This is a genomic window from Flavobacterium praedii (assembly GCF_026810365.1).
Lineage (GTDB): Bacteria > Bacteroidota > Bacteroidia > Flavobacteriales > Flavobacteriaceae > Flavobacterium > Flavobacterium praedii.
The window spans coordinates 3143376-3374061 of the sequence record NZ_CP113948.1; the positions used below are offsets into that span (position 1 = coordinate 3143376).

197 protein-coding genes and 1 tRNA gene (2 of these 198 only partly in view) are annotated in these 230686 nt (G+C 33.8%); 109 read left to right on the top strand and 89 right to left on the bottom strand.

Features of this window, described 5'->3' with window-relative positions; genetic code table 11:
- The 5 genes from OYT91_RS13315 to OYT91_RS13335 form a co-directional block, all read right to left on the bottom strand.
- Positions 1-672, bottom strand: the 5' portion of a protein-coding gene (locus OYT91_RS13315) for a CoA transferase subunit A (RefSeq protein WP_281238354.1). Its footprint begins 30 nt before the window's first position; only the first 672 of its 702 coding nucleotides appear in the window; it begins with the start codon at positions 670-672; its stop codon lies off the left edge, out of view.
- A 657-nt stretch (positions 673-1329) separates the two neighbouring features.
- Complete coding sequence (locus tag OYT91_RS13320) at positions 1330-3648, bottom strand: penicillin-binding protein 1A (protein ID WP_269224400.1); 2319 nt, start codon at positions 3646-3648, stop codon at positions 1330-1332.
- 9 nt (positions 3649-3657) lie between these two features.
- Positions 3658-4137 carry a gliding motility lipoprotein GldH gene (locus OYT91_RS13325; RefSeq protein ID WP_269224399.1) on the bottom strand — a complete coding sequence of 160 codons (480 nt, stop codon included), beginning with the start codon at positions 4135-4137 and terminating at the stop codon, positions 3658-3660.
- On the bottom strand, positions 4121-5560 hold the full coding sequence (locus tag OYT91_RS13330; RefSeq protein ID WP_269224398.1) for a PSP1 domain-containing protein: 1440 nt from the start codon (positions 5558-5560) through the stop codon (positions 4121-4123). The genes OYT91_RS13325 and OYT91_RS13330 overlap by 17 nt, the downstream gene beginning before the upstream one ends.
- Before the next feature lie 663 nt (positions 5561-6223).
- Entirely contained in the window at positions 6224-6547 is a 324-nt protein-coding gene (locus tag OYT91_RS13335) for a single-stranded DNA-binding protein (RefSeq protein WP_269224397.1), read from the bottom strand.
- 761 nt (positions 6548-7308) lie between these two features.
- Here OYT91_RS13335 and OYT91_RS13340 point away from each other — a divergent pair.
- The 3 genes from OYT91_RS13340 to OYT91_RS13350 all read left to right on the top strand — a co-directional run bounded on the left by OYT91_RS13340 (position 7309) and on the right by OYT91_RS13350 (position 11832).
- Positions 7309-8838 carry a bifunctional GNAT family N-acetyltransferase/carbon-nitrogen hydrolase family protein gene (locus OYT91_RS13340; protein ID WP_269224396.1) on the top strand — a complete coding sequence of 510 codons (1530 nt, stop codon included), beginning with the start codon at positions 7309-7311 and terminating at the stop codon, positions 8836-8838.
- 240 nt (positions 8839-9078) lie between these two features.
- Positions 9079-9426 carry a DUF2116 family Zn-ribbon domain-containing protein gene (locus OYT91_RS13345; RefSeq protein ID WP_281238355.1) on the top strand — a complete coding sequence of 116 codons (348 nt, stop codon included), beginning with the start codon at positions 9079-9081 and terminating at the stop codon, positions 9424-9426.
- A 12-nt stretch (positions 9427-9438) separates the two neighbouring features.
- Positions 9439-11832, top strand: coding sequence for a M20/M25/M40 family metallo-hydrolase (locus OYT91_RS13350; protein ID WP_281238356.1), 2394 nt, complete (start codon positions 9439-9441; stop codon positions 11830-11832).
- Positions 11833-12013: 181 nt separating this feature from the next.
- Here OYT91_RS13350 and OYT91_RS13355 read toward each other — a convergent pair whose 3' ends face one another.
- The 3 genes from OYT91_RS13355 to OYT91_RS13365 all read right to left on the bottom strand — a co-directional run bounded on the left by OYT91_RS13355 (position 12014) and on the right by OYT91_RS13365 (position 13138).
- Positions 12014-12421, bottom strand: coding sequence for a type II toxin-antitoxin system VapC family toxin (locus OYT91_RS13355; RefSeq protein WP_349293204.1), 408 nt, complete (start codon positions 12419-12421; stop codon positions 12014-12016).
- Positions 12415-12654 (bottom strand): hypothetical protein, encoded by a 240-nt coding sequence (locus tag OYT91_RS13360; protein WP_281238357.1) that lies wholly within the window; start codon positions 12652-12654, stop codon positions 12415-12417. The genes OYT91_RS13355 and OYT91_RS13360 overlap by 7 nt, the downstream gene beginning before the upstream one ends.
- Before the next feature lie 88 nt (positions 12655-12742).
- Positions 12743-13138: a rhodanese-like domain-containing protein gene (locus OYT91_RS13365; protein ID WP_281238358.1), complete on the bottom strand. Its 396-nt coding sequence runs from the start codon at positions 13136-13138 to the stop codon at positions 12743-12745.
- Positions 13139-13285: 147 nt separating this feature from the next.
- Here OYT91_RS13365 and OYT91_RS13370 point away from each other — a divergent pair, with 147 nt between their 5' ends.
- From OYT91_RS13370 to OYT91_RS13385, 4 genes are read left to right on the top strand one after another with little or no spacing between them, the layout of a single operon-like run.
- Positions 13286-14176: a LysR family transcriptional regulator gene (locus OYT91_RS13370; protein ID WP_281238359.1), complete on the top strand. Its 891-nt coding sequence runs from the start codon at positions 13286-13288 to the stop codon at positions 14174-14176.
- Positions 14173-14622: a GNAT family N-acetyltransferase gene (locus OYT91_RS13375; protein ID WP_281238360.1), complete on the top strand. Its 450-nt coding sequence runs from the start codon at positions 14173-14175 to the stop codon at positions 14620-14622. Before OYT91_RS13370 ends, OYT91_RS13375 begins: the two co-directional genes overlap by 4 nt.
- A gap of 20 nt (positions 14623-14642) precedes the next feature.
- A complete protein-coding gene (locus tag OYT91_RS13380) occupies positions 14643-15446 on the top strand; it encodes a Rossmann-fold NAD(P)-binding domain-containing protein (protein WP_281238361.1) in 804 nt (267 codons plus the stop codon).
- A 1-nt stretch (position 15447) separates the two neighbouring features.
- Entirely contained in the window at positions 15448-16398 is a 951-nt protein-coding gene (locus OYT91_RS13385) for a DMT family transporter (protein WP_281238362.1), read from the top strand.
- Positions 16399-16835: 437 nt separating this feature from the next.
- Here OYT91_RS13385 and OYT91_RS13390 read toward each other — a convergent pair whose 3' ends face one another.
- The 5 genes from OYT91_RS13390 to OYT91_RS13410 form a co-directional block, all read right to left on the bottom strand.
- The gene (locus OYT91_RS13390; protein WP_143378118.1) at positions 16836-17066 is read right to left on the bottom strand and encodes a ferredoxin; all 231 of its coding nucleotides are present in this window, start codon (positions 17064-17066) and stop codon (positions 16836-16838) included.
- Positions 17066-18307, bottom strand: a complete 1242-nt coding sequence (locus OYT91_RS13395; RefSeq protein WP_281238363.1) for a peptidase U32 family protein — start codon at positions 18305-18307, stop codon at positions 17066-17068. Before OYT91_RS13395 ends, OYT91_RS13390 begins: the two co-directional genes overlap by 1 nt.
- 117 nt (positions 18308-18424) lie before the next feature.
- Complete coding sequence (trhO, locus tag OYT91_RS13400; protein ID WP_281238364.1) at positions 18425-19792, bottom strand: oxygen-dependent tRNA uridine(34) hydroxylase TrhO; 1368 nt, start codon at positions 19790-19792, stop codon at positions 18425-18427.
- A 207-nt stretch (positions 19793-19999) separates the two neighbouring features.
- On the bottom strand, positions 20000-21685 hold the full coding sequence (locus tag OYT91_RS13405) for a SulP family inorganic anion transporter (protein WP_281238365.1): 1686 nt from the start codon (positions 21683-21685) through the stop codon (positions 20000-20002).
- A 22-nt stretch (positions 21686-21707) separates the two neighbouring features.
- Complete coding sequence (locus tag OYT91_RS13410) at positions 21708-22679, bottom strand: polyphosphate kinase 2 family protein (protein ID WP_281238366.1); 972 nt, start codon at positions 22677-22679, stop codon at positions 21708-21710.
- 285 nt (positions 22680-22964) lie between these two features.
- Here OYT91_RS13410 and OYT91_RS13415 point away from each other — a divergent pair, with 285 nt between their 5' ends.
- Genes OYT91_RS13415 through OYT91_RS13425 form a run of 3 tightly spaced genes read left to right on the top strand, consistent with a single transcriptional unit; the run spans position 22965 to position 28619 of the window.
- Positions 22965-24104, top strand: coding sequence for an efflux RND transporter periplasmic adaptor subunit (locus OYT91_RS13415; RefSeq protein WP_281238367.1), 1140 nt, complete (start codon positions 22965-22967; stop codon positions 24102-24104).
- Positions 24105-24106: 2 nt separating this feature from the next.
- Entirely contained in the window at positions 24107-27265 is a 3159-nt protein-coding gene (locus tag OYT91_RS13420; RefSeq protein ID WP_269224377.1) for an efflux RND transporter permease subunit, read from the top strand.
- Positions 27255-28619, top strand: coding sequence for a TolC family protein (locus OYT91_RS13425; RefSeq protein WP_281238368.1), 1365 nt, complete (start codon positions 27255-27257; stop codon positions 28617-28619). The genes OYT91_RS13420 and OYT91_RS13425 overlap by 11 nt, the downstream gene beginning before the upstream one ends.
- A 126-nt stretch (positions 28620-28745) precedes the next feature.
- Here OYT91_RS13425 and OYT91_RS13430 read toward each other — a convergent pair whose 3' ends face one another.
- From OYT91_RS13430 to OYT91_RS13440, 3 genes are all read right to left on the bottom strand, one after another.
- Positions 28746-29156, bottom strand: coding sequence for a BrxA/BrxB family bacilliredoxin (locus OYT91_RS13430; protein ID WP_269224375.1), 411 nt, complete (start codon positions 29154-29156; stop codon positions 28746-28748).
- A 110-nt stretch (positions 29157-29266) separates the two neighbouring features.
- Positions 29267-30427, bottom strand: coding sequence for a lycopene cyclase family protein (locus tag OYT91_RS13435; RefSeq protein WP_281238369.1), 1161 nt, complete (start codon positions 30425-30427; stop codon positions 29267-29269).
- A 29-nt stretch (positions 30428-30456) separates the two neighbouring features.
- Positions 30457-31212, bottom strand: coding sequence for a transporter (locus tag OYT91_RS13440; protein ID WP_281238370.1), 756 nt, complete (start codon positions 31210-31212; stop codon positions 30457-30459).
- Positions 31213-31305: 93 nt separating this feature from the next.
- On the opposite strand from OYT91_RS13440, the gene OYT91_RS13445 reads away from it, so the two are divergent.
- The 3 genes from OYT91_RS13445 (at position 31306) to recA (ending at position 35377) form a co-directional block, all read left to right on the top strand.
- The gene (locus OYT91_RS13445) at positions 31306-33177 is read left to right on the top strand and encodes an Nramp family divalent metal transporter (protein WP_281238371.1); all 1872 of its coding nucleotides are present in this window, start codon (positions 31306-31308) and stop codon (positions 33175-33177) included.
- 52 nt (positions 33178-33229) lie between these two features.
- Positions 33230-33883 carry a metal-dependent transcriptional regulator gene (locus tag OYT91_RS13450; RefSeq protein WP_281238372.1) on the top strand — a complete coding sequence of 218 codons (654 nt, stop codon included), beginning with the start codon at positions 33230-33232 and terminating at the stop codon, positions 33881-33883.
- 474 nt (positions 33884-34357) lie between these two features.
- Positions 34358-35377, top strand: coding sequence for a recombinase RecA (gene recA, locus OYT91_RS13455; protein WP_269224372.1), 1020 nt, complete (start codon positions 34358-34360; stop codon positions 35375-35377).
- 32 nt (positions 35378-35409) lie between these two features.
- On the opposite strand, the gene OYT91_RS13460 is transcribed toward recA, so the two are convergent.
- Positions 35410-36174, bottom strand: a complete 765-nt coding sequence (locus tag OYT91_RS13460; protein ID WP_269224371.1) for a lysophospholipid acyltransferase family protein — start codon at positions 36172-36174, stop codon at positions 35410-35412.
- Between the two features lie 231 nt (positions 36175-36405).
- On the opposite strand from OYT91_RS13460, the gene trpS reads away from it, so the two are divergent.
- On the top strand, positions 36406-37380 hold the full coding sequence (gene trpS, locus OYT91_RS13465) for a tryptophan--tRNA ligase (RefSeq protein ID WP_281238373.1): 975 nt from the start codon (positions 36406-36408) through the stop codon (positions 37378-37380).
- 93 nt (positions 37381-37473) lie between these two features.
- Here the strand turns inward: trpS and OYT91_RS13470 are convergent, their stop codons facing one another.
- Positions 37474-37947 (bottom strand): Lrp/AsnC family transcriptional regulator, encoded by a 474-nt coding sequence (locus OYT91_RS13470; RefSeq protein ID WP_281238374.1) that lies wholly within the window; start codon positions 37945-37947, stop codon positions 37474-37476.
- 189 nt (positions 37948-38136) lie between these two features.
- On the opposite strand from OYT91_RS13470, the gene OYT91_RS13475 reads away from it, so the two are divergent.
- The 5 genes from OYT91_RS13475 (at position 38137) to OYT91_RS13495 (ending at position 46140) form a co-directional block, all read left to right on the top strand.
- Positions 38137-38946: a DUF1338 domain-containing protein gene (locus OYT91_RS13475; protein ID WP_281238375.1), complete on the top strand. Its 810-nt coding sequence runs from the start codon at positions 38137-38139 to the stop codon at positions 38944-38946.
- 327 nt (positions 38947-39273) lie between these two features.
- Positions 39274-41169, top strand: a complete 1896-nt coding sequence (gene serA / locus OYT91_RS13480; RefSeq protein WP_281238376.1) for a phosphoglycerate dehydrogenase — start codon at positions 39274-39276, stop codon at positions 41167-41169.
- A 306-nt stretch (positions 41170-41475) separates the two neighbouring features.
- A complete protein-coding gene (locus OYT91_RS13485; protein ID WP_281238377.1) occupies positions 41476-44394 on the top strand; it encodes an FAD-binding and (Fe-S)-binding domain-containing protein in 2919 nt (972 codons plus the stop codon).
- Between the two features lie 878 nt (positions 44395-45272).
- Positions 45273-45755, top strand: coding sequence for a BON domain-containing protein (locus OYT91_RS13490; protein ID WP_281238378.1), 483 nt, complete (start codon positions 45273-45275; stop codon positions 45753-45755).
- 1 nt (position 45756) lies between these two features.
- The gene (locus OYT91_RS13495; protein WP_281238379.1) at positions 45757-46140 is read left to right on the top strand and encodes a LysM peptidoglycan-binding domain-containing protein; all 384 of its coding nucleotides are present in this window, start codon (positions 45757-45759) and stop codon (positions 46138-46140) included.
- A 71-nt stretch (positions 46141-46211) separates the two neighbouring features.
- On the opposite strand, the gene dprA is transcribed toward OYT91_RS13495, so the two are convergent.
- Entirely contained in the window at positions 46212-47312 is a 1101-nt protein-coding gene (dprA, locus tag OYT91_RS13500; RefSeq protein ID WP_281238380.1) for a DNA-processing protein DprA, read from the bottom strand.
- A 246-nt stretch (positions 47313-47558) separates the two neighbouring features.
- On the opposite strand from dprA, the gene OYT91_RS13505 reads away from it, so the two are divergent.
- The gene (locus OYT91_RS13505; protein ID WP_281238381.1) at positions 47559-48539 is read left to right on the top strand and encodes an HU domain-containing protein; all 981 of its coding nucleotides are present in this window, start codon (positions 47559-47561) and stop codon (positions 48537-48539) included.
- Positions 48540-48842: 303 nt separating this feature from the next.
- Here the strand turns inward: OYT91_RS13505 and OYT91_RS13510 are convergent, their stop codons facing one another.
- The 9 genes from OYT91_RS13510 to OYT91_RS13550 form a co-directional block, all read right to left on the bottom strand.
- Positions 48843-51113: a helix-turn-helix domain-containing protein gene (locus tag OYT91_RS13510; protein ID WP_281238382.1), complete on the bottom strand. Its 2271-nt coding sequence runs from the start codon at positions 51111-51113 to the stop codon at positions 48843-48845.
- Positions 51114-51169: 56 nt separating this feature from the next.
- Positions 51170-51928 carry a COG4705 family protein gene (locus tag OYT91_RS13515; RefSeq protein WP_281238383.1) on the bottom strand — a complete coding sequence of 253 codons (759 nt, stop codon included), beginning with the start codon at positions 51926-51928 and terminating at the stop codon, positions 51170-51172.
- Positions 51929-52015: 87 nt separating this feature from the next.
- Positions 52016-52570 (bottom strand): OmpH/Skp family outer membrane protein, encoded by a 555-nt coding sequence (locus OYT91_RS13520; RefSeq protein WP_269224361.1) that lies wholly within the window; start codon positions 52568-52570, stop codon positions 52016-52018.
- 248 nt (positions 52571-52818) lie between these two features.
- A complete protein-coding gene (locus OYT91_RS13525; protein WP_281238384.1) occupies positions 52819-53667 on the bottom strand; it encodes a class I SAM-dependent methyltransferase in 849 nt (282 codons plus the stop codon).
- 85 nt (positions 53668-53752) lie between these two features.
- On the bottom strand, positions 53753-54067 hold the full coding sequence (locus OYT91_RS13530; RefSeq protein ID WP_281238385.1) for a hypothetical protein: 315 nt from the start codon (positions 54065-54067) through the stop codon (positions 53753-53755).
- Between the two features lie 24 nt (positions 54068-54091).
- Positions 54092-54220 carry a hypothetical protein gene (locus tag OYT91_RS13535; protein WP_281238386.1) on the bottom strand — a complete coding sequence of 43 codons (129 nt, stop codon included), beginning with the start codon at positions 54218-54220 and terminating at the stop codon, positions 54092-54094.
- 267 nt (positions 54221-54487) lie between these two features.
- A complete protein-coding gene (mnmG, locus tag OYT91_RS13540; protein WP_281238387.1) occupies positions 54488-56359 on the bottom strand; it encodes a tRNA uridine-5-carboxymethylaminomethyl(34) synthesis enzyme MnmG in 1872 nt (623 codons plus the stop codon).
- A gap of 368 nt (positions 56360-56727) precedes the next feature.
- Positions 56728-57147: an rRNA maturation RNase YbeY gene (gene ybeY, locus OYT91_RS13545; RefSeq protein WP_269224357.1), complete on the bottom strand. Its 420-nt coding sequence runs from the start codon at positions 57145-57147 to the stop codon at positions 56728-56730.
- Positions 57144-60449 carry a DUF4175 family protein gene (locus tag OYT91_RS13550; RefSeq protein ID WP_281238388.1) on the bottom strand — a complete coding sequence of 1102 codons (3306 nt, stop codon included), beginning with the start codon at positions 60447-60449 and terminating at the stop codon, positions 57144-57146. Before OYT91_RS13550 ends, ybeY begins: the two co-directional genes overlap by 4 nt.
- Positions 60450-60615: 166 nt before the next feature.
- Here OYT91_RS13550 and gltX point away from each other — a divergent pair, with 166 nt between their 5' ends.
- The gene (gltX, locus tag OYT91_RS13555) at positions 60616-62127 is read left to right on the top strand and encodes a glutamate--tRNA ligase (protein ID WP_281238389.1); all 1512 of its coding nucleotides are present in this window, start codon (positions 60616-60618) and stop codon (positions 62125-62127) included.
- A gap of 96 nt (positions 62128-62223) precedes the next feature.
- Positions 62224-63213, top strand: a complete 990-nt coding sequence (locus tag OYT91_RS13560; protein WP_281238390.1) for an SPFH domain-containing protein — start codon at positions 62224-62226, stop codon at positions 63211-63213.
- Between the two features lie 19 nt (positions 63214-63232).
- Here OYT91_RS13560 and OYT91_RS13565 read toward each other — a convergent pair whose 3' ends face one another.
- From OYT91_RS13565 to OYT91_RS13580, 4 genes are all read right to left on the bottom strand, one after another.
- On the bottom strand, positions 63233-63487 hold the full coding sequence (locus tag OYT91_RS13565) for a DUF6327 family protein (RefSeq protein WP_269224355.1): 255 nt from the start codon (positions 63485-63487) through the stop codon (positions 63233-63235).
- A gap of 2 nt (positions 63488-63489) precedes the next feature.
- Positions 63490-63840 (bottom strand): competence protein, encoded by a 351-nt coding sequence (locus OYT91_RS13570; protein ID WP_281238391.1) that lies wholly within the window; start codon positions 63838-63840, stop codon positions 63490-63492.
- A gap of 12 nt (positions 63841-63852) precedes the next feature.
- Positions 63853-64182 carry a YtxH domain-containing protein gene (locus tag OYT91_RS13575; RefSeq protein ID WP_269224353.1) on the bottom strand — a complete coding sequence of 110 codons (330 nt, stop codon included), beginning with the start codon at positions 64180-64182 and terminating at the stop codon, positions 63853-63855.
- 554 nt (positions 64183-64736) lie between these two features.
- Positions 64737-66833, bottom strand: coding sequence for a glutamine--tRNA ligase/YqeY domain fusion protein (locus tag OYT91_RS13580; RefSeq protein WP_281238392.1), 2097 nt, complete (start codon positions 66831-66833; stop codon positions 64737-64739).
- A 239-nt stretch (positions 66834-67072) separates the two neighbouring features.
- On the opposite strand from OYT91_RS13580, the gene folB reads away from it, so the two are divergent.
- Both folB and OYT91_RS13590 read left to right on the top strand, forming a co-directional pair.
- Complete coding sequence (gene folB / locus OYT91_RS13585; RefSeq protein WP_269224351.1) at positions 67073-67441, top strand: dihydroneopterin aldolase; 369 nt, start codon at positions 67073-67075, stop codon at positions 67439-67441.
- 84 nt (positions 67442-67525) lie between these two features.
- Positions 67526-67596 (top strand) — tRNA-Cys (locus tag OYT91_RS13590).
- Positions 67597-68713: 1117 nt separating this feature from the next.
- Here the strand turns inward: OYT91_RS13590 and OYT91_RS13595 are convergent.
- The 3 genes from OYT91_RS13595 to rnr form a co-directional block, all read right to left on the bottom strand.
- The gene (locus tag OYT91_RS13595) at positions 68714-69391 is read right to left on the bottom strand and encodes a LysE family translocator (protein ID WP_281238393.1); all 678 of its coding nucleotides are present in this window, start codon (positions 69389-69391) and stop codon (positions 68714-68716) included.
- Positions 69392-69518: 127 nt separating this feature from the next.
- Positions 69519-70184, bottom strand: coding sequence for a head GIN domain-containing protein (locus OYT91_RS13600; RefSeq protein ID WP_281238394.1), 666 nt, complete (start codon positions 70182-70184; stop codon positions 69519-69521).
- A 38-nt stretch (positions 70185-70222) separates the two neighbouring features.
- Positions 70223-72403, bottom strand: coding sequence for a ribonuclease R (gene rnr, locus OYT91_RS13605; RefSeq protein WP_281238395.1), 2181 nt, complete (start codon positions 72401-72403; stop codon positions 70223-70225).
- A gap of 107 nt (positions 72404-72510) precedes the next feature.
- On the opposite strand from rnr, the gene OYT91_RS13610 reads away from it, so the two are divergent.
- Entirely contained in the window at positions 72511-72744 is a 234-nt protein-coding gene (locus OYT91_RS13610; RefSeq protein ID WP_269224348.1) for a putative signal transducing protein, read from the top strand.
- Positions 72745-73547: 803 nt separating this feature from the next.
- Positions 73548-73979, top strand: coding sequence for a ribose 5-phosphate isomerase B (rpiB, locus tag OYT91_RS13615; protein ID WP_269224347.1), 432 nt, complete (start codon positions 73548-73550; stop codon positions 73977-73979).
- Between the two features lie 69 nt (positions 73980-74048).
- On the opposite strand, the gene OYT91_RS13620 is transcribed toward rpiB, so the two are convergent.
- The gene (locus tag OYT91_RS13620; protein WP_269224346.1) at positions 74049-74327 is read right to left on the bottom strand and encodes a DUF1294 domain-containing protein; all 279 of its coding nucleotides are present in this window, start codon (positions 74325-74327) and stop codon (positions 74049-74051) included.
- An 89-nt stretch (positions 74328-74416) separates the two neighbouring features.
- Here OYT91_RS13620 and OYT91_RS13625 point away from each other — a divergent pair, with 89 nt between their 5' ends.
- From OYT91_RS13625 to OYT91_RS13675, 11 genes are all read left to right on the top strand, one after another.
- Positions 74417-75241, top strand: coding sequence for a BRO family protein (locus tag OYT91_RS13625; RefSeq protein WP_281238396.1), 825 nt, complete (start codon positions 74417-74419; stop codon positions 75239-75241).
- 52 nt (positions 75242-75293) lie between these two features.
- Positions 75294-77417 (top strand): Tex family protein, encoded by a 2124-nt coding sequence (locus OYT91_RS13630; protein ID WP_281238397.1) that lies wholly within the window; start codon positions 75294-75296, stop codon positions 77415-77417.
- A gap of 19 nt (positions 77418-77436) precedes the next feature.
- Positions 77437-77742 (top strand): DUF6922 domain-containing protein, encoded by a 306-nt coding sequence (locus OYT91_RS13635; RefSeq protein WP_281238398.1) that lies wholly within the window; start codon positions 77437-77439, stop codon positions 77740-77742.
- Entirely contained in the window at positions 77697-78059 is a 363-nt protein-coding gene (locus tag OYT91_RS13640; RefSeq protein ID WP_281238399.1) for a nucleotidyl transferase AbiEii/AbiGii toxin family protein, read from the top strand. Before OYT91_RS13635 ends, OYT91_RS13640 begins: the two co-directional genes overlap by 46 nt.
- Before the next feature lie 68 nt (positions 78060-78127).
- The gene (locus OYT91_RS13645) at positions 78128-78307 is read left to right on the top strand and encodes a hypothetical protein (protein WP_281238400.1); all 180 of its coding nucleotides are present in this window, start codon (positions 78128-78130) and stop codon (positions 78305-78307) included.
- Positions 78308-78738: 431 nt separating this feature from the next.
- Complete coding sequence (locus OYT91_RS13650; RefSeq protein ID WP_281238401.1) at positions 78739-79443, top strand: Crp/Fnr family transcriptional regulator; 705 nt, start codon at positions 78739-78741, stop codon at positions 79441-79443.
- A 307-nt stretch (positions 79444-79750) separates the two neighbouring features.
- Entirely contained in the window at positions 79751-81196 is a 1446-nt protein-coding gene (locus tag OYT91_RS13655) for an alginate export family protein (protein WP_281238402.1), read from the top strand.
- A 24-nt stretch (positions 81197-81220) separates the two neighbouring features.
- Complete coding sequence (locus tag OYT91_RS13660) at positions 81221-82456, top strand: CmpA/NrtA family ABC transporter substrate-binding protein (protein ID WP_281238403.1); 1236 nt, start codon at positions 81221-81223, stop codon at positions 82454-82456.
- A 388-nt stretch (positions 82457-82844) separates the two neighbouring features.
- Complete coding sequence (ntrB, locus tag OYT91_RS13665) at positions 82845-83732, top strand: nitrate ABC transporter permease (protein WP_281238404.1); 888 nt, start codon at positions 82845-82847, stop codon at positions 83730-83732.
- Between the two features lie 225 nt (positions 83733-83957).
- Positions 83958-84764 (top strand): ABC transporter ATP-binding protein, encoded by an 807-nt coding sequence (locus OYT91_RS13670; RefSeq protein WP_281238405.1) that lies wholly within the window; start codon positions 83958-83960, stop codon positions 84762-84764.
- A gap of 181 nt (positions 84765-84945) precedes the next feature.
- Entirely contained in the window at positions 84946-85359 is a 414-nt protein-coding gene (locus tag OYT91_RS13675) for a hypothetical protein (protein WP_281238406.1), read from the top strand.
- A 378-nt stretch (positions 85360-85737) separates the two neighbouring features.
- Here the strand turns inward: OYT91_RS13675 and OYT91_RS13680 are convergent, their stop codons facing one another.
- Together OYT91_RS13680 and OYT91_RS13685 are read right to left on the bottom strand one after the other, a co-directional pair.
- Positions 85738-96939, bottom strand: coding sequence for a DUF8202 domain-containing protein (locus OYT91_RS13680; protein WP_281238407.1), 11202 nt, complete (start codon positions 96937-96939; stop codon positions 85738-85740).
- A gap of 548 nt (positions 96940-97487) precedes the next feature.
- On the bottom strand, positions 97488-97661 hold the full coding sequence (locus tag OYT91_RS13685; protein WP_281238408.1) for a Sec-independent protein translocase subunit TatA/TatB: 174 nt from the start codon (positions 97659-97661) through the stop codon (positions 97488-97490).
- 497 nt (positions 97662-98158) lie between these two features.
- On the opposite strand from OYT91_RS13685, the gene OYT91_RS13690 reads away from it, so the two are divergent.
- From OYT91_RS13690 to OYT91_RS13750, 13 genes are all read left to right on the top strand, one after another.
- Positions 98159-98671: a peptidase gene (locus OYT91_RS13690; protein WP_281238409.1), complete on the top strand. Its 513-nt coding sequence runs from the start codon at positions 98159-98161 to the stop codon at positions 98669-98671.
- A 61-nt stretch (positions 98672-98732) separates the two neighbouring features.
- Positions 98733-100217 (top strand): GH3 auxin-responsive promoter family protein, encoded by a 1485-nt coding sequence (locus tag OYT91_RS13695; protein WP_281238410.1) that lies wholly within the window; start codon positions 98733-98735, stop codon positions 100215-100217.
- A gap of 107 nt (positions 100218-100324) precedes the next feature.
- Positions 100325-102004, top strand: coding sequence for a DUF6909 family protein (locus tag OYT91_RS13700; RefSeq protein ID WP_281238411.1), 1680 nt, complete (start codon positions 100325-100327; stop codon positions 102002-102004).
- 8 nt (positions 102005-102012) lie between these two features.
- Positions 102013-103005: a hypothetical protein gene (locus tag OYT91_RS13705; protein ID WP_281238412.1), complete on the top strand. Its 993-nt coding sequence runs from the start codon at positions 102013-102015 to the stop codon at positions 103003-103005.
- A 72-nt stretch (positions 103006-103077) separates the two neighbouring features.
- Entirely contained in the window at positions 103078-104364 is a 1287-nt protein-coding gene (locus OYT91_RS13710) for an oligosaccharide flippase family protein (protein ID WP_281238413.1), read from the top strand.
- Positions 104354-104887 (top strand): class I SAM-dependent methyltransferase, encoded by a 534-nt coding sequence (locus tag OYT91_RS13715; protein ID WP_281238414.1) that lies wholly within the window; start codon positions 104354-104356, stop codon positions 104885-104887. The genes OYT91_RS13710 and OYT91_RS13715 overlap by 11 nt, the downstream gene beginning before the upstream one ends.
- A 214-nt stretch (positions 104888-105101) precedes the next feature.
- Positions 105102-106172: an O-antigen ligase family protein gene (locus OYT91_RS13720; RefSeq protein ID WP_281238415.1), complete on the top strand. Its 1071-nt coding sequence runs from the start codon at positions 105102-105104 to the stop codon at positions 106170-106172.
- Positions 106156-107241 (top strand): glycosyltransferase family 4 protein, encoded by a 1086-nt coding sequence (locus OYT91_RS13725; RefSeq protein ID WP_281238416.1) that lies wholly within the window; start codon positions 106156-106158, stop codon positions 107239-107241. The genes OYT91_RS13720 and OYT91_RS13725 overlap by 17 nt, the downstream gene beginning before the upstream one ends.
- On the top strand, positions 107238-108503 hold the full coding sequence (locus OYT91_RS13730; protein ID WP_281238417.1) for an O-antigen ligase family protein: 1266 nt from the start codon (positions 107238-107240) through the stop codon (positions 108501-108503). The genes OYT91_RS13725 and OYT91_RS13730 overlap by 4 nt, the downstream gene beginning before the upstream one ends.
- Positions 108484-109611 (top strand): glycosyltransferase, encoded by a 1128-nt coding sequence (locus OYT91_RS13735; protein ID WP_281238418.1) that lies wholly within the window; start codon positions 108484-108486, stop codon positions 109609-109611. Before OYT91_RS13730 ends, OYT91_RS13735 begins: the two co-directional genes overlap by 20 nt.
- Before the next feature lie 180 nt (positions 109612-109791).
- Positions 109792-110775 carry a UDP-glucuronic acid decarboxylase family protein gene (locus OYT91_RS13740; RefSeq protein WP_281238419.1) on the top strand — a complete coding sequence of 328 codons (984 nt, stop codon included), beginning with the start codon at positions 109792-109794 and terminating at the stop codon, positions 110773-110775.
- A gap of 83 nt (positions 110776-110858) precedes the next feature.
- Positions 110859-112211, top strand: coding sequence for an exopolysaccharide biosynthesis polyprenyl glycosylphosphotransferase (locus tag OYT91_RS13745; RefSeq protein ID WP_281238420.1), 1353 nt, complete (start codon positions 110859-110861; stop codon positions 112209-112211).
- 1 nt (position 112212) lies between these two features.
- Positions 112213-112983: a glycosyltransferase family 2 protein gene (locus OYT91_RS13750; protein ID WP_281238421.1), complete on the top strand. Its 771-nt coding sequence runs from the start codon at positions 112213-112215 to the stop codon at positions 112981-112983.
- Between the two features lie 4 nt (positions 112984-112987).
- Here the strand turns inward: OYT91_RS13750 and OYT91_RS13755 are convergent, their stop codons facing one another.
- Genes OYT91_RS13755 through OYT91_RS13775 form a run of 5 tightly spaced genes read right to left on the bottom strand, consistent with a single transcriptional unit; the run spans position 112988 to position 115466 of the window.
- A complete protein-coding gene (locus OYT91_RS13755) occupies positions 112988-113371 on the bottom strand; it encodes an ORF6N domain-containing protein (protein ID WP_281238422.1) in 384 nt (127 codons plus the stop codon).
- Positions 113372-113378: 7 nt separating this feature from the next.
- A complete protein-coding gene (locus OYT91_RS13760; protein WP_281238423.1) occupies positions 113379-113516 on the bottom strand; it encodes an ORF6N domain-containing protein in 138 nt (45 codons plus the stop codon).
- A 41-nt stretch (positions 113517-113557) separates the two neighbouring features.
- Positions 113558-114868, bottom strand: a complete 1311-nt coding sequence (locus tag OYT91_RS13765) for a phenylacetate--CoA ligase family protein (protein ID WP_281238424.1) — start codon at positions 114866-114868, stop codon at positions 113558-113560.
- Entirely contained in the window at positions 114869-115171 is a 303-nt protein-coding gene (locus tag OYT91_RS13770; RefSeq protein WP_281238425.1) for a HigA family addiction module antitoxin, read from the bottom strand.
- Positions 115172-115184: 13 nt separating this feature from the next.
- Positions 115185-115466: a type II toxin-antitoxin system RelE/ParE family toxin gene (locus OYT91_RS13775; RefSeq protein ID WP_281238426.1), complete on the bottom strand. Its 282-nt coding sequence runs from the start codon at positions 115464-115466 to the stop codon at positions 115185-115187.
- 114 nt (positions 115467-115580) lie between these two features.
- On the opposite strand from OYT91_RS13775, the gene purD reads away from it, so the two are divergent.
- Positions 115581-116855, top strand: coding sequence for a phosphoribosylamine--glycine ligase (gene purD / locus OYT91_RS13780; protein WP_281238427.1), 1275 nt, complete (start codon positions 115581-115583; stop codon positions 116853-116855).
- A gap of 67 nt (positions 116856-116922) precedes the next feature.
- Here purD and OYT91_RS13785 read toward each other — a convergent pair whose 3' ends face one another.
- A complete protein-coding gene (locus tag OYT91_RS13785) occupies positions 116923-117156 on the bottom strand; it encodes a DUF6341 family protein (protein WP_269224320.1) in 234 nt (77 codons plus the stop codon).
- 144 nt (positions 117157-117300) lie between these two features.
- Between OYT91_RS13785 and OYT91_RS13790 the strand changes: the two genes are divergently transcribed.
- Positions 117301-118230, top strand: coding sequence for a DUF6427 family protein (locus OYT91_RS13790; protein ID WP_281238428.1), 930 nt, complete (start codon positions 117301-117303; stop codon positions 118228-118230).
- Here OYT91_RS13790 and upp read toward each other — a convergent pair.
- Positions 118225-118878 carry a uracil phosphoribosyltransferase gene (gene upp, locus OYT91_RS13795; protein ID WP_269224317.1) on the bottom strand — a complete coding sequence of 218 codons (654 nt, stop codon included), beginning with the start codon at positions 118876-118878 and terminating at the stop codon, positions 118225-118227. The two genes, OYT91_RS13790 and upp, sit on opposite strands and share 6 nt — an antisense overlap.
- An 89-nt stretch (positions 118879-118967) precedes the next feature.
- Here upp and OYT91_RS13800 point away from each other — a divergent pair, with 89 nt between their 5' ends.
- Together OYT91_RS13800 and OYT91_RS13805 are read left to right on the top strand one after the other, a co-directional pair.
- Entirely contained in the window at positions 118968-119573 is a 606-nt protein-coding gene (locus OYT91_RS13800; RefSeq protein WP_281238429.1) for a DUF4254 domain-containing protein, read from the top strand.
- 46 nt (positions 119574-119619) lie between these two features.
- On the top strand, positions 119620-120633 hold the full coding sequence (locus OYT91_RS13805) for a glycosyltransferase family 9 protein (RefSeq protein ID WP_281238430.1): 1014 nt from the start codon (positions 119620-119622) through the stop codon (positions 120631-120633).
- Between the two features lie 81 nt (positions 120634-120714).
- Here the strand turns inward: OYT91_RS13805 and OYT91_RS13810 are convergent, their stop codons facing one another.
- Both OYT91_RS13810 and OYT91_RS13815 read right to left on the bottom strand, forming a co-directional pair.
- Positions 120715-121023, bottom strand: a complete 309-nt coding sequence (locus tag OYT91_RS13810) for a hypothetical protein (RefSeq protein WP_281238431.1) — start codon at positions 121021-121023, stop codon at positions 120715-120717.
- A gap of 101 nt (positions 121024-121124) precedes the next feature.
- Entirely contained in the window at positions 121125-122177 is a 1053-nt protein-coding gene (locus tag OYT91_RS13815; protein ID WP_281238432.1) for a ferredoxin--NADP reductase, read from the bottom strand.
- Positions 122178-122328: 151 nt separating this feature from the next.
- Here OYT91_RS13815 and OYT91_RS13820 point away from each other — a divergent pair, with 151 nt between their 5' ends.
- The 25 genes from OYT91_RS13820 (at position 122329) to hflX (ending at position 147437) form a co-directional block, all read left to right on the top strand.
- A complete protein-coding gene (locus OYT91_RS13820; RefSeq protein ID WP_116796638.1) occupies positions 122329-122664 on the top strand; it encodes a PadR family transcriptional regulator in 336 nt (111 codons plus the stop codon).
- A gap of 10 nt (positions 122665-122674) precedes the next feature.
- Positions 122675-123346: a hypothetical protein gene (locus OYT91_RS13825; protein WP_269224313.1), complete on the top strand. Its 672-nt coding sequence runs from the start codon at positions 122675-122677 to the stop codon at positions 123344-123346.
- A gap of 7 nt (positions 123347-123353) precedes the next feature.
- The gene (locus OYT91_RS13830; protein WP_281238433.1) at positions 123354-124025 is read left to right on the top strand and encodes a hypothetical protein; all 672 of its coding nucleotides are present in this window, start codon (positions 123354-123356) and stop codon (positions 124023-124025) included.
- A gap of 3 nt (positions 124026-124028) precedes the next feature.
- Positions 124029-124718 carry a hypothetical protein gene (locus tag OYT91_RS13835; protein ID WP_281238434.1) on the top strand — a complete coding sequence of 230 codons (690 nt, stop codon included), beginning with the start codon at positions 124029-124031 and terminating at the stop codon, positions 124716-124718.
- A gap of 59 nt (positions 124719-124777) precedes the next feature.
- Positions 124778-126238, top strand: coding sequence for a DUF5687 family protein (locus OYT91_RS13840; RefSeq protein WP_281238435.1), 1461 nt, complete (start codon positions 124778-124780; stop codon positions 126236-126238).
- A 69-nt stretch (positions 126239-126307) separates the two neighbouring features.
- Entirely contained in the window at positions 126308-127003 is a 696-nt protein-coding gene (locus OYT91_RS13845) for an ABC transporter ATP-binding protein (protein ID WP_281238436.1), read from the top strand.
- An 87-nt stretch (positions 127004-127090) separates the two neighbouring features.
- A complete protein-coding gene (gene porW, locus OYT91_RS13850; protein WP_281238437.1) occupies positions 127091-129712 on the top strand; it encodes a type IX secretion system periplasmic lipoprotein PorW/SprE in 2622 nt (873 codons plus the stop codon).
- Between the two features lie 2 nt (positions 129713-129714).
- Positions 129715-130101, top strand: coding sequence for a bactofilin family protein (locus OYT91_RS13855; RefSeq protein ID WP_281238438.1), 387 nt, complete (start codon positions 129715-129717; stop codon positions 130099-130101).
- The gene (locus OYT91_RS13860) at positions 130043-130321 is read left to right on the top strand and encodes an AtpZ/AtpI family protein (RefSeq protein WP_432419412.1); all 279 of its coding nucleotides are present in this window, start codon (positions 130043-130045) and stop codon (positions 130319-130321) included. The genes OYT91_RS13855 and OYT91_RS13860 overlap by 59 nt, the downstream gene beginning before the upstream one ends.
- Before the next feature lie 524 nt (positions 130322-130845).
- Entirely contained in the window at positions 130846-132000 is a 1155-nt protein-coding gene (atpB, locus tag OYT91_RS13865; protein WP_281240382.1) for a F0F1 ATP synthase subunit A, read from the top strand.
- Positions 132001-132099: 99 nt separating this feature from the next.
- Complete coding sequence (gene atpE, locus OYT91_RS13870; protein ID WP_185965906.1) at positions 132100-132291, top strand: ATP synthase F0 subunit C; 192 nt, start codon at positions 132100-132102, stop codon at positions 132289-132291.
- 131 nt (positions 132292-132422) lie between these two features.
- On the top strand, positions 132423-132923 hold the full coding sequence (locus OYT91_RS13875) for a F0F1 ATP synthase subunit B (RefSeq protein ID WP_269224305.1): 501 nt from the start codon (positions 132423-132425) through the stop codon (positions 132921-132923).
- Positions 132924-132925: 2 nt separating this feature from the next.
- A complete protein-coding gene (atpH, locus tag OYT91_RS13880) occupies positions 132926-133459 on the top strand; it encodes an ATP synthase F1 subunit delta (RefSeq protein WP_269224304.1) in 534 nt (177 codons plus the stop codon).
- A gap of 38 nt (positions 133460-133497) precedes the next feature.
- Positions 133498-135075 carry a F0F1 ATP synthase subunit alpha gene (atpA, locus tag OYT91_RS13885; RefSeq protein ID WP_077374826.1) on the top strand — a complete coding sequence of 526 codons (1578 nt, stop codon included), beginning with the start codon at positions 133498-133500 and terminating at the stop codon, positions 135073-135075.
- A 71-nt stretch (positions 135076-135146) separates the two neighbouring features.
- Positions 135147-136007, top strand: a complete 861-nt coding sequence (atpG, locus tag OYT91_RS13890; protein WP_269224303.1) for an ATP synthase F1 subunit gamma — start codon at positions 135147-135149, stop codon at positions 136005-136007.
- A 375-nt stretch (positions 136008-136382) separates the two neighbouring features.
- Positions 136383-136787 (top strand): GNAT family N-acetyltransferase, encoded by a 405-nt coding sequence (locus tag OYT91_RS13895; RefSeq protein ID WP_269224569.1) that lies wholly within the window; start codon positions 136383-136385, stop codon positions 136785-136787.
- A gap of 98 nt (positions 136788-136885) precedes the next feature.
- Entirely contained in the window at positions 136886-138355 is a 1470-nt protein-coding gene (locus tag OYT91_RS13900) for a lipopolysaccharide biosynthesis protein (protein ID WP_281238440.1), read from the top strand.
- Between the two features lie 133 nt (positions 138356-138488).
- On the top strand, positions 138489-138923 hold the full coding sequence (gene dut / locus OYT91_RS13905; RefSeq protein ID WP_281238441.1) for a dUTP diphosphatase: 435 nt from the start codon (positions 138489-138491) through the stop codon (positions 138921-138923).
- Positions 138924-139008: 85 nt separating this feature from the next.
- Complete coding sequence (locus OYT91_RS13910) at positions 139009-140019, top strand: sugar phosphate nucleotidyltransferase (protein WP_281238442.1); 1011 nt, start codon at positions 139009-139011, stop codon at positions 140017-140019.
- A gap of 131 nt (positions 140020-140150) precedes the next feature.
- A complete protein-coding gene (locus OYT91_RS13915) occupies positions 140151-141503 on the top strand; it encodes a tetratricopeptide repeat protein (protein WP_281238443.1) in 1353 nt (450 codons plus the stop codon).
- Entirely contained in the window at positions 141503-142306 is an 804-nt protein-coding gene (gene lolB1, locus OYT91_RS13920; protein ID WP_281238444.1) for a lipoprotein insertase outer membrane protein LolB1, read from the top strand. The genes OYT91_RS13915 and lolB1 overlap by 1 nt, the downstream gene beginning before the upstream one ends.
- 23 nt (positions 142307-142329) lie before the next feature.
- The gene (locus tag OYT91_RS13925; RefSeq protein WP_281238445.1) at positions 142330-143574 is read left to right on the top strand and encodes a murein hydrolase activator EnvC family protein; all 1245 of its coding nucleotides are present in this window, start codon (positions 142330-142332) and stop codon (positions 143572-143574) included.
- Positions 143575-143675: 101 nt separating this feature from the next.
- Positions 143676-145106 (top strand): murein hydrolase activator EnvC family protein, encoded by a 1431-nt coding sequence (locus tag OYT91_RS13930; RefSeq protein WP_281238446.1) that lies wholly within the window; start codon positions 143676-143678, stop codon positions 145104-145106.
- A gap of 160 nt (positions 145107-145266) precedes the next feature.
- Entirely contained in the window at positions 145267-146028 is a 762-nt protein-coding gene (locus tag OYT91_RS13935; RefSeq protein ID WP_269224299.1) for a Bax inhibitor-1/YccA family protein, read from the top strand.
- Between the two features lie 164 nt (positions 146029-146192).
- A complete protein-coding gene (hflX, locus tag OYT91_RS13940) occupies positions 146193-147437 on the top strand; it encodes a GTPase HflX (protein ID WP_281238447.1) in 1245 nt (414 codons plus the stop codon).
- 41 nt (positions 147438-147478) lie between these two features.
- On the opposite strand, the gene OYT91_RS13945 is transcribed toward hflX, so the two are convergent.
- The 7 genes from OYT91_RS13945 to OYT91_RS13975 form a co-directional block, all read right to left on the bottom strand.
- Entirely contained in the window at positions 147479-148408 is a 930-nt protein-coding gene (locus OYT91_RS13945; protein ID WP_281238448.1) for a DUF3078 domain-containing protein, read from the bottom strand.
- A gap of 75 nt (positions 148409-148483) precedes the next feature.
- Complete coding sequence (locus tag OYT91_RS13950; protein WP_281238449.1) at positions 148484-148993, bottom strand: DUF2480 family protein; 510 nt, start codon at positions 148991-148993, stop codon at positions 148484-148486.
- Positions 148994-149078: 85 nt separating this feature from the next.
- Entirely contained in the window at positions 149079-149402 is a 324-nt protein-coding gene (locus tag OYT91_RS13955; protein ID WP_269224297.1) for an SUF system Fe-S cluster assembly protein, read from the bottom strand.
- A 79-nt stretch (positions 149403-149481) separates the two neighbouring features.
- Complete coding sequence (locus OYT91_RS13960; RefSeq protein WP_269224296.1) at positions 149482-149895, bottom strand: GxxExxY protein; 414 nt, start codon at positions 149893-149895, stop codon at positions 149482-149484.
- Positions 149896-149932: 37 nt separating this feature from the next.
- Entirely contained in the window at positions 149933-150355 is a 423-nt protein-coding gene (locus tag OYT91_RS13965; RefSeq protein ID WP_281238450.1) for a SufE family protein, read from the bottom strand.
- Positions 150352-150780 (bottom strand): hypothetical protein, encoded by a 429-nt coding sequence (locus OYT91_RS13970; RefSeq protein WP_269224294.1) that lies wholly within the window; start codon positions 150778-150780, stop codon positions 150352-150354. The genes OYT91_RS13965 and OYT91_RS13970 overlap by 4 nt, the downstream gene beginning before the upstream one ends.
- A 13-nt stretch (positions 150781-150793) precedes the next feature.
- Positions 150794-152008 carry an aminotransferase class V-fold PLP-dependent enzyme gene (locus tag OYT91_RS13975; RefSeq protein ID WP_281238451.1) on the bottom strand — a complete coding sequence of 405 codons (1215 nt, stop codon included), beginning with the start codon at positions 152006-152008 and terminating at the stop codon, positions 150794-150796.
- 185 nt (positions 152009-152193) lie between these two features.
- On the opposite strand from OYT91_RS13975, the gene OYT91_RS13980 reads away from it, so the two are divergent.
- Entirely contained in the window at positions 152194-153543 is a 1350-nt protein-coding gene (locus tag OYT91_RS13980) for a serine hydrolase domain-containing protein (protein WP_281238452.1), read from the top strand.
- A gap of 110 nt (positions 153544-153653) precedes the next feature.
- On the opposite strand, the gene sufD is transcribed toward OYT91_RS13980, so the two are convergent.
- From sufD to OYT91_RS14010, 6 genes are all read right to left on the bottom strand, one after another.
- Positions 153654-155000 carry a Fe-S cluster assembly protein SufD gene (gene sufD, locus OYT91_RS13985; RefSeq protein WP_281238453.1) on the bottom strand — a complete coding sequence of 449 codons (1347 nt, stop codon included), beginning with the start codon at positions 154998-155000 and terminating at the stop codon, positions 153654-153656.
- A gap of 83 nt (positions 155001-155083) precedes the next feature.
- Complete coding sequence (sufC, locus tag OYT91_RS13990) at positions 155084-155836, bottom strand: Fe-S cluster assembly ATPase SufC (RefSeq protein ID WP_219315517.1); 753 nt, start codon at positions 155834-155836, stop codon at positions 155084-155086.
- 12 nt (positions 155837-155848) lie between these two features.
- Positions 155849-156121 (bottom strand): Txe/YoeB family addiction module toxin, encoded by a 273-nt coding sequence (locus OYT91_RS13995; protein ID WP_281238454.1) that lies wholly within the window; start codon positions 156119-156121, stop codon positions 155849-155851.
- Positions 156112-156309, bottom strand: coding sequence for a DUF2683 family protein (locus OYT91_RS14000; protein WP_281238455.1), 198 nt, complete (start codon positions 156307-156309; stop codon positions 156112-156114). The genes OYT91_RS13995 and OYT91_RS14000 overlap by 10 nt, the downstream gene beginning before the upstream one ends.
- A gap of 41 nt (positions 156310-156350) precedes the next feature.
- Positions 156351-157799: a Fe-S cluster assembly protein SufB gene (gene sufB / locus OYT91_RS14005; RefSeq protein ID WP_281238456.1), complete on the bottom strand. Its 1449-nt coding sequence runs from the start codon at positions 157797-157799 to the stop codon at positions 156351-156353.
- A gap of 117 nt (positions 157800-157916) precedes the next feature.
- A complete protein-coding gene (locus OYT91_RS14010) occupies positions 157917-158246 on the bottom strand; it encodes a HesB/IscA family protein (protein ID WP_281240383.1) in 330 nt (109 codons plus the stop codon).
- 207 nt (positions 158247-158453) lie between these two features.
- Here OYT91_RS14010 and OYT91_RS14015 point away from each other — a divergent pair, with 207 nt between their 5' ends.
- Positions 158454-159311, top strand: coding sequence for an MBL fold metallo-hydrolase (locus OYT91_RS14015; protein WP_281238457.1), 858 nt, complete (start codon positions 158454-158456; stop codon positions 159309-159311).
- A 69-nt stretch (positions 159312-159380) separates the two neighbouring features.
- Here OYT91_RS14015 and OYT91_RS14020 read toward each other — a convergent pair whose 3' ends face one another.
- The 3 genes from OYT91_RS14020 to OYT91_RS14030 all read right to left on the bottom strand — a co-directional run bounded on the left by OYT91_RS14020 (position 159381) and on the right by OYT91_RS14030 (position 165942).
- Complete coding sequence (locus OYT91_RS14020) at positions 159381-160688, bottom strand: NCS2 family permease (protein WP_281238458.1); 1308 nt, start codon at positions 160686-160688, stop codon at positions 159381-159383.
- Between the two features lie 129 nt (positions 160689-160817).
- On the bottom strand, positions 160818-161519 hold the full coding sequence (locus tag OYT91_RS14025) for a glycoside hydrolase family 78 protein (protein ID WP_281238459.1): 702 nt from the start codon (positions 161517-161519) through the stop codon (positions 160818-160820).
- Between the two features lie 4 nt (positions 161520-161523).
- The gene (locus OYT91_RS14030; RefSeq protein WP_281238460.1) at positions 161524-165942 is read right to left on the bottom strand and encodes a T9SS type A sorting domain-containing protein; all 4419 of its coding nucleotides are present in this window, start codon (positions 165940-165942) and stop codon (positions 161524-161526) included.
- 248 nt (positions 165943-166190) lie between these two features.
- On the opposite strand from OYT91_RS14030, the gene OYT91_RS14035 reads away from it, so the two are divergent.
- The 3 genes from OYT91_RS14035 to OYT91_RS14045 all read left to right on the top strand — a co-directional run bounded on the left by OYT91_RS14035 (position 166191) and on the right by OYT91_RS14045 (position 171011).
- Positions 166191-167786: a S8 family peptidase gene (locus OYT91_RS14035; protein ID WP_281238461.1), complete on the top strand. Its 1596-nt coding sequence runs from the start codon at positions 166191-166193 to the stop codon at positions 167784-167786.
- A 63-nt stretch (positions 167787-167849) separates the two neighbouring features.
- A complete protein-coding gene (locus OYT91_RS14040) occupies positions 167850-169724 on the top strand; it encodes a M1 family metallopeptidase (RefSeq protein WP_281238462.1) in 1875 nt (624 codons plus the stop codon).
- Positions 169725-170399: 675 nt separating this feature from the next.
- Positions 170400-171011 (top strand): transposase, encoded by a 612-nt coding sequence (locus tag OYT91_RS14045; RefSeq protein ID WP_281238463.1) that lies wholly within the window; start codon positions 170400-170402, stop codon positions 171009-171011.
- A 235-nt stretch (positions 171012-171246) separates the two neighbouring features.
- Here OYT91_RS14045 and OYT91_RS14050 read toward each other — a convergent pair whose 3' ends face one another.
- A complete protein-coding gene (locus OYT91_RS14050; RefSeq protein WP_281238464.1) occupies positions 171247-173919 on the bottom strand; it encodes an MGH1-like glycoside hydrolase domain-containing protein in 2673 nt (890 codons plus the stop codon).
- Between the two features lie 546 nt (positions 173920-174465).
- The gene (locus OYT91_RS14055) at positions 174466-175428 is read right to left on the bottom strand and encodes an L-threonine 3-dehydrogenase (protein WP_281238465.1); all 963 of its coding nucleotides are present in this window, start codon (positions 175426-175428) and stop codon (positions 174466-174468) included.
- A gap of 416 nt (positions 175429-175844) precedes the next feature.
- On the opposite strand from OYT91_RS14055, the gene OYT91_RS14060 reads away from it, so the two are divergent.
- The 4 genes from OYT91_RS14060 (at position 175845) to OYT91_RS14075 (ending at position 181725) form a co-directional block, all read left to right on the top strand.
- Positions 175845-176486, top strand: coding sequence for a hypothetical protein (locus tag OYT91_RS14060; RefSeq protein ID WP_281238466.1), 642 nt, complete (start codon positions 175845-175847; stop codon positions 176484-176486).
- A gap of 82 nt (positions 176487-176568) precedes the next feature.
- Positions 176569-179847 carry a transcription-repair coupling factor gene (mfd, locus tag OYT91_RS14065; RefSeq protein WP_432419426.1) on the top strand — a complete coding sequence of 1093 codons (3279 nt, stop codon included), beginning with the start codon at positions 176569-176571 and terminating at the stop codon, positions 179845-179847.
- 80 nt (positions 179848-179927) lie between these two features.
- Entirely contained in the window at positions 179928-180857 is a 930-nt protein-coding gene (locus OYT91_RS14070; RefSeq protein WP_281238468.1) for a helix-turn-helix domain-containing protein, read from the top strand.
- A 100-nt stretch (positions 180858-180957) separates the two neighbouring features.
- Positions 180958-181725, top strand: coding sequence for an SDR family NAD(P)-dependent oxidoreductase (locus tag OYT91_RS14075; protein WP_269224280.1), 768 nt, complete (start codon positions 180958-180960; stop codon positions 181723-181725).
- An 87-nt stretch (positions 181726-181812) separates the two neighbouring features.
- On the opposite strand, the gene OYT91_RS14080 is transcribed toward OYT91_RS14075, so the two are convergent.
- The 6 genes from OYT91_RS14080 to OYT91_RS14105 all read right to left on the bottom strand — a co-directional run bounded on the left by OYT91_RS14080 (position 181813) and on the right by OYT91_RS14105 (position 187103).
- A complete protein-coding gene (locus tag OYT91_RS14080) occupies positions 181813-182529 on the bottom strand; it encodes a heterodisulfide reductase-related iron-sulfur binding cluster (protein ID WP_281238469.1) in 717 nt (238 codons plus the stop codon).
- Position 182530: 1 nt separating this feature from the next.
- Entirely contained in the window at positions 182531-184642 is a 2112-nt protein-coding gene (locus OYT91_RS14085) for an FAD-binding and (Fe-S)-binding domain-containing protein (RefSeq protein ID WP_281238470.1), read from the bottom strand.
- A gap of 160 nt (positions 184643-184802) precedes the next feature.
- On the bottom strand, positions 184803-185459 hold the full coding sequence (locus OYT91_RS14090) for an aspartate kinase (protein ID WP_269224277.1): 657 nt from the start codon (positions 185457-185459) through the stop codon (positions 184803-184805).
- Between the two features lie 106 nt (positions 185460-185565).
- The gene (locus OYT91_RS14095) at positions 185566-185925 is read right to left on the bottom strand and encodes a YraN family protein (RefSeq protein ID WP_281238471.1); all 360 of its coding nucleotides are present in this window, start codon (positions 185923-185925) and stop codon (positions 185566-185568) included.
- A 79-nt stretch (positions 185926-186004) separates the two neighbouring features.
- Positions 186005-186148: a hypothetical protein gene (locus OYT91_RS14100; protein WP_281238472.1), complete on the bottom strand. Its 144-nt coding sequence runs from the start codon at positions 186146-186148 to the stop codon at positions 186005-186007.
- A 52-nt stretch (positions 186149-186200) separates the two neighbouring features.
- A complete protein-coding gene (locus tag OYT91_RS14105; RefSeq protein ID WP_281240384.1) occupies positions 186201-187103 on the bottom strand; it encodes a S66 peptidase family protein in 903 nt (300 codons plus the stop codon).
- Between the two features lie 236 nt (positions 187104-187339).
- Between OYT91_RS14105 and OYT91_RS14110 the strand changes: the two genes are divergently transcribed.
- A complete protein-coding gene (locus tag OYT91_RS14110; protein ID WP_281238473.1) occupies positions 187340-188452 on the top strand; it encodes an endonuclease/exonuclease/phosphatase family protein in 1113 nt (370 codons plus the stop codon).
- 77 nt (positions 188453-188529) lie between these two features.
- Here OYT91_RS14110 and OYT91_RS14115 read toward each other — a convergent pair whose 3' ends face one another.
- Complete coding sequence (locus tag OYT91_RS14115) at positions 188530-189480, bottom strand: MBL fold metallo-hydrolase (protein WP_281238474.1); 951 nt, start codon at positions 189478-189480, stop codon at positions 188530-188532.
- Positions 189481-189737: 257 nt separating this feature from the next.
- On the opposite strand from OYT91_RS14115, the gene amaB reads away from it, so the two are divergent.
- The 3 genes from amaB (at position 189738) to OYT91_RS14130 (ending at position 193116) form a co-directional block, all read left to right on the top strand.
- Entirely contained in the window at positions 189738-191291 is a 1554-nt protein-coding gene (gene amaB / locus OYT91_RS14120; protein ID WP_269224275.1) for an L-piperidine-6-carboxylate dehydrogenase, read from the top strand.
- A gap of 86 nt (positions 191292-191377) precedes the next feature.
- Positions 191378-192466: a HipA domain-containing protein gene (locus tag OYT91_RS14125; RefSeq protein WP_281238475.1), complete on the top strand. Its 1089-nt coding sequence runs from the start codon at positions 191378-191380 to the stop codon at positions 192464-192466.
- The gene (locus tag OYT91_RS14130) at positions 192463-193116 is read left to right on the top strand and encodes a hypothetical protein (protein ID WP_281238476.1); all 654 of its coding nucleotides are present in this window, start codon (positions 192463-192465) and stop codon (positions 193114-193116) included. Before OYT91_RS14125 ends, OYT91_RS14130 begins: the two co-directional genes overlap by 4 nt.
- Positions 193117-193265: 149 nt before the next feature.
- Here OYT91_RS14130 and OYT91_RS14135 read toward each other — a convergent pair whose 3' ends face one another.
- Positions 193266-195914 carry a TonB-dependent receptor gene (locus OYT91_RS14135; RefSeq protein ID WP_281238477.1) on the bottom strand — a complete coding sequence of 883 codons (2649 nt, stop codon included), beginning with the start codon at positions 195912-195914 and terminating at the stop codon, positions 193266-193268.
- Positions 195915-196265: 351 nt separating this feature from the next.
- Here OYT91_RS14135 and OYT91_RS14140 point away from each other — a divergent pair, with 351 nt between their 5' ends.
- A complete protein-coding gene (locus OYT91_RS14140; RefSeq protein ID WP_269224273.1) occupies positions 196266-197153 on the top strand; it encodes an SAM hydrolase/SAM-dependent halogenase family protein in 888 nt (295 codons plus the stop codon).
- Between the two features lie 95 nt (positions 197154-197248).
- On the opposite strand, the gene OYT91_RS14145 is transcribed toward OYT91_RS14140, so the two are convergent.
- The 4 genes from OYT91_RS14145 to OYT91_RS14160 form a co-directional block, all read right to left on the bottom strand.
- Positions 197249-197746 (bottom strand): DUF6646 family protein, encoded by a 498-nt coding sequence (locus OYT91_RS14145; RefSeq protein ID WP_269224272.1) that lies wholly within the window; start codon positions 197744-197746, stop codon positions 197249-197251.
- A gap of 40 nt (positions 197747-197786) precedes the next feature.
- Positions 197787-198518, bottom strand: a complete 732-nt coding sequence (locus OYT91_RS14150) for a metallophosphoesterase family protein (protein ID WP_281238478.1) — start codon at positions 198516-198518, stop codon at positions 197787-197789.
- Between the two features lie 384 nt (positions 198519-198902).
- Complete coding sequence (locus OYT91_RS14155; protein WP_281238479.1) at positions 198903-200042, bottom strand: ATP-binding protein; 1140 nt, start codon at positions 200040-200042, stop codon at positions 198903-198905.
- A gap of 85 nt (positions 200043-200127) precedes the next feature.
- Entirely contained in the window at positions 200128-201000 is an 873-nt protein-coding gene (locus OYT91_RS14160) for an aldo/keto reductase (protein WP_281238480.1), read from the bottom strand.
- 225 nt (positions 201001-201225) lie between these two features.
- Between OYT91_RS14160 and OYT91_RS14165 the strand changes: the two genes are divergently transcribed.
- The 8 genes from OYT91_RS14165 to OYT91_RS14200 all read left to right on the top strand — a co-directional run bounded on the left by OYT91_RS14165 (position 201226) and on the right by OYT91_RS14200 (position 210697).
- Positions 201226-202230: an AAA family ATPase gene (locus OYT91_RS14165; RefSeq protein ID WP_269224268.1), complete on the top strand. Its 1005-nt coding sequence runs from the start codon at positions 201226-201228 to the stop codon at positions 202228-202230.
- 197 nt (positions 202231-202427) lie between these two features.
- Positions 202428-203291: a DUF58 domain-containing protein gene (locus OYT91_RS14170; protein ID WP_281238481.1), complete on the top strand. Its 864-nt coding sequence runs from the start codon at positions 202428-202430 to the stop codon at positions 203289-203291.
- A 158-nt stretch (positions 203292-203449) separates the two neighbouring features.
- Positions 203450-205078 (top strand): phenylalanine--tRNA ligase subunit alpha, encoded by a 1629-nt coding sequence (locus OYT91_RS14175; RefSeq protein ID WP_281238482.1) that lies wholly within the window; start codon positions 203450-203452, stop codon positions 205076-205078.
- The gene (locus OYT91_RS14180; RefSeq protein ID WP_281238483.1) at positions 205078-206079 is read left to right on the top strand and encodes a vWA domain-containing protein; all 1002 of its coding nucleotides are present in this window, start codon (positions 205078-205080) and stop codon (positions 206077-206079) included. The genes OYT91_RS14175 and OYT91_RS14180 overlap by 1 nt, the downstream gene beginning before the upstream one ends.
- A gap of 150 nt (positions 206080-206229) precedes the next feature.
- Positions 206230-207264: a vWA domain-containing protein gene (locus OYT91_RS14185; RefSeq protein WP_281238484.1), complete on the top strand. Its 1035-nt coding sequence runs from the start codon at positions 206230-206232 to the stop codon at positions 207262-207264.
- 66 nt (positions 207265-207330) lie between these two features.
- Positions 207331-208074, top strand: a complete 744-nt coding sequence (locus OYT91_RS14190; protein WP_281238485.1) for a TPR repeat aerotolerance protein BatC — start codon at positions 207331-207333, stop codon at positions 208072-208074.
- A gap of 71 nt (positions 208075-208145) precedes the next feature.
- Positions 208146-209894 carry an aerotolerance protein BatD gene (locus tag OYT91_RS14195; protein WP_281238486.1) on the top strand — a complete coding sequence of 583 codons (1749 nt, stop codon included), beginning with the start codon at positions 208146-208148 and terminating at the stop codon, positions 209892-209894.
- A gap of 59 nt (positions 209895-209953) precedes the next feature.
- Entirely contained in the window at positions 209954-210697 is a 744-nt protein-coding gene (locus OYT91_RS14200; RefSeq protein WP_281238487.1) for a tetratricopeptide repeat protein, read from the top strand.
- A 319-nt stretch (positions 210698-211016) separates the two neighbouring features.
- On the opposite strand, the gene OYT91_RS14205 is transcribed toward OYT91_RS14200, so the two are convergent.
- Entirely contained in the window at positions 211017-211517 is a 501-nt protein-coding gene (locus OYT91_RS14205) for a CvpA family protein (RefSeq protein ID WP_281238488.1), read from the bottom strand.
- A gap of 162 nt (positions 211518-211679) precedes the next feature.
- Here OYT91_RS14205 and OYT91_RS14210 point away from each other — a divergent pair, with 162 nt between their 5' ends.
- From OYT91_RS14210 to OYT91_RS14225, 4 genes are all read left to right on the top strand, one after another.
- Positions 211680-212036 (top strand): hypothetical protein, encoded by a 357-nt coding sequence (locus tag OYT91_RS14210; protein ID WP_269224262.1) that lies wholly within the window; start codon positions 211680-211682, stop codon positions 212034-212036.
- A gap of 120 nt (positions 212037-212156) precedes the next feature.
- On the top strand, positions 212157-213176 hold the full coding sequence (pheS, locus tag OYT91_RS14215) for a phenylalanine--tRNA ligase subunit alpha (protein WP_281238489.1): 1020 nt from the start codon (positions 212157-212159) through the stop codon (positions 213174-213176).
- A gap of 322 nt (positions 213177-213498) precedes the next feature.
- Positions 213499-213906: a hypothetical protein gene (locus OYT91_RS14220; RefSeq protein WP_281238490.1), complete on the top strand. Its 408-nt coding sequence runs from the start codon at positions 213499-213501 to the stop codon at positions 213904-213906.
- A 148-nt stretch (positions 213907-214054) separates the two neighbouring features.
- Positions 214055-218686 carry an FG-GAP-like repeat-containing protein gene (locus OYT91_RS14225; RefSeq protein WP_281238491.1) on the top strand — a complete coding sequence of 1544 codons (4632 nt, stop codon included), beginning with the start codon at positions 214055-214057 and terminating at the stop codon, positions 218684-218686.
- A gap of 73 nt (positions 218687-218759) precedes the next feature.
- On the opposite strand, the gene OYT91_RS14230 is transcribed toward OYT91_RS14225, so the two are convergent.
- From OYT91_RS14230 to OYT91_RS14240, 3 genes are all read right to left on the bottom strand, one after another.
- Positions 218760-219755 (bottom strand): NAD(P)H-dependent glycerol-3-phosphate dehydrogenase, encoded by a 996-nt coding sequence (locus tag OYT91_RS14230; RefSeq protein ID WP_281238492.1) that lies wholly within the window; start codon positions 219753-219755, stop codon positions 218760-218762.
- A 301-nt stretch (positions 219756-220056) separates the two neighbouring features.
- Positions 220057-221220, bottom strand: coding sequence for an iron-containing alcohol dehydrogenase (locus OYT91_RS14235; RefSeq protein WP_281238493.1), 1164 nt, complete (start codon positions 221218-221220; stop codon positions 220057-220059).
- Positions 221221-221317: 97 nt separating this feature from the next.
- The gene (locus tag OYT91_RS14240) at positions 221318-222088 is read right to left on the bottom strand and encodes a type 1 glutamine amidotransferase domain-containing protein (RefSeq protein WP_281238494.1); all 771 of its coding nucleotides are present in this window, start codon (positions 222086-222088) and stop codon (positions 221318-221320) included.
- A gap of 88 nt (positions 222089-222176) precedes the next feature.
- Between OYT91_RS14240 and OYT91_RS14245 the strand changes: the two genes are divergently transcribed.
- Positions 222177-223073 (top strand): LysR family transcriptional regulator, encoded by an 897-nt coding sequence (locus tag OYT91_RS14245; protein WP_349293205.1) that lies wholly within the window; start codon positions 222177-222179, stop codon positions 223071-223073.
- On the opposite strand, the gene nadD is transcribed toward OYT91_RS14245, so the two are convergent.
- The 7 genes from nadD to OYT91_RS14280 all read right to left on the bottom strand — a co-directional run bounded on the left by nadD (position 223074) and on the right by OYT91_RS14280 (position 227358).
- Entirely contained in the window at positions 223074-223685 is a 612-nt protein-coding gene (gene nadD, locus OYT91_RS14250) for a nicotinate (nicotinamide) nucleotide adenylyltransferase (RefSeq protein ID WP_281238496.1), read from the bottom strand.
- Between the two features lie 84 nt (positions 223686-223769).
- Positions 223770-224342 (bottom strand): guanylate kinase, encoded by a 573-nt coding sequence (gmk, locus tag OYT91_RS14255; protein ID WP_281238497.1) that lies wholly within the window; start codon positions 224340-224342, stop codon positions 223770-223772.
- A 98-nt stretch (positions 224343-224440) separates the two neighbouring features.
- Positions 224441-225301 carry a YicC/YloC family endoribonuclease gene (locus OYT91_RS14260; RefSeq protein ID WP_281238498.1) on the bottom strand — a complete coding sequence of 287 codons (861 nt, stop codon included), beginning with the start codon at positions 225299-225301 and terminating at the stop codon, positions 224441-224443.
- A 60-nt stretch (positions 225302-225361) separates the two neighbouring features.
- Positions 225362-226273, bottom strand: a complete 912-nt coding sequence (locus OYT91_RS14265) for a DMT family transporter (protein WP_281238499.1) — start codon at positions 226271-226273, stop codon at positions 225362-225364.
- Between the two features lie 68 nt (positions 226274-226341).
- Positions 226342-226674, bottom strand: a complete 333-nt coding sequence (locus OYT91_RS14270; protein ID WP_269224252.1) for a type II toxin-antitoxin system RelE family toxin — start codon at positions 226672-226674, stop codon at positions 226342-226344.
- Entirely contained in the window at positions 226664-226897 is a 234-nt protein-coding gene (locus OYT91_RS14275; protein ID WP_269224251.1) for a hypothetical protein, read from the bottom strand. Before OYT91_RS14275 ends, OYT91_RS14270 begins: the two co-directional genes overlap by 11 nt.
- 110 nt (positions 226898-227007) lie before the next feature.
- A complete protein-coding gene (locus tag OYT91_RS14280; protein WP_269224250.1) occupies positions 227008-227358 on the bottom strand; it encodes an arsenate reductase family protein in 351 nt (116 codons plus the stop codon).
- A 74-nt stretch (positions 227359-227432) separates the two neighbouring features.
- Here OYT91_RS14280 and OYT91_RS14285 point away from each other — a divergent pair, with 74 nt between their 5' ends.
- Positions 227433-227888, top strand: a complete 456-nt coding sequence (locus tag OYT91_RS14285; protein WP_269224249.1) for a DinB family protein — start codon at positions 227433-227435, stop codon at positions 227886-227888.
- 62 nt (positions 227889-227950) lie between these two features.
- Entirely contained in the window at positions 227951-229096 is a 1146-nt protein-coding gene (locus tag OYT91_RS14290; protein ID WP_269224248.1) for a cystathionine gamma-synthase, read from the top strand.
- A gap of 65 nt (positions 229097-229161) precedes the next feature.
- Here OYT91_RS14290 and OYT91_RS14295 read toward each other — a convergent pair whose 3' ends face one another.
- Positions 229162-229947 carry a THC0290_0291 family protein gene (locus OYT91_RS14295; RefSeq protein WP_281238500.1) on the bottom strand — a complete coding sequence of 262 codons (786 nt, stop codon included), beginning with the start codon at positions 229945-229947 and terminating at the stop codon, positions 229162-229164.
- A gap of 278 nt (positions 229948-230225) precedes the next feature.
- Here OYT91_RS14295 and gdhA point away from each other — a divergent pair, with 278 nt between their 5' ends.
- Positions 230226-230686, top strand: the beginning of a protein-coding gene (gene gdhA, locus OYT91_RS14300) for an NADP-specific glutamate dehydrogenase (RefSeq protein ID WP_281238501.1). 883 nt of this gene lie beyond the right edge of the window; 461 of the gene's 1344 nt are visible here — the first part of the coding sequence; its start codon is at positions 230226-230228; its stop codon lies beyond the right edge, outside the window.

A 230686-nucleotide genomic window follows, 5' to 3' on the forward strand; every position in this document is an offset into this window, starting at 1 on the left:
AATACGCTTTTCATACTTTTCACCTTTAAAAATACGTTGCACAAAAATTCCAGGAATGTGAATTTGATTGGGATCCAAAGTTCCTGCTTCGACCAATTCTTCTACTTCAGCCACCGTGATTTTGGCAGCGCCACACATGCAAGGATTAAAATTTCTGGCCGTTCCTTTGAAAATAAGATTTCCCGCAGTATCCCCTTTCCAAGCTTTCACAATTGCAAAATCAGCTTTGAAAGCGTGTTCCATAATATGCATTTTACCATTAAATTCACGAACTTCCTTGCCTTCGGCCACTTCGGTTCCGTAACCTGCGGGAGTGAAAAAGGCGGGAATACCTGCTTGAGCCGCACGACATCTTTCGGCCAAAGTTCCTTGTGGGATAAGGTCTACTTCGAGTTCACCAGAAAGCATTTGACGTTCGAATTCGGCATTTTCTCCAACATAGGAAGAAATCATTTTTTTGATTTGTTTTTTTTGTAAAAGCAAACCAAGTCCAAAATCATCTACTCCTGCATTGTTAGAAATACAAGTAAGGTTTGTCGTTTCCTGTTGAACTAATTCGGCTATGGAATTTTCGGGAATGCCACACAATCCAAAACCACCAAGCATAAGGGTCATTCCATTTTCTATTCCTTGAAGGGCTTCTTGAACGGTATTTACTTTTTTGTTAATCATATTGTTTTGTTTAGAACTATATCGATTTCTTAATTGATTGTAAAGTTAGGTATTTTTTGATTTTCTATGAAAGATTATTATTTAAAGCATTAAAAAAACTACTTCAATTGTATATAATGAATCTATAAAGTGAATTTAGTAAAAGATTCGTATTGATTTGGAATTCGAAATTTTGTTAGTTTCCAGCATTTGCGTGAGGTATAGACGGCAATGTCATTAAGTTAAGAAAATAGTGCTGATTTTACTAGGATTGCCGAGTAACTTGTGTGATCTCTCCTTCGTCGAGATGACAAACTAACGCGATATTGGATATCTAAATTATCGCTTTTTGTCATTCCGAGGCACGAGGAATCACATAATAAGAGAACTCTAGTAGCTCTCAAGTACTAAAAAAACTCATTAAGTTAAGCTTTTATTTCTCGCCAAGACGCAAAGGCGCAAAGTTTAGAGCCTATTTCTTTGCGTCTTCACTTCTTTGCGAGAGTTGTATTATGAAAAAGCGTAGTGAGAAATCCTTAACTTAATAACATTGTGCGTGAGGGATAGACGGAAGCTACCGAAGTAGCCCAGATAGCCCGACCGCAATAAAAAAAGGGACAACTAGCACGTTATGCTGAGTTAGTCCCTTTTTTTATTGCTGTCACGCCCTACTATTTTTTACAAAGCAAATTCCTCTGTGTCTTGTTCTGGTGTAGCAGTTGTGTCTATTACTGTTGAAGCTCTACGCGTGTAACAATCTACTTTTATAGAAAGATTGGCTGGTCTTTCAAATGGTTCTTTGGATATATTTAAAGTTTTGTCTTCATAACATTTTTTCATATAGTAACCCCATATAGGTAATGCTTCTGCAGCACCTTGTCCGTAAGTAAGACTTTTGAAATGTGCTGAACGGTCTTCACAACCTACCCAAACACCTGTAACTAGATTGGGAACCATTCCCATAAACCATCCATCAGATTGATTTTGTGAAGTTCCTGTTTTTCCGGCAATTGGGTTGGTAAACATGTATGGATAACCGGTCCAGCGATTGTCACCACTACCGCCACCTTGAGTTCTAAGTCTTGCCCCAGAACCTGTTTCGGTAACTCCTTCTAAAAGTTTTATAACCGCAAAAGCAATATCTTTATTCAAAACATCATGAGATTCTGGAATTGGTTCGTAGATAACCTCACCACTTTTGTTTTCTATTTTCGATAAAAATTGAGGTTTGGTGTACACGCCTTGATTGGCGAAAGTACTAAAGGCTGCAACCATATCTTCTACCGTAATTTCAACTGCTCCCAAAGCAATAGAAGGCTGATTGATTATTTCGGATTTTACACCTAATTTATGTGTAAGTTCGATTACCGCTTCTGGACTAACTTTGTCGATTAATTTCGCAGATATGGTATTTATGGATTGTGCCAAAGCTTGTTTTAGCGTTACCATTCCACGGTATTTGTTATCTGAGTTTCTAGGTTCCCAATCTTCGGTAACATGATGACGCCCTTTTCGTATCATAAATGGTCCGTCAAGAATAGAGTCACAAGGAGACATGTTTAATTGTTCGATTGCCGTAGCATATACAAAGGGTTTAAAAGTAGAACCTACTTGTCTGGCTCCTTGGCCTACGTGATCGTATTGAAAATATTTGTAATTAATTCCACCGACCCAAACTTTTATATTTCCAGTTTGTGGCTCCATTGACATTACTCCCGATTGCAAAAAGTGTTTGTAATAGCGAATGGAATCCAGTGGAGTCATAATTGTATCCCTTTCCCCTTTCCAAGTAAAAACGGTCATTTTTGTTTTTTCACTAAAGGTTTTGATAATTTCATCATCACTTTTGTCTTGCTCCTTCAATGCACTCCATCTATGGGAAGATTTCATGGCTTGATTGATAATACGTTGCGTTTCTGCTTCCGAAATGTTTACAAAAGGAGCGTTTTTATTGTCTTTATTTTGAATGAAAAATTCCTCTTGCATATTAGCCATGTGAGCAGCAACAGCTTCTTCGGCATACGCTTGCATTCTTGAATCAATAGTGGTATAGATTTTAAGACCATCTTTGTAAATATCGTAATCTGATCCGTCAGGTTTCTTGTTGTCTTCCACCCATTTTTTCATATAATCACGAAGGTATTCTCTAAAATAAGTTGCGGTTCCTTCTCTATGGCTTTCCAATTTAAATTTCAAAGTAATAGGCAAACTTTGCAATTGATGTTTTTGATCTTCGGTAATAATATTTGCTTTTTCCATTTGCGAAAGCACCACATTTCTACGGTTTTTTACGCCAACAGGATTTTTTACAGGATTATAAAGTCCAGAGTTTTTAAACATTCCCACTAAAATAGCAGATTCGTCTATGGTTAAATCTTTGGGTTCTTTGGAGAAATACGTTTTTGCTGCTGAGCTAACTCCTACTGAGTAATTACCAAAATCATATACATTACAGTACATGGCGATGATTTCATTTTTGGTATATTGTCTTTCCAATCGAATGGCAATGATCCATTCTTTTATTTTTTGTACAATTCTAAAAGGCAAAAATTTAGAACCTTCACCATGAAATAATTGTTTGGCAAGTTGTTGAGATAAAGTACTGGCTCCACCGCTGGTTCCTAAACTGGCAATGGCTCTTAAAGTTCCTCTGCCATCAATACCCGAATGTTCATAAAAACGAGCGTCTTCTGTTGCAACTAGTGCTTGAACCAAGTTTTTGGGTAGATCAGAATATTTTAATGCCGAACGATTTTGCTTAAAATATTTACCCAATACCACTCCATCAGAAGAAATAATTTCGGTAGCCAAATTAGAATCTGGATTTTCTAAATCCTCAAAAGAGGGCATGGAACCAAAAAGCCCCCATGATGCAAAAAGGAAAAACAAGGCAATACTACCTAATCCATAAAAGAAAATTTTCCAAAATTTCTTGGAATAATATTTAACATCTTTTTCGATGCCTTTTGACTGTCCGTTATTTTTTTTAATAGCCATAATCGTGATCTATTCTTTGTTTTCTATTCTAAAACCTACTTCGGTAATTCCGTCTAAAAAAGCAACACCAGGTACTTTTCCGTTTTCTCGTACTGCTTGTTTGATGTGCACTTTATATTTTCCTCTAAAACGCACATTTTCTTTGTAATACAATTTACTTTCTTTAATATCAGTAAATCCATTGCCTAACAAAGTTCCGTCTGGATTGGCCATTTGATATTCTAAAGTATCCACTTTGGTGTATCCGTTTGGACTTTCTAAGGAAACAATTAAAAACAAATTGTTGTATTTGTAATTGCTGTTGTCTCTTAAATTCACAAATAAATCATATCGTTTTGTAGCATCTAAAACTGGCAAATCAAACGTAACAATACTGTCTTTATTCCAGGCACTTCCTACCGATTTATATTCATCAAAAACTCTTTTTTTGTCACATGAAAAAAGGAGTATTGTTACAAAAACCAGTAAAATACTATTCTTTATTCTCATTTTTTTTAATAATTATGGGTTTTCTAGGTTCGTCTGATTTGTTCTCAGTGTTTGCGGGCCGATTGTTGTTCGACTTTTTGCGATTGTTGTTTTTGTTGCGATTATTGTTCCTATTTGGGTTATTACCATTAGGATTTTCTTTTGCAGGATTTTCTTTTGCAGGATTTTCTTTAATAATAGAATTTACCTTTGACACAGGATTAATCTTTGTCCCAGGATTTGATTTTATCGGAGGGTTTGATTTTTGAATAGTCGGTTTGCTAGCATTGTTAGAAAGAATTACATTTTCACCAGCTACTCTAGGTTTTTTGTTTGGTTTTTTCTTTCTTTTGGGTTGGTCAAAACGTGTCAAACTTTCCTGACCCATCGCATTATTAAAGTTTTGCTCTGGTTCTGCAACTACTTCAATTGCATAATCTTCTAGCGATGAAACTTTGTTTTTTAACTTGTTTTCAGCTATAATTTCTTTGACCTGATCAATTTTTAAAATGTGCCAATTTGCAAAATTATTAGTATACGCAAACCACATTAAACCTTTGAAAATATCTTGCTTCTGACAAATGGCATCTCCTTTTTCGGTAACCAATTTGGTGTCAAATTCAGGAAAATCTTTTAAAGCATCCATATAAGTGTCCAATTCGTAATTCAAACAACACTTCAATTTGCCACACTGACCAGCCAGTTTTTGAGGGTTTAAAGACAATTGTTGATAGCGAGCTGCAGAGGTGTTAACACTTCTAAAATCCGTTAGCCAAGTCGAGCAACACAATTCTCTACCACACGAACCTATTCCGCCTAAACGAGCTGCCTCTTGACGAAAACCCACTTGTTTCATTTCGACTCTGGTACTGAATTCTTTTGCAAAATCTTTGATTAAAAGTCTAAAATCGACTCTGTCATTGGCAGTATAGTAGAAAGTAGCTTTGGAACCATCGCCTTGAAATTCAATGTCTGAAATTTTCATTTCCAGTTTTTGGGCAATCGCCAATTCTCGTGCACGCACTTTCATTGGTTCTTCCTTATTTCTGGCTACGGTCCAAATATCGATGTCTTTTTGAGTAGCTTTTCGGTACACTTTAGGTACTTCGTTGCTTAAATGATTGACTCCTTTTTTCTTCATTTGAATTTTTACCAATTCGCCTGTAAGTGTCACAATTCCAATATCGTGTCCTGGAGAAGCAACAGTTGCTACTATATCTCCCATACTCAAAGTCAATTTATCAGTGTTGCGATAAAACTCTTTTCTTCCGTTTTTGAATCGTACTTCAACACAATCAAATGGAGCTTCTCCGTTGGGTAAACTCATGTTCGAAAGCCAATCAAAAACCGTTAATTTATTGCAGCTATCGGTGCCGCAAGTCCCATTATTTTTACAACCCTTTGGTGCGCCACCATCTGAAGTTGAACAACTTGTACATGCCATAATGATATATGTAGTATTGCTATTGAAGCAATTTAAGTTCGTATTACGTTTAATGGGTAAAGATAGTATTTTTTTGGTTTATGTTACAAGGGGTAAAAAAGGCTAAAAATCATAAATTTATATTAAACTCTGATTTGGGATTAGAAATCTACAAAAACTGGATTCTATTTCAAATCCAGGTATTTATTGCTATTTTAAAATCGAAAGACAGAAGTAATAGTACATTGGTTATTATTTATTTTGGCATTCACTGAACTTCGTTTTCTTCATTAAAATAGTCCTTCAGCACTTGTTTTTATTGGTTAATCCAACTTCATAACAAAATCTGATGCAGAATCGGGGTAAAAGAATATGATTGATTGACAAGCTTAAACGTAATTTTAAATGTTTTTTAAAGATGTCATTTTCATAGATAAGAAAAGATTAAATCTCATAAAACTATTTTGAACTAAAAAAAGAGTCTCTTTCTAAACTGCAGCCAAAAAGTATAATCCTTTTAGCGCAGTCCATTGGAGACTCTTTTTGGAAAATGAATGTTTCTTTTTGAAGGATTGTCAAACTGTTTTTAAATGCCTACTGTTGAATAAAAGTAAATTTTAAAACAGAATTCTTTTTTTATAAACAATCCTCAAAGATTTATTTCTAGAACTTATTTTTTGGGTTTTATTTCCCTAGTAACATAATTTCGTTTACAACCACTTCGGTGATATAACGTTTTTCACCGTTTTTGTCGTCGTAGCTTCTGTGGGTTAGTTTGCCTTCAACGGCAATTTGTTTTCCTTTGGTCACAAATTTTTCGATAATCTCGGCCGTTTTTCCCCAAGCGACTACCGTGTGCCATTCCGTTTGTTCAACGCGTTCTCCTTTGTCGTTTTTGTAACTGTCATTGGTAGCGATAGTCAAACTGGCTAATTTTTTTCCTCCTTCAAAAGATTTGATGATTGGGTCGTTTCCTACGTTTCCGATTAATTGCACTCTGTTTTTCATGGCGTGTAAAATTTAAATATTAGTGTGTATATGATAGTTTTTTGAAATTGACATTGCTATTGTTATTGCTCTGTATCATTTCGACAGGGCAAAGATGCGACAGCCTCAAAATATTATTCGGTTGCTAACTGCTTACTTTCGGTTGTAAATATTTGTAACCGTTTGTAAATGGAAAATTTTGAGTATATTTGGGAGTTGGCAAAAAATAAAAATTTACAAATCTTGAATTGCCTCCTGATTTAGCAACTGAGATTAGGCCACAGAACCCGATAGCTCAATGTCATTAAGTTAAGGGTTTCTCACTACGCTTTTTCAAAATATAACTCTCGCAAAGACGCGAAGACGCCAAGAAATCGACTCTTAACTTTGCGCCTTTGCGTCTTGGCGAGAAAAAAAGCTTAACTTAATGACATTGCCCGATAGCTATCGGGACAGATTAAACGGATTCTACACGGATAAAAAATCGAGCGTATACCATGATTAGTGTTTGGAAAGTTTGAAATTAAAAATCTATGCTAATCCGTTTCATCCGTATTATCTCTGGCTAATTTTAAAAGTGTTAGGATGGAAAACAAAAACAAAACCATAAATCCTGACTAGCCCTGATTGCAGTGAAAATCCTTTTTTGTCTCGTCTTTTTCGAGACAAAAAAGATTGAAACAAAAAGCAGGAACCCATGCCTACAAATAAAGCCTATTGATTGGCTCCAAAAAATAAAATGATGTTGCTTTTAACTAATTATTCACCTAAAATTCTCCATTATGCAGGCCAAAATAAAAAAAGTAGAATTGCGGAATTTAGCTTTTGAGGATTACAAACAACTCAAAAACTCAATGGTGGAATCGTATCCAGAAATGGCCGATTCCTATTGGCGCGCCAATGATATTGAAAAGTTATTGAGTGTTTTTCCCGAAGGACAATTGGTTATTTTGGTCGACGGAAAAGTGGTGGGTTCTGCTCTATCACTGATTGTCGACGAAAAACGAGTTGATAAAAACCATAATTATTTGCAAATAATTGGCGATTATACGTTTTCGACTCACAACCCGAATGGGGAAATATTGTACGGAATCGATGTTTTTATCCATCCCAGTTATCGTGGTTTGCGTTTGGGCAGGCGTTTGTATGATGCCCGCAAAGAATTGTGCGAACAGTTGAACCTCAAAGCGATTGTTTTTGCCGGCCGGATTCCGAGTTATGGTCAACATGCCGATAAAATGACGCCCAAAAAATACATTGAGAAAGTAAAAAGCAAACAATTGCACGATCCGGTGCTTTCGTTTCAGTTGAGTAATGATTTTCATGTGCTTCGAATCATAAAAAATTATTTAGAGGGTGATGAAGACTCCAAAGAATTTGCTGTTTTGCTGGAATGGAACAACATCTATTTTGACGAAAGTCCAAGACTGATAAATACGGAGAAAAATGTGATTCGGCTAGGGCTAATTCAATGGCAAATGCGTTTACTGGGTAATCTCGAAGCGTTATTTGAACAATCGGAGTTCTTTATTGATGTGGTTTCGGGCTATACTTGTGATTTTGCGGTGTTTCCCGAATTATTCATTGCACCTTTAATGGCCGATTACAACCATTTGACCGAAGCGGAAGCGATTCGAGAATTGGCCAAACACTCAGAACCCATTCGGAAACGGTTTCAGGAACTGGCTATTTCGTATAATATCAATATTATTTCGGGAAGTATGCCGTATCTGGAAAATGGGGATTTGTATAATGTTGGGTTTCTATGTAAAAGAGATGGAACCTTTGAAATGTATACCAAAATTCACATTACTCCAAACGAAGCGCAACATTGGGGAATGAAAGGCGGATCCGAAATTAAGACTTTTGACACCGATTGTGGCAAAATTGGAATTATGATTTGTTATGATGTCGAGTTTCCCGAAGTGGCGAGAATTATGGCCGATGAAGGCATGAATATTCTATTTGTGCCTTTCTTGACCGATACCCAAAACGCCTACATCCGGGTAAAACATTGCGCGCAAGCACGAGCAATAGAAAACGAATGTTATGTTGCTATTGCAGGTTGTGTGGGAAATTTGCCTAAAGTAAATAATATGGATATACAATATGCACAAGCGGCGGTTTTTACGCCTTCGGATTTTGCGTTTCCAAGCAATGGAATCAAAGCCGAAGCTACTCCGAATACCGAAATGACTTTGATTGTTGATGTCGATTTGAGATTGCTGAAAGAATTGCACGAACATGGAAGCGTGAGAATCCTAAAAGACAGAAGAACCGACTTGTATGAAATAAAAAAGATTAAAAATTGAGATTATATTCGAAATTAATTTTAAACATATAAGTCATATAATTTCTTAATTTAAATACAAATAGAGTGAAATTAAAAGTTCATTTAAGGATAAGAACGAAACTTAACAAAGATGGTTTCCAGCTTATATTCTCTTTTCCCAATCTATTAACGAGCTTATTTTTTATTTAAACTTATATGACTTATATGGTAAGCATTTTTCCGGATTGATTTAAAAATAATAGCCTTAAAAAATAAAATTATGAAAACCTGCCTCGAATGTGGAGATCCCATTGTAGGTCGTGAAGACAAAAAATTCTGCAGCGATGGTTGCCGGAATGCCTACAATAACAAAATAAATAAGGATAGTACGAATTATATGCGCAATATCAACAACAAATTGCGCAAAAATTACCGAATTTTGTCGGAACTGAATGTGGAGGGAAAATCGAAAACGACTCGTGCCAAGTTGATGAGCAAGGGTTTTGATTTTGAGTTTTTTACCAATGTTTTGAATACCAAAACGGGTAATACCTACTATTTCCTGTATGACCAAGGCTATATGGTTTTGGACAATGATTTTTATATGCTCGTTAAAAAAGATATTTAATACCTACAAATAATGAAAAAGAATTATTCCTCTATTATAACTGTTGTCATCATCCTTGGGATTTTGGGGTTTTTATTTGCAACCCTTATGCCTTCGTGGTCACCAAATGAGGACAAAAAAGTTACGGAGTTTTCAACTAGCAGAGCCTTGGAACACATCAATGCGATTGCGAAACAACCGCATTATGTAGGTACCAAAAACCATGAAGTTGTGGCCAACTACATCATCAAAGAATTGCAAAAACTGGGGCTGGAAACAACGGTTCAAGAAGGCTTTACGCTGAGCGATTGGGGGAATTTAGTAAAATCCAAAAACATAATGTGCCGCATCGAAGGCACTAAAAATACCAAAGCATTGCTCCTGCTCTCACATTATGACAGTGCACCACATTCGGTTTCGCACGGAGCGAGTGACGATGCGTCGGGCGTAGCGACTATTCTGGAAGGCGTTCGTGCCTTTTTGAATGCCAAAACCAAACACCAAAACGACATCATAATTCTTTTTACCGATGCAGAAGAATTGGGATTGAATGGTGCCGCGCTTTTCGTGACCCAACACCAATGGGCTAAGGAAGTTGGATTGGTATTAAACTTTGAAGCCCGAGGTTCTTCGGGACCGAGTTATATGCTGATGGAAACCAACAAAGGAAATGCAGGTTTGGTCAAAGAATTTGCCAAAGCAGGCGCTACCTATCCCGTTTCGAATTCATTGATGTACAGCATTTACAAAATGTTACCGAATGATACCGACTTAACGGTTTTTAGAGAGCAAGGTGACATACAAGGATTTAATTTTGCTTTTATCGACGACCATTTTAATTATCATACTGCTCAAGATGATGTGGCACATTTGGACAAAAGCACCTTGAAACACCAAGGTTCTTATTTGATGCCATTGTTGAATTATTTCTCGAATGCCGACTTGAATGCGACAACTTCGACAACCGATGATGTGTATTTCACGATTCCGTTTACGTTTATCAGTTATCCTTTTGACTGGGTGCTACCAATGACACTGATCGCTGCTGGTTTACTACTGATTTTAGTATTTCTGGGCAAAGCCAAAAGAATGCTAAAGTTGAATGATATTATGAAAGGCTTCTTTCCGTTTTTGGGTGCTTTGCTTTTTACCGGATTGATCACGTATTATGGATGGCAAGGATTATTGTTGTTGAATCCACAATACAATGATTTACTCAATGGCTTTACATACAATGGTCACGATTACATTGCTGCTTTTGTATTATTGAGCCTTTCCATTTGCTTTTTCTTTTATCAAATTGCTTCCAAACCAAAAGTAACGATGAACCATTATGTGATTCCACTAGTGTTTTGGATTGTGCTGAATGGTTTTCTGGCCAATAGTTTACGCGGTGCAGGGTTTTTGATTATTCCAGTATATTTTGGGTTGGTTGCTTTTGCAGTTTTTGTCTTTAGCCAAAGATCCAATTGGATTGTAAACCTCATCTGTGGAATTCCAGCGTTGCTCATTATTGCTCCATTTATTCAAATGTTTCCAGTAGGTTTGGGATTGAAAGTGTTATTCGGAAGTGCAATTTTGACCGTTTTGGCATTTGCCTTGTTGTTGCCAATTTTTGGTGCTTTTACCAAAAAAGGAAGCTGGTCTTTATTGTTCTTTTTACTAGCAATTGCCTTTTTGGGCAAAGCACAATACCATTCGGGTTACGAATTGGGGGAGGCCAAATCCAATAGTTTGGTGTATTTGTATAATGGAGACACGAATAAAGCCTATTGGGTAACTTATGATACTAATCTCGATTCTTGGACAAAAGGTTATTTGGGTGAAAACCCGAAAAGTGCGAAGACCTTGAATAATTTGAAGTTGTTTAGCAAATACAATTCGGAGTTCACCTATGCTGCTGAAGCGCCAAACAAAGGAATTGCCAAACCAACGATTACTTTTTTACAAGATAGCATAGTGGGTTTCAAAAGGTATTTAAAAATTCAAATCACTCCAAACCGAAAGGTAAATCGCTATGATATTTTTGCTGATGAAATTATGACATTTTTCAATTTCAAAGCCAATGGAGTAAGTACTTTGGGGCAAAAAGGAACCGAATTGGAACGAAAAGGCAAAAAATTATTGAGCTATTATGTAGTCAACAATGAACCACTTGTTTTGCAATTTACCATAAACAGAGCAACGATTCTCAATATGGATGTTATGGAAAGTTCTTTTGATTTGATGGTCAATCCAATTTTTTCAATGACTCCAAGAGAAGATTGGATGATGCCAACTCCTTTTGTATTGAATAATGCGGTAGTTATTACGCAAAAAATTAAGCGAACTCTGAAATACATTGCGCCTATTGCGAATCCAGTTTTAATAAAACCAGAAGTGGCAGATAGTTTGAAAGTGGTCAAGGATAGTTTAAGGGTGAGATAAAAGGGATGATGTCACAAATTGTGATTACATACTAATAGACTTTTCTCAAAGGTTACAAATTGTGACCTTTGAGAAATTTAAAAATTTAAAAAATATGCGGTCACAAATTCTGATTGCTATCAAGCCTAACAAAAAAAGGAATGCATCGAAAACAATTTACTCAAGTTTATAGCAGTTCTATTTATTTTCGAAACCAATTTTCCATTTTAATTCCGTCTATATTCTCAAAATCTTTTGTGTTGTCTGTAACTAATGTCAATTTATTTACTACTGAAGTTACTCCAATTAACAAGTCAAATTCATCATTAATAGGTTTTCCTAATTTTCTTAAACGGACTTTTTCCTTAGCATATTTTTTAACGGAACTGTAGATTGGAATTATGGATATTCCGCTTACAAATAAGTCTACAGCTTTATGTGATTTTGTTGAATTTTCACTGTTTTCAGCTCCGAACCGAAGCTCAAAAACTGTTATTTCAGAGATGAAGCAGTTCTCTTTTCCTTTTTGTTTGATAATTTCATCTAAATTAAATTTTCCTCTTAAAAAGAAAACACAAATGTTTGTGTCTAATAAATATTGTATTAGAATTTAATTTCTTTGGTTCTAAATTTTCTACTGGATTTAATTTCTTTTATAATTTCTTCTGCTGGTTTTTCGGAGCCGAAAGCTCCAAAAGATTCAAAAAAGCTATCTTTCTTGGAAGTTTTTTCTCTTTTTAAAGATCTAGTCAAACTTTCAATTAATTCAATTTTTGTTAATGAATTTAATCCTTCAAATAACATTGAATAGTTTTCTATAATATTTTTGTCAGTATAACTCATAAATATAATCTTTTTGTAAAGTTATGAATTCTTTTTTGTTTACAGAATTTTTCGGTAATATAACAACTAACTGTTAATTTCATTCCAATCAACAAGCACACTCAAATTTCTCTCCGTCTTTTTTCCCGCTCGTTCCCTCAGTTGCGTAACCGTCAAATTTCCACCATTCGATTCCGCCTATTAATTCTTTTACTTTAAATCCCAACTTGGTCATATTCAAGGCGCCTTTTGTAGATGCATTACAACCAATTCCATCACAATAAGTCACATACAAAACTTCTCTATCTAAATCAGCAGTGGTTTCAGGACTCATTTCGCGATGCGGAATGTTAATCGCATTTGGAATATGTTCCGCTTCAAATCCAAATGCTTTTCGGGCATCGAGAGCGATAACTTTTTCTCCATTGTTCAACGCATCAAATAAATCCGATGGATCCATTTCGAAGGCTAGTTTGTTTTCATAATGTTTTACCTGTGCATCCATAATATTTTGTTTTTTAGTGTTATTGACAATCCAAAATTAAGCCAACTAAATTTATCATAAAAACGAAAAGAATTCATGAGATAGATGAATTCTTTTCATGCAAATCCAAGTAGAAATTTTGTTCCTTTGTGAAAACAATTCTCAAAAATGGAAATCAGACATTTAAGATTGATAAAAGCAATTGTCGAAGAAGGGAGCATCACCAAAGCGATTGACAAACTGCATTTGACACAATCGGCCTTGAGCCACCAACTCAAAGAAGCCGAATATCAGCTGGGTACGAAGATTTTTTTGAGAACCAATAAAAAACTAATTCTGACCAAAGCTGGCGAGAAATTGTACGAAGTTGCCAATGAGATTCTCGATAAACTTTCGGAAACAGAATTACAAATTAAGCAAATGGTTTTCGGTGAATTTGGCGAAATACGAATCAGCACCGAATGCTTTTCGAGTTACCATTGGTTGCCCTCGGTTTTGAAGCAATTTCATCATTTGTATCCAAATGTCGAATTAAAAATTGTTACCGAAGCCACCCATTATCCGTTGCAAAAACTGCTGGATAATATAATCGACATTGGAATAGTCAGCGACCAGATCAAAGATGACAGAATAAAATACTTAGAACTTTTTCAGGATGAAGTCATGATGGTTGTATCTGAAAATCATCCTTGGACCAATAAGAAATATGTAGTTCCCGAAGATTTTGCCAATGAACATTTAATCATTCATTCGCTACCGATGGAAACAGTTACGATTCATCAAATGGTTTTGGCTCCGGCAAAAATAACGCCGAAAAAAATAACCGCATTGCCTCTTACCGAAGCCTCCATCGAAATGGTTAAGGCTGACATGGGTATAATGTCTATGGCAAAATGGGCGTTGCAGCCTTATTTAAAAAACAGTTCCATAAAAGCCATCAAAATCGGTAAAAACGGACTGAAAAGAAAACATTTCATCGCTATTAGAACTGAAAAGGAATATCCGGACTATTTCAACCATTTTATTGGCTTTTTACAAACCGAAATCAATCTGCAATGAACTATTTAATTCGAGATTGCCAACCAAAAGATTTGAATGCAGTAGTCCAACTATGTCAAAAACATGCTGAATATGAAAGAGCCACTTTTAATCCGATTGGAAAAGAAGATGGACTTAAAAATGCCTTGTTTGCTGAGCAACCCAAATTATTTTGTTTGGTTGTCCAAGTCGATGAAACAATCGTTGGCTATGCCACTTATACTTTTGATTTCTCCACTTGGGATGCCACCACTTTTATGTACATGGATTGTTTGTTTCTTGAAGAAGAAGCCCGCGGTTTTGGGATTGGTGAGGCCTTAATCGAAAAATTAAAACAGATTGCAATAGCAGAAAATTGCATTAACATACAGTGGCAAACGCCAAAATTCAATGAGCGCGCGATTAAATTCTACCATCGCATTGGCGGGACGGGAAAAGAAAAAGTGCGTTTTTTTCTTGATTTATAATGGGTAACAAAAAAAACAAAATGACACAAATAAGCATATTAGGTTGCGGTTGGTTGGGTTTGCCTTTGGCGGAAGACTTACTAGCAAATGAATTTTTAGTGAAAGGTTCCACTACATCCGAAAGTAAACTCGCAATATTAGAAAAATTAGAAATTAAACCCTTTTTGATTGCTCTTTCAGAAGACAAACCAATTGGAGACTTTACTGATTTTCTAAAAGATTCATCAATTTTAATTATTGATATTCCGCCAAAACTCCGCGGTATAGAGAAAGAAAACTTTGTTTCCAAGATTAAAAACACAATTCCGTTTATCGAAAAATCGACGATTACCAACGTACTTTTTGTAAGTTCTACTTCAGTTTACGGTGAGGCCAAACAAACCATTTCAGAAAATACCACTCCAAAACCCGATACCGAAAGTGGCAAACAATTGCTAGAGGTAGAATCGCTTTTGCAAAGTAATCCCCATTTCAAAACCACCATTCTCCGTTTTGGCGGGCTCATAGGAGAAGACCGAAATCCAACCAAGTTTATGGCAGGAAAAGTAAATATTGAAAACCCAGAAACCCCAATCAACTTTATTCATCAAGAAGATTGTATTGGGATCATCTTAAAAATAATAGCTACCGATTCTTGGAACGAAATCTTCAACGGTGTTAGTCCATTTCATCCCTCAAGAGAAAAATATTATACTCAAAAAGCATCCGAATTAGGTTTACCTTTGCCTCAATTTGATCACTCCAAACCATCAGTTGGCAAACTGATTCTAAGTGATAAAGTAGAAACAATTTTAGGTTATTCCTTTATTAAAACCAATTTATAAATTGAGAACAAAAATACAAAACGCTTTTAAATCAAGAGTTAACGCTATCGGATTGCCCTTTTTGGCTTTGTGTTGGGTAAGTTTCTTTTGGGGAACGACTTGGCTGGCTTCCAAAGAAGGGGTCAAACACATGCCCGCATTACAACTCGCAGGAATAAGACAATTTATTGGTGGTTCCTTATATCTTACTTTTTTCCTCTTGAAGAAAACACCTTGGCCTAAAGGAAAACAATGGAAAAGCATTATTATTCTTAGTTTGCTCAATTTTGTTTTAAGCAACGGACTCAGCACTTGGGGCGTGAAATACATCAGTAGCGGACTGGGCGCTATCATTGGCGCTATGGTTCCTTTGTGGATTGTGTTCATCAGCTTTTTTAAAGGCGAAAGAATCACTAGATTAGCCGTTTTAGGAATTATAATCTGTTTTGGTGGCGTTTGTGTTATTTTTTATGAACACCTACTCGATTTTTTAAAATCTGATTTTCAATTTGGAATCGTACTTTCGATAGCGGCAACCATAACTTGGGCTTTTGGAACCTTGTACACAAAGAAAAAAGCAGCTAGTTTCAATCCCTATTTCAGCTTAGGACTGCAAATGTTTATCTCCAGTATTTTCCTGTTTGCTTTTGTTGGAGCAACGGGTTCAAGCATTCCGCTTTCTGAAATTCCATTAAATTCATGGTTATCCATTGCCTATTTGGTAATCATTGGTTCCGTTTTAACCTTTATTGCATTTATCTATGCTTTGCAAAACCTACCTACAGAATTGAGTAGTTTGTATGCCTATGTCAATCCGATAGTAGCGGTTATTTTGGGTTCTTTTATCTTTGGTGAACCATTAACGACTGCCATCGTCTTTGGCGGAAGCGTAACATTATTTGGCTTATATCTAATAAATTATGCCATGCGAAAAAAGAAAAACAGCAGTGAACCCATTACTGAGATTAGCTAAATTAGTGCTAAAAATAAGCGATAAAAAATATTAGGAGCGAATGATTGGGCATTTTTAACATACATCGTTCCTGCCATTATTCCTAAACTTGCGAGCCGAACCCCGGCTCACAAGGTTTATCCCTTATGTCAGGGCTAAAAGAAAACAATAGGCATTTTTGGGAATAATTAATTGTGATCAGTTGATAGTTAAACCCACGTAATTTATTGATTAATTGGCTACAGGCCAATGTCATTAAGTTAAGCTTTGTTTTTTCTCGCAAAGACGCAAAGTTAAGAGCCATTTCTTTGCGTCTTCGCGTCTTTGCGAGAGTTATATTTTGAAAAAGCGTAGTGAGAAACCCTTAACTTAATGACATTGAGCTATAGGCCTAAAAAAACAAACCTATTCCATTTCAAAACGGAATAGGTTTTTTTAGATTTACAGCAAAGAAAATTTTACGTTTCCTTCACCGAAATAATTTTCACAGGACAGGCTTTAGCAGCCAATTCACAACTTTCGACTATAGTGTGGTCAGGTGATTTCAAGGTATAAAACCCTTTGGCATTTACACTCTTAATCAACACCGATTTTCCGTCTTTTTTAGACATCTGGAATTGAACGGGTGCCATTTCTACACAATAATTGCACCCAATACATTTGTCTCTTTGCAGTGTTACAATAACCATTAGGCTTCCACTATTTTATATAATTTGTCGGACATACGAATTCTGAAAGGCAGTTTGAAAGTACAATCGTCTCCTTTTGTGGCTTTCTCGGCCGTAACGTCATTCACATACATTTCTTCGATGATCATTTCCTGCGCTCCCGTGCTTGGACCCGTCACCAATATTTTGTCGCCAACTTTGATATCGTAGGCTTCAATTTTGAATTGACCAATGGCTGCTTTTGGAAAAAAATGAGTTCCTTTCCCCACATACACTTTCTTCTGCGTCGCTACCGATCCCGAAACATCGCTCCACTCTCCCAATTCTTGACCAAGGTAATATCCTGCCCAAAAACCACGATTGTAAACGGTGTTCAATGCTTCCATCCAAACCGTTACTTTTTCTTTCGAGAAAGTACCTTCGTAATAACTATCAATCGCTTCACGATACGTTTTGATAACCGTTGCCACATATTCTGGAGCACGTCCGCGGCCTTCAATTTTAAGGACTTGAATACCGGAATCAATTACTTGATCCAGAAAATCCAGTGTACATAAATCTTTTGGCGACATTAGATATTCGTTGTCCACTTCGATTTCAAAACCAGTTTCCTGATCGATAACCGTGTATTTCTTGCGGCAATTTTGTTTACAAGCGCCTCGGTTTGCAGAGGAATTGTTGGAATGTAAACTCAAATAACATTTCCCGGAAACTGCCATACACAAAGCACCGTGACCAAAGATTTCAATTTCTACCAAATTCCCGTTAGGCCCTTTGATTTGTTCTTTTTCGATTTGAGCAGTAATGCTTTTTACTTGTCGTAAACTCAATTCTCGACTCAAAACCATTGTATCGGCAAATAGACTGTAGAACCGAATGGTTTCAATATTCGTAACGTTCAATTGGGTCGAAATATGTACCTCCATTCCGATTCCCCTTGCCATAGCAATCACAGCTTGATCCGAAGCGATTACAGCCGTTATATTCGCCTCTTTGGCTTTTGCCAACAATGTCTTTACTACCGATAAATCGTGATCGTAAATGATGGTGTTTAGCGTTAAATAACTTCTAACATTTTTGGCTTCGCAACGACGGGCGATTTCTGGTAAATCTTCCATCGTGAAATTTACAGTGGCACGAGCGCGCATGTTCAATTGTTCTACACCAAAGTAAACGGAGTCCGCTCCGTTGTCTAATCCTGCTTGTAACGACTCGAAGTTTCCTGCAGGAGCCATTAATTCTATTTTGTTGTTTGTTGTCATTTTGTGTGAAATAAACCTTTGTCAAAGTTTTAAACTTTGACAAAGGTGATGGGTGAATGTAAACCTTTGTCAAAGTTCCAAACTTTGACAAAGGTGAAAGGTGAATGTTTGGAAGAACTATCCAATTATTTTATACAATTTGTCAGACAGCCTAATTCTAAACGGCACTTTGAAAGTACAAGTGTCTCCTGCAACAGCTTTTGCGGAAGCAATTTCATTGACAAACATTTCTTCAATAACCAATTGTTGCTCACCAGTTGTTGACCCTTTAATTAGGATTTTGTCGCCAATATTGATTTCGTTTTCTTCAATCAAAAACTGGGCAATACTCGGTTTTGGGAAAAAGTGCGTTCCTTTTCCAATGTATTGTTTTTTGATCTTTGGTTCTTTTTTAACAACCGTTTTTGATTTTACTAAATCGCTAAGGTTAGGAACATTTGCCAAAAGATCTTGATTGTTCTTGAACGTCAAGACCTCTGATTTTCCTTTTTTGAAGATTTTATTTCCGTTTTTAATCCCTCTTCGAATGGCTTTTTGTTCTTCTTCCGGAAGATGAATAACCGTTACACATTCGGTTGAGCAGCAGCCTTCCATTTTTTCTTTGCAAGAATCGCACTGGATGAAAAGCAAATGACAACCTTCGTTGGCGCAATTGGTATGTACGTCACAAGGTTCGCCACATTGATGGCATTGCGAAACGATATCGTCTGTAATTCTTTCGCCCAAGCGATGGTCAAATACAAAGTTTTTACCAATGAATTTACTTTCCAGTCCTTCGGCTTTAACCTGACGGGTGTATTCAATAATTCCACCTTCGAGTTGATACACATTTTCAAAACCTTTGTGTTTGAAGTAAGCGCTGGCTTTTTCGCAACGAATTCCGCCCGTGCAATACATCAACAGTTTTTTGTCTTGTTTGTGTTCGGCTAATTGCTCTTCGATAATTGGTAAGCTTTCGCGAAAGGTATCCACATCAGGTCTGATGGCTTTGGTAAAATGACCAATTTCCGATTCGTAATGGTTGCGCATATCAACCAAAATCGTGTTCGGATCTTCGAGTAATTCATTGAATTCCTTTGCTTTTAGGTGAATTCCGATATTGGTGACGTCGAAAGTATCATCTTCTAGTCCATCGGCAACAATTTTGTCGCGGACTTTTACGGTGAGTTTCAAAAAGGAATGGTCGTCATGCTCAACGGCAATGTTCAAACGGATTCCCTTCATGAAATCATATTGTTCAATAGTATTTTTGAATTCGTAAAAATGATCTGCCGGAAGTGATAATTGGGCATTGATTCCTTCATGGGCAACATAAATTCTTCCTAAAACCTCAAGCGGGTTCCAAGCCAGAAATAATTCGTTACGAAATTGTGTTGGATTTTGAATTTGCGCGTAGGCATAAAAAGACAATGTGAGACGTTGCTTTCCGGCATCGTCAATCATAGTGGCTCTTTCCTCTGCGCTTAAAGTGTTGTACAGTTGCATGCTATAAACTAATTTAAGTTGAGAAAATATAAGATGATTTTAATTTACGGTTCCAATTATTTGGGAAATGCGTATTTGAAATCGGGCGCAAAATTAGTGAACTTTTGGGATTTTAGGATGCTAATTAGCGGAATATTGTGATTTGGCTAGTATCGAATGAGAATGTGTTTCAAAAATTACCCAACGGACATTACGGATCAAACAGATTTAGGACGATTTTTTATCATTGATTCTAATTGCCTCAACCACTAAATCATCTACCGAAACCGAACGACTAATATGCCCCAGTAGCACTTCAAGTCCTTCGGCCCGACAGGTATCGCGAACTTCGGAACGGGCTTCGGCAATTTTTAAGTATATGTTTTTGGCTTTCAAATCGATAAAAAGCTGTTTCAAAAAACGAGCTCCCGCAATATCTATGCGAGGTGATGAATTAAGATCTAAGATTATCGTTTTTAAGGTGTCTGATTCGCTATTAATTTTCAGCCATAACTGTTCTTTTATAAATTCGCAATTAAAATACAAAATCGCCGATTCAATTCGAACAATTAATACGCCTTCAATTTGTTCATTATCAGGATGTCTGGAAATATCAGTATAGCGTTTAGTACCAGGAATTCTACCCAAGAAAGCGACTGTTGGTTTTGAGGTTGCCTTTATCATTAACAGCAAGGTCACGATGGCTGCCAATAAAACACCAGTAAGAATTCCCCAAATAAGAACTCCAACAAATGCAATCATGGCAACATAAAATTCCTGTTTGTTGATTTTATAAAGATGTTTTATTTCTACAACGTCAAAAAGTCCTCTAATGGCTACTAAGACAATAGCGGCCAAAACTACTGTGGGCAAATTTTGAAGAAATCCGGTAAAAAAGAGTAGGCAAATCGCTATGGTTGCTGACGCAAATATTAAAGACAAAGGTGTTTTGGCTCCAGCTGTATCGTTTACAGCAGATTGGGACAAACCTCCTGCCACTGGATATCCTTGACCGAACGCTACAGCAGCATTGGCGATTCCGAGTGCGAGTAATTCTTGACGCGGGTCAATGGTGTATTTGTTTTTTTGTGCCAATGTTCTACCGGCCGAAACGCTTTCGATATACGATAATAAAAAACAAGCCAATGCTAAGGGAAGAACGCCGTCTACGTCTCGAATTTGTAATGAAGGTATATGAAATTCTGGCAAACCAGATGGTATAACTCCAACAGTTTTGAAACCTAGCATACCAAGCGTTGTTGTCGATAGGAGTATAATCGAAAAGACTACAATAATAATGGCTATGGGTCGACCAGGTGCTTTTTTTTCGCCAAAAATTAAAATGAAAATAGTGAGTATACCAAATATAAATACGGCAGTTTTGGTGTCTGGTAACTGTTGAATAAGAGAACTAATGCGATCCAAAAAATTTTCACCTCCACCTTTAATACCAAATAATTTGGGCAATTGAGTTAAACCAATAGTCAACGCAGCTCCAGCTTTAAAACCAACCAAAACGGTTTCACTGATAAAATTGATAATACCGCTCAGCCGCAAGATATAGGCCACTATCGCCATTCCTGCAAAAACAAGAGCAGTTAGAGAAGCTATATCGGCCCACCGCTGAATATCTCCGTGCGCCATATCTGCAATTGTTGTTCCAATTAATAATGAAATTGCTGATGTTGGGCCAATGGCTAATTGCTTACTGCTGCCCAATAAAGCATAAAACAAACCACCAATAAGATATCCATAGATTCCGTATTGAGGCGGTAAACCTGCAAGAGTTGCATATGCGAGCGAAACTGGAATTCCATACGCCGCTAAGGTGATTCCTGCTACAAAATCACTTTTTAAAGTTTTGGTATTGTATTCTTTTAGCCAGAGTACTGGAGGAAAAAAATTAGAGAGCATGGTTTGATTTAAATAAAATGCATTAGTCTTTCTCGTCCAGTAATGTTTGTTTGATTGCTTTTAATTCGGCTCTTTTGGCATCATCCACTTTAGGATATTCCAATTCCATTTCATCCAATGCGTGAATAATTGCAGAAGCTATAGCGATTCGGGCATAGGATTTGTTATCAGCGGGAATAACATACCAAGGCGATTTTTTGGTCGAAGTATTTTTGATTAGTTCCTCATAAGCAAACATATAATCATCCCAATAACCTCTCTCTTTGGCGTCTGCAGCACTAAATTTCCAGTTTTTATCCGGATCGTCTACACGTTCTATAAAACGTTCTTTTTGTTCATTTTTAGAGACATTGAGAAAAAATTTGAGAACAATAGTGCCGTTTCTGGATAAGTATTTTTCGAAGTTGCGAATGTCCTGAAAACGTTCTTCCCAGATGTCTTCGGTAACTAATTTTTCAGGAAGTTTTTGGCCTTTCAAAATTTGTTCGTGAACTCGTACTACCAATACTTCTTCATAATAAGAGCGATTAAAAATTCCGATTCGACCTCTTTCTGGCAAATGCTTTTGACAGCGCCACAAAAAATCATGATCTAATTCCTCTGAACTCGGTGCTTTGAACGAGGAAACTTGACATCCTTGTGGGTTTACTCCAGACATAACATGTTTGATAGCACCATCTTTACCAGCGGCATCCATTGCTTGAAAAATGAGTAATAATGACCATTTGTCTTGAGCATATAATACATCCTGCATAGCAGCCAAAGCTTCAACACCCATTTGCAAAGTTTGATTCACCAATGGTTTTCCTTCTTCGCCCAAATTAAAACTCGCTTTTGTTTCGTAATCATTGAGTTTGAAATTCTCACCATCACCAACCCAATATTGCTTAGAGAATGTTTTTGCTCTTTGAACTAGCTCTTTTTTGCTTAGATTATTTAAGTTTATTAGTTTATCCTCAAAGTTATTAGATTCTTTTTTGCTTGATTTTGACATATTTACAAATTTAATTTTTATTAAAATCTGATTTCATTTAAAAAATTAGAGCAATACGATGTTGAAAATTGAATAATCGAATCCACTAATTTAATAAAAAAAAAGTAACAAGAATTGAACTTAACGAGAATAATTAAAGTATTCGTAACTTTTACGTAATCTGACGGTTAATTATATTTTATTTTAATAATATTGATGTTTTATTGAGTATTTTTTTTGTAATTTGATTAGTAGTCTTAATAAAAATCAATATTTTTGTTAGTATTAATTTTAATAAAACAATGTATGAATGCGCTAAAAAATAGTAAACTATTGTTTTTTGTTATAGCTTTTTCGGCTTTTTGTTCTTCGTGTAAAAAAGAAGAAAAGCAAGCACCCCCACCAATTCCGGCACCTTTTATTACCGTAGTAGCTAGAGATGTTCCCATTTATAAGGAATTTGCGGCTCAAACTTTTGGAGATTTAGACATTGTTTTAACAGCAAGAGTGGATGGGATTTTGACAGGCATTCATTTCAAAGAAGGACAACGCGTTCGAAAAGGACAATTGCTTTACACCATTGATCCATTAGAATATGAAACAAAAGTGGAGCAAGTAAAAGGGCAAGTGGCTACATCGCAAAGCAATCTTGTCAATGCTGAGGAAGAACTCAAAAGAATTCGCCCTTTGGCAGATATGAATGCGGTTAGTAAAAGAGAATTAGATGCCGCTGTTGCAAAAGCCAAAGCTGCACGATCTAATTATGAAAGTACTCAAGCAGCCTTACGAAATCAAGAATTAGAAAGAAGCTATTGCAATATAGTTTCTCCAATCGATGGTATAATTGGAATAAGCCATGCCCGAGTAGGAGATTATATTTCGAGAATGGGAAGTTCATCTAAGCTAAATACCGTTTCAAAATTAGAAAAAGTGAGAGTTCGCTTTACAATTAGCGAAGCGGAGTTTTTAGAGTATCGAAAAAAGAAAAGCCTTACATCTGACAATCAATCTAATGATATTGAGCTTTTATTATCAGACGGAAGCGTTCATCCTTACAAAGGAGTTTTAAACTTTGCTGACGCCAAAATAGATCCTACAACGGGAACCATGACTATTGAAACGACTTTCCCCAATCCAGAAAACAATTTGCGCTCAGGACAATTTTCGAAAGTGAGAGCTTTGATTCAAAATCAAAAAGGAGCTATCGCTATTCCTCAAAAAGCGGTTACCGAATTGCAAGGGATTTTTCAAGTATTAATCATTGATAACGAGAATAAAATTCAAGTTCGTATTGTTGAAGTGGGATCCAAAGTTGGACAAGATTGGGTAATTACAAAAGGACTAAACGTTGGAGATAAAGTAGCCATTGTAGGCAGTTTATTTATTCAACCCGGATCAGTTGTTATGCCAGTTCCATATGCATCAGAAGATAAAAAAACAAAATAGTTATGGATAATTTTTTTGTAAGAAGACCCATCGTTGCAATTGTATTATCCATTTTTATGGTTATAATTGGAGGATTATCCATACTCTCCACACCAATTGCTCAGTATCCAGAAATTGCGCCTCCAGTAGTACAAATTCAGACCAGTTATAGAGGTGCAAATGCTTTAAATGTAGAACAAGCAGTTGCTACTCCCATCGAACAAAAAGTAAATGGAGTAGAGAACATGTTGTATATGCAATCCACCAATACGGGAGACGGAAGCATGTCATTATCGGTTACTTTTGATATGGGAACCGATTTGGACAATGCGACAATGCTAACCCAAAACCGCGTGGCATCAGCAACCTCAACACTACCCGTTGATGTGAAAAACACAGGGGTTACGACCAAGAAGTCTTTGTCGATGCCGCTACTTTTGTTCTCTGTATATTCCCCAAACAACACTTATGATTCTGATTTTTTAACCAACTACGCCAACATCAATATGGTTGACGCCCTATCAAGAATCAAAGGAGTTGGTGAAGTAGTGATTTTTGGTGGAAGTAATTATGCCATGCGAATTTGGGTAAAACCCGACATTTTGGCCAAATATAAGTTGACCATTCCTGACATTATGAATGCAATCAAGGAGCAAAACTCGATTGCTCCCGGAGGAAAATTTGGTGCGCCTCCAGCCAATGAGGGCAACGAATTTACTTATAATGTTACCTTAAAAGACCGATTAATTGATATAGCCGATTTTGAAAACATCATTTTGAAATCAAATATTGACAATCAACAAGTACGATTAAAAGACGTAGCCACAGTAGCATTAGGAACAGAAAGTTATGCTTCAAAAGGAGGTTTAAATGGAAAACCAGCAGGAACTATCGGTGTAAAACAAATGCCCGGATCCAATGCATTAGAAGTAGCTGCCGAGTCTAAACGTGTAATGGAAGAATTGAGTAAAAAGTTTCCACAAGACCTAAAATACGCTACCTCTTTAGACACCACTTTGGCAATCACCGAAGGGATAAATGAAATTATGCATACCCTTTTAGAAGCTATTATTTTAGTAATCATAGTGGTTTTTATCTTCTTACAAAATTGGAGAGCTACAATTATTCCTTTGCTTACCGTACCTGTTTCCTTAATTGGAGTTTTTATGCTGTTCCCGCTTTTAGGTTTTTCGGTCAACGTATTGTCATTGTTAGGATTGGTATTAGCAATCGGGATTGTGGTCGATGATGCTATTGTCGTGGTCGAAGCTGTAATGCATCATATTGAACACGGATTATCGCCACGAGAAGCTACCAATCGTGCCATGAAAGAAGTTTCTGGACCAGTTGTCGCTATTGCTGTAGTTTTAACAGCTGTTTTTATTCCAGTTGCTATGACACCAGGAATTACAGGCCGTTTGTACCAACAATTTGCAATCACGATAGCCATATCTGTAGTGTTTTCAGCCATAAGTGCACTAACGCTAAGTCCAGCTTTGTGTTCAATTTTATTAAAACCCAATCAAGAAGCGAAAGGCTGGTTAGGACGTTTTTTTAAGTCATTCAATAAAAAATTTGATGCTTTTACAGGCAAATACACTGGTTTTACAGGTTTTTTAATTAAGAAAACCGTTCGAAGTTTTATTTTCATAGGCATAATTGTGGGAGCCATTATAGTACTTGGCAGCAAAATTCCTGGAGGATTTGTGCCTGAAGAAGATCAAGGATACATGTTTGTCAATGTAGAATTACCTGGAGCTTCTTCATTGCATCGTACAGAGTTGGTTTGTAAAAAAATTGAAGCCATTTTGGGAAAAACAGAAGGAATTGAATATTACACAACAGTATCAGGATATAGTTTGTTGAAAAACTCAATGGCTACCAATAATGGTTTTTTCTTTATTTCACTAAAAGAATGGAAAGAACGTAAGCAAGATGTATTTCAAATTATAAAAGAACTAAACGGAAAATTGGTTTATGCCGTTCCAGAAGCAACGGTTTTTGCTTTTGGACCACCGCCAATTTCTGGAATTGGAAATGCTGCAGGGTTCACTATAATGCTACAAGATAAAGGAGGGAAATCACCTCAATATTTATTTGAAAATGCCCAACGATTTATGGCTGAAGCCAGGAAACATCCCGAAATTGGAAGTGTCCGAACGACTTTTAACCCCAATGTTCCCCAAATTAGTTTGGATATTGATCGCGAAAAAGTAACCGAGCTGAATCTGTCCCTCTCCGATGTAAATTTAGCCATTGGAGCCAGTTTGGGAGGACAGTATGTAAACGAGTTCAATAGATTTGGGCGGCAATATATAGTTTTGATTCAGGCCGCTCCTAGTTTTACTTTAAATCCTGAAGACATCAATAAAATTTTTGTTCGAAATAGAGACAATATCATGATTCCTATTTCAAGTATTGCCACTATAAAAAAAGAAAGCGGTCCTGAGTTTACTACTCGGTTCAATTTGTATCGTGCCGCCGAAATTGGTGGTACACCCGCCGAAGGATACACTTCTGCCGAAGCACGTCAAGCGTTGCAAGAAACTGCCGAAAAAGTGCTACCTGCGGATATGGGATACGAATGGTCTGCCATGAGTTATCAAGAAAAACAAGCCGAAGGGAAAGGAGCAACTGTTTTTATCATGGCTATTTTGTTTGTTTTCTTGATATTGGCTGCCCAATACGAAAGTTGGAAACTACCTTTTAGTGTACTTTTAGGAACACCTTTTGCTGTTTTTGGAGCTTTTTTAGGACTGTATTTATGTAAATTGTTTAGTCCCGATTATGTAAATAATGTTTTTGCCCAAATTGGGTTAGTAATGCTCATCGGATTGGCGGCAAAAAATGCCATTCTTATCGTCGAATTTGCTAAGGCTGAATACGAAAAAGGAGTGCCGCTGGTTGAGGCAGCACTAACAGCTGCAAAGTTGAGATTCCGACCTATTTTGATGACTGCATTTGCATTCATTCTTGGTGTTGTTCCTTTATTAACCGCTTCTGGAGCAGGAGCTCAAGCTCGAAAGGTAATGGGAATGACTGTTTTTAGCGGAATGCTCGTAGCTACTATCCTAGGGGTTTGTTTTATTCCCGTTCTATTTGTGTTCATTGAAGGTATTGGAAAAAAGAAAACTACCGAACAAAGTGTCGAATCTACTAAATCTATTAGCCATGAGGAATAAATTTAAAATTGGATTACTTCTGGTAACACTATCCTTTATACCAGTTAGTTGTTTGGTAGGACCAAAATATAAAGGACCCGAATTGCAGGAAGCCCGTCAATATCGATTTACTCAAAATGCAGATACTACGGCATCCATTTTGAATGTAAAATGGTTTGATATCTTTAATGATGAAACCCTTAAAAACCTTATAAACAAAGGTATTCAGAACAATTATGATTTGAAAATTGCTATTTCGCGTTTGGATCAAGCCAAAGCTAATTTAGGATTTACCAAAGCCAATGTTTTGCCAAGTTTTCAATATTCAGGAGGAGTAAATACAGCAGAAACATTTTTTCAGCCTTCATCTTTGGTTGCTAATATGTCTTGGGAAATTGATTTTTGGGGTAAATTAAGACATGAGAACAAAGCCGTTCAAAATGAACTTCTAGCAACTGATGAGGCTAGGAAAACCGTTTTGGCAGGATTAGTAAGTGATATTGCAACTGCATATTTTCAGTTGCGCGATTTAGATAATCAATTAGAAATCACCAAACAAACACTAAAAACACGTCAGGATTCTTATGTGATCATAACTGATCGTTTCAAAAGCGGATATACTTCGGAATTGGACAAAGTTCAAATTGAACAACAAGTAGCTATTGCAGAGGCAGCCATTCCTAATATCAAAAGACAAATCACTGTTTTAGAAAATACCATTTCGATTTTGATAGGAGAAGTTCCCGGCCCGATAGAACGAGGAAAAGCCAACAAAGACCAGTTAATGGTAACCGATTTGCCAACCGCTATTCCGTCTTCATTGTTACAAAACAGACCCGATGTAAAAAGGGCTGAATTGCAATATATTGCGGCACATGAGCGCATAGGAGTGGCTCAAGCGATGCGTTTGCCTTCGTTTAACATAGCTGCTGTTGCAGGATTTGCAAGTGCAAAAGTGAGTGATTTATTTTTAGATGGTTCTTATAACCAAAATGCTTCAGCTGGAGTGGTTGGACCAATTTTTCAATTTGGTAAAAATACAAGAAGAGTAGAAATCAACAGACAAATTGCGGAGCAATCTAAACTAAATTATCAAAAAACGTATTTGGTAGCCATTGCAGAAGTTGAAAATGCCATTCAAAATGTTGCAACCTACAAAGAAGAATACGAAGCAAGAAGCCGACAAGTAGCAGCTGCAAAAAAGAATTACGAATTATCGTATGCCAGATATTATAATGGCTATGTTTCTTACTTAGAGGTATTAGATGTTCAACGTTCTTTATTTGATGCTGAAATAAATTTATCACAATTATCACAACGTCAGTTAGCGGCAATGGTACAATTGTATAAAGCACTTGGTGGGGGTTGGAACTAATACGGATTAGAAAAATGAAAATGCCGCAAATTCTATTATGAAATTTGCGGCATTTTGTATTAGTATAAAAATAAGAATACTGTTTTTGGAACAAAACGGTTTCTTAAACTACTGCATTCATGCTAATTAGCAATACTCGTTGAAAGCATCTTTTAAGTTTTCTGCAATTGTTTCTGCTGGACGCCCTTCTATATGATGACGCTCTAGCATATGAACCAATTCACCATCTTTAAACAAAGCTATACTTGGAGATGAAGGAGGAAATGGGAACATAAATCCTCTTGCTGTTTCTACAGCTTCACGATCTACTCCTGCAAAAACAGTTACAAGTTTTGAAGGTTTTTTATCATTATCCAAGCTCATAACAACTCCTGGACGTGCATTTCTTGCAGCACAACCACAAACAGAGTTGACTACTACAAATGTTGTGCCTTCTGACTTAATAGCGCTTTCTACTGCGTCTGAAGTATGTAATTCTTGAAAACCAGCAACAGTTAATTCTGCTTTCATCGGTTTTACCATTTCTTCTGGATACATATTATTTTTGTTTTAAGATTGTAGTTTTAATATTTTAGTACAAATATAAAGAGATTTATAATTTCAGGAATGTTTCTTGTATAAAGTTTTGTTATAGTTTGATTGTTATTTTATGTGTTAAAAATAACTCGAAATAATGCATTTATAAAAATGCGTTTTGGGCAACTCAATATGACATGTAAGTCTTCTAAAAACGAGGTTTCCTCATCCAAAAATTTAAAAATTAATTTGGAATCCCCTTTTTGAAATAAAGAAGAAAAAATAGTAGAACCCAATTCATTGTGTTTGTCTAAAATATCCAGCAATAACAAATCATAATACCAGAATTTTGTTTTATTATAAAAAGCTTTCAATTCTTTTCCTGATTGAAGAAATGCTACTAATTCCGTTGTTTTTTTATCTGAATTTTTAAAAGTATATCCCGTGCTTGCTTTTGTCCAACCACCAGCAGTTCCAATATTCAGAACCCTTTTGGTGTTTTTTTTCCAAAAAGGAAAACTAGTCATTGGAATACTGCCTTGTTCTTTTTCGATAATTATATAATTTTCAATACCTAATTTATCGAGATAATTCTGAATTTCATTTTCATATTCTTCCTTTGAAAGTAAATCTTTTGAAAACAAAGTATATTCCACCAAAGCTTCGGTTTTTGTATTTGGCAACACATACATAAATCGAGTATTCCCTTTTTGCGCTACCGAAAAATCCATGAAAGTTGCTTGTTTTGGATTGAAAATTTCTTTTTCTGTTTTAATAAACCACCCTATAAAATGTTGTTGCAAAACAGGATATCTATTTTGTGCTTCAACAAGGTTTTTTGTATAAATACTGTTGAATAAGGAATCAGAAGTGAAATTATTGAATTCTGTTCGTACAAAAACGTGAGTTTCCAACTCATTAATATCAATAACTTTCTCATTCAAAAAAGTTATATTATTTTGTTTTAGAAGCAAATCCAAAACGAAATTATAAAAATCCAATCCTAGAATTTGATTGTATTGATAAGGTTTTAATATCAAATTACGCTTAAAATTTTCATCTGCAAACAATGCCGAATCCCACTTTTTAGCTATTATTGAATTCCAATAACTATCTTTTTTATCCCAAAAACACCAAGTTCTATCATTGTTTTTTTTTGAATCAGAATCTAAAAGTAAGATGGTTTTGTTTTCGAATTTCTGGGATAAAACCATTTTATAAACTGTCATCAAAGCGGCCAAACCAGCACCGGCAAAAATGTAATCGAAATGTTTGATTTGAGGTGAATTCATCTTCAAAAATAATCAATTTAGAATATAATTTAGATTTTGAATCGAAAAGAGTATCCGAGTGCAATATAAAAGTCCGGCGAATCTTTAGAAAAACCAATCCCCCCTGATACGTCAAATTGGTGATTTGGAGTTATCAAATAGGTTAAACCAGCATCAAAACGATGGTCTGGTTTTTCAAATTGAACTAAAAATCCATAGAGTTCAAGATACGCTCCCATTTTATCTGTAAAAGAATAACCAGTTGTTAAGGTGTAAATATAAGTTGGATTATTGGACAGACCGTTCCATTCGGCTCCAAGATTATAACTGAGTGATTGTTTCTCGTTAATAGTATGCTGCATGGTAAAACGGAATTCAGGATAGTAATTGTTTACCTTATAATCAGATGAAGCTGCTTTTGGAATCCCTAAATGACCAATTAAAGAAGTGTTTGGAATAATTCCATTCTCCTTCAAAAGTCTTGTTTTGAAACCAATCAAAATGGGATTTATTCCTGAATATTTGTTTGAATATTCATTAGTATTGACAAATTCTGTTATTAATCGCAACTCAAAAAAATCATTTACCCCAAATCTCGTTAAAAAAGATTGTGCAATTATTTCACTGGTATCATCATGTCCTTTTTCATAAGAAAAACCACTTTCAATCTGAAAATAATGTTTTGGCGTTATAAATGGACATTCTGTTTGATCCGGTCGGTCAGTTTGAATTGAAGTCATATCCTGAGTGTATGAAGGATTGACAAACAGTATAAAAAACGCGAAAAATAGAATATTAGTTTTCATTTAGTCGGATATTACATTTATTTTTAGACAAAACTAAAAATAAATTAATTAATATAAAACAAATGTATACATTTGCTTTTTAAACTATTAAAAATGAGCAAATCTCTAGAAGAAGTAAACCAATCGGTGTCAACTCAAAATAAAAAAACTGTTTTCAAAAAAATACTGGCCTTTTTCGGGCCTGCTTATCTGGTAAGTGTGGGGTATATGGATCCAGGAAATTGGGCTACAGATATAGCAGGTGGAAGTCAGTTTGGGTATGCCTTATTGTGGGTTTTGTTAATGAGTAATTTAATGGCGTTGCTTTTACAAAGTTTAAGTGCTCGTTTAGGAATCGTTACCCAGCGTGATTTGGCGCAAGCCTCCCGAGAAACGTATTCTAAATTTATTAATTACATTCTTTATATTCTTGCAGAAATAGCTATTGCCGCTTGTGATCTAGCAGAAGTTTTAGGAATGGCCATCGGGATCAATTTACTATTTAATATTCCGTTAATAGATGCTGTTATTATAACGGTACTGGATACTTTTTTATTGCTTTTTTTAATTAATAAAGGTATTCGAAAAATGGAAGCCTTTATCATTGTTTTGGTGTTAATAATTGGACTTTCATTCGTATTCGAAATGTTTTTTGCCCAACCAGAGATGGGGAAAGTTCTTTATGGTTTAATTCCTTCGATACCAAATGAACAAGCGCTTTACATCGCTATTGGAATTATTGGTGCTACGGTAATGCCCCACAATTTGTACCTACATTCCTCATTAGTACAAACTCGAAAATTTAGCCGAAGCGATGTTGGTATCAAACAAGCCTTAAAATACAATTTTATCGATTCGGCAATTGCTTTAAATTTAGCTTTTTTTGTAAATGCTGCGATTTTGATATTGGCTGCTGCCACATTTTACAAAAACGGAATGCATGAAGTAGCCGAAATTCAAGATGCGTACCGTTTTCTACAACCTTTACTGGGTACCAAATGGGCTTCAATATTGTTTGCAGTAGCTTTGATTGCAGCAGGACAAAGTTCAACCGTAACAGGCACACTAGCGGGACAAATTGTTATGGAAGGGTATTTAAATCTTAGAATACAGCCTTGGGTAAGACGCATTATAACACGCTTGATTGCGATCGTTCCAGCTGTAGTTATTATTTTAATTTATGGAGAAAGTGTTACTGGAAAATTATTGGTTCTTAGTCAAGTTGTATTGAGTTTACAATTGGGTTTTGCCATTATTCCATTGATTCATTTTGTCAGTGATAAATCCAAAATGAAAGGATATCACATTGGTAAAGTAACCCAAGTTGCTGCTTGGCTAATTGCGATTATCATCGTTTCGCTGAATGCTAAACTGGTATATTCAGAAATTCAAGGATGGTTGGAAACCTCTGAAAACCCAATAATTCTGTGGTTAACAGTTGTTCCTTTGGCACTTGGTTTTTTATTTTTGTTGCTTTATATTGTAATAAAACCATTCATTTCGAAAGCTAAGTTGAATATTGAGAACCATTCGCCACATGATATGAATTTAAAATTTACAGAAACTTCTGTTCATGATAACAAAAACATAGCAATTACAGTTGATTTTTCGTTTGCAGATGAAAATGCGATTAACTATGCTTTCAAAATGGGAGGAAAAGAGGCAAAATACACCTTAATTCACGTGGTAGAATCAGTTGGTGCTCTGATGTATGGCAAACAAATTGATGATCATGAAACAACAATTGACGAAACCTTATTACTCGAATATAAATTGATGTTCCGAGAAAAAGGATTTCATGTCAAAACTTTATTAGGGTTCGGAAAGCCCAATAAAGTAATTCCGAAATTAGTAAACAAAGGCGATTTTGATATTTTAATTATGGGAACTCACGGGCATACAGGCATGAAAGATTTACTTTTTGGCACAACCGTTGACCGCTTGAGACACAAGATAACCATACCTTTGTTGATTGTCAAAAATTAATTTCAATTGCCAATCTGAAATTTAAATTCTAAAATTTTCAATTACAATTCAAATGACTTTCTCAGAAGAAAACTATTTAAAATCCATATACCATCTTACCACTAGCGCCAATAGTGAGGTGAGTACCAATGCCATTGCGGAAATGATGGAAACCAAAGCTTCCTCAGTAACCGATATGTTGAAGAAATTGGCCGAAAAAGATTTAGTTCATTACAAAAAATACCAAGGCGTATCTCTCACAGTTAAGGGAAAACTTGCCGCCAAAATGATTGTTAGAAAACACCGATTATGGGAAGTATTCTTGGTAGATAAACTGGATTTCTCGTGGGATGAAGTACATGACATAGCAGAACAATTGGAACATATTAAATCTGAAAAGCTGATCAATAAACTGGATGATTTTTTAGGAAATCCAACCGAAGATCCACACGGCGATCCCATTCCAGATGCACATGGACGCATTGTAGCGATCGAAAAACAATTGTTATCGGAACTGCATATTAATCAAACTGGAATTTGTGTAGGAGTCAAAGACAATTCTTCCGATTTCTTGAAATACCTGGACAAACAACAAATTGGTTTGGGAACAAAAATTGAAATTCTAGCAAAGGAAACTTTTGATTTGTCTTTGAAAATAAAAATAAATGAAGCAGAAATGACCATTTCGAATAAAATTGCGAGTAATTTGTATGTAAAAGTACTTTAAGTTAAATTTTGAATACAACGAATTATTCAGATATTCAAAAAAATAACATACCCAATATTGTATAAAGTTCACTATCCTAAAAAGCGATATTTTTAAATTTTGAGTTATCGAAGATTAAAAAGTGTTAAAAAAGTTTCATTTTTATAAAAAAACGGGTTAGAATAGTAAAGAAAATACTTCTTTTTTATTTGTAACAAAACATTTTCAAAACCCTAATTGCAAAGACATCCTTTAGACAATTAAAAATGCAACAAACCTAAAATATTTTTTAGAAGAGACAACCAACTACTACGAAAATAAATGATATTCAGACAAAATGGGGACTCCCGATGAATGAAAAAAATACTTATTGATAATAAAAAAAACAACTTTTGCTACTTCAAAAAAAAGAAGTATTTTTACGAAAATTAAATTAAACCGATCCAATATTTTGAATAAAATAAAGGAAAACCAGAATAAACAAAAGAAATAGAGATGAAAGAAAAAAGCGGTTCAGAAAAAGAAGCTAAGTTAAAAGCATTACAACTTACACTTGACAAGTTAGATAAAACCTACGGAAAAGGAACTGTAATGAAAATGGGAGATAAAGCCATTGAAGAAGTAGAAACTATCTCTTCAGGGTCTTTAGGAATCGATTTGGCTTTGGGAGTTGGTGGTTATCCAAAAGGAAGAATTATAGAAATCTATGGACCAGAATCATCTGGTAAAACAACATTAACACTTCACGCAATTGCTGAAGCTCAAAAAGCAGGCGGAATAGCTGCTTTTATCGATGCGGAACATGCATTTGATAGAAATTATGCTGAAAAATTAGGCGTTGATATCGAAAACCTAATCATTTCACAACCGGATAATGGGGAACAAGCACTTGAAATTGCCGAAAACTTAATTCGCTCAGGAGCTATTGATATTGTGGTAATTGACTCGGTTGCTGCATTGACTCCAAAAAGTGAAATTGAAGGTGAAATGGGAGATTCCAAAATGGGATTACATGCTCGTTTGATGTCACAAGCCTTAAGAAAATTGACTGGAACAATTAGCAAAACAAACTGTACGGTTTTCTTCATTAACCAATTAAGAGAGAAAATTGGAGTAATGTTTGGAAATCCAGAAACAACTACTGGTGGTAATGCCTTGAAGTTTTATGCTTCAGTACGTTTAGATATTCGCCGTTCTACTCAAATTAAAGATGGTGAGAATGTATTGGGTAACCGAACTAAAGTAAAAGTGGTTAAAAACAAAGTAGCTCCACCGTTTAAAGTGGCCGAATTTGACATCATGTATGGTGAAGGAATTTCTAAAACAGGAGAAATACTAGATCTTGCAGTAGAATTTGAAATTATCAAAAAAGCGGGTTCTTGGTTCAGTTACGGTGAAACCAAACTGGGACAAGGTCGTGATGCTGTAAAATCATTGATCAAAGACAATCCAGAATTAGCAGATGAACTGGAAGTGAAAATTAAAAATCACATTAAAGAATTGGCTAACGCATAAAAACAGAAAAGACCGCAAATTGCGGTCTTTTTTTATTTATCTCGATTATCTAGTTTTTCAAATTCTACTAACTCATTGTAGATTATATTTCGAACTTTTTCTCGCACTTCTTTCCTTTCCAATGGTTCACCAGTTTCAGAAACGGTAGCTACAGTGGGTAAAATTTTAACCCGCATAATCCCTGGGCTACCACTATAAAACGTATACGACAACCTTTTTTTATTGTCTGGAAAAACAAGCGGAACTATTGGCAAATGATGTTCTACCGCCAAACGAAACGCTCCATCTTTGAAGGTGTCTAACAAAATAGACTCATCATGAGGCACTCCTCCTTCGGGAAAAATACAAATACTCAATCCACGGTCGATTCTTTTTTGAGCTTCATTGAATACTTCCATTCTACTCTTAGAACAACTTCTATCAACCAATATGCTAGTTCTCTTGTAGAAAAAACCAAATAACGGAATTTTAGCAAGCGACATTTTTCCAACAAAAACAAAAGGATTATCAACTACTGCAAGCATCAACATAATGTCTGACATAGAAGTATGATTGGCCACAAACATATAACTTTTGTTACGATCCAATTTTTGAATCTTCTCTACTTTATAATAAAAACCCATTCCAAACAAAACACATTTTGCCCAAATACGAGACATTTTAAAAAAATAAGGATAGCCGCTTTCCGTTAATATAGAAGCCACCAAAAAAGGCAACATAATTAGGATTGGTATGAGCATGACTACATAAAACCAAATCCGCCAAACGGCCCAAAATATCTTTTTTATACTTTTCATGTGTTGTTTGTAATAGTTATTTATTGGTCACATACAATTGCTTACTTGTTCCTACTGAAAATTATCAAGTATCTAGTTGCAAAATATAGATAATTGTAATCACCCATTTAAAAATATGCACATTTGATGGAGCCAAAAGTAAGGAAACTTGCGGAAAATTTAGCAAAAGAATTAACTTTGCAATAAAATATTATATTACCTTACAATCATACGAGATTTAAAAAACTAAAAATGGCAAAAATACTTACTGGCGTTCAAAGTACTGGAACACCGCATTTGGGAAACCTATTGGGCGCAATTATACCTGCAATCGCACTGTCGAATAAACCAGAAAACGAATCTTTCCTTTTTATAGCCGATTTACATTCAATTACACAAATAAAAAATGGTGAAACACTAAGAGCCAATACCTATAGTACTGCTGCTGCTTGGTTGGCCTGCGGTTTGGATATCGAAAAAGTAGTTTTCTACCGCCAATCAGATGTGGCACAAACTGCTGAGTTGTCTTGGTATTTGAGTTGTTTTTTCCCTTTTCAACGTTTGACGTTGGCACACTCGTTCAAAGACAAAGCGGATCGGTTGGAAGATGTTAATGCCGGTTTGTTTTCGTATCCAATGTTAATGGCAGCCGATATTTTGTTATACGATGCCGAATATGTTCCAGTTGGAAAAGATCAGTTGCAGCATTTGGAAATCACTCGCGATGTAGCTTCCCGTTTCAACCACCAAATGGGAGAAACTTTTGTGATTCCAGAAGCCAAAATCCAAGAAGACAGTATGCTGATTCCTGGAACTAATGGCGGAAAAATGAGTAAATCTGCTAATAATTTCATCAATATATTTTTGGATGATAAAGCTTTGCGCAAACAAATCATGAGCATTGAAACGGACAGCACACCCCTCGAAGCTCCTAAAAATCCGGATACTTGTAATTGTTTTGCTTTGTATAAATTATTGGCAGACGAAAGTCAAATCGAAGCGATGAGAGCCAATTATTTAGGCGGTAATTACGGATACGGTCACGCAAAACAAGCGTTGTTTGAATTGATCGTTGAAAAATTTAAAACCGAAAGAGAAAAATACAACTATTATATCAACAATCTTCCTGAAGTAGATGCTTTATTGAAAAAAGGAGCTGCAAAAGCAAGTACTGTTGCCACGGGTGTTTTGAATAGAGTTAGAGAGAAATTGGGATTTGAGGTATAATTGATCACTCACAAAAAGGTTTTTACTGCAAAGACACAAAGGCGAAAAGAGAAGTTTCTGACTATTTTTTGCGCCTTTGTGTCTTTTCGGTTTTTACTGTATCGGCAAGTTTTTCTCAAAAGCTGACCCAAAAGAAATAAAAGAATCCGTTCCTCCCACTCCTTCAATAATATGAATTTGTTCGTAGATTATTTTGCGTAGCTCTTCGTTATTTGCCGCTACAATTTTTATAAACAAAGCATATTTACCCGAAACCCAATGGCATTCCACAATCTCCGGAATCAGTTTTAATTGCTCGGCTATTGAATAGGCAAAACGCGCTTCTTTGGTAGCAATTCCAGTATAGGTAATGGTTTCAAAACCGTTGGCTTTGGCATTCAATTTTACTGAGAATCCAGCTATCACGCCCGATTCCTGCAATTTTTTTACCCGTAAATGCACCAACGAATTGGATACTTTTAATTCTTTGGCCAATTCAGAAAACGGAATTCTACCGTTCTCACTCAACTTTTTGATGATTTCTTGGTCTAAATAATCCGTATTTTCGTTGTTTTTGGTGTTTACCATGATTTAAATAATGGGTTGAAAACTATAACATTGACAATTCTAAAGCCGAAAACGCTTTTTAAAATGTCAAAATTACATAATTATTAATCAAAAATGTCTATTTATAAATAATCGAATTATAAATATGTTAGTTTAACATATTTACATCTAGTTTTGTGTCATTATTACAATATAAAAATACAGACAGAAATGGACAAAAATCAACTACTTTCGAAACTATGGGAGCAATATGCTGAAATAACCCCATCTGCAAAAAAAATACATGCTTTACTGGAAGAAAAAGGCGAAACGATTCAAAATGATCATATTGCAATCCGTACTTTTAATGACCCACGCGTTGATATTTCGGTTTTAGAAAAACCGTTTTTGGAAGTTGGTTACGAAGCGCGTGGAGAATATGTTTTCGAATCCAAAAAACTATATGCCAAACATTACGAACATACTTCAGATACCAATGCACCAAGAATTTTTATCTCCGAATTGGAGTTGGAAAAATGTTCTCCAGAACTACAGAAAACCGTAAAAACAATTTTGGACGATTGCGACCAAAAAGATTTTACTAATCCCGAACTAGTATTGAATGGTGTGATTTGGAAATCGAATTCACAAGCGATTTACAAAACGTTATTAGAAGAATCTGAATATGCGGCTTGGATGTACGTGTATGGATTCCGTGCCAATCACTTTACCATCAATGTCAACGCCTTAAAGCATTTTGAAAAACTGGAAGAATTAAACACTTTCTTGGAAGAAAAAGGGTGGAAATTAAATGCTTCTGGTGGGAAAATCAAAGGAACTCCTGAGCAATTATTAGAACAATCCAGCACTTTGGCTGATTTATGTACCATAAACTTCGAAGAAGGTTCATTTGAAATTCCATCTTGCTATTATGAATTTGCTTTGCGCTATGCATTGCCTGACGGGAATTTATACCAAGGTTTTGTCGCTTCCTCTGCCGATAAAATTTTTGAAAGTACCGATGTAAAATTGCAAAATTAAACATCCAAAAACAGCTCAATAACTTGTCAAATTCTTTGTTTTGCATGAAGAATAATGACAAGTTATTGTTTTTTTAAGAAATATCGCTCTATTAATAAGAAAACGCACAAAGCTTTATCAATTTTAAAATAAATAAAACAAAATTTAAAATTGATTTTTGGGGTTTAAATTTAAAATTACCCAACTAAAGAGATAATTTATAACAATAATCTCAATTCTCGTTAAACTGGCCAGTATTATACCAATATATTTTCACAAAACCAATAGAGAGGCTATCTTTGAAAAAAAATTGACAAATAATTTCTATTTGTGAAAAACAGTAAAAAAATGACAGAAAATCAGGAAACATTTATATTCGATTTTGACAGTACTTTTATGAAAGTCGAAGCGCTAGATGTATTATGTGAAGTAATTTATAAAGATAGTGCAGCAGGAGTTCAAATATTAAGTGAAATTCAACGATTAACCGACCTTGGGATGGAAGGTAAATTGTCCTTGAAAGAATCTTTGACTCAAAGAATCCAATTATTGCAGGCTAATAGAGATCACATAGGTGCAGTAATTGAAGAATTGAAAAAGAAAGTAACCGCATCGGTGATTCGAAATAGAACTTTTTTCAAACAACACTCCGATCATATTTATATCATTTCAAACGGTTTTAAGGAAATTATTATCCCAATTGTTCAAGAATATGGAATCAAACCAGAACATGTTTTGGCCAATACTTTCAAATTTGATCACGATGGAAATATTATTGGATTTGATGAAAAGGATGAATTGTGCGAAAACCAAGGAAAAGTAAAGAAGATAAAATCCTTAAACCTTAAGGGAGAAGCCATAATGATTGGTGATGGCTATACCGATTATGAAACTTTGGAAGGTGGCGCCGTTTCTCAATTTTTTGCTTTTACCGAAAATGTAAGTAGAAAAATTGTAATAGAAAAAGCCAGCCAAATAGCTCCGTCATTGGATGAAATTCTTTATGAACTTTCGTATAAAGCTTCAGTTTCCTATCCAAAAAACAGAATTAATGTTTTGTTATTGGAAAACATACACGAAGATGCAGTTAAAATTTTCGAACACGAAGGATACAATGTAGAAACACTTAAAGGCGCTTTGAATGAAGAAGAATTAATTGAAAAAATAAAAGGAGTTTCTATTCTTGGAATTCGTTCCAAAACCAATGTAACGGCCAAAGTTTTAGAACATGCTAAAAAATTACATGCTATTGGAACTTTTTGTATTGGTACCAATCAAGTAGATCTTAATGCTTGTAGCATGAAAGGGATTTCTGTTTTTAATGCACCTTATAGCAATACGCGCTCTGTTGTAGAATTAGCTTTGGGACAAATTATTATGTTAGTTCGTAATACTTTTGAAAAAAGCAAATTGATGCACGCTGGTGTTTGGGACAAATCGGCCACCAATAGTGTCGAAATTCGAGGCAAAAAGTTAGGATTAGTTGGGTACGGAAGTATTGGATCCCAACTTTCAATTATTGCAGAAGCGTTAGGAATGAAAGTCTATTTTTATGACGCTGTAGACAGATTGGCGCTTGGAAATGCTAAAAAATGTTCTTCTTTGAAAGAATTATTAGCACTTTCGGATGTGGTTTCTCTACACGTAGACGGACGTGCCAGCAATAAGAATCTAATTAATGCAGAAGCATTTGAATACATGAAACCTGGTGTTATCTTTTTGAACCTTTCTCGAGGTCATGTTGTAGATATTGAAGCTCTTAGTGCGAACCTAAAAAGTTGCAAAATTCATGGTGCAGCTGTAGATGTATTCCCTTATGAACCTAAAGACAATACGGAACCTTTTGTGTCTGAATTACAAGGAATGCCAAACGTAATTTTAACACCCCACATTGGAGGAAGCACGGAAGAAGCGCAAGAAGATATTGGACATTATGTGGCCAACAAAATTATTAATTACATCAATACTGGTACAACTTACGGAAGTGTCAATCTTCCCGAAATACAGCTTCCTGAACTTCAAAGTGCCCACAGAATCATGCACATTCATGAAAATGTGAAAGGTATATTGGCTCAAATCAACAATATTCTTTTAGAGTATGACAACAATATTTTGGGTCAATATCTTAAAACCAATGAAACTTTGGGTTATGTAATTACCGACATTGATAATTTCCATAACAAAGAATTGGAGAAAAAATTAAAAAAGATTCCTAATACGATTCGATATAGAATTCTTTATTAATGATTGTTGATTAATTCATTAGATAACAGCACTTTATTAAATAAAATTATAAACCATATAAGTCATATAAGTTTTTATTTAAATTTAAATTAAGTCGAATCAAAGTTCATTTAAGAAAAAATGTTTAATAACATTTTTAAATTATATGAACTTTTTTAACCACTAATTTTAGCAAAGTATCAAAAAGCTTATATGGCTTAAATTGTAAAATTAATTGCTGCTTATTTTTATAATAAAGATATTCGTCACAAGAAATCAAAAATCAACCTCGATAACTGTCAGGGTTAATCTAAAATAAAAAATAAAATGAACCTTGAAAATCTTGAAAAGCAATTAGAAGGGAAGTTATTGTACGACCATACGATGCGTACACTTTACGCAACTGATGCAAGCGCTTATAAAGAAATGCCATTGGCAGTAGCTATTCCGAAAACAAAGGAAGATATTCAAAAAATTATCGCTTTTGCCAGAGAAAACAAAAGCAGTGTTATTCCACGTGCTGCAGGAACTTCTCTTGCGGGACAGGTGGTAGGAAATGGAATCGTGGTAGATATTTCACAAGAATTCACCAAAATACTTTCGGTTGATTCCGTAGAAAAATCATGTTGGGTAGAACCTGGAGTGATTCGAGATGAACTGAATTTACACTTAAAATCATACAAACTATTTTTTGGCCCCGAAACTTCTACCAGTAATCGCTGCATGATTGGCGGAATGGTCGGAAATAACGCTTGTGGTGCGAGATCCGTTATTTATGGTTCTACTCGGGAACATTTGCTTGAAATTAAAGGTTTTTTGGCTGATGGAAACGAAGTCACTTTTGGCGCTTTGACCAATGCCGAATTTGAAGACAAATGCAACGGAATAAATGTAGTGAGTCCATTAGAGCAAGCCATTTATGTTCAAACTAAAGAAATATTAGGCTCACAAGCAAACAGAGCATTATTCGACGAAAATTATCCTAAAAAGTCAATTCCAAGAAGAAATACGGGTTATGCCTTGGATTTATTGGCAGATAGCCAGCCTTTTGGCGATCCAACCGAAAAATTTAATTTTTGCAAATTAATCGCAGGTTCCGAGGGGACATTGTTCTTTTCGACAGCGATAAAACTGAATTTAGTTGATGCTTTAAAACCTTTCGCTGGTTTGGTCTGTGTACACCACAATAGCATCAACGAATCGCTAAAAGCCAACTTGGAAGCTTTGAAATTCAAGCCTGACAGTGTTGAGTTAATTGACCATTATATCCTTGAATGTACTAAAGAAAATATCGAGCAAAGCAAAAATAGATTCTTTGTGGAAGGCGATCCTCAGGCGATTTTGGTTGTTGAATTTTTAAGGGACTCAAAAGAAGAAATTATTCAGGCCGCCCAAGAAATGGAAGAACTGATGCGTTCCAAAAACCTTGGTTACCACTTCCCGATTGTTTGGGGAGAAGACACCAATAAAGTTTGGAATCTGAGAAAAGCAGGATTGGGATTATTGTCTAATATTCCTGGTGATGCCAAAGCCGTTGCCGTTATTGAGGATACTGCTGTTGATGTTAATGATTTACCTGATTTTATCGAAGATTTTAATGCCATTTTAAAAGAACGAAATCTAAGTTGTGTGCATTATGCGCATGCTGCCACAGGAGAATTACACCTTCGTCCAATTATTGACTTAAAAACCAAAGAAGGCGCAGCTTTATTCAGAACTATTGCGACTGATATCGCCCATTTGGTCAAAAAATACAAAGGTTCTCTAAGTGGGGAACACGGCGACGGAAGACTTCGAGGTGAATTTATTCCGCTAATGTTGGGAGAAGAAATCTACCAAATGTTCATACAAGTAAAAAATACTTGGGATCCTTGGGGTATTTTTAATCCTGGGAAAGTGGTAAATACGCCACCTATGGACACCAACCTGAGATACAATCCAGGACAGGATACTCCAATGCCAGTCACCTATTTTGATTTCTCCGAGCATAATGGAATCGTACGTGCAGCAGAAATGTGCAACGGATCCGGTGATTGTAGAAAAACTGAAAAAAGTGGTGGAACCATGTGTCCAAGTTATATGGCAACACGCGATGAGAAACATACTACTCGCGCCAGAGCTAACATTCTGAGGGAAACCATCAACAATTCCACTAAAGAGAACAGATTTGACGATGAAGGTTTACTTGAAGTATTGGATTTGTGTTTGAGCTGTAAAGGATGTAAATCCGAATGTCCTTCAAATGTGGATATGGCAAAGCTAAAAGCCGAAACCTTACAACAATACCATGATAAAAATGGAGTGAAATTCCGTTCCAAATTAATTGGTAACACCCCAAAAATTAATCAATTATTTGCATCGGTACCTTGGTTGTATAATTTTGGTTCGAAAGGAATTATAGGAAACTTAATGAAACGTTCGACGGGTTTTGCTACAGAAAGATCCTTGCCTTTAATGCATAAAATTACCTTTCAGAAATGGATCAAAAGTTACAGACAAACGGGGAATTTTATTCAGGGGAAAGTCTATTTGTACAACGATGAATTCCTTAATTTCTATGATGTCGAAATAGGTCAAACTGCAGTAAAGCTCTTTAATCGTTTGGGTTATGAAGTGGTGGTTCCAGCAATTGGCTTCAGCGGGAGAACCTATCTTTCGAAAGGAATGTTGAAAGAAGCCCGAGAATTGGCCGAAAAAAATGTTCAGGCTTTCGCCAAAGAAATGCCCGAAAATAGCATTTTGATTGGAATTGAACCTTCGGCTATATTGTCTTTCCGAGATGAATACCCCGATTTGTGTCGTGGCGAATGGAAAGAAAAAGCCAAAGCATTCTCCAGCAGAGCCATGCTTATCGAAGAATTTTTAGCCAAAGAATTGGATGAAGGACGCATCACTTCGGATTCATTTACGGAAACTCAAGAAAGAGTTCGTATGCACGGTCACTGTTTCCAAAAAGCCTTGTCTTCATTGGTACCATTAAAGAAAATCCTGATGTTGCCCAAAAATTATACTGTTCTCAATATCCCAAGTGGCTGTTGCGGAATGGCAGGATCTTTTGGATATGAAAAAGAGCATTACGACATTTCGATGAAAATTGGAGAATTGGTTTTATTCCCAACCATCCGCTCCGAAAAAGAAGCTACGTTAATATCTGCCTCTGGAACCAGCTGTAGACACCAAATAAGCGACGGAACAAGCCGAAAAGCATTTCACCCTGTCGAGATCCTTTTTAAGGCTTTAAAATAACGATTTTTGATAAACGATTTAAGATTGCAGATGTTGTCTAAAACATCTGCAATTTTTTTTTGGCTCTTGAAAGCTGTTTTTATTTAAAGCCAAAGCATTTTAATTGATATACAAACGGGCTCTTTGAAGTCTCCCGACTTCGAACTTTTTTTAATGTTCTTGTAAAAAAACGCAAAGTCATGAGATTTCGCTCAGCGAGAGGGGCAGCTATACTTTGCCTTTACTTTGGATTAGATAAAAACCTTAAATTTATTTAAAGGAAAGCAGAGGTGAACTTTAGACTTTGCTAGTATAGGAAACCTTTGCATTCACATTGTCTTTTAATTTCACAATGATCTTTCCGGAAGTAAAGCTCGTCAAATCGTGACGTGGATCGCGTTGCTGAGACCAAATAAACCGTTAAATTAATAAGACAGAAGTAAAGTTTTTTTTATAATTAACGATTATTTAAAAGTAGTGATAGGTCTTGGAAATTTATGGTTCGAATGAGCCCTATATTTTAAATAAATAATTTAAATTTCTTATTAAAATACACACAATTACACAAACATAATCTATTAAAATGCCATTAGCTTACGAGTTACAGAAAAAACTAATAAACTATAACTGTATCGTGATTTTTTAATAAATCTAAATGCTTTAGTATAGCAAAAACAATATAAAACAGCTAGACTTAAAACAACAAAAAACTTTGTACCTCTCAAGAGTGGGATTTGCAAATGATAAAATTTAATCTTTAGTTGTTTATTAAATCAATAAATTTTCAATCAGCTTTCTTTTTGCAAACTAAAATAATTAAATAAAAAATTATCAAGAATATATATTTGCATTATTTTTATAACTAATTTAGTATTAATCAATTATAAAATAATATAAATATGAAAGCAACTAAAATTATGACCATCTTATCGATGGTAACTGTATGTTTATTTTTATTTTCCTGTGCTCCTAAAGATACAGACATCCAAAAATCAATTTCGGAAAAAATGGCTACCATGCCTGCTATGTCTGGACTTACTACAACGGTTAAAGAAGGCATTGTTACAATATCGGGGGAATGCAAAGACAATACTTGCAAGACCAGTTGCGAAACTATGGTCAAAGGCATTAAAGGTGTAAAATCTGTTGTAAATAATTGTACCATTCCGCCTCCACCTGCTCCTGTTGTAATTAATCCAGATGCGACTTTAATAACTGCCGTTCAAGGTGTTTTGAACAATTACCCTGGTGTTACAGCTAATGTATCTCTTGGTGTAGTTACCTTAACCGGTGAAATTAAAAAAAACAATTTAATGCCATTAATGCAAAGCATTCAAACATTAAAACCTAAAAAAGTTGAAAATAAACTAATAATTAAATAGTATGGCTTTACAAGAAAAATATAGTGAACTTATAAATACCGCAAAAAGTCAAGGCGTAACAAATTTACAAGTAAGAGAACAAAATAATGTTTTGTATATTGATGGTGCTGTAAGCAGTAGCGCAGCTAAAGATACAATTTGGGCTGTTTATGAAAAAATAGATCCTGAATTTAGATCTGCAGATGTAGTAATGAACTTAACGGTTCCGGAAGGAGCGGGTACTCCAAAATTTGAAGTATACACTGTAGTTGGTGGAGATTCATTGTCAAAAATTGCAGGACATTACGGCACTACTTGGCAAAAAATCTTTGAAATTAACAAAGATGTAATTTCAAATCCTGACATGATAAAAGTAGGATGGAAAATTAAAATCCCTAAAGGTTAAAACAAAATTCTCGTACAACATAAAAGCTATAATTATTGCAATGATAATTATAGCTTTTTTTATAGCGTATTCTAAATCGCCTCAAACATTTTACCTGGCAATGGTCGTATCACTCCTTTCAACTCCATATTGAGTAGTAATCCAGAAATCCTGTAAATAGGAAAATCACAATGCAGGGCAATGATATCCATCAGTTCTTTGCCTGATTTCATAAGATAATCATATACTTTTTGTTCATCATCATCCAGTGTGACAAACAATTGTTTTTGTATGGTTTTGGTTTCTTGCTCAATATCCCAATTCAGCATATAAATTAAGTCAGCAGCACTAGTTAATACATTTGCTTTTTGGGTTTTAATTAAATTATTACAACCTTGACTGTATTTATCAGTTGTACGACCGGGAACTGCAAAAACATCTCGATTGTAATCATTGGCCATATTGGCGGTAATGAGCGAACCGCCTCTGTCAGCAGATTCGATGACGATAGTTGCTTCGGTCATTCCCGCTACAATACGGTTTCTACGAACAAAATTCTCTTTATCTGGATTAGAGGAACTCCAAAACTCAGTCATAAAACCTCCATTTTGTTCCATCTTGGCAACATACTTTTTGTGTGGTTTTGGATAAATTTGGTTCAAACCATGAGCCACAACACCAATGGTTTGTAAATTATGATCCATTGCCAGTTGATGTGCCACAATGTCAACTCCATAAGCAAAACCACTTACAATAATTGGATCCAAAGGTGCCAAATCTTCTATCAATTTACGACAAAACTCGGTACCATAAGAGGTAATTTGACGTGTTCCGACAATACTTATTATTTTTCGGTTTTTTAAATTAATATTTCCTGTGGTGAATAACAAAACAGGACTATCAATACAATGTTTCAATCGATCTGGATATTTTTCCTCTAGATAAGAATGCACTTCAATGTTATTATTTTGAATAAAATAAAGTTCCTGTTTCGCTTTTTCAAAAATAGTTTTGTCTTTAAAATTTTTTAGCAAAACTGTTCCTACACCGTCAATAGCGGCGAGTTGATCCGACTTGGCATTCAAAACTTTTTCGGCAGTACCAAAATGGGCAAGCAGTTTTTTGGCCATAATATCCCCTACTCCTTCAATTCGGAGTAAAGCCAATAAATAAAATATATTTTCTTCTGACATATCTTACAATTATACTACTTATTTTTGATTCCATAAATTTTTTTTAATCTCTATTAAATAGATATTCAGATAAATTCAATTCAAAAACAATATAAAGTAAGAATAAAAATGAAAATAGTAGACTTTAATTTATAGGATAAAGGAGTAATGAAATTGCAATTAATTGATTTGTAAAACAATGCAAATTGTTAATAAAAATTGTGAATAAAATTTTGATAACTATTTTGGTTGTATAACTTTGTTACTATGAAAATCGAACTATACATCGCGCAACTTTTATACCGTTACCAATGTGTAACCGTTCCAGGTTTTGGAGCTTTTTTGACCGAAATCCAATCGGCTCAATTGATAGAAAATTCAAATTCCTTTTTTCCGCCAAAAAAGATGATTTCGTTTAATAGTTATTTAAAAAACAATGACGGATTATTGGCCAATCATATAGCACAAGCTGAAAAAACATCTTACGATTATGCTGTAAGTGCTATAGAATATGAAGTTTTAAATTGGAAAAAAGCATTACAAGAAAATAATTCTATTTCGATAAAAAATATTGGAGTTATAAGTCTTACTAGTGAAAATAACTTGCATTTTACTCTAAATGAGCAAACTAACTATTTGTCAGAATCATTTGGATTAACTTCTTTTGTTTCACCAAAAGTTAAAAGAGAATTAGAAGTGATAAAAAACACAACAATTTCAGAGATAACTACTGCAATTGTCGAAGAAGAAAAATCACTTTTCAATTTTATTCCAGATACCGAAACTAAAAAATCAAATCCATATATCAAGTATGCAGCCATTTTGGTTTTGGGATTAAGTGTTGCTGGAACTATTGCTTATCCTATGTATCAAAACAGAATCGCTTCCGAAACCATTTTGGTAGAAACTGCGGTTCAAAAACAAGTACAGAACAAGATTCAAGAAGCAACTTTCTTTATCAAAACTCCAATACCAGCAGTAACACTTTCTTTAAAATCGAATAAAGAAGTAACAAAATTACCGTATCACATTATGGCGGGAGCTTTTAGAAGTGAAGCAAACGCACAAAAAAGATACAATCAATTAATAGCAAAAGGTTTTAAAGCGCGAGTTTTGGGTATTAATAAAAATGGATTATATCCTGTTTTATATGGCAGTTATTCTACTTTTGCAGAAGCAGAAAAAGAAAAAAATACAATTACAACATCAGATAATCCAGAAGCTTGGATATTAATTCAATCTTTATAGAAAATTAAATAAAGTCAACATAATCAAATCACAAATAGAACCATTATAGAATGGGGATATTTGTGATTTTTTTGCATCAATATTTGACACAATGCCTATTTTGAATTAAAATAATTAGTGTAATTTAAACAATCCATACTTAATTTTGACCTAAATTCGGTTTTAGAAATACGATATATAAATTATACTGTTATATATTTTGAACTGTATTTATAATACTTTAGTTTACTTTAGTTAAATTTATAAAAGAAGTTTACCATAACCTGTCTCCCCGTTTTATAATAAAAAAAATATTTATAAAATTTATACATTCAAACTCGCTTTAAACATTCTAAGTTCTTCCCAAGAAAATTGGTCCCCGTATTTTTCTTTTAAGGGAGAAACTGATTCCTCTTTGTAACCTGCAAAAGCCTCAGACAGAGCCGTTATTTTTTCTTCAGAAAATACTTCATTAATCCTAATGGTTTTAGATTGAATCAATTTGGTGAGATGTGACAAAATGGTTTCCTGGGTAAACTTGCGGATAGTGGCAATTTCTTGAACTGTTTTCTTTTCCAACCAAAGCTCGTAAGTTTCTTGTACAGTAGATTTTTTGGGTTCCTTTTTGGCTGATTTCTTGGGAGCGTAACGTTCAGCATCTTTTTCGTCCTCAATCAAAGTAATATTCGCCTTTATAAAATCTTCAATGACGCGTTCTATCTTTATGGCTTTGTACTTTTTTATTTCTTCGGAGGTCAATTTTTCTTTAGAGATCGTTTCACCTTTTACCAATGTGGCCATCATTAATTTGGCTTTCATCAGTTGAAGTACCGCTTTGGTTTGCAAATCGTCAAGTAGGGTTAATTCATCATAAAAAGCTTTGGCCTTTTTGATTCGTTTTACCTCTTCAATTTTCCAAAGGATTTCGTAAACCAACTTGTCCATCGGATCCATAAAATAATTAAAGGCAGCATTTATCCGATCTGAAATATGACTGAACTCCAACTGTTCACTGTGGAACAATCGATCCAATTGCATTAAAAACTTAGAAGAAGGTTCTAACAATTGCCAAATAACTCCAGCTTGGTTGTGAACCCATGCTTTATGTTTATATTTTACAGAGTTTTCGGCATCTTCGTTGTAACTGAACTGGTGATTGCGCCATTCTTGTGCCAACTCGTTCCAATCAAAGCTGTTTTTGAGATAGTTCAGAATAAAATTCTTGGTTTCTCGTTTTAAGGCATTCGCAAGCGCTTCTTCAGTGGCTTTGTTCTCTGCGTAATCCATCACATCCTGATCGTTTGAAATGCCATTCATTCGTAATGGAGAAAGCAAAACAAGCCCATTTAAGGATCGCAAACGCGATAATGCTACATAAGCCTGCCCAGGCAGGAAAACTTGCGATACATCGAGCGCAGCTTTGTCAAAAGTTAATCCCTGACTTTTGTGAACAGTAATCGCCCATGCCAACTTGATCGGGTAATGCACAAATGTACCCAATACCTCCTCCTCTATTTCCTTGGTCATCTCATTGACAGTGTACCGAATATTTTGCCATTCGTACTTGTCGACTTCAATGGTTTTATCTTCATCTGGAAAATGAACCCAAATTTCTTTGCTGGTCATTGTTTTGACAATACCCATTTTTCCGTTGAAATAATTTTTATCAAGCGACAAATCATTTTTGACAAACATAATCTGAGCGCCTACTTTTAACTGCAAATTGGGATCTACTGGATATATTTTTTCGGGGAAATCACCAGTAATCTCAGGAAAAAAGGTAGTTAACTTCCCTTCCAAGTCTTCAAGTGATTGCGCATTCATCACATCGGCTTTGGCATTGTGGGTCGTCAAGGTAATGTAACCTTTATTGGATTTCAAATCAAAATTAGGTTTAACAAATTCGTTCAGCATCTGAATATCAATCGGCGTGATTTCATTATTCCGCAGATTATTCAAAACAGAAATGAATCGATCATCGGTTTGTCTGTAAATTTTAGACAATTCGATGTACAATGGTGGAAATTGCTGAATCACATGTGCATGAAAAAAGAATTTTCCTCTGTAATAATTTCGAAGTGTACGCCATTCATCATCTCGAATGATAGGCGGAAGCTGTAATAAATCCCCAATAAATAATACTTGGACACCACCAAAAGGAGCCGATTTCCTTCTAACGGTTTGCATCATATAATCCATTGCATCTAACAAATCAGCTCGTAACATACTGACTTCATCTATGATAAGCAATTCCATATTCCGAATGACTGCGCGTTTTTGTCCACTCATTTTAAAATGCCTACGCAAAGTAGCTTTGGTTTCAAACTTAGTCGTATCAGAAAACTGGGGAGCAGAATTGTCTGGAATAAATCCACCAAAAGGCAATTGAAACATAGAATGAATTGTAACCCCACCAGCATTCAGCGCTGCAATACCCGTTGGAGCCACAACCACTGTATTCTTATGTGTTGTTGCGATGATTTCCTTTAAAAGTGTAGTTTTACCTGTTCCTGCTTTTCCGGTAAGAAAAACAGATTGATGCGTTTGATTGATAAAACGGAGAGCATAAGAAGCGGCTTCAGATAAAGATTGCATTCGGCGTATAAATTAAAAAAGTGTTACTATTGTAAAAAACTAAAAATGATAATTAATTATTTGGATACGATGTTTTTAGCAATTTTATTTTTTGAAATAAGTATTAAAATAAAAAGAATAAAAAACAAAACTAATGATGATCCAATTGTTCCGAGGTTAAAACCTCCTTTTAAGTTTGATTTAGTTAATAAATCACCAAAAGTAGCGCCAAAAGGACGTGTTAAAATAAAGGCGATCCAAAACAAAAGGATGCGAGATATTGTTGTAAAATAATAAGCCAAACTTATTAATAATAATAAAATTCCTATAAAGATAGCGCCACCAGAAAAACCTAATCCAGAATTGTCAGCTAAATAATCTCCAAATGCAGTTCCTAAGGTATTAGAAAAAAGTATGGCCGTCCAATAAAACAATTCACTATTCAAGTTGGTAATAGTAGTAACGGACAACGATTTTTCTTTATAATGCCATATTGCTAAAGTTAAAAGTAATAAACAAATTAAAAGTAAAGAACCTTTTGCATAACCCAATTCTAATGTTCGATCCATAAAATCAGAAATTGTAGTTCCTGCAGTGCTAGTTGCAAGAATTACAGCCCAGTATTTTATAGGATCATACTTTTGGGACTTTAATTGAATAATTAAAGAAACAAGAAAAAATCCAAGTAGAAGTAAAGAACTAATAGCATACCCAAAATCTAAAGTCATAGAAAACAAATCACCAGCAGTTTCTCCTAGTGTAGTAGCACAAATTTTCATTATCCAAAAAGAGAATGTAACTTCTGCTAAAGTACTTCTATGTTGTACGTGTGTCATTTTAGGTCCTTTAAAATTCAGTAAATAAACAAAAAAACCTTCAATCTTATTCAAGATGAAGGTTTTATAAATATTTTATAAAAGAAATTACTTTTTAGTTTCTTCTGTTTTAGCAGCAGATTTGTATTTTTCATTTAATAATTTTACAATATCTTTTGTAATATCATATTTTTCTTCAGCATACAAAACAGAAGCAGCATCACCAGTTCCGTAGATATAATCATATCCTTTTTCTTTACCGTAATCCTTAATAAATTTTTTAACTCCTTTTACAAGAGAATCCATTTCTTTTCCACTTTCTTGTTGTAATTGCATTTGCAAACCTTGCTGTGCCTGAGCTAATTGTTGCTCTCTACGTTGCAATTCAGCGCCATTTTTTTGAGCCCATTCTTGTCCATTTGCTTGAGCATTACGTTGAAAATTTGCAGCATCTTGTTTGAATCTGCTAATTTCGGCTTCTAGTTGTCTTCCCTTTTCAGCAGCTTGCCCTTTATATTTTGCTTCTAAATCTTTAGTCTCGGTATATTCTTTCATCAATTCAGCTGTATCTACATACGCTGTTTTAAATTCTTTTACTTCTGATTTTTTATCACAAGAAACAAGTGATATTGAAATTGCGATAAATAATAATGCTTTCTTCATTTTGGTGTATTTCAAGTTTTTTTAGTATGATGACAAAAATATAAAAAAATAGATAGTATTGATAAAAAGTTTTATAAATGCTACTATAAAATTAGCAATAAATTAATATTATTAAAATATATAAAAATAATCAGGAAAAGCTATTAAAACCAAACTCGTCAGCTTAATTCTTATCGATAAAAAAAATAATTTCAATAAAAGTTATAAAAAGAACATAAATAAGGCTTTAAAATAACTTAAAATGCTTTTTAGTTGTTTTTAAGGATGTAAATATGCGATGAATATTCCATTTTTTGTTTTGCTTTCCAATTCGATTGCAAACCAATGATAAAAGCTTTAATATAATTCATTTTTCCTGTTTTGTATTTTTCAGAAAGTAGACTTACATAAAAAGAATCAAATTTCATTGGAAGCACTTTTTCTAATTTCATATTCTCAATTGCAAATAATTTTTGAATAGCCATTTTTGAGAAATGCCAAAAATGAATTGGCACATCATAAGCAGCCCAAAAATTTTCGTAATATTTTGCATCAAAAGATTTGAAATTAGGAACTGCAATAATTAAAGTTCCATTTGGTTTAAGCAATCTTTTCAACTCTTTGATTTGTTCTTCTAAATTAGGAACGTGTTCTAAAACATGCCACATCGAAATTACATCAAAAATATGGCTTTCCAATTCAACAGTATTTTCAACAAAAGTAACACCTTTTCCTTTGGCAATAGACTTAGCTTTTTCACTAGGCTCTACTCCTATTGTTTTCCAACCATCCTTTTGTGCAACAGTTAAAAAATCTCCAGTACCAGCACCAATATCCAAAATCAAACCTTTTGAAGGTTGATGAGAATTAATTAAATCGAGTTTATTTTTTAAAGCTATATTTTTAACAAAATGATAAGCCTTCTCAAACAAGGATCTTTTGGAGTCCGTATGTGAAATATAGTCAACACTTTCATAGTATTTTCCTAAAACATCCAAACTAGGTTGTGGATGTGTGATAAGCATATCTAAATCTTCATCATGAAAAAGCTCGAAAACTTCTTGAGAAACTGAAAAATCTTTAACCGTAAGAAAATGTTTTTTGTTTGTAATGTCCATTTGTTTTTTTAAATAAATAAATCCAACTCTATACAAAGAGTTGAAAAGAAATTCTTTTTTATTCTATCATGCAATGAGAATCTTTCTATTCTCTTATCCAACTGATTTTAACAGCTGATATATAATTATTTTCCAATCTTATGTTTTGGTTAACTTTAAAACCATTTTTGATATAAAAATTTAAAGGTGAAAAATAAGTATCCTTATTTTGTTTTTTATCATTTTGATGATCGACTACCCAACCATTCAAATTTGATTTAGATATTTTCAATTCATTTAATAAAAGAGTTCCAAAACCGTTTCCGTGTATATTTGAATTTAAAATAATTGCAAACCAATCTTCTTCTTCTCTAAAAAAAGTAAATGCCCAACCTTTCAATTGATTTTGATCATTTATCAATAAAAAATGATTTGTTTTAGAAAGTCAGTCAAGATAAGATTCAAAATCGGACAATACCTTATAACAAATACTTTCTGGATACTCCAAATTCCAAAGTTCAAACAACGATTGTTTCTGATCTAAAGTTAAACTCGTTACTTCGACAATTTTCATTTTCAATAGAAATATAAACCATTTATTCAACAAATATAGGCATTACAGCCGTAGTTTCACGTGGAACAAATCATTTTAAATCAAAGAAATTAGATTATATGTTCCATTTCAAAAACAAAACAAAAGAGTAAAAATTGCCATTGAAATACAAATTACGAAATTAATTTAAATCCAAAAAAAATCACTTAAAGTAAAACTTGAAATGATTTAAAAATATCGAAAATTTATACAACAATAAAGCAACTCTAAAATCAATAAAAAAATCCTCTACCTGCCCATATAAATCAAAAGCACCGAAACATCACTAGGAGAAACTCCACTAATTCTAGAAGCTTGAGAAATGGTAACAGGACGTATTTTAGCTAATTTTTGTTTAGCTTCAATTGACATCGATTTGATTTTATTATAATCGAAATTTTCTGGAATTTTCACATCTTCCAATCGTGTAAGCTTATCAGCATTATTTCTTTCTTTTTCGATATAACCAGAATACTTAACTTGAATTTCAGCTTGCTCTAAAATTTCTTGATCTAAATTATTTTCAGCTACATACTCCTTAACCTTTTCAAACTTCATAATATCTTCCAAATCGATTTGAGGCCTAGAAAAAACTTTAAACATTTTATCTCCTTGAGAAATAAGAGCCGTTTCTTTAGATTCTAAAATAGGATTAGTCTCAGCTACAGAAACACTTGTTTCCTTAAAGAAAGAAACCATTTTTTCAGACTCATTCAGTTTATGTTCCATTCTACGCAAACGTGCTTCCGATGCTAAACCAATTTCATACGAAAGTGGTGTTAATCTAAAATCAGCATTATCCTGACGCAACAATGTTCTATATTCCGCACGAGACGTAAACATACGATAAGGTTCTTCAGTTCCTTTCGTAATTAAGTCATCAATCAAAACACCGATATAAGCTTCATCCCTTTTTAGAATTAATGGAGCTTGTTCATGTACTTTCAAATGCGCATTGATACCAGCCATCAAACCTTGAGAAGCTGCTTCTTCATAACCTGTAGTTCCATTAATTTGTCCAGCAAAATACAAACCTTCTACCAATTTAGTTTCAAGAGTATGTTTCAACTGTGTTGGCGGAAAATAATCATATTCGATAGCATAACCTGGACGAAAGAATTTTACATTCTCAAAACCAACAACAGAACGCAAAGCTTTAAATTGTATATCCTCCGGCAAAGAAGTTGAAAAACCATTCACATAAACCTCACAAGTATTCCACCCCTCAGGTTCGACAAATAATTGGTGACGCTCTTTATCAGCAAAACGATTAATTTTATCTTCAATAGACGGACAGTATCTCGGACCAATACTTTTTATTCTTCCGTTAAACATTGGAGAGCGATCAAAACCTTCTCTCAAAATATTATGCACCTCATTTGAGGTATAAGTCATATGACACGATTTTTGAATAACTAAAGGTTTGGTCAAATCAGAATATGAAAACTTATCAGGTATTGCATCTCCTTTTTCTTCATTCATTTTTGAATAATCCAAAGATCGCCCATCAACTCTAGGTGGCGTACCCGTTTTCATTCTCCCTGCTTCAAAACCAGCTTTAATCAAATCTTCGGTAATTCCATACGCAGCACTCTCCCCTGCACGACCTCCGCCAAATTGTTTTTCACCAATATGAATTAAACCATTTAAAAAAGTTCCATTAGTAAGGACAACCGATTTGGAACGAATCTCAACTCCAAGCGAAGTTTTAATACCTTTAATTTTTCCGTTTTCAATAATCAACCCCTTTACCATTTCTTGATAAAAATCAAGATTTGGTGTTCCTTCTAACATCATTCTCCATTCTTCGGCAAAACGCATACGATCACTCTGAACTCTTGGCGACCACATTGCTGGACCTTTTGATTTATTCAACATCTTGAATTGAATTGCCGTTCGATCCGAAACAATTCCTGAGTAACCACCAAGTGCATCAATCTCACGAACAATTTGTCCTTTTGCGATTCCACCCATTGCAGGATTACAAGACATTTGCGCAATGTTTTGCAAACTCATTGTTACCAATAAAGTTTTAGATCCCAAATTAGCAGCAGCTGCTGCAGCTTCAGAACCAGCATGACCCGCTCCCACCACAATTACATCGTATTCTTCTAAAAACATTCTCTTTTATATTAATCCTACTAATAGGAATTATGGAAATCAAAATTTCGTTCCACGTGAAACATTCTAAACATTCTAAACATTCTAAACATTCTAAACATTCTAAACATTCTAAACATTCTAAACATTCTAAACATTCTAAACATTCTAAACATTCTAAACATTCTAAACATTCTAAACATTCTAAACATTCTAAACATTCTAAACATTCTAAACATTCTAAATATTCTAAATATTCTAAATATTCTAAATATTCTAAATATTCTAAATATGTGTTCCACGTGAAACACATATAATAAAAAATAAAAAATTAACAATGTTCCACGTGGAACGTATTGCTTTTTTATATAATTTTATTAGATTTTTAACTACTGTTTCACGTGGAACATAGCAATTTTTTCATCTTCTTTGTTGCGCATAAGTTTTTCATCGGATGAAGATTTATCTTTATATCCACAGTAATGTAAAACACCGTGAACTAATACGCGTTTCAATTCGTCTTCAAATAAAGTATTATAATCTTTTGCATTATCAATAACTCTTTCGATAGATACAAAAATATCACCACTAATTTCATTACCCATAGTGTAATCGAAACTTATAATATCAGTAAGTGTATCATGATTAAGATACTCTAAGTTAATCTTGTGAAGGTATTCATCATCACAAAAGATATAATTAATTTCACCTTCTGTTTTCTTTTCAGAAAGAATAACAGCGCTTAACCAAGTAGCAATTGCATCTTCGTTATCTAAATTAAAATCGGATTCGTAGTTAAAATTGATCATTTATGTTTGAAATATACTTGAACTTTTTGATTAAAATTCGAGCGCAAAGGTAACGATTGTCTATTTAATATTTCGATGCTATTTAAATAATCTGAAAGAACCTTAGGTAAAGGATTAGATTGATTCGAAAAGTTTTTAAAATTGGTCTCCGATTGTCGTTTTGGATCTTCACCCTGCAATCGAATAGCAGTTTCTAATTTTAAAAGTTCTTGTTTAATATTATTCATTTTTTGAATGGATTCATTACTAAATCCTTTGTTTAATAACAGCTTTTCTAATTGCTTCATTTGTTCTAAAGTATTTTGACCATTATTATCTAAGCCTTTTTTATTTAATTCATCTTGTAAAGCTTCACGTAATTGCTGCTGCTGTTTATAGATATCCATCGTGGCTTTAGCGTCACCTTCACCATCACTATTTATATCACCATTTTGTCCTTGACTTTTACCAGATTGAGAGCCTTTAGTATTACTGTCTCCGGGTTTGTTTCCTTCACCAGGTTTGCTACTTGGTTTCATTCCTTGTTTAATTTTATCTGACAATTCTCCTTGTTTTTTTATAATATCAGGTAATTGCATTCCTGAACCTTGACCTGGTTTTGGCTTACCGCTACTACTTCCTGACATTTGCATTTGCATACTATTTAAAGAATTACTCAATAAATCAGCCAATTTATTAGCAGATGAAATTGCATATTGTTGTTGTGAAAAACCTTTAGAAAATTGGGATTCTGTTAGACTTTCAATTGATTTATCAATATTGTATTGTACATTGGCGACTTCCTTAGTTACGGATTCAGCAATTTTTGGTTGACGTAAAGACAATGTAAAAAGACTATCGTCTATGTGTTTGAATTGTGTTTTTAAATTCTGTTGTGTTTTTATATATTTATTAAAAGAAGGTGAACCTATTTTAGTTGCTTTAAATTGATTCATTACGTCCTCTTGAGAAAAAGAATAAGCCAATAAATTATCTAATATTTGACGAAGCATTTTTACATCTTCTTCAATTTGATCTTTAGCTGAATCTTCCATAGACTTCTCAATTGATTTAGACATCTCTTGCATTTTTTTGGCAGCACTTTTTTGACTTGGTTTAGCCTTAGTTTTATTGTTGTTTTGCAAATCTGAACTTGCTTTGTTAAGATCTTCTTTTATACTTTTCTCCATATCTAAATCAGAAGGAATATCCATAGGAGATTTTAAATCATCATTATCTTTGTTTAAATTTTTCAACTCTTCTTGAATAGCATCAAATTCTTCAGATAATTTCTTTTGTTCCTCAAGCGTATTTTCTTTATCACTCTCAGATAATTTATCTTCTTTTTGAGATAATTTATGTAATTTATCAGCTAATTGTTCAGCCTTTTTTTCTACATAATAACGTTTGGTCAACTCTACTAATTGAGCTAGATTTCGATTTTGACTTTTACTGTTTTCTTTATATTTTTCTAATTTTTGTACAAAGTCTTCATCCTTTATTTTTTTGTTTAATTCATTAAGCTCGTCCAATAACTTTTTATTTTTATCAAATTCTTTAGTTGTATTATCTAACCGTTTTTGAAGTAATTCTTTTTTATCATCAAATTGATTAACATTCGATTTATCCAAATTGTTCTTCATTTTATTAGCAAACTCTTTCATTAAATTATTTTGTAATTGCTGTTGATTTACAAAATCATTAATTTTTTGGCGATCTTTAAAATTCAAATCATTCTTTTCTTTATTCATTTGTTGCAATTTCTCTAAGTCCGAAAATTGCTTATCTTGTTTAGAAAGTGTTTTTTGCAAACTGTTGATAGTACTATTTTGTTCATTTAGCAAAGAATTTTGTTTCTCTTCATCAGATAAAATTCGATTTGAAAACACACTGGAACGAGAACTTTTAAAATGATGAATGGCATCATTATCAAAAACCTCAAAATAAAAATCATAATTAGTGCCTTTTACTAAATCAAGATTACTAGGAAATTCAAAAACAAATTGATCAAAAGTAGCCTGTTTGATAGCAATTGTTCCACGTTTGACATTTACAGGTTTTCCAGATTCGTAATATACAATTTGCAATTTTGACAAACCATAATCATCTGATAGTTGACCAATAAAATAAGCATTACTAATAGCCAAGCTGTCTGATGCTTTGGTAATATTAATGGTTGGAAACTGATCTTTGATAACATTTATTTGATAATTTAATTTTTCAAAGTTTTTTATAGCATTATTTGATGTAATTATTTGATATTCTGTATTTTGAACTATGTTTTTAGTCAATTGAAAAGAATTAGAACTCTTTGAGAATGGAAAGGTTTTAAAATCATTAGACCACATCATATTCTGTGTAGCATTAGTACTTATTATCCAAGTAACTTGAGTTCCTTCAGGAATAATGGCGTTTCCAGTACCTTTAATAATAGTGCTTTTTAAATTTAGATAAGCAGGATAAACTAAATTCATTTGGAAATTAGAAATTGTCGGAACAGCTATAACTTTTAATTCATAATCAGAAGATACTACATCATTGGCTTTAATATAAAATGAAATAGTATTTACAGGCTTTGTGATTTTGAATTGAAACTCACCAGGTTTAATAGTTTCTAAAAAATAGCTTTCTTCACCAATAAATATCATAGCACTTTCAGGTACAATTTTACCTTGAGTTTTAATATGTAAAATAAAATCTTTGTCTTGTTCAGTAACTAAAGTTGAATTTAATATTCTAAAAACAAACGGTGCTGGAGGTGAAAAAGCAGCATTAAAATGCACTACCCTATTTAAACTTTGGGATATAATTAAACTATTTCCAGAAACAAAAAAATAGATTAAAAGAAGAATTGGAAAAATAGCTAGCGGTAAAAACTTTTTATTAGCACGAAAATTAATAGCATTTCCAAAAGGTATTGGTCGCAAAGCATTTGCTTTTTGATCAATAGAAGCTAATAATAATTCGGAATTTTCAACTGAAAAATTCGATTTTGACAGTTGTAAATAGTTTATTAAAGTATCGTTTACTTCAGAAAAATGATTTCCAATAATCAATGAAGCCTGTGTATAATCGATTCCTTCTTGAAATTTAAAAATTTTAAAAATTGGAAAAAAAATAAAACGAACTAATAAAAAACCTTCAACAATGATAAAAATCCAAAATAACAAAGTTCTTCCTTGTGGCTTTAACCAAAGGAAATACTCAATAAAAAGAGTAAAAAGAAAATAAATTAATCCTAAACCAATAAAAAAAATGATTCCCCGGATTAATTCATTAGTATAATACTTCTTTATAAAAGCTTCAAGTTTTTGTTGTATCAAATTAGAATGTTCCAAAATTATAGTACTGAATTAATAACCAATAAAAGTAATAATTTTAATGCGTAATAAAATGTAAATAAAACATAATATTAGCCTATTGAATAAACAATTAGTACATCTATTAAAACGAAAATTGAAATTGTATATTTGCAAAAAATTTATAATAATGTCTAAACCAGTTCGTGTGCGTTTTGCACCTAGTCCAACAGGACCTTTACATATTGGCGGAGTACGTACCGCTTTATTTAATTATTTGTTTGCAAAAAAAAATGGAGGAACTTTTTATTTACGAATAGAAGATACCGATCAGAACAGATTTGTACCAGGAGCAGAAGAATACATACTAGAAGCCTTAGAATGGTTAGGAATTTCTCCTGATGAAACGATTGGAAAGAATGAAAAATTTGGTCCATACAGACAAAGCGAAAGAAAACATTTGTACAGACAATACGCAGATCAATTGATTGAATCAGGAAATGCCTATTATGCGTTTGATACAGCAGAATCATTAGATAACCATAGAAAAAAACATGAAGCCGAGGGTAAAACATTTATTTACAACCATCACAATCGTGAAAAACTAGATACTTCATTAGTACTTTCAAAAGAAGAGACTGTGAAAAGAATTGCAAATAATGAAGATTATGTAATTCGTTTTAAAACACCTGTAAATGAAATTTTGCACTTACAAGATAGTATCCGTGGTGAAGTAAAATTTGATACCAATCTTTTAGATGACAAAGTATTATTCAAAAGTGATGGAATGCCTACCTATCACTTGGCTAATATTGTAGATGATCATTTAATGAAAACTACACATGTAATACGTGGTGAAGAATGGTTGCCTTCAATGCCTTTGCATGTAATGTTGTATCGTGCTTTTGGTTGGGAAGCACCAGAATTCGCCCATTTACCTTTAATACTTAAACCTATAGGTAACGGAAAATTATCCAAACGTGATGGAGATAAAATGGGATTTCCTGTTTTTCCTCTAGAATGGACAACTACAGAAGGAGTTTCATCTGGTTATAGAGAAAAAGGATTTTTCCCAGAAGCTGTGATAAACTTTTTAGCCTTGTTGGGTTGGAATGACGGTACAGATAAAGAACTGTTTTCTTTAGAGGAATTATCACAAGCTTTTGATTTAAAAAGAGTGCATAAATCTGGAGCTAAATTTGATCCAGAAAAAAACAAATGGTTCAATCACCAGTATTTAATGAAACAAGAGGATCTGGTATTGGCAGAACAGTTTTCTAAAATTATTGAATCGAAAGATTTGAATCGATATTTCTCATTAGTTGACTTAGCTAAAATTGTATCTCTTATAAAAGAAAGAGCTGACTTCGTTTCTGAATTTTATGAAATGAGTAATTTCTTTTTTATAGCACCAACAAGTTATGATGAAAAAGCAAGTAAAAATTGGAAAGTCGAAACGCCAGCATTAATGCAAGAATTGATATCCGTACTTGAAGAAATAAGTGATTTTACATCAATAAATATTGAAACTATCGTCAAAGATTGGATGACCAAAAATGAAATTGGAATGGGAAAAGTAATGCAACCCTTCCGATTGAGTTTAGTAGGAGCACTCAAAGGGCCTCACCTATTTGACATTGTTGAAGTCATTGGTAAACAAGAAACGATTTCAAGACTCCAAAATGCCATAACCGCATTCTAAAAAAAATAAAAGCTTCCAAATAATTGGGAGCTTTTTTTATTTGTAACTTTAAAGTTATTCTTACGTATAACATGTACAAACTAAAAAACAGAAACTATGAACATTGCTCTAATTTTTTTAATCATTTTTGGATTTATTATTTTCCTCTCTTCCTTTTTTACAGTAAAACAACAAACCAGTATTATCGTGGAACGTTTTGGTAAATTTCATAGTATAAGACAATCTGGTTTACAATTGAAAATACCATTAATAGATCGAATAGCCGGAAGAGTAAATTTAAAAATTCAACAATTGGATGTTATTATTGAAACAAAAACTAAAGATAACGTATTTGTAAAACTAAAAGTTTCAGTACAATTTATGGTAGTTAAAGAAACCGTATATGATGCATTTTATAAATTAGAATATCCACATGATCAAATTACCTCTTACGTGTTTGATGTTGTACGTGCCGAAGTTCCTAAGTTAATTTTGGATGATGTGTTTGAAAGAAAAGATGATATTGCTATAGCTGTTAAAAGGGAATTGAATGAAGCAATGACAACGTATGGATATACAATAATAAATACGTTAGTAACAGATATTGATCCAGATATTCAAGTAAAAAATGCCATGAACAGAATAAATGCTGCTGATAGAGAGAAAACGGTTGCTGAATATGAAGCAGAAGCATCAAGAATAAGAATTGTTGCAAAAGCAAAAGCAGAAGCAGAAAGTAAGCGTTTGCAAGGTCAAGGTATTGCAGATCAAAGAAGAGAAATTGCAAAAGGACTTGTGGAAAGTGTAGATGTTTTAAATAAAGTAGGGATAAATTCACAAGAAGCTTCAGCATTAATAGTGGTAACACAACATTATGATACTTTACAGGCTATTGGAGCAGATGCAAATTCAAACTTAATTCTGTTACCTAATTCACCGCAAGCTGGAAGTGAAATGTTAAATAATATGGTGGCCTCCTTTTCTGCATCTAACCAAGTAGGTGAAATGATGAAAAAAAACAAACCTAAGGTAAAAATAAAAAAAGAAGATAAGTATACAAATCCAGATTTAACAATTCAACCAGAAACAGATACAAATGAAATATAATAAAAATAGAAAAAGAGGCTTAATCGCCTCTTTTTCTATTTAGAAAATAACTGATAATAAATGGAACAATAGTTTTAATAATTACAAGTAGTTTATTAGGAATTGCTTCTTTGTAGGGAGCTAGAAAACCACTAACGATATTTTGAGGAGTAATAGCATCTCTAGTTTGTTGTACACTTAAAACTAATTTTTGATAACTAATTTCTTTTTCTAATTTTAAAATTTCTAATTCACGATCAATTTCTGCGTAGGATGAATACTTTTTAGTTTCCATAATTAATCATTAAAAAAGATTTCCGAAAATTTTTCTAAGATTGGACCTTCAATTATTTTATCTTTAACTAAAAATAAAAGAAAAGTAGCAACAAGATAAAAACCACCAATAAGAAGAAAACCAAAAGCATAACTATTGTAATAAGTACCAATTGCCAAAGCTGCAGCAACAGAACCAAATAGTAAAACCATACTAAAACATAACAAAATTAAAGTAAACTTTAAAATCATAGTAGTAGATTTCATAGCTACCTTAAAACCCCATAACTTATAATATGAGGCTGAAGTTTCAAAATAAGCATGAGCTTGATCTTGAATATTCTCTGTTTTTTCTTTTATTTCATCAAAAACCATAGATGCTAAAATTTATTTTTGAAATTTAGCATTTTTCAATTTAAGTTCCGCAAGTTTATTTTCTAAAAAAGAAATAACATCTTCAGTTTTATGACTAAGAGTGGAAACAATATTTTCATAATTTCCATCGATATCATCTTTGGCAATTAAAACTTTTCCAATTATTTTATCTGATACATCATATAATTTGTCTTGAAGATTGTGTTTGGCATCATCAAAACCATCTTTTAACTTTTCTCTAGTTTTAGAACCTTTATCTGGTGCAAACAAAATTCCTATTCCTGCACCAATTGCTGCACCTGCTAAAATTGCAACTATTGTATTTCCAGTATTATTTGACATGATAATTACTTTTTTAAAATTATACATATAAATTTACAACTTTATTAACAAGAGTATGTTAACAAGCCGTTAAAGTGTAAAACAAGACTACAAAAGTTAAAATAAAGATCCGTAATGATTAAAATACACAAAAACGTATAAGAACATTCCAATAAATAAATAGTTCTTTAAAAAAGATATATAGAGCTTGATTTTAATCAGTTAATACTATTGAATTAGTTATAATTATAGAATATATTAATAATAATAAATAATTATAACATCTATATTATTAATAAAAAATTACAATATAATTATAAAAGGAAAAAAAACAATAAATAAAAGAGATAAAAAGGCTTTTTTAAAATAAAAAACGAAAAATAACACTTTTAAGATACTAATTTTAAAAATACATATTTATGTATAAAATAAACAAATAAAGGTCTTAAAATTAAAATATAAAAGTTGTTTTTAATATATAATATCTATTACTAAAAAATAATTAATAAAAAAATATAATAATAAAAAAAGCGCTTTTAAAAAAGCGCTTTCAATAGATGAATACTATAATTAGTTTATATAGAATTTAATACTTCCAAGACTTTCTCATTCTTTTCTGTATTTCTTAAATCTGTGATTTGTGATTCAAAAAAGGAATCATTAACAGCATCTTTTTTAATATTCAATAAAACGAAAATACGAACATTAGCTAATTGACTTTTCAAAGACATAGAATATAATTTATGAAGTATATCTTGATCAATATCTTTGGGAGTCACTTTATCAGAAAAATGTAAAAGTAGATTAGCAAATAATAAAGAATTATTATCATTCTTTACATTCTTTGTAACTGTTTGACAAAGCAAACTAAAATTATCTATAGATTTAATGTTATCAACAATATTGTTTAAAAGTATAGAAGCATTTTTTTCTTCTTTTTCTTTTACATATTTATTGATATCTTTTTGGGTATTCATTAATAAATTGGCTTCTTTTTTATCCTTCTCTTCCCAGGTATCTTTAAGACCAACCGTTTTATTAAATACTAAATTTGAATCAATTGTATCTTTATCAACAACAAAATAACCCAAACGTTGAAATTGAAAATGAGTACCAATATTTGCATGTAATAAACTTGGTTCCACAAAACCTTTAACGATTTGTAATGAAGAAGGATTCATAAATTCAAGAAAACTCTTTTCCTTATGACTGTCAGGAGCCTCATCGATAAACAAACGATCATACAAACGAACTTCTACTTCAACAGCTGTACTTACAGCTACCCAATGCAAAGTTCCGGCAACTTTTCTTTGACTCGCTTCACTCCCACTCCCACTTCTGGAATCCTCATCATAAGTTACATGAATCTCCGTTATTAGACCTTTAGAATCTTTTATAACATGTTCACCTTTAATAATATAACCATTTTTAAGACGAACTTCATTACCTATACTCAAACGGAAAAATTTAGCAGGAGCTACTTCAAGAAAATCATCTCGTTCTATGTATAATTCACGAGAAAAAGGGACTTTTCTAAAACCAGCAGATTCATCTTCTTGATTATTTTCAGCTTCAAGCCACTCCTCTACTCCAACTGGATAATTGGTAATTATGACTTTTACAGGATCTAAAACTGCCATAACTCTTGGCGCTGTTTTATTTAAATCTTCACGTAAACAGAAATCCAAAAGAGAAACATCTATTATATTTTCACGTTTAGCAACACCAATTACCTCACAAAACTTACGAATAGAGGCAGCAGTATAACCACGTCTTCTTAAACCTGAAATAGTAGGCATTCGAGGATCATCCCAACCATTAACTATATTTTCCTGAACCAATTGCAAGAGCTTTCGCTTACTCATTACAGTATAATTCAAATTTAATCGAGCGAACTCATATTGGTGCGGACGAACTTTATTTTGATCATAAATTTGATCCAAAAACCAATCGTATAATTCACGGTGCATTACAAATTCTAAAGTACAAATAGAATGCGAAATTTGTTCAATGTAATCACTTTCACCATGAGCATAATCGTACATAGGATAAATATTCCATTCATTTCCTGTACGATGATGATGACGATGCAATATTCTGTACATCAATGGATCACGCATTAACATATTAGTAGAAGCCATATCAATTTTAGCTCTTAAAACATGACTACCTTCTGGATAATCGCCATTTTTCATTCCTTCAAACAGCGTTAAATTTTCTTCGATTGAACGATTTCTAAAAGGACCATCAACACCTGGTTGAGTTGGAGTACCTTTCTGAATTGCCATATCTTCAGAAGACTGACTGTCAACATAAGCTTTACCATTTTTTATCATAGTAACAGCCCAATCATATAATTGTTGAAAATAATCTGAAGAATACAATTCTTCAGTCCAATTGAAACCCAACCATTTTAAATCTTCTTTAATGGCATCAACATATTCTTGCTCTTCTTTAGCTGGATTTGTATCATCAAAACGTAAATTAACAGGCGCATTATATTTTAAACCTAATCCAAAATTAAGACATATCGATTTTGCATGGCCTATGTGTAAATATCCATTAGGTTCTGGTGGAAAACGAAAGCGTAATTTGTCTTGAGGAAAGCCGTTAGTTAAACTGTCTTCTATAATTTGTTCAATAAAATGAAGTGATTTCTCTTCTGATGCCATTTTTAAATAATTTTAGCAAAGATAAAAAATAGATGATAGATAATGGCCAATAAGATAATAGACTTTAAAGAAAAAACAGTTCCTTATTTTTAATACATTTGTATAAAAACTTTGTTTAATTAACAAAAAAAGAAAATATTAAAGATGTAAAAATCATTGAAAAAATGATGTCGTTGATAAAATAAATATTTAAAATCAAAATGATTTTAAAAAATTACTTAAATCCTAAAAGATAAAAAATGGGAACAATAAAATTAAAAAACATACGTACATATTCATATCACGGATGTTTAATAGAAGAAGGTAAAATAGGATCAGATTACAGTGTAGATTTAGAAATAAGAACTAATTTAAAACTATCATCTGAATCGGATAATTTGAATGATACGGTAGATTATGTTCATTTAAATACAATTGTAATAGAAGAAATGGCTATTCGATCTAATTTATTAGAACATGTAGCCAAAAGAATTATCGATAGAGCATTAGCAGAACTTGAAATGATTTCAAAAATAAAAGTAGGTGTTTCTAAAATAAATCCTCCTATTGGTGGTGATGTAGAAGCGGTTACCATAGAAATGGAAGAAGAGCGTTTTTATAATTTATAAGAATTGAGATAAAAAAAGAAAAAAACTAACTTTAAACTTTTAAACTTTAAAATTTTAAGTTACTTTTGCCATCCGTTCAACAATGGCGTCGTGGCCGAGCGGCTAGGCTGGGCTCTGCAAAAGCTCCTACTCCGGTTCGAATCCGGACGATGCCTCTAAAACCTCTAAAGTAATTTAGAGGTTTTTTTTATGTCTCATTTTTAGAAAAAATGAAGTAAACTTAAGGTTCGAATCCGGACGATGCCTCTAAAACCTCTAAAGTAATTTTAGCCGTATTTTTTATGTCTCATTTTTAGAAAAAATGAATTAAAGTTAAGGTTCGAATCCGGACGATGCCGCTAAAACCTCTAAAGTAATTTTAGCCGTTTTTTTTTATGTCTCATTTTTATAAAAAATGAAGTAAAGTTAAGGTTCGAATCCAAACGATAACACTAAACCTCATAAGCAATTCAGTAGTTTTTTTTATGTCAAATTTTTATAAAAAATGAAGTAAAGTTAAGGTTCGAATCCGGACGATGCCGCTAAAACCTCTAAAGTAATTTTAGCCGTATTTTTTATGTCTCATTTTTAGAAAAAATGATATAAAATTTATGTTCGAATCCAAACGATAACGCTAAAACCTCTAAAGCAATTCAGCCGTATTTTTTATGTCAAATTTTTAGAAAAAATGAAGTAAAGTTAAGGTTCGAATCCGGATGATGCCGCTAAAAACTCTAAAGTAATTCAGCCGTATTTTTTATGTCTCATTTTTAGAAAAAATGATATAAAATTTACGTTCGAATCCGGATGATGCCGCTAAAAACTCTAAAGTAATTCAGCCGTATTTTTTATGTCAAATTTTTATAAAAAATGAAGTAAAGTTAAGGTTCGAATCCGGACGATGCCGCTAAAACCTCTAAAGTAATTCAGCCGTATTTTTTATGTCTCATTTTTATAAAAAATGAAGTAAAATTAAGGTTCGAATCCGGACGATGCCGCTAAAAACTCTAAAGTAATTCAGCCGTATTTTTTATGTCAAATTTTTAGAAAAAATGAAGTAAAGTTAAGGTTCGAATCCGGACAATGACTCAAAATCACTAAAGCAATTAAGCCGTATTTTTGTGATATTTATATAAAAAATGATGTAAAATTTATGTTCAAATCCAGACGAAGTATCAAAACCACTAAAGTAATTTTAGCTATTTTTATTTAATTATTTATAATAATTACAAATTATTAGCAAAAAAAAAGAGACTTATTAAAGCCTCTTCTATATATTTTTTTATTCAAAAATTATTTCTCTATTTTCTCAAAAGCATTTTTTACCATTTGCTTTTCTTTGGGAAACCAGCCCTGAAAAATTAAAACCAGTCCGAAAATCATTAAAACTATACTTATTCCCCTTTTAATTTTATAGATATTAGTAGGCGTCATTTTGTGTTTTAATTGTTTTGCCAAAACTATTTTTATACAATCAATTCCTAAATATGTTAATATTACAGAAATAAAAAAAGTAAAAACTCTTGAAGTTTCCATTTCTAATTTTGGACCTACAGAAATAATAACCGCCAACCAAAAACCTAGCACACCAATATTAATAATATTAAGAAAAAAACCTTTTAGAAAAAGTCCCAAATAATTCTTTTTTATAATCTCATTATCAATGGTTTTAGTATTTACTTTCTTTTCTTTTTTGGTTCCTATAAAAGAAATGAAACCATATGCCATCATAATAAATCCTCCAAAAATAAATAAGGAAGAATTATCATTTAAACTTTGAATCAATCTGTAACTACCCAAATAAGCAATTGTTATAAAAAAAACATCTCCTAAAACAACCCCTAAATCAAAAACCAAAGCAGCTCTAAATCCTTTAATAATACTGGTTTCCAGTAAAATAAAAAATACAGGGCCAATCATAAAACTCAATAGAACTCCCCAAGGAATACCCGTTAAAATATCGTTTATCATTAAAAAATGACTTTAAAAAATTAAAAATTAGTAATTACTAGTAATTATTAAGAGTTACTAAGATACTAAGTCTATATTAAAATTAAATACAAAATTGAGAAAATATGAATTTAGGTATCTCAGAAACTTATTTCTGAATAACAGTTCCACCCATTAGAGTTTCCTGTCTAATTTCTTTTGGTTTACCATAAATCATAACAGTTCCTCCAGCTTTAACTTTTGCATCAACGAGCGTACTGGCTTTTATTTCAGCACTACCACCTGCAGCAATACTCACGTTAGTTTGGGATGTTTCAAACTCACTTGCTTTTAAAATTCCTCCAGAATTGATTAAAACAGTTTGAGAGACTGCTTTACCTGTTACAATTATTATTCCGCCTGAATACGCTTTAATTGTTGTTTTATCCACATCTAAAACCACTGTAATACTAGCACCTTCTTGAGTACTTAAATCAAAAGTAGTCTGTTTGATAGTATCGGTACAAGATACAGTACTTCCTTCATTTGCATCAATAGATTGAATTTTTTTGTAATACAAAACTACTTTTGCTTCATCTCCTGTCATCATCTTTGTTAAAGGCATCCGTATTTTTAAAAGTCCATTCTTATTAACAACTTCGACTTTATTATGACTTATTCCTGTGATAACAGCTTTATTTTCGTTTGAAGCAATTAAAGAAACACTTAATTTATCAAATACTTTTACATCATCAAAATCCTTAAGTTCAATGGTTGTTTGAGCAAAAGCGAACTGAATAAAAAACATAAAACTTACTACAATTATCTTTTTCATTTTATAAAAATTTAATTATTTAAATCATTTATATATTTTTATTCATTCCTTTTAATAAAATTGAAATCCAATTGTTTTTTAACTAAATCAGCATTTTTAACCTTAACATAAATCTCATCACCCAACTGCAATAATCGATTAGAATTCGCACCCACTAAGGCATATTGCTTCTCGTCAAATGTATAATAATCTTCTTTTATGTCACGGGTTCTAACCATTCCTTCACATTTATTTTCTATAATTTCTACATAAATACCCCATTCTGTAACCCCAGAAATAACACCTAAGAATTCTTGATCCTGATGGTTCTGCATGTATTTAACTTGCATATATTTGATAGAGTCCCTTTCAGCATTCGTTGCTAAACCTTCCATAGTTGAAGAATGTAAACATTTTGCTTCATAAGTTTCTTCATCTACTGATTTACCTCCATCCAAATAATACTGTAATAATCGGTGTACCATAACATCTGGATAACGACGGATAGGCGATGTAAAATGCGAATAATAATCAAAAGCCAAACCGTAATGACCAATGTTATCCGTAGAATATTTAGCTTTACTCATGGATCGAATAGCAAGAGTATCAATTAAATTTTGCTCTTTTTTACCGTTTACTTCTTCCATCAAAGCATTCAATGATTTGGAAATATCACCCTTATTTCTAAAATCAATTTTATAACCAAACTTAGCAATTAAATTTTGCATGGCTATTAATTTGTCTTCATTGGGCTCATCGTGAATTCTATAGATGAAAGTTTTCTTTTGTTTACCAATGTATTCAGCGACTTTTCTATTAGCCAAAAGCATGAATTCTTCAATCAAATGATTGGCATCTTTTGAAACTTTAAAATAAACACCTTCTGGTTCACCTTCTGGATCTAAATTGAATTTTACTTCTACTTTATCAAACGAAATAGCACCTTCGTTCATTCTATTTCTTCTGAATATTTTGGCTAATTGATCCATTTTTAGGGTAGCAGCCACGATTTCATCTGAAACTACATAGGAAGTTCCAGTAATCGAAATATCAACAGGAATTGTATTGTCCTTGGTTTCTATGATGTATTGCGCTTCTTCATAAGCAAAACGCTGATCGGAGAAGATTACAGTACGACCAAACCATTGGTTCACCACTTGACATTTCTCGCTGATTTCAAAAATAGCAGAGAACGTATATTTTTCTTCTTGAGGACGCAACGAGCAGGCAAAATTAGACAGCACTTCGGGTAACATTGGCACTACCCTATCCACCAAATAAACGGATGTTGCTCTTTGATAGGCTTCATCATCCAATATGGTACCTTCTTCCAAATAATAAGAAACATCGGCTATGTGAACTCCAATTTCATAATTTCCATTTTCTAATTGTTTGAAAGACAAAGCATCATCAAAATCCTTGGCATCTTTTGGGTCAATCGTAAAAGTCAACGTATCGCGCATATCACGACGTTTGGCAATTTCACTGGCTTCAATTGATGTATCAATTTTTTGGGCAAAGGTTTCTACTTCAATAGGAAACTCGGCTGGCAATCCATATTCGGCCAAAATAGCATGAATTTCGGTATCGTGTTCTCCTGGTTTTCCAAGCACTTTTACCACTTTTCCAAAAGGGCTATCGGCTCTGGATGGCCAATCCTCAATGTGGACTAAAACAACATCTCCTTGCTCCGCCTCCCCTATTTTATCTTTTGGAATAAAAATATCGGTGTACATTTTAGGATTGGCAGTCGAAACAAAAGAGAAATTCTTTTGAATGTCAATCACTCCAACAAAGTCAGTTTTATATCTTTCGATCACTTCAATTACTTCACCTTCAGCTCTTCGACCACTTCTTTTGTTATAAACATACACTTTTACGGTATCTTTATCCAGAGCGTGATTTAGATTATTGGATGGAATAAAAACATCTTCTTCAAATTCAGGACAAATGAAATAGGCCGTTTTACGACCCGTCATATCAATTGTACCTTCGTAATACTCTTTACTGGCAGCTTTTATTAAATATTTTCCAGGTTCAGATTCTATAATTTTCTTGGAAGCGGCCAAAATCTTTAAATCCTTTATGATTTGATTCCGACTTTGAGTGTCATCAAGTTCTAACTTTGCTCCTATTTGCTTATAATTAAATGCTTTATTGGCATTTTGCGATAATATTTTTATAATTTTATCTGAGAAATCTTTCTCTTTCTTTATCGGCTTTCTTATTCTTTTACTCATGTATCTTTTCTTAAAAGTCTAAAATTACAAAATTGTATTCACTATTCCCTATTCTACCTAGAGTTTTAAACTATTAATAACTTTATTACTTTTATAAAAAAAATAAAATGAAAGACTTTAAAACGATTGCCATATTTAATTATCCACATGAAATTGTGGTACTTAGACATATTTTGGATCAGGAAGGAATTCATTATTTTTTCGAAAATGAACACATTGTTTCCATTGACCCGTTGGCAAGCTTTGCTTTTGGCGGAATCCAACTCAAAGTGCATCCAAACGATTTTGAACAAGTTCAAGAAATACTAGACAATTTGAATTCAAAACTTTCAATTGTTTGAAAAATTTAAACTTTCAATTTAATTTTTTTGTTTTCAAATTTCAACTTTCAATTTAATTTTTTTGTTTTCAAATTTCAACTTTCAATTTAATTTTTTTGTTTTCAAATTTCAAAGTTGTCAACATATATTAAATACAACAAAAAGAAAATTTAAATTAAATTAATTTTTTAATGGTTATTATAGTGTGTTAATAGTTACTATAAATTTCTATAAAAATGTACTGAAATGAAGTTTTAGGTTTTTATATTGAGTTATTAACATCGTTATTGATACTTAAATATTTAGTTTTTAGGGAGTTTTTTAAAATAATTAACAACTGTTAACAAATCAAAAATTATATAAATTGTAAATAAGTGACTTTGTGTTTTTTGTTTACAACCCAATTTTAAGTATTGATAACTTTTCTAAAAATTCATTAAACTTTATTTGGATTTCTGATATAGGTTTTGGATTACTTATTTTTTGTTTACAAACTCAAAAAACTTCTAAAATTCTATCCAAAGTTATAAACATTTTATGTTAACTTAAGGTTAATTGAATATCAAGTAGTTAGCTTTTACTATTAACAATGCAAAATATTAACATTATAATTATATTCTGTGTACTGATTTGCAGACTATTGTATATTTATGAAAATGTTAATAAACTCCAAAATTTCTAAGAATCAAATAGTTGCGTTTTTATTTAAAAAAATAGAATTTTGAAGTTTAATCTTTATCTATTATTACAACTGAAAAATACTTTTTGTATTGTATCTAAAATACTTTGGTTAAATTTGCAATTCAAAAACTAATTCAGAAAAAATGAAAATTTCGATAGGGAATGACCACGCCGGACCAGATTATAAAAAAGCAATTGTTCAATTTTTAGAGTCAAAAGGGCATCAAGTGACCAATTATGGTACAGATACAGAAGCTTCTGTTGATTATCCTGATTTTGGGCATCCTGTTGCAACGGATGTTGAAGAAGGTAAAGCTGATTTTGGTATTGTGATTTGCGGAAGTGGAAACGGAATTGCAATGACTGTTAATAAGCATGCAGGTGTTCGCGCCGGTTTGTGTTGGACTAAAGAGATTGCTTATTTAACGCGTTTGCATAATGATGCTAATATTGTGAGCATTCCAGCGCGTTTTACGTCTATTCCGCAAGCTGTAGAAATTGTTGAAACGTTCTTAGCTACCGAATTTGAAGGAGGAAGACATCAAAATAGAGTGAATAAAATTGCTTGTCAATAAAAAAATCCGCGGGGTGCTTTGCACCAAAATTTAGTAAAAGCTCAGTCTAAAACTGGGCTTTTATTGTTTTTAAAGTTGAATAATGTAGTTTGATATCAATAAATAAACAGTCAAAATTTGAATTAGTGTAATACTGAAAAATTTTAGCAAGTAACTTGTTTTAGCCGTTTTGTGTCGAAAAATCGACATCGCAAGCAATGAACCAATGGTACCACCAAGCGCCACCCAGAACAGAAGTGTTTGTTCGGATATTCTTCTTTTATTATTTTTTGCTAATTTTTTGTCATAGCCTATTAACACAAAAGCAATTAAATTAACAAGAAAAAAAGTAAATATTAATAATACCATTTAAATAGAAATAAAAGTCAAAGATAGCAGAAGTTTATTATTTTTCTTATATTTAAAGTCTTTATTTAAGCCTTAAAAATGTATGTAGTATGAGCCCAATTAAATTATTTGAACAAAAAAAAGTACGTAGCCATTATGATGCTGAAAAAGAAATTTGGTATTTCTCGGTTATTGATGTAATCGAAATTTTGACCGACAGCGTTAATCCAAGAGATTATTGGTATAAAATGAAAATTAGGGTCAATACTGAAGACGGGCTTCAACTGTCGACACTTTGTCGACAGTTTAAAATGCTTGCGGAAGACGGCAAAAACCGACTGACAGATACTGCAGATACAGAAACTTTGTTACGTTTAATCCAATCCATTCCCTCTCCAAAAGCGGAACCTTTCAAACAATGGTTAGCCAAAGTTGGATATGAACGCATGCAAGAATTAGCAGATCCAGCGCAAAGTTTAGATCGTGCCCGCGAAAATTGGCAAAAATTAGGTCGAAGCGAAAAATGGATTCAGCAACGAATGACGGGACAGGAAACTAGAAACAAACTTACCGACTATTGGAAAGAAAGCGGAGTTGAAAAGCAGGACGAGTTTGCAATGCTTACCAATATTATTCATCAAGAGTGGACAGGATTATCTGTAAAAAAACACAAAGAGGTCAAGGGTCTGGAAGCCCAAAACCTTAGGGATCACATGAGTGAGGCAGAATTGATTTTTACCGCATTGGCTGAACTTTCTACCAGACAAATTGCAGAAAGCGATAAAGCCAAAGGGCTTATCGAAAATGCAAAAGCAAGCAAAAAAGGAGGTGCTATTGCCAAAAATGCTCGTATTGCTTTGGAAGATAAAACTGGGAAAAGCGTAGTAACTGGCGAGAATTTTTTGCCTCCCGCAAAAAAAGAATTAAATGAATAGAAATACATTCCTTTTTCTATTTTTACAGGATAATAAAATTACAGCATAATCAATGACCAATTTACAATTCATTTCAAAATACGTTGCCACGGCAACAATCAACATTCAAAATACGGTTCAATTATTACAAGAAGATTGCACGATTCCGTTTATTTCGAGATATCGAAAAGACAAAACGGGAAATCTGGACGAAGTTTTTATCGAGAACATTGCAAAATTCCAAAAAGAGTACGAAGTCATTGTAAAGCGTAAAGAAGCGATTTTAAAATCGATTCAGGAGCAAAATGCATTGACATCGGAATTGGATAAAAAAATCCAACAGAGTTTCGATTTACAGGAATTGGAAGATTTTTATCTACCGTATAAAAAGAAAAAAAGAACCAAAGCCGATGTAGCGAGAGAGAATGGATTGGAACCTTTGGCGAAAATTATAATGGCGCAAAGTAAGGATGATGTTGATTTCTTGGCAACACAATACTTGAATGAGAACGTGATTAATGAGGAATCGGCTTTGCAAGGCGCGAGAGATATTATTGCCGAATGGATTAATGAAAACATTTACGTTAGAAAACAGTTGAGAAGATTGTTTGAGCGTAAAGCGACGATTACAACTAAGGTGGTTAAATCCAAGAAAGAGGAGGAAGGTGCCCAAAAATTCAATCAATATTTTGAATGGGCAGAACCATTGACCAAAGCGCCATCACATCGTTTATTGGCTATTATGCGAGCCGAAAACGAAGGTTTTATCAAGTTCAAAGTGGATGTGGAGTTAGACGACGCTTACGACATTATTGATGAATTAATTATTAAAGGAGACAACAGTACCACGCCACATATTCAATTAGCGATAGAGGATAGTTACAAACGCTTGCTGAATCCGGCAATTTCGAATGAAGCGTTGCAGGAAGCAAAGGCGAAAGCGGACATTAATTCGATTCAGGTATTTGCTAATAATTTAGGGCAATTGTTATTGGCACCGCCTTTGGGCGAAAAAAGAATTTTGGCAATAGATCCTGGATTTCGTTCGGGTTGTAAAATTGTTTGTTTGGACGAAAAAGGGGATTTGTTGTATAACGAAACCATTTATCCGCATGCTCCGCAAAAGGAAGAAGCAATGGCGATGAAAAAGATTAAATCAATGGTCAATGCGTACCAAATTGATGCGATATCGATAGGTAATGGAACAGCTTCTAGAGAAACCGAATTCTTTATCAAGAAAATCGCTTTTGACAAACCAGTTCAGGTTTTTATTGTCTCGGAGGCGGGCGCTTCCGTATATTCGGCTTCAAAGATTGCTAGAGACGAATTTCCTAATTATGATGTAACGGTGCGAGGATCGGTTTCTATAGGGAGAAGATTATCGGATCCATTGGCCGAATTGGTAAAAATTGACCCAAAAGCAATTGGCGTTGGACAATACCAACACGACGTAGATCAAAACAAATTAAAGGAAGAATTAGACAATACCGTGATTCGTTGCGTGAACTCGGTGGGAATCAATATCAATACGGCGAGTAAACATTTGTTGAGTTATGTGAGTGGAATAGGAGAGAAGCTTGCTGAAAATATTGTGACTTATAGATCTGAAAATGGTCCTTTTACCGACAGAAAACAGCTAAAAAAAGTACCTCGTTTGGGTGATAAAGCCTATCAACAAGGAGTGGCATTTATCCGTATTTCGAATGCCAAAAATCCTTTAGACAATTCGGCAGTGCATCCAGAAGCGTATGCTATTGTGGAGAAGATGGCCAAAGATTTGAAATTGACCGTAAACGATTTGATTGCCAATGCAGCAAAAACAGCTTTGATAAAACCTGAAAACTACATTACGGCGGATATTGGAGTTTTGACTTTGAAAGACATTATAAAAGAGCTTGAAAAACCGGGATTAGACCCTAGAAAAGCAGCTACGGTTTTTGAATTCGACCCGAATGTAAAAACAATTAAAGATGTAAGAACGGGAATGATTTTGCCAGGAATTGTGAATAATATTACCAATTTTGGTTGTTTTGTTGATATTGGGGTGAAAGAAAGTGGATTGGTTCATATTTCGCAACTCAAAGCTGGTTTTGTGAGCGATGTGAATGAAGTGGTCAAATTACACCAACATGTTACCGTAAAAGTTGTGGAGGTTGACGAGGATAGAAAGAGGATTCAATTGACAATGGTGATTTAAAAATAATTATCTTTGTTATATGAAGAAGGAAATAAGCATAGAAGATTTTTCTCCACATCTTTTTTGGGATGTGGATTTTTCTGATTTTGACTTTCAAAAACATAAAATTCATTTAGTTCAAAAAGTATTAGAACATGGCTTAATAAAAGATTGGAATTTATTAAAAGACGTCTATGGTTTAAATACAATTAAGGAAATTTCACTTAATATAAGAAGTTTGGATGCTGTTACACTTTCTTATTTAGCGGCACTTTTCAATATTGATAAAAAGGAATTCAGATGCTACAAACACAGACAGTTGTTCCCGAATTACTGGAACTCCTAAAAAAAATAATGTGCGAAGAATTGTTTCTTGATTATCATTTAGTTGGCGGCACTTCATTGTCATTGCAAATGGGTCACAGAAATTCGATAGATATAGATTTGTTTGGCAATTGTGAAATAAACCAAAACCTATTTATTGATAAACTAAAAGATTACGGTCAAGTTATTGTTACTCAAAGCACCAAAAATATTTTGATTGCTGAAGTGAACGGAATAAAAGTTGATTTTGTAAATTATAAATACCCTTTGTTATCAAATCCTATTCTAATTGGACATATAAGAATGTTGTCTACAATGGATATTGCAGCAATGAATTAAACGCAATTGCAGGACGTGGCTCAAAAAAGGATTTTATTGACTTATATTTTTTGTTGAAAAAATTTTCAATGCGAGAAATGCTTGATTTTTATAATCTTAAATATTCAAATGGTTCGGAGTTTATGGTTTTGAAAAGTTTGTCCTATTATGATGATGCCGATGAACAATTAAATCCTAAAATGCTTCACAAAGATTTTAACTGGGAAATTTGCAAACAAAAAATAATTGAGGAAGCTTTAAAACTATAAGTATTTGTCGCGATTATTGATGCTAAAAAGTGTATTTAGTTGGTGGTGGCGATTAAAATTTCTAATAATATTCAAAAAAATCCCAATCCAAACATTTTGGATTGGGATTTTTGTTTCAGTAAAAAACTACAAAACACATAAAACTACGTATTTTTACTTATGTGTAAAGAATTACGAATTTCTAAAAATGTACCGATTCTAAGTAGATGAAATGATAGTTGATGTTATTTTTTCGTGCTCATTTATAAAGAATGCACAAAAAGCAAGCTGTTTTTCGAGCTGATTGGGCGGCCTGTTGGGTAGTGCCAACTATTGTGTATTGCGAAAAACTCATATATTTACTTCAAAAGAAGACAGTTACAGTATTTTTTTTACTGATTTTGTCAATTAACCAAGATTTGTTCATTGGATTAAAAAATAAACAACTACAGATGAAAGAAAATCAAGCCATTTGCAACAATTGTAGTAATGAAAATTGTTTTATCAAAAAGCATATTCATTTGCCCAACATGCAAAGTTATATAGAGAAGAAACACAGTTTTAGCTGCAAGAAATCGCAACAGTTTATTATTGAGGGGGCACCTATTCAGGGACTCTATTTTGTGCAAAAAGGAAAGGTAAAAACGGTAAAAACAGGAATCAACGGCAGGGAACAAATTGTAAGGTTTACGACCGATGGGGATACGGTTGGTTTTAGGGGTTTTGGAACGAGCAATCGGTATTTGATTGGAGCTTATGCCTTGGAGGATACCATTTTGTGTAATTTTAATAATGAGGTGATGATGGACATTCTTCAAAATATTCCCGAATTCACTTATGATATGATGCTTTTTTATGCCGAGGAATTAAACAAGAGCGAGAACAACATTCGGAAAATCGCCCACATGAACGTGAGAGAGCGCGTGATTGATACCTTATTATACATTCACCGAAAATTTGGTCAAAAGAATGAGCTGATTAATCTTGATTTGTCCCGTAAAGAGATTGCCGATTTTGCTGGTACGACCGAAGAGCAAGTGACTAGGGTGATTTCGAGTTTGAAAAGAGAGGAATTAATTAAAACGGTTGGTAAGAAAATAGGTTTGCAACAAATTAACAAAATGAAATCGGAAATTATGGAACATAAGTATGTCTAAGTAGTTTTGGATTTACACTTTGAATTTAATAAGCCCTTTTGGGGCTTTTTTTGTGGAAATATATTTCCTTTTTTTGGCAAAATATTTTTTAGGCTTTACAAAATACGTGCTTCTGTTTAAAAGATAAGTATTGGTTGATGCCATTAATCAAAGGACTTCGCGAAAAATTATTGCGTAAACGCAGTTAATGAATTGTTTTCTGGATATTTTTTGTTGTGTAAAAAAGAGGTTTTATACTGTAAAAAGCAAATACGTAAGTATTAATACGTATGTATATTTGCTTCATACTAATCAAAACCAATTTATTATGCAAAAGAGTACTACCACAATACAAAAAATAAAAGCACTAAAAGAAGGCCGAAATTTAAAATCTTTGGTATTAGGTTTGACTATAACATTAGTGGGTTGCAATACCGTCAATGCACAGTTAACCGCTACTGGACAGTTAAGAACACGATCAGAATTTAGAGACGGATACAGTACTTTGCAAGCGAAAGACGCGGAGACTGCCATATTTACTTCACAAAGAACGCGATTGAATGTTGGTTTTACGGGATACAGATTCAAGTTTTTTGTAGCCATTCAGGATGTACGTGTTTGGGGGCAAGATGCTTCAACAATTAACAAAACTACAACAGCAGAAAATAACGGTGTACAACTGCACGAAGCTTGGGGAGAAATTATGTTGAACGACACTATAAGCAACATTCAAAATTTATCTTTAAAAATAGGACGTCAAGAGATTTCGTATGATGATCAAAAAGTAATAGGAGGACTAGACTGGTTGCAACAAGCGCGTTACCACGACGCGATTGTCTTGAAATATTTCAATAAAGGATGGACAGCCGATTTTGGAGTCGCTTTCAACCAAAACAAAGAGCAATTGGTAGGAACAATTTATAATGGTGTTCCAGCGGCAACTTCAGGATATACAGCAGGTACAAACGGTTTGGGCACCAATTACAAATCATTGGAGTATGCTTATATCGCTAAGAAATTTTTCTTTGGAGACATTTCTTTTTTATTCCTAAGCGATAATTTTAATAAATATACCAATGTAACTACGGGAACTCCGGCAGTGACAACCAAAGTAAACGAACAAGGAATCTGGACCCGTAACACTACCGGTTTCTACTATAATGTGAATGCGACCCGAAAACTTAAACTAGAAGGTAGCGTGTACCACCAATTTGGACATGACAAAAACGGTCGTAGTTTGAGCAGTAATTTGGCTTCGATTACTACGACTTTGCAAGTGGGCAGAAAATTATTTGTAGGTCCTGGCGTTGATTATTTATCAGGAAACGATGGAACAGAAGCAGTTACAGCAACCTCCACCAATAATCAATTTGACCCGCTTTATGGTACACCTCACAAGTTTTGGGGAACTATGGATTACTTCTACGCACCAAGCGGTTTTGGCGCACAAGGTTTGTTAAACTACTTCTTGAAAGCCAAATACAACTTGAAAGACAACCTAACTCTTTTTGCTGACTTGCACGGTTTTGAATCGGCTAACTCTTTGTCAAATGGAGCAGGAGGAAAACAAACCAGTTATTTAGGAACTGAATTGGATTTGAAAATGAATTACAGCTTGACCAAAATGGTCAATATTGAAGCAGGTTATTCTGTAATGAAAGCTACCAATTCTATGGCATCGGCTCAAGTCAAAAATGTAGCCAATGCAAATCTTACTCCGCAATGGGCATATATAATGGTAAATATTAAACCTAACTTTTTGAATAAAAAGTAATTAATAAACTAAAAACAAAAAAAAATGATACAATCAATTAATAATAGAAGTACACTTTTTACCACCTTGATGTTGGTAGCGTGCGTGGTTTTGTTCTCTTCTTTCAAAACAAATCCAAAACCACCAGTTAGCGAACCTATCAAGCTCGGTTTTATTCCCTTAACCGATTGTTCGCCAATTGTCATGGCCAAAGAATTGGGTTTATTTAAAAAATACGGAGTTGAAGTGGTGGTAACCAAAGAAACGTCTTGGGCCAATATCCGTGACAAAATCTTAACAGGCGAATTGGACGGCGCTCATTGTCTTTATACGATGCCTTTTTCAGTGTACACTGGAGTAGGAGGAAAGGCTGGCTCCGAAATGAGAATTGCCATGATGCTAAATGTAAACGGTCAAGCGATCACATTATCGAATGACTTTTGCGGAAAAGTAGGTTTCAAACAAATGAATAAAGTGACTCCCGTTGTGGCCGCCAAATTGAAAGCCGAAAAAGAAGTGACTTTTGCGATGACTTTCCCTGGAGGAACCCACGATTTGTGGTTGAGAAACTGGATGTCATTGGCAGGATTAAATCAAAAAGCAGTAAAAATCATCACCATTCCGCCTCCACAAATGGTAGCCAACATGAAAGTAGGGAATATGGACGGATATTGCGTGGGGGAACCTTGGGGCGGAGTTGCCGTAAAACAAGGAATTGGATTTACACAAATTGCTTCACAGGATATTTGGAAAGACCATCCTGAAAAAGCATTGGTTGTCAACAAAGAATTTAGCGAAACCCGTCGTGAGGATCTTAAAAAAGTAATGAAAGCCATTCTCGAAGCTTGCATCTGGCTGGATAATCCTGCCAACCGCAAGAAAGCCGCTGCCATCATTGGGAAAGCGCCTTATGTAAATGCCGCTGCCGATGTTATCGAATCGAGATTGATGGGCGATTACAACTTAGGTTGCAACCAAGGAACCGAAGTTTATACCGATGATTATATGTTGTTTTACAAAGGAGGAACCGTAAATTATCCTCGTAAATCTTACGCAATTTGGGCTATGGCACAATATGTTCGATTTGGATATTTGAAAGAAGAACCCAATTACAAAGCCATTGCCGATAAACTAATCTTGCAGGATTTATACGAAGAAGTAGCCAAAAGCATGAAGATCAAAATCCCTACGGATGATATGAAACCTTTCTCCCTCACGATGGACAAAACAGTTTTCAATCCAGCAAACCCATCCGCTTATTTAAAAGTGGTGAAACGTTAAAAATAGTTGGGCGTGACCCAGTTGAGCAAAGGGGCTTACTTATAGCACCGCTCATTCAGCCCCTTTGCTCAACTTGGTCGGGCTATCCGCGCTACTTCGGTAGCTAGCTTTTATCCCTCACGCAGCTTCACGGATTTCAAGAGCAATTGATCTAATAGGTTTTCAAAACGGGTTAACCTGAGTTCGATCATTACTCTAAAACCTATTTATAAATAATGTACTTAATACTCCTACAAGGTTTTTTAAGAACCTTGTAGGTATCTTTTCTTCGGTATTTATACTTACAAGGTTAAAAAAAACCTTGCTGGATATACAATGAAAAACAAATTATTAAATAATCGAAATCAGGTTGTTTGGTAAAATCAAAAAAAAATTAAAATTCACAATTATGTCACATTCAACTTCAGCAACAATCGAAACCCAGGGGCAAGATATAGCCCACACTAAGAAGAAAATTATAGGTGGATTAATCAAGAAAAAAACACTTAAAAAAGCGTCACGCTATATTTTAGAAAAAGCAAAATCGATCCTATTTGCTTGTATTGGATTGACCATTTTTTGCGGATTTTGGAGTCTATTGAGTTATTATACCAAAGAGGCGCTTCCTGGGCCAACAGCAACCTTAACCGTATTATTCGAAATGTTAAGCGATCCATTTTATGATTATGGTCCGAATGACAAAGGAATTGGCTTGCAATTGTTTGTCTCCATCAAAACCGTTTTATCGGGTTTTTTATTGGGTTCTTTGTTTGCAATTCCTTTTGGAATTTTGATTGGTGCCAGTTCAATTTTCAAAAAAATATTTTACCCTATCGTTCAGTTCTTAAAACCGGTTTCGCCTTTGGCGTGGTTTCCTATTGGTTTGGTGGTTTTTAAAGACACCGGAATGGCGACTATTTTCATCGTGTTTATCACCTCTTTGTGGTCTACATTAATCAACACTTCTTTTGGGGTGAGTACCATTCCGCAAGATCATAAAAATGTAGCCAAGGCTTTTGGTTTCTCAAAATGGAGGTATTTGACCAAAGTTGTTTTTCCATACACCTTGCCACACATTATCACGGGATTGCGATTGAGTATCAGTGTGGCTTGGTTGGTTATTGTTGCCGGCGAAATGTTATCGGGTGGAGCAGGAATTGGATTTTTTGTTTGGGACAGCTGGAATGCATTGAGTTTGGAAAAAGTGATTTCGGCCATCATCATCATCGGCTTTGTCGGAATTATTTTTGACGGATTTTTTACAATGATTGAAAATAAAGTGTCTTATAAAGCGTAAAAAAGACTCTAAGATACTGAGACGCTATGTTTCTAAGATTTAGCAACTTCAGTAACTCAACATCTTAAAAAAACAGAATGCTGATTTTTAGCCCCGATAGCAGTGAAAATCCTTTTTATTTTTTCTTTAAAAATAAAAAGATTGCAACGAATAGCGGGAGGACACATGTTAAAAAAACAAATGCTTCTGCTCCCAAAAAACGTAGAAACTTAAAAACAAAAAAAAATGAGCTATTTAGAAATAAAAGATTTGGAAATTTCTTTTCCAACTCCAAAAGGGAAATACATTGCAGTAAAAGATATTAACCTTTCTATCAAAAAAGGTGAAATCATATCCATCATTGGACATTCGGGTTGTGGAAAATCAACGATTATGAACGCGATAGGAGGGATGCTTACCCCAACGGGCGGATCGGTAGTATTGGACAATAAGAATATCAAAGGACCAGGACCGGATCGCGGAATTGTTTTCCAAAACTATTCGTTATTGCCTTGGTTGACGGTGGAAAACAATATTTTTCAAGCGGTGGATTCGGTTATGGATTGTTCCAAAGCCGAGAAACACGAGATTGTGATTCAGAACCTCAAAATGGTGAATCTGTTCCAACACAAAGACAAATTACCGGGACAGCTTTCGGGCGGGATGAAACAAAGAGTGGCTATTGCGAGAGCGTTTGCCATCAATCCAGGAGTATTATTGATGGACGAACCTTTTGGTGCATTGGATGCTTTAACCAAAGGCTCGATGCAACTCGAAGTTTTGAAATTGTGGAATCTAAATAACAGAGAGAAAACCATCGTGATGATTACGCATGATATCGAAGAAGCGCTGTTCTTATCAGACCGAATTGTGGTTTTGCACAATGGCCCAGCTTCTACAATTAGAGAAATTGTTGAGGTTCATTTACCAAGACCTAGAAATAAAATTGAAATTGTAAAAACTCCTGAATATATTGAGTTGCGAGATCATTTATTGCATTTATTGACGGACCATTTTTCTATTGAAGATATGGGAGTTACTTACAAAAGTTAATAATTGGTAAAAAAAATCCCAAACTCCTTATATAAATATTGGAGATTTTAGTTTCTATAATAAAGGTTTTTCAAGAAATTAAGAAAATCATTTTTTGAGTACAATTATATTTTACTAAAAAAAAATTTTTTAATGCTTTTTTTGTAGATTTATATTGTAAATCAATTAAAATCAAATTCTTATGAAAACAAATTTAAAACAATTCTTAGTGTTGGTATTATTTGTAGTGTTGATGCCAGTAGTTTCTTTCGCACAAAAAAAAGTAGATGTTACCTTGTCGCCAGATAGCCCAAACAAAGTAATCAAAGGGACTTTTAAGGGAGATGCATATATTGACTACGCAGTTTATGTAGAAGAAGGACAAATGTTTAAAGTTTCGTATAAAGGCAGCACCAATTCATCTTCTTTTAATTTGATGCCACCGGATGAAAGTGCAATGGCATTGCATCGAGGAGATGTAGATGGTAATAATTTTTCAGGTAAAATTGCTAAAAGCGGAATTTACACCATCAGAGTTTCACAGATGAGGAGCGCTGCTAGAAAAGGAACAAGTGTATCTTTTACTTTAACTTTAAGTAATATTAGTCCAAAATAAAAAGATTAAATAAAAAAGGACTGTAATTTGTTTTACTATTTATAGTCATTTTTCATTTAAAAATTGAATAGAAGTTTGTAATTTTTTTTAATAAAGAATATTTTATAAATCATTAATAATAGATTTAAGATGATTATGAATTTTTGGTATTGTAAATCAGATTTCTAATATTGAATTTTTTCTAATTGTTCTTTACTGAGAATCTTGCTATTTCAAACTGTCAATATTCATAAAATAGACTTTTTCTTGGTTAAAGTTAAAAGGCTTTTCAATTTTTTGAAAAGCCTTTTAAATTAAGTAGTTATAATCTAAATTTTAAGGAATTAATATTATCTAATATCAGTTAAATCAATTATACTCCTGAATTTGTTGAATACTTTATCTTGATATAAATAAGTAGCCTGCTTTTTGTTTTATAATTCCACTTATTGGTTTTTTGTATTTTATTACATAAAAATAGGTTCCTTCAGGAAGTTCACCATTTTTAGTTGATGTCCCTTTACCTTGAGAAATACCGTTAAAGGCATTCGAAGTATTATTATAGACAATCGTTTTATAGACCAATTGTCCCCAACGGTTAAATATTTCTACACTATTATCTGGATAGTTTTCAATTTTTTCTATAAATAATACATCATTTAAACCATCATTATTTGGAGAAACAGCATTTTTAACATCAATATCACAGTCTGTTGAACTATCATTGAAATCACAAGGATCTTTGATAATAATGGTAATTGTTGCAACGGAACAATTATTTGAATTGCCAACATAACAGATAGAGTAGGTTAAGACGTAACTTCCGATTTCGGATCCTATAGGAATCATGATTTTTCCTAGATTATCTGTTGTAACACCAAGTAAACCATTGGCGTCTATAATTGAAACGGTTACATCTGTGTTATTAATTGGACCATTATTTTGTTTATCATTAGTCAATACATCCAAAATTGCACCTTTAGAGGAATCAATGGGCGTTGTTCTAAAATCGTCATTTACAGCGAGAAGATCAAGAGATAGAATAGCAATTGATTTTGTTACAGTTGTAGAACATCCTTGACTATTTGTAACAGTATAACTAATAACGACATTTCCAAGGGCAAGACCCGTAACTAAACCAGAGGCCGAAATTGTAGCAATTGAAATGGCACTACTTTGCCAAGTTCCTCCCGGTGTTGTATTGCTTAATTGAGATGTACTTCCCAAATCAATAGCGCTATCACCAATGATTGGATTTACAATAGGAGTAGTGGCCGTTATTACAACAGGATCACTGAACCCACTCATACAGTTATTTTTGGAAGTCGAAACAGTATAGGAGCCACTAGTTGTAGCATTATAAACACTCGCAATTGCACCAGTTATAAGCACACCATCTTTGTACCATTGGTTTGATTTAGGAGCACTGCTTCTTAAAACTACAGACCCAGTTGTACAAAAGTTGGATAATCCTGTCGTGGTAATCGTTGGTTGAACTGGTTGTGCTGTTACCGTTACTGTTTGAGTCACACTTGTTGTACAACCACTTGTATTGCTAGCACTATAGGAAATGGTGACTGTACCAGCGCTCACTCCTGTTACTACTCCCGAACCATCAATAGAAGCAATACCTGTATTGCTGCTGCTCCAAACCCCTGCTGTGGTTGCACTTGCAAGCGTGATGTTGGAATTGGCACAAACCGTATCTGCTCCTGTAATAGGGGCTACAATTCGGTTAGGATTTACTGTTACTAGTATCGCAGTGCTTGTTCCACTCACACAACCCGATGGATTGATACTCTCTACGGTATAAGAGCCACTGGTTGTGGCGATATAATCACTTGCGGTTTCCCCTGGAATTTCAACTCCGTTATTGAACCACTTATTGCCTGTAAGGGAAGACGTGTGTAAACGCACACTTGCTCCTTCACAAATAATAGTGTTGCCTGTAGCATTCAAGGTTGGAGCACTTGGGCTTGAATTGGCAGTTACCGATACTTGATCACTCTCTACACTAATACAACTGTTTTGAGTAACAATTACCGTGTAAACTCCTGTCACTGTAGCGGTATAACTTGAACTAGTAGCACCAGCTATCACCAGGCCGTCTTTGTACCACTGGTTGCCTGTAGTAGCACTACTTCTTAATACTACCGATCCTGGAGCACAGAAACTAGTGGATCCTGAAGTGGTAATACTTGGCTTGAAGGGCAAAGCTGTTACTGTGATGGTTTTACTCACACTGTTCACACAGCCAAATTTAGTGGTTACGGTAAAAGTAATAGTGGCTGTACCTCTACTTATGCCTATTACCAATCCTGAGCCATCAACACTTGCAATACCTGTATTGCTGCTACTCCAAACCCCTTTGAGAATGGTATTGCTGAGTTGAATACTAGAACCTGCACAAACCACCGCTGCACCTGCTATTGGATCTACCACAGGTGCAACACTCACTTTGACTCCCACAGCATCACTCTCTAGACTCCCGCAGCCATTTTGGGTGACTTGCACCATATAACTTCCTGAATCGGTGGCCGTAAACACCTTGGCTGTAGCCCCCACTATTGCAGCGCCGTCTTTGAACCACTGGTTACCCGTTGTGGAACTGCTGGTTAAAACTACAGAATCTGGAGCACAGAAACTCGTCGCCCCTGAAGCGCTAATAGTAGGTTGTATCGGTTGGGCTGTTACCGTGATGGTTTTACTCACACTTGTCACACAACCACTACTATTGGCCTCGCTGTAGGTAATGGTTACTGTACCGGCGCTCACTCCTGTTACTACACCAGATCCATCAATAGAAGCAATACCAGTATTGCTGCTGCTCCAAACTCCTGTTTTACTGTTACTAGAAAGTGTGATGCTAGAATTGGCACAAACCGTGTCTGCTCCTGTAATAGGAGCTACTATTCGGTTCGGGTTTATCGTTACTAATATAGGTACACTCAAACCGCTCACACAACCCGATGGATTGATACTCTCTACCGTATAAGAGCCACTAGTTGTGGCAATATAATCACTTCCGGTTTCCCCTGGAATCTCAACTCCATTTTTAAACCATTTATTACCTGTTAAAGAGGAGGTGTGTAAACGAACACTTGCGCCTTCACAAATAATCGTTTTGCCTGTAGCATTCAAGGTTGGTGCACTTGGGGAGGCATTGGCCGTTACCGATATTTGATCACTCTCTACACTAATACAGCTGTATTGAGTACTGATTACTGTGTAAACTCCTGTGACCGTAGCGGTATAACTTGAACTAGTAGCACCAGCTATCGTCACGCCGTCTTTGTACCACTGGTTGCCTGTAGTAGCACTACTTCTTAATACTACCGATCCAGGAGTACAGAAACTAGTGGATCCTGAAGTGGTAATACTTGGCTTGAAGGGCAAAGCTGTTACTGTGATGGTTTTACTCACACTGGTCACACAGCCAAATTTAGTGGTTACGGTAAAGGTAATAGTGGCTGTACCTCTACTTATGCCTATTACCAATCCTGAGCCATCAACACTTGCAATACCTGTATTGCTGCTACTCCAAACCCCTTTGAGAATGGTATTGCTGAGTTGAATACTAGAACCTGCACAAACCACCGCTGCACCTGCTATTGGATCTACCACAGGTGCAACACTCACTTTGACTCCCACAGCATCACTCTCTAGACTCCCACAGCCATTTTGGGTGACTTGCACCATATAACTTCCTGAATCGGTAGCCGTAAACACCTTGGCTGTAGCCCCCACTATTGCAGCGCCGTCTTTGAACCACTGGTTACCCGTTGTGGCACTGCTGGTTAAAACTACAGAATCTGGAGCACAGAAACTCGTCGCCCCAGAAGCGCTAATGGTAGGTTGTATCGGTTGGTCTGTTACGGTAATGGTTTTACTCACACTTGTCACACAACCACTACTATTGGCCTCGCTGTAGGTAATGGTTACTGTACCGGCGCTCACTCCTGTTACTACACCAGATCCATCAATAGAAGCAATACCGGTATTGCTGCTGCTCCAAACTCCTGTTTTACTGTTACTAGAAAGCGTGATGCTAGAATTGGCACAAACCGTGTCTGCTCCTGTAATAGGTGCCACAATTCGGTTAGGATTTACCGTTACTAATATAGGTACACTCAAACCGCTCACACAACCCGATGGATTGATACTCTCTACCGTATAAGAGCCACTGGTTGTAGCGATATAATCACTTTCGGTTTCCCCTAGAATCTCAACTCCATTTTTGAACCATTTATTGCCTGTTGGTGATGACGTGTGTAATCTCACACTAGCTCCTTCACAAATAATAGTGTTGCCTGTAGCGATTAGGCTAGGAGGGGTAGGGGTACTATTGGCAGTTACAGAAACTTGATTACTTATACTACTATTACACCCGTTTTGCGTAGCCATCACGGTATATGTTCCTGTAGCGTTAGCGGTATAACTTGTACTAGTAGCACTAGCTATCGCAACCTCATCTTTGTACCATTGGATACCCGTAGTTTCGCTACTGTTTAATACCACTGATCCCGGAGCACAAAAACTTGTACTGCTTGATGCAGTGATAGTCGGTTTTATAGGTTGAGCAATGATAGTGACGGATTTGTTAACGCTTGTTGAACAGCCAAACTTAGTGGTAACCGTAAAGGTAATGGTGACACTACCAGCACTTACGCCTGTTACCAATCCTGAGCCATCAACACTGGCGATACCCGAATTGCTGCTACTCCAAACCCCTTTGAGTATGGTATTGCTGAGTTGTATACTAGAACCTGCACAAACCACTGCTGCACCTGTAATTGGATCTACCACAGGAGCAATGCTGACTTTTACTACTACTGGATTGCTCTCAGGACTGCTACAGCCATTTATCGTATTAATTACCGTATAAGATCCAGAATCTGTAGCTGTATAGACATTGGTGTTAGCTCCTGTTATAAGTATAGTGTCTTTATACCACTGGTTGTCTGTGTTTGCACTACTGGTTAAAACAACAGTGTCTGGAGAACAGAAGCTTGTAGCTCCTGAGGCACTCACTGTAGGTTGTATAGGCTGTGCCTTAACACTACTATTTTTAGTCACTATTGAAACACATCCACTACTATTCGTTACGCTATAGGTAATAGTCACTGTTCCAGCACTTACACCAGTTAACAATCCAGAACCATCAATAGTAGCGATTCCGGTGTTGCTGCTACTCCAAACCCCACCCGATGTCAAACTAGAGATCACAATGGTTGAATTGGCACAAACAATGTCAGCTCCTGTAATTGGAGCGACTACTGGATTAGGATTTACAGTTATTCGTATGGGAACACTCAATCCGCTTACACATCCTGTAGCATTAGTAGTTTCTACAAAGTATAATCCACTCTCTGTAGCAAAATAATCAATACTAGTTTCTCCTAGTATTTCATTGCCATTTCTGTACCATTTATTACCGATACTCGACGAGGTATGTAATCGTACACTAGCTCCTTCACATACGATAGTACTTCCTGTAGCAATCAAAGTAGGCCTACTGGGTATGCTATTAGCGGTTACCACCACCTGATTGCTCTCTTGGCTGATACAGTCATTTTGAGTAGTATTTACCGTGTAAGAACCAGAATCTGTTGCGGTATAATTATTGGCTGTAGCTCCTACAATTGCTACAGCATCTTTATACCATTGGTTTCCTGTAGGAGTACTACTGTTTAGGACCACCGATCCTGGTGCACAAAAGCTAGTTGAACTAGAGGCAGTAATTGATGGTTTTGTGGGTTGTTCGGTTACTGTGATGGTTCCCGTCACATTCGCTACTGTTGTGCATTGTGAACTATTCGTTTGAATCGTATAATTGAAAACACCCGCTGCTGAAGGCGTACCGCTAATGGTTAATGTATTAGAAGAAAAATTAGCACTCACTCCAGCAGGTAGGCCAGTAACTACAGCATTGGTAACCTTAGTAGTAGTATAGACAATGTTGGTCATTGCAGTATTGGCACATACCGTTTGGGCATCAGTACCCACGTCAGACGTCAATTGAATAGTAGGTGGTGTAGTCAAGAAGGTGAATACAGCATTGTTAGGCAAATCAAGATTTGAAAAATAAACAACACCATTACTATAAGATGCTGCATCAATAGTAGTTGCAGTGCTAAAAACACCGTCTCCATCAGTATCTACCACCATTTTTACATCATTGGCACCAGCAATTGACAAACACAGCCCTTTTGTATCAAAAGTTAAATTATAGTTACCTGGTGTATTGGTTTTAGCTACTTTCCATTCTCGACCCAAGCGTTTTTTACCACTCAAATTGATGGGTAAATCAGTAGTTTGTTCTGTTAAAGCACCATTATCGTTACCTATCATTACAAAATCACCATCATCTAATGAAGTTGGATCACTAATGACTATATTCCCCATGCCATCTTGCCCAGTTCCATTACCGCTTCCTGTATTGCTACTGTTAGATTGGGTTTGATTCAACGCACTTTTACTGTCTTTTCCAATACCAAAAACATCGTGCCAATATGATGTGTTGCTCCAAATGGATGTTCCAGATGAACTTACATAATTCGTGACAGATGCATCTAAGGTAATCCCATATTTTATAGCTAAGTAGCTTTCTACTTTTTTTCGATCAATCTCAGTTAATGTATAAGGATAGGTGATTATTTCGGCCACTTCTCCATTGAAATTATAACCATCTAAAATCTTTAAACCTCCAATCAAAGGAGTAACGGAGGGAAGGATTGAATAATCAACTTGAGGACCACCTGCTTGGTTCAAAAATGTATTTTTCCCATTAGTCCATGCATCTGCAAACCCTGGGGATACAGTAGAAGAAAAATCCAAATCCTGAATAGCAAATTGATCGTAGCCAATATTATTCGGAAATGCTTGATAAGCAGAATACATTCCAACATTCTCAAAGTAAATAAAGTCTGAAGATCTAAAATTATTCAAGAAAACGCCCTTAGATCCAGTAGAATTTGAATTACCAAACAGAGAAGTGTTTCGCTTATTTGAAGACGTTGCATTTCTATAAACTGCAAATGCCTGTGCAATATCAATCGGTGAATTTCCATCCAGTCTATTGATTGGTTCCGTATTTATACTTGCATCATGAGAAAAACTTGCAGCCGGATTAAAATTAATCGCATTCGTTTTGTAGCCAATGGTTCCTTGTTTGGTAAACGTATTGATTCCTGTCTGATCAATCCATTCTGTTAAGCTAATGCCAGAGCTAGTTACTCCTTCATTTGCTTTAAGCCACAAATTATGGCCAAAAGCACCCGGTCCTGGAGCTACCTTTTTTACCCTCAAAGTGAAAACAGAGTTATCAGAGAGTGAAATTGAATTAAAAATTACCAAATTGTTGGTATACGAAGTCGCAGGAATTTCTGTTATTGTACCATCAGTAAAATTCCCATTACCATCTATATCAACAAGCAATGCAAAGTCTTCAACTGTTGCACCACCTGGAAAGTTTAGTCCGAGTGTGCTAAACTGAAGCGAAACAGTACCTGGATCAGCGGTTCGTTTCACTTTCCATTCTCTAACCAATCTTTGGGCACCCAACTGGCTTGCAGGTAAATCGAGGATTTGTTGGGTTAAACTTCCATTATTATGCCCGAGCATCAAAAAGTCGCCATCATCAAAAGAAGACGGATTACTCAGCACGATATTTCCTTTTCCATTCTGCCCAGTTCCATCACCACTTCCTGTATTGCTACTATTCGATTGGGGTTGATTCAAGCCAAGAGTAGCGTCTTTCCCAATACCGAATACATCGTGCCAATAGGTGGCATTATCCCAAATGGAGACTTCTGATGAATTCACATAATTCCCTACCGAATTATCCAATGTAATTCCATATTTTACCGCAAAGTAGCTTTCTACTTTTTTTCGATCAATCTCAGTTAATGTATAAGGATAGGTGATGATTTCGGCTACTTCCCCATTGAAATTATAACCATCTAAAATCTTTAAACCTCCAATCAAAGGAGTAACGGAGGGAAGAATTGAATAATCAACTTGAGGACCACCTGCTTGGTTCAAAAATGTATTTTTCCCATTAGTCCATGCATCTGCAAACCCTGGGGATACAGTAGAAGAAAAATCCAAATCCTGAATAGCAAATTGATCGTAGCCAATATTATTCGGAAATGCTTGATAAGCAGAATACATTCCAACATTCTCAAAGTAAATAAAGTCTGAAGATCTAAAATTATTCAAGAAAATGCCCTTAGATCCAGTAGAATTTGAATTACCAAACAGAGAAGTGTTTCGCTTATTTGAAGACGTTGCATTTCTATAAACTGCAAATGCCTGTGCAATATCAATCGGTGAATTTCCATCCAGTCTATTGATTGGTTCCGTATTTATACTTGCATCATGAGAAAAACTTGCAGCCGGATTAAAATTAATCGCATTCGTTTTGTAGCCAATGGTTCCTTGTTTGGTAAACGTGTTGATTCCTGTTTGATCAATCCATCCTGTCAAATTGCTACCCGAACTAGTTACACCTTCATTGGCTTTGAGCCATAAGTTTGACCCAGTAATTCCATTATAAACAATAGGCACTCTTGGTTTTACCCATAATCCAAAACTCACATCATTAGCTACACTACCTCCTGAAAAGGTAATTTTTCGCTCTCCTGTACGCGGTATCCAAGTCGTTCCATTTGCATTACCGCAAGTGTGAATTAAATTAGCTTTTAAAGCAGTTGAATAAGTAGTTACGCAAGTCGCATCTCCTGTCAAAGCATTGGCAGATCCCCCCACCCAAGTATCGTTGATGCCGTTATCATTTACCCCTTGATGAAGGGTAGCCCCTTGTTTTACTCTTAATTTGAGATTTGGATCCACACTTGTAACATTTAATGTACCATTACTCGACTTGATTTTTACCCCATCTAGATTACCCAAATTGGATAATATCGTAGTATTCAATATTCCTCTTGTAGTAACATCTAATGTTTGAACTTCATTCAAGTCTTGGCTTACGGGTGCCCCTACATCATTAGCAATTAATACCCAGCCTCCTTCTATTTTGGTTTCAAACTGATTACCGTTCAGATTGAAGATATAACTACCGTCAGTTGTTGATGTCGTAATTTGATCCAAACTAGTGAAAGGATTACATCCAGTACCTAAAGGCTGGTTGGTATCAAAAACAATAGTGAAATTATCTGTAGCCGTTGCTACACCATCCGGAGTGGTAAGTTGAACAGCTCCCGAGGCTCCTATTCCAATTTTTACATTCACACTAGTTTCGGTTGCACTAACCACAGTTACAGGAATACCTCCAATAGTAACCGATTGCGTTGTGGATAAATTAGTTCCGTTTATGGTTAAATTAGAGCCAATACATCCTGTTAAACTAGATAAAGAAGTAATCGTTGGGGGTATTGATATTTGAGCCCATAAACCGAAACTAACCGTATTGGCTACATTTCCACTACCATCACTAATTCTTCGGACACCTTGACTTGGAATCCACGTAGTTCCAATTGAACTGCCGCAGGTGTGAATGATATTTTCCTTCAAAGTTGTCCCGTTTGAAGTAGTACAAAAGGCATCATCTTTTACATTTGCTGCAGACGCCCCTGTCCAAGTATCATTTATGGCATTGTCATTTACTCCTTGATGCAGCGTTTGACCTAGCCTTACCCTTGATTTTAGGGTTGGATCATTACTCGTAACATCCAAAAGTCCATCACTGGATTTGATTTTAATGGAATTAAGAAAACGCAATTCGGACAATATGGAAGGAATGAGAATACCTCGTACAGTGATATCCAGTGTTTGAACTTCAGCTAAATTCTGACTCACTGGTTCGCCTACATCATTAGCTATTAACAAATAACCTCCTTCTGCCTTTGTTTCAAACTGAGTTCCGTTTATATTGAAGGTATATAATCCATCTGATGTTATCGCGCTAGCTTGGCTTATTGCAGTGAAAGGATTACAGCCTGTACCTAAAGGCTCATTTGCATCAAACGTGATTGTGAAATTATCCGTAGCGGTAGTGACACCGCCTAATGTGGTAACTTGAACAATTCCAGAAGCTCCAGCAGCAATCCTAACCGTGACAGCAGTGTCTGTTGTACTGACTACAGTAACAGGTGTGCCTCCAATAGTAACGGATTGAACAGTAGATAAATTATTTCCGTTTATGGTTAAAATAGAGCCGATACAACCTGTTAAATTAGACAAAGTATTGATAACTGGAGGAGGAATTAGCTTCACCCATAATCCAAAACTTATCGTATTGGCTACATTACCACTTCCTTCACTAATTCTACGAAAACCTATACTTGGTATCCAATTGGTTCCAATAAAATTTCCACAGGTATGAATAATATTTTCTTTTAGCGTTGTTCCACTTGAGGTGGTACAAGAGGCATCCCTTTTTATACTTGAAGAAGAAGCTCCGACCCAAGAATCATTAATAGCATTATCATTTACGCCTTGATGTAGGGTTTGCGATTGTTTAATTCTTGAAATAAGTGTTGAATTATTACTGAAGACATCCAATACTCCATCACTGGATCTAAGGTTTAGGGTATTAAAGTTACCTAAATTAGATAATATAGTTGGCTTTAAAACACCCCTAATCGTAGCTTCTAAAGTAGTTACTTCTTGTAAATTTTGAGAAATGGGTGCTCCTACATCATTGGCTACTAATACCCAACCGTTGGCATCTACGTAAGTAGTAAATATAGTTCCATTGATATTAAATGGATATAATCCTGCTGTAGTCACAGTACTTGCCTCTTCTATCGAAGTAAAGTATTGAATTGGAGTAGTAAATGTTTTATCAGCTCCAAAAGTATCCCCAGATGAATTGGTAGCTTTGAGACGGTAGTGATACGTAGTATTAGGTTGTAATCCAGTCAAATTAGCTAAAATTGGAATGGTTGTGTTCCCATTATCGCTAGCTGGACTTCCCGATATAGTTTGACCATAAGCTGTGGTGTTCCCATATTCAAAGACAAATGTAGCATTGGTCCCATTTGGATTCGCTTCTCCATTTAAGGTTGCTCCACTTGACGATATTGCCGTGGCATCATTGGTATTTAGTGTTAAAGGTAAAGGTACATTGCTGTACACACATACTTCTCCTGGAAAAGCGCCACCATTGCCATATAATTGTATTCTAAAATGATATATCTGACCCGGAACAGTAGTATAGGTAATTTGCTCCAAGCCTGCCCCTTGGGTATTATCCGAACAAGCTATGGAGTTCATATTTGGATCACAATGATCGAACAAATGCAACACCACGTCAATGCCAGTTTGTGTAGATTGATAATTAATAGTGGTTTGGGTTGAAATAGCCGTAAACCAACCCCAGGTATCTTCCACAGTTGAAGACCCACAATTATTTAGGTTCGTGTTTTGCCAATAAGCTGTTCCATTATTTTCACCAAAAGATTTATTAAAAGTAACATAAGTACAAGAGGTGCCATTGACCACTACTTCTCCAGAAGGATCTGTAGAACAGATATCGGTTTGAGCAAAGGTCTCCATAAAAGAGAACATGAAAACAAGAAGAAATAATCGTGTATAGTAAGAAGCAATAATACACTTATTGTAAATAGTAGCAATCATAAACAATTAAGTTTTTAAATTAAATTGTCAAGCAAAAACTAGGAACCTATTCAAATAAACAATCAAATACTTAGTCTATACAAGTAGTAAAGTATTTCATGTTTGAATTATATCTTATGAAATATTAAAATCAGTACTATTCTTGTAAAATTACAAATTAAACTATAATCAATCAACGATTTAGATTTATGATTAACAAATATATATATTTATCGCTAAAACAGGAGTAAATGTCTATATAAGTTAATTTATAGATAGTACGATTCCGTATTCTTGTATAATTATTTAAATAAAATAGGAATGAGAATTTCGTATCTCTGTTTTGTTAAGATTATAGAGGCACGAGGGTCTTAAATAATTTTGTATTTAAAGAATAAAACAATTGTGGAATATAATGCTTTTCAAGGACAGAAAAGTTAAAATTTATTTGAATCAGTATACTTTCTCGGTCTGTTTGCGGTAACAATAAACCATAAAAAAATCCCAAATTCCTTATATAAATAGTGGAATTTGGAATTTAAGATTTAGGAATTTTTTATAAAAAATTCTTATTTCGTTTCTTCTTCTTTTTTGTCAGCTGTCTGATCGTCTTTGGCTGCGTTTTTAAATTCTTTAATTCCGCTTCCTAAACCTTTCATTAATTCTGGAATTTTTTTACCTCCAAAAAGTAATAAAATCATTGCAACAATTACAAGGATTTCTGTAAGACCTAATCTTCCCATGATTGAATATTTAATGCCGTAGCAAATTTGTAATTAATCTAATATGCAAATGTATATAGAATAACTTAATAGGCATTCGTTTTGTCTCATTTATTTACTTTTTAATGCGTTAAATATTTTATAAAAGAATGCAGCTTATAAATTATTGCAAAAAATAAGAGGCATTAAAAGATAAACCGACATTCCGCAATAGGAAAGATTTCACGAAGATGCGCAAAGGATTCACAAAGACACGCAAAGGGAAATCGAATTCTCTGAATGGAGCTTAAAAAACTTTGTGATTCTTCGCTAATTCTTCGTGTGACTCTGCGTAATAATGTCTAATGCTGAATCCGGGATAAAGAAGACTAGCCTTTTTTAGGTTCGGAATTTAACTTCGGTATTTTAAGATGTCTTCAAACAGCACTACTGAATACTGGGACTGAGACTGAAAACTGTTCAAGAGACTAGTATTCGCAACGTTTTTAATTATTATATTTGTGACTTAAAAGCAAACCATGTCTAACAATCGATTAAAAAGAAAGAAATTTTTTGACAGATTATTAATCAAAAACCGATTAATAATTTTGAATGAGGATACTTTTGAAGAAATTTTTTCGTTCAAGTTGAACATTATGAGTGTTTTTGTTTCGCTTTCATTGGGAGCTATTTTCTTAATTTCAATTACAACCGTATTGATTGCTTTTACACCATTAAGAGAATTTATACCAGGATATTCTTCTTCTAAATTAAAAAGAGACGCGACCGTTTTAGCATTAAAATCAGACTCCCTTTCTTCAGCGCTAAAAAAAAACGAGCTCTATATCAAATCGATTCAAAAAGTATTGAATGGAGATTTAGAATATGCCAAATTCAATAAAGACTCCATACTTTCTAGCAATGACAATACATCAGAACCAGTAGATTTGTCTCCTTCTACAAAAGAAAAAGAATTGAGAGAAAGAGTGAATAAGGAAGAAAAATTAGATGCTAAATCTCAAAAAGGAGATTCTAAAAAGAAAGCGAGATAACATCAAAAGCGATTTCAAACATAAAAAGCACAAATAAAATTTAAAAATAAAGCCCAATAGAATGTCACTAAAATCGGTTGCAGCAAAATTATTTGCACAAAAAATATATAAAAAGACACAGGTTTGGGCCAATTCTCCTGTTGAAACCCAAAAGGCAGTTTTCTTAAACTTGATAAAAGAAGCAAAGCAAACTCAATTTGGAAAAGACCATCATTTTGATGAAATTAAGAATTTTGAAGATTTTACAAAGCAAGTTCCTGTTCGCGATTACGAAGCCTTAAAACCGTATGTGGATCGAGTGGTAAAGGGAGAGGAGAACGTACTTTGGAAAGGAAAACCACTCTATTTTGCCAAAACTTCTGGAACAACTTCGGGAGCCAAATACATTCCGCTAACCAAAGAATCGATGCCGTATCATATTGAAGCGGCTCGAAATGCGATTTTACTTTATATACACGAAACCAAAAATGCCGATTTTGTAAATGGCAAAATGATATTCCTGCAGGGAAGCCCAATTCTTGAAGAAAAATACGGAATAAAACTAGGTCGTTTGTCTGGAATTGTAGCGCATTTTGTTCCAAAATATTTGCAAAAAAATCGGCTGCCATCTTGGGAAACCAATTGTATTGAAGATTGGGAAACCAAAGTCAATGCGATTGTCGGCGAAACAATTGACCAAGACATGACCGTGATTTCAGGAATTCCATCTTGGGTGCAAATGTATTTTGAAAAACTGCAACAAAGAGGTAAAAAACCAGTCGGGGAAATTTTCAAAAACTTCAATTTGTTTATTTATGGAGGGGTTAATTATGAACCGTACAGAGCCAAATTCGAAAATTTAATTGGTAGAAAAGTAGACAGTATTGAATTATTTCCAGCTTCCGAAGGATTTTTTGCCTATCAAGATTCCCAAAAAGAAAAAGGAATGTTACTGTTATTGAATGCCGGAATTTTTTATGAATTTATAAAAAGCGAAGACTTTTATGCCGAAAACCCAAAACGTTATACCATAGGAGAAGTAGATTTGGGGGTTAATTATGTTTTAATTATTTCTACCAATGCAGGACTTTGGGGATACAATATTGGTGATACCGTTCAGTTTACATCATTGAAACCCTATCGTGTTATTGTTTCTGGACGCATCAAACATTATATTTCTGCCTTTGGCGAACATGTCATTGGGAAAGAAGTCGAATCTGCGTTGCAGGAAGCTATGTTGGGAACAACAATTAGAGTGAATGAATTTACCGTTGCACCACAAATTACGCCTACCGAAGGATTGCCGTATCACGAATGGTTTGTCGAATTTGAGAATGAACCCGATGAAAGCGACACTTTTGCGGAAGCACTAGACAAAGCCATGCGCAAACAAAACATTTATTATGATGATTTGATTGTGGGACATGTTTTAAAAAAATTAGTAGTAACCAAAGTTGCCAAAAACGGTTTTCAAAACTACATGAAATCGATTGGAAAATTGGGCGGTCAGAATAAAATACCAAGATTATCGAATGATAGGAATATTGTTGATTTATTGGCGTTATAAAGCTTAAAATATTTTGATTTTATAAAGGGAATAAAAGAGTTACAATACTATAACATTAACTAAAAGAACAAAATCCCTACATTTGAGAATTATAAAGTTATAAAAAAATGAAAGAGACTAAAAATATATCCAGATCCAGAGCACAAGAATCATCGGCGGCTATTGAAAAAATGTACATCACGATGCGCCATCTTTTCAATAGAGGATTTTACAAACCCATGGGAATTTCTGGTGATACTTTAAGAGAAGCATTATTGGCTTTAAGACCCGAAATTTATGGAAATATTGCTGAAGAGAAAGTCGAATTAAACGGACTTTTATATGTTATAGAACGCCTTCCGGTAGGAATAGAGGAATGTCGTTTTATCAATTTAACGTCGGATGAAGGCTATTCGAAATCGCACTTCAAAGCAATTGTTCCTCCAAAAAGACGTCGCAATTGTTACCGAATTGACGAAGAACAAATGAATGTGGAAATCACTCGAGGACGATCAGACATTTATGATATTTTGACGCATTTGACCTTTATTTTTATCGAATCACATAAAATAAGAAATAGAGTTTTATTAGACGATGCAGGGGAAGTTTCCCGTGATTGGACAAAATTGGAAGCAGCGGTATTTCAACAAAAAAAACTGACTTTGGTCGAAAAAGAAAAAGCCATTTCGCATGCGGCTAATATTCTGGGAAGAACTTTTGAGGAAGTTTTGGATATTTATGATTCTTTTGGAAATGAAGTGGCACCAGATCGGTTTTTGCATGTTATTTATTGGTTGGGGAAACTAGCCATAGAAGAAGTTATTGACAGTAATAAAAGAACGATTACGTTCAGTCCAATTCTACGGGAGCGTTTGGGACACCATATTCACGGTGAAGTTTGGGCGACCAACATTAAGGAAGTCTTGAAAGAAAACCAACTCTTGGATAGACCCATTCACGTGATTAGTGCCAACATGCACTCGGTGATGAATTCTATTTTTGCCACTCCTATTTTGAAAACAAAATTCAAGGACAAGTCTGATTTTTTTATTTACGAAGAATTGAGTAAATCGGGAGCCAATGAGCTTCGCAATCAAGTAGAAGCTGTAGCACTGAAACAAGGAATGATTTTCTTGCCAGATACTTCAGGAACCAATATAGACGTTCAAATTTTTGACACATCCAAAATAGATTGGCCCAAAACTTCTTTTCCAAAGGCCGATTTAGGAGAGCAAAAACCAGTGCTTATTGTGATGGATTATGCTTTTGGTGAACAAGCTTATGAAACAATAGACGAGTTGTTAAAACCTTATAAAAAAGAAATCTTACTCAATGTAAAATCGGTTTCGATTATGGGGAAAGCAGGAATCCTTGAAGGGGGAAAAGGAGATATTATGATTCCGAATGCCCATATTAATGAAGGAACCGCGGATAATTATTTCTTTGAAAACGAATTAACCGCTGACATGTTTGATGGCAATGACATTGCTGTTTTTGCAGGACCAATGGTTACCGTTCTAGGAACGTCTTTGCAAAACCGTGATTTATTAAAGTTTTTTCATGAATCGACTTGGGGCGTTATTGGTCTAGAAATGGAAGGTTCCTATTATCAAAAAGCCATTCAATCGGCTTCAAAAATTAGAAAAAGTGTTCCTCAAGATATAAAGGTACGATATGCCTATTACGCTTCGGATAACCCATTAGAAACAGGAAGTACCTTGGCTTCAGGTGGCTTGGGAACTACTGGAGTGAAACCTACCTATCTGATTACCATTAAAATTTTGGAACAAATTTTCAATATAAAATAAATTAAGAAATGATTACAAAAGTACCCCAAAATAAAGAGGACCAAGAAATTGATTTGCTTCAAATTCCTCAAAAAATAAGCGATTTTTTTGGATCGGTAAGTACATCGATTTTTAAAGGGATCCAATTTTTTGTTCGAAACAAGGTTTTAGTTTTGGCTTTGATTCTTGTTGGTTTTGGAATGGGTTGGTATTTGGATTCGAATAAGAAGATATTTGATAATCAAATCATTGTAACACCAAATTTTGAAAGTGTTGATTATTTGTACTCAAAAATTGATTTATTACAATCAAAAATTGCTTATGGAGACACTCTTTTTCTTAAAAATGTTGTTGGAATCAAGAAGCCAAAAGCAATTAAAAAAATTGCAATTAAACCAATTGCAGATGTTTATGGATTTGTAGAAAACAAAGAACAAAATTTCGAATTATTAAAACTAATTGCAGAAGACGGAGATATAAACAAAGTTTTGATAGACAATGTAACGAGTAAAAATTACACCTATCACACCATTTCATTCACAACAAATGAATTAACAGATGAAGAAAATGTCGTTCAGCCAATATTAAATTACTTGAATAATTCGAAGTATTTTAGTACTGTTCAAAAAATTGGACTAAAGAATTTAGACCAAGAAATTGCTCAAAATGACACCATTATAAAGCAAATAAATGATGTTTTAGCTAGTTTTACAAGCAATAAGAAAAGTGTTCAAAAAGAAGGAAAATTGGTTTATTATAATGAAAATACTCAGTTAAACGACCTTATTAAAACTAAACAATATTTAATAGGTGAACAAGGCAAAAACAGGGTTAAATTAGTTAGATATGATAAAACTATAAAACAAATAAACACTGTATTAAACCTAACAAAAACCAATTTTATCAGTGGTAATTTAAGTCTGATTCTGCCCCTTTTATTTGTATTATTGTTTGTTGCATCGCATTCTTTTTTAGCATTTTACAAAAAGCAATCATTAATAACGGAGTCAAAGAAAGAATAGAATGTATGCTTGAAAACAGTACTGATATTGTATGGTTTATTTGCGTGAAATCGTTTTTAAATTTAGTAACCAATGTTTAAAAACAGACTCATAGAGACACTAGTTTCAAATAAAAGGCATATCAATTCTTCCTTTTTTTTGTTTTTTATCAATCTTTTAAATTTTGTATTTCCACTTTTAATTTCTCCAAGAATCATTCAAAAATGTGGGCTTGAAGGTTTTGGTATTGTTATATTATTTCAGTCTATTGCAATTTTTGTCTCTTCAATAACTGAATATGGTTTTAATATCAATGCCACAAGGGACGTAACTTTAAATCAAGACCATCCAGATTTTATAAACAAACACTTTTTTACAGTTACATACTGCAAAACTATTTTGTTAGGGATTGCTATTTTACTCTCTATTCTTATTTATTTCTTTTTTCCAAAAGCAAATGATTATAGTTTTATATATTTTACATCTTTGTTTATTTTAATCGGTAGGACTTTCAATCCGCTTTGGGTTTTGAGATCGTTACATAAATTGAAATACATTTTTTATTTTTTCATTTTCTTCAAAATAATAAGTCTTTTGGTGATTTATCTTTTTCTTGAAAGTGGAGCTAATCTATATCTTGTTAATTTAACCATAGGATCAATGGATTTATTAACTTGTATATTTTCTATTTTGGTATTGATGAATAGAATGAAATGGAAGTATTATAAACCAGATTTTAAAGCCATAAAAAAAGAAATAGTAACTGGTTTTGGGATTTTTGTTCAAGTAATTTCGATTAATGCCAATGCTTATCTTAACCCAATGATTTTGGGATTGTTTGTAAATGAATATGCACTGGGAATCTATTGTGTTGTCGAAAAAGTAATATTAGTAGTACGGTTTTGCGGGTCATTTATAATTCAGAGTCTTTTCCCTAAAGCTTGCGAAATGGCTGGAAAAAATCATCAGGATTATAAGGTTTTTGCTCGAAAATTATTTGTTTTTTTAGTAATAAGCATGCTAATAGCAGCAATGTTGTTAGTAGTTTTCTCAAATTTAATAGTTTCCTATTTCGTAAAAATGAATATAGCTGAATGTAGTGCCTTTTTGGTTTATAACTCACTGATTCCTTTTGTAGTTGCTTTTAATATGGTTCCTTATCTTACATTTATGGTGTATAGCAAACAAAAAGCCGTTACAAAAATCATTATTTTATCGGTTTTTATTAATGTTATATTGAATACAATTTTGTCTAAACAATTTGGAATATTTGGAATTTCTGCGGGAATTTATATTACAGAATTGTTTGTTTCGATATCTTTATGGGCTGTTTTAATTTTTAAATTCCCAAATCTTAATTTTTTAAAGAATGAAAAATAAGCTTAACATTGGCTGCGGAAATGATATAAAAGAAGGATTTGTTAATTTAGATATTACTCAATTACCTGGTGTAGATGTCGTTTGCGATATTGAAAATAGTTTGCTTCCTTTTGAAAATGAAACATTTGAATATATAATGTGTATAGACGTTTTGGAGCATGTGGATTATCCTAAGGTTTTAAAAGAAATTCACCGGGTTTTAAAACCAGAAGGTATTGTTGAAATCAGAGTTCCACATTTTACATCAAGTAATAATTATATAGATCCTACGCACAAAAGAATGTTTTCGTTTCGGACTTTTGATTTTTTTGTAAATAATACAAGGTATAACAGAAATTATTATTTTGATTTTCAGTTTAGCGAATTACTGTTTTCCAAAATTACATTCATGAACAAGAATCCATTAAATTGGCCTTTTCTTATTTGGGTAAATGCAAATAAAACAACCCAAAAAATATATGAGGAAACCTTTTTGAGAAGTATTGCACCTGCCTATAATGTTGAGGTAAAACTCAAAAAATAGATCAAATAATATGATTAGGAATTTATAAATCAATTTCAAAAAAGTGAAAATAAAGACACAGCATCTTACAATGATATTGATTGTTTGTTTGATTACATTTTGTATTCAAACAGCAGATATTAAATTCGGCTTTATCAAAGTTTCAGAACTTATTTTATTGCTCTTTTTGCCTTTTTTGATAAAAAAATCCATTAATAAATTCATTTTTTATTTTTTGATATTCTTTACTCTAGAAGCGGTATTAGGGTTAATACTAACAGCAACACATGAATTCGACATTCTTGGATCCTCAAGGTTTAAAGCTCCTTATGTGATAACCATTGGGCGTTATTTTGAATTAGTATCTTGTTTGATTTTAGGTATAATTACTTTTAGATTATTTCAAAAGCAGTATGCAAATTCTAGAATTATTGTTGATTATCTAGTTAATTGGAATATTGCAATCACAATTGTTTTTGCTGTAATTTATGTTTTGGTTTTTTCGCGGATATTACCTCTTCATAGTTCAATAGTAGTATATGAAAACTATCGGTTAAGGGGGTTTTATAATGAGGGAGGTCCATACGGATTAATGCTTTCATTTATTTTTATGTTAACTTTTTTCCAGCCAAAAAGCAGCAAAAGAATTCTAAAACAAATTTTTCTGTTTTTTATAATTGCATTCTGTGCAAGGTCTAAGGCTGGTGTTTTATTAATTGTTGTGTGGATTGGAATGTTGAATTTTGATTACCTGAAAAATAAATTCAAAGTTCTGGCTTTTCCGGTAATTGTTTTGTTTTTGATAGGGTTTTACTATTTATTTATCAATATTAGTTCAATGTACATTACAGAATTAAATCGAGTAAAACTTTCAGTTGTTGAGCGTCCTACAGATATTAATTTAATTTTGGGTCGTGTTTCGGGTACATACATTGTGCCTAATATGGTCAAAGAAAACCCGGTATTTGGGATTGGTCTTGGGAATTATCCTTTATTGAGAAATAATGCAGAGTACCGTGCTTTTTTTCCAAAGCCACCAAAAGAAGTTCTTAATATAGACGCACACGGTTTTGGAGGATTGGTAGATATTATTGTAGAAATGGGGATTATTGGGTTTATATTATTTGCTTCAATTATTTATCAATTACACAAAGAATTAAAAAAATTAAATAGAGGATATATTTTATTGACAGGTTTTCTATTGCTATTTTGTTTTGGAGTACAAATTTATTTTTTATACCCTTGGGCATTTTTAGGAATCATTTTGGCATACCAAAACAACTATATAGATGAAATTAGTAATTGATATCCGTTTAATAAATGCCTCGGGAATCGGTACCTATTTAAAGAATATAGTACCGAGTATTTTAGACATTTTTGACCAAGTTATAGTGCTAGGTAATACAAAAGAAATAAGCAGATTTCATTGGAATAATCGAGTTGAAATCATTGAATTCAACGCCAAAATTTATTCTTTGAAAGAGCAAATACTTTATCCAATTGTAGTTCCTAAATGCGACATTTTTTGGGCACCACATTTTAATGTACCATTATTACCAATCAAAGCACAAAAAATTGTGACAACAATTCATGATCTAAATCATTTGGCAGGTGTATCTCCTATTTCTATGGTGAAGAAAAAATATGCCGAACTTTTATTTCAAAATGCAGTAAAAAAAGCCAATTTAATTTTTACAGTTTCTGAATTTTCAAAAAAGGAACTCCTAAAATACACGTCGGTATTTCCAAACAAAATAAAGGTAGTCTATTGTGGAGTTAATAAGTATTTTTTTCAAAACACAATAAATGATACCGATTTAAAATTGCCTTCAAACTATATTTTGTATGTTGGAAACGTAAAACCACATAAAAATTTAATGATCCTATTAAAAGCCTATTGCTTATTATCGAAAGAATTAAAATCTAAATACCAACTGGTGATTATTGGCAAAAAAGAAGGTTTTATCACACGAGATAAACAGATTGATAATTACATAAAGAGTCATAATTTACAACACCAAATTACTTTTACAGGATATATAGATGATTTAGATTTGCCAAAGATTTATCAAGAGGCTTCATTATTTGTTTTTCCTTCTTTGTATGAAGGTTTTGGGCTTCCTATTTTAGAGGCATTGGCTGCAGGAACCATGGTAATAAGTTCAAATGCATCCAGTTTGCCAGAAATAGGAGGAGAAGCGGTTATTTATTTTGACCCAAATGATCATACAGAATTGATTCAAAAAATAACGAAATATCTTGAAAAAGGAACTGATAATTCATTTTTAAGAAGTCAGAGCGAAATCCAATTGGAAAAATTTACTTGGGAAAAAGCGATCGAAAATCATATACAAGGATTCAAAATAATAGAATGAAACAGTACATTATAAATCAAAACCGTAAGATTACTTACTTTTTCTTGATTGCATTATCTTTTTTCCCAGTTTTGCCAACAGGAGTAGAAAGTGTATTGATGATTGCTGCATTTTTGTTTTCACTTTCCTATTTTAGCATTGAAGGAAAGAAATTTTGGAATAGAAAGAAGACTTTATATAGTTTACTTTTTTCAAGTTTATTTCTTATTTATGCATTTTCATTACTTTATACCCAAAATATAGGTAATGGTATAAAGTACATAATTAGACTTTTGCCAACCATTTTATTTCCTGCCATTTTTTTGTTTAATGACAAAGAGATAATTAACAATAAGCAGTTGGAGTTTATAAAATCGATGTATATCATGGCTTTAATTTTGGCTTTGGTTTATTTGAATTTCACTTTATATGATTGCCTTTATAAGAGCGAAATTCAGTTTTGGGACTTTAGGCAGCTGATTGAAAAAAAGATAAAAGTTCACGGAACTTATTTGTCGATGTGGATTGGTTTTGGAGTTATTCTTCTTTTTTTTAAATTTAAAAAAGAGGTCTTTAATAGAAAAACTCTTTTGGCTTATATTGCCATGCTAGCCATTATTAGTTATTTCATATATTGGCAATATCTCATAGGATCCAGAATGCCTTTTGGTGCAACACTTTTGATATCTTCTATTTTGATGTTTAAAAATAGAAAGCAAATGTTTGTTTTTAGTATGTTTTTTATCGTTTTAGGATTCGTTATAATTTTAAAAACAGATAGACTAGGAGATCGTTTTCAAAAATTGTCTCAATATAATTTTTCTTTTCCAGAAGGCAAATACGAAGATAATTATCCTAATATAAGTACAGAACAAATTAGAAATGGAATCTATTATTGCAGTTTCGAAAAAATAAAACAGCAACCAATTTTAGGGTATGGAGTTGGCGATGTTGATGCAGAGTTGCAGTCCTGTTATGACAATACATTTACAAATACGGATACTTATAAAGTGACAAGATACAATTCGCACAATCAGTTTTTAAAAATTATTTTATCTGCAGGTTTTGTTGGATTGGTTTTGTTTTTAATTTCAATTTTATGCTTGGTTAAAAATGCTATTGAACATAAATTAGTACTTTATATCAGTTTTATTTCCTTTGTTTTTCTTAATTTTTCCTTTGAAAACATATTAAGCAGACACGATGGTGTACTTTTTTTTGCTTTTTTTAGCGCCCTATTTTTTTTTACAAATACACAACAAAATGAAAAAAGCATTAATTAACGATTGGTATTATGTAAATGGAGGAGCCGAGAAAGTGATTCATTCGTTGAATCATATTTGGGATGATTTTGATCATTATGCTTTAATTGATTTCCTGAACGAAACCGATAGGGATTTTATTTTAAAAGGGAAAAAAGCTAAAACCAGTTTTATTCAAAATTTACCCACCGCCAAGTCCAATCACCGAAAGTTTTTGCAACTTTTCCCGTGCGCCATTGAACAATTTGACTTAAGTGAGTATGATTTAATACTGAGTTCTTCTTCATCAATTGCAAAGGGAGTGGTAACACGTAAAAATCAATTGCATATTTGTTACTGTCATTCCCCTATGCGGTACGCTTGGGATCTACAAGAACAATATCTACAGGATTCAGGTCTAAATAAAGGATTAAAAGGAATTTATGCCAAATATGTTTTAAATAATATTAGAAAATGGGATGTAACAAATTCAGAGAATGTCACTTATTTTATTGCCAATTCAAAAAACATTGCCCAAAAAATAAAAAAAATATACAACCGTGAATCAACTGTAATTTATCCTCCTGTTGATGTTGATTTTTTTACATTAGAAGAAAACAAAAAGGAGTATTATTTTACAGCGTCCAGAATGGTTTCGTACAAAAAAACGTTCTTAATTGTTGAAGCTTTTAATGAATTACCACATCTGAAATTGGTAGTTGCAGGTTCTGGTCCTGATTATGATGCAATAAAAAAAATAGCCAAAAGCAATATTATACTTATTGGTCATATTGATAAATTAGAATTAAAAAAACAGATGCAAGAAGCAAAAGCATTTGTTTTTGCAGCCGAAGAAGATTTTGGAATTGTACCAGTCGAAGCCCAAGCTTGTGGAACTCCCGTTATTGCTTTTGGAAAAGGAGGAGCACTTGAAACTGTAATTGAAGGTAAAACAGGCGTTTTTTTTAAAGAACAAACAGCCCAAAGTTTAAAAGAAGCCATACTGAATTTTGAAACCTTAAAATTCAATCCAAAAGAAATACGGGAACACGCTTTGCAATTTTCTAAAGAACGTTTTGAAATTGAAATTAAAGCTTTCGTAACAAAAAAACACAAAGAACATCAAAGTTTATATGCAGATAGTTTATAATAAAATTTTTCTTTTAAGATGAATTGCATATCTCATTCTCACTATATTTGCTGTCAATAATTATTTTTATGAAATCGCCATGACTGTATTTGTAGCAAACACAAATGAAGATCTGATGACCCGAGCGGTAGCGAACTGGCGAAGCATACCATATTCCAACTAAAACAATATTATCTTCTTATGAAAAGAATACTCATCACCGGAGCAGCAGGATTTTTAGGATCTCATTTATGTGATCGTTTTATCAAAGAAGGTTATCATGTTATAGGAATGGATAATCTAATTACAGGTGATTTAAAAAATATAGAACATTTGTTCAAACTAGAACATTTTGAATTTTATCATCACGATATCACAAAGTTTGTACATGTTCCAGGCGAGTTAGATTATATCCTGCATTTTGCTTCGCCGGCAAGTCCAATTGATTATCTCAAAATTCCAATTCAAACCTTGAAAGTAGGCTCATTGGGTACACATAATTTATTAGGTTTGGCAAGAGTCAAAAAAGCAAGAATTCTTATAGCTTCTACTTCTGAGGTATATGGTGATCCATTAGTTCATCCTCAAACCGAAGACTATTACGGAAACGTAAATACCATTGGACCAAGAGGAGTGTATGATGAAGCCAAACGCTTTCAAGAATCTATCACTATGGCTTATCATACTTTTCATGGAGTAGAAACTAGAATTGTTCGAATTTTCAATACTTACGGACCTCGTATGCGACTCAATGACGGTCGAGTTATTCCCGCTTTTATAGGACAAGCCATTCGTGGAGAAGATTTAACAATTTTTGGAGATGGCATGCAAACGCGATCTTTTTGTTATGTCGATGATCAAGTTGAAGGGATCTTCAGATTGTTACATTCGGATTATGTTTATCCTGTAAATATTGGTAATCCTGATGAAATTACGATCAAAGATTTTGCAGAGGAAATCATAAAACTAACAGGAACCAATCAAAAAGTAGTTTATTATCCGTTGCCTATAAATGACCCTTTGCAACGTCAACCTGATATTACCAAAGCAAAAGAATTATTGGGATGGGAAGCCACAGTAAATCGTGCCGAAGGAATGAAAATCACCTACGATTATTTCAAGTCATTATCCAAAGAAGAATTATCCAAAGAAGAACATAAAGATTTTTCTAAGTATATCAATTAGTGATTTGACTATGATTCAAATAGTTCAAATTAGATTGGAGAATGACGATACCATATTCCACACAAAGTAAATAGTATCTTCAAATGAAAACTAAAACAGGAAGATATTCCGGTTACATTAGGCCTTTTTCACGCTTATTAGATTTGGTTATAATCAATTTCTTCGCAGCGTATTTTTCGGGTATTCCTGTTTTTCAAGATTTTTATGCTCTTTTTATCAGTACTGCTTGGTTTATTATTGCTGCCAATTTAGGGTTTTATGAAGTGTACCGTTATACCAAAGTTATTGCTATCTTGAATTGCACTTTGAAGCAAGCCATTGTTTTTTTAGTTTGGTGTTTTGCTCTAGCTTATTTTTATCCCGATAGATATAGTTTGTATTCAATTTTAGAATTCACATTTCTTTCGGTAATTATGATTCTTGTTTTTAAACTGTTTATCTACTTTTTTCTTAAAAAATACCGAATAATTTTTGGTGGTAATTTTAGAAGAGTTGTACTTATCGGTAAAAATAAAAGCATTTTACCATTAAAACATTTTTTCGAAGAAAATCCAGATTATGGCTATAAATTGATAAAGGTGTTTGACTTGGATTTAAACAAATCCGAACTACTTCAAGAGTGTTTTTCTTTTGTTTTGGAGCATAAAATAGATGAACTTTATTGCTCACAGGTTGATTTATCATTTAAGCAAATAGAAGAATTTGTGTTTTTTGCCGATAATAATTTAAAAACACTAAAGTTTATTCCAGATCAAAAGCAATTATTAGCATTAAACACCACTTTTGAATATTATGATTATATTCCTGTAATATCACAAAGAACAATTTCCCTAGATGAGTCCTTACATTATAATATCAAACGTGCTTTTGATATTGTTTTTTCAACTGTAATAATTGTATGTATATTATCATGGTTGATTCCTGTTTTGGCAATTATTATTCGAATGGATTCAAAAGGCCCTCTTTTTTTTATGCAAAAGAGGAACGGTTTAAATAATAAAGAATTCAATTGTTTCAAGTTTCGTTCTATGGAAATAAATGAATTGGCAGATATTGAACAAGTTTCCAAAAACGATTCAAGAATAACGAAGGTGGGTAAATTTATACGTAAAACAAGTATCGATGAATTGCCTCAATTTTTCAATGTTTTGTTGGGAGACATGTCAGTAGTAGGTCCTAGACCCCACATGGTTAGTCACACGAATATGTATGCAGAACGGATTGATAAATTCATGGTGCGTCATTTTATAAAACCAGGAATAACGGGTTTAGCCCAAACCAAAGGATTTCGTGGAGAAATCGAAACGGACAAAGACATTATAAATAGAGTACGATATGATATTTTTTATATCGAAAAATGGTCTTTATTATTGGATTTAAAAATCATCTTCAATACCATTTATAATACTTTAAAAGGTGATAAAAAAGCATATTAGTATGGAAACAGCTTTAGTATCCATTATTACTCCTTCGTTCAACTCAGAGAAATTCATAGCTGAAACGATTCAATCCGTGCAAAATCAAACCTACCAAAACTGGGAAATGATCATAGTTGATGATTCTTCAACAGACCAGACTATTTCTGTTATTGAACAATTTGTTAAAAATGATATTAGAATTCGTTTTTTTCAATTGGATAAAAATTCAGGTGCTGGAATTGCTAGAGAAAAAGCATTGTCTATTGCAAATGGGGATTATATTTCATTTTTGGATGCAGATGACCTTTGGAAACCACAAAAACTTCAAAAACAACTTCAGTTTTTAAAAGAAAACAAAGTACCTTTTACATTTTCTTTCTACGAATGTATTGATGAAAAAGGAAATGCATTAAATAGAATAGTTGAAGCTCCAAGAAATCTGACCTATCATCAATTGTTTTTTTGTAATTATGTTGGTAATCTTACGGGAATTTATGAAGTTAATTTTTTTGGAAAAATTGCTATTTCTGCAACCCGAAAACGACAGGATTGGATGGTCTGGCTTACGATTCTAAAAAAAATTAGAATAGCTAAACCAGTTCCCGAAAGTCTGGCTTTTTATCGCATTAGAGATAATTCACTCTCCGCTTCAAAGGTCGATTTATTGAAACATAATTTTGCAGTTTACCGAAACTTTCATGGGTTTAGTTATATTTCTTCTTTATTTATTATGATTGGATTTTTAATCACTCAATTACTAATAAAACCGCGTTATATAAAGAAGATTTAGGAGATTATTTTTTATATCCAATTTTAATTCTTTCGCCTTCATTTTCTTTTTTCTCAGTCAATTCATCCAAATAGGAGAAAACCAACTCGATATTTTTATCATGATTTTCTAGTTTTTTTTGAATTTGAAGGATGTCAATTTTAATCTCAGTGGTATCCAATAACATTTGCCTCACTTTAGTAAAAATGCGCATGATTTGGATATTAGTCTGAATCGCTTTATCGCTTTTCAATACACTAGATAACATCAAAACTCCGTGTTCGGTGAATGCCATTGGAGCATAACGCAAACCCATCTTATCTGAATTGGAGGTCACAAATTGTGACCTCCAATTTTCGAACTCTGATTTAGTAAGCTCAAACATAAAATCTTCAGGGAATCTTGACAAATTTCTTTTAACGGCTTGTTTTAAAAACCTTATTTTCAATGCCATAGAGTACTGCTAAATCACGATCAAGCATGACTTTTTGATTGCGTATAAAGTATATTTTGTTAGAAATCGTTTCTTCTGAAAGCAAAGACAGTTCACTCATCGTTTGTCAATTTAAACGACCAATATACGATTTTATTTACATTACAAAAAAGAAGAAAATTGCTTTAATTTTCCGCGGTTACTTCTTTCCAAGGTTTTTTTACGAGTAAAAGTAAAGTGAAGATTCGGTTGCAAGTACAAAGCAACGGCCTGATTTATTTTTTCGATTTGTTCTGTATTCAATTCAAAATCACTGACATATTCTATTTCAAATAGGTCAATCTTAGTTTGTTTGATGATGAACTCTTTCACATTTCCATCGTCTTCAATGATACTTTTGGTTACATAATAAAACGTTAATCCAGGCGATTTTTTACCACTGGGTAAAATAGCCACATCATTGGTTCTTCCAATTAATTGTTTAAGAATAGGTTTTTTTAAAGTGCTTTTTTCATCCAATATGCCAATATCACCAATATCATATCGAATAAAAGGATGCGCTTTGTTAAAGAGGGAAGTAATCACAATTCGACCCGAAGTTCCGTTTGGAACCGCCTGATTATTTTCATCCAAAATTTCCACAAACAAAGTTTCCGAGTTGACTTGCCATTCATCCTCTAGATTTTGAAAAGCAATTAAATCCAATTCTGAAGCGCCATATTCATTGACAATAGGAATGCCAAATTGTTTTTCCAAAAGCAGTTTGTCTTCTTTAAAAAGCATTTCGGAGGTGACCATACATACTTTTAAAGTGGGACAAATTGCTGCTAAAACGATATCTTTTTTCTGTAAAAATTTAGCAAACAAAACAATCGATGAGGTGTAACCATTGATGTAATCGAATTTCTTAGTTTTAAAATGTTCCAAAAAACCCTCCAAAACCTCGTCAGATAAATCGAATATGGAAAACCGATACCGATGACTCAAATAATCCTTGAATCTTTCTTTTCTGTTTCCAATAAAATCCATCGGAATACCATAAAATCGCGCTTGATAAGAAGTGTTAAAATCAATTCCATACCAGCCAAAACGATACATATTGGATGCCCAAGTTAGTGCATGACAATATTTGTCTTTGGCAAAAACAAAAGGATGTCCGCTGGACCCAGATGTTTTATTGAGATACACTGATTTTTCGGTATAACCCAAAGAAAGTCTTTCTTTCAAAGGCTTCTGTAAGTTTTTCTTATTTAAAATGGGTAAATCAGACCAATTTGCAAAAGAGTTAGAACCGACCAATTCTCTGTAAAATGGATTATTGCTAAGGTGAAAATGGACAATTTCTGTTTTTTTTTGTTCGATAAAACGACTATAGTTTTCCTCAGGAATGGCAAGAATGTTTTGCAATTCAGCTTTGGCTTCCTGCATAGGAAAACCGTTTATTAGGAGTGTTAGGTCGAATAGTTTGAACATCTACGCCACTTTTTGATTATCAAAAGGCTTGATACCTTGAATTTCTTCCCCTTTGTTTTCTTGTTCTTCCTCTATATCATAATCGTCTTGTAGTCCAAGCCAAAATTTAGGGGAGTTTCCAAAATATTGACTCAAGCGTATTGCTGTATCTGCTGTAATTCTCCGGTTTCCTTTAGCAATTTCTGAAATTCTAGTTTGCGGAATTTTCAATTCTTTAGACAGCCGATATGGAGTTATGTCTAAAGGAACAAGAAATTCTTCAAGTAAAATTTCTCCCGGATGTATATTTTTTAATTTTTCCATTTCAAATCTAATTTTAATGATAATCTACAATTTCTACATTTGAAGCATTTCCATTTTCCCAATTAAAAATGATGCGCCATTGATTGTTAATCAGAATGCTATAAAATTCCTTTAAATTACCGCTTAATTTTTCTAAACGATTCGATGGAGGAATTCTTAAATCTATTAAATCTTGAGAGTTGTTTAACATTCTCAGCTTTCTTCTCGAAATTTGTTGAATTTCTATTGAAGGTTTTTTTACAACAATTCCATTCCAAATTTTTTCGGTTTCTTTTGATCCAAATGAAATTATCATATCTTTCACGTTACTAACGTCAAAAGTAAGTAAAAAAAATTATTATTTCACGGCAAAACAAACTATTTTTGCACCGTCTGTCAAAAGACAGCAATGCAACTAAATAACTACATCATGAATATTTTATTACTAGGATCGGGAGGAAGAGAACATGCTTTTGCTTGGAAAATGATTCAAAGTCCTCTTTGTGACACCCTTTTTGTAGCTCCAGGAAATGCGGGAACTGCTCAAATTGCAAAAAATGTTGACATCAGTGCCACCGACTTTGATGCCATAAAAACATTGGTTCTCAAAGAAAATATAGAGATGGTAGTGGTTGGTCCAGAAGATCCTTTGGTTAAAGGGATTTATGATTTTTTCTTAAATGATCAAGATTTGGCAGCTATTCCTGTTATAGGGCCTTCAAAAATTGGAGCAACATTAGAAGGAAGTAAAGAGTTTGCCAAAGAATTTTTGATGAAACACAACATTCCAACGGCAGCATACGATAGTTTTACGGCTGAAACAGTTGAAAAAGGATGTAAGTTTCTAGAAACATTGCAACCACCGTATGTTTTGAAAGCAGATGGTCTAGCTGCCGGAAAAGGAGTTTTGATCATTCAGGATCTGGCCGAAGCACAAGATGAATTAAGAAACATGCTAGTTCATCAAAAATTTGGTGCTGCAAGTTCCAAAGTGGTTATTGAAGAATTTCTGGACGGTATAGAGTTAAGCTGTTTTGTATTGACGGATGGTAAAAGTTACAAAATTTTGCCAACTGCCAAAGATTACAAACGTATAGGTGAAGGTGACACAGGTTTGAACACCGGTGGAATGGGAGCAGTTTCTCCAGTTCCTTATGTGGATGCTGTTTTGATGGAGAAAATCGAAACCCGCATTGTAAAACCAACAATCGAAGGTTTTCAAAAAGACGGAATTGCATATAAAGGATTCGTTTTTATTGGACTAATCAATGTCAACAACGAACCAATCGTTATTGAATACAACGTGAGAATGGGAGATCCAGAAACCGAAGTAGTGGTTCCTAGATTAAAATCAGATTTGGTTGAATTGTTTTTGGCTGTAGCCAATGAAAAACTGGACGAATTCAACTTAGAAATTGATGAAAGAAGCGCCACAACTGTAATGATTGTTTCAGGAGGATACCCAGAAGATTTTGAAAAAGGAAAAGTAATTACCGGTTTAGAAAAAGTGACGGATTCTATTGTTTTTCATGCGGGAACCAAATTAGAGAATGGTAATGTGGTAAGCAATGGCGGAAGAGTAATGGCCATTACTTCTTATGGAGACAACTTTCAAGAAGCTTTGGATAAATCATACAAAAATGTAAATCAGTTGCATTTTGACAAAATGAATTTCAGAAAAGACATTGGGTTTGATTTGATCTAGAAAATAAAAAACGGTTTAAACTTAATAGAAAGTTTAAACCGTTTTTATAATCTATTCGACAAAGAATTTATTTAGTCAAGAAAGAATGAGCAGTTGTATCCTGAAACTCTTCTCCATTTTCTTTATGTAATTTCAATTGTTTGATCCAATAAACGATAGCAACTGAACAAATAATCATAAAGATCCAGTTGATAGTGTTGGCACCAAACCAAGTTTTTAGTTCAAGTGAACGTAAAAAGTCTAAAGGAGCGAATAAAATGTTTACAAATAAATATTGTATTCCTTCAAAAAATGATGTCATAATGTATCTCTTTTATTTTGTTATTTTGTGTTTTGGAATTCAGAACATCAAAAAATAAATTTTCTAATGAATCTTTTTTAATCTTGTCCCGTTCCTTTTTAAACAAGTATTATATTTACAGTCACAAAAGTATAAAATATCCTTATGATAACAAGTGTTTTTAAAAAATCTACACCATTAAATTTTTCATTGGTCGTTATTTTAATGCTGGTTTTCTTTTTTCTATATCAAATTCAAGATGTAACTTGGACAAATTCTGTTATTTCGATACTTCAAAAAATAGGCACATTGGTACTATTATTGGGTGCAATTTTCTTAACTAGTTTTATTTCAAAACGCAATGGTTTGAGTAAAGACAGTACATACACTGCCTATTTCTATTTTTCATTTCTGATTTTTTTTCCTAATTTATTCAACAATCCCAATTTAATTTTAGCTAATTTATTTATACTTTTAGCCATTAGACGATTGATTTCTTTGCAAACCTTAAAACAAACAAAAGAGAAACTTTTTGATGCCTCTCTGTGGATTTTTATAGCGGCATTGTTTCAATTTTGGAGTATTTTATATATTATTTTGGTTTTTACCTCGGTTATTTTTCACGTATCTAGAGATTATAGAAATTGGGTTATTCCATTTATTGCTCTTTTTGCAGTATCGATACTATTTGTTTTAACCTCCTTAATTTTTGATATCAACAGTATAGCCTTTTTGCAGGAGAGTAGTAAAATCAATTTAAATATTGATTATTTTACTAATAATTATCAAAATGCTGCTTTCTCCATTTATAGTACTATTGCATTATTTTTTGTTGTTTCAATGTTTGTATCATTATCGAGCCGACCTTTAGTGCTGCTATCTTCTTACAAAAAGGTGATAGTATCGTTCTTTATTGGAATTATTATATTTGTACTTTCAACAAATAAAAGCAATGAGTTATTAGTTTTTACTTTTGCACCGATGGCAATAATGGCGACAGCTCATATCGAAATCTCTCAGCCCAAGTTGAAAGAGGAAATCGTAATGTTTGTGCTTTTAGCTTGTAGTTTTTTTACGTTTTTTTCCCAATTATAACTTATTTCCGTAAGCCAGATCACCTGCATCTCCAAGCCCAGGAACTATATAACTTTTTTCATTAAGTTTTTCGTCTAAGGAAGCAATCCAAAGGTGACAACTATCTGGTAAATGTTGCTTTAGATGTTCGATTCCTTCTGGCGCAGCAATAATCACGGCAATATGAATTTCTTTTGGAGTACCTCTTTCCATTAGTTTATTAAAAACAGCAACTATAGATTGTCCTGTGGCCAACATTGGATCTAATAATAACACATTTTTATCATTAATATCAGCTATAGCTTGGTATTCTACTAGTATATCAAAATAGTCATCATGATTGGGATGGTGTCTATAGGCCGAAATAAAACCATTTTCAGCATGGTCAAAATAGTTTAAAAAACCTTGGTGTAAGGTTAAACCAGCTCTTAAAATAGAACAGAGCACCAATTGTTCAGCAATTTCGGTGGTTTTTTTGATGCCAAGAGGTGTTTGTATATCAACTGCTTTGTAATGCAATGATTTACTCATTTCATAAGCCATAATTTCACCAATTCGCTCAATGTTTCTTCGAAAACGCATACTATCATTTTGAACGCTGATATTTCTAATTTGGCTTAAAAAGTGATTTAAGACACTGTTATTTTCTGATAAATAATGAATTTCCATGGATTTGTTATTAGAAATTTAATTTGTGGAGTTTTTTTTACACTATAAAAGTATAAAAAGTATCTTTGTATTTCTAAAATCATAAAGATATGTTTTCAAAATTAGCTTATTCAGTATTTGAGCAAAGTATAAAAGATTATCATCAATTTGATAATGTTGACCAACCCATAAATAATCCTTTTCCAAAAGAAAAATTCGAGCATTTGTTGTATCTAAAAAACTGGATCGACACCGTACAATGGCATTTTGAAGATATCATTCGTGATCCGAATATTGATCCAGTTGCGGCTTTGACTTTGAAAAGAAGAATCGATGCATCGAATCAAGAACGTACCGATATGGTAGAATATATCGATGGTTATTTTCTTCAAAAATACAGCCATGTTGCCGTTAAAGACAATGCAAAAATCAATTCAGAAAGTCCAGCATGGGCTTTTGACAGATTGTCTATCTTGGCATTAAAAATTTATCACATGAACGAAGAAGCTACTCGCGCCGAAGCTTCACAAGATCATAGGGACAAGTGTCAAGCTAAATTGAATATTCTTTTAGAACAAAGAACTGATTTGTCTTTGGCAATCGATGATTTATTGACAGATATCGAAAACGGAGACAAATTCATGAAAGTGTACAAACAAATGAAAATGTACAACGACGATGATTTGAATCCTGTTTTGTATCAAAATAAAAAATAATTTTTTGGCAACAAATTTGTCCCCAAAAATTAAGCATATAGCCGTCATGAGACTTTCCGCAATGGGAGATGTCGCCATGACGGTTCCTGTTTTACGTGCTTTTGTAAATCAGTATCCCGAAGTAAAAATCACGGTCGTTTCTAGACCTTTTTTCAAACCTTTCTTTGATGGGATTCCCAATCTTTCCTTTTTTGCTTTCGATGAAAAAGAAAGACACAAAGGATTCCTTGGTTTAATCAAATTGTTTCAGGATTTAAGAGCGTTGGATATCGACGCTTTTGCTGATTTGCACAATGTTTTGCGTTCCAAAATCGTGAAAACACTTTTCGCCTTGAGCGGAAAAAAAACAGCTTCGGTTGATAAAGGAAGAGCCGAGAAAAAAGCCTTGACCCAATCTGAAAATAAAGTTTTCAAACCATTGACTACTATGTTCGAAAGACACACAAAAGTGTTTGAACAACTCGGTTTTTCTGTAAATTTAGATAATCCAATATTTCCTCAAAAAGCCATTTTAGATTCTGATATTCTTAATATAATTGGTACTTCATATCAAAATTTAATTGGAATTGCTCCTTTTGCACAATACGAGTCTAAAGTTTATCCTTTGGATTTAATACAAGAAGTAATAAACACTTTGTCATTAGATTCAAATAATACTATTTTGCTTTTTGGTGGAGGGGAAAAAGAAATTGAAACTTTGAATTCACTAAGTTCAGGCAAACAGAATGTTATCAATATGGCTGGCAAAATCAAGTTTACCCAAGAGTTACAACTCATCAGTAATCTGGATGTAATGCTTTCTATGGATTCTGGAAATGCACATATTGCCGCAATGTTGGGTGTAAAAGTCATCACACTGTGGGGTGCAACTCATCCGTATGCTGGTTTTTCACCATTCAATCAGCTTTTAGAAAATGCTTTGGTATCGGATAGAAATTTATATCCAAAATTACCAACATCGGTTTATGGTAATAAAAAAGTGGAGGGGTATGAAGATGCAATGCGGACGATTAAGGTTGAGGATATTGTTTCAAGTATTCAAACAAAGCTTTCAGAGTAAGAGTTCTAAAATTTCAATAAAAAAATTCCAAATTCCAATTTGACACAATTGGAATTTGGAATTTTATTTTTAGACTTTTTTTTACAAATAAATCTTTTCATCCTTACATCTACCATAAATGTAGCGTTTCAAATTTGAAATAGTTTCTTGGTAATTGGGCGCTTCATATCCAAAACGTTCGTGTTCTGCTTGTTCTTTTTCGATAGCATTGCAACCTTTTATGACTTCTTTAAGCATATCGAGCATGGCTAGCTCTTTGTTATTGGTTTTTTCAAATTTGAATTCAACGATCTCATCCTGTAATTGCTCACAATATTCCAATAGATTTGCCACTTCGGGCTCATCAAGTAGGGAAGGGTTACTTTTAAAAATTTCTCGAGTTGATTTCATAAGTAATGGCAATATCAAAAATCAATTTCAATAACAATAGTTGAATTTCAAATTCACAAACAGCAACTGATTACTAAAAAATGGAACACTGAATACTTTTTTTAAACATCATCATAATCTACACGAATAGTGGCAGAGGTAGGATGCGCTTGACAAGTTAGTATTAAACCTTCGGCAATTTCGCTGTCGGTAAGTATAGAATTTTTCTTCATCTCGGCTGTACCTTCGGTAACTCGGGCCAAACAGCTGCTGCATATTCCGCCTTGGCAAGAATAAGGAGCATCAATTCCTTGTTTTAGAGCCGCATCTAGGATACTTTGTTTTTGGGACATTTCAAAAGTCGTTTCTTCATCATCTACCATTATAGTGATTTTAGAATGACCGCTTAACGATTCTTTGATGGTATTTTCTTGTGTTGAAGTTGTAAATAATTCAAATTTTATTGCTGATTCTTTTACGTTTTTTTCTTTCAAAACACTAGAAACCGTATTGATCATTTCTTCTGGACCACACAAATAGAATTTGTCAAACTCCAATGTAGAATGCTTGGTATTCAAGGCATAATTTACTGTTGATTTATCAATTCGACCAAACAATGCATTTTCAACGTTGGCTTGACTGTAGACATAATGCACAAAAAGGCGACCGACATATTGCAATTGCAAATCATGTAATTCTTGGTGAAAAATAGTTTCTTCTGGAGATTTGTTTCCATAAACCAACACAAAAGAACTTTTAGGTTCGCTTTTCAAAACCGATTTCAAAATCGATAAAACAGGTGTAATTCCACTCCCTGCAACAAAAGCAATATAGTTTTTTTGACGATCGTTTTCGGGTTCAAAAGTAAATTTCCCTTCTGGTTTTCCTACTTCAAGAACATCACCTGCTTTTAGTTTTGAATTAGCAAATTGAGAGAAAGCACCGTCTTTTACCGCTTTTACTGCAATTCGTAATTCCCCACTTCCAGGAGTCGAACAAATAGAATACGCACGACGAATTTCTTGATTGTCTAGTGTCAAACGTAAATTTATGTATTGACCAGCAATAAAAGTATAATTGGATTTCAATTCTTCGGGTACATTAAAAAGTATCGAAACGGCGTCTTTGGTTTCGCGTTTTACTTCTTTTACTATTAATTTTAGAAAGGATGGCATAGGAATATTTTTTTACAAAGATACTAAACGTATTACTTTCCTTAAATGATACAGTTTGAAATTTTTTATACCTAATTTAATTATGTATAAGAATCTTATGTATATTTGTAGGAGAATAGAAGAACATTAGGTACTTCGTAACGACCGAAAAATGAAAAATTCACAGTTGTATAAAGGCAGTCTCAATACCATTATTATGAAATTGCTGGAAGAAAATGGCAAGATGTATGGCTATGAAATTACCCAAAAAGTAAAAGCAATTACTCAAGGTGAATTGCAGATTACCGAAGGGGCATTGTATCCTGCTCTGCACAAATTGGAAGCCGAAGGTATATTGGATGTTGAAATTGAAAAAGTAGACAATAGACTACGAAAATATTATAAACTAACAGAAAAAGGCACTACCGAAACCGTAAACCGACTATCCGAATTGGAAGATTTTATCCGAAACATGCAGAGTTTAGTGAACCCAAAACTTGAATTTTAATTTTATAGATATGAAATTAACAGCAGAACAAATAGACTATATCTCTAATTACATTCAATCATTTGACATAAAATGGTATGAACTCCAAGTAGAACTGACGGATCATTTTGTTTCCATTATGGAAGAAATTTGGGAGGAAGATGAGGAGCTTACTTTTCATCAAGTAAAATATAGAGCAGAACAACGTTTTGGAAAAGACTATTTTAAGGAAGTGGAAGAAGAGCGCACAACCATTTTAAGAAAAGAATATAAAAAGCAACAATGGTTTATGGTTGCGGAATATTTGAAATTCCCTAAAATCATTATGAGTTTTTTGTCAGTCATTTTAGTGTATCGAGTATCGTTTTATTTTGAGAATATTTTATTGTACATAAAAATTTTATTTGGAATATTACTTGGGGCTTCTGTAGTTTTATTACTTAATTGGCTTCGGTATAGAAAGATAAATGGAGAAAGATTTTTATCAATTGAAATGACAAAAATAATCAATAATAGTTCCATAATTATTACTCAATTCGTTCTTTTGTTTGTTAATAATTTTAAAGAAACTTTTCAAGAAAATCATTTGTATTTGCTCCCTTTATGTTTTCTATGGGTATTGGGAGTATTACTACTAGTTACAGGTAAGCATTTAACAAATAAAGTTGTTTCGGACATCAAAAAACAATATCAACATACATAATTTAGTTATGAAATTAACTTCCCAACAAATCGCTCAAATAGAAGAAACTTTAGTTTTAAACGGAATTCAATATGATGATATTAAATTGGAACTAACAGATCATATTGCTTCTGCGGTAGAAGAAAAAATAACTTTTCATGGAGTTTCTTTTGAAGTGGCTTGTCGTGAAGTTTTTGAAAACTGGACAGAACAATTAAGACCTACTTCCTCCCATTGGGTTGGGCTAATTAATTCTTCTCCCAAAATTGTTTTGGACAAATGGGTCAGGACGACTAAACAGTTACAATTAAAGGCACTATTAATTGCACTTTTTCCAACAGTTTTTTTTGCTTATTTTTTTAATGGGAAACAAAATAAATTTGATTATACCCTTTTAGTTCAGATTTTTAAAACAATGTGTTTGGCTATTTCACTTTCAATAATCATTTTTAAATTTTTAATTTTCAAATCAAACATAAAGACTTCTTTCAGCCTTTATTTCAATAAAAACTCTACTGTTTTCTTTATTTATTTATTTTTTTATGGATTAGGGTTTATTCCTATAAAATTAAGTATTTGGGATTTCGGGACTAGTCTGTTCTTTATTTTATTGTTATCTTTTTTATTTGTGTATTCCCTTTTTTGTATAGGGTTAGCCTACCAACATTTACAATTTGTAAAAAAATTAAAATTGTCCTAATCTATGAAACTCAAAACCCAACAAATCCAACAATTATATACTTTCACTCGTCAGCATTATGTAGAATGGTATGATTTGCAATCTGAATTAGTGGATCATTTGGCAAATGCGATAGAACAGGAATTGGAAAGAAATCCAAAATGCACCTTTGATGAAATCCTGAACAAAGAATTCAAGAAATTTGGGGTTTTTGGTTTTATGGATGTGGTCGAGGAAAGACAAAAGTTTTTGAATAAAAAATACACTCGCCTTATCTGGAGTTACTACAAAGAATTTTTCAGCTTGCCCAAAATTATATTAACCATGGCATTATTTATTGGATTACATACTATAATACATTTGGTTGCCAACCCAAATATTTTTCCAACTGTTGTTGTTTCTTTTTTATTAGTTTCTGGATTTTTTACATTTAAAAAACGATACGATTTTAAGCAGAAAGGAAAGGAAACTGGAAAGAAATGGCTTTTTGAAGAAATTATGCTCAACAGGGTTAGTCTTTTGTTGTTTTTATTGCCTTCAGCGATTATTAATATTTTCAATACTTTTAGGGATAAAATTGAATTTTATGATTGGAGTTTAATTCTTGGAGAAATTGCATTTGTTTTAGTGGGACTGCTTATTTTTATTCAGATAAATATAATTCCAAAGAGAGTTGCTGAAGATTTAGCCAAAACGTATCCAGAATATTCTTAGCATCAATCGTAACATTTTCCTACCCCAAACTACTAATTACAAAACCAAACCAAAAAACCATGTTTGCAAAATTTATTTATCTCGAATGGAAATCCTTTACGAGATCTGCTTCCTTCGCTTCAAATTTGGCCTTAAAAATCCTTATGGGTTTTCTGGTTCTTTATTTTACGGTACTTTTTTTAGCTTTAGGAGTGGGATCTTTTTACATTCTAAAGGAAATGAAATTAGATCCTTTGGTAACTATAAACAAGTTTTTAATCTATTATTTTGTAATGGATTTGATAGTTCGGCTTATGCTTCAAGCGATTCCTGTAATGAACATTCGCCCATTGTTAACTATGCCGTTCAAACGACCAACTATTGTACATTTTGCTTTAGGAAAAACGACATTGTCTTTTTTTAATTTAATTCACGCTTTTTTCTTTCTCCCTTTTTCTGCAGTTTTAATTTACGAAGGATATGATGTAATCAGCGTTTTACTTTGGTTGATTGGACTCTATTCTATTGTCTATGCCAATAATTTTCTGAATATTTTATTGAACAACAAAGACAATTTATTAGGAATTTTCCTTTCGATAGCATTGATTTTGGCAGGTTGCCAATATTACAAATTATTTGATATTACAATATATACCTATCCATTTTTTGAAGCATTATTTCACACCAAATGGGTTTTTGCGCTTCCTGTTTTAGTAATGATAGGATTGTATTATTGGACGTATAATTTTCTGAAAGGTGATTTGTATCTAGACGCTGGATTAACAGTTAAAAATGATATTGCCAAAACAGAACAGTTAACTTGGTTGAATCAATTTGGAACTCTAGGGACCTTTTTGAAAAACGACATTAAATTAATCAAAAGAAACAAACGCTCTAAAACTACTATTGGTTTGAGTATTATGTTTTTATTTTATGGTTTAATCTTTTTCAATAGTAATTCTCATCAACCCGAGGTGATGCGAATTTTTGCCGGAATATTTGTTTCAGGTGGATTTTTGATCACATTTGGTCAGTTTGTACCGAGTTGGGATAGTGCGTATTATCAATTAATGATGACGCAAAATATACCGTATCGAGGCTATTTGAATTCTAAATGGTGGTTGATGATTATTGGCACCGTCATTTCAACAATTCTAGCTTCTTTTTATTTATACTTTGGTTGGCAAATATATTTAACGATTGTGGTTGGTGCCATTTATAATATTGGAGTCAATTCCTTATTAGTTTTATTAGGAGGCGCTTTTACCAAAACTCCAATTGATTTAAGTTCAGGCAAAGGTGCTTTTGGAGACAAAAAAGCATTTAATGTAAAAACAATGCTTATTACTATTCCGCAGTTAATTTTGCCGGTTTTATTGTATTGGTGGGGATCTTATTTAATGAATGCAAATTTAGGATTAGCTTTTGTTGCTATTGTAGGCATTTTGGGTTTAGCCCTTAAAAACAAAGTTTTTGTATTTATTGAAAAAACATATAAAAAAGAAAAATACGCTACCATTGCGGCTTATAAACAAAAATAAACTCCAATCAAAAATAGGTATAATTGCAGGTTTTCAAACTAAAATCTTAATTCTAAAATATTACAGTTCATGATACAAGTAAATACTCTTTCCAAAAAATACAACGATACTTCGGTATTACATATAGAATCATTAGCCATTCCAAAAGGGCAAAGTTTTGGACTGGTGGGAAATAACGGAGCAGGAAAAACCACTTTTTTTAGTTTGCTATTGGATTTGATCCAGCCAACAACTGGAAATATTATAAACAATGGAATTCAGGTGAATACTAGTGAAGATTGGAAACCTTTTACGGCATCTTTTCTAGATGAAAGTTTCCTGATTGGTTATTTAACTCCTGAGGAATATTTCTATTTCATTGGAGATTTAAGAGGACAAAACAAAGCTGATGTAGATGCTTTATTGGCGCAACACGAAGAGTTTTTCAATGGTGAGATTCTAAAAAACAAAAAATATTTGCGTGATTTATCCAAAGGTAACCAAAAGAAAGTAGGTATAATTGCCACTTTGATAGGGAATCCTGAAGTTATTATTTTAGACGAACCATTTGCAAATTTAGATCCAACTACAGTAAACAGACTTAAAAAAATCATTAAAGATTTGGCCGAGAATCCTAACGTAACAGTACTCGTTTCAAGTCACGATTTAATGCATACTGTTGATGTTTGTAATCGAATTGTGGCACTCAATAAAGGAGAAGTGGTCAAAGACATTCAGACTTCAAAAGAAACACTTCAGGAATTGGAATTGTTTTTTGCGGTTTAAATTTATATATTTCAAAAAGAAACGTATTTTTACCAGTCATTATACTAAAATACTTTTTTAAAAGTTTAATGAACTAAACGTTTACCTTTGAATAGTAACACATCAAAATATTTTTTTTCAGTACTATTTTTGTCTTTCTTGATAGCTTGTTCTACCAAGAAAGATACTTTTGTGTCCAGAAATTCCCATGCCCTTAGTACTAAACTCAATATATTGTATAATGGTCAAATTGCCTTAGACAAAGGTGTAAAGGGCATAAACGATAATACTACCGAAAATTTTTGGAAGCGTTTGCCTGTAGAAAAAATGCAAATTAATGATGATGTGCCAGTAGAAGGAAAGCCCAAAAATGTTGATTTTGAACTTGCCGAAACCAAAGCAACCAAAGCCATTCAGAAACACTCCATGAATATTGATGGTCGCGAAAAGAATTATCAAATAGACGAGGCATATTTGCTACTTGGAAAAGCCAGATATTATGATCAAAGATTTATCCCTGCATTAGACGCATTCAATTATATTTTATATAAATACCCTAATAGCAGCAATATATATGATGCTAAAATTTGGCGTGAAAAAACCAATGTTCGGCTTGGAAATGATGCGATCGCCATCAAAAATACTTCAAAACTCATCAAAGACAATGAACTTGGTAAACAAGATTTCGCAAATGCAAATGCAATTTTAACAGCAGCTTTTTTAAATATTGAAGAAAAAGATAGTGCTGTCGTAAAACTAAAATTGGCCAATGCATACACTAAAGTTCATGAGGAAAGAGAGCGTTATTCTTTTTTATTAGGACAGTTATATGAAGAAGCAGGTCAAAAAGATAGCGCCATTTATTTTTATCAAACCGTTATTGATATGAATAGAAAGGCTGAAAGAAAGTTTGTAATTCAGGCTTATGCCAAAAAAGCAAAACTCAATAATTACAAAGGTTTAGAATATGATGAATTTGTAAAAAAATCTAAAAAGATAATAGAGGATAGAGAAAATCGTCCCTATTTGGATGTAATCAATCACAGCATTGGAATTTTTTATGACAATAACGAACAGAAAAAATTGGCATTAGACTTTTACAAAGCTTCTTTGGATACCAAATCGACTGATCCTTATTTGAATGCATCCAATTATCGAAATATTGGAAATTTATATTTCAAACACACAGAATATGTAAATGCAGCCAAAAATTATGATAAATGTTTAGAACTGATGGATCCTAAATCTAGAGAATATCTTCAGATTTCAAAAACCAGAAAAAATTTAGATGAAGTTATACTTGATGAAGCTATTGCAAAACGAAATGATAGTATTATTTATGTTGCCCAATTAAAAGAGCCTGAGCAAATAGTTTATTATGAGAATTACATCCAAAAGCTTAAAAGCAGTGATGAGCTTAAAAAAATAGTGGATGAAAAACAAAAGAAAATTGACAATAATATTGCCTTAAATGCTGGTGGTAATATGTCAAAAGAGGCAATTGTGGATTCAAATGGACAAAAAGAAAATGTTCCAGTTTTTACACCAGCTGCAAATTCTAATACATCTGCTACGAATGTTGTATTCTATTTTTACAATCCAAATACAGTTGCTTTTGGAAAATTAGAATTTAAAAAAATGTGGGGCAACAGAGCTCAAAATGGCTATTGGAGGTTTGCATCAGGAACAGCACAAAATCAAAATACAACAGAAACAGGAACTTTAACAGAGACTAAAGACAAACCAGTAGTTGTTGAAGAGGTGAATGAAAAATACACCACCGATTATTATTTAAAACAATTACCAAAGACAGCAGCAGCAATTGATAGCATTAGTAAAGAAAGAAATGAAATCTATTTTCAATTAGGTGTTGCATATAAAGAAAAATTCAAAGAATACAATTTAGCAGCCACAAGATTAGAACAATTATTGGTGTATCAACCTGATGAAAAATTTATTCTTCCAACAAAATATAATCTATATAAAATTTATCAAATCACAAACCCATCTCAAGCAGAATCTTTAAAATCTGAAATCATAAGTCAATATCCAAACTCAAGATATGTACAGATTATTACCAATACTGCTCCTTTAGATGGAAGTGCAAATGATACTCCAGTTGGTGAATATGAAAATTTATATCGATTGTTTCAACAGGAATATTTCACTTCAGTTTTAGAAAAAGTAGACGGTTTGATTAATCATTTTGCAGGTGAACCAATAATTCCAAAATTCGAATTGCTAAAAGCAAATGCTATTGGTAAACTTTATGGACTTGAAGCTTACAAAAAAGCAATTCAATATGTTGCAGATAATTACGCCACAAGCAATGAGGGAAAAGAGGCCTTAGAAATTATTAAAACCCAAATTCCGCTTTTGGAACAGTTGAATTTCACTAAGACTGATTCTAAAAATTGGAGGGTACTATTTAAAATAGACAAAAATGATGAAAAAAGCAGTGCAGCTATAGAAAGTAAGTTGGCCTTGTTTTTTGCAAATGAAAATGTAGAAAAGTTAAATTACACCTGTGATTTATATACTGAAAAAGATAGTTTTATATCTATTCATGGAATACATTCAGAATCGTATGCCTTATTTGTAGCAGCCCTTTTTGCTGAAAACGGAAAATTTAAAATTGCCCAACCTGGAATAGTTATTTCAAATGAGAATTATAAAATAGTACAAATCAAGAAAAATCTTGAAGCCTATCTTTCACTAAATAAATCATAATTATGTTTGATAAAAAACCAAAAATGTTAACAGACGTTTTAGGAAAAACCAATAGAATTGTCGAAGGAACTACATTACATGGAGATATTATTTCCCCTGCCGATTTTAGATTGGATGGAGAACTAATAGGAAATTTTACATCCAATGGTAAACTTGTAATTGGACCAGCAGGAAGTGTAAAAGGAGATATCATTTGTAATAATGCAGATATAGAAGGTACGTTTGAAGGCAAAATTCAAGTAGAAGACACTTTAAACATAAAAGAAACGGCTACTATAATCGGAGAAGTGGTTATTGGTAAATTATCAGTAGAGCCTGGAGCTATTTTTAATGCATCCTGTGTTATGTTTTCTAAAAAAAGTAAAGAAACAACAAGTGCCGTCGAATAATAATCCAAAAAAAAACAACTACAATAAATGGTTGTCATTGATTAACATACCTATTCAAATGGGGGTGATTATTTTCTTGTTTGCCTATTTGGGAAATTGGATAGATGAAAATCATCCTAGCACCAAAGTATATTATGTAAAAATAATGGTGATGGTCGGTGTTTTTTTGGCGCTGTACAATGTGATAAGACAAGTTAACGAAATCAATAAAAATCAATAAAACCAAAAGTATAATGAACCTTAAAAAGTTGTTCCCATTTCTAACATTAATGGGTATTTCGCTCCTATTTTATACTATTCATAAAATTGTTTTCTTCTGTTTTGATCTCAACCAAGTAACATTTCACTATTCTTTAGAAACGCTTTATTTGTTTTTTTTTATATTATCGGCGATTATTTTTAAGATTTTATTACTAATTAAAGAAAGAAGTTTTGACAATGTTGGAATGTCATTTCTTCTAGTAACCAGTATTAAGATGGTTTTTTGTTATCTGATTTTAAGACCCTTATTGCAATTGCCAAAGTCGGATAATTCAATAGAAAGAATAAATTTTTTCATACTGTTTATTGTCTTTTTAGCAATTGAGACCCTTTTCACCATACGCTTAGTAAACGAAAAGCAATAATCAACACTTCAGTAAATCAAATTCTCAAAAAAATACTTTTATATGCTTTTGAGTATTAATAAAAAATGTACCTTTGCACCAAATTTTAGAATCGTTAAAAAAAAGATATTTAAGAGATATGGTGATTTCCAACAAAGCACTTAGATTTATTATAGCGACTTTCGTTATATGTCTTCCTTTTACTAGTATGGCAAATCCTGAAAAGGATACTACAACTGTTCAAACTGAAGTTACACACGGAGCCACAGCAGAAAGCCATGAAGCTCATGCCGAACCTACAGATGTTAAATCTAAAGTAAAAGCATTTATTAAACATCACGTTTTAGATTCTCACGAATTTTCTTTTGCACAAGACGATGAAACAGGAGTGCATTATGGTTTTGCATTACCTATTATTCTTTGGGATAATGGATTTCAAATTTTCTCTTCTTCAAAATTCGAACACGGAGAAGCGGTTGCAGAATCAAATGGTAATTTCTATAAGTTAAACCACCATGACGGAAAAATTTACAAAACGGATGCTGCTGGAACTATAACTGAAGATGAAAAAACAAGTTTTCCAACAAATGTTCGTCCTTTGGATTTATCAATCACAAAAACAGTTTTCTCCATTTTTCTTGCAGCAATTTTGATGTTTGTGATTTTCACAAGTTTGGCAAAATCATATGCTAAAAATAATGGAATTGCTTCTGGTATTGGTCGTATTTTTGAACCAATTGTATTATACGTTCGTGACGAAATTGCAATCCCAAATATTGGAGAGAAACATTATAAGAAATACATGAGTTATTTATTGACTATCTTTTTCTTTATATTGTTCTTGAATATTTTTGGTTTGATGCCTTTTGGTATCAATGTAACTGGAAATCTTACCATTACTTTTTCATTAGCTATCCTTACTTTTTTAATTACCAATTTTACGGCTAATAAAAACTATTGGGGTCACATTTTCTGGATGCCAGGTGTGCCAAAAGTGATGCGTCTTGTTTTGGCTCCAATTGAATTGTTAGGTGTTTTTATTAAACCATTCTCATTAATGATACGTTTGTATGCAAACATTTTTGCAGGACATATTGTATTGATGAGTATTATTGGTTTAATGTTCATTTTCAAAAGTTGGTTAGGAAGTAGTTTGTCTTTTGGTTTATCATTTGCACTTTCTATTCTTGAGATATTAGTTGCTTTTTTACAAGCGTATATTTTCACGATGTTATCTGCTTTGTACTTTGGTAGTGCAGTAGAAGAACATCACCATGAGGAAGCTCATCATTAAAAGTTAGAAATTAGAATTCAGAAATTAGAAATCACTTCTAATCTTTAAATTCTAATCTCTAAATTCAAAAAGAATGTTTAATTTTTAATTATATATATTATGGAAATTCCACAAATCGTAGGAGCAGGATTGATCGTTATCGGAGCAGGTTTAGGTATTGGTAGAATTGGTGGTTCAGCAATGGACGCTATTGCTCGTCAACCAGAAGCTTCTGGAAAAATCCAAACTGCAATGCTTATTGCAGCTGCACTTATTGAAGGTATTGGTTTTGCTGCGTTATTCGCATCTTAATTAAAACTAAAAAAACAATAGTTGCAACGGTTGGTTGTAACTATTGTTTTAATTAAATGTTGAAAATTATATTAAACAGATTAAATTTTATTTTTTAAAATACAATTTACATTATATACAATTTATAAAAAATGGAAAAGTTAATAAATCAGTTTGAGTTGGGTTTGTTCTTCTGGCAAGTATTAATATTTATCGGATTAATAATCTTATTGAAAAAATTTGCTTGGAAACCTATTCTTGATGCAGTTAATGATAGAGAAGAAGGAATTAAAAACGCTTTGCTTTCTGCTGAAAATGCTAGAAAAGAAATGCAAAATTTGCAAGCAGACAACCAACGTATTTTACAAGAAGCAAGATTAGAGCGTGACAACATGCTTAAAGATGCTCGTGAAATGAAAGACAAAATGGTTGACGATGCTAAAACTGAAGCTCAAGCTCAAGGTCAAAAAATGATCGAGCAAGCTAAAGCGGCTATTGAAAGTGAAAAAAATGCAGCTATGGCTGAATTAAAATTACATGTTTCTACATTATCTCTTAGCATTGCTGAAAAATTATTAAAAGATGAACTATCTAACAAAGAAGCTCAAACTAAATTGGTTGAGAAATTGTTAGGTGACGTAAAATTGAATTAATCATGGCAAGTACTAGAGCAGCAATTCGTTATGCAACCGCAATTTTAGATTTATCCAATTCAAAAGGAACATCTGAAGCTGTGAATAATGACATGAAATCTATTGCTTCAACGATTAAAGGAAATGAGGAGTTGAGTACTTTTATTCAAAACCCAACCATTAAAGTAGAAGTGAAAGAGAAGGCACTTTTAGAGGTTTTTGCTACTGTTGATAATGTTACTAAAGGATTACTTCATTTGTTGTTTGAAAACAAAAGGTTCGAAATCCTAGATATTATCGCTGCAGAGTATAGCAAATTATTTGATATCATGAATAATGTTGAAGTAGCAAAAGTAACTACAGCAATTGCTATGGATGCAGCACTTGAAGCTAAAGTTTTGGCTAAAATAGCAACATTATCCGATAAGAAAATCACAATTGAAAATACCGTAGATCCTTCTATTATTGGTGGATTTATTTTAAGAATAGGCGATCAGCAGTATAATGCTTCTGTTGCCAACAGATTACAAATATTAAAGAGAGAGTTAAGTAATTAGTTTTATTACACATAAAAGTGTCTAAATTATAAATTAAGATGGCGGAAATTAAACCTGCTGAAATATCAGCAATATTAAGAAAGCAAGTAGAAGGTTTTGAATCTGGTGCTACGCTGGAGGAAGTAGGAACGGTACTTCAAGTTGGAGATGGTATTGCTCTTATTTATGGGCTTTCAAATGTTCAATATGGTGAATTAGTTGAATTCGAAAACGGATTAGAAGCTATCGTTTTGAATCTTGAACAAGACAATGTTGGGGTGGTACTTTTAGGACCTTCAACAGGAATCAAAGAAGGATCTACTGCAAAAAGAACACAACGTATTGCTTCCCTTAAAACAGGTGAAGGAATGGTAGGACGTGTAGTGAACACGCTTGGTTTTCCAATTGATGGAAAAGGACCGATCGGTGGTGAATTATTCGAAATGCCATTAGAAAGAAAAGCTCCTGGAGTTATCTTCCGTCAACCCGTTACTGAACCATTACAAACAGGAGTAAAAGCAGTTGATGCGATGATCCCAGTTGGTCGTGGACAACGTGAGTTGGTTATTGGTGACCGTCAAACAGGTAAATCTACTGTTTGTATCGATACCATCTTAAATCAAAAAGAATTTTATGATGCTGGGAAACCAGTATTTTGTATATATGTTGCGATTGGTCAAAAAGCTTCTACTGTTGCAGGAATTGCAAAAATGTTAGAAGAAAAAGGAGCAATGGCTTATACTGTGATCGTAGCTGCAAATGCTTCTGATCCAGCTCCGATGCAAGTTTACGCTCCTTTCGCAGGTGCGGCTATTGGAGAATATTTTAGAGATTCAGGTCGTCCAGCTTTAATTGTTTATGATGATTTATCTAAACAAGCTGTTGCTTACCGTGAGGTTTCTCTTTTATTAAGAAGACCACCGGGACGTGAAGCATATCCTGGAGACGTTTTCTACTTACACAGTCGTTTATTAGAGCGTGCTTGTAAAGTGATTGCTGATGATGGAATTGCAAAAGACATGAATGATTTACCAGATTCTTTAAAAGGAATCGTAAAAGGTGGAGGTTCATTGACTGCATTGCCAATTATCGAAACACAAGCTGGTGACGTTTCTGCATATATCCCAACAAACGTAATTTCGATTACAGATGGTCAAATTTTCTTGGATGGAGATTTGTTTAATTCTGGGGTTCGTCCAGCTATTAACGTAGGTATTTCTGTATCTCGTGTTGGAGGTAATGCTCAAATTAAATCAATGAAAAAAGTAGCAGGTACTTTGAAACTGGATCAAGCACAATTCCGTGAATTGGAAGCGTTTGCAAAATTTGGTTCTGATCTTGATGCGGTTACATTGAACGTAATTGAAAAAGGAAAAAGAAACGTTGAAATCTTGAAACAAGGTTTAAATGACCCTTATACAGTTGAAGACCAAGTTGCAATTATTTATGCTGGATCTAAAAACTTATTAAGAAATGTTCCTGTGAATAAAGTGAAAGAATTCGAGAAAGATTTCTTGGAATTCTTAAACAACAAACACAGAGCCACTCTTGATGCTTTGAAAGCAGGAAAATTAACAGATGAAATTACAGATGTATTGGAAACTGTTGCAAAAGAAATTTCAGCGAAATATAACTAATCTAGTGAATAGTGAAAAGTGAATGGTTTTGACTATTTACTTTTCACAACTCACTTTTCACTATAAATAAAATGGCAAATTTAAAGGAAATCCGTAATAGAATTACTTCCATTTCATCTACGATGCAAATTACATCGGCAATGAAAATGGTTTCTGCAGCAAAGCTAAAGAAAGCACAAGATGCGATCACAGCAATGCGCCCTTATGCCGAAAAATTAACGGAATTATTACAAAATCTTTCTGCTTCGCTAGATGGTGATGTTGGTGGAGAATTTACAACACAGCGTGAAGTAAAAAAAGTTTTAATTGTTGCCATTACTTCTAATAGAGGTTTATGTGGTGCGTTTAATACCAATGTAATTAAGGAAGCTAAAAACCGTTCTGAATATTATGCTGGTAAGCAAGTTGATATTTTTGCAATCGGTAAAAAAGGAAACGATATTTTGTCTAAAACATTGAGTGTTATTGACAATCAAAGTTCAATTTTTGATCATCTTACTTTTGATAATGTGGCTGCTATTGCAGAAACATTAACACAAAAATTTGTTACAGGTGAATATGATAGAATTGAATTGGTTTACAATCAGTTTAAAAATGCAGCTACTCAAATTGTACAAACGGAGCAGTTTTTACCATTAGCACCTATTCAATCTGATAAACCAGTTTCAACAGGAGATTACATTTTCGAGCCTGCAAAGGACGAAATTGTTTTGACTTTGATTCCAAAAGCGTTGAAAACACAATTGTATAAAGGGATTCGTGATTCATTTGCTTCTGAGCATGGAGCACGTATGACTGCAATGCACAAAGCAACAGACAATGCAACTGACTTAAGAGATCAATTAAAATTGACTTATAATAAAGCTCGTCAAGCTGCGATTACCAATGAGATTCTTGAAATTGTTGGTGGAGCAGAGGCTTTGAAAGGATAATTTTAAAATGCATAAAAAAGAAAAAAGAGCCATTTGGCTCTTTTTTTATGCTTTGTTTTATAGGAACAAATAGCTTTATAGTCCTTAGCTCTGTATTTAAGGGAGATTCTTAGCTTTACCCTGGCTCTGTTTTTTATTGGCGAAACTTAGCTTTGACCATGCTCTGTTTTGTGGGGACCGATTAGCTTTATTAACCCCTTATCTAAATTTTATTTTACAAATATCTGCAATAAAACGGGTTTGTGCAATACCCACTTTTAGTGATATTTCAATTAAATTTCTTTATTCTTTGAATTATTTCTTTTTCAGTATTTTTGTATTTTATTTCTAAACATTGTTCAATTGAATATAGTCGAATTTTCCACCGTTCCTGAAATGCTTGCTCAAATTGAGACAATGCAACATTTGTACCCTAATCTCACTTTGGAAAAATATGAATCCTATCTACAACAAATGGTACCTCATAATTATAAACAAGTAGCTGTTTTTGATGGCGATATTTGTGTTGGATTATCCGGTTTTTGGACAGCCGTTAAGTTGTGGACTGGTAAATATATTGAAATAGACAATTTTATTGTTCATTCGGAACACCGTTCTAAAGGGATTGGCAAAATGATGACGGATTATATTGACACTAAAGCCCGTGCAGAAGGTTGTACAGCAATTGTTTTGGATGCTTTTACCGGAAATTTCACAGCACACCGTTTTTATTACAATCAAGGATATGTGCCAAAAGGTTTCCATTTTCTAAAAATGATTAATGAGGAGGGATTAACTTAGGAATTATTTTTTTTGAAACTTTATTCAACCACAAAACACAAAAAATAACCAAAGAATTGGTTATTTTTGTTTTTATAATAATTAACATAAAAATAATTTTGGGATTATATAAAAAGCTTTTTCAACAAACTGCCATATACGGACTTGCCACAGTAATACCTAGAATGTTCAGCTTTTTGCTGGTACCACTTTACACGGGATTATTGCCTCAAGCAGAGTATGGAAAGGTATCCATAATTTTTGCTTGGATGATTTTTTTCAATGTGATTCTGGCTTACGGGATGGAAACCGCTTTCTTTAGATTTTATAATTCTGAAAAAAACAAAGATAGTGTAGTAGAAACGACAATTGTTTCTATTTTTTGGTCCACTATTCTTTTTGTCTTTATAGCTTTGTTATTTCGCAATTCATTAGCGCATTGGTCTGGAGTTGATACACAATACATAACCTTTTCTATTTGGATTTTAGCATTGGATGCTTTAGTGATCGTACCTTTTTCTAAATTGCGTGCCAATCAAAGACCAAAGTTTTATGCTTTAATCAAAATAGGAAATGTTTTGGTTAATCTATCTTTCAATCTTTTTTTTCTGTTGTATTTGCCAAGCATTTCGGTTTCGCAACCCGATAGTTTTTTAAGTTCCGTTTATATTGATAATTTTCAGATAGGATATATTTTTCTGGCCAATATTATTGCTAGTTTCCTAACTTTTGTGGTGCTATTTCCTGATTACTTTACAATCAAATGGAAATTTGATTACGAGCTCTGGAAACGGATGATGCAATACGGTTTGCCTATTATGGTTGCCGGCATTGCTTTTGCCATAAACGAACAGTTTGACAAAATCCTTTTAGGAAAACTGCTGCCTGCCAATATCGCCGCAGAACAAGTTGGAGTGTACTCCGCTTGTTATAAGTTAGGACTATTCATGGTTTTGTTTAGAACCGCTTACACTTTAGGAATCGAACCTTTCTTTTTTAGTCATGCTTCGAATGATAATGCACCACAAACGTATGCAACGGTGACCAAATATTTTGTCATTTTCGGTTCTTTTATTTTATTGTCAGTAATTGTATTTGCTGATCTTTTGAAACAAATTATGATCCCAAATGCTGCTTATTGGGAAGCAATGAAAGTCGTTCCGTTGATTATTTTAGCTAATTTTTTTCTCGGAATTTACACGAACCTTTCAGTTTGGTATAAACTTATCGACAAAACATATGTAGGTGCTTATATTTCAATAGTTGGAGCATTAGTAACCTTAATTTTGAATTATTTATTGATTCCAAAATACAGTTATTATGGTTCTGCGATTGCTACCATTTCGGCTTATGGGAGTATGATGTTTATATCGTATTATCTCGGAAATAAATACTATCCCATACCGTATGACAAGAAGAAAATAGGAGGTTATTTAGGATTATCTATTGGTTTTTCATGTATTTCCTTCTACATTTTTAGAGAGAATTATTATATCGGAATTGCACTTTTGGCAGTATTTTTGGGCTTTATATATTACAATGAAAAAGAAACACTTTTACGAATTTTAAAACGTCCAACTAAAAATTAGGAGCTTAATCCTGCTATCCGCTGTATTCCCACTTTAGAAAAACTACGGCAAAAAAGCCTTGTTTTTCTAAAGCGGGAGATGCCGCTTCTATCAGGGCTAGGGCTTTTTACAATCAATAATATTTAGAGTAAACATGACAATCAATATCATAAACAAATCGCAACACGCATTACCAAATTATGAAACTATTGCTTCGGCTGGAATGGACCTAAGAGCCAATTTGACCGAATCTATAACCTTGAATCCACTGGAAAGAACCATTGTAAAAACAGGACTTTTTATAGAATTACCTATTGGTTATGAAGCTCAAGTGCGGCCAAGAAGTGGTTTGGCTGCCAAAAACGGTATAACAGTCCTAAATGCTCCAGGAACAGTCGACGCCGATTATAGAGGCGAAATTGGAGTAATTTTAGTAAATTTATCTAACGATCCATTTGTTATCCAAAATGGAGAGCGCATTGCCCAACTCATTATCGCCAAACACGAACGAGCGGAGTGGATTGAAGTACAAGAATTAACCGAAACATTCCGTGGAGAAGGCGGTTTTGGAAGTACAGGAGTAAAATAAATTAATTTAATAATTTAAAGATTAAATAATTGAATGATTCTAATCTTTCAATCTTTTAATTTTTCAATCTTTTAATAAAAAGAATATGAAAATAATTGTACCAATGGCAGGACGCGGATCTCGCCTTCGCCCACATACATTAACCATTCCTAAACCTTTAATCCCAGTTGCTGGAAAACCAATTGTTCATCGATTAGTCGAGGATATTGCTGGGGTTTTAAATCAAGATATAGAAGAAATAGCCTTCGTTATTCACGAAAGTTTTGGAAAAAAAGTAGAAGAAGATTTAGTTGCAATTGCTCAAAAACTCGGTGCCAAAGGAACTATTTATTATCAAAATGAAGCACTTGGAACAGGACATGCCATTATGTGCGCCAAAGATTCGTTAAGCGGGCCGGCAGTAATTGCTTATGCCGATACTTTAATCCGTGCCAATTTTGATTTGGATGCAAATGCGGATAGTGTTATTTGGGTAAAACAAGTGGATCATCCAGAAGCTTTTGGTGTGGTAAATTTAAACGATGCCAATGAAATAATAGAATTGGTTGAAAAACCAAAGGAATTTGTTTCGGATCTTGCAGTTATCGGAATTTACTATTTTAAAGATGTGGCCGTCCTAAAAAACGAACTTCAATTAGTGATAGAAAACAACATTATTCATGGAGGTGAATATCAAATTAATGATGGAATAAAACAAATGATGGCCAAAGGCATGATTTTTGTTCCAGGAGAAGTAGATGAGTGGATGGATTGTGGTAACAAAGATGTAACGGTTGAAACTAATTCTAGAATGCTCGGCTTTCTTCAAAACGACGGAGTGAATTTAGTGGATCCATCAGTTAAATTAGAACATTCCACCATTATTCCTCCTTGTTATATTGGGGAAAATGTTGTTTTAATAAATTCTACTGTTGGTCCTAATGTCTCTTTAGGGGATGCTTGTCATGTTCAAAATAGCACAATACAAAACAGTTTGATACAAACACATTCGCATATTAAAAATGCCAATTTAGACAATGCGATGATTGGTAATCATGCCAGTTTTGACGGAAATTTTAAAAACATAAGTATTGGAGATTATTCGGTTTTAGAATAATTTGAAATGAGTATAGTACAAAAAATTAAGCAGCATTTTTAAGTTTTTATTATGCTGCTTTGTTGTTTTTTTAATTTATTTTGCACAATAAGAAATCATAACGATTTTATTTTCAAAGACTTCTTTTCTCAATGATAAGTAAATGGACATACATATTCACTTTTTGGGTATTGCTAAGCAATACTTTAAGTGTATTGGCTCAAACCGAACCAGAGGAAATAATAGTGGAAAATGATAAATTCCAAGATTTTTTCTATGAGTCTATTTTTCAAAAAAGTATTGAAAATTATGATAAATCATTAGCAGCATTGGACCAATGTTTAAAAATGAAGCCCAATGAAGCTAGCATTTATTTTGAAATGGGAAAAAATTATTTAGCTTCCAAAGATTATAAAAACGCCTATTCCTCCTTTGAACATGCTACACAAATAGATCCTACAAATAAATGGTTTTGGGTAGGAATGTATGATGTATGTTATGAAACCAAAGATTTCAATCAAGCCATTATCATTGTTAATAAAATCATTCCTTTTGATGCAGAATACAAGGAAGATTTAGTTTCACTTTACATGGCAACCAAACAATATGACAAAGCATTAGTTGGAATTAATGAATTGAATGAAAAAGTTGGAAAAACCGAGAGAAGAGAAATGTATAAATTGGAAATCCTCTCGGAAGGAAAATTTCAAAATTCTGAAATTGATAATTTAAATGCACTGATTGATAAAAACCCAAAAGAAGAATCCAATTACATTGCATTGATTTTTTTATATTCTAATAATAATGAAGAAACTAAAGCACAGGAAGTTGCTAAACAATTGGAAAAAGCAATTCCGGAATCGGTTTGGGCACAAGTAAGTTTATTTAAAAATTATCTCGAAAATAATGACGGTACCAATGCAGTAAAATCGATGAATATAGTTTTGGCAAGTCCTAAAATTGATTCGAAGATTAAACATAGAATTCTGAATGAATTTTTACTTTTCACCAATACAAATCCTCAATTTATTCCAGATTTGGATGCCGCAATTGGGTATTTTGAAAACGACAAAGAGATAAATGTAGCTAAAGAAATAGGCAAGTTTTTTCACAATAAAAAACAATGGGAAAAGGCGATTAAATATTATGATTTATCAGCAAAAAATAATTCAGAAATTGATTTAGAAACCAACTTGCTTTGGCTTCAAGCCAATACAGAACTTAAACAGTTTGAACCCGTAGTCAAAAAAGCAATGGCAATGATAGATAGCTATCCATCCGAACCGCAGTTTTATTATTATGCTGGAATGGCCAACAATCAGTTGAAATTGTTCAAGAAAGCCAAGGAAATACTTGAAATGGGAATGGATTATGTAGTAGATAATCAAAGTTTAGAAATCAATTTTAATATACAACTTGGTGAAGCCTACAGTGGTTTAGGAGATACTACCAAAAAAGAATTATATTTTAATAATGCCAATCAATTAATAAAAGGAAAAAAATAATGAATCGATTTTTAGTAAGAGTACTTTTTGTTTTTATGATTTGTTTGAGTAGTTCACTAACATTAGTGTCCTGTAAAGCAAAAGCAAAAGTGGTAAAAGAAAACAAAAGTGAAGACACAAATCGCATGACAGCGGAGCGAATTATTAAGAAACATTATAACAATAGCAATGAGTTTTCTACCTTATACATTAAATCAAATGTAAAATACAGTGACGAAAAACAGTCACAAAATGTTACTGCCGAAATCAAGATAAAGAAAAACGAACAAATTTTGGTAAGCATCCGTTTCCTAGGAATTACCATGGCCAAAGCTTTAATAACCCCAACGATGGTTAGTTATTACGAAAAAATCGGAGGCACTTATTTTGAAGGTGATTTTAGTTCCTTGAGTCAATGGTTAGGAACCGATTTGGATTTTTATAAAGTTCAAAATATGTTAATTGGCCAAGCTATGGACGATTTAACCAAAGGAAATTACCAAGACTCTTTAGTCGAACAGTCTTATCGATTAGAAGAGATTTCTAAAAATGATGTAAAAAAATATTTCTTTTTTGACACCGGAAAATTTTTATTAAACAAGCAAGAAATAGCACAAATTACTCAAAATAGAAAGATGGATGTTTCCTATTCCGATTTCAAAATGTATAATGATTCTTCATTTCCTTCCTCTATTTTTATAACGGCAGAACAAGACAAAGGGAAAACAGAAATTAATATGACTTACAATGCAATTACCTTAAATGAAGAACTTTCTTTCCCTTATAATGTGCCAAATGGTTATAAACGAATTTTAATTAAGTAAATTTGAACAAACATATTTGTACGATGCAAAAATTTCTCTTAAGTCTGTTTTTTATAAGTCTGACCTCCGTAATATGGGGACAAGAAACGCAACAAGAAAAACTGGAAAAACGCAAAGCCGAAATTCAACAAGAAATTTTGGCCAATGAAAAACTATTACAATCGGTAAAGAAAAAAGAAAAATCGGCAGTTAATGTGATAATTTTACAAAGCAATAAAATAAAATTAAAAGAAAAATTGATTCATACTACAGAGAAACAAACTAAGATTCTTAGTAATGACATGTATGTTAATCAAATTAAAATCAACAAGTTGAATCGAGAATTGGTAATTCTAAAGGAAGATTACGCCAAGATGATTGTCAAGTCCTATAAAAGCAGATCGGAACAAAGTCGTGCTATGTTTTTATTGTCTTCAGAAAATTTTTTACAAGCCTACAAAAGAGCGCAGTATATGAAACAATATACAAGTTTTAGAAAGATACAAGGCGAAGAAATTAAATCCAAAACCAACGAACTTTTAGGATATAATGATAGACTTAACATTCAAAAAATAGCCAAAAAGAAATTATTAGCCGAAAACACTAAAGAGAAATTGTCTCTTGAAATTGAAAAGAAAAAACAATTAAAGTTGGTTAATGCCATCAAAAAAGACAAGAAAAAAATTACTGCCGAAATTAAAAGAAAGCAGCAAGAATCGCGAGCTATTGACCGACAAATTGATCGATTAATACGAGAGGCCATTGCCGAAGCCAATAGAAAAGCGGCAACCGAAAATGCCAAAGCAAATCCAAATGCTCCAGTTGTAGCTTATACATCTTCAAGGATTATATTAACGGCTGAGTCTAAAATATTGGCAGATAATTTTAGAGCGAACAGAGGTAAATTGCCTTGGCCAGTTGAGAAAGGTTTTGTTTCACTTGGATTTGGTGATCAGCCACATCCCGTTTATCCAAGTCTAGTTATTCACAATAGTGGCGTGGAAATCACTACAGATCAAGGTTCAAATGCCAGAGCAGTTTTTGGTGGCGAAGTAACTAGCGTAATTGTTTTGTCTCCTGTGAATAAAGCAGTAATGATTCAACATGGGGATTGCTTCACAGTATATCAAAATCTATCTTCTGTTTTTGTGAGCAAAGGTGATAAAGTAAGTATCAAACAAAGTTTAGGGAAGATAAGAACCAACGGAGAAGGAAAAACAATTTTAAAGTTCACAATTTCACAAAACACAACCTATAACAACCCTGCTTCTTGGTTGTATAATATGTAATTTCATGTAAACTAAATAAGAGCACTATTTTTTTGAAATGAGAAAATAGTGCAGTTTTATTATTAAATCATTCATTAAGTTTGCACCATATATAATCTAATATGTTAAAATATTTTCTAAGTTTTGTTTTTCTAATTTCAACATCTGCAATTTTTTCTCAGGTCAATCAACAAAAAAAATTAGAAGAAAGAAAAGCTAAAATTCAACAAGAAATTCGTGAAAACGAAACCAAACTTCAATCCGTTAAGAAGAAAGAAAAAACAGCTACCAAAGCGATTGTTTTACAAAGCAATAAAATTAAACTTAAAGAAGAATTAATTGCCACTACAGAAAAACAAACCAAATTATTAGGAAACTCAATAGTTGTCAATCAATCTCAAATTGATAAATTAGAACAAGAGCTTAAGTCACTCAAAGAGGATTATGCCAAAATGATAGTTCAATCTTATAAAAGCCGTTCTGAAGAAAGTCGAGCTATGTTTTTATTGTCTTCCGAAAGTTTTTTGCAGGCATACAAAAGAGCTCAGTATATGAAACAATATACGAATTACAGACGCATTCAAGGCGAAGAAATTTTTTCTAAAACAAACGTATTATATACTTTTAATGCCAAATTGGATGTTCAAAAAAGTGCCAAAGAGCAACTTATTACTGAAAACGAAAAAGAAAAATTGTCTTTGGAAAAAGAGAAACAAGAACAACAAAAATTAGTTGAAACATTAAAAAAAGACAAAAATAAAATTCTAGCCGAAATCAAAAAAAGGCAAAAAGAGGCCAAATCGATTGATAATAAAATTGATAAATTAATTAGAGAAGCTATTGCAGAAGCCAATAGAAAGGCCGCTAGAGAAAAAGCCGCTAAGGAAAAAGCGAAAGCGGATGCGATAGTCAAAGCCAACGCAATTGCCAAAGCCAAAGCAATAGAAAAAGCAAAAGCTATAGCCGCTGCCAATGCTGCTGCTGCTGCCAAAGCCAAAGCCAATTCCAAACCAATTCCAAAACCAATTCCAATACCGAAGGATGTCGCCATTGCCATCGCCAAAGTGGATCCTGTAGTTGTAGCAAAAGCCGCAGTTTCATCTACCAAAATGGAATTAACATCAGATGGTAAAATTGATTCAGACAGCTTTAAAGCCAACAAAGGAAAACTCCCTTGGCCTGTTGAAAGTGGTTTTGTCTCCATGGGATATGGAGATCAAGCACACCCAGTGTATAAATCATTAGTAATTCACAATAGCGGACTGGAATTTTCCACCAGTTCTGGTGCAAATGCAAGGGCTGTTTTTTTAGGAATAGTAAATAGTGTCATCGTAATTTCTCCGGTAAATAAAGTAGTTATGTTACAGCATGGAGACTTTTTTACAATATATCAAAACTTGATATCAGTTAATGTAAGTAAAGGGGATAAAGTAACAGCGAGACAAAGTTTAGGAAGAATAAAAACAAATGGAGATGGAAGAACAATATTAAAATTTGCAATCACTCAAAACACGACATACACCAATCCAAGAACTTGGCTGTCGCCTAAATAGAAGGAATAATTTAATAAAATTTAAAGAGTCTTCTAAAAAATTAAAATTATATTTGATAAAATTTAAAATTATGAAATGAGCATGACCGTGTATTGGTAACAAACACCAATGACGATATGCGAATTACATATGACCAATAAAAAACAATAAATATCTACATATGAATTCGAATAACCCTTTTTTAAATAACAAAACATTTTCAACTGCTGTTTCTAGAAAAGACGAAGTACATCAAGCAACAATTATAGATGTCAATCAAGACATGACAGTTGCTGGAACCATCAACAGAAGTTTAATCCTTTTTTTATTACTTATTGCTTCTGCAACTGTAATTTGGTGGGCTACTTTTAATGGAATGAACCCGATTGTTCCTGCATTTGGAGGCGCCATTGTTGGGTTGATTTTAGTAGTAATCGCCGCTTTTAAACCACAATATTCCGCCTATTTAGCTCCAGGTTACGCCTTGTTCGAAGGGTTGTTTATCGGGGGTGTTTCGGCTATTTTTGAAGTTCAATATCCTGGCATAGTAACACAAGCTGTTGGGGCTACATTTGTTACTTTTGCGGTTTGTTTGGGATTGTATAAATATAAAATAGTAAAAGTAACAGAGCAATTCAAATCAGTTGTAATGGCGGCCACTCTTGCTATTGCCACTTATTATTTAATTTCTTGGATATTTTCTATGTTTACAAGTTTTACTCCTGTACATTATGGAAATTCTATGATGAGTATTGGGATTAGTGTTTTTGTAATTGTAATTGCTGCTTTAAACTTGTTTTTGGATTTTGATAGAATCGAAAAAGGAGCAGAGCAAAAAATGCCAAAATACATGGAATGGTATGGAGCAATGGGATTAATGATCACATTAGTTTGGTTGTATATTGAATTTTTAAGATTGCTTTCAAAATTATCGAAAAAATAAAATGTAGCAATTGTTTTTATATAATGATGCCCTTCCAAAAGAAGGGTATTTTTTTTTGATACTAAAGCATTTTATATACTGTATAGTTTCAATGTATCATTTTATATTAGGATAAAAGGGATTGTAGCTATCAAATCATTAAATTTGTATTCTTATTTAAAGACATGTTAGAAAAAGAAACAATAAATTTCGAGAAAACGGCTATTGTTGGTATAGTTACACAAAACCAAAGCGAAGAGAAACTCAATGAATATCTTGATGAATTGGAGTTTTTGACGTTTACCGCAGGTGGAGAAGTGGTCAAGCGCTTTTCACAGAAGATGGAACGTCCGAATCCTAAAACTTTTGTTGGAACCGGAAAACTGGAAGAAATTTGTCTTTTTGTAAAAGAGAATGACATTTCAACTTTAGTATTTGATGACGAATTGTCTCCGTCTCAACAAAAGAATATTTCTAAGATTATCGATTGCAAAATTTTAGATCGTACACATCTAATACTTGATATTTTTGCTCAAAGGGCCGAAACTTCTTATGCTAGAACTCAAGTAGAGCTAGCACAATGTCAATATTTGTTACCCCGACTTTCTGGAATGTGGACGCACTTGGAGCGTCAAAAAGGGGGTATCGGGATGCGTGGACCTGGAGAAACAGAGATTGAAACGGATAGACGTATTGTGCGTGATCGTATAGCGTTATTGAAAGAAAAGATTAAAACTATCGACAAACAAATGGGTGTGCAACGAAGTAATCGTGGCGCAATGGTTCGTGTTGCTTTGGTAGGATATACCAATGTTGGAAAATCAACATTGATGAATGCCGTTGGGAAAAGTGATGTTTTTGTAGAGAACAAACTTTTTGCAACTTTGGACACGACCGTTCGAAAAGTGGTTATTAAAAACTTACCTTTCTTGCTTTCGGATACCGTTGGTTTTATTCGAAAATTACCTACACAATTGGTAGATTCTTTTAAGAGTACATTGGATGAAGTTCGGGAAGCCGATTTGTTATTGCACGTTGTTGATATTTCACATCCTGAATTTGAAGATCATATAGAATCTGTAAACCAAACCTTGATGGATATTAAAGCCAATGATAAACCGGTTATTATGGTTTTCAATAAAATAGATGCCTACAAACATTTGACCATTGACGAAGATGATTTAATGACAGAAAAAACACCGAGACATTTTACATTGGAGGAATGGAAACAAACATGGATGCACCGATTGGGTGGAGAAAAAGCTTTGTTTATTTCGGCAACAAATAAAGAAAATTTCGAAGAATTCAGAGAACGTGTTTATGAAGCTGTTCGACAAATACACATTACCCGTTTTCCATACAATAAGTTTTTATATCCTGATTATAAAGATGCAGTAGAGAAAGAAGAGAATGTTGATCAAGATGAATAAAAAAAGACCTTTTAGTAATTGCTAAAAGGTCTTTTTTTTGTTTAAAAATTGTAGTTTAAAGCCACGCCAAACACTTCTTTGGTTTGAAAACCAGCAAAAGCATCGTCATCATAAATCGCTTGGAAATTAAAATTTGCTGATAATACTTTGTTGATTTTCATCAAAATTATCAAGCTGTAATTGATGTCAATATTTTGAGGTTTTTCTAAATAATTGGAATATAAATTCAAAAGATTTTCCGCACTTACGTTTTCCATTATATTAAATTTATAGTAAGCTGTAGCATTGAATCCCAATTGATACAACATGCTTTTGTTGGCATCTACTCCAAAATAGGAGCCATCTACATAACCCGGAATTGAAGTATAGCGGCTATTTACAAAAGTGAATTTGGAGGTTAGAGGAGCCAGATTAATTTTAAAATTCTCATTCTTTTTCCAATACATTCCAGGACCAACAAGCAAATACCCTGGAGACATAAATTTGGTGTTTTCTTCTCTTATTTCTGCACCATTTACATCTTTGTCATACAAAAAACCTCTCGTAAATTGGGACCTGAAATTGACTAAAAACGAATAATACCAATAGCTTTTGGTTTTTTTGGCTACAATTGAATTGATTTCGAGTTGATCATCGGTTTTCTTTTCAAAACTGGAATTTTGTGTTTGTAATAAACCATAGGAAGCCAGAATTCTGTTTTCCCAGGTATAATCATCTTTTTTGTAATCAATTTTATAATCGAGACCAAGATTACCTGAGAAGCTATTCTCTCCACCGGCAATCCAGTTATTGAAGCTGGCTTGATTAAATAGAAATGTAACTTTTCCTTTTGACTTCCAGCCATTTTTAATGGTATCGTCTATGGTTTTTGCTGCATCTTCTGTTTTTTTTATTAGATCTTTTTCAGCAGATTGAGCAGTAATCAAAGTTGAAAGGGGAAACAGACATATTAATAGAATTAGTTTTTTCATTGTAAGAGTATTAGTTGTAATACAAATATAATAAAAAGAATAAAACGTTAAATGTCAGGTGGTTAAAAAATAAAATTATTTTTTAGGCGATTTGTATAAAGGCACAGCTGAACATGCTTCGCCGAACATGATACTTTTGGCATGCCGTTGCAAATATTGTGCTGCCAAAACATAAGCCAGCATTGGAACAGGTTTTCTAGAACAACCTTTTATAATTACTGGTTTGTCTTGATAAACAGTATAATCGATTCTAGAAAGTATTTCGACGTATAAAGCAGCATCTAAATCTTCCAGATAACCATTTATAATTTTTTTGGCAAAGGGAGCCAAATGCATCGTTACCAAAATAATGGCCCATTTGGGAATAATGGCATCAGTGCCACAAGTAACTGCAACATATTGATCTTGGTATTGGGACCAATCTTGTTTGTTAAGTTGTTCTCTAAAGTCTTTTTCTTTCAATAAAAAGCCTTCATAAAGCCATTGTGAAATATCGATTTGCACACGAATTCCAGCTGGATAATAGTCTTCAAGATCGAAAACTTCCAGTGTACTATTTGCTACTTTATTGATTATTTCTTCCATTCTAAATATTTAGTGGTCAGTGGTCAGTATTTAGTAGTCAGTTTCTAACTGAACACTAAAATACTGAACACTGCCTACTTTTTTGTTACAACATTCCCAATTCTAATTTTGCTTCTTCGCTCATCAAATCTTTGCTCCATGGTGGATCAAATGTGATTTCAACTTCGGCATCTTTTACATGCTCTATTGATTTTATTTTTTCCTCCACTTCTCTTGGTAAACTCTCGGCTACCGGACAGTTTGGCGAAGTAAGTGTCATGAGAATTTTTACTTCATAATCGGTGTTGACCATTACATCATAGATCAATCCCAATTCGTAGATATCTACAGGAATTTCTGGATCGTAAATGGTTTTCAATTTTGCTACAATCGATTCTCCTAATGCTTCTGTGTTTATTTCTTCTATCATAATTTATATTTTTTAAACCATATAAGTCATATAAGGTTATTTTTTGTTAATGTTTTAGCTAAATATAAGTTCAAAAAAGTTAATCTTCTAACATTCGATAATATTCATTGACCATTGTTTTTTGACCTTCATAGTAAATGTTTTTTACATTAAAATTAATTAATAAACCAATCGGAGCTTTTAATAAGTTCATATAAGTCAGCAATTGCGCTTCAAAAATGGGACTTATTTCATTTACCGATTTTAGTTCTACAACAAGTGAATTCTCTATAAATAAATCACATCTAAGTTTCGATTCTAACTGATATCCTTTATAATTTAAAGGAATCTCAAGTTCGGAGGAAAAATTTATTTTTCTTAATTCTAATTCTTTTTTAAGACATTGATGATAAACATTTTCCAAAAGACCTGCGCCTATACTTTTATGAACTTCAATTGCCGCTCCATTTACCTGATAGACTAAATCTTTGAGAGTACTTCTGTTTATAATCATATTTTTTATAGAATTAGCTTATATGACTTATATGTTTTTAATTTTTTTTAGCATCAAATGCCAAAGCGTACATTTTAATATTTTTAATCATTGATACCAAACCATTGGCTCTTGTTGGTGATAGATGTTCTTTTAATCCTATTTCGTCAATAAAATCCATATCGGCGTTTAAGATATCCGTAGCTTTTTGGTTCGAGAAAGCACGGATTAAAATAGCGATTATACCTTTGGTCAAAATGGCGTCACTATCTGCTGTAAAGACAATTTTATCATCGTTTTGTTCTCCTTGCAACCAAACTTTGGATTGACATCCTTTGATCAGATTGTCGTCTGTTTTGAATTCTTCTTTGATTAATGGAAGATTTTTGCCTAAATCAATTATGTATTCATATCGTTGCATCCAGTCATCGAACATGGAAAATTCGTCTATAATTTCGTTTTGTATTTCTTTTATTGTCATTCTTCTTTAATTGAAAAGGATAGTACTGTATTTACTAAATTTTTAATTTTTTCATTCGGAAATCCATTGTCGAAAGTTTGGCTTTCATAGGTTTTCCCTTTATAAGTTATTTTCAAATTGGCCATTGCAGCTCCATCATGAAAGCGCTTTTGAGTCGGTGCTTTTAAACTTGGAATTTCCTCCAAATTCACTTTTTGAAATTCCTTAATCAAGGTATTCCATTGTGAATCTGTTAACGTATTTGAATCAGGTTTTTCATCTCTGGCATTAGTGACCGAAATTGTTTTATTTTGAATCACAATATTTTTATGCAATCCTCTTGAGTTTGCTGTGTATTCTATTTTAGCAGTTTCCATATCTAGATTTTGACTTTGGCAACTTTTTCCAAGAAACAGTGTTAAAAACAAAAGGGATAAAATTTTCATAGCGTTTTATGTTTTAGGACAACATCATTTTTGCTTTTTTGACCGCATCAACCATTATGTCTATTTCTTCTTTGGTGTTGTAAAAAGAAAACGACGCTCTTATTGTCCCTGGAATTCCGAAGAAATTCATAATAGGTTGTGCGCAATGATGGCCTGTTCTTACAGCAATTCCTAATTTGTCTATTATGGTTCCAATGTCATAAGGATGAATGCCTTCTATATTAAAAGAGATTACCGAAGTTTTTGCTTCAGCAGTACCATGAATTTTCAAACCGTCAATTTCTAGTAATCGTTTTGTACCGTATTCTAATAATTCTAATTCTTGTTTCTGAATATTTTCAAAACCAATTTCATTCATATAATCAATGGCAGTTCCCAAAACAATTCCACCCGCAATATTGGGCGTTCCGGCTTCAAATTTATGAGGTAAATCGGCGTAAGTGGTTTTTTCGAAAGTTACTTCTTTGATCATTTCACCGCCACCTTGATACGGAGGTAATTTATTCAACCAGGCCTCTTTTCCGTATAAAATTCCAGTTCCTGTTGGGCCACACATTTTATGTCCCGAAAACACATAAAAATCACAATCCAAAGCTTGAACATCTGGTTTTAAATGCGGTACTGCTTGTGCGCCGTCAATCAGAATCGCCGCGCCAACTTCATGCGCTTTGTCAATCATATATTTAATAGGATTGATGGTTCCCAGTGCATTCGAAATATGATTTACCGTTACAATCTTAGTTTTTGGAGAAAGCAACTTATCGTATTCGCCCATTATCAATTCCCCGTTTTCATTCATCGGAATGACTTTGAGAGAGGCGCCTGTTTTTTCACAAAGCATTTGCCAAGGCACAATATTACTGTGATGTTCTAGAGCAGAAACCAGCACTTCATCACCCGGTTTTAAAATCGAAGCAAATCCATTGGCCACAAGGTTGATACCAAAAGTAGTTCCCGAAGTAAAAAGCACTTCGTGAAGGAATTTAGCATTAATATGATTCTGCACTTTTGCTCGGGAAACTTCATAAGCGTCTGTTGCCAATTGGCTTAATGTATGAACACCCCTATGAATGTTGGCATTTATTTCCTGATAATAGGTTGCAATTGCATCAATAACCACTTGCGGTTTTTGTGAAGTGGCACCGTTATCGAAATATACTAAAGGCTTTCCGTTTACTTTTTGTGATAGAATTGGAAAGTCGGCTCTTATTTTTTGAATGTCTAACATTTCTTTATTTAGAATTTTTCTAAATACAAAAGTAATACAATTGATTTAGTTTTCTAAGAAACAATAGTTAATAATTGTAAAAATTGTAACAAAGAATGGAGCGATAGTATTGAAAATGGAATAGGATTAAATTGTTTGTGGTTGGCATCCCTTTTTTTATTAATTTGGTGTAATAATCTTTCAATATGAAAAAATATTTTAAAATAGGAGCTCTTCTTTTTTTGTTGATCTTAGGTTATTTTGGTTTTACCAGTTATCCTAAATTAGAATTGATATCTGGATTTTCAGCCAAAAGCATGGCTAGCGGGCATTTCATTGATAATCGCTCCCAAGAAATTATCGAAAAAAACGATAATGATTTTGATGTAATTGGTTGGGCTACCAATCAAATCAATGAATCGGGAAAATTTTCGACAGCGACTGTTTTGGGCTTAAAAGAGCGAAAAGCAATTTATCGTAAAGGTTTGGGAGCGACTTTAATCAATGATGGTTTTGACGTAAACAAACCATATGATGTTCCAAAAAGAGCAAAATCAAACAGTAATTTACCTTTTCCTTATGGAGATGTTGAACCCAAAGACACAGTTTTTAAAAACGTGAATTATACCAAATTGAATCAGGTTGTTGCCAATGCATTTGATGCCAAAGGGAATGATTATAAAAGAACACGCTCCGTTTTGGTTATTTATAAAGATAAAATCATTGCCGAGAAATATGCGGATGGTTTTACGAAAAACAGTGTTATTTTGGGTTGGTCGATGACCAAGAGTATTACGGGGACGCTTTTTGGAATTCTTCAAAAGCAAGGGCGATTTGACATCTACAAACCCGCTCCGATTTCCGAATGGCAAAACGACGATCGAAAATACATTACGACCAATGATTTATTGCATATGAATTCAGGTTTGGAATGGGAGGAGAAATATGACAGAATTTGTGATGCGACAAAAATGCTTTTCCAGTCGGAGGATATGTCAAAAGGGCAATTGCTAAAACCAGCGATTTTCAAACCCAACACGCATTGGAATTACTCTTCGGGAACAACAAATTTATTGTCGGGAATTTTGCGGAAGCAGTTCAAAACCCATCAAGAATACTTGGATTTTTGGTATTCGGCATTGATTGATAAAATTGGAATGCATTCCATGCTTGTGGAAACGGATATGGCGGGGAATTATGTTGGATCGTCTTATGGTTGGGCAACCACAAGAGATTGGTCCAAATTGGGATTGTTGTATTTGCACCAAGGCAATTGGAACGGTCAGCAATTATTTGATCCCAGTTGGGCAAAGTATGTTGCGACTCCCACAGATACTTCACACGGAAGATATGGAGCACAATTTTGGCTTAATGAAGGATACTATTTTCCAGATGTTCCAAGAGATATGTATTATTGTAGTGGTTTCCAAGGGCAAATGGTAGCTATAATTCCGTCTGTGGATTTGGTAATTGTGAGAATGGGTTTGACAGAAGAATCTCAATTTGATTTTAATGGATTGTTGAGTGGAATTGTGTGGAGTGTGAGAAATAATTAACCGCAAAGACACAAAGTAAAAACCGCAAAGAGCGCAGAGTATAAAATCAATACTTTGCGCTCTTTGCGTAAATCTTTGCTCCCGATAGTTATCGGGATTGCGGTTAAAAGCTACAAATCAAATCCAATTTTAACGCCCAATTTGTTAGCGATAATAGTAGTAATTCGTTGTTTCAATTCCGGTATTTTGATGTTTTCGATAACGGCATTCGAGAACGCGTACATCAATAATGCTTTGGCTTCTTTTTTCGGGATTCCGCGTTGTTGCATGTAGAACATAGCGGTTTCATCCAATTGTCCGATGGTACATCCATGGGAACATTTTACGTCATCGGCAAAAATCTCCAATTGCGGTTTGGCGTTAATGGTTGCTTTGTCGCTCAAAAGAATATTATTGCTTTTTTGGAAAGCGTTTGTTTTTTGAGCTTCTCTTTCTACATATACTTTTCCGTTGAAAACTCCTGTTGAACGGTCGGTAAAAATTCCTTTATAATCTTGAAAGCTTTCACAGTTAGGCGTTGCGTGGTTCACTAAAGTATAATGATCAACGTGTTGATTGCCTCCAATGATTGTAATTCCGTTCAAGGTACTTGTTAGTCTTTCACCAAAATGATAGAAATTCAAATTGTTTCGGGTTAGGTTTCCGCCAAAAGAGAAAGTATGCACCGAAACGTGACTTTCCTGTTTTTGGGAAACATACGTATTGTCAATTAAATTGGCTTCCAGGTTGTCATTTTGAATTTTGTAATAATCAACAATCGCTCTTTTTTGAGCAAAAATCTCGGTAACCGAATTGGTTAAAACTGGATTAGCTTCGCTTCGTTCGCCGTAGGCTCGGGTTTCGTTCAAACTTTGATGGCGTTCTATGATTTGAACATGTGAGTTTTCACCAACAATAACCAAGTTTCTTGGTTGTACCAAAAGAGCCGATTCGCTTCCTGTAGAGAAATACATGATCTCAATAGGTTTGTCTGCCACTTTGCTTTTTGGGATATTGATGTAAGCTCCTTCATTGGCGAAAGCCGTATTCAAAGATGTCAAACTTTCGTCTTTACTAGCCACTTTATTGAAATAATTATCAATAATCATTTTGTATTTTGGCTTGTTTAATGCCGATGACATTAAGCAAACATCGATACCGTCGTGAGTAGTTGAAGATAAATGTGAACTAAAGACACCATCTACGAAAACTACTTTGTAGGTGTCTATTTCGTGTAAAAAGTATTTTTTTACATCACTATATTGAATGGTATTTTCTGTTTTTGGAAAAACGCTAAAGTCATTTTTTAAGATAGCATTTAGCGAAGTGTATTTCCAACTTTCTTCTTTTTTGGTTGGGAAGCCCTTATTTTCGAAGTTTTTTATAGCTGCTGTTCGCACATCGTGAAGTTCGGAATGAACATCAATACGCTCTTCAAAAGCCATAAAAGACGATAGTAATTTTTCTTTTAATTCCATATTCTTTAATTGTTTAAAGTTTAAGGTTTAAAAGTTTAAAGTTAGCTTGAGTCTACTTTAAACTTTAGACTTTAAACAAATATTTAAGCTTCTTGTTCTTGTTTAATCCAATCGTATCCTTTTTCTTCCAGTTCATGCGCTAATTCTGCACCACCAGATTTTACAATTTTTCCGTTGTAAAGCACGTGTACAAAATCGGGAACGATATAATCCAATAATCTTTGGTAATGCGTAATTACAATGACAGCATTTTTATCACTTTTTAATTTGTTGACACCATTGGCAACAATTCTCAAAGCATCGATGTCTAGACCAGAATCGGTTTCGTCAAGGATGGCTAGTTTTGGTTCTAGCATTGCCATCTGGAAAATTTCATTTCTTTTTTTCTCTCCACCAGAGAAACCTTCATTAAGAGAACGCGAAAGAAACTTTCTGTCGATTTCTAATAGTTCCGATTTTTCACGAATCAATTTCAGCATTTCGTTGGCTGGCATTTCTTCTTGACCTTTAGCTTTACGAGTTTCGTTGATTGCCGATCTCATGAAATTGGTTACCGAAACTCCAGGAATTTCCACTGGATATTGGAACGAAAGGAAAACACCTTTATGTGCTCTTTCTTCTGGAGCTAATTCGGCAAGATCTTCTCCGTCCAAAATCACTTCTCCATCCGTTACTTCATAATTTTCGTTTCCTGCAATTACAGCTGAAAGTGTACTTTTACCAGCACCATTTGGCCCCATTATAGCATGAACTTCTCCTGCTTTCACTTCAAGGTTTATTCCTTTTAATATTTCTTTGTCACCTATAGAGGCGTGTAAATTTTTTATTGATAACATCGTTTATTTGGTTTATTCATAATGTCCTTTTAAAGACAATATATCTAATATTTCTACTTTATTTTCTTCTGTAACTCTGTATATAATGCGGTGTTCTTTATTAATTCTTCTTGACCATCTTCCAGAAAGTTGATGTTTCAATTGTTCTGGTTTTCCAATTCCTTCAAAAGGATGCAAAATAATATCGTGGATTAAAGCAGATATTTTATTCATTATTGCTTTGTTACCAGATTTCTTCCAAAATTCTCTGTCTTTCTGAGCTTTTTCAGAATAAATTACTTCCACAAATCCTCTAGCTTTATTTTCATTCCTTTTCCGTCCTTAATGCTTTTTTCAGCTTCCAAAATTTCTTTTACAAATTCTGGATTATAAGGCTTTTCGATTTCTTGAACGATTTCGAAACCCAATGATTTTGCCAATGATTTCAAGACTGGAAAATCTTTTTTCTTAACGTTTTTTAAAATGAGTTCCATAACAATCTGGATATAATAATGTTTATACAAATTTATAAAAATTAACCCACAGAACCTTCTAAACTTATTTCCAATAATTTCTGTGCCTCAACAGCAAATTCCATCGGTAATTTATTCAACACATCTTTACTGAATCCGTTTACGATAAGCGCAATTGCTTTTTCGGTTGGGATTCCACGTTGGTTGCAATAGAAAACCTGGTCTTCACCAATTTTACTGGTTGTAGCTTCGTGTTCAATTTTTGCTGTTGGATTTTTGCTTTCGATATACGGAAAGGTATGAGCTCCACAATGGTTCCCCATTAATAAAGAATCACATTGTGAAAAGTTTCTCGCGTTTTCTGCTCTTGCTCCAATTTGAACCAAACCTCTATAACTGTTTTGTGATTTTCCTGCAGAAATACCTTTAGAAATAATGGTTGATTTGGTGTTTTTACCCAAATGAATCATTTTGGTTCCCGTATCGGCTTGTTGGTAATTATTGGTAACGGCAATCGAATAAAATTCTCCAATTGAGTTGTCTCCTTTTAAAATCACTGAAGGATATTTCCAAGTAATGGCAGATCCAGTTTCTACTTGTGTCCAAGAGATTTTTGCATTTTTCTCGCAGAATCCTCTTTTGGTTACAAAATTGTAAACTCCACCTTTACCTTCTTTATTACCAGGATACCAGTTTTGAACGGTAGAATATTTTATTTCAGCATCGTCTAGTGCAATCAATTCAACCACAGCGGCATGCAATTGATTTTCGTCACGAGTTGGCGCTGTACAGCCTTCTAAGTACGAAACATAACTGCCTTCATCTGCAACTAACAATGTTCTTTCGAATTGACCCGTTCCAGCTTGATTAATTCTAAAATAAGTTGATAATTCCATTGGACAACGAACGCCTTTTGGAATATAACAGAACGATCCATCTGAGAAAACAGCCGAATTCAATGCTGCATAAAAGTTGTCTTTTTGAGGAACAACGGTCCCCAAATATTTACGAACTAATTCAGGATGTTCTCTGATGGCTTCAGAAATACTCATGAAGATTATACCTTTTTCGCCTAATGTTTTTTTGAATGTTGTAGCGACTGAAACTGAGTCAACCACGATATCCATGGCAACATTATTCATCATTTTTTGCTCATCAACAGAGATTCCTAACTTTTTATACATTTCTAAAAGTTCAGGATCTACATCATCAAGAGTTTTATTTGGATCTGCTTTCTTTGGGGCTGAATAATAAGAGATGGCTTGAAAATCCGGTTTTTGATAACGAACATTTGCCCATTCTGGTTCTATCATTTCTTCCCAAGCACGGAAAGCCTCAATACGCCAGTCGGTCATCCATTGCGGTTCGTCTTTCTTTTTTGAAATAGCGCGAACAATATCTTCATTTAGACCAATCGGAAACGTTTCCGAGTCTAATTCGGTGTAGAATCCGTACTCATATTCTTTAGTCTCTAATTCGATTTTTAAATCGTCTTCGGTGTATTTTGACATATTAGCCCCCTAGCCCCCAAAGGGGGAACTCCTATTAGGGGTAAATAGGAATTTATAGTTATTATTAAATAATTTCTAAGTCTTTATAGCCTTTTATTTCCTTTTGGGAGTTGAGTACTATAATGAGAAACTCTCTCCGCAACCGCAAGTTCTATTTGCATTTGGATTATTAAATACAAAACCTTTACCGTTTAAGCCTCCTGAAAATTCCAATATGGTCCCTGCTAAATATAAAAAAGATTTTTTTTCGACAGCGATGGTGATTTCGTTATCCACAAAAATTTTATCGTCTTCACCTTTATTTTTGTCAAATTTCAAATCATAGGACAATCCAGAGCATCCGCCACTTTTCACGCCTACTCTCACGTAGTCTACAGCAGCATCAAAACCATCGTCTTTCATCAAATCGATGATTTTCTTTTTGGCAGTATCAGAAACTTGTATCATTGTTATTTTGATTTTGTCTAAATTAACGACAAAGATATTACTTTTAATGCTTTTTGCCATGATTCATAACATTTTTATAACTAATGATACTATAGAAAAAGTCTATTTGATACCTTTGACGTTATAATTTATATTCAACTGGAAAGATATCAAATAGATTTTCTCCATATAAACATTTAATTATTTAAGTATTTAATTCAAATTACAATGAAATTATATCCTATAGAAACAGGAAATTTTAAACTTGATGGTGGAGCTATGTTTGGTGTGGTACCTAAAACCATATGGAACAAAACTAATCCTGCTGACGAAAATAACTTGATCGATATTGCCGCTCGCTGTTTGTTGATTGAAGATGGAAACCGATTAATTTTGATTGATACTGGAATGGGGAATAAACAATCGGATAAGTTTTTTGGGTATTATTCGCTTTGGGGGACACATTCTATGGATAAATCGTTGGCTCAATTCGGTTTTCATCGCGATGATATTACAGATGTTTTCATGACGCATTTGCATTTTGACCATTGTGGAGGAAGTGTTCAATGGAACAAAGACCGAACAGGCTATGAACCAGCTTTTAAAAATGCGAAATTCTGGAGTAACGAAAATCATTGGGAATGGGCTACAAAACCAAACGCTAGAGAAAAAGCTTCTTTTTTGTCTGAGAACATTTTACCAATGCAGGAAAGTGGGCAGTTGCATTTTATTGCTAAACCTGAAAGTGATTTTGGCATTTCAGAGGAGTTGGGATTCGGTATTTTTTATGCCGATGGTCATACCGAAAAACAAATGATTCCGCACATTCAGTACCAAGGCAAAACCATTGTTTTTTGTGCTGATTTATTAGCTACAGCTGGACACTTGCCTTTGCCATATGTGATGGGATATGACACCAGACCGTTATTGACGATGCCCGAGAAATCAAAATTCTTGAACGCCGCTGCCGATAATAACCATTATTTGTTTTTGGAACACGATGCGCATAATGAAATTATAACAGTACAACATACCGAAAAAGGAGTACGATTGAAAGAAGTATTCTCTTGTGGTGATATTTTTTAAGAGTAGATTATAATAATTCTAATAGAAAAGTCCCCATTTTCATCGATTTGAAATGGGGATTATTCTTTATTATTTCATCTGAGCAATTACGATGCTTAGAATTGAAAAAACACCTACACCCCACATCATTGGTGTCACTTCTTTAGTATTTTTGGTGAATAACGCCAAGATTATAAAGGAGGAAAAACCATAGGCAATTCCGTTGCTGATACTATAGGTTAGGGGCATCATTATCATGGTTAAAAATGCAGGTACGGCAATATATAAATCCGTAAAATTGATTCTGGATAGATGTTTGGACATATAGATTCCAACAAGGACTAGTGCTGGCGCTGTTGCATATGCTGGAACGATTGTTATTATAGGAGAGAAAAACAATGCTAAAAAGAAAAACAGTGCTACAAATACCGAACTTAATCCTGTTTTGGCTCCATTGGCAATTCCTGTGGCCGATTCAATAAAAACAACGGTATTACTTGTTCCCAAAATACCGCTGAACATTGTTGCAATACCATCGGCTTCCAATACTTTTTTGAGGTGTGGCATTTTGCCCTTTTTACCAACGAGATTTGCTTCATAAGAACAGGCAATCGCCGTTCCAATAGAATCAAATAAACTTACAAAAAGAAAAGAAAAAATAGCGGAAGCAAAACTTAGTTTTAAAACCCCCAAGATATTTAGTTGTCCAAAAATGGGCGTAATAGATGGCGGTAATGAAAATAGGTGAGTTGGTAAGTGAACAGAGGGATCAAATGCAATTCCTAAACAAGTTCCGAAAATGATTCCAATTAAGATGGCACCTTTTACTTTGTATATTTCTAAAATTATGGTTATAAATAAAGTGATCAAACCAATTACAACAGCAGGCGTAAATTTACCCAATGTGACCAAAGTGTCAGGGTGAGCAACAATAAGACCTAGTTGTTTGAATCCGATAAAAGCAATAAAAAAACCAACACCACATCCCATGGCCACCTGCAAGGAGGGAGGAATAGCTTCTACAATTTTATGCCGAATTCCAAAAAATGAGATAATTGTAAAAAATACTCCCGAAAGAAAAACAACACCCAATGCATCTTGCCAAGAAACGCCTTGTCCCAAAACTAGGGTAAAGGCAAACATAGCGTTTAATCCCATTCCTGGTGCCATGGCGAAAGGGACTTTGGCCCAAATCCCAACCAATAAAGTACCAAAAATAGCTGCAATACAAGTAACCGAAATAAGCGCTTCTTTTGGCATCCCTGTCATTGATAGTATGTTTGGGTTTACAAAAATGATATACGCCATTGACAAAAAAGTAACCAAACCACCTAGAGCTTCTTGCTTTACAGAAGTTTCTCGTTCTTTTATTTTGAAATATTGAAGTATTTTATTCATTTGGTTTTTTATTTATTACTATTGAACCAGCGTTCTGTTTTTTTCGAAGAACTCAAATTTACGATAAAAAACAAAACCCCCATTTTCAAAATGAATGAAAATGGGGGTTTTCTATAGTATGGATGAGAATTAATTCGTTTTAAACTTCCAAACTTGTCCAACAGTTTCTCCTCCTTTATTGTCTTTGACAACTACTTTCCAAAAATATTCTTTGGCAGGTTCTAGAGTTACATCTTTAGTTTTTACGGATTCATTATCTACTATTTTTACAGTAGGGGGATTGGTAGTACCAAAATACACATCATAAGTCAAAACATCAGTTGCATCTACATCGGAAGCATTCCATTTTAAAGCAGCTGTTGTTGTGCTCAAAACGGTGTTTAAAGCTGGTTCTACTAATTCTGGAGAAAACGGCAAGTGGTTCACTACCGCATCACCCGCAGTATAAAATTTGTATTTAGCCGAATAATCACTTGACAATCCTTTGCTGTCGGTAGCTTTAATTCTCCAATAATACGCTGTGTTCTTTTCTAATGCAATCGTTTGGTTTGCAGTTGATGCCTCAGTCGTTTTTATAATTTGTGCAAATGTATTGTCTTTAGCGACTTGAATTTGATAGACTATAGCGTCTTTGTTTGCATCCGTAGCAGCATTCCATTGAAAAGCAACCGTATTATCTACGCATAATTTGTTGTCTGTTGGAGTAACCAATGTTGGTATTGTTGGAGCAACATTTTTAACTTCTGGAGTGGGTGCAGGATCATCTCCACCTCCACCTCCACAAGAAATAAATAGTAATCCAACGATTGATAGGTATATAAGATTCTTCATTTTTTTAGTTTTTTATAATTTTTAGATATTCTGGGGTGTCTAATTCAATTTTGGCAACATAAACGCCTGCAGGTTGATTTTCAAGGGTTAGTTGTGCTTTCCCGTTTTCTACAGTATAGGTTTTCGTTGAAACCATTTGACCATCCAAAGTGTATAAGGTTATAACCACTTCTTTCTTAGTACTTGGCAATTCAATTTCAAAACTTCCTGAAGTTGGATTTGGGTATGCAGAAATCACTCCATTTAAACGAGCCATATCTTTAGCATAAATTCCTTCACAGGCTTTGGCGGTTTTTACTTGTAATAAACCTCCTTTTTTGGCATCTACAGTAAAGTTAGAATCAGTGGTTTCAAATTGCTCGACACCATCTACAAAAACGGTATAAGGAGCTGTTCCTTCAGTAATTTCTATAGAAACTTTATTAGCTGCAACACTCGATTTTCCGGTTATGGTTGCTCCTTTAGGGATGGTTATTGAGAAGCTTTGTTCAAAAGTTTCTCCTGGGATTGTAATGATTACTGTATAAGTTCCTGGAGCTAAATTAGGGACTTTTAAACTGTTATTGGTAAAAGTATAAGAGCCTGCATTGATTTTAGCTTTATATCCAAAAGTTGCAGTGGCAGTTATGTTAATTTCTCCATTATTTGAGTTAAGGCAGGTCTCTCCTTTTGATTCAACGTTGAAATTGTTTGTCGGTAAAGTTAATCCGTTACATTCCGTATTGAATTTTGCCCAAGTGTCCTTGCTGTCTCCCCAGTTTTTATTAGAATATGTTACATCATCAACTAGTATGCAGTAAAGGTTTTGATTTCCATAAAGCTTTATATTCGAATATATTAGCAAGGTGTTTTTTCCATTTTTCAGATTCAACGTTTGGAATCTGTTATCACTACAATCTAAATACGTCAGAGCTGTATTTTTGGACACATCCAAAGAGGTTAATTGATTATAATAACATCCGAATGCAGTCAAAGCTATATTTTTGGAAATATCTAGTGAGGTTAATTGATTTTTAGCACAACCAAAAGAAGTCAAAGCTACATTTTTAGAAACATCTATAGTCTTTAATTGATTGCCAGAACAAGCCAAATTAGTCAAAGATGTATTTTTAGAAACATCTAGAGTTGTTAATTGATTGCCATAACAACCCAAATAAGTTAAAGTTACATTTTTAGATACATCTAGTGTCTTTAATTGATTACTACCACAATCTAAAGAAGTTAATGTTATAAAATCTTGTATTCCTGTTAAGTCTTTAATGGAACTTGAGCTTACATCCAAAGAGGTTAGTGGAGCTATTCTAACGGTTTCTACTTTGCCATTTTTTCCATCGGTATCAATTCCTAAAGCGATTAACTTGTCTTCAAACTTTGAGTCTGGAATTAGAGTGTAAATCGTACAATCTAAGCTCAAACTTGCAGTTGCATCTTTAGTGATAGCCCAATTAGAAGCAGCAGCAACATCAGCTACCTGAATACAAATCAAGGAAGGAGAATTGGAGCAGTTTAGCGTTGTGATTGAAGCGTTTTTAGAAAGATCAATCTTAGTAAATAAATTACCTGAACAATTTAGAGTGGTCAAGGCTGTAAATCCTTCTATCCCTTTTAAGTTGGTAATAGCAGCATTAGAAACATCTAATGAAGTTAAAGTAGCAATACTAGTATTTAATACAACACCGTTTTTACCATCAGTATCAACACCTAATGCAATTAGTTTGTCTTCAAATTTGACATCTGGAATTTGAGTAACTGTCGAGCAGTCATAAGGAGAATAAAATGCGAAAGTATCTTTATTCTCCCAATTGCTGTTTGAGTAGGCAACATCATCAACAACAATGCAATTTAAATTTGGATTTTCATAAAAGCTTATGTGAGAATTTTTCAACAAAATGTTTTTACCGTTTTTTAGATTCAAAGTTGTCAATTTATTTGAAGAGCAAATAAAATTAATCAAAGAAACATTTTTAGAAACATCCAGTGTAGTTAATTGATTGGAGTAACAACCGAAACCAGTCAAAGCTACATTTTTGGAAACATCCAGAGTGGTTAATTGATTTTTGGAACAATAGAAATAATTCAAGGCGACATTTTTGGAAACATCCAGAGTGGTTAATTGATTGTTGTCACAATAGAAACTACTTAAAGCCAAATTTTTGGAAACATCTAGAGTGGTTAATTGATTGTAGTAACAATCTAAATATTTCAAAGCCAAATTTTTAGAAATATCCAGAGCAGTTAATTGATTGGAATAACATTTTAAAGCAGTCAAAGACACAAAATCCTGTATTCCTGTCAAATCAGTAATCGAACTTGAAGAAACATCTAATGAAGTCAAAGAGGCAATACTCTCTGTTGCTACTTTTCCATTTTTACCGTCTCTATCTATATTTAAAGCAATTAACTTGTCTTCAAACTTGGAGTCTGGAATTAGAGCGTAAATCGTACAATCTAAGCTCAAACTTGCAGTTGCATCTTTAGTGATAGCCCAATTAGAAGCAGCAGCAACATCAGCTACCTGAATACAAATCAAGGAAGGAGAATTGGAGCAGTTTAGCGTTGTGATTGAAGCGTTTTTAGAAAGATCAATCTTAGTAAATAAATTACCTGAACAATTTAGAGTGGTCAAGGCTGTAAATCCTTCTATCCCTTTTAAGTTGGTAATAGCAGCATTAGAAACATCTAATGAAGTTAAAGTAGCAATACTAGTATTTAATACAACACCGTTTTTACCATCAGTATCAACACCTAATGCAATTAGTTTTTCTTCAAAATTTGCATCTGGAATTTGAGTTATTGAGCTACAATCATAAGGAGCGTAAAAAGCGGTTGCATCTTTTTTATTCCCCCAATTGGTGTTAGCATAAGCAACATCATCAACAACAATACATTTTAAGTCAGGATTTGACGAAAGTTCTATATTTGCATTGGTTAACAAAGTGTTTTTCCCGTTTTTAAGATTTAAACTAGTGAATTTATTATTGTAGCAATAGAATGTTTTCAAAGCTACATTTTTGGACACGTCCAAAGTGGTTAATTGATTGCTAAAACAATACAAAGTAATCAAAACTACATTTTTGGACACGTCCAAAGTCTTTAATTGATTGCTATAACAAGACAAAGAAGTCAAAGCTACATTTTTGGACACGTCCAAAGTGGTTAATTGATTGTTGTAACTTTCCAAAGTAGTCAAAGCTATATTTTTGGAAACATCCAAAGTAGTTAATTTATTATAACCAATGTATAATGTTTTCAAAGCGACATTTTGAGAAACATTTAATGTAGTCAATTGATTATTGTAACTATTCAAATAAGTTAAAGCTGTATTTTGGGAAACATCCAAAGTAGTTAATTGATTGTTGTTACATTGCAAAGTAGTCAAAGCTTTGAAATCCTGAATACCAGTTAAGTTAGTAATTGAGCTTGAAGAAACATCTAATGATGTCAATTTGTTAACATTGTTTGTTAACACTTTCCCATCCGCAACACCAGAGTCAATCCCCAAAGTAATCAATTTATTTTCAAAATTCACATCCGGAATTAGTGTGTATTGTTGTACCGCACAAGAAGTATTGTAACTGGCAGTTGCATCTTTTATACTTGCCCAATTGCTGGTTGAGAAAGTAGCATTGTCAACCTGAATACAAGTTAAACCTGAATTAAATTTAAAGGTAGAAAATGTGCTGAAATTTGTATTATTACCGTTTTTCAAATTAAGACTTGTTAGTTGGTTTGAAGAACAGTCTAAAAAAGTTAAAGCAGTATTTGCAGAAATATCTAAGGTTTTCAAACTGTTTCCCTGACAATTTAAACTTTCCAAAAGGTTGTTTGAAGAAACATCAAGTGTCGTTAAGGTGCTAAAATTACAGTTCAAAAAAGTTAAAGCTTTATTATTAGTAACATTTATACCATTTGCAAAAGGGTTTGCACTACAATTGATCCCAGTTAGTGCAGTATTATTTGAGACATTAAGACTGGTTAGTTTATTATCATAACAATTTAAAGTGGTTAAGGATAAATTCGAAGTAAGATTTAAATTTGTTATTGCATTGATTGCACAATTTAAACTGGTTAAAGCGGTGTTGTTGGCAACATTAAGGCTAGTCAATTTATTGGTAAAACAATTTAAATTGGTAAGAGCAATATTGCTTGACACGTTAAGACTTGTTAAATTGTTGTAAGAACAATTTAAAGAAGTCAAGGCAACAAAATCTTCAATTCCTGTTAAATCATTAATATTGAGTCCACTCATATTAATTGTTTTAAGAGATGAAATTGCAGAAGTCAACACTTTTCCATCTGCTACACCTGAGTCAATTCCTTCATTTATTAGGAATTTCTCAAAATTCACATCGGGAATAGTAGTGTATTGAGCATAAGTATTTAATGATGCTAAAAATAGCAAAATAAGTAATTTTGTTTTCATAGGTTATAACGCTTTGAGGTTGGCGCGAATGTACGGTAATTCCTTTTAATTTATAAGAACTTTTTTAAAAAATAGACAAAAGTCTAATATGACTGTCGAATAGCCAAATTATTACATTTTAACAAATATATTCTAATAAAATTAAGACTGTTTCAGGGTGCTTCCTAAAATTAAGTTAACAATTGCATAATATCTAATTCACTTCCACTATTTTTGAAGTGTATTACAAAAACAAGAAACTACAATCCATGAAAAAAATAAATCTTACAGCTTTAACTCTTCTAGCCGCATTGACTTTAAGCCTTTCTGCCAATGCACAAACAGCCACAAACTATACTGCCAAAAAAGGAAAACTTAGTGAACCTGAATTGCAAAGATGGTCGCATTTGGATTTGGCCAAAGACAGTATTCCAGGGATGAGTGTAGACAAAGCCTATGCCGAATTGCTAAAAGGAAAGAAAAATGTAAAAGTAATTGTAGCTGTTGTAGATTCGGGTGTAGACATTGATCACGAAGATCTAAAAGACGTAATTTGGACCAATAAAAAAGAGATTGCCGGAAACGGAATTGATGATGATAAAAACGGTTTTATAGATGACATTCATGGTTGGAATTTTCTAGGTGATGCGCTACACGAAAGCCTCGAAATGACGAGAATCGTAAAAAAAGCAGATGATGGATCTGCTACTTATAAAAATGCTTTGGTAGCATATAATTTGAAATATGACAAAGCAATGAAGGATAAACAACAAATTGATTTCTTACTTAGTGTGGATAAATCCATTCAGGAAAATCTAAAAAAAGAAGTTTATACTATTGAAGATTTGAACGGAATTGACACTACTGATCCTGAATTGGGAAGGAACAAAATGATAATGACTCAAATCATGACTGATGCTGGCCCAACTTTTAGAACCGAATTAAACGAATATGGAAAATACGTTTACAATCAACTGAATTACAATTTAAACAAAGAGTATGACGGCCGCAAAGTGGTTGGAGATAATCCGGAAGATATAAAAAACACAAAATACGGTAACAATATAGTTTATGGCCCAGACAAAGAAGAGGCCGATCACGGAACTCACGTTGCGGGTATTATTGCGCAAGTGAGAGGCAATAATCTTGGAGGGGACGGAATTGCCAATAATGTTGCTATTATGGCGGTGAGAGCTGTGCCAGATGGTGATGAATACGACAAAGATATTGCTCTAGCAATCCGTTATGCTGTAGATAATGGAGCAAAAGTAATCAATGGTAGTTTTGGAAAAAGTTATTCTCCACACAAACAATGGGTATACGATGCTATAAAGTATGCTGAAAAGAAAGATGTACTTTTTGTTCATGCTGCAGGAAATGATGGAGAAAATATTGATTTGGATCAAAATGCCAATTTCCCAAATGACTCTGATGATAATAAAATAGAATTTGTTTCGAATGTGTTAACAATAGGAGCTTTAAACAATCAATATGGAGAAGGTGTAATTGCTGATTTTTCAAATTATGGCACTTTTAATGTAGATGTTTTTGCACCGGGAAACCAAATATATGCTACAATTCCAAACAACAAATATAAATATTTGCAAGGAACTTCAATGGCTTCGCCAAATGCAGCTGGAGTAGCCGCCTTGATTCGTTCGTATTATCCGAAATTATCAGCCAAACAAGTAAAACAAATCTTGATGGAATCTGGAACACCACTTCCTGCTAAAGTAATTTTGGGCGAAAACCCTAATCCTGCTCAAGAGCCTATTGCTGTTGCATCATCCCAATCATCAAAATCGGCAAGAATGGTTAATGCATACAATGCCTTATTGATGGCAGAAAAAATGACTAAGAAGTAATTTTCACTTTTAATTATACAATGGAAGAGACTATTACTCTTCCATTTTTTATTTTTATATACTATGCGCAAACTTTTTTTATTCCTACTCTTTTCGGTTAGTATCGGAAATTTATTCGCCCAAAACACTGGGTATTGGCAACAACATGTCGATTATAAAATGGACGTCACTATGGATGTCAAAACATATCAATACAAAGGGAAACAAGAATTGGTTTATACCAATAACTCTTCAGATACGTTGAGAAGCGTGTATTACCATTTGTACAATAATGCTTTTCAACCCGGAAGCGAAATGGATGCTCGATTGCAAACCATCAAAGATCCTGATGGACGTATGGTCACCAAAATAAAAGTCGATGGCAAAGATGTAAAAGAAAGCCGAATCAAAAACCTAAAACCCAACGAAATTGGATATTTGAAGATTTCTAATTTCAAACAAGATGGCGTTACCGCTGTTGCAAAAGAAGTGGGAACAATTCTTGAAGTGACTTTGGCCAAGCCCATTTTACCTAATTCAAAATCTACTTTTACACTTGATTTTGATGGTCAGGTTCCCGTGCAAATTCGTCGTTCAGGACGAAATAATACTGAGGGAGTTGAATTGTCGATGGCGCAGTGGTACCCAAAAATGGCAGAGTTTGATTTTGAAGGATGGCATGCCGATCCCTACATCGCTCGAGAATTTCATGGTGTTTGGGGGAATTTTGATGTAAAAATCACCATCGACAAGGATTATCTTTTGGGAGGTTCTGGTTATTTGCAAAACCCAAATGAAATAGGGTATGGGTATCAAGATGCTGGAGTTACAGTAGTTTATCCAAAAAAAACAAAAACGTTGACTTGGCATTTTATTGCACCAATGGTACATGATTTCACTTGGGCGGCCGATAAAAATTACCAACACGATATTGTCAAAGGGCCTAATAATGTAGATCTGCATTTTATCTATAAAAATACTCCCGCAGTTGTAGAAAACTGGAAAAAACTAGAGCCTTTGATGTCTCGAGTTATGGATTTTTACAATAAGAATGTGGGTAATTATCCATACAAACAATATTCATTCATACAAGGTGGTGATGGCGGAATGGAGTATGCTATGTGTACTTTAATGCTGGGAAATGGTACAACCGAAGGAATGTTAGGAACTGCCACTCATGAAATGGGACATTCTTGGTTTCAACATATTTTGGCGTCCAATGAATCCAAACACCCTTGGATGGATGAAGGCTTTACAACCTATATCGAAGATTTGGCTCTAAATGATTTAAAAGACAAAAAAGAAGAAAACCCATTCAAAGGCAATTATGCGGCCTATTATAAATTAGTAGAATCTGGAAAAGAACAACCACTTTCTACACACGGAGATCGTTATGATGAAAACCGTCCGTATAGTATTGCTTCCTATGTAAAAGGGAGTATATTTTTGTCTCAACTCGAGTACGTAATTGGTCAAGAAAATTTAAGAAATACTCTCAAAAAATATTTTCAAGATTTCAAATTCAAACACCCATCTCCAAACGATATCAAGAGAACGGCTGAACGTGTTTCGGGAGCCAACCTCGATTGGTATTTGGTCGATTGGACGCAAACCTTAAACACAATCGACTACGGTATCAAAGACGTAAAAGAAAATGCAGATAAAACAACTGTAACTCTGGAACGAATTGGTCGTATGCCAATGCCTATCGATGTATTGGTCGAATATGCGGATGGCACCAAAGAAAGTTTCTACATTCCGTTACGCATGATGAGTTTTGAAAAAGCAAACCCAATGCCAGCCATCACTAGAACGGTACTCAACGATTGGGCTTGGGCATATCCAACATTTGAATTTAATATTGCAAAACCAAAAGCAAGTATTAAGAAAATTACCATTGACCCAAGTGGTTTAATGGCAGATATCAAACAAACCAATAATAGTTACGATCTAAAGTAATTTTTAGGTTTACATACCAAAGGCTCTTTTAAAAGGTAACGTTTTTAAAAGAGCCTTTTTTTATCTAGAATTAGTAGGGGGTGCCCCCGTTGCGTAAAGGGGCGTACTTAGGGTGCCGCTTATACCGCCCCTTTGCGCAACGGCGTCGGGCTCTCCACGCTACTTTGGTAGCTAGTTTCTATCCCTCACCCAATTCTAACACCATTAGAGAAAACATAGAAACCTAGGTTTTTTTAAACGTTTCAATCTTTATAATTATAAATTTTATTAGTAAATTTACGATATAAAGTAATTTTAATTACTGTAAAATAAAGAGTCCTAGACTTTTTTTATTAGTAAACATAAGAAAAAAAAGGGAATAATTTAACAGGCATACCTTTGTCAAAGTCTGAAACTTTGACAAAGGTTCAAACTAAAACAATTTGAGAACAATTAGAAATAGAGTTGTCGCGAACCCACTTTTGTCAAAGTTCTAAACTTTGACAAAGGTTCACAAAATAGCAATATGATAGCTGTTGGAATTTCAGATGTCGCTTTCACCTTTGTCAAAGTCTGAAACTTTGACAAAGGTTCAAAGTAAAACAAATTGAGAACAATTAGAAATACAGTTGTCGCGAACCCACCTTTGTCAAAGTTCAAAACTTTGACAAAGGTTCACAAAAAAAATGAAATAGAATGGATATAAGAATTCAAAAGTTAGAACCTGATTGCTTCTATCATATTTATAATCGAGGGATTAATGGCTGTACCATTTTTGAAAATCTAGACAATTATCTTTTTTTTCTAAAACAATTTTCAAAATATGTAATTCCTCTTTGCGATATTTATGCCTATTGTTTGATGCCAAATCATTTTCATTTCGTATTAAAAATAAAATCCAATGAAGAATTATTGATTTTCGCAGAAAACGAGTTGAAATTGACTAATGTAAAAAAAGAGGGTTTGCATGCCATACAGAATGTGGTTAGTAAACAAATAAGTAAATTTATAAGTTCGTATAGTCAATCTTATAATAGTGCACATAGTAGACATGGGGCATTATTAGAATCTCCTTTTAAACGAAAAAAAATTCATTCAGAAGAATATTTAAGAAATTTAATTCTTTATGTCCATCAGAATCCCACCGATTTAAATGAAGATTTTAAAATGTACAAATTCTCTTCTTATGTAGCAATGTTATCCAATGCTAAAACGAATTTAAAAAGAACTGAAGTTATAGAATTATTTAATGATTTAGATAATTTTATTTTCTGTCATAACAATCCATTTGTAAGTTTTGAGTTTTAAATGGATGTTACATTCAGGAAGCTACCTTTGTCAAAGTCTGAAACTTTGACAAAGGTTGACAGTAAAACAATTTGAGAACAACTAGAACTTCAGTTGTTGTGGCCCCACCTTTGTCAAAGTTCAAAACTTTGACAAAGGTTCACCTTAAATAACATGATAGCATTAAGTATTTCAGATGTCAATTTCACATTTGTCAAAGTCTGAAACTTTGACAAAGGTTCACAAAGGTCTTTATCTATTCCTCTTTTTCATGTAAATGCCTAATAATTTCAGCAATAAGTCCTGTCCATCCTGTTTGATGATTGGCACCTAAACCTTTGCCGGTATCACCATCAAAATATTCAAAAAACAAATGATTTTTATTAAAAAGGGTATCCTTTTGAAATTTTTCATATTCGCCATACATCGGAATCTTTTTGTTCGTATCTGGGATAAATAGCGCTAATAAACGTTTGGCTACACCCTCTGCGGCTTCTCTCAAATTTACCGAATTTCCGGATTCACTTGGGAATTCTACCTTGAAGTCTTTTCCATAATAACCATGAAATTTATCTAAAGAGTCAAGTATTAAATAATTCATAGGGAACCAAATAGGACCTCTCCAATTCGAATTTCCACCAAACATATCTCCAGTGGCTTCTGCTGGGGTATAATCTACTTGAATGATTCCACCATCATGTTTGAATACATAGGGGTGGTCTTTATGGTATTTGGATAAAGAACGTACCCCAAAATCAGATAAAAATTCCTTTTCGTCAAACATACGTTTAAGGATCATCTTCATTCTATGTCCTCTAAGGGTTGATAGTAAACGAGTTTCACCTTTACCAGGATTGTACCAACTTGATACGAGACCAGCCAAGTCTGGACGATTTTTCAAAACCCATTCTACACGACGTTTAAAAACCGGTAATTTTTCTAATAAATCGGCGTTTAAAACCTCTACAGCAAATAGAGGAATCAACCCAACCATTGATCGAATTTTCAGCGATTCTGCATCTCCATTTGGTTTGTGTAGCATATCGTAATAAAACTCATCTTCTTCATCCCAAAGACTTACTTTATTTTCTCCCAAAGATTGCATCGCCCCAGAAATATGAAGGAAATGCTCAAAAAACTTGGAAGCCATATCTTGATAAACGGGGTTTTTCAAAGAAATTTCACAGGCAATTCGCAACATATTCAGGCAGTACATGGCCATCCAACCAGTACCATCGGCTTGTTCTAAGTGACCTCCTGTTGGCAAATCGGCGGAGCGGTCAAACACACCAATATTATCCATTCCAAGGAATCCACCACCAAAAATATTATTGCCATTTTCATCTTTAAGATTCACCCACCAAGTAAAGTTGAGCAGCAATTTATGAAAAACACGTTCCAAGAAAACGGTATCACCAACACCTCCATTGGCTTCTTTGTCAATTTCGTATACCTTCCAAGTGGCCCATGCGTGAACAGGAGGATTCACATCCGAAAACGACCATTCATAAGCTGGGATTTGCCCGTTGGGATGCATATAATATTCCCGAAGGATAACCATCAATTGTCGTTTAGCAAAGTCAGGATCTAATCGTGCCAGTGGCAAGGTATGAAAAGCCAAATCCCAAGCTGCAAACCATGGATATTCCCATTTGTCGGGCATGGAAAGTATGTTTGAAGTGTACAAATGTTTCCAAGAACTGTTTCGTCCTTCTTTTCTATTGGCATCTGGCCTAGGAGTAGATGGATCTCCTTTTAGCCATTCGTGTACATTATAATAATACCATTGTTTGGTCCACAGCATTCCAGCATAAGCTTGACGTTGTATAGATTTTAATTTTTCGTCGGCAATATCTTTTTGTAATGGGGCGTAAAATTCATCTGCTTCTAGAAGTCTTTTTTCAAATAGAACATCAAAATCTTCGAATGGTTTTTCTGGTGATGTATTTGTAAAACGAAGGCGGTATTCTTTTTTACCATTAGCAGGTATAACATCATCATAATGAACAGATGCTTTTGTGCCAACGGCTTCTGGATTTACACTTGTACGTTTTTGATTGACTATATAATCATTGATCCCGTCTTTGGCATAAGGAGATTGTTTAGGAGACTTATATAATTTCTCAAAATTAGTTTCATTGTCACAAAACAAAATTTCTTTAGCATCTTCTGCATACAAGTTAAAGTGTCCTACCAAGCGATGGTTGACTTCTATAACTGATTTTCCAATTCCGGTTAAAGTAGGTTTGTGTTTGTAATTATCATAGCCCCAACTCCACGTATTTCGGAACCAAATGGTTGGCAATACAGTTAGGGGTGCAGGCGTTTTGGAGCGATTCTCTACAGTTATTTTGATGAGTATGTCTTGCTCATCGGCTTTGGCATAGGCAATTGTGATATCAAAATAATCATTGTTGTCAAAAATTCCAGTGTCTAACAATTCATATTCAGGTTCTAATCTGGATCTCTTTTTGCTCTCTTTGATTAATTTTTCATAGGGAAATGAAGAATGAGGATACTTATAAAGCATCTTTTGATAGGAATGCGTAGGAGTAGAATCTTGATAGAAATAAATTTCTTTTACATCTTCACCGTGATTTGACTCGGCTGGTGTTAAACCAAAAAAGCGTTCTTTTAAAATACGATCATTATGATTCCAGAAGGCCAAAGCAAAACAAATGTGTTGTTTATTGTCTGAAATTCCTCCAATACCCTCTTCTCCCCATCTGTATGCTTTGGAGCGTGCCATATCATGTGTTACACTTCCCCAGGCATACCCACTTTGTGAGTAATCCTCGCGAACTGTTCCCCATTGTCTTTCAGTTAGGTACGGCCCCCATTTTTTCCAACCTTTATTGTCAATTCTGGATTGTAAACGAATTTTTTCTGCGTTTTTTTCTATTTCTTTTTCTTCAACTCTTTCTGACATTCCCTTTCTGTATTGATTCTAGTGTGCAATTTATATAAATCGCATTTAAAAAGTGGTATATAATTATTAAAAATAGAGAGATAAAATTAACGAAATGGCATTAATGGTTTGTTTTATTATTTTATTTACAGAATTGCCTTAGGTATTGAATTTACTGTAGTTTTTTTAATATAATTTTTTACAATTCTCTTCGTTTCCAGATAGAAGATATTTTTGTCTTTGCTCTTTTTTCTAAAAAATTTAAGCTTCAAATGGTTTGTTTCTGAGTAGTAATTTTTTTGAGTTTAATCAGTTCTTGGCTAACAGTTTAGAATAGGTTACAATAGCGTATTGTAATATAAATGGAAAATTGTTTTTTCTAACGAAAAATAGTTTGATAGCACTGATGCCGAGTGAGGGATAGAGCAAGGCGCCAAAGCGCTCGTGATAGTCCGACCGCGATTTGTAAAGGGGGCGAATAAGCGTTGTCTAAAGTTGGCCCCCTTTGCAAATCGGGGGCACTCCCAAATGGGTTTTGACAAACTGATGAAGTAAGTGTTGGGTGTTTTATTGTATATCGGTATTGTATTGAGGACTTAGATTTTTTAACATATCTACGGTCATCATTTCGAGATCAAATTCGTGATTCCAACCCCAATCTTCTCGGGCACGACTGTCATCGATGCTCGCAGGCCAGCTGTCGGCGATTTTTTGACGAAAGTCGGGTGCATAAGTAACTTCAAGTTCTGGAATGTGTTTTTTGATTTCGGCAGCGATTTCGGTTGGGGTGAAACTGATAGCAGCCAAATTATACGAAGAACGGATCTTGATTTGTTCAGCAGGTGCTTTCATAATGTTGATGGTGGCGGCAATGGCATCATCCATGTACATCATAGGCATTTTGGTTTCAGAGGTCAAGAAACACTCGTATTTGCCTTCGCTTAAGGCTTTGTGGTAAATGTCAACGGCGTAATCGGTAGTTCCTCCGCCAGGTAAAGTAGTCCAACTGATAAGACCTGGGTAGCGAACACTTCTCACATCGACACCAAAAATGTTATGGTAGTATTCGCACCATCTTTCACCCGCTTGTTTGCTGATTCCATAAACTGTGGAAGGTTCCATGATGGTGTATTGTGGTGTATTTTCTTTGGGTGTTGTTGGTCCAAAAACGGCGATACTCGAAGGCCAGAATATCTTTTTGATTTTTCCGGCTTTGGCCAAATTCAAAACGTGAAACAACGAATTCATATTCAAATCCCAAGCAAAAGCAGGATTTTTTTCGGCAGTTGCAGAGAGCAGTGCAGCCATCAAATAGACATCGGTGATTTGGTGGATTTCGACTAAATGTTCGATTTGGTTAAAATCTAATGCATTGACTACTTCAAAAGGACCTGAATTGACCACGTCATTATTCAGTTTTCGTATATCCGAAGCTATAACATTATCGACACCATAAAGGGCCCTAAGTTGATGAGTCAGTTCGGTACCAATTTGCCCGCAAGCGCCTATTATTAATATTTTTGGATTCATGGTGTGTAGTTTTGAAATGCAAATATAGCGATTTCGCAAATTATCAAGAATAAAGATAATAAATTTTATGAATGTTGTAAAAATAAAGGCTGAATTACCGAAAGGTCATAATTCTGGTTGTTGTCATTTTGTGACTGAGGCTGTAATTGTATGGGTTAATAAATGATCAAAGATTGCTTCGCCTATCCGTTATCACTCGGGTCGCTGATTTTTTTCGAAAAAGCTGATTTTTGAAACTTTAATAGATACTAATTGACGCTAATTCCGCTGAAAGTAGTTAAGTCACAATATAAAGTCACATTAAAATTTGCGAATCAGTTGTAAAAATGACCCGTGTATTTGCCCATATTGCCCTTTATTTTAAGATTGCCATTGTACAATTTACTTTGTAACTTTGTGCTTCAAACAATGAAGAAATGAAGAATAAATTAACGCTACTTTTTTTGGTGCTTATGATGCAGTTTTCGTGTAAAAATGACAACGAAGAGCGACTTGCCGATAACCTGAGGGACGCAAAAAAGAAAGAATTAATTTTTACAACTATTAACAAAGGGTGGAATTTTTTTGACAAACCTATCAATACTGTCTCTGAAACCAATATGGCTACTTGGCCAGCTTGGAGGGATTTTATGAATGAATTGGCTATTAAACCCAAGAAAACCATTACTGCTTTTCAAAGAAAGTCAAAAACTTTATCTACCAAAGTGATGGCTCTGAATATCAATATCCCCACACAATTTGACACGCCACAAATAAGAAGCAGAATTGCGACATTGACAACTCAAGTTCGAATGTTGGATTTGTACATTAATCTTGATAAAGTTTCGGACAAAAAAGTAACAAAGCTTGTTGCAGAAATAAATATTGAGCTAGTTTCATTGCAAAGACAAATGGATAAGGTAATTGAGAAGAGCAAAATTCCATTAGAAGTTGGAGAATCAGAGATGCTAATGATGTTGGATACCGCAAGAGCTATTCCGTCTGGAAGGCCAATGATTCCAGGTAATCCTGGAGGAGCAACTAGTCCAAAAAACCCTAACGAAGCACACGTTGAGTAAAGCAACTATATATTCGGTTTATGATTCTTCTCCCAAAACGGCTCAAATTGTAGCGCACTTACAGGAAAATAATTCTGTAAAAATGCAATTGGATGGTTTGATTGGGTCGGCAGTTTCTTTTGTCATACAGTCTATTTTTAAGAATGCAGAACTTCCTTTTTTAATCGTTTTTAATAATAAAGAAGAAGCAGCCTATTATTTGAACGATTTGGAACAAATGATTGGTGAACAGGATGTGTTGTTTTATCCCGGATCTTTTCGTCGTCCGTATCAAATTGAAGAAACGGACAATGCTAATGTTCTGCTTCGCTCCGAAGTACTTAACAGAATCAATTCTCGTAAAAAACCTGCTGTAATTGTAACGTATCCAGAAGCACTTTTTGAAAAAGTTGTTACGAGACAAAATTTGGATAAAAATACTTTGAAAGTTACTGTTGGCGATAAAATTTCGATTGATTTCCTAAATGAGGTTTTGTTTGAATATGAATTCAAACGAGTTGATTTTATTACAGAACCAGGTGAGTTCTCTGTTCGTGGTGGAATAGTCGATGTGTTTTCATTTTCGAATGACAATCCATACCGGATAGAATTTTTTGGAAATGAAGTCGAAAGCATCCGAAGTTTTGATGTGGGTACTCAGTTATCATTAGAAAAAAAGAAAAAAATTACCATTATCCCAAATGTTGAGAATAAAGTTTTTCAGGAAAATAGAGAGAGTTTTCTAGACTACATAAACGAAAAAACCGTTTTGTTTTTTCAAAATACAGAGAATCTTTTATACGAATTGGACAAGCAATTTGGCAGAGCCGAAGAAGCATTTGAAAAATTGTCCAAGGATATCAAACATGCCACACCAGAACAATTGTTTCTGAACCAAAAAACATTTCTAAAACGAGCATTGGATTTTTCAGTTGTTGAATTCAATTCCAAGCCTGTTTTTAAAATTCAGAAGAAATTCGAATTTCACATTCAGCCGCAACCATCTTTCAACAAACAATTTGATTTGTTGTTGAATAACTTGAGTGAAAATCAATTTAATGGGTTCAAAAATTATTTGTTATGTTCGAATGAGGCGCAGGCCAAACGCTTCCATGATATATTTGAGACGTTAGACGAAACCAATTCGGAGAATATACGTAAACAATATAAAACCATCGTATTGCCTTTGTATCAAGGTTTCATCGATCCCGAAAACCAGATTTGCTGTTATACCGATCATCAAATTTTTGAACGTTATCATAAATTTAGCATTAAAAATGGCTATTCTAAAAAGCAAAATTTAACTTTAAAAGAACTGACAACTTTGTCCGTAGGCGATTATGTGACGCATATTGACCACGGAATCGGTAAGTTTGGTGGACTGCAAAAAATACAAGTCGAAGGCAAAACACAAGAAGCGATTAAGCTCGTGTATGCCGATAATGATATCGTGTATGTGAGCATTCACTCGCTACATAAAATCTCAAAATACAACGGAAAAGACGGAACGCCTCCCAAAATATACAAACTAGGTTCGAATGCTTGGAAGACTTTAAAGCAAAAAACCAAAGCTAGAGTCAAGAACATTGCATTCAATTTGATTCAATTGTATGCCAAACGAAGATTGGAAAAAGGATATCAATTTGCTCCCGATAGTTACTTGCAAAACGAATTGGAAAGTTCTTTTATCTATGAAGATACCCCAGATCAGATCAAATCGACACAGGAAGTCAAAGCCGATATGGAGAGCGAGCGCCCTATGGATCGCTTGGTTTGTGGAGACGTAGGATTTGGCAAAACGGAAGTCGCTATTCGTGCCGCTTTCAAGGCAGTGGATAATTCGAAACAAGTGGCGGTTTTGGTTCCAACCACTATTTTGGCATACCAACACTACCGCACTTTTAGCGAAAGATTGAAAGATATGCCGGTTTCTATTGGTTACTTAAACCGTTTTAGAACTGCCAAACAAAAAGCAGAAACCCTTAAACAATTGGCCGAAGGCAAACTCGACATTGTGATCGGAACACACCAATTGGTCAACAAAAATGTAGTTTTCAAAGACCTCGGATTATTGATTGTCGATGAGGAACAAAAGTTTGGTGTTAATGTAAAAGACAAACTCAAAACCATAGCGGCCAATGTTGATACCTTGACTTTGACCGCGACTCCTATTCCGAGAACTTTACAGTTTTCGTTGATGGCAGCACGAGATTTATCGGTTATTACAACACCGCCACCAAACAGATATCCTATAGAAACCAATGTGGTGAGTTTTAATGAAGAATTGATTCGAGATGCGATTTCGTATGAAATTCAGCGAAACGGACAGGTTTTCTTTATCAATAATAGAATCGAAAATATTAAGGAATTTGCCGGAATGATTCAGCGCTTGGTGCCCAACGCCCGAGTAGGGATTGGTCACGGGCAAATGGAAGGCGCGAAGCTAGAAGAATTAATGCTGGCGTTTATGAACGGAGAATTTGATGTTTTGGTAGCCACGACTATTATCGAAAGTGGATTGGACGTTCCGAATGCAAATACCATTTTTATCAATAACGCTAATAATTTTGGTCTGTCGGATTTACATCAAATGCGAGGTCGAGTAGGGCGTAGCAATAAAAAAGCGTTTTGTTATTTTATCTGTCCGCCGTATTCGCACATGACTGAAGATGCTAGAAAACGAATTCAGGCTTTGGAACAATTCAGCGAGTTGGGAAGCGGTTTGAACATTGCCATGAAAGATCTTGAAATTCGTGGAGCAGGAGATTTGTTGGGAGGAGAACAAAGTGGTTTTATCAACGACATAGGTTTTGATACCTACCAAAAAATCATGAACGAGGCCATCGAAGAATTAAAGGAAAATGAATTCAAGGATTTATATCCCGAAGAAAGCAATATAGAAACCAAGGAATATGTAAAAGACCTGCAAATCGACACTGATTTTGAGTTGTTGTTTTCAGACGAATACATCAATAATGTCACAGAGCGTTTGAGTTTGTACAACGAATTGGGAGCCGTCAAAAACGAAGAAGAATTGATTGTTTTTCAAAATAAACTAATTGACCGTTTTGGTCCAATGCCACCAAGAGCGCTTGCCTTAATGAACAGTATCCGCATCAAATGGATTGCAACTCGCGTGGGTATCGAAAAGCTGGTAATGAAAAAAGGCAAGATGATTGGTTATTTTGTTTCGGATCAGCAATCGGATTATTACCATTCGGCACGTTTCCATAAAGTGATTCAGTTTGTGCAAAAAAACAGCAGTATTTGTGTCATGAAAGAAAAACAAACGCCAGCAGGTTTACGATTGTTACTGACTTTTGATAATGCCAAAACAACCCGAAGATGTTTGGAGTTGATGGAGTTGTTAGGGGGGGAGTAAAGTAAAAAAACTTCTGGTTTTTTAAAGAAGATGAGGCACTATTTTATTTTGTATATTTGATTTTTACAAATTCATTTCCAATGAAATCAAAATCAATCGAAGAGTTTTACCAAGATATTGTTAGAGATTCCGATATTAAACCAAGCTCGTTATTACCCAGTGGCATCCAAAAAGAAATTGGACATTTTAATGTTTTTAATATTCAAGAACTTTTTGAAAAGATGAAGCAAAAACCGGTTATGCCTTATGACCGAAGAGCTTATTTTAAAATAAGTTTGATACAGGGCAAAAACAGAGTGGAGTATGCCGATCGTGTAATTGATATTGAAGAAAACGCACTTCTATTCGCCACTCCCAAAATCCCATATCATTATGTGCCACAGGATACAAAGCAGGCGGGTCATTTTTGTGTTTTTACCACTGAGTTCTTGACCAAAGACAAGAGTGGAATTGATTTGGATAAATTACCAATTTTTCAAACGGACGGCTATCCTGTTTTTCAGCTTACGAAAGAGGAAACAATTGCAATAGATCTTATTTTTAAAAAGATACACAGCGAAATCAATTCGGATTATGTGTATAAATACGATTTGATTCGGAACTATGTAGCGGAACTAATTCACTTTGGACAAAAGTTACAACCTGTAACGGCGCTATATTCCAAGCACAATTCGGCAGCCAGAGTTTCTTCTTTATTTGCCGAATTACTCGAAAGGCAATTTCCAATTGAATCGCCTCACCAGCGGTTGGAATTGAAATCGGCCAAAGATTTTGCTACGCGTTTGTCCATTCATGTCAATCATCTCAATAAAGTTTTAAAAGAAAACACAGGTAAAACCACCACCGAATTGATCAGCGACAGATTGATTCATGAAGCCAAAATTCTATTGAAACAAACCGACTGGAATATCTCGGAAATTGCCTATTCTCTCGGATTTGAAGAGTTGGCTCATTTTTCTAATTTTTTCAAGAAACAAACGGCACTGACTCCCTTATCTTTTCGAGATTAAATAGCCTGATTTGAATTTTGCAAATTATCGATTGATTTTTGCAATTCTGGAGCTTACCCTCTGTTCTAATTTTGTCCCATCAATTTAAAACAAAATAAAGATGGAAATTAAAAAAAGTAAAATAGCATTTGTTACAGGAGGAAGCCGCGGTCTAGGAAAAGACATGGCTTTGAATCTAGCTCAAAAAGGGATGGACGTCATTTTAACTTTCAATAGCCAAAAAGAAGAAGCTGAAGAAGTAGTATCCGAAATCGAAAAATTAGGACAAAAAGCAGCCGCCATTCAATTGAATGTTGCTGAGGTGAATAGTTTTGATCTTTTTTTTCAAAAAGTTTCAGCAACTTTAAAAAACACTTTCAATACCGATAAAATCGATTTTTTAATCAACAATGCGGGAGTTGGTCTTCACGAAAGTTTTTCGACAACCACTGCAGCACAATTTGATGATTTGGTTAATATTCAATTCAAAGGCCCCTTTTTTCTAACCCAAAAAGCATTGGAAATATTGAACGATGGCGGCGGAATTGTAAATATTTCATCGGGATTGACTCGTTTTTCATTTCCGGGATATTCAACGTATGCGAGTATGAAAGGTGCAATGGAGACATTGACGAAATACCAAGCAATAGAATTGGGAGCTAGAAAAATTAGAGTGAATGTTGTGGCACCTGGAGCGATAGAAACCGATTTTGGTGGTGGGGTGGTTCGAGACAATGAACAACTAAATCAGTTAGTTGCTTCATTGACCGCTTTAGGTCGTGCTGGTTTGCCAGATGATATTGGAAGCGTTGTTGCCTTTTTGTGTACTGATGATGCCAAATGGGTAAATGGACAGCGCATTGAAGTTTCGGGAGGGATGAATTTGTAATTATCTAAGAAGTAAATTTCAGGTACAGATTTCACTAATTTTCACAAATTACTTAGTGGAAATTAATGAAATCTGTACTTGCTTTTTTTACCTAGTCACTTCCTCAATTAAATAAAAAATAGATTTAAAATCAATTCCACTCATTTTTTCAAAACCAATTTCACAGGTTCTACTGGTAGAATATCCTTCTTTGCAATTGGTAGGAATTTGAGTTTTTAAATCTCGCAAACCATGTTCGTTCAATTCTGGAACTAGAAAACCTCTATCTCCAGCAAAACCACAACAATTGCTGTCAATAATGGTTACATTATTGGCACACAAATTGGATAAGGCAAGGAGTTGGTCCATCTTCCCGATTTTTTTAACAGAGCAAACTGGAAAAACAACTACAGCATCTTTTTTGTTTTTTATAGTCAAAAGGGGCATTACATAATCCAACATAAATTCAATAGGATCTACTATTTTTAAGTCGCTTTTAAACTCTTCTTTCGAATGGTAAAAACAAGGACTCATGTCATACAAAATGGGATGTTTTCCGTTTTCTGAAACTTTGAGTAGGTCTTTTTCTAAAGCTTCTGATTGGGCATGATTGGCTTCGTCAAAACCTTTGCTGGAAAATGGCATTCCACAACAATGCGTGTCTAAAGCTTCAGGATAAATTATAGTAAAACCTGCACGGACCAATAATTGATGAGTAAGGGAAGTCAATTGAAGATCATCCGAATCCTGGAAACTGTTTTTACCCATGCTTCTGTTGATGCAGGAAGGAAAGTAAACGACTTTTAAATCAGTAGTTGTATTCATTTTAATGCTTTTGATTTAAGTTTATTTTATGGGCTCCTTTTGGCATTTCGGGAATCCATTTCGGAAGTTTTCCAAAGGTAATAAAGTGAGCTGCGTTCGATAATGCAGTCATAATAGTGGTTCCAAGAATGGTATGAAAAACCGAAATTATCTTCAATCCAATTCTCAAAATCGCCGTAGTTCCCGCCATGTGAGAACCAATATAAGCAGCCACTTTTTTATCGTTTGAATCCAACTCGGAGGCACGCCATTCTTTTACAAATTTACCGGTATCGATATGAACGGGACATGCCAATGCACAAAGCCCATCGGTTGCACAAGTCTCATCCAGTTGGTATGTGACATCTTTTCGAATGTCGGCCAATCGCTGTGGATTATCCTTTGTACTTTCCAATCTGCTGATTTCTCTGGCAATCACAATGCGTTGTCGTGGGGATAAAGTCAGTCCTTCGGATACACAATGCGGCTCACAAAATCCGCACTCCATACACTTGTCAATAATAGTATTGGATTCGGGGAGTGGTTTTAAATTTTTGAGATGCGCTTTAGGATCGGGATTGATTAATACGTCGGGATTTATTTTATTGTGAGGGTCAAAGATAGTCTTGATGCGTTTCATGATTTCGTAAGCCGCAGTACCCCATTCTTTTTCTACAAAAGGAGCCATGTTTCGTCCTGTTCCATGTTCTGCTTTTAAGGAACCATTAAAACGATCGACTACCAAAACGGCTAATTCGGACATTAGTTTTTCATAACGATCGACTTCGGTTTGGTTCGAAAAGTCCTGAGAAAAAACAAAATGAAGATTTCCTTCCAAGGCATGACCAAATAAAACCGCATCGTGGTATTCGTATTTTTTAAACAAATCTTTCAGTGCTAAGCAGGCATCAGCTAGTTGAGGTAGTGGGAAAGCTACGTCTTCAATAATAACTGACGTTCCATTTTTTCTGAGTCCGCCAACTGTTGGCAACAATCCTTTTCGGGCTTTCCAATTGAAATAATATTGCTTGGGATTTGAAGTAAATTCATATTCCGAAAAAGTGGGAATAGATTCAATTTCTGAACGAACTTTTAGTTGTTTTATCAACATGTTATCCAGATCGTTATCCCGGCATTCGACTAATAAAGCACATGCCGATTCTGGTAATGTTTTAAAATAGTCAGGCGCATCATCGTCATTTTCTACAGAACGAATGGATTCCCTATCCAGTAATTCAACCGCAGCAACGGGAGCAGATTTTAATAAAATAGTAGCATTACAAGCATCCTGTATTGTATTAAAAATGAGTAAGGAACAGGATTTGTGTTTTTCGTCTATAACCGTTTTGAAAGTTACATTCGAAATAAAAGCCAGCGTACCTTCAGACCCTACCATTAAATGCTTTATAATCTCAATCGGGTCTTGATAATCGACCAAGGCATTGATGCTATAACCGGTAGTATTTTTTATTTTGAATTTATTTTTGATGAGGTGATACAGCGTTTCGTTACTTTTGATTGTATCTCTGAGATTTTCAATTTCTTGAATTAAAACGATTTTATTTTTTGTAAAAGCATTTACACTCTCCTCATTTGCAGTGTCTAGAATGGTTCCGTCATTCAATACAATTCGGATATCAGCTATGGTTTGATAGGAATTTTGGGCTGTCCCACAACACATTCCACTGGCATTATTGGCAACAATTCCGCCTATCATTGCAGCCCCGATTGAGGCAGGATCAGGACCAATTTTCAACCCATGAGGCGCTAAATAATTATTGGCTTTGGCTCCAATAATTCCGGGCTCCAATTTTATTTTAGTATTACTATCCAAAAGTTCAAAACTTTTCCAACCGTGCGTGGCTACAACCAAAACAGAATCCGTAATGGCCTGTCCGGATAAACTAGTTCCTGCCGCACGAAAAGTTAATGCGATATCAAGTGATTTGGCTTGTTTTATAATCTCGATTACTTCGGACTCAGTGTGGGCCAGAATTACAATTTTTGGGATCAGTCTGTAAAAACTAGCATCGGTTCCATAGGCAAGTGTTTGCAACGGATTGGTTAAAATACGTTTGGGATCAATAGTGGCTGATAGTAGGTCTTTTAACTTTTGATAAGAAGGAGCTAACATGGTGATTGTGTTTATAAATAGACTGATTTTATTGCACAGAGGCGTACTCCACACTTTTTGTGATAAAAATGTAAATTTAGGAATTAGCGAATGTTATATCAGGATTTGAACAAAAAAAAACGAAGCAATAAGCTTCGTTTTCAATTATAAGAACTAATTTTTAATTTTTCAAGTCTTTAATCACTTTAAAAGCAACATCTACTTCATTTTCACTAACCAAAATAGTAAACTCATTCGAAGTCGAAATTACCTCATTGATAATAATTCCTTCCCATGCCAAACGTTGAAATATGAAATAATAAATTCCAGGAACAACAATGTTTTCTTTTGGTAATTTTACGGTTATAGAAGCTAAATTATCCAGTTTTTGGATCATTTTTTCAGCAGTAAAATGTTTTTCAACCAAATGATTTACACTATTACTAACCACAATATTAGTCTCGTTTACTCCTTTGGACGAAGTGTAAAAAATATCAGGTAACGAATTGATATCCGTAATTAAGTCAGCTTGTTTGTTCAAAACAGTATCCGAAACGGCAAAGGTATAATCGGTCAAAGCCGAACGAACGGTAATTTCACCAATGTTTTTTATTACTTTATTAATTTTATGATTCAATCGAAAGTCCAACTCTTCAGTCAATCGTTTCAATGCCATTACAACGGCTCCTTGTTTTACCTCTTTTCCAAATTCACTTTCCAATTCGGTCATGATATTTCGGGACAAAGAGGTCAAATTAATAATGCCAAGTGACAATGCGTTCAACAAAAAAGGCTTTGTTTTGATGTAATTTTCAACAATAGATGAAACTGTTTTCATAATGTATAGTGGTTTTTACGTAGTTAGTACTTAGTTTTTGTATCTAATTTTATTGCAAATATACATAAAAAACAATTTGTTACAAATATAACATTGTTAAATTTCTTTAAAAGTGATAAAAAGCATCTATAAGGTGTTCAATTGCAAAGGATTTCCCTTCTTTATTGATGGCAATAATATCAAAACGGACATCAATATCCAAATCTCTTTCAATTACGTAGGCATCTACGGCTTTTACTAAGAGTTGAATTTTTTTTGGCTTTACAAAATCTTGAGGCAAACCAAAATCCAATGACGAACGGGTTTTTACTTCTACAATGGCAAGTGTATTTTCGATTTGGGCAATAATATCAATTTCGGCTTTCTGAAACGTCCAATTGGTTTCCAAAATAGTATATCCATTTTTCCGAAGATATTCTACTGCAAGATCTTCTCCCAGCTTTCCCAGTTCATTGTGTTCTGCCATTTTTAAAGTTAGAAATTATTGATATGAAGTTATAAAATAAAAAAAAGAGTAAAATTATTTATTTTTTGAAGCAGAAAGATTAGGCATTTTTGTTAGCATCGTCCCGCTTTTCGTTACAATCTCCCGAAGAAAAATCGGGAGGATTTTCACTGCAATCGGGGCTAGAAGCAAGCATTTTGTCTTTTTTGCCATCATTTAAAAAAAAGAAAATAGTAGTATTCAATTTCAGGCAATTATAAAATTGCTTTATTCACTACAATTCCCCCTTTCGAGGGTTATGGAGCTTCAAAAATCACCGTATTGCAATTTTCATTCACATTCATAGTCACAATGTTGCCCATAATCAAGGCTCTATTGTCGTGAACATGTCCTGCCGGAAAATTGTAGAGTATTGGAATATTATATTTTTGGGTCACATCTTGAACAATTTCCATCGCATTTTTTCCCCACGGAATATCATTGTCTTTCATTTTGGTCATTCCACCCACAATGATTCCTTTGATACTTTCGAGGCAGCCATTGCGTTTCAAGTTCATCATCATTCGGTCAATATGATAGAGATATTCGTCCAAATCTTCAATAAACAAAATTTTATCAGTACAATCAATAGCCGATTTAGAACCTAACAAACTGTATAAAATCGATAAATTACCACCTACCAATTCTCCGGTTGCTTTACCAAAACGATTCATCGGGAACGGGTCAATTTTATATCCCAAAGGATCACCAAACAAAGCTGTTCTCAAACTAGAGATCGATTCGGGAGCTGTTCTTTCAACACTTACCGGCATCGTGCCGTGAATGGATTTGTAGCCCATGGTATTGAGATGATTGTGCAAAACCGTTACATCACTAAAACCAATAACCCATTTTGGGTGCTGTTTGAATTTGGTAAAATCCAGTAAATCAATCATTCGAACCGTACCATAACCGCCACGTGCGCACCAAATTGCTTTGATATTTGGGTTGTCCAATTGCTGTTGAAAATCGGCAGCACGTTGTTCATCTGTTCCTGCCAATTGATTTAAATCCAAGCCAATAGTACTCCCGATAACGACTTCCAAACCCCAAGAATGCAGTAAGTCAATTGTAGGTTTCAAATTGTCATCGACGTTTTTTCGGGCTGTTGCCACAATAGCAATGGTGTCTCCTTTTTGCAAATAGGGTGGTGTAATCATGATAGTTTGAGCTTGACTGTTTGTAGATTGTAAAATAAAAATAAGCAATAGAAATTGATACAAAACACATTTGTTTGTCATAAATAGAAATGGATTAGTACGCATGCTTAATTTTTTGGGATAAAATATTTTTTATAAAAGACAAAAACAAATATAGACAATTCTAAAACAAACTCAATAATTGTAATCAATTTACTATTTTTACAATAGTCAATCTAAATTTTATACCTTAACTAATGATAAGAGCAACCGTTTCATTCTTATTTGTATTTCTTTTTTTATACAAAGGTAATGCACAGAACAAAACATTTGTGATTCATACCGTTGCCTTTTATAATTTTGAAAACTGTTTTGACACCATAAATGATCCCATTACCAATGACGAGGATTGGACTCCAACAGGAAATCAACATTGGAATACCAAAAAATACCATCAAAAATTAGAAAACTTAGCTCGCGTTTTATCCGAAATTGGAACCTCCGAAAATCCAAATTCCCCAACATTCATAGGCGGTGCCGAAATAGAAAATCAAGATGTTTTGGAAGATTTAATCAAGCAACCCAAACTGATCGACAAGGATTATGGAATCATTCATTTTGATTCTCCCGATAAAAGAGGGATTGATGTTGCGTTACTGTATCAAAAAAAACAGTTTCAGCCCACCAGTTATTTGAACATTCCATTGTATGTATATAAAGGAGAACAACCGATTAAAGAAGAAGCAAAAACAGATTCATCTGAGAATGTAGAAACCGAAGACGTTATCCAAGTCAGTGCTAAAAACCATCGGGTTTACACTAGAGATCAATTGCTGGTAACTGGTTTTCTAAATGGAGAAGAAATTCACATTATTGTCAATCACTGGCCGTCGCGATCTGGAGGTGAAAAGAAATCGAGTCCATTTCGAGAAGCTGCAGGAGCTTTGAACCGAAAAATTATTGATTCTCTGCAACGCATCAATCCAAATGCGAAGATAATTACCATGGGCGATTTAAACGACAGTCCTTTTAATAATAGTGTAAAAAAAGCATTGGGCGCCAAAGGCAAAGTCCAAGATGTTGATTCATTTGGAATTTACAACCCTTTTGAAGAAATGGCCAACAAAGGACTCGGAACAATTGCTTTTCGGGATTCTTGGGATATTTTTGACCAAGTCATGGTTTCGGGTTCGCTGTTGCAAAAGGATTACAGTTCTTTTCAATATTGGAAAGCGGGAATTTACAATAAACCTTTTTTAATCCAGAAAAGCGGTAAATACAAAGGGTATCCGTTACGGCATTCCCTTACCGAAATTGGTTTCAGCGACCACTTTCCAGTTTATATTTATTTGATAAAAGAGAAAAAATGAAGTTTTTTAAAGTAAGAGACCTAACAGGTTTTAAAAACCTGTTAGGTCTAGCGGAAGTAAATTTTATAAATTCAAAACTATAATTCAAAACGTTCTCCTTGTTCGGGAAACACTAATTGCACTCCTAAATCATTTTGTTTTTGCAATTGTTCTTTGATTTTTACCCTGTTTTTGGTTGGCGGTTTCAAATGAGTAATGATAATTTTAAAATTCTTCAAAGAACCTTTTCCGCTAAAATCTTCCAGTTTGTGCAATTCTGCCATTAAATAATTGGGCGTTAAATGTCCAAATAGAGAAGAGTCTGGTTGTTCATTTGGAAATGAAACTTCAATGAAAATAGCTCTCAACTGTTTGCTTTGAATCAGCGAAGAAATTGTTTTCCATAATTCACTTAAAGTATTGTTTTTTTCAACCAAATCTGGACCTGTATCCCCCAAATACAAAACAGCATCTTTTCCGTTTTGAATCAAAAAGGCAGTGCTCTCAAAAGGATTTCCGTGACTTAATGGAAAAGCTTTTACAGTCATTTTGGTATTGGTAATTTTGGTTTCCTCCCCGAGATTAAGCGTTTGAAAATGGTATTTTTTCAATTGAAAACCGGGACCTTCGTCTCCAAAATTGGCCCAAGTCTCTCCATTAAAATAATGGTTTTCCATCATTTCCATGCATTTCTTTGTGGCGTAAACCGTTTTGGAAGAATCGGCTGGAGAGTTGATAATCAAACCCGATACATGATCCAAGTGGGCATGAGAAATACAATATCCTTTAATGTATTTTCGCAAAACTTCACTTGCCGAAACTTTGAAAACTTTGTTCGAAATGGCTTTTTCAATACCAGCATTTATAGTTCCGGCATCGAGACAAATGTAATCATGGGTATTTATGGGAGCAACCAAATAGGCCGAAAGATTTGTTTCGTCTATTCCGCCTTTTACGCCTAAAGGAACGATATCAAATGCTGCTTTTTGAGCAAACAATTGAATGGATATCAAAAATAAACCAATAAAGTATCGATTAATAGAAGTCATGTTTGAAGCTGTTTTAAATTTAATTTCAGTTTATAAAATTACTTCCTTCTTTTTTAATGAATGTGTTTTTTTTGTCAAATATGACAACAACCGATTAAAAATGCTATAATTTTACTATTCGTGAATCTAAAGGTTGGATGTTTATAAAGAGGTAGGTTTTGTGCCAATTTTGATTTTAACATCAAAAGAGTATCAATATTGACCTTAAAATAATATCTTTACGCAAAAATATAACAATTTTAACTAAAAAAGTTACAATGACAACAATAGCAGATCAATTTGGGATGAAAGAGGCATTAGCGCAATTGGGAGTTAAAGCCATAAACGAAGGAACTTCAACAGGGATTAATCATTTTTCAAACGGAGCAATTCTTGAAAGTTTTTCGCCCGTAGATGGTCAATTAATTGCTTCTGTAAAAATGAGTACACCAGCAGATTACGAAAAAGTAATGCAAACGGCTACCGAAGCTTTCAAAACATTTCGATTGATGCCAGCACCGCAACGTGGCGAAATTGTACGTCAGTTTGGAGATAAATTGCGTCAAAATAAAGAAGCTTTAGGGAAATTGGTTTCTTACGAGATGGGAAAATCATTGCAAGAAGGATATGGTGAAGTACAGGAAATGATTGACATCTGCGATTTTGCAGTTGGATTGTCACGTCAATTGCACGGATTGACAATGCACTCCGAACGTCCAGGTCACCGAATGTATGAGCAATACCATTCTTTGGGGGTTGTGGGAATCATTTCAGCTTTCAATTTTCCAGTAGCGGTTTGGGCTTGGAATACAGCATTAGCTTGGATTTGTGGTGATGTTTGCGTTTGGAAACCATCAGAGAAAACACCATTGTGTGGAATTGCATGTCAAAATATTATTGCTGAAGTCATCAAAGAAAATAACCTTCCAGAAGGGATTTCTTGTTTGATCAACGGAGATTATACGATTGGTCAATTAATGACTGCCGACAAACGTGTGCCTTTAATTTCGGCTACCGGTTCTACTCGTATGGGTAAAATTGTAGCACAAACTGTTGCAGGTCGTTTAGGAAGATCATTATTAGAATTAGGTGGTAACAATGCAATCATTGTAACGCCAGATGCCGATATCAAAATGACCGTTATCGGTGCTGTTTTTGGAGCCGTTGGAACTGCAGGGCAAAGATGTACATCTACTCGTCGTTTAATCATTCACGAAAGTATTTATGATAAAGTAAAAGATGCCGTAGTATCTGCTTACGGACAATTGAGAATTGGAAATCCATTGGACGAGAAAAATCACGTAGGTCCGTTAATTGACAAACAAGCTGTTGAAATGTACAATTCTGCATTAACAAAAGTGGTTGCCGAAGGAGGAAAAATCCTTGTTGAAGGAGGCGTTCTTGCTGGCGAAGGCTACGAAAGCGGTTGTTATGTAAAACCTGCAATAGCCGAAGCGCAAAATTCATTCGAAATTGTACAGCACGAAACGTTTGCTCCCGTTTTATACTTAATTAAATATTCTGGAACTATAGAGAATGCAATTGATGTTCAAAACGGAGTGGCTCAAGGATTATCTTCTGCAATTATGACCAACAATTTGCGTGAAGCAGAACATTTTTTATCTGTAGTAGGATCGGATTGTGGAATTGCCAATGTAAATATAGGAACTTCAGGAGCCGAAATTGGTGGTGCTTTTGGTGGAGAAAAAGAAACAGGTGGCGGTAGAGAATCTGGGTCTGATGCTTGGAAAGTGTATATGCGTCGTCAAACCAATACCATCAACTACACTACAAGTTTGCCTTTGGCACAAGGAATCAAATTTGATTTGTAATCTTTTGTTTAAAAAATAAGTTATCAAAACCGCTTTTTCTGATTTAGATAAAGCGGTTTTTTTATATTTTAGACAAAAAATAACAGATGACCAATTTAGAAGCAACATTTACAGATATTTCGGATTGGCAAAAGAATATTTATTATAGTACGGGAGGAACAAGAAGTAAAAAAATAGTAATTCACCCCTTTACAAATGATGAATATTTTTTTAAAGGATCTAAAATTAATAAAATTAATGAAGAAACTTTGTATCCGACAGAATTTTGGTCAGAAATTGTTTCATCTAAAATTGGACAATTTCTAGGTTTTCCTATGTTAGATTATAATGTAGCTTATGATAAAAATGACCGACAAAAAATAGGATGCATATCAAAATCTATGGTTTTAAATTCGGAAAATAATCTCACGGAAGGCATAACATATTTGACAGGATATGATTCGAAATATAATCCTGAGAAGGATCAAAATAAATATACATTTCAATTTATTCAAAATGCTTTAATCGATTTTAATTTTACGGACTACATTAAAAACATAATTGAAATTATCATTTTAGATTCAATTATTGGTAACTCTGATAGACACCAAGAGAATTGGGGGATAATAATGTACTATAGAAGTTCAATAGACAAAATTAATGAAGAGTTATTAAATCCAAAAGTGAAATTTTGGAGTAAAATAGATATGAAATTTAAGCGTTTTGTAAATGAATTTTTTATTTTATTGCATAAAGAAGAAAGGCAGATTAGTAAAACGAATTTAAAGCTTCATTCTAATACTACTCTTCATAAATTTGCACCAATTTATGATAGCGGTTGTTGCTTAGGTAGAGAACATACCGATGAAAAAGTTTTAAAAATGATCAATGATCAACAAATGATTCAAGCATATATTCGAAAAGGGGAATCAGAGATTCATTGGGAAGGTTATCTAAAAAAGAGAAAGCATTTTGAACTTATACAATTGTTGATAGAAAACTATCCAACTGAAACTAAAAAGCTTATAGTTAGAGTCGAAAAAAAATATAAATCTGATTCAATTAAAGAGATAATTGATAATATTGATATAAATGTTCCAACGGATTTAATTAACTTTAAATTATCGGAAACAAGAAAAAAATTGATGTTTAAATTGGTAACTTTGCGCATCGAAAAACTAATCCAATATTTATGAAAGCAATAGGAAACATACACCTTATCTGGAGACCAGGTAAAGGCAGTAGAAGAATTTCTGTTGGTACTATTAAAAAAAGTACCTTAGAGGGAATCCGCTTTCAATATAATCAAGAAGGCGTTGCAGAAGCAAAGAAGTTAGGATTTGTTCATTATGAAGGTTTTCCGGACACTGATAAGGTTTATACAGAAAAGGTGATTGAAATTTTTGGTCAAAGATTAATGCGTAGTGAAAGACCAGATTTACAGGATTTTTATAATTTTTGGAATGTTGATTTAAGCAAGAAAGAAGATAAATTTTATATGTTGGCTTTTACCCAAGGTTTATTGCCAACCGATAATTTTGAGTTTTTGGCTAATTTTAACCCTATTGATGATTTATCTTTTGTGACTGAGATAACTAATTTGGCAGAGGCTCAAATACCTTCGGATAAAATTCATATAGGAGATGTTTTAAGATATGAATTAGAGCCAAATAATTTGTATGATAAAAAAGCTGTAAAAGTTTTTAAAGGAGAATCATATCTCGGCCATATCAAATTAATCCATTGTAAAGTTTTTCATAAAACAACAAAACAATTTAATTTAATTGTACAAGGAATTGAAAAAAATGGTGTTATAAAAAGAATTTTTGTAAAAGCAAGTTTGTAAAAATCAACTACACTACAAGTTTACCTTTGGCACAAGGAATCAAATTTGATTTGTAGTACCTATAATTTTTTGAATCTCATTAGGGGTTTATAAAAAAAGAGCCGTCTAAATTTTTACTTTTAGACGGCTCTTTTATTGGTTTTACTTTTTTATAATTTAAAACTTAATCTTCCAAAATAGTAAGCACCTGTTGTACCCATTTGTACTGGAGCATATTTAAATACTCCAAAATAACTGTTTTCATAAACTTGTCTGTCTGGGAAAACATCAAATAAATTATTAGCACCTAAAACAAATTGGATTTTAGGAGTTATTTTATAGGCCACTGATAGGTCGGTTACTGTTTTTCCTTTGTGGGTTTGAGAAATTCCAAAAGGAAATCCGTTTCGAATAACTTCTCCAAAATAAGTATTTCTTACTAAAAAGTTGAATTTATTTATGGCGTAATTTAAAGATAGTGTTCCTTTGTTTTTTGGGGTGTTGGTTTCTATCAAACTTCTTTCCTGAGGACCATAATACACATCTTCTTGACCAATGAAGATAGAAGGAATATTATTTAATTTATCATCTACTTTATTTTCGTTGAAGTTGTATAATAACGAAACGGTAAGGTTTCCATTTCCTATATTCATGTCATAATCTGCCACAAAATCGATACCTTTAGTTGTAGTATTAATGGCATTGGTAAAGAAACGACCCGTTTGTGCACCATACGTTTCAAATAATGCTTGTAGTTCTGGAACTGGATCGCCATAAGGATCATTCCCTAAATTTCCAGTTAGGATAATTCTATTGTCGATTTTAATTTGATAGGCATCAACTGTAAAATGTAAATTTTTTAGTGGAGAATATACAATTCCAAAACTGTAATTTTTAGAAGTTTCTTCTTTTAATTCAGGAATTCCAAGTTGTTTGGCAATATCACTATCGTTTCTAAAAATACCCGAATTTAAATTTTTTCCATCTACAATATCAGTTGCAATATTATTGAAATATTGTTGTTGTAATGATGGAGCTCTAAATCCTGTACTTATAGACGCACGGACAAAAAAGGTATCCGTAATTTTATATCTAGAAGATAGTTTTCCATTAAACGTATTTCCAAAATCAGAATAATTTTCAAAACGTCCTGCAACGCCTACCAAAAATTTATCTGAAAAATCTACTTCAACATCAGTGTAGATACTCAAGTTATTTCTCTTTTGGTTTACCTCATTCAAAGGAGAAAATCCTGGGAAAGATTGTGCACCACCATTAATATAAGAAGCCTCTTCGCCTTTATTAATTTGGAATTTTTCTGTACGGTATTCTGTTCCAAAAGCAAATCTCAATTCGTTAAAAATAGTTTTAAACGTACGAGAAATATCGGCATTCAAAGTGTTTTGTAAAAAAGAGTGATTTCCGGCATTAAAATCAGTTGGACTATTTACGCCTAAAGAAAAATTATTGGTATTAGACACTTCATATTTAAATACATTTTGACCTACAGTATTACTAACGTCTAATTTCCAATCTGAAAATTTAAATCTCAAACCCGAAATCAATGAGGCATCAGAGATGTCCGATTTTAATTCTGGTTGAAAGCCAAAAGGGAATAATTCTGGCACAACATTTTCGGTCTCACTTGGTAAACGTCTAAATCCAAAACCAGTACCATTTCTTTGGCTAAAACCACCTGAAGCGTAAAATTCGATATTTTGGTTTAAAGGAATCATTGAATTTACAAATCCTTGTATGTTTTGTATTTTGGCATCACCAATTTGAAAATTAAAATCATCACGAGAAAGACCTGAAGCCGCAAGTAAATCATCATCTATTTGGCGTGCATTTGGATTACTGAAATCGTATGCAAAATAATTATCATAAGCTGATTGATCAAAAATAATTAAATTATGATTTTGAGAACGATTGGTTTTTTCACGATTGTTAAATTCGGCTGTTAGATTGATAAAACCTCCTTTATCACCCAATTTATGACCGTAATTCAAATTCAAGTTGGTTGTTTGTCCATCGTTTCGAGAAGTTTGCCCATAAGTAGTATTGACTTCCAAACCTGAATTTTCTTTTAAAACTAAATTAATAACTCCTGCAATTGCATCGGAGCCATATTGTGCAGCAGATCCATCACGAAGTACCTCAATACGTTTTATCGCAGATGCCGGAATGGCACTTAAATCAGTTCCTACAGATCCATTACCTGTTGTATTTTGATAATTGACTAATGACGTAGTGTGCCTTCTTTTACCATTTATCAAAACCAAAGTTTGATCTGGACCTAAACCTCGTAACGACGCAGGGTCAATATGTTCGGTTCCATCAGAAGAGGATTGACGATTCGAATTAAAAGCAGGAATCATATACGTTAAGATGTCGTTTATGCTTGTTTGTGGCGTAACGTTTCTAATTTTCGCTAAATTCACGACATCAATGGGAACTGTAGTTTCGAGCTTACTTTTATTCGGGTTTCGGCTACCAACTATTACAATCTCATCAAGCGTATTGTCTTGTGCAATCAGTTGAATTTCGGTATTATCACCTTTAACTTCAACATGTTTCGAGTTGTAACCAATCAAAGAAACTATTAAAACGGCAGTGTTTGTTGGTGCCGTAATAGTGAATTTTCCAAACGCATCACTTGAAGCGCTAGTGTTAGTTCCTTTGACAACAATTGTTGCCGATTCTAATGGATTTCCTTTTTCATTCGTCAGAATTCCGGATATAACATGGGTCTGACCGTAGAATTGTGCGCTGAAGAAAAATAGTAATAAAGGAATAATAGTTTTAGTAATTTTTTCCATACTTTTTTGTTATTGATTTTAATTAATTTAAAAACATAAACCCTCTGTTTTTGGCAGAGGGTTTATTGTCTATTTTAATGATTTAAAATGATGCAATACGATTACTCTGCAGAAGTTCCCCACATCATCATACAAATATTACATATTAGTAATTTCATTTTTTTTCGATTTTTTTCTGCTACAAATTAAATGTTTTTTTTTATTTAAAAAAAACAAACAGCAATAAAAATAGTGGTAGTTACAAAGTTGAGTTAATTGTAAACGCTAAGTAAAATCGCTTTTTTCAAATTTTTGAAATTGAGAATTCACTCAAAATAGAATATATTTGCAAAAATTATAAAGTATAAAAATATGAAATTACGTTTTCTAATCCTTTTGTGTGCCTTTTCTTTTTATGGTTTTTCACAAAACAATGTACTGGTTTTCCAGTCGGATTTTGGCACAAAAGATGGAGCAGTTTCTGCTATGAAAGGAGTTGCCTTAGGGGTTTCTACAGATATCAAAATATTTGATTTGACACATGAAATACCTGCATTTAATATTTGGGAAGCATCATATCGTCTATCTCAGACGGCTCAATATTATCCAGCAGGAACCGTTTTTGTTTCTGTTTGTGATCCTGGAGTTGGTACTTCAAGACACTCCGTAGTTCTGCTTACAAAATCAGGACATTATTTTGTTACGCCAGATAATGGTACTTTGACTTTGATTTCAGAACAATTAGGAATACAAGAAATTAGAGAAATTGATGAAGTTAAAAACCGTCGTAAAAATTCGAATGAATCTTATACTTTTCACGGTCGTGATGTATATGCTTACACGGGTGCAAGACTGGCTTCCAAAGCAATCAAGTTTGAAGAAGTTGGGCCTAAATTGCCAAATGAGGTTGTAAAAATACCATACCAAAAACCTGTTTTTGAAAATGGAATTATTAAAGGCGGTATTCCAATTTTAGATATTCAATATGGCAATGTTTGGACAAACATCGATAAAAAAACTTTTGAGAACCTAAATTTAAAATCGGGTGATTTTGTAAAAGTGCAACTATTTAAAGGAACCGAAAAAGTATACGACAATCAATTACAGTTGGTGAATACTTTTGGACAAGTTGCTGTTAACAATGACATTTGCTACTTTAATAGTCTTTTGAATTTTTCATTAGCCGTAAACCAAGGTAGTTTTTCTGAAAAACATAAAATTTATAGTGGATCAGAATGGAGTATCATTATAAGTAAATAATTGATATTGTATCTGTTTATATGAAAATTAATTTCCAATAAAAAAGCGTCTTGTTTTAATCAACAAGACGCTTTTTCTTTTACTATAAATTCAGCTTACATACTAAATGAAGCACCAATATTGAATGTGAATTGATTGTTTAAATTTTCAAATCCTGAAGCATCCGTATTGTATTTTGCAATTGGGAACCCAGCTTCGGTAAAAAGTCCAAATCCTTCTGTAAAGAAATATCGTGCTCCAATATGTGCACCAAAGTTTTTTAGACCTAAATTCAAACCTGGATAAATGTCTAATTTTTCGTCAATGTTAAGGACACTTCCTAAGTTAGCATTGATTCTAAATTTGGCATCAAAACGATCGTGAAATTCAGGTGTTTGTCCTAAAACTTCATCTACATTCAATAAGTATGAACCAACTAAGCCATACGATAAGTTTTCACCTAATCCAAAATCAGTTGAAATTTGAATTCCAGTTCCACCATTTTGAAGGTTTGCTCCAACATTAAATCTAGCATCTCCTTTTCCTTTAAAGGCTTGTTGTGCATTGGTTAAACCAAAAGTAACCAATGCTAAAAGTGTTATAATTTTTTTCATAAATATAAAAATAGGTAATAAATTTTTACAAATATAGTATTTACATTTTATTTCTACCTTTCTCGTTCGGATATAAAGTTGGTAAAAGTTCACTTTGCCAAAATTCTTTGGTGTCCACATCCATTATCGTTAATGGCCCTTTGAAAGCTGCACTAGTGTCAATATTCCAGATATTGGCTTTTTGAACGGGAGTGGTTTGACCAATTCGTGAAACAGGAGTATGGCCAATATAGATCTCTTTGTATAATGTGAATCGTTTGGGATAGTACAAATGATCTGGTTTCATATTTGGATCCAATGCCAATGCAGTTTCCCAAAGTGTTCGATCCCAGTAAAATAATTTAGGGAAATATTCGAATATAACTCCGTTCATATTAGTAAATCCAGCATGGATAAACATCCTATTTTGCTCGTCTAAATAATAATTCTCCAATGATTCTAAGAATTTTACATGCTTATTTTTGGTTTCACCATTCACATTTTGATATGCCAAAACAGTAGCTTCTCCGCCATGTTGGTACCATTGTTCATTGTCTTTGCTGTCTTTGAGCCATTCTCGTAACAATTCGTCATGATTTCCTCTTATGCAAACAATGTCGTGTGTTTTTTTTAATTCAATCAAAAAATCGATTACTTGTGGTGATTGACTCCACCCATCTACATAATCTCCCAAGAAAATAAGTTTGTCTTTCGGGCTTACATTAGCTCTCTCCATTATTTGGTGCAATGCTCTCAAGCCACCATGTATATCTCCTATTACTAATGTTCTCATTTTATGCGGTATTTGTTTTTTTGCAAAAATAAGGGAAAAGAAGTGTGTTTTCTACTTTTTTTAATAGAGATGATGCAAGTGACTTCATTTTAATAATTTTAAGTTTTTATTAAGAATAAATCCGTTGAATTGCTTGTTATATCCGTTGAATTCTAAGCTTGTATGGCGTTATGGTATATTATTTTTAAGTACATTTGACTTTCAAAAATATCACTGTTTTTAGTGATTGCTCAGTATAAAGAATCATTGTAATTTTACTTAAAATTTATAAAATGAACGCACTTCTTACCTTATTGCTATTAATGACCAATTTTATTTGCCAAGTTATAAATGAAATAGTGGTTTGGATAACAGGATTATTCAGTTAAGCAATTCAGCTATTTTTTATTGAACATCATATTTCATTTTTCTTAATATGCGGAGCGCTTCTTTAAAAGAAAGGTAAACTTGTGAAAACGGTTTTAATACTAGTTTTGCATCAATTAGTTTTTGCTTGGCATCTTCAAAACCATTGAGGTAGCATATCATAAAAGTAGAGGGCAAATTATTCAAATCTTTTCTTTCCCGATCCGATAATTTAATATTTTTTTCAAGTTTTCCTAGTAAGGCTAAATTTGAATTGTAGATATGGTATAGCATTTTTTTGTTATATTCCGGCGGCTCAAAAAGTATTTTTCGATCAATGTTATAATAGCCATTTTCCTGAAAACGGATGGTTTGTTGTTCAAGTGGGTAATAACTGGTTCTATCGTTCAAACCTAACGGTACATATTCAACAATGGTAAAACTATCGTCATCATAACTAATTTCAACGACATCTTGAGCCGAATAAAACAGCTTAACTTGTTCGTTAATTAATTCAATATCCACTCGGGACAAATAGGTTTTGTTTCTTGATTTTTTTGTAATTCCAGCCCAGCACATTACAAATAGTTCTTTAAAAACTTTATATTTTGGACTCATGTCTTTGTGGCGAAAATTCATAAAATCAATTACGCCATCCAGTGTATATTTGATACTGTTTCTCGAATTGTTTTCGATGCCAATAACGGTTTCAATATTCTGAAAATTCTTCTCAATTTCTCCTTTCGCTGGCATTGTATTACTGCCTTGTCTGATAAAAACACTATTGATAGGAATGGTATGAATTCCTTTTTTAAAATAGGATGTTTTATTATTGGGTTTTATCGTTACAAGGCCAACTACTTTGTCCTTGGGTAAATTAGGGAAAGGGACATTTTCGTATTGAATTTTGGGTGGATTTTCAAGAAAAGCATTCACTAAATTTTGAATTCTGCTATCATCAAAAAAATCATCTCCAACAATTTGATTGTTCTCATCTTCTACACCCACAACGATGTATGAATTATTGGTCGGATTCGAATTCGATAAGGCACAAATGTGCTTCAAAAATTTGGCTTTTCCTTCTCTTGAGTGCAAATTCAACTGCCTTTTTTTATCATAGAAACTGCTCTCATCGTTGTGAGCCAGTAAGTTTTTGATAAGAATACGCTTATTGATCATTTGAACTTAGCAATTTTTATGAATACTTTAAATCTTCTAATTTATTAATGAACCATTCTATTTTGCAACTGAATATTAAAAATAGCTATGGAACTTCATTTCCAGTACTCGCTGTCCAAAGTGCAAACCAATCCTGCAAATCCATTTCAACGGTTGTGGCTTTCATCAAAAGCGAAAGTCTCTTTTTGTCTGAGGTGCCACAAACGGGTAAGATTCCTGCAGGATGTTTTATGATCCATGCCAATAAAATGATATCCTCAGACACATTATATTTAGCAGCCAATTCATGAGTTACTTTCTTAATACGTTGTGATTGTTCATTCTCATTTCGAAAAACGGTTCCAAGTGGTGACCAGCACATAGGCGTGATTCGGTTGGTTTGCATGTGATCCAAACTGCCATCGAGCATTGGTTCTAAATGGGTAATTGAAAACTCAATTTGATTGTAATTAATTTTTGTTTTTGTTTCAATCAAATTGCTTTGACTTGGTGTAAAATTTGAAACACCAAAATCTAATATTTTCCCCTCAATTTTAAGCTTTTCAACGGCTTCGGCAATTTCATCTGCTTGTATCAGTGGACTTGGTCTATGCAATAACAAAAGATCCAAATAATCCGTTTGCAAATTTTTTAAAGATAGCTCTGCTGAGGCTATGATATATGCTTTTGAATATTGATAATGTTTGATAGTATTTTTTCTGCTTTCAGAGACCATTTGGATCCCACATTTAGAAATCAATTGGATGTCTTTACGGTTGATTTTACTTTCGTTAAATGCTTTTCCAAAGGCTTTTTCTGTAGTATATACCCCATAAATATCGGCATGATCAAAGGTTGAAATGCCATTTTCAAGGCATATATTCATTAATTCTATCATTTGTTCAGTGGTGCAGTTTTTGCCCCAAACTCCCCAAGTCATTGTGCCTGCAATAATTTTTGAAAAAGGTATTTTGCTCATGGTTTCATTTTTAGATTACCCCTTGAAAATTAGGGGTTTATTTAACTAATTTGAAGTTAATTTTTTTTAGTTCTTAAAAATAGACAAATACAATCATAATTCGTCCTTAAAATTAGGGGATTTGTCGAAGTTTTAACCATTCTTTAACATCTTACTTCTAAAAAAAAATTCAATTTGCACCATCAAACAAAACAGACAATAAAACAAGGGTTTAAAAATAACAATATGGAAGAAAATACAGCGACTTTAGACATTAGAGCAATCAATGAAAAAATCGAAAGAGAAAGTGCTTTTATTGACCTTCTCACTATGGAGATGAATAAAGTTATTGTGGGACAAAAACACATGGTCGAAAGATTATTAATTGGACTTTTGGGTCAGGGACATATTCTGTTAGAAGGTGTGCCCGGATTAGCAAAAACTTTAGCGATTAATACCCTTTCTCAAGCCATTCAAGGTTCTTTTAGCCGAATCCAGTTTACTCCCGATTTATTACCTGCGGATGTTGTAGGGACGATGATCTATAATATTAAGCAAAATGAGTTCTCTATCAAAAAAGGACCAATTTTTGCTAATTTCGTTCTTGCCGATGAGATTAACCGTGCGCCAGCCAAAGTGCAATCAGCATTATTAGAGGCCATGCAAGAAAAACAAGTAACTATTGGTGATACTACATTTAAATTGGACCGACCATTTTTAGTATTGGCAACTCAAAACCCTATTGAACAAGAAGGAACCTATCAATTGCCGGAAGCGCAAGTCGATCGTTTTATGTTAAAAACGGTTATCGATTATCCGAAGATGGAAGACGAGCGTTTAGTTATTCGTCAAAACCTCAAAGGGAGTTATGATAAAGTAAATCCGGTAGTTTCTGTAGAACAAATTTTACGCGCTCAGGAAGCAGTTCGAGAAGTTTACATGGATGAAAAAATAGAGAAATACATATTGGATATTATTTTTGCAACTCGTTATCCCGAGAAATACAAATTAGCTGATTTAAAACCTTTGATCAGTTTTGGAGCATCACCGCGTGGAAGTATTAATCTGGCTACCGCTGCAAAATGTTATGCATTTATCAAGCGTCGCGGGTATGTAATTCCAGAAGATGTTCGTGCTGTAGTTCATGATATTTTGCGCCATAGAATTGGAATCACTTATGAAGCCGAAGCCGAAAACATTACATCGGTAGACATCATAAATAAAATCATAAACGAAATCGAAGTACCATAAGAAAGTTTTCAGTGTTCAGTTTTTTAGTATTCAGTCAGGCTTGTTTCAAAAAGTGTGGTTGTAAAAAGATTTTAATTTTAAAGACTTTGGAGAATAAACTTATAATAAAAAATTTGCTGAATTCAATTTACTGAATACTTATTGTTGATCGCTAAAAAACTGAACACTGTTCACTGAACACTGATCACTAAAGAAAAATGGATACAAAAGAGCTTTTAAAAAAAGTACGTAAAATAGAAATCAAAACCCGAAGATTGAGTGATCATATCTTTTCGGGAGAATACCATACATCGTTTAAAGGGCGCGGAATGACCTTTAGCGAGGTTCGTCAATATCAATTTGGAGATGATATTCGTGCCATCGATTGGAACGTAACTGCGCGTTATAACGAAGCACATGTCAAAGTTTTTGAAGAAGAAAGAGAATTGACCATGATGTTAATGGTCGATATTTCGGGTTCTGAAAGTTTTGGTTCCAAAAATCAATTCAAGAAAGAAATTGTTACCGAAATAGCTGCAACAATGGCATTTTCGGCTACTCAAAACAATGACAAAATAGGATTGATTTTGTTTTCAGACCAAATAGAATTGTATATTCCACCCAAGAAAGGTAGATCTCACGTATTGCGTATCATTCGAGAATTGATAGAATTTGAGCCTAAAAGTTATAAAACCGATATTGCTCAAGCTTTAAAATTTTTATCGGGTACCCAAAAAAAGAAAGCGATTGTATTTGTTATTTCGGATTTTATGTCGGGAGATTATGAACAAACGTTGAAAATCGCTTCTAAGAAACACGACATTACGGGTATTCGAGTGTATGACATTCGAGAAGAAAAAATGCCCAATCTAGGAATGGTTTCAATGACCGATGCAGAAACAGGACAAACAAAATTGATTAATACAGGTTCAAAATCCGTGCGTATGAATTATGAAAAATACTATCATGATAATGTACACTATTTTAAAGAAACTTTCAGTAAATCAGGTTCAGGTGTTGTAAATACTAGAGTGGATGAAAGTTATGTAACCAAATTATTAGGCTATTTTAAATCCCGATAAAGATTTCAGATTTTTGATTAACTATTTATAAGTATAAAAACAGCAAAAACAACTTTGAAATAATATTTTTTTGGATTGAAAATAATCTTTTATTTATAGAGAAATCGTAAATCAAAAATCGTTAACCTTCAATCAAAAATCAAAATTTCCCAAAATCAATGCTTAAAAAATTAATAATATTCTTACTGCTGATTTCGACTTCTATTTTTGCACAGCAAAAAGTAGTTACCAGTATTGATACCACAAAAAACAAAATTGGAGCTGAGTTTAAATTGACTTTAAAAACTTCGGTAGATACGTTGTCTAAAGTGGTTTTCCCAAGACTAAAAAATATTGGTGCGCTCGAGGTAATTCATTCCTATCCAATTGATACTATTAAAAAAGACGATCGGTACGAATTAATCAAAAAATACGGTTTGACTCAATTTGATTCCGGAAGATATACGATTCCAAGCTTCAAAATTCTGATAAACAATAAAGCTTTTTTGACTGATTCTATAAAAGTTGAGGTGGCTAATGTTCAAGTAGATACATTAAAACAAAAAATGTATGACATTAAAGACATTGTAAAAGCCGAAGATTCATTGGGAGATTGGTGGAAATATCTTTTGGGAATTTTATTAATATTAGGAATTGGAGGTTTTATTTATTGGTATGTCAAAATTCGTCAAAAGAAAAAAATTGAAGAAGAAATCTATAAAACTCCCATAGAAAAAGCGACCAGTTTACTCAATACTTTAGAGAAAAAAGAACTTTGGCAGCATGGTGAAGTAAAAGCATATTACAGTGAATTGACGGATATTGCCCGAAATTATATTGAAGAAGCTATTGAAATTCCTGCCATGGAAAGCACTACTTCTGAATTGATTGCAGGACTAAAAGCGGCATCGTTAAAAAAGAAAATGAAGCTCTCTCAAGAAACAATTGAGAATTTATTCACTGTTTTAAAACAAGCCGATTTAGTGAAATTTGCTAAATCAAAACCATTAGAATTCGAAATTACTGAGGATAGGAATAAAATTCAAAGAGCAATTCTAACACTTGATGAAGCGATTCCTGTTGAAGTGCCTGTGGATGAAGATTTGATTTTGAACGAAGCTCAGAAGCAGAAACAAATCAAAACAATGTTAAGGAAGAAAAGAAATCAACGAATTGCAATTTCGGTGGCTTCTGTGCTTTTCCTGCTTTTTGCTACAGCAACTTATTTTATTGCAACCAAAGGATTTGATTTTGTAAAAGATAATATTCTAGGCCATCCAACCAAAGAATTATTAGAAGGGGAATGGGTAAAAAGTGAGTACGGAAATCCAGGGGTAATTATTGAAACACCAAAAGTGTTGAAACGAATGGATTTGACCAAAACATTACCCAAAGAGGGAATGGCTTTGATAAAAGAGATGCAATCTTTCGGATACGGGAGTTTATTGGATAATTTTTATATCATGGTGTCAACTATAAAATACAAACAAGAAGGTGCTTTAGATTTGTCTAAATCTATAGAAAGTTCTTTAAAAGCATTAGAATCACAAGGTGCTCAAAACATGATTGTCAAGCAAGAAGATTTTCAAACGGCTAACGGGATTACTGGTAAAAAAGGATTTGGTACTTTCTCAAGAATAGATGGAAACAGTCAGAGCAGTACTAAAATTTATTATGAAATCCTTCTATTCGGACAAGCTGGAGGATTACAACAAATTTTGATTTTGCACGAAGAAGGAGATCGTTATGCAACAGAATTAACAGACCGTATTTTGAACGCTGTAGAACTTAAAACAACTAGTAACTAATGGAAAAAATAACCTTTTTAAATCCAGAATTTTTTTGGTTGTTTCTTTTGCTTCCATTTGCTATTGCTTGGTTATATTGGAAAAAAAATCAACAAACGGCTACTTTAAAAATAAGTTCGCTTCAAGGATTCAAAGGAACAGAATCAGTACTCGCAAAGTTAAAACCCGTTTTGAATGTGATGCGAATAGTTGCATTGGCTTCATTAATTATAGCAATGGCAAGACCAAGAACGGTAGACATTAGCAATAAAACCAAAACGACAAAAGGAATCGATATTGTGGTTGCGGTCGATGTGTCAGGAAGTATGCTAGCCAAGGATTTGAAACCAAATCGAATGGAAGCACTAAAAAGAGTTGCAGCCGATTTTGTTGAAGAAAGGCCCAATGATAGAATTGGATTGGTAGTTTATGCTTCTGAAGCCTATACAAAATCACCCGTTACAAGTGACAAAGCTGTAATTCAAGATGCCATTCGAAGTATAAAATATGACAATGTTTTGCAAGATGGAACTGGAATTGGAATGGGACTAGCAACAGCGGTTAATCGTTTAAAAGACAGTAAGGCCAAAAGCAAAGTGGTAATTTTATTGACAGATGGTGTAAATAATGCTGGATTTATCGAACCAGAAACCGCATCAGATATCGCTCAACAGTATGGCATAAAAGTCTATACAATTGGAATAGGAACTAATGGAATGGCGGAATTCCCATACGCGATTGCACCAAATGGTCAATTTCTATTTCAAATGATGAAGGTAGAAATTGATGAACAATTAATGAAGAATATTGCCAGGAAAACTGGAGGTAAATATTTCAGAGCAACCAGTAATGATAAATTGGCTGAAATTTACAATGAAATCAATAAACTCGAAACCACAGAAATTGAAGAATTGAAGTTCTATGATTATGACGAAAAATTCAGACCTTTTGTTTTACTTGCAGGGTTTTTATTGCTATTGGAAATAGGGTTTCGCAATACAGTTTACAGAAGTTTTATATAAGCCCCTAACCCCCGATTCAGGAATTTGGAGCAACTAAATTAAATAGAAAAAAATATCAAAATTTAGATTTATAATTTTAGAATAAAAATCTAAAATCTAAATTCAGACCCGAGCCAAAGGCGAATTGGCGAAGCAAATCTAAAATTAAAAATGGAATTAGACGAACAAAATTATTTATACCTTCTTTTTATATTACCGCTTGTGGTGGTGGTTTTTCTATTTAATTTATATTGGAAAAGAAAAAAACAACGCGAGTTTGGAGATTTAGAAATCATTAAAAGATTAAGTCCTGAACGTTCTATTTTTAAGCCTGTTTTGAAATTGGGTGTACTGATTTTAGCTTTGATCGCTTTAATTGTTGGATTAGTAAATCCGAAGATAGGAACCAAAGTAGAAACGGTTAAAAGAGAAGGAATTGATATTGTTTTTGCAATGGATGTTTCCAAAAGTATGCTTTGTGAAGATGTTGCTCCAAGCCGATTGGATAAAAGCAAACAAATCGTATCTCAAATCATCAATCAATTAGGAAGCGACAGAATAGGAATTGTTGCTTATGCAGGTAGTGCATTTCCGGTATTGCCAATTACAACTGATTATAGTGTTGCCAAAATGTTCTTGCAAAGCATGGGTCCAGGATTGGTTTCGTCTCAGGGAACTTCACTAGATGAGGCCATTAAATTATCGGGTACTTATTTTGATGATAAAAGTAAGACCAGCAAATTAATGATTATGATTTCTGATGGTGAAGACCATTCTGAAGGAGCCGAAGCAGCCGCTGAAGAAGCAAAAAAACTAGGAATGAAAATCGTTACCATAGGTTTGGGCACCGAAAAAGGAGGGACTATTCCTTTAAAAAAAAATGGTATTGTTGAAAGTTACCAAAGAGATAATGCAGGTGAAATTGTAATTACTAAATTGAATCCAAATAGTTTAGCGACTATTGCCAAAATTACCGGTGGAGGTTATGTCAACGGAAACAATACCAAAGAAGTATTGGAATACATAAAAGCAACCCTGGATAAAATACAAAAAACCGAATTTGAAGCCACGGAAATGGCCGATTTTCAATCGCAATTTCAATGGTTTTTAGGATTGGGGTTTGTGCTGTTATTTTTGGATATTTTCTTTTTAGAGAGAAAAACCCAATGGGTCAAAAAATTAGATTTATTTAACGAGAATAAATAAAGTATCAAAAGAGCATTAACGAAAATTGAAGTTTTTTAAAATACGTTGAAAGGAACATAAATAGAAATGAAAAATAAAATCATATACATATTACTATTACTTTTTGCTTTTGGCGCCAATGCCCAAGAGAAAGATAAAATATTGCCTAATGCAAATGAAGAATATACAGCTAAAAATTATGCAGAGTCTGAAGCAAATTATAGAATTTCACATTCAAAATTCCCCAATCGAACAGTGGCTCCATATAATTTAGGAAATGCAATATACAGGCAAAATCAATTTTCAGAATCCAAATTTGCGTATGCAAATGCGTTAAAGAATTTAAAAACAAGATCCCAAAAGCATAAGGCATTTCATAATTTGGGTAATGTTTATATGAAAGAGAAGGATTATACTCAAGCAGTAGAAGCTTATAAAAACGCATTGCGCAATAACCCAGAAGATGATGAAACTAGATATAATTATGCTTTGGCCAAAAAAATGCTAAAGGATAATCCTCCTCCAAAAGACGATAAAAAGAAAGACAAGAATAAGGACAAAGATAAAAATAAAGACAAAAAAGACGACAAGAATAAAGATAAGGACAAAAAAGACGATAAGAAAGACGGCGATAAAGACAAGGACAAAGACAAAAAAGACGGTAAACCAAAAGATGATCAAGGGCAACCTAAACCAAAACCTGGAGGAATTTCAAAACAACGAACCGAAAATTTATTGGATGCTGTAAATAATGAGGAAAAGAAAATTCAAGATAAAGTAAATGCCAAAAAAGTAAAAGGTTCACCTGTGAAAACGGAGAAAGATTGGTAGTTTTTTATAATAGGAATTGACATGAGATATTTTAAATTGATACAAATAAAACAGTAACGATTAAACCAGTAATGAAAAGATTTTTAATTCTATTACTATTATGTTTTCAAGGACTTATGGCTCAAGTTCAATTTGAGGCAAGAGTTAGCAAAACGACGCTTGGACTCAACGAGAGACTTCGTATCGATTTTGTAATGAATATTGATGGCGATAATTTTGTACAACCTTCTTTTGAAGGTTTCCGAATTATTGCAGGACCGAGTCAACAAGTGAGTCAATCATGGATTAATGGAAAAACATCTTTCGAGAAAAGTTATTCCTATTATTTGTTGCCCAATCAAAAAGGAAATTTGGTCATCAAACAAGCTATGATTGAATATAATGGGCAGATTTACAAAACACAACCTATAAAAATCAATGTTACAGCAGCAACGGAGCAACCAAGAGATCCAAACGATTCTCAAATTTCTGCCGATGACAATCTGTATTTAATTGCTAATATTTCGAATACCAATCCCTATATTAATCAACCTATTACAGTAGTATATAAATTGTATTTTAGTTATAATATTGGAATTAACAATTGGAATGAACTCAGTAAACCCAAATACAATGATTTTTGGAGCCAAAACATTGACATTAAACAATTAGTTGGCGAGGAAGGAATGTTTAAAGGGGAAAAATACCGTTTTGTAGTATTAAAAAAAGTTATTTTATATCCACAAAAGTCTGGTAAACTAGTCATAGAGCCTTTGTCGTTAGACATAAGCGTAAAATTACCAACCAATCGAAGAGATATGTTTGGTCGGGTATTATTAGTCGATGGGAATAAGAGAGTTTCAGCAGGAGCTAAAACTATTAGTGTAAAACCTTTGCCAGAAGCAGGAAAACCAGCCGATTTTACAGGAGCTGTGGGTAAATTTGATTTTAAAGCAATACCATCCAAAACAACTTTAAAAAATGGCGAAAGCTTGGATTTAACTTTGAGCGTTACAGGTACTGGAAATTTAAAATTATTTACTTTACCAAAACCCGAAGTACCAAATGCATTAGAAATGTATGATGCGGTTCATGATGAAAAAGTAAACACACCACTGTCTGGAATGAATGGCAAAATCTCAGATTCTTATACTATTATTCCACAATACAAAGGGGATTATGTTATAAAACCAATGCAATTTTCATACTTTGATTTGAGTTCAGGAACTTATAAAACCATTAGTTCAAAAGAAATTAAAATTAATGTTCTAGATGGTCCTACCCAAACTGCCGAGGCTCCTTCTAATGCCAATGTAGGTAAAAATAAAATTGAAAAAATTGAGCAGTTTAAATTTATTGACTTAAAAACAGAACTTCTAGCAAGAAAACAGCCTGAATTTTTTGGTTCTACGTCATTTTACACCTTGTTGTTTTTGCCCTTTTTAATACTTCCTTTGATTGTTTTATTCAAAAAGAAAAAAGAAGCAATTGATAGTGATGTTTTTGGAAACCGAATTAAAATGAACAATAAATTGGCTAAGAAATATTTATCAGAAGCCAAAAAGCAAATTAATAACAAAGCCCCTTTCTATGTAGCTTTAGAAAAAGCAATGCATAATTTCCTGAAAGCCAAGTTGCATATCGAAACTTCAGAAATGAGTAAAGATAATATTCAGGAATTATTATTGTCTAGAAAAGCCAATCCAGAAGTAGTAAATAGTTTTATTGCACTTACCGAAAACTGTGAGATAGCCCGATATGCGCCATCATCGAGTGCAACGATTCAACATGATTTTGATAAAGCGGTAACTATTATTTCCGAATTAGAAAAACAGATTTAACACCTAAGAAACTTAGAATCTCAGCAAATTAGAATCTTAGCATCTTAAAAAAAATGAAAATGAAAAATATTTTTTATATACTATTATTAATCTCGCAAGTTTTCTTTGCACAAACGGGTTTCGAAAAAGGAAATAATTTGTACCAAAACGGGAAATATGATTTAGCGGCCAAAGCTTATGAATCAGTTTTAAATGACAATAAGGAATCTGTTGAATTGTATTTTAATTTGGGGAATTGTTATTATAAATTGCACCAAACCGCTCTTGCAATTTATAACTATGAGAAAGCTTTAGTTCTAGATCCTAGCAACCCAGCCGTTTTAAACAATATTAAATTTGCCCAAAAGCAAACCATAGATGAGATTAAAGTAGTCCCAAAAGTGGGTTTTGCAAAGTTGCTTCGTGATTTTACGGGTATTTATCCTTTCGAAACTTGGGCTTGGATTTCAATAAGCTTCTCAATGTTGGTATTGGTTTTTTTTATAGGCTATTATTTTTCACAAAACGTAGTGATGAAAAGAGTTTTCTTTTTTGGAATGTTTGTAATTCTATTGCTTGTTGTGATGAGTATTTCGGCTGCCTTTTTTGAGAAAAGCCATTTTGATAATGAAAAACCAGCTATCGTTTTTGCAGAATCATCCGATGTAAGAAGTGAACCTCAAAAGGCTGGTTCAGTCATTTTTGTTTTACACGAAGGAACCAAAGTATATGTAGAAGAAACGCTAGGCAACTGGAAAAAAATTCAATTGACTGATGGAACCGAAGGTTGGATTGATAGCGGAGCCATTAAGGAAGTGAAGTAGTAGTCAGTATTCTGTCTCCGATCTAAAAAAATGATAAGACTGTCCAGAAAGTGTACCCAATATATTTTTATGCTATTGATAACACTGAATCTCATAGGTTTTATATGCATTATAAAATAAATCTGTGTAAATCTTTTGAATCTGTGATCTACTTTTTCGTTTTGGGATTAGTCACGGATACTGATAAAAAATTATTATATAAAAGAATAGCCCGCAGTTTTTCGACTATGGGCTATCTTATTTTAAGAATGCATTCAACTGATTGAACGGAAAAAGATAATCCTTTCGACTAAAATCGGATTACTGAAAACTTCGAACGCTACTTCCTCGCTTTGTCATACCATTTTTCGATAGAAGGAAAAATATATCCAGCTACTTTTTGTATCGGGTTAAAGAAAATCGATTTGTCAAGGGTCTCTTTTTTGGCTAAATAATTATGGTAATTCATTTTTTCGAAAATTGTTAGAAATATACTCATGATTAAAACAGTTTTCAATACTCTAAAAAAACCACCACCTAGACTGTTTATCCAGCCCAGAAAAGCAAAATCGGCAATATTGGTCAGGAATTTGCCCAACATATAAATCCCAATTACAACCACAATAAAAGTCAAAATAAAGGCAAAAATTTGTACCGTGTAAGGATTCCAATGCAGCCAATTCGATAAAAAATCTTTGACAATTGAAGAAAATTTAATAGCAATGTATATTCCTAATATTAGTGAAAGCAAAGAAGCCAATTCTACAAAAAGTCCGTTTCTAATTCCTTTGTAAAATGAATAACACAAGAACCCACCAAGAATAATATCAAAAAAACTCATTTTTTTTATTTTAAAATTTAAAAGCGTAAAGATAAAAGAATTGTTCGGTAACCATTGTCAAATTTCAAGTTCTTATCTTTGCTGGAAATAATTTTAGATTTTAGATTGACTCAATCATCTCATAAGAATTCTAAAATCTAAATTCTAAAATAAAAAAAAAAAATGTCAAGAGACACACAACTGAAAGAACGCTGGGAACGGCTTGTCGATATACTTTCCAATCAATTTTCGCAAGGAGAAGATTTAGATTTGGATGCTATTATTTATTTAATTGGAGTACAGGAACTCGGGAAGGTTCATCGTGAATACAAAAAAGATGAAAAACTCAATTTGATGCACATTGCCATTTGCCGCTTATTGGAACCGTACGGATTTTATGAATTTGAATTTTTTGACGAAGACGGCTGGCCACATTATAAAGTAAAAGAAGAATTACCTCCTTTGAAAGCGGGGGAACAATCCGTTTTGATGAAAGAAGCAATTGTTAATTATTTCTTGGAAAGAGAATTGATTGATTAGGAATTAGTTGTAAGTGATTAGAAATTAGCTTTATTGTTAATTTTTTTTAGACTTATCACTAATTACTTTTCACGAATCACTAAAAAAAGCTAAATTTGCACTCTCAATTACGGATCGAAAATGATAGACAAGATAAAAGAATATATTGGCGAAGCACAGGCCTTCTCTACACAAAATCCTGCAGAATTAGAAGCATTTAGAATAAAATTCTTAGGAACTAAAGGATTGTTGAAAGACCTTTTTGCCGAATTCAAAAATGTACCAAATGACAAAAAAAAGGAATTTGGACAAGTGATTAATTTACTCAAAACTTCTGCCGAAGATAAAGTAAAATCAATCCTAGAAACATTAGAAAACAAAGAAGAAAGTAAAGGGTTTTATGGCGATTTAACTCGTACAGCCGAACCTACAATTATTGGTTCTCGTCACCCAATTTCATTGGTAAAAAACCAAATTATTGATGTCTTTTCAAACATTGGATTCAACGTTTCCGAAGGACCAGAAATTGAGGACGATTGGCATAATTTTACGGCATTAAACTTGCCAGAATACCATCCGGCGCGTGATATGCAGGATACTTTTTTCATACAAACCAACCCAGATATTTTGTTGCGTACGCACACTTCATCCGTGCAAGTGCGTTACATGGAGAACAATAAACCGCCTATTCGAACTATTTCTCCAGGGAGAGTTTTTCGTAATGAAGCTGTTTCTTCCCGTTCACACTGTATCTTTCACCAAGTGGAAGGATTGTATATTGACAAAGACGTGTCTTTTGCCGACTTGAAACAAACCCTTTTGTATTTCACCAAAGAGATGTTTGGGAAATCAAAAATTCGTTTGCGTCCATCCTATTTTCCATTTACGGAACCAAGTGCGGAGGTCGATATTTATTGGGGACTTAAGACCGAAACCGATTATCGTATCACCAAAGGAACAGGTTGGTTGGAAATTATGGGTTGCGGAATGGTAGATCCTAACGTACTTAAAAATTGCGACATCAATCCAGACGAATACAACGGTTTTGCATTCGGAATGGGAATTGAAAGAATTGCGATGTTGTTGTATCAAATTGGTGATATCCGTATGTTTTATGAAAATGACGTACGTTTCTTAGAGCAATTCAAATCAAGTATATAAAGATTTTAGATTAACGATTTTTATTATCATAATCCAGAAAAGGAGCTATTTCCAGCTGTCCACAATATCTTTTATGCCGAACACCGGCATAAAAGGATATTTGCTCCCATCTGGGCTAGGGAATTCCGTAATCAATATATTTAGTGGAATAGATTATCCTGCAAGGTTTTTTTAACCTTGTAGGAATTACATAAAAGACAAACACCTACAAGGTCTGGAAAAAGACCTTGCAGGAAAGCAAAAAACAAAACATACAAGCGTTTTTTAATTTTAGAAGTTTAAATCTAAAATCTAAAATCGTTAATCTGTAATCAAAGATCAAATGAAATCTGACATCACCATCCCCGAAGTAGAAAACGTATTCCTTGCTGCCGTTCAAGAATGGAGCGATGATTTTATGGAGAAAGTATGGTATGCCTATTTGATAAATGACAGTGATTTTCAATTGGACAGCGTAATGGTAGTTTCTAAAGCTTTTGGTACGATTGACGGAGAAATGAAAAAAACATCACTTTTGCGTCACGCTTTTATAGAAGTTCCAGCAGTCTCGGTAGTAAAAATCGAAATGATTGAAAAAAGTGTTTTGGCACTCAACAATGAGTTTATGGTGACTTATTTCATCGGCAACACCTTATACGATAAAAAATTTATTTTCAAAGCCAATTCTATCAATGAAACTGCAGTAGAAGAAGTACCTCTTTTATTCGTAGATGGAGTGGTAGTGTATTAAAAAACAGCGCTTTATATTCTAAAATTTAATAAAACTTTCCAAAATATGGAAAGTTTTTTGTTTTAAAAAAGTTGGCAGTCCTTGAAAACACTATAAATGGTAATTTAGGCACAAGTATTGATTTTGATTTTTCGTAAAATCAAATATCATGAAAAAAACTTTATTTTATTTTTTACTTCTCTTCTTAACGACAAGTAAAATATTGGCTACGGGCGAACCGTCTACGTATTTTCAAATTTATCTTTCTCCAAACAACGATGCTGTAAAGAGGGACGTTTGTCTAATAGTCACGGCTATTTATGATGACACCCAATTTGAAATTATTGATGATGGAGCTGATGGTGACACCGATGATAGTAAGACGGGTGTATTGAAAGCTGGACAAAGTTACATTCTGTACATCAAAGACAACGGTATCAATGATGATGCCCGTTATGCTTCTGGCGGAGTTCTAAAATGGGATGGAGATTATTTTATTATTAAATCAAATAAATTAGTCTACGCTTCCCAAAGTACCAATAGCGATTGGCAACACGATTGGGTTCCTAGTGTCGATAAAAGTTCAATTGGACAAAAATTCATAGTTTATGCTCCAATGATTAGTTCTTCAAATCGGGATATTAATGTGTTTGCTTATCAGGATAATACAGAGGTTCAGTTTCATAAAATTTCTACACAAGCCAAAACCAATACCGGATTTACGGATGTAAACTCAGAAAATCCAATTCTAATTTTCAGTAAGAATTTAAACATAGGGCAAGACCTTATTTACAGTTCCGCCGAAGGGAAGAATGTTATGATATCTGGCGAAACGTATGTTGTTACTTCCAATAAACCCATTACGGTTCAATACGGAGCATTATTTCAAAACGAAAGAGATGGGGGTGGTTATGTACCTACATCTAATGGTAGTTCCTCAGGTGAATTGCTGTATTTTGGAGTGCCTTATCAATCTGGGGGTGAACAAGAAATCCGAATTGTAAGTTGGGATGATTCGAATGCCATAAAATTGGATCGATACTCCAATGGGAATTGGGTTGCTGTCAAAAGTTTCACCCTAAATAAATCAAAAGCAGGGGACTGGGTTGGAAGAACAGATGGAAATGTTTCATACAATACCGTTTTTAGAATCAGTTGCAGTCCAGGTAAAAAAGTATCTGTTTTTGAAGGGAATTGGTTTGAAACGGGTTCTCCAGGAACTTCCGATATGGCTACTATGGTTTCTTCAGACAATGGAACTTCGGCTGGAAAAAATTTCTTGGCCTACATTCCGCCACCAGGCAACGAAGCAAATGCAGTCGATCCTTTTACAGGCTTAAAATTTGGAGGTCAATTTTCGCATTTGTACTTGTTTTCAAAAAATGGTGCAACGGTAACAATAAAAGATGCCAATAGCGACGGGAAAAAGTTCAAGAAAACCTATACAATTCTTCCAGAACGTTATGCCGATTGCTCCATAAGTTTAGCGGAATGGAAGGCAATTTATAACGGTACAGGAACCAATTCGGGTCCGGATAAACCCTATTTATCCGTGACCAGTGATGCTGATATTTCTGTAATGAATAGTAATTTCAACGACAATTGGATGTGCTATACCGGAAGTTCTCTTGGTCATTCGTTTACCCAAACGGGTTTCATAAATGACAATACTTTGATTCCTACTGAAAAGGCAAAAGCGGTTTCTGTCATTACTACGACTTCAGAAGTTACAGAACCATTAATTGAAGTTATTGTTCAAGATGGATTAAAAGTGATTGATTCTAGAATAATTGATTCAAATAATCAAAGCACAATTGGAGAAATTCAAGAACTTACCGACAAAACTAAAGTAGTATTTAACGACCTTAAAACCTTAGAACCTAACGCTGTTTACTCAGTTGAAACTACTGTTGTTGCTACAGTCGGGGCAAATAATGGGGAGATTTTAAGTCAAACTATTAATGCAACAATTGAAACCATTATTACAGGAAAAATAAATAATGAAATTCAACAATCTACTATTGCAAATTCTATTTCTGTAAATACAAGAAACACTTCAAAATTGATTTTTTCTCATTTTGAAGATACCGTTTTCAATTTGAATGCAACAAATTCATGGACATTAAGTTGGGTGGACATTAATTCAGATGGTTGGGACGATTTGTTTGTAACTGATACAGATTTAACGGCTCCCAATTCCATTTTCATGAATAACAAAAAAGGAGGTTTCACAACAGGACAAGTACTACCAGAAGCGGGAATTTCTATGAGTAATACTTGGTCAGATACAGATAATGATGGAGACCCAGATTTATTGGTATTGAACAATACAAGAACTTCAAATAGTTTTTATAGAAATGATAAAGGGACTCTTGTTTTAGACAACACAAAAGCATTTACTAAAGACGTTTCTTATTATCACGGCGGTACTTTTGCAGATTATGATAATGACAACAAAGTCGATTTGTTTATGTGCAATTATTTTCCAACGAAATACAATGAATTGCATAAAAATAATGTCAATGGAACTTTTAGTAAAGTCACCACCGAAGCAATCCCTCTAGAAGCCAATTCTTCTTTGGGACCAACATGGGCAGATTATGATCAAGATGGTTTTATGGATTTATTTGTTCCTAATGGAATTGGGAAAAATAATTCTTTATTTCATAATGATGGAAACGGAACATTTTCAAAAGCTAATAATGTTATTAATGCCGAGGGCGGAAAATCTGTAGGAAGCTGTTGGGGTGATATAGACAATGACGGTGATTTGGATTTGTTTGTAACCAACTCAAATAGTACTACTAATTTTTTATATAAAAATAACGGAAAAGGAAGTTTTGAAAAAATTTCAAATTCGGTTGTAAATCAAGGAGGAAGCTCACACGGTTGTAGCTTTGCTGATATTGATAATGATGGTGATTTGGATTTGTTTGTAACCAATGATAAAAGTCGAAAATATCTGTATTTTAATGACGGCAAAGGAAATTTCACTGAAGATCAAAGTGAAATGATTACGTTTAATTTTGGATTATCATTTGGCCATTCTTGGAGTGATTTTGATCATGATGGTGATTTAGATTTAGCCGTCGCCACACATTCGAATCAAAAAAACCACATTTTTGTAAACAACGGAAATGCCAACAATTGGGTAGAATTCAAATTAAAAGCGACAGTTAGTAACGGATCTTCAATTGGAGCCAAAATTAGTACTCATACTACAAATGGTATACAATATAGAGAAATAAACAGTCAAAGCGGTTTTGGAGGACAGAGTTCTTATAACCAGCATTTTGGTTTGGGAGCTACAACTGTCATAGATTCAGTTGAAGTAAAATGGCCAAGCGGAATAAGACAAATAGTAAAAAATGTAGCTATCAATTCAATAGTTGAAATTACGGAACCGTATCAGCAAAAAGTAAATGGTTTGGTTTATTTTGACACAAATAATGACGGACAAAAACAAGCAGAAGAACCAATTATTACTCGGGCAGGTATAAAAATCATGCCAATGGATAGTAAAGTTTATTCAGATGTCAATGGGTTATTTAGCTTTTTTAGTACGGATAAAAAATGTAATCTAAGCATACTTGAAGAAAATGGTTTGTCTGCTTCAGTAACCGCAAAAGAAATAGATCTTACAACTTACAATGTTGCAGATGTAATAGAAATTCCTGCGATTCCAGTTTGTAGCACTTCAGATTTGAAATTGAGTATGGGAGGAACTGCGATACGAAAAGGATATTCTAATGGACAATTTAATATTGTAGCAACAAACCAAACCAGAAATGTTGCACAAAACTTTACAGTGAATTTTGTAGCACCATCAGCTATTACAATTCAAAACCCATCGATACCGTATTCTCAACAGCAATCCTTTGTCGAAAACGGGATTACTTATAATAGATATTCATGGTCCATAAGTAATTTGAATGCGTTCGAAAACAAAACAATTTCATTCTCTCATGGCAATGATGCTTCGGTTCAAATCGGGAATACATTTGTATTTAAAGGAGAGATTCTTTCGCCGGATACGGATTGTACACCATTAAATAATCTTGTTGAACAAACCTATTTGGTTTATGGAGCCATCGATCCAAATGATATTTTGGTTTCTCCAAAAGGATATGGAGAAGAAGGATATATTTTGTCAGACCAAGTTTTAAATTATACCATTCGATTTGAGAATGTTGGAAATTTCCCTGCTCAAAAAGTGATTATAGTAGATGAATTGTCTGCCGAATTGGATATTAATTCCTTAAAAGTGATGGCATCAAGTCATGAAAATGTAAAAACTGAAATTGTAGGCAGAGAAGTGAAATTTACTTGGGATCCAATCAATTTGCCTTCTTCAATAGAAAACAGTTCAGAGGGGCAAGGTTATATTTCGTTTTCTGTGCAACCAATAGCGGGATTGAATTCGGAGACTAAGATTGTAAATACGGCAAGTATTCAATTTGATCAAGATGCTGCATTGGCAACAAACAAAGTTATCAATACGATTCAATCCAAAACGGTTGAGAATGATTTGGTAGTAGTCAAAATGTATCCAAATCCAGTCAATGATGTTGTATTTGTAAGCCTAAGACATGAAAAAGGAAATGAATTTACAACAAAATTAATTTCTAAAGTTTCAATAATAACAATGCAAGGAATCACCGTTTTAGAAAAGAAATTTGAAAACGAGACCGAGATTAGAATGGATTTGCCTTTGGAATTACATGGTTTCTATTTTGTAAAAATAATGGATTCTGAGGGTCAAAGTCATGTTGAAAAAATGATTGTCAAGGATCGTTTTTGATGTATCCCAAAACGACAAAAGGCCCTATTTAAAAATTTTAAATAGGGCCTTTTTATGTTTATTAAAATAGGTGTTAATCCAATTCCTCAGTCAATTTTTTAAATACCGTTTTAGCTTCTTTTCCTTCATATAAAATAGCATAAACAGCATCGATTATTGGTGTTTTGGCTCCATAACCTTGGTTGAGTTTATAAGCACTTTTTACGGCATAATAGCCTTCGGCAACCATACTCATTTCCATTTGTGCCGATTTTACTGTGTATCCTTTTCCAATCATATTACCAAACATTCTATTTCTCGAAAAAACAGAATAACCCGTAACCAATAAATCGCCCAAATAAGCCGAATCATTGATATTTCGCTTCATTTTATGCACTTTCTTGATGAATTTTTTCATCTCCCGAATTGCATTACTCATGATAACCGATTGAAAATTATCACCATAACCTAATCCATGTGCAATACCAGCGGCAATGGCGTAAATGTTTTTAAGCATTGCGGCATATTCGGTTCCGATAATGTCATCAGTAATTTTTGCTTTGATATAATTACCTGATAAATTTTTGGCAACAATCGAAGCTTTTGCAGGATCGCCACAAGCAATGGTTAAGTAAGATAGTCTTTCCAAAGCAACTTCTTCTGCGTGACAAGGACCGGTAATTACACCAATATTGTAATACGGAATGTCATATTGAAAATGAAAATGTTCACCAACAATCAAACTGGTTTCAGGAACAATTCCTTTTATGGCAGAAAAAATTATTTTGTCTTTTAGGGAAACAGTTAATTTTGCTAATTCACCATCTAAGAAAGCAGACGGTATAGCAAAAATAATATAATCTGCGTATGCAACCGCTTCGTTTATATCATTGGTAAGTTTGAGTTTTGCGTTGTCAAACTCAACAGAACTTAAATAATTTGGATTGTGTTTGTGTGTTTTAATGTGTTCTATTGCAGCATCATTTCGCATATACCATGCAATCTCAGGAAGATTTACGCACAACATTTTTGCTATAGCAGTTGCCCAGCTCCCACCACCAATTACTGCAAATTTTAAATTATCGGCCATTTTTTTATTAAATTTAATCAAAAGTACTTAAAAATATACCAATAATACAAATTAATTTTTTTTGCGAAGCCTAGAATTTAGGGGGCTATATAAATATTTTATTAAAAAATTAAAATATTTATATTTTTTTTAGATTTTACACAATATAAATACAATACTTACGTTGTAAGTGATTATAAATAAATTGTTTAGAATTTTAAATATGAAAATTGAGTTAGTTAGTTTTGTTTTAGTATTTTAAAAAGGCGTTCTTGTTGGTTAAGTGAACGCCTTTTTTTTATGTATTATTTTATTGTAGCAATTAATAACTCATCGTTACAATTTCTTTCACTTTTTCTAAAGTAATATTTTGCTTTTCTCCTAGAGCTTTCCAGCCTCTTTTCTCAAAACGGTCCACTATAAAATCAGCTGTTTTTTCGATATTTTCTGCATTTTCAGATAACAAGGTTTTCATTCCCATTGTATGAAAGAAAGCTACAGTTTTATCTATGGCAGCCAAAGCAATTTCTTCTTCAGTACCCGTTAAATTGAATACGCGTTTTCCGTATTGTGCTAATTTTCGTTTTTTAGTTTCAAACATAACTTTGTATAAGTTTGGTCCTATAATAGCCAATGTACGGGCATGGTCAATTCCGTAAAGTGCTGTCAATTCATGACCAATCATGTGAGTAGCCCAATCACTTGGAACTCCTTTTTGTATCAAACCGTTCAATGCCATCGTACAACTCCACATAAAATTAGAAGCCAAAGCATAATCGGTTGGTTTTTCTACTACATCTGGTCCTATTTGAAGTAAGGTTTGCAAAATACTTTCCGCAATTCGATCTTGCAGATATCCTTCGTGTACATACGTTAGATATTGTTCGAGAACGTGTGTATACGCATCTACAACTCCATTTTGCAATTGTCTTTTTGGTAAAGAAGCAATTACCGTTGGATCACAAATTGAAAACTTTGGAAATAAAGCCGCACCTCCAAAATCTAATTTTTCTTGAGTAGCAGCAATAGTTACCACGGATCCCGAATTCATTTCACTTCCCGTTGCAGGCAAAGTTAATACGGTACCAAACGGAATTACATTTGATCCTTCTTTAAAAATAATTCTCTTTTTAAGAATATCAATTGGGTCTCCTTCAAAAGGAACGGCTGCCGAAATAAATTTTACTCCGTCAATAACGCTTCCGCCACCAACAGCTAGAATAAAATCAATTTTTTGTTCTCTGATGATTGCAACGGCTTTCATCAAAGTCTCAAAATGTGGATTGGCTTCAATTCCTCCAAATTCAACAATTTCATATCCTTCCAAACTTTTGCGAACTTGCTCGTGGATTCCATTTTTAAAAATACTTCCTCCACCATATGCAAGAAGAATTTTTGCATTGGCAGGAATCAGTGTTGGTAATTTTTCTATTTGTCCTTTTCCAAAAACCAATTTGGTAGGATTGTATAATTCGAAATTTAACATGATGTTTTTTTTAAGAGATACTAAGTTACTGAGAAGCTAAGAAACTAAGTTTTTTAAATCTTAGCAGCTTAGCTTCTTGGCATCTTAGCAACTTTAATTATTTTTTTGAATTCAATTGAGCTAATAATTTTTCAGCAACTAATTTTGACGAAGCAGGATTTTGACCCGTAATTAGTAAACCATCTTCTACTGCATAAGGATGCCAATCGGCTACTTTGCTATAAGTTGCGCCATTGGTTTGTAATGCATCTTCTAATAAGAATGGAACAATTTTAGTTAATCCAACTGCTTCTTCTTCGGTATTAGCGAATCCAGTTACTTTTTTTCCTTTCACCAAAAATTGGCCATTTACCTTTACATTTTTCAAAGCTGCTGGTGCATGACAAACAAAAGCAACTGGTTTTTTATGAGTATAAAAATCTGAAATCAAAGCAATAGAAGTTGCATTCTCAACCAAATCCCAAAGTGGACCGTGACCTCCTGGGTAAAAAACCGCATCATAATCAGCTTGATTTACGTCTGCTAATTTTTTGGTATTTTTTAGTTTTTCCAATAAAACGGTGTCAGCATCAAATCGTTTGGTGTCTTCGGTTGCCGATGCTGGATCAGCACTTTTTGGGTCAATTGGAGGTTGTCCTCCCTTTGGAGTGGCAATGTCTATTGCTACACCTTGGTCCAACAATGCATAATAAGGAGCAGCCAATTCTTCTGTCCAAAATCCTGTTTTTTCTCCTGTGTTACCCAATTGATCATGACTTGTAACTACAAATAATACTTTTTTCATCTTTTTGTTATTTTGTTTTTGTGCTGTTGCTATAAAGCAACTTACGGTTAATGCTAGAATTGTTAATACGGTTATTTTCCTCATGACTGATTTTTTGATACTGCAAATTTATGGCGAATATGGTATTAGTAAAAATAATTTAAATTATGTTTGTGATAAATATATTTATATCATGGTTAATCTAGAGTGGTACCGAACGTTTAAATCGGTGTATAAAAACGGAAATTTTTCTTTGGCTGCCAAAGAATTATTTATCAGTCAACCAGCAGTAAGTCAGCAAATAGTGATGTTGGAGGCACATGTGGGTTACAAACTTTTCAATCGAAAGTCCAAGGGGGTTGAACCGACAGAATATGCTAAGTTACTCAATAATTTAATCATTGATGCCTTAGATCGACTGGAAAATGTAGAAAATGGTTTTCGAGCTAAGGCTTTCAATGCCAATCGTTTATTGTCGGTCGGTATTTCCAGACATTTAATGAGCAGTATTGGGAGCGCATTGATTGCCAAATTTGATTTTATCGATTTTACATTCCATACTAATGATGCGCTGTTTGATTTGGTGAATTCCAAAAAACTTGATTTTGCTATAGTAACCAAGAAATTTGACACTTTTGATACGCTTCAAAAAAAGGTGGGTGAAATCAAACAAATTATCGTGGGTTCAAACAATATTGATCTTTCGAGCATCCAACAAAATTGTAAGATCAATGATTATGTTTCCGTTGAAAATTGGCTTAACGATCAAAAATGGTACAGTCATGATGCTGGAATTCCGCATATTAAATTATTTTGGTTGCATGTTTTTGCCAAAAAAAGACCTTCGATGGTAGCCAATTATATTATTCCATCCGAATATGAAATGCTTGAAATCCTCAGCAAAAACACAGGTGTTGCAGTTACCTGGAATATCAATGCGAAAAATTTGATCCAAGAAAATAAATTGCAATTGATCTGGGACAGCAAAGAAATGCCCACTACCGATATGTTTTTATTGTCGGGAAAAAATGATAATTTGAGTGCTATTTTTCAGGATATTGAAACTGAATTAAAAGCAGTTTTAATCTAACTACTTTCTATAAAAATTATTATGATCAATATATTCCCAAACTTTATGAGGTAAAAGAGGCTGAACATTTTTTCCTCTCTTAACATTTTCTCGAATAAAAGTCGAAGATATTTCCACAACAGGAGCATCTATCATGTGTACTTTGGGATGGTTTTTCAAATCCGAATTTTGATGCACTAGCTCGTCTTTAAGGCTTGTGTCAGTTTCGGAAGAAATGCGGGGATATACATAAATATCATGGTGTGCCATAATCACTTCAAAGTTTTTCCATTTGTGTAATGACTTTAAATTGTCTTCTCCCATAATCAAGGAAAACTGGTGATCTGGATGTTTTTCCTGTAAATGTGCTAAAGTATGAACGGTATAGTTGGGTTGTGATAATTTGAACTCTATGTCCGAAGGTTTTATTTTAGGAAAATCTTCGGTGGCAAGATGCACCATTTGTAAACGGTGATAGTCATCGAGTAAAGTGCTTTTCTTTTTCAGTGGATTGTGTGGCGTAACCACCATCCAGACCTGATCCAAATCGGCATGTTCGGCCATGTGATTGGCAATGATAAGATGCCCAACATGAATGGGATTAAACGTTCCGAAATAAAGTCCGATTTTCATGAGTTTAATTGAAAGATTTAAGAATTGAAAGATTTAAAAATTACGAAAAGTGAATTTAATTTTTAAATCTTTCAATTTTTAAATTTATTTGTTTACAAAATTCTTCACCAATTGATACGCTTCTTCCAGAGCAACTGGTAAATCATAATTTTTGATAATTACATCAAATTGTGGCGCAGTAGCCAGTTCTACTGAAGCTTTTGCAATACGCATATTGATTTTGTCATCACTTTCGGTAGAGCGCTCCTTTAATCTTCTTTTGAGTTCATCAACACTTGGAGGTTTAACAAAAACAGCCAAAGTTTCCTCAGGAAATTTATGCTTGATGCGTAATCCGCCTGCAACGTCAATATCAAAAATCACGTTTTTTCCTTTGGCCCAAATGCGTTCTACTTCGCTTTTTAATGTACCGTAGAAATTATCTCTGTAGACTTCTTCCCATTCTACAAAATCTTCGGCCTTGATGTGTTTTTTAAACTCTTCCAAAGACATAAAGTAATAATCCTTGCCATTTACTTCTTCGCCACGTGCTTCCCGTGTAGCTGCCGAAATCGAAAATTCTAAATTCAAATCTTCTTTTCCTAATAAATGTCTAACTATGGTTGTTTTTCCTGATCCCGATGGTGCCGAGAATACGATTAATTTTCCTTTCTTCATTGCTTTATGCTTTTCTTGCAAGGTTTTTTTGAACCTTGTAGGTATGGTTTTAAAATAGGAAACCTACAAGGATTAAAAAAAAAACTTGCAGGTTAACTTTATAGTACATTCAATACTTGTTCTTTAATTTTTTCCAATTCGTCTTTCATCTGAACCACTAATTTTTGCATCTGCGCATGGTTCGATTTCGATCCCATAGTGTTGATTTCACGACCCATTTCTTGGGTAATGAATCCTAGTTTTCTACCGTTGGCTTCGGTTCCGTTGATAGTTTCCAGGAAATAATCCAAATGATTGGTCAAACGTACTTTCTCTTCGGTGATGTCCAGTTTCTCTAGATAGTAAATCAATTCTTGCTCAAAACGGTTTTCATCTACATTGACTTTCAATTCTGTTATGGCAGTTTGCAAACGGTCTTTTATCGCTTGAACACGCTCAGGATCCAGTGCCAAAGCTTCGGTCATATATTGACGAATATTCCCGATACGCAATTGAAATTCGTTTTCTAGAGATTGACCTTCGTCTTTACGGAAATTCAAAATATTTTGTAACGCTTCTTCGATTACGGTTTGAATTTGTACCCAGTCATTTTCGTCGATTTCCTCGCGTTCAATTTTCATGGTGTCAGGCATGCGCACGGCCATTTTCATCAACTCGGTTTCATCGGCATTGGCATATACTTCTCTCAATTGATTGATGTATGCTTTTACGATAGGCACATTAACCTTGGTCGAAGTTTGTTCAGCGGTACTTTCGATAAAAATAGAAAAATCTACTTTACCTCTTTCTAGTTTCAGTGCGATTTGGTTGCGTAAACCCAATTCCATTTCGCGATATAGAGAAGGCATTCGTACATTTAAATCCAAACCTTTACTGTTTAAAGATTTTACTTCTACTGTAATTTTTTTGGAAGGTAATTGCAAAGTAGCTTTACCAAAACCAGTCATCGATTGTATCATATTGTTTTCTAAAAGTGTGTAAAGATAATAAAAAAAGCCCCCTAACCCCCGAAGGGGGAATTAAGAAGTCTTGAAATTCCCCCTTCGGGGGTTAGGGGGCTTCTGTGTTACCAAATAAACTCCAGTAAATATTAATAGAGCGGAACCGATCTTAACTAAACTCAAGGTGTCTTTACCTAAACTAATGGCAAAAATGGTGGCAAATAAGGGTTGCAAGTAAATGAAAACGGCTACTGTGGTTGGTTTTAATTCTTTCATCGAAAGTAAATTTAACAAATAAGTTAAGAAGGTAGAAATTACGACCACAAAACCTATTTTCCAGTAAATAGCTGTTGGAACAATAGTCCAATCAACAGTTGAAAATTGACTCCATCCAAAAGGCAAAACCATTACAAAACCAAATAAATAAATCCATTTTACAAATGTAAAAGCACTGTATTTATTCATTAATTTCTTTACTATAATCAGATAGAATCCATATGAAATAGCATTGACCAAAACCAGAAAGTTGCCCAATCCAGATTGCGAAGTATCGCCAATGGATTTTCCATAAAGTATAAGAGATGCCGTTCCGATCAAACCAAGAACAATTCCCAATACCATTCTTTTTTTCATGCGTTCCTTTATAATAATGGCCGAAAGTACCAAGACAATCATTGGTGTAGAAACCATAATGACCGCGGCCGAAATAGGAGAGGTTAAGCTTAACCCTTTGAAAAAAGTCAGCATATTAAAGGCAACTCCAAAAAATGCAGCAGCAATTATTCGAGGAAAATCATTCAGTGCAATTTTTTCTTTAGGCATAAAAAGCCAAACCAACCAAAACAAAAGCATGGAACCTCCAGCGCGCATAAGGATGAATCCGTAGGCATCGATGTATTTTGGCATTACATCTTTGGCAATGGTAAAAGTGATGCCGTAAATTATAGAAACTATAGTGGCGCCAATTAAGGCAAGATTTCTTTTAGACATTACTAAATTTGGGGTTTTGATTATTTTAAATCTCCATCTATTTCGAAGAAGAGTTGAGGTTGGGTCTTTTAATCTAAATCTAGACTTTTTATCAAATCCCGAATAACAGCATCAGAAATTGAAGTGTGCTCGGATTTGTCGTAAATAGAAAGTAAATAAACCGTTTCTTCTTGAATATAAATATAAGAAATTACTCTAGCACCACCACTTTTACCTTTCCCTTTGGAAGCAATTGCCATTCGGATTTTATAGCAATTTTGAAGAATTTCATCACCCCTTTTGGGGTTTGATTCCAAGTCGTCCAAAAGTTTTTCATAGTCTTTTGGAATTGAGCGATGTTTTTTTGACAATGATTTTAGTTCTTTATCAAATGTTGGGATAGCGATTATTTTATAGCTCATCTAGCAACTCTCTTGCGGGTTTTCCTTTTAGTTTACCAGCTTTTATCAACTTCATTTCTTCAACAGCTTGGCGGATGTTGTTTAGGATTTCTTCTTCGGTTTGTTCTGGTTCATCCCAAGTTTCCAGATCTTTATACTTTGCTTTCATCTGTTTCCATTCTTTTATAGGAATAAAAACTCCCGCAGCTTTTCCTTTTTCGTTTTGAATGATTTGTAAACTCATGACATTGAAATTTAGAGTGTAAAGATAAAGAAAAAAGTGTTCAGTGTTCAGTCGTAATTTAGAGTTAAGTCACTGTATATTGTTTTGACCCCAGAGTAATCCTTTCTTTTTTACACCAAGGCTTTCATTACTTGAAGTATATTTTGTTGTGTATTGCCAATGTATATTTTTTCATTAATGATAAAAACTGGACGACTCAAGAAGGTATAATGCTCTAGTATGAATTTTTTGTAATCGGCTTCGGTAAGGGATTTGTTTTTTAAATCCATCGATTTATACAATTGTGCTTTTTTACTAAACAAGGCTTCGTAACTCCCTGAAAGGCGATGCATTTCCTCTAGTTCTTCAATAGTAATAGGGTTTTGTTTGATGTCATGAAAAACCAAATCATGATCTTTTGGTAGTGATTTTATAATTTTGCGGCAGGTGTCACAAGAAGCGAGATAGTATATTTTATTCATTTTTTTCTTTTTTCTGAATGCAAAGGAAATCATTTGACACTTAAAATGTTTAATTTTATGCAAAAATTACAATCATGCAAGATACATTTGAAGTAAACAGAACAGGCAGAAAAATGTTGAGTTCTTATTTTGAAAATTACACATTAGAACAACTGAATAAAATTCCAGATGGATTCAGTAATAATTTAATTTGGAATTTAGGTCATATTGTGGTGACGCAACAATTATTAGTTTATAAATTATCAGGTTTGCCAATGGCGGTGTCTGATGAGATGGTTGAAAAATATCGTAAGGGTACCAAACCGGAACACGATGTGACACAAGAAGAAGCCAATCAAATCCAAGCATTGTTATTTCAAACAATAGACCAATTAGAAGTTGATTATAAAAACGGAATTTTTGTGAATTATCAAGAATATCCAACTTCTACGGGGTATATTTTAAAAAGCACAAAAGGAGCAATTGAATTTAATAACTTTCACGAAGGCTTGCATATTGGAATTATGATGAGCATCAGAAAGTTTATTTAACTTTGCAGGTCAATTTATAAAAAAGAGGTTAGCTAAGAACTAACTAAAAAACAAAAATCCAAATGAAATTCAATACCAAAGTTATTCATGGTGGACAACATCATGATCCAAGTACAGGAGCGGTAATGCCTCCAGTATACCAAACCTCGACCTTTGTACAAACAAGTCCAGGAAAGCCTTTAAATCCAGATTACGAATACAGTAGAGCCGCAAATCCTACACGTACAGCGCTTGAGAATGCTTTGGCGAGTATCGAAAACGGAACACGCGGATTGGCTTTTTCATCAGGATTGGCCGCTACGGATTGTATTTTAAGATCGTTTAAAGCGGGTGACGAAATCATCGCTATGGATGATTTATACGGTGGTACCTACAGAATGTTTACCCGTATTTATAAAGATAGCGGAATTGTATTTCATTTTGTCGATATGAATGATTTGGATAAATTCAAGAAGTTGATTACTAAGAAAACCAAAATGGTTTGGGTAGAAACACCAACAAACCCTTTAATGAAATTGGCCGACATTCAAGAAATTGCCAAAATTACCAAAGCGCATAATATCCTTTTTGCTGTTGATAATACTTTTGCAACACCTTATCTACAAAAGCCTTTGGACTTAGGAGCTGATATTGTTATGCATTCGGCCACTAAATATTTAGGAGGGCATTCAGATGTAATTGCTGGTGCTTTGATTGTAAAAGACGAAGCTTTGGGAGACCAATTGCATTTTCAGCAATTTGCTACGGGAGCGACCTTGGGGCCAATGGATAGTTTTTTGGTACTTAGAGGTATAAAAACCCTGCATTTAAGAGTGCAAAGGCACTGTGAAAATGGCGCTAAAGTGGTTGAATTTTTGAGTAATCACTCCAAAATAAAAACAGTTTATTACCCAGGATTGCCGAGTCATCCACATCATGAAATCGCGATAAAACAAATGAGCGGTTTTGGAGGAATGGTTTCGTTTACATTTGTTTCAGGTAAAAAAGAAGAAGCAATTGATTTTCTAGAAAGACTAAAAGTATTCACTCTAGCAGAATCTTTGGGTGGAGTTGAATCCTTGGCCAATCATCCAGCACTAATGACGCATGCATCAATTCCGGAGGACAAAAGAAAAGCAATTGGAATCACAGACGATTTGGTACGATTGAGTGTTGGTATCGAAGATGCTGATGATTTGATTGCCGACTTGATTCAGGCATTAGAATAAAGGTGTAAAAAAAATCCCAATTTTATTAAACGAATAAAATTGGGATTTTTTTTGAACTATTTTGTCTAGTATTCTAAATAATAGATATAACCCACACCAACAAATGTTAGCCAGTCATTTTGTTTATTTTCTAGATACAATTCTTTATTTGGATTAAGACCATCAACCCAATCTGAATTGAAATATTGAACTCTTAGATCAAGTACAAGATCCGACATTCTATTTAATTTATATCGTGTTCCGATATTTACAGTTTCCGAAAGAACGGCTTTACTTTCATTAGAAAAGCCATGAGGACGACCTTCAGATGGAACCAAATATTTAGGGTGAGTAGTAGTCGCATTTCCTAATTCTCCCATAGTCGATGTCGCAGTCGCTGTATAATAGCTCATTTGAGCTCCCAATCCTATATAAGGCGCGAAACTTCCAATTGTATTTTCAAAATCATGAATATGCAAAGGGAAATATTCCAGTTGGAAACCTAAATTAATTAATTGAGTAGTACCTCTCATCGCTTCGAGCTGCTTGGATCCAATGGAATTTTTTTTGATCCATTCGCCATAGTGCTTCAAACTTGATTTGCTATAAGATAATTCGGATCTTAATTTGAAATGTTCTTTAAAATAGATGTTCTCATTGTCGTTGTACGAGAAGTTCATATAATCGACAATTGCAATACCAAAGCCCATATTGTTTAAATTGGTTTGGGTATTGTCACGTTGCCCATAATCGGACCGGAATTCGACGCGGCCAGTAATTACTCCAACTTCGTGTACAATTCCAGATTGGGGGAAAGCTGGAACGATACATCCAAATAGGATAATGATTACTAATAGTTTGTGTTTGATCATAGTAGGTTATTTTTCAAAATGGCGCAAAGATATAAAAACTATGTGCACTCAAATTATTATTCTCAAATATTTAAAAAACAGTAGGTTTTTATCGATTCATTACGAAAACTACATCGATTTCGTAAAATACATGGGCCATATATTGAATTTATTATAAATGATTAATAAAAAGATAATTTTGTAGTAAATGATCAAAAAAAAAGTTAAAATATTTAAAGAAGATGTATCTTTGCAAAACTAACGGAAGCGTTTTTTGAAACGTTTATAATTTAATAATCATGTCACAAAGTATTACAGATTTTATCGAATTAGTTGCCAAAAGAAATCCGAACGAGCCGGAATTTATGCAAGCTGTTACAGAAGTTGCTGAAACAGTAATTCCTTTTATCGAAGAAAACAAGAAATACCAAAACAAAATGCTTTTGGAAAGAATGGTCGAATCAGATCGAATCATAATGTTTCGAGTAGTTTGGACAGACGATAAAGGTGATACACAAGTTAATAGAGGATACCGTATTCAAATGAACTCGGCTATCGGACCATATAAAGGAGGAATCCGTTTTCATCCATCAGTAAATTTAAGTATTTTGAAATTCTTGGCTTTCGAGCAAACGTTCAAAAACAGCTTGACTACATTGCCAATGGGTGGTGGAAAAGGTGGAGCCGATTTTGATCCAAAAGGAAAATCAGATAATGAAGTAATGCGTTTTTGTCAAGCCTTTATGACTGAATTGTCGAA

Excerpts from the sequence above, each read along its gene's own strand:
- OYT91_RS13320 (WP_269224400.1), bottom strand. The coding sequence starts at position 3,648 with ATGGCTATTAAAAAAAATAACGGACAGTCAAAAGGCATCGAAAAAGAT.
- OYT91_RS13325 (WP_269224399.1), bottom strand. The coding sequence starts at position 4,137 with ATGAGAATAAAGAATAGTATTTTACTGGTTTTTGTAACAATACTCCTT.
- OYT91_RS13330 (WP_269224398.1), bottom strand. The coding sequence starts at position 5,560 with ATGGCATGTACAAGTTGTTCAACTTCAGATGGTGGCGCACCAAAGGGT.
- OYT91_RS13335 (WP_269224397.1), bottom strand. The coding sequence starts at position 6,547 with ATGAAAAACAGAGTGCAATTAATCGGAAACGTAGGAAACGACCCAATC.
- OYT91_RS13340 (WP_269224396.1), top strand. The coding sequence starts at position 7,309 with ATGCAGGCCAAAATAAAAAAAGTAGAATTGCGGAATTTAGCTTTTGAG.
- OYT91_RS13345 (WP_281238355.1), top strand. The coding sequence starts at position 9,079 with ATGAAAACCTGCCTCGAATGTGGAGATCCCATTGTAGGTCGTGAAGAC.
- OYT91_RS13350 (WP_281238356.1), top strand. The coding sequence starts at position 9,439 with ATGAAAAAGAATTATTCCTCTATTATAACTGTTGTCATCATCCTTGGG.
- OYT91_RS13360 (WP_281238357.1), bottom strand. The coding sequence starts at position 12,654 with ATGAGTTATACTGACAAAAATATTATAGAAAACTATTCAATGTTATTT.
- OYT91_RS13365 (WP_281238358.1), bottom strand. The coding sequence starts at position 13,138 with ATGGATGCACAGGTAAAACATTATGAAAACAAACTAGCCTTCGAAATG.
- OYT91_RS13370 (WP_281238359.1), top strand. The coding sequence starts at position 13,286 with ATGGAAATCAGACATTTAAGATTGATAAAAGCAATTGTCGAAGAAGGG.
- OYT91_RS13375 (WP_281238360.1), top strand. The coding sequence starts at position 14,173 with ATGAACTATTTAATTCGAGATTGCCAACCAAAAGATTTGAATGCAGTA.
- OYT91_RS13380 (WP_281238361.1), top strand. The coding sequence starts at position 14,643 with ATGACACAAATAAGCATATTAGGTTGCGGTTGGTTGGGTTTGCCTTTG.
- OYT91_RS13390 (WP_143378118.1), bottom strand. The coding sequence starts at position 17,066 with ATGGTTATTGTAACACTGCAAAGAGACAAATGTATTGGGTGCAATTAT.
- OYT91_RS13395 (WP_281238363.1), bottom strand. The coding sequence starts at position 18,307 with ATGACAACAAACAACAAAATAGAATTAATGGCTCCTGCAGGAAACTTC.
- trhO (WP_281238364.1), bottom strand. The coding sequence starts at position 19,792 with ATGCAACTGTACAACACTTTAAGCGCAGAGGAAAGAGCCACTATGATT.
- OYT91_RS13405 (WP_281238365.1), bottom strand. The coding sequence starts at position 21,685 with ATGCTCTCTAATTTTTTTCCTCCAGTACTCTGGCTAAAAGAATACAAT.
- OYT91_RS13410 (WP_281238366.1), bottom strand. The coding sequence starts at position 22,679 with ATGTCAAAATCAAGCAAAAAAGAATCTAATAACTTTGAGGATAAACTA.
- OYT91_RS13415 (WP_281238367.1), top strand. The coding sequence starts at position 22,965 with ATGAATGCGCTAAAAAATAGTAAACTATTGTTTTTTGTTATAGCTTTT.
- OYT91_RS13420 (WP_269224377.1), top strand. The coding sequence starts at position 24,107 with ATGGATAATTTTTTTGTAAGAAGACCCATCGTTGCAATTGTATTATCC.
- OYT91_RS13425 (WP_281238368.1), top strand. The coding sequence starts at position 27,255 with ATGAGGAATAAATTTAAAATTGGATTACTTCTGGTAACACTATCCTTT.
- OYT91_RS13430 (WP_269224375.1), bottom strand. The coding sequence starts at position 29,156 with ATGTATCCAGAAGAAATGGTAAAACCGATGAAAGCAGAATTAACTGTT.
- OYT91_RS13435 (WP_281238369.1), bottom strand. The coding sequence starts at position 30,427 with ATGAATTCACCTCAAATCAAACATTTCGATTACATTTTTGCCGGTGCT.
- OYT91_RS13440 (WP_281238370.1), bottom strand. The coding sequence starts at position 31,212 with ATGAAAACTAATATTCTATTTTTCGCGTTTTTTATACTGTTTGTCAAT.
- OYT91_RS13445 (WP_281238371.1), top strand. The coding sequence starts at position 31,306 with ATGAGCAAATCTCTAGAAGAAGTAAACCAATCGGTGTCAACTCAAAAT.
- OYT91_RS13450 (WP_281238372.1), top strand. The coding sequence starts at position 33,230 with ATGACTTTCTCAGAAGAAAACTATTTAAAATCCATATACCATCTTACC.
- recA (WP_269224372.1), top strand. The coding sequence starts at position 34,358 with ATGAAAGAAAAAAGCGGTTCAGAAAAAGAAGCTAAGTTAAAAGCATTA.
- OYT91_RS13460 (WP_269224371.1), bottom strand. The coding sequence starts at position 36,174 with ATGAAAAGTATAAAAAAGATATTTTGGGCCGTTTGGCGGATTTGGTTT.
- trpS (WP_281238373.1), top strand. The coding sequence starts at position 36,406 with ATGGCAAAAATACTTACTGGCGTTCAAAGTACTGGAACACCGCATTTG.
- OYT91_RS13470 (WP_281238374.1), bottom strand. The coding sequence starts at position 37,947 with ATGGTAAACACCAAAAACAACGAAAATACGGATTATTTAGACCAAGAA.
- OYT91_RS13475 (WP_281238375.1), top strand. The coding sequence starts at position 38,137 with ATGGACAAAAATCAACTACTTTCGAAACTATGGGAGCAATATGCTGAA.
- serA (WP_281238376.1), top strand. The coding sequence starts at position 39,274 with ATGACAGAAAATCAGGAAACATTTATATTCGATTTTGACAGTACTTTT.
- OYT91_RS13485 (WP_281238377.1), top strand. The coding sequence starts at position 41,476 with ATGAACCTTGAAAATCTTGAAAAGCAATTAGAAGGGAAGTTATTGTAC.
- OYT91_RS13490 (WP_281238378.1), top strand. The coding sequence starts at position 45,273 with ATGAAAGCAACTAAAATTATGACCATCTTATCGATGGTAACTGTATGT.
- OYT91_RS13495 (WP_281238379.1), top strand. The coding sequence starts at position 45,757 with ATGGCTTTACAAGAAAAATATAGTGAACTTATAAATACCGCAAAAAGT.
- dprA (WP_281238380.1), bottom strand. The coding sequence starts at position 47,312 with ATGTCAGAAGAAAATATATTTTATTTATTGGCTTTACTCCGAATTGAA.
- OYT91_RS13505 (WP_281238381.1), top strand. The coding sequence starts at position 47,559 with ATGAAAATCGAACTATACATCGCGCAACTTTTATACCGTTACCAATGT.
- OYT91_RS13510 (WP_281238382.1), bottom strand. The coding sequence starts at position 51,113 with ATGCAATCTTTATCTGAAGCCGCTTCTTATGCTCTCCGTTTTATCAAT.
- OYT91_RS13515 (WP_281238383.1), bottom strand. The coding sequence starts at position 51,928 with ATGACACACGTACAACATAGAAGTACTTTAGCAGAAGTTACATTCTCT.
- OYT91_RS13520 (WP_269224361.1), bottom strand. The coding sequence starts at position 52,570 with ATGAAGAAAGCATTATTATTTATCGCAATTTCAATATCACTTGTTTCT.
- OYT91_RS13525 (WP_281238384.1), bottom strand. The coding sequence starts at position 53,667 with ATGGACATTACAAACAAAAAACATTTTCTTACGGTTAAAGATTTTTCA.
- OYT91_RS13535 (WP_281238386.1), bottom strand. The coding sequence starts at position 54,220 with ATGAAAATTGTCGAAGTAACGAGTTTAACTTTAGATCAGAAACAATCG.
- mnmG (WP_281238387.1), bottom strand. The coding sequence starts at position 56,359 with ATGTTTTTAGAAGAATACGATGTAATTGTGGTGGGAGCGGGTCATGCT.
- ybeY (WP_269224357.1), bottom strand. The coding sequence starts at position 57,147 with ATGATCAATTTTAACTACGAATCCGATTTTAATTTAGATAACGAAGAT.
- gltX (WP_281238389.1), top strand. The coding sequence starts at position 60,616 with ATGTCTAAACCAGTTCGTGTGCGTTTTGCACCTAGTCCAACAGGACCT.
- OYT91_RS13560 (WP_281238390.1), top strand. The coding sequence starts at position 62,224 with ATGAACATTGCTCTAATTTTTTTAATCATTTTTGGATTTATTATTTTC.
- OYT91_RS13565 (WP_269224355.1), bottom strand. The coding sequence starts at position 63,487 with ATGGAAACTAAAAAGTATTCATCCTACGCAGAAATTGATCGTGAATTA.
- OYT91_RS13570 (WP_281238391.1), bottom strand. The coding sequence starts at position 63,840 with ATGGTTTTTGATGAAATAAAAGAAAAAACAGAGAATATTCAAGATCAA.
- OYT91_RS13575 (WP_269224353.1), bottom strand. The coding sequence starts at position 64,182 with ATGTCAAATAATACTGGAAATACAATAGTTGCAATTTTAGCAGGTGCA.
- OYT91_RS13580 (WP_281238392.1), bottom strand. The coding sequence starts at position 66,833 with ATGGCATCAGAAGAGAAATCACTTCATTTTATTGAACAAATTATAGAA.
- folB (WP_269224351.1), top strand. The coding sequence starts at position 67,073 with ATGGGAACAATAAAATTAAAAAACATACGTACATATTCATATCACGGA.
- OYT91_RS13595 (WP_281238393.1), bottom strand. The coding sequence starts at position 69,391 with ATGATAAACGATATTTTAACGGGTATTCCTTGGGGAGTTCTATTGAGT.
- OYT91_RS13600 (WP_281238394.1), bottom strand. The coding sequence starts at position 70,184 with ATGAAAAAGATAATTGTAGTAAGTTTTATGTTTTTTATTCAGTTCGCT.
- rnr (WP_281238395.1), bottom strand. The coding sequence starts at position 72,403 with ATGAGTAAAAGAATAAGAAAGCCGATAAAGAAAGAGAAAGATTTCTCA.
- OYT91_RS13610 (WP_269224348.1), top strand. The coding sequence starts at position 72,511 with ATGAAAGACTTTAAAACGATTGCCATATTTAATTATCCACATGAAATT.
- rpiB (WP_269224347.1), top strand. The coding sequence starts at position 73,548 with ATGAAAATTTCGATAGGGAATGACCACGCCGGACCAGATTATAAAAAA.
- OYT91_RS13620 (WP_269224346.1), bottom strand. The coding sequence starts at position 74,327 with ATGGTATTATTAATATTTACTTTTTTTCTTGTTAATTTAATTGCTTTT.
- OYT91_RS13625 (WP_281238396.1), top strand. The coding sequence starts at position 74,417 with ATGAGCCCAATTAAATTATTTGAACAAAAAAAAGTACGTAGCCATTAT.
- OYT91_RS13630 (WP_281238397.1), top strand. The coding sequence starts at position 75,294 with ATGACCAATTTACAATTCATTTCAAAATACGTTGCCACGGCAACAATC.
- OYT91_RS13635 (WP_281238398.1), top strand. The coding sequence starts at position 77,437 with ATGAAGAAGGAAATAAGCATAGAAGATTTTTCTCCACATCTTTTTTGG.
- OYT91_RS13640 (WP_281238399.1), top strand. The coding sequence starts at position 77,697 with ATGCTACAAACACAGACAGTTGTTCCCGAATTACTGGAACTCCTAAAA.
- OYT91_RS13645 (WP_281238400.1), top strand. The coding sequence starts at position 78,128 with ATGCGAGAAATGCTTGATTTTTATAATCTTAAATATTCAAATGGTTCG.
- OYT91_RS13650 (WP_281238401.1), top strand. The coding sequence starts at position 78,739 with ATGAAAGAAAATCAAGCCATTTGCAACAATTGTAGTAATGAAAATTGT.
- OYT91_RS13655 (WP_281238402.1), top strand. The coding sequence starts at position 79,751 with ATGCAAAAGAGTACTACCACAATACAAAAAATAAAAGCACTAAAAGAA.
- OYT91_RS13660 (WP_281238403.1), top strand. The coding sequence starts at position 81,221 with ATGATACAATCAATTAATAATAGAAGTACACTTTTTACCACCTTGATG.
- ntrB (WP_281238404.1), top strand. The coding sequence starts at position 82,845 with ATGTCACATTCAACTTCAGCAACAATCGAAACCCAGGGGCAAGATATA.
- OYT91_RS13670 (WP_281238405.1), top strand. The coding sequence starts at position 83,958 with ATGAGCTATTTAGAAATAAAAGATTTGGAAATTTCTTTTCCAACTCCA.
- OYT91_RS13675 (WP_281238406.1), top strand. The coding sequence starts at position 84,946 with ATGAAAACAAATTTAAAACAATTCTTAGTGTTGGTATTATTTGTAGTG.
- OYT91_RS13680 (WP_281238407.1), bottom strand. The coding sequence starts at position 96,939 with ATGATTGCTACTATTTACAATAAGTGTATTATTGCTTCTTACTATACA.
- OYT91_RS13685 (WP_281238408.1), bottom strand. The coding sequence starts at position 97,661 with ATGGGAAGATTAGGTCTTACAGAAATCCTTGTAATTGTTGCAATGATT.
- OYT91_RS13690 (WP_281238409.1), top strand. The coding sequence starts at position 98,159 with ATGTCTAACAATCGATTAAAAAGAAAGAAATTTTTTGACAGATTATTA.
- OYT91_RS13695 (WP_281238410.1), top strand. The coding sequence starts at position 98,733 with ATGTCACTAAAATCGGTTGCAGCAAAATTATTTGCACAAAAAATATAT.
- OYT91_RS13700 (WP_281238411.1), top strand. The coding sequence starts at position 100,325 with ATGAAAGAGACTAAAAATATATCCAGATCCAGAGCACAAGAATCATCG.
- OYT91_RS13705 (WP_281238412.1), top strand. The coding sequence starts at position 102,013 with ATGATTACAAAAGTACCCCAAAATAAAGAGGACCAAGAAATTGATTTG.
- OYT91_RS13710 (WP_281238413.1), top strand. The coding sequence starts at position 103,078 with ATGTTTAAAAACAGACTCATAGAGACACTAGTTTCAAATAAAAGGCAT.
- OYT91_RS13715 (WP_281238414.1), top strand. The coding sequence starts at position 104,354 with ATGAAAAATAAGCTTAACATTGGCTGCGGAAATGATATAAAAGAAGGA.
- OYT91_RS13725 (WP_281238416.1), top strand. The coding sequence starts at position 106,156 with ATGAAATTAGTAATTGATATCCGTTTAATAAATGCCTCGGGAATCGGT.
- OYT91_RS13730 (WP_281238417.1), top strand. The coding sequence starts at position 107,238 with ATGAAACAGTACATTATAAATCAAAACCGTAAGATTACTTACTTTTTC.
- OYT91_RS13735 (WP_281238418.1), top strand. The coding sequence starts at position 108,484 with ATGAAAAAAGCATTAATTAACGATTGGTATTATGTAAATGGAGGAGCC.
- OYT91_RS13740 (WP_281238419.1), top strand. The coding sequence starts at position 109,792 with ATGAAAAGAATACTCATCACCGGAGCAGCAGGATTTTTAGGATCTCAT.
- OYT91_RS13745 (WP_281238420.1), top strand. The coding sequence starts at position 110,859 with ATGAAAACTAAAACAGGAAGATATTCCGGTTACATTAGGCCTTTTTCA.
- OYT91_RS13750 (WP_281238421.1), top strand. The coding sequence starts at position 112,213 with ATGGAAACAGCTTTAGTATCCATTATTACTCCTTCGTTCAACTCAGAG.
- OYT91_RS13760 (WP_281238423.1), bottom strand. The coding sequence starts at position 113,516 with ATGAGTGAACTGTCTTTGCTTTCAGAAGAAACGATTTCTAACAAAATA.
- OYT91_RS13765 (WP_281238424.1), bottom strand. The coding sequence starts at position 114,868 with ATGTTCAAACTATTCGACCTAACACTCCTAATAAACGGTTTTCCTATG.
- OYT91_RS13770 (WP_281238425.1), bottom strand. The coding sequence starts at position 115,171 with ATGGAAAAATTAAAAAATATACATCCGGGAGAAATTTTACTTGAAGAA.
- OYT91_RS13775 (WP_281238426.1), bottom strand. The coding sequence starts at position 115,466 with ATGATAATTTCATTTGGATCAAAAGAAACCGAAAAAATTTGGAATGGA.
- purD (WP_281238427.1), top strand. The coding sequence starts at position 115,581 with ATGAATATTTTATTACTAGGATCGGGAGGAAGAGAACATGCTTTTGCT.
- OYT91_RS13785 (WP_269224320.1), bottom strand. The coding sequence starts at position 117,156 with ATGACATCATTTTTTGAAGGAATACAATATTTATTTGTAAACATTTTA.
- OYT91_RS13790 (WP_281238428.1), top strand. The coding sequence starts at position 117,301 with ATGATAACAAGTGTTTTTAAAAAATCTACACCATTAAATTTTTCATTG.
- upp (WP_269224317.1), bottom strand. The coding sequence starts at position 118,878 with ATGGAAATTCATTATTTATCAGAAAATAACAGTGTCTTAAATCACTTT.
- OYT91_RS13800 (WP_281238429.1), top strand. The coding sequence starts at position 118,968 with ATGTTTTCAAAATTAGCTTATTCAGTATTTGAGCAAAGTATAAAAGAT.
- OYT91_RS13805 (WP_281238430.1), top strand. The coding sequence starts at position 119,620 with ATGAGACTTTCCGCAATGGGAGATGTCGCCATGACGGTTCCTGTTTTA.
- OYT91_RS13810 (WP_281238431.1), bottom strand. The coding sequence starts at position 121,023 with ATGAAATCAACTCGAGAAATTTTTAAAAGTAACCCTTCCCTACTTGAT.
- OYT91_RS13815 (WP_281238432.1), bottom strand. The coding sequence starts at position 122,177 with ATGCCATCCTTTCTAAAATTAATAGTAAAAGAAGTAAAACGCGAAACC.
- OYT91_RS13820 (WP_116796638.1), top strand. The coding sequence starts at position 122,329 with ATGAAAAATTCACAGTTGTATAAAGGCAGTCTCAATACCATTATTATG.
- OYT91_RS13825 (WP_269224313.1), top strand. The coding sequence starts at position 122,675 with ATGAAATTAACAGCAGAACAAATAGACTATATCTCTAATTACATTCAA.
- OYT91_RS13830 (WP_281238433.1), top strand. The coding sequence starts at position 123,354 with ATGAAATTAACTTCCCAACAAATCGCTCAAATAGAAGAAACTTTAGTT.
- OYT91_RS13835 (WP_281238434.1), top strand. The coding sequence starts at position 124,029 with ATGAAACTCAAAACCCAACAAATCCAACAATTATATACTTTCACTCGT.
- OYT91_RS13840 (WP_281238435.1), top strand. The coding sequence starts at position 124,778 with ATGTTTGCAAAATTTATTTATCTCGAATGGAAATCCTTTACGAGATCT.
- OYT91_RS13845 (WP_281238436.1), top strand. The coding sequence starts at position 126,308 with ATGATACAAGTAAATACTCTTTCCAAAAAATACAACGATACTTCGGTA.
- OYT91_RS13855 (WP_281238438.1), top strand. The coding sequence starts at position 129,715 with ATGTTTGATAAAAAACCAAAAATGTTAACAGACGTTTTAGGAAAAACC.
- OYT91_RS13860 (WP_432419412.1), top strand. The coding sequence starts at position 130,043 with ATGCATCCTGTGTTATGTTTTCTAAAAAAAGTAAAGAAACAACAAGTG.
- atpB (WP_281240382.1), top strand. The coding sequence starts at position 130,846 with ATGGTGATTTCCAACAAAGCACTTAGATTTATTATAGCGACTTTCGTT.
- atpE (WP_185965906.1), top strand. The coding sequence starts at position 132,100 with ATGGAAATTCCACAAATCGTAGGAGCAGGATTGATCGTTATCGGAGCA.
- OYT91_RS13875 (WP_269224305.1), top strand. The coding sequence starts at position 132,423 with ATGGAAAAGTTAATAAATCAGTTTGAGTTGGGTTTGTTCTTCTGGCAA.
- atpH (WP_269224304.1), top strand. The coding sequence starts at position 132,926 with ATGGCAAGTACTAGAGCAGCAATTCGTTATGCAACCGCAATTTTAGAT.
- atpA (WP_077374826.1), top strand. The coding sequence starts at position 133,498 with ATGGCGGAAATTAAACCTGCTGAAATATCAGCAATATTAAGAAAGCAA.
- atpG (WP_269224303.1), top strand. The coding sequence starts at position 135,147 with ATGGCAAATTTAAAGGAAATCCGTAATAGAATTACTTCCATTTCATCT.
- OYT91_RS13895 (WP_269224569.1), top strand. The coding sequence starts at position 136,383 with ATGCTTGCTCAAATTGAGACAATGCAACATTTGTACCCTAATCTCACT.
- dut (WP_281238441.1), top strand. The coding sequence starts at position 138,489 with ATGACAATCAATATCATAAACAAATCGCAACACGCATTACCAAATTAT.
- OYT91_RS13910 (WP_281238442.1), top strand. The coding sequence starts at position 139,009 with ATGAAAATAATTGTACCAATGGCAGGACGCGGATCTCGCCTTCGCCCA.
- OYT91_RS13915 (WP_281238443.1), top strand. The coding sequence starts at position 140,151 with ATGATAAGTAAATGGACATACATATTCACTTTTTGGGTATTGCTAAGC.
- lolB1 (WP_281238444.1), top strand. The coding sequence starts at position 141,503 with ATGAATCGATTTTTAGTAAGAGTACTTTTTGTTTTTATGATTTGTTTG.
- OYT91_RS13925 (WP_281238445.1), top strand. The coding sequence starts at position 142,330 with ATGCAAAAATTTCTCTTAAGTCTGTTTTTTATAAGTCTGACCTCCGTA.
- OYT91_RS13930 (WP_281238446.1), top strand. The coding sequence starts at position 143,676 with ATGTTAAAATATTTTCTAAGTTTTGTTTTTCTAATTTCAACATCTGCA.
- OYT91_RS13935 (WP_269224299.1), top strand. The coding sequence starts at position 145,267 with ATGAATTCGAATAACCCTTTTTTAAATAACAAAACATTTTCAACTGCT.
- hflX (WP_281238447.1), top strand. The coding sequence starts at position 146,193 with ATGTTAGAAAAAGAAACAATAAATTTCGAGAAAACGGCTATTGTTGGT.
- OYT91_RS13945 (WP_281238448.1), bottom strand. The coding sequence starts at position 148,408 with ATGAAAAAACTAATTCTATTAATATGTCTGTTTCCCCTTTCAACTTTG.
- OYT91_RS13950 (WP_281238449.1), bottom strand. The coding sequence starts at position 148,993 with ATGGAAGAAATAATCAATAAAGTAGCAAATAGTACACTGGAAGTTTTC.
- OYT91_RS13955 (WP_269224297.1), bottom strand. The coding sequence starts at position 149,402 with ATGATAGAAGAAATAAACACAGAAGCATTAGGAGAATCGATTGTAGCA.
- OYT91_RS13960 (WP_269224296.1), bottom strand. The coding sequence starts at position 149,895 with ATGATTATAAACAGAAGTACTCTCAAAGATTTAGTCTATCAGGTAAAT.
- OYT91_RS13965 (WP_281238450.1), bottom strand. The coding sequence starts at position 150,355 with ATGACAATAAAAGAAATACAAAACGAAATTATAGACGAATTTTCCATG.
- OYT91_RS13970 (WP_269224294.1), bottom strand. The coding sequence starts at position 150,780 with ATGAAAATTTTATCCCTTTTGTTTTTAACACTGTTTCTTGGAAAAAGT.
- OYT91_RS13975 (WP_281238451.1), bottom strand. The coding sequence starts at position 152,008 with ATGTTAGACATTCAAAAAATAAGAGCCGACTTTCCAATTCTATCACAA.
- OYT91_RS13980 (WP_281238452.1), top strand. The coding sequence starts at position 152,194 with ATGAAAAAATATTTTAAAATAGGAGCTCTTCTTTTTTTGTTGATCTTA.
- sufD (WP_281238453.1), bottom strand. The coding sequence starts at position 155,000 with ATGGAATTAAAAGAAAAATTACTATCGTCTTTTATGGCTTTTGAAGAG.
- sufC (WP_219315517.1), bottom strand. The coding sequence starts at position 155,836 with ATGTTATCAATAAAAAATTTACACGCCTCTATAGGTGACAAAGAAATA.
- OYT91_RS14000 (WP_281238455.1), bottom strand. The coding sequence starts at position 156,309 with ATGGAACTCATTTTAAAAAACGTTAAGAAAAAAGATTTTCCAGTCTTG.
- sufB (WP_281238456.1), bottom strand. The coding sequence starts at position 157,799 with ATGTCAAAATACACCGAAGACGATTTAAAAATCGAATTAGAGACTAAA.
- OYT91_RS14010 (WP_281240383.1), bottom strand. The coding sequence starts at position 158,246 with ATGATACAAGTTTCTGATACTGCCAAAAAGAAAATCATCGATTTGATG.
- OYT91_RS14015 (WP_281238457.1), top strand. The coding sequence starts at position 158,454 with ATGAAATTATATCCTATAGAAACAGGAAATTTTAAACTTGATGGTGGA.
- OYT91_RS14020 (WP_281238458.1), bottom strand. The coding sequence starts at position 160,688 with ATGAATAAAATACTTCAATATTTCAAAATAAAAGAACGAGAAACTTCT.
- OYT91_RS14025 (WP_281238459.1), bottom strand. The coding sequence starts at position 161,519 with ATGAAGAATCTTATATACCTATCAATCGTTGGATTACTATTTATTTCT.
- OYT91_RS14030 (WP_281238460.1), bottom strand. The coding sequence starts at position 165,942 with ATGAAAACAAAATTACTTATTTTGCTATTTTTAGCATCATTAAATACT.
- OYT91_RS14035 (WP_281238461.1), top strand. The coding sequence starts at position 166,191 with ATGAAAAAAATAAATCTTACAGCTTTAACTCTTCTAGCCGCATTGACT.
- OYT91_RS14040 (WP_281238462.1), top strand. The coding sequence starts at position 167,850 with ATGCGCAAACTTTTTTTATTCCTACTCTTTTCGGTTAGTATCGGAAAT.
- OYT91_RS14045 (WP_281238463.1), top strand. The coding sequence starts at position 170,400 with ATGGATATAAGAATTCAAAAGTTAGAACCTGATTGCTTCTATCATATT.
- OYT91_RS14050 (WP_281238464.1), bottom strand. The coding sequence starts at position 173,919 with ATGTCAGAAAGAGTTGAAGAAAAAGAAATAGAAAAAAACGCAGAAAAA.
- OYT91_RS14055 (WP_281238465.1), bottom strand. The coding sequence starts at position 175,428 with ATGAATCCAAAAATATTAATAATAGGCGCTTGCGGGCAAATTGGTACC.
- OYT91_RS14060 (WP_281238466.1), top strand. The coding sequence starts at position 175,845 with ATGAAGAATAAATTAACGCTACTTTTTTTGGTGCTTATGATGCAGTTT.
- mfd (WP_432419426.1), top strand. The coding sequence starts at position 176,569 with ATGCAATTGGATGGTTTGATTGGGTCGGCAGTTTCTTTTGTCATACAG.
- OYT91_RS14070 (WP_281238468.1), top strand. The coding sequence starts at position 179,928 with ATGAAATCAAAATCAATCGAAGAGTTTTACCAAGATATTGTTAGAGAT.
- OYT91_RS14075 (WP_269224280.1), top strand. The coding sequence starts at position 180,958 with ATGGAAATTAAAAAAAGTAAAATAGCATTTGTTACAGGAGGAAGCCGC.
- OYT91_RS14080 (WP_281238469.1), bottom strand. The coding sequence starts at position 182,529 with ATGAATACAACTACTGATTTAAAAGTCGTTTACTTTCCTTCCTGCATC.
- OYT91_RS14085 (WP_281238470.1), bottom strand. The coding sequence starts at position 184,642 with ATGTTAGCTCCTTCTTATCAAAAGTTAAAAGACCTACTATCAGCCACT.
- OYT91_RS14090 (WP_269224277.1), bottom strand. The coding sequence starts at position 185,459 with ATGAAAACAGTTTCATCTATTGTTGAAAATTACATCAAAACAAAGCCT.
- OYT91_RS14095 (WP_281238471.1), bottom strand. The coding sequence starts at position 185,925 with ATGGCAGAACACAATGAACTGGGAAAGCTGGGAGAAGATCTTGCAGTA.
- OYT91_RS14105 (WP_281240384.1), bottom strand. The coding sequence starts at position 187,103 with ATGATTACACCACCCTATTTGCAAAAAGGAGACACCATTGCTATTGTG.
- OYT91_RS14110 (WP_281238473.1), top strand. The coding sequence starts at position 187,340 with ATGATAAGAGCAACCGTTTCATTCTTATTTGTATTTCTTTTTTTATAC.
- OYT91_RS14115 (WP_281238474.1), bottom strand. The coding sequence starts at position 189,480 with ATGACTTCTATTAATCGATACTTTATTGGTTTATTTTTGATATCCATT.
- amaB (WP_269224275.1), top strand. The coding sequence starts at position 189,738 with ATGACAACAATAGCAGATCAATTTGGGATGAAAGAGGCATTAGCGCAA.
- OYT91_RS14125 (WP_281238475.1), top strand. The coding sequence starts at position 191,378 with ATGACCAATTTAGAAGCAACATTTACAGATATTTCGGATTGGCAAAAG.
- OYT91_RS14130 (WP_281238476.1), top strand. The coding sequence starts at position 192,463 with ATGAAAGCAATAGGAAACATACACCTTATCTGGAGACCAGGTAAAGGC.
- OYT91_RS14135 (WP_281238477.1), bottom strand. The coding sequence starts at position 195,914 with ATGGAAAAAATTACTAAAACTATTATTCCTTTATTACTATTTTTCTTC.
- OYT91_RS14140 (WP_269224273.1), top strand. The coding sequence starts at position 196,266 with ATGAAATTACGTTTTCTAATCCTTTTGTGTGCCTTTTCTTTTTATGGT.
- OYT91_RS14145 (WP_269224272.1), bottom strand. The coding sequence starts at position 197,746 with ATGAAAAAAATTATAACACTTTTAGCATTGGTTACTTTTGGTTTAACC.
- OYT91_RS14150 (WP_281238478.1), bottom strand. The coding sequence starts at position 198,518 with ATGAGAACATTAGTAATAGGAGATATACATGGTGGCTTGAGAGCATTG.
- OYT91_RS14155 (WP_281238479.1), bottom strand. The coding sequence starts at position 200,042 with ATGATCAATAAGCGTATTCTTATCAAAAACTTACTGGCTCACAACGAT.
- OYT91_RS14160 (WP_281238480.1), bottom strand. The coding sequence starts at position 201,000 with ATGAGCAAAATACCTTTTTCAAAAATTATTGCAGGCACAATGACTTGG.
- OYT91_RS14165 (WP_269224268.1), top strand. The coding sequence starts at position 201,226 with ATGGAAGAAAATACAGCGACTTTAGACATTAGAGCAATCAATGAAAAA.
- OYT91_RS14170 (WP_281238481.1), top strand. The coding sequence starts at position 202,428 with ATGGATACAAAAGAGCTTTTAAAAAAAGTACGTAAAATAGAAATCAAA.
- OYT91_RS14175 (WP_281238482.1), top strand. The coding sequence starts at position 203,450 with ATGCTTAAAAAATTAATAATATTCTTACTGCTGATTTCGACTTCTATT.
- OYT91_RS14180 (WP_281238483.1), top strand. The coding sequence starts at position 205,078 with ATGGAAAAAATAACCTTTTTAAATCCAGAATTTTTTTGGTTGTTTCTT.
- OYT91_RS14185 (WP_281238484.1), top strand. The coding sequence starts at position 206,230 with ATGGAATTAGACGAACAAAATTATTTATACCTTCTTTTTATATTACCG.
- OYT91_RS14190 (WP_281238485.1), top strand. The coding sequence starts at position 207,331 with ATGAAAAATAAAATCATATACATATTACTATTACTTTTTGCTTTTGGC.
- OYT91_RS14195 (WP_281238486.1), top strand. The coding sequence starts at position 208,146 with ATGAAAAGATTTTTAATTCTATTACTATTATGTTTTCAAGGACTTATG.
- OYT91_RS14200 (WP_281238487.1), top strand. The coding sequence starts at position 209,954 with ATGAAAAATATTTTTTATATACTATTATTAATCTCGCAAGTTTTCTTT.
- OYT91_RS14205 (WP_281238488.1), bottom strand. The coding sequence starts at position 211,517 with ATGAGTTTTTTTGATATTATTCTTGGTGGGTTCTTGTGTTATTCATTT.
- OYT91_RS14210 (WP_269224262.1), top strand. The coding sequence starts at position 211,680 with ATGTCAAGAGACACACAACTGAAAGAACGCTGGGAACGGCTTGTCGAT.
- pheS (WP_281238489.1), top strand. The coding sequence starts at position 212,157 with ATGATAGACAAGATAAAAGAATATATTGGCGAAGCACAGGCCTTCTCT.
- OYT91_RS14220 (WP_281238490.1), top strand. The coding sequence starts at position 213,499 with ATGAAATCTGACATCACCATCCCCGAAGTAGAAAACGTATTCCTTGCT.
- OYT91_RS14225 (WP_281238491.1), top strand. The coding sequence starts at position 214,055 with ATGAAAAAAACTTTATTTTATTTTTTACTTCTCTTCTTAACGACAAGT.
- OYT91_RS14230 (WP_281238492.1), bottom strand. The coding sequence starts at position 219,755 with ATGGCCGATAATTTAAAATTTGCAGTAATTGGTGGTGGGAGCTGGGCA.
- OYT91_RS14235 (WP_281238493.1), bottom strand. The coding sequence starts at position 221,220 with ATGTTAAATTTCGAATTATACAATCCTACCAAATTGGTTTTTGGAAAA.
- OYT91_RS14240 (WP_281238494.1), bottom strand. The coding sequence starts at position 222,088 with ATGAGGAAAATAACCGTATTAACAATTCTAGCATTAACCGTAAGTTGC.
- OYT91_RS14245 (WP_349293205.1), top strand. The coding sequence starts at position 222,177 with ATGGTTAATCTAGAGTGGTACCGAACGTTTAAATCGGTGTATAAAAAC.
- nadD (WP_281238496.1), bottom strand. The coding sequence starts at position 223,685 with ATGAAAATCGGACTTTATTTCGGAACGTTTAATCCCATTCATGTTGGG.
- gmk (WP_281238497.1), bottom strand. The coding sequence starts at position 224,342 with ATGAAGAAAGGAAAATTAATCGTATTCTCGGCACCATCGGGATCAGGA.
- OYT91_RS14260 (WP_281238498.1), bottom strand. The coding sequence starts at position 225,301 with ATGATACAATCGATGACTGGTTTTGGTAAAGCTACTTTGCAATTACCT.
- OYT91_RS14265 (WP_281238499.1), bottom strand. The coding sequence starts at position 226,273 with ATGTCTAAAAGAAATCTTGCCTTAATTGGCGCCACTATAGTTTCTATA.
- OYT91_RS14270 (WP_269224252.1), bottom strand. The coding sequence starts at position 226,674 with ATGAGCTATAAAATAATCGCTATCCCAACATTTGATAAAGAACTAAAA.
- OYT91_RS14275 (WP_269224251.1), bottom strand. The coding sequence starts at position 226,897 with ATGAGTTTACAAATCATTCAAAACGAAAAAGGAAAAGCTGCGGGAGTT.
- OYT91_RS14280 (WP_269224250.1), bottom strand. The coding sequence starts at position 227,358 with ATGAATAAAATATACTATCTCGCTTCTTGTGACACCTGCCGCAAAATT.
- OYT91_RS14285 (WP_269224249.1), top strand. The coding sequence starts at position 227,433 with ATGCAAGATACATTTGAAGTAAACAGAACAGGCAGAAAAATGTTGAGT.
- OYT91_RS14290 (WP_269224248.1), top strand. The coding sequence starts at position 227,951 with ATGAAATTCAATACCAAAGTTATTCATGGTGGACAACATCATGATCCA.
- OYT91_RS14295 (WP_281238500.1), bottom strand. The coding sequence starts at position 229,947 with ATGATCAAACACAAACTATTAGTAATCATTATCCTATTTGGATGTATC.